Origin of the sequence: Granulicella arctica (genome assembly GCF_025685605.1) — a bacterium.
In the GTDB taxonomy this organism is placed as follows: Bacteria; Acidobacteriota; Terriglobia; order Terriglobales; family Acidobacteriaceae; genus Edaphobacter; species Edaphobacter arcticus.
The window spans coordinates 56,669-243,985 of record NZ_JAGTUT010000003.1; the positions used below are offsets into that span (position 1 = coordinate 56,669).

General features: G+C 55.1%; 203 protein-coding genes and 5 pseudogenes. 110 read left to right on the forward strand and 98 right to left on the reverse strand.

Going from position 1 to position 187,317, the window contains the following annotated elements:
- Positions 1-242 precede the first annotated feature (242 nt).
- Genes OHL20_RS22410 through OHL20_RS22430 form a run of 5 tightly spaced genes read right to left on the reverse strand, consistent with a single transcriptional unit; the run spans position 243 to position 4,462 of the window.
- The gene (locus OHL20_RS22410) at positions 243-830 is read right to left on the reverse strand and encodes a hypothetical protein (RefSeq protein ID WP_263385536.1); all 588 of its coding nucleotides are present in this window, start codon (positions 828-830) and stop codon (positions 243-245) included.
- Positions 831-843: 13 nt separating this feature from the next.
- Complete coding sequence (locus OHL20_RS22415) at positions 844-1,062, reverse strand: hypothetical protein (RefSeq protein WP_263385537.1); 219 nt, start codon at positions 1,060-1,062, stop codon at positions 844-846.
- 42 nt (positions 1,063-1,104) lie between these two features.
- Complete coding sequence (locus tag OHL20_RS22420; protein WP_263385538.1) at positions 1,105-1,746, reverse strand: SEC-C domain-containing protein; 642 nt, start codon at positions 1,744-1,746, stop codon at positions 1,105-1,107.
- Positions 1,747-1,804: 58 nt separating this feature from the next.
- Entirely contained in the window at positions 1,805-3,352 is a 1,548-nt protein-coding gene (locus tag OHL20_RS22425; RefSeq protein ID WP_263385539.1) for an adenylate/guanylate cyclase domain-containing protein, read from the reverse strand.
- Between the two features lie 42 nt (positions 3,353-3,394).
- Positions 3,395-4,462, reverse strand: coding sequence for an adenylate/guanylate cyclase domain-containing protein (locus OHL20_RS22430; protein ID WP_263385540.1), 1,068 nt, complete (start codon positions 4,460-4,462; stop codon positions 3,395-3,397).
- A 172-nt stretch (positions 4,463-4,634) separates the two neighbouring features.
- Between OHL20_RS22430 and OHL20_RS22435 the strand changes: the two genes are divergently transcribed.
- Together OHL20_RS22435 and OHL20_RS22440 are read left to right on the forward strand one after the other, a co-directional pair.
- A complete protein-coding gene (locus tag OHL20_RS22435; RefSeq protein ID WP_263385541.1) occupies positions 4,635-5,042 on the forward strand; it encodes a helix-turn-helix domain-containing protein in 408 nt (135 codons plus the stop codon).
- Entirely contained in the window at positions 5,042-6,073 is a 1,032-nt protein-coding gene (locus tag OHL20_RS22440; RefSeq protein ID WP_263385542.1) for a hypothetical protein, read from the forward strand. The genes OHL20_RS22435 and OHL20_RS22440 overlap by 1 nt, the downstream gene beginning before the upstream one ends.
- 310 nt (positions 6,074-6,383) lie before the next feature.
- Here OHL20_RS22440 and OHL20_RS22445 read toward each other — a convergent pair whose 3' ends face one another.
- Genes OHL20_RS22445 through OHL20_RS22455 form a run of 3 tightly spaced genes read right to left on the reverse strand, consistent with a single transcriptional unit; the run spans position 6,384 to position 7,650 of the window.
- Positions 6,384-7,088, reverse strand: a complete 705-nt coding sequence (locus OHL20_RS22445) for an SOS response-associated peptidase (protein ID WP_263385543.1) — start codon at positions 7,086-7,088, stop codon at positions 6,384-6,386.
- A 55-nt stretch (positions 7,089-7,143) separates the two neighbouring features.
- Positions 7,144-7,404 (reverse strand): hypothetical protein, encoded by a 261-nt coding sequence (locus OHL20_RS22450; RefSeq protein ID WP_263385544.1) that lies wholly within the window; start codon positions 7,402-7,404, stop codon positions 7,144-7,146.
- A gap of 3 nt (positions 7,405-7,407) precedes the next feature.
- Positions 7,408-7,650 (reverse strand): hypothetical protein, encoded by a 243-nt coding sequence (locus tag OHL20_RS22455; RefSeq protein ID WP_263385545.1) that lies wholly within the window; start codon positions 7,648-7,650, stop codon positions 7,408-7,410.
- Positions 7,651-8,115: 465 nt separating this feature from the next.
- Between OHL20_RS22455 and OHL20_RS22460 the strand changes: the two genes are divergently transcribed.
- From OHL20_RS22460 to OHL20_RS22480, 5 genes are all read left to right on the forward strand, one after another.
- Positions 8,116-9,039 (forward strand): ArdC family protein, encoded by a 924-nt coding sequence (locus tag OHL20_RS22460; RefSeq protein WP_263385546.1) that lies wholly within the window; start codon positions 8,116-8,118, stop codon positions 9,037-9,039.
- Positions 9,039-9,446 (forward strand): DUF6908 domain-containing protein, encoded by a 408-nt coding sequence (locus OHL20_RS22465; RefSeq protein ID WP_263385547.1) that lies wholly within the window; start codon positions 9,039-9,041, stop codon positions 9,444-9,446. Before OHL20_RS22460 ends, OHL20_RS22465 begins: the two co-directional genes overlap by 1 nt.
- 140 nt (positions 9,447-9,586) lie before the next feature.
- Complete coding sequence (locus tag OHL20_RS22470) at positions 9,587-9,853, forward strand: hypothetical protein (protein ID WP_263385548.1); 267 nt, start codon at positions 9,587-9,589, stop codon at positions 9,851-9,853.
- Between the two features lie 134 nt (positions 9,854-9,987).
- Complete coding sequence (locus tag OHL20_RS22475) at positions 9,988-10,812, forward strand: RepB family DNA primase (RefSeq protein ID WP_396272775.1); 825 nt, start codon at positions 9,988-9,990, stop codon at positions 10,810-10,812.
- 179 nt (positions 10,813-10,991) lie between these two features.
- Positions 10,992-11,591, forward strand: coding sequence for a single-stranded DNA-binding protein (locus OHL20_RS22480; RefSeq protein WP_263385549.1), 600 nt, complete (start codon positions 10,992-10,994; stop codon positions 11,589-11,591).
- Positions 11,592-11,729: 138 nt separating this feature from the next.
- Here OHL20_RS22480 and OHL20_RS25035 read toward each other — a convergent pair whose 3' ends face one another.
- Complete coding sequence (locus OHL20_RS25035) at positions 11,730-12,002, reverse strand: hypothetical protein (RefSeq protein ID WP_317891001.1); 273 nt, start codon at positions 12,000-12,002, stop codon at positions 11,730-11,732.
- Between OHL20_RS25035 and OHL20_RS25040 the strand changes: the two genes are divergently transcribed.
- From OHL20_RS25040 to OHL20_RS22515, 7 genes are all read left to right on the forward strand, one after another.
- The gene (locus tag OHL20_RS25040; protein WP_317891002.1) at positions 11,989-12,468 is read left to right on the forward strand and encodes an ATP-binding protein; all 480 of its coding nucleotides are present in this window, start codon (positions 11,989-11,991) and stop codon (positions 12,466-12,468) included. The genes OHL20_RS25035 and OHL20_RS25040 overlap by 14 nt on opposite strands.
- Before the next feature lie 324 nt (positions 12,469-12,792).
- Entirely contained in the window at positions 12,793-13,332 is a 540-nt protein-coding gene (locus OHL20_RS22490; RefSeq protein ID WP_263385550.1) for an SLATT domain-containing protein, read from the forward strand.
- Between the two features lie 191 nt (positions 13,333-13,523).
- Positions 13,524-14,687, forward strand: a complete 1,164-nt coding sequence (locus tag OHL20_RS22495; RefSeq protein ID WP_263385551.1) for a GGDEF domain-containing protein — start codon at positions 13,524-13,526, stop codon at positions 14,685-14,687.
- A 235-nt stretch (positions 14,688-14,922) separates the two neighbouring features.
- Entirely contained in the window at positions 14,923-16,749 is a 1,827-nt protein-coding gene (locus tag OHL20_RS22500; RefSeq protein ID WP_396272778.1) for a sensor domain-containing protein, read from the forward strand.
- Positions 16,750-17,420: 671 nt separating this feature from the next.
- Entirely contained in the window at positions 17,421-17,618 is a 198-nt protein-coding gene (locus OHL20_RS22505; RefSeq protein ID WP_263385552.1) for a hypothetical protein, read from the forward strand.
- Between the two features lie 43 nt (positions 17,619-17,661).
- Positions 17,662-18,450, forward strand: coding sequence for a hypothetical protein (locus OHL20_RS22510; protein ID WP_263385553.1), 789 nt, complete (start codon positions 17,662-17,664; stop codon positions 18,448-18,450).
- On the forward strand, positions 18,447-18,971 hold the full coding sequence (locus tag OHL20_RS22515; protein ID WP_263385554.1) for a hypothetical protein: 525 nt from the start codon (positions 18,447-18,449) through the stop codon (positions 18,969-18,971). Before OHL20_RS22510 ends, OHL20_RS22515 begins: the two co-directional genes overlap by 4 nt.
- A gap of 267 nt (positions 18,972-19,238) precedes the next feature.
- On the opposite strand, the gene OHL20_RS22520 is transcribed toward OHL20_RS22515, so the two are convergent.
- From OHL20_RS22520 to OHL20_RS22535, 4 genes are all read right to left on the reverse strand, one after another.
- Entirely contained in the window at positions 19,239-19,832 is a 594-nt protein-coding gene (locus OHL20_RS22520) for a hypothetical protein (RefSeq protein ID WP_263385555.1), read from the reverse strand.
- A gap of 52 nt (positions 19,833-19,884) precedes the next feature.
- On the reverse strand, positions 19,885-20,187 hold the full coding sequence (locus OHL20_RS22525; protein WP_263385556.1) for a hypothetical protein: 303 nt from the start codon (positions 20,185-20,187) through the stop codon (positions 19,885-19,887).
- Between the two features lie 573 nt (positions 20,188-20,760).
- On the reverse strand, positions 20,761-21,837 hold the full coding sequence (locus OHL20_RS22530) for a PDDEXK nuclease domain-containing protein (protein WP_263385557.1): 1,077 nt from the start codon (positions 21,835-21,837) through the stop codon (positions 20,761-20,763).
- Between the two features lie 67 nt (positions 21,838-21,904).
- Positions 21,905-22,870: a tyrosine-type recombinase/integrase gene (locus OHL20_RS22535; RefSeq protein WP_263385558.1), complete on the reverse strand. Its 966-nt coding sequence runs from the start codon at positions 22,868-22,870 to the stop codon at positions 21,905-21,907.
- Between OHL20_RS22535 and OHL20_RS22540 the strand changes: the two genes are divergently transcribed.
- The 8 genes from OHL20_RS22540 to OHL20_RS22575 all read left to right on the forward strand — a co-directional run bounded on the left by OHL20_RS22540 (position 22,869) and on the right by OHL20_RS22575 (position 30,417).
- Positions 22,869-23,177, forward strand: coding sequence for a hypothetical protein (locus OHL20_RS22540; RefSeq protein ID WP_263385559.1), 309 nt, complete (start codon positions 22,869-22,871; stop codon positions 23,175-23,177). The genes OHL20_RS22535 and OHL20_RS22540 overlap by 2 nt on opposite strands.
- A gap of 35 nt (positions 23,178-23,212) precedes the next feature.
- A complete protein-coding gene (locus OHL20_RS22545) occupies positions 23,213-23,506 on the forward strand; it encodes a hypothetical protein (protein ID WP_263385560.1) in 294 nt (97 codons plus the stop codon).
- A gap of 928 nt (positions 23,507-24,434) precedes the next feature.
- Entirely contained in the window at positions 24,435-25,124 is a 690-nt protein-coding gene (gene parA / locus OHL20_RS22550; protein ID WP_263385561.1) for a ParA family partition ATPase, read from the forward strand.
- A complete protein-coding gene (locus OHL20_RS22555; protein WP_263385562.1) occupies positions 25,103-25,480 on the forward strand; it encodes a hypothetical protein in 378 nt (125 codons plus the stop codon). The genes parA and OHL20_RS22555 overlap by 22 nt, the downstream gene beginning before the upstream one ends.
- A gap of 12 nt (positions 25,481-25,492) precedes the next feature.
- Positions 25,493-26,470, forward strand: a complete 978-nt coding sequence (locus OHL20_RS22560) for a replication protein RepA (protein WP_263385563.1) — start codon at positions 25,493-25,495, stop codon at positions 26,468-26,470.
- A 1,300-nt stretch (positions 26,471-27,770) separates the two neighbouring features.
- A complete protein-coding gene (locus tag OHL20_RS22565) occupies positions 27,771-28,376 on the forward strand; it encodes a hypothetical protein (protein ID WP_263385564.1) in 606 nt (201 codons plus the stop codon).
- A 429-nt stretch (positions 28,377-28,805) separates the two neighbouring features.
- Entirely contained in the window at positions 28,806-29,366 is a 561-nt protein-coding gene (locus OHL20_RS22570) for an AAA family ATPase (RefSeq protein ID WP_263385565.1), read from the forward strand.
- Positions 29,248-30,417, forward strand: coding sequence for an ATP-dependent DNA helicase (locus OHL20_RS22575; RefSeq protein ID WP_263385734.1), 1,170 nt, complete (start codon positions 29,248-29,250; stop codon positions 30,415-30,417). Before OHL20_RS22570 ends, OHL20_RS22575 begins: the two co-directional genes overlap by 119 nt.
- A gap of 89 nt (positions 30,418-30,506) precedes the next feature.
- Here the strand turns inward: OHL20_RS22575 and OHL20_RS22580 are convergent, their stop codons facing one another.
- The 6 genes from OHL20_RS22580 to OHL20_RS25335 form a co-directional block, all read right to left on the reverse strand.
- Positions 30,507-31,244 carry a GIY-YIG nuclease family protein gene (locus OHL20_RS22580; RefSeq protein WP_263385566.1) on the reverse strand — a complete coding sequence of 246 codons (738 nt, stop codon included), beginning with the start codon at positions 31,242-31,244 and terminating at the stop codon, positions 30,507-30,509.
- Between the two features lie 424 nt (positions 31,245-31,668).
- Positions 31,669-32,415, reverse strand: a complete 747-nt coding sequence (locus tag OHL20_RS22585) for a TatD family hydrolase (RefSeq protein WP_263385567.1) — start codon at positions 32,413-32,415, stop codon at positions 31,669-31,671.
- Positions 32,412-33,755, reverse strand: coding sequence for a Qat anti-phage system QueC-like protein QatC (gene qatC / locus OHL20_RS22590; RefSeq protein WP_263385568.1), 1,344 nt, complete (start codon positions 33,753-33,755; stop codon positions 32,412-32,414). The genes OHL20_RS22585 and qatC overlap by 4 nt, the downstream gene beginning before the upstream one ends.
- Positions 33,755-34,489 (reverse strand): hypothetical protein, encoded by a 735-nt coding sequence (locus tag OHL20_RS22595; protein ID WP_263385569.1) that lies wholly within the window; start codon positions 34,487-34,489, stop codon positions 33,755-33,757. Before OHL20_RS22595 ends, qatC begins: the two co-directional genes overlap by 1 nt.
- The gene (locus OHL20_RS22600) at positions 34,489-36,036 is read right to left on the reverse strand and encodes a KAP family P-loop NTPase fold protein (RefSeq protein ID WP_396272784.1); all 1,548 of its coding nucleotides are present in this window, start codon (positions 36,034-36,036) and stop codon (positions 34,489-34,491) included. The genes OHL20_RS22595 and OHL20_RS22600 overlap by 1 nt, the downstream gene beginning before the upstream one ends.
- Before the next feature lie 21 nt (positions 36,037-36,057).
- The gene (locus OHL20_RS25335; protein ID WP_263385570.1) at positions 36,058-36,411 is read right to left on the reverse strand and encodes a KAP family NTPase; all 354 of its coding nucleotides are present in this window, start codon (positions 36,409-36,411) and stop codon (positions 36,058-36,060) included.
- A gap of 317 nt (positions 36,412-36,728) precedes the next feature.
- On the opposite strand from OHL20_RS25335, the gene OHL20_RS22610 reads away from it, so the two are divergent.
- The 3 genes from OHL20_RS22610 to OHL20_RS22615 all read left to right on the forward strand — a co-directional run bounded on the left by OHL20_RS22610 (position 36,729) and on the right by OHL20_RS22615 (position 39,754).
- A complete protein-coding gene (locus tag OHL20_RS22610; RefSeq protein ID WP_263385571.1) occupies positions 36,729-39,038 on the forward strand; it encodes a helicase-related protein in 2,310 nt (769 codons plus the stop codon).
- A gap of 126 nt (positions 39,039-39,164) precedes the next feature.
- Positions 39,165-39,446 (forward strand): type II toxin-antitoxin system ParD family antitoxin, encoded by a 282-nt coding sequence (locus tag OHL20_RS25340; RefSeq protein WP_396272844.1) that lies wholly within the window; start codon positions 39,165-39,167, stop codon positions 39,444-39,446.
- Positions 39,446-39,754 (forward strand): type II toxin-antitoxin system RelE/ParE family toxin, encoded by a 309-nt coding sequence (locus OHL20_RS22615; protein ID WP_263385572.1) that lies wholly within the window; start codon positions 39,446-39,448, stop codon positions 39,752-39,754. The genes OHL20_RS25340 and OHL20_RS22615 overlap by 1 nt, the downstream gene beginning before the upstream one ends.
- A 133-nt stretch (positions 39,755-39,887) precedes the next feature.
- Here the strand turns inward: OHL20_RS22615 and OHL20_RS22620 are convergent, their stop codons facing one another.
- Entirely contained in the window at positions 39,888-40,268 is a 381-nt protein-coding gene (locus OHL20_RS22620) for a CRISPR-associated protein Cas4 (RefSeq protein WP_263385573.1), read from the reverse strand.
- Entirely contained in the window at positions 40,268-40,516 is a 249-nt protein-coding gene (locus OHL20_RS22625; RefSeq protein WP_263385574.1) for a hypothetical protein, read from the reverse strand. Before OHL20_RS22625 ends, OHL20_RS22620 begins: the two co-directional genes overlap by 1 nt.
- A gap of 62 nt (positions 40,517-40,578) precedes the next feature.
- Between OHL20_RS22625 and OHL20_RS22630 the strand changes: the two genes are divergently transcribed.
- The 5 genes from OHL20_RS22630 (at position 40,579) to OHL20_RS22650 (ending at position 43,682) form a co-directional block, all read left to right on the forward strand.
- Complete coding sequence (locus tag OHL20_RS22630) at positions 40,579-41,091, forward strand: PRTRC system protein E (protein WP_263385575.1); 513 nt, start codon at positions 40,579-40,581, stop codon at positions 41,089-41,091.
- Entirely contained in the window at positions 41,060-41,269 is a 210-nt protein-coding gene (locus tag OHL20_RS22635; protein WP_263385576.1) for a PRTRC system protein C, read from the forward strand. Before OHL20_RS22630 ends, OHL20_RS22635 begins: the two co-directional genes overlap by 32 nt.
- Positions 41,270-41,273: 4 nt before the next feature.
- Positions 41,274-41,486 (forward strand): hypothetical protein, encoded by a 213-nt coding sequence (locus tag OHL20_RS22640; protein ID WP_263385577.1) that lies wholly within the window; start codon positions 41,274-41,276, stop codon positions 41,484-41,486.
- A 218-nt stretch (positions 41,487-41,704) separates the two neighbouring features.
- Positions 41,705-42,442: a hypothetical protein gene (locus tag OHL20_RS22645; RefSeq protein WP_263385578.1), complete on the forward strand. Its 738-nt coding sequence runs from the start codon at positions 41,705-41,707 to the stop codon at positions 42,440-42,442.
- Positions 42,443-42,455: 13 nt separating this feature from the next.
- Positions 42,456-43,682 carry a zinc-binding dehydrogenase gene (locus OHL20_RS22650; RefSeq protein ID WP_263385579.1) on the forward strand — a complete coding sequence of 409 codons (1,227 nt, stop codon included), beginning with the start codon at positions 42,456-42,458 and terminating at the stop codon, positions 43,680-43,682.
- A 149-nt stretch (positions 43,683-43,831) separates the two neighbouring features.
- Here OHL20_RS22650 and OHL20_RS22655 read toward each other — a convergent pair whose 3' ends face one another.
- Together OHL20_RS22655 and OHL20_RS22660 are read right to left on the reverse strand one after the other, a co-directional pair.
- A complete protein-coding gene (locus tag OHL20_RS22655) occupies positions 43,832-44,683 on the reverse strand; it encodes a zinc-dependent alcohol dehydrogenase family protein (protein ID WP_263385580.1) in 852 nt (283 codons plus the stop codon).
- 480 nt (positions 44,684-45,163) lie between these two features.
- A complete protein-coding gene (locus OHL20_RS22660) occupies positions 45,164-45,571 on the reverse strand; it encodes a TetR/AcrR family transcriptional regulator (protein ID WP_263385581.1) in 408 nt (135 codons plus the stop codon).
- 87 nt (positions 45,572-45,658) lie between these two features.
- On the opposite strand from OHL20_RS22660, the gene OHL20_RS22665 reads away from it, so the two are divergent.
- A complete protein-coding gene (locus OHL20_RS22665) occupies positions 45,659-46,702 on the forward strand; it encodes an aldo/keto reductase (RefSeq protein ID WP_263385582.1) in 1,044 nt (347 codons plus the stop codon).
- Positions 46,703-46,858: 156 nt separating this feature from the next.
- Here the strand turns inward: OHL20_RS22665 and OHL20_RS22670 are convergent, their stop codons facing one another.
- Entirely contained in the window at positions 46,859-47,590 is a 732-nt protein-coding gene (locus tag OHL20_RS22670) for an SDR family oxidoreductase (RefSeq protein WP_263385583.1), read from the reverse strand.
- A 147-nt stretch (positions 47,591-47,737) separates the two neighbouring features.
- On the opposite strand from OHL20_RS22670, the gene OHL20_RS22675 reads away from it, so the two are divergent.
- Both OHL20_RS22675 and OHL20_RS22680 read left to right on the forward strand, forming a co-directional pair.
- Positions 47,738-48,349, forward strand: coding sequence for a TetR/AcrR family transcriptional regulator (locus OHL20_RS22675; RefSeq protein ID WP_263385584.1), 612 nt, complete (start codon positions 47,738-47,740; stop codon positions 48,347-48,349).
- A 242-nt stretch (positions 48,350-48,591) separates the two neighbouring features.
- Positions 48,592-49,371 (forward strand): type 1 glutamine amidotransferase family protein, encoded by a 780-nt coding sequence (locus tag OHL20_RS22680; RefSeq protein WP_263385585.1) that lies wholly within the window; start codon positions 48,592-48,594, stop codon positions 49,369-49,371.
- A 304-nt stretch (positions 49,372-49,675) separates the two neighbouring features.
- Here the strand turns inward: OHL20_RS22680 and OHL20_RS22685 are convergent, their stop codons facing one another.
- Both OHL20_RS22685 and OHL20_RS22690 read right to left on the reverse strand, forming a co-directional pair.
- Positions 49,676-49,858: a nuclear transport factor 2-like protein gene (locus tag OHL20_RS22685; protein WP_263385586.1), complete on the reverse strand. Its 183-nt coding sequence runs from the start codon at positions 49,856-49,858 to the stop codon at positions 49,676-49,678.
- 98 nt (positions 49,859-49,956) lie between these two features.
- Complete coding sequence (locus OHL20_RS22690) at positions 49,957-50,091, reverse strand: nuclear transport factor 2-like protein (RefSeq protein ID WP_263385587.1); 135 nt, start codon at positions 50,089-50,091, stop codon at positions 49,957-49,959.
- A 181-nt stretch (positions 50,092-50,272) separates the two neighbouring features.
- Between OHL20_RS22690 and OHL20_RS22695 the strand changes: the two genes are divergently transcribed.
- Positions 50,273-50,839 carry a MarR family winged helix-turn-helix transcriptional regulator gene (locus OHL20_RS22695; protein ID WP_263385588.1) on the forward strand — a complete coding sequence of 189 codons (567 nt, stop codon included), beginning with the start codon at positions 50,273-50,275 and terminating at the stop codon, positions 50,837-50,839.
- 268 nt (positions 50,840-51,107) lie between these two features.
- Here OHL20_RS22695 and OHL20_RS22700 read toward each other — a convergent pair whose 3' ends face one another.
- Positions 51,108-52,016: a LysR family transcriptional regulator gene (locus OHL20_RS22700; RefSeq protein WP_263385589.1), complete on the reverse strand. Its 909-nt coding sequence runs from the start codon at positions 52,014-52,016 to the stop codon at positions 51,108-51,110.
- 98 nt (positions 52,017-52,114) lie between these two features.
- Between OHL20_RS22700 and OHL20_RS22705 the strand changes: the two genes are divergently transcribed.
- The 8 genes from OHL20_RS22705 to OHL20_RS22740 all read left to right on the forward strand — a co-directional run bounded on the left by OHL20_RS22705 (position 52,115) and on the right by OHL20_RS22740 (position 56,650).
- The gene (locus OHL20_RS22705) at positions 52,115-52,855 is read left to right on the forward strand and encodes an SDR family oxidoreductase (protein WP_263385590.1); all 741 of its coding nucleotides are present in this window, start codon (positions 52,115-52,117) and stop codon (positions 52,853-52,855) included.
- A 16-nt stretch (positions 52,856-52,871) separates the two neighbouring features.
- Positions 52,872-53,771, forward strand: a complete 900-nt coding sequence (locus tag OHL20_RS22710; RefSeq protein ID WP_263385591.1) for an SDR family oxidoreductase — start codon at positions 52,872-52,874, stop codon at positions 53,769-53,771.
- A 62-nt stretch (positions 53,772-53,833) separates the two neighbouring features.
- On the forward strand, positions 53,834-54,304 hold the full coding sequence (locus OHL20_RS22715) for an ester cyclase (protein ID WP_263385592.1): 471 nt from the start codon (positions 53,834-53,836) through the stop codon (positions 54,302-54,304).
- Positions 54,305-54,383: 79 nt separating this feature from the next.
- Positions 54,384-54,593, forward strand: coding sequence for a tautomerase family protein (locus OHL20_RS22720; RefSeq protein ID WP_263385593.1), 210 nt, complete (start codon positions 54,384-54,386; stop codon positions 54,591-54,593).
- A 75-nt stretch (positions 54,594-54,668) separates the two neighbouring features.
- Positions 54,669-55,001 carry a DUF3861 domain-containing protein gene (locus tag OHL20_RS22725; protein WP_263385594.1) on the forward strand — a complete coding sequence of 111 codons (333 nt, stop codon included), beginning with the start codon at positions 54,669-54,671 and terminating at the stop codon, positions 54,999-55,001.
- Between the two features lie 27 nt (positions 55,002-55,028).
- Positions 55,029-55,463, forward strand: coding sequence for a DoxX family protein (locus OHL20_RS22730; RefSeq protein ID WP_263385595.1), 435 nt, complete (start codon positions 55,029-55,031; stop codon positions 55,461-55,463).
- Positions 55,464-55,507: 44 nt separating this feature from the next.
- On the forward strand, positions 55,508-56,278 hold the full coding sequence (locus OHL20_RS22735; RefSeq protein ID WP_263385596.1) for an SDR family NAD(P)-dependent oxidoreductase: 771 nt from the start codon (positions 55,508-55,510) through the stop codon (positions 56,276-56,278).
- A 177-nt stretch (positions 56,279-56,455) separates the two neighbouring features.
- A complete protein-coding gene (locus OHL20_RS22740; protein WP_263385597.1) occupies positions 56,456-56,650 on the forward strand; it encodes a hypothetical protein in 195 nt (64 codons plus the stop codon).
- Positions 56,651-56,785: 135 nt separating this feature from the next.
- On the opposite strand, the gene OHL20_RS22745 is transcribed toward OHL20_RS22740, so the two are convergent.
- Both OHL20_RS22745 and OHL20_RS22750 read right to left on the reverse strand, forming a co-directional pair.
- Positions 56,786-57,661, reverse strand: a complete 876-nt coding sequence (locus tag OHL20_RS22745; protein ID WP_263385598.1) for an alpha/beta fold hydrolase — start codon at positions 57,659-57,661, stop codon at positions 56,786-56,788.
- Positions 57,662-57,747: 86 nt separating this feature from the next.
- On the reverse strand, positions 57,748-58,662 hold the full coding sequence (locus tag OHL20_RS22750; protein ID WP_263385599.1) for a LysR family transcriptional regulator: 915 nt from the start codon (positions 58,660-58,662) through the stop codon (positions 57,748-57,750).
- A 176-nt stretch (positions 58,663-58,838) separates the two neighbouring features.
- Here OHL20_RS22750 and OHL20_RS22755 point away from each other — a divergent pair, with 176 nt between their 5' ends.
- On the forward strand, positions 58,839-59,933 hold the full coding sequence (locus tag OHL20_RS22755) for a Gfo/Idh/MocA family protein (RefSeq protein WP_263385600.1): 1,095 nt from the start codon (positions 58,839-58,841) through the stop codon (positions 59,931-59,933).
- 429 nt (positions 59,934-60,362) lie between these two features.
- On the opposite strand, the gene OHL20_RS22760 is transcribed toward OHL20_RS22755, so the two are convergent.
- Both OHL20_RS22760 and OHL20_RS22765 read right to left on the reverse strand, forming a co-directional pair.
- Positions 60,363-60,956 carry a nuclear transport factor 2 family protein gene (locus OHL20_RS22760; protein ID WP_263385601.1) on the reverse strand — a complete coding sequence of 198 codons (594 nt, stop codon included), beginning with the start codon at positions 60,954-60,956 and terminating at the stop codon, positions 60,363-60,365.
- Between the two features lie 48 nt (positions 60,957-61,004).
- Positions 61,005-61,646, reverse strand: coding sequence for a CerR family C-terminal domain-containing protein (locus tag OHL20_RS22765; RefSeq protein WP_263385602.1), 642 nt, complete (start codon positions 61,644-61,646; stop codon positions 61,005-61,007).
- A gap of 388 nt (positions 61,647-62,034) precedes the next feature.
- On the opposite strand from OHL20_RS22765, the gene OHL20_RS22770 reads away from it, so the two are divergent.
- A complete protein-coding gene (locus OHL20_RS22770; RefSeq protein ID WP_263385603.1) occupies positions 62,035-63,075 on the forward strand; it encodes an amidohydrolase family protein in 1,041 nt (346 codons plus the stop codon).
- Between the two features lie 294 nt (positions 63,076-63,369).
- On the opposite strand, the pseudogene OHL20_RS22775 reads toward OHL20_RS22770, so the two are convergent.
- From OHL20_RS22775 to OHL20_RS22785, 3 genes and pseudogenes are all read right to left on the reverse strand, one after another.
- Positions 63,370-64,170, reverse strand: a pseudogene (locus tag OHL20_RS22775) (aldo/keto reductase); the annotation flags it as partial.
- 405 nt (positions 64,171-64,575) lie between these two features.
- Positions 64,576-64,899, reverse strand: a complete 324-nt coding sequence (locus OHL20_RS22780) for a YciI family protein (RefSeq protein WP_263385604.1) — start codon at positions 64,897-64,899, stop codon at positions 64,576-64,578.
- A gap of 137 nt (positions 64,900-65,036) precedes the next feature.
- On the reverse strand, positions 65,037-65,495 hold the full coding sequence (locus OHL20_RS22785; RefSeq protein ID WP_263385605.1) for a hypothetical protein: 459 nt from the start codon (positions 65,493-65,495) through the stop codon (positions 65,037-65,039).
- Between the two features lie 168 nt (positions 65,496-65,663).
- On the opposite strand from OHL20_RS22785, the gene OHL20_RS22790 reads away from it, so the two are divergent.
- From OHL20_RS22790 to OHL20_RS22815, 6 genes are all read left to right on the forward strand, one after another.
- Positions 65,664-66,824, forward strand: a complete 1,161-nt coding sequence (locus OHL20_RS22790; protein ID WP_263385606.1) for a carboxypeptidase-like regulatory domain-containing protein — start codon at positions 65,664-65,666, stop codon at positions 66,822-66,824.
- A 290-nt stretch (positions 66,825-67,114) separates the two neighbouring features.
- Positions 67,115-67,600, forward strand: coding sequence for a sterol desaturase family protein (locus OHL20_RS25345; RefSeq protein WP_396272796.1), 486 nt, complete (start codon positions 67,115-67,117; stop codon positions 67,598-67,600).
- A gap of 119 nt (positions 67,601-67,719) precedes the next feature.
- On the forward strand, positions 67,720-69,177 hold the full coding sequence (locus tag OHL20_RS22800) for an ATP-binding protein (RefSeq protein ID WP_263385608.1): 1,458 nt from the start codon (positions 67,720-67,722) through the stop codon (positions 69,175-69,177).
- A gap of 158 nt (positions 69,178-69,335) precedes the next feature.
- Entirely contained in the window at positions 69,336-70,430 is a 1,095-nt protein-coding gene (locus OHL20_RS22805) for a YncE family protein (RefSeq protein ID WP_263385609.1), read from the forward strand.
- Between the two features lie 28 nt (positions 70,431-70,458).
- Positions 70,459-71,223, forward strand: coding sequence for a response regulator transcription factor (locus tag OHL20_RS22810; protein WP_263385610.1), 765 nt, complete (start codon positions 70,459-70,461; stop codon positions 71,221-71,223).
- A 107-nt stretch (positions 71,224-71,330) separates the two neighbouring features.
- Complete coding sequence (locus OHL20_RS22815; protein ID WP_263385611.1) at positions 71,331-71,729, forward strand: c-type cytochrome domain-containing protein; 399 nt, start codon at positions 71,331-71,333, stop codon at positions 71,727-71,729.
- 336 nt (positions 71,730-72,065) lie between these two features.
- Here OHL20_RS22815 and OHL20_RS22820 read toward each other — a convergent pair whose 3' ends face one another.
- Together OHL20_RS22820 and OHL20_RS22825 are read right to left on the reverse strand one after the other, a co-directional pair.
- Complete coding sequence (locus OHL20_RS22820) at positions 72,066-72,323, reverse strand: hypothetical protein (protein ID WP_263385612.1); 258 nt, start codon at positions 72,321-72,323, stop codon at positions 72,066-72,068.
- Between the two features lie 596 nt (positions 72,324-72,919).
- Positions 72,920-73,057, reverse strand: coding sequence for a hypothetical protein (locus tag OHL20_RS22825; RefSeq protein WP_263385613.1), 138 nt, complete (start codon positions 73,055-73,057; stop codon positions 72,920-72,922).
- Between OHL20_RS22825 and OHL20_RS22830 the strand changes: the two genes are divergently transcribed.
- The 7 genes from OHL20_RS22830 (at position 73,056) to OHL20_RS22860 (ending at position 77,408) form a co-directional block, all read left to right on the forward strand.
- Entirely contained in the window at positions 73,056-73,529 is a 474-nt protein-coding gene (locus tag OHL20_RS22830; RefSeq protein ID WP_263385614.1) for a hypothetical protein, read from the forward strand. The two genes, OHL20_RS22825 and OHL20_RS22830, sit on opposite strands and share 2 nt — an antisense overlap.
- A 341-nt stretch (positions 73,530-73,870) precedes the next feature.
- The gene (locus OHL20_RS22835; RefSeq protein WP_263385615.1) at positions 73,871-74,623 is read left to right on the forward strand and encodes a YsnF/AvaK domain-containing protein; all 753 of its coding nucleotides are present in this window, start codon (positions 73,871-73,873) and stop codon (positions 74,621-74,623) included.
- A 46-nt stretch (positions 74,624-74,669) separates the two neighbouring features.
- Positions 74,670-75,173 carry an OmpA family protein gene (locus OHL20_RS22840; protein ID WP_263385616.1) on the forward strand — a complete coding sequence of 168 codons (504 nt, stop codon included), beginning with the start codon at positions 74,670-74,672 and terminating at the stop codon, positions 75,171-75,173.
- Between the two features lie 45 nt (positions 75,174-75,218).
- The gene (locus tag OHL20_RS22845; RefSeq protein WP_263385617.1) at positions 75,219-76,043 is read left to right on the forward strand and encodes a YsnF/AvaK domain-containing protein; all 825 of its coding nucleotides are present in this window, start codon (positions 75,219-75,221) and stop codon (positions 76,041-76,043) included.
- Positions 76,044-76,112: 69 nt separating this feature from the next.
- Positions 76,113-76,679 carry a YsnF/AvaK domain-containing protein gene (locus tag OHL20_RS22850; protein ID WP_263385618.1) on the forward strand — a complete coding sequence of 189 codons (567 nt, stop codon included), beginning with the start codon at positions 76,113-76,115 and terminating at the stop codon, positions 76,677-76,679.
- A gap of 30 nt (positions 76,680-76,709) precedes the next feature.
- Positions 76,710-77,015: a hypothetical protein gene (locus OHL20_RS22855; protein WP_263385619.1), complete on the forward strand. Its 306-nt coding sequence runs from the start codon at positions 76,710-76,712 to the stop codon at positions 77,013-77,015.
- Positions 77,016-77,192: 177 nt separating this feature from the next.
- Positions 77,193-77,408, forward strand: coding sequence for a PDZ domain-containing protein (locus OHL20_RS22860; protein WP_263385620.1), 216 nt, complete (start codon positions 77,193-77,195; stop codon positions 77,406-77,408).
- A gap of 103 nt (positions 77,409-77,511) precedes the next feature.
- Here the strand turns inward: OHL20_RS22860 and OHL20_RS22865 are convergent, their stop codons facing one another.
- Entirely contained in the window at positions 77,512-77,979 is a 468-nt protein-coding gene (locus OHL20_RS22865) for a DUF3592 domain-containing protein (RefSeq protein ID WP_263385621.1), read from the reverse strand.
- Between the two features lie 131 nt (positions 77,980-78,110).
- Here OHL20_RS22865 and OHL20_RS22870 point away from each other — a divergent pair, with 131 nt between their 5' ends.
- On the forward strand, positions 78,111-79,544 hold the full coding sequence (locus OHL20_RS22870; RefSeq protein WP_263385622.1) for an AAA family ATPase: 1,434 nt from the start codon (positions 78,111-78,113) through the stop codon (positions 79,542-79,544).
- A 1,880-nt stretch (positions 79,545-81,424) separates the two neighbouring features.
- Here the strand turns inward: OHL20_RS22870 and OHL20_RS22875 are convergent.
- From OHL20_RS22875 to OHL20_RS22885, 3 genes are all read right to left on the reverse strand, one after another.
- Positions 81,425-81,580 (reverse strand): hypothetical protein, encoded by a 156-nt coding sequence (locus OHL20_RS22875; protein ID WP_263385623.1) that lies wholly within the window; start codon positions 81,578-81,580, stop codon positions 81,425-81,427.
- Between the two features lie 650 nt (positions 81,581-82,230).
- Positions 82,231-82,608, reverse strand: a complete 378-nt coding sequence (locus tag OHL20_RS22880; RefSeq protein ID WP_263385624.1) for a response regulator — start codon at positions 82,606-82,608, stop codon at positions 82,231-82,233.
- Between the two features lie 172 nt (positions 82,609-82,780).
- Positions 82,781-83,491, reverse strand: coding sequence for a Crp/Fnr family transcriptional regulator (locus OHL20_RS22885; protein WP_263385625.1), 711 nt, complete (start codon positions 83,489-83,491; stop codon positions 82,781-82,783).
- A gap of 191 nt (positions 83,492-83,682) precedes the next feature.
- Here OHL20_RS22885 and OHL20_RS22890 point away from each other — a divergent pair, with 191 nt between their 5' ends.
- Together OHL20_RS22890 and OHL20_RS22895 are read left to right on the forward strand one after the other, a co-directional pair.
- A complete protein-coding gene (locus tag OHL20_RS22890; RefSeq protein ID WP_263385626.1) occupies positions 83,683-83,901 on the forward strand; it encodes a cold shock domain-containing protein in 219 nt (72 codons plus the stop codon).
- 343 nt (positions 83,902-84,244) lie between these two features.
- Entirely contained in the window at positions 84,245-84,532 is a 288-nt protein-coding gene (locus tag OHL20_RS22895) for a hypothetical protein (RefSeq protein ID WP_263385627.1), read from the forward strand.
- 63 nt (positions 84,533-84,595) lie between these two features.
- On the opposite strand, the gene OHL20_RS22900 is transcribed toward OHL20_RS22895, so the two are convergent.
- Positions 84,596-84,931: an HPF/RaiA family ribosome-associated protein gene (locus OHL20_RS22900; protein WP_263385628.1), complete on the reverse strand. Its 336-nt coding sequence runs from the start codon at positions 84,929-84,931 to the stop codon at positions 84,596-84,598.
- A gap of 171 nt (positions 84,932-85,102) precedes the next feature.
- Between OHL20_RS22900 and OHL20_RS22905 the strand changes: the two genes are divergently transcribed.
- From OHL20_RS22905 to OHL20_RS22915, 3 genes are all read left to right on the forward strand, one after another.
- Positions 85,103-85,414 carry a hypothetical protein gene (locus OHL20_RS22905; RefSeq protein WP_263385629.1) on the forward strand — a complete coding sequence of 104 codons (312 nt, stop codon included), beginning with the start codon at positions 85,103-85,105 and terminating at the stop codon, positions 85,412-85,414.
- A 178-nt stretch (positions 85,415-85,592) separates the two neighbouring features.
- Positions 85,593-85,940 (forward strand): DNA-binding transcriptional response regulator, encoded by a 348-nt coding sequence (locus OHL20_RS22910; protein ID WP_263385630.1) that lies wholly within the window; start codon positions 85,593-85,595, stop codon positions 85,938-85,940.
- Positions 85,941-86,090: 150 nt separating this feature from the next.
- Positions 86,091-86,819, forward strand: coding sequence for a sensor histidine kinase (locus OHL20_RS22915; protein ID WP_263385631.1), 729 nt, complete (start codon positions 86,091-86,093; stop codon positions 86,817-86,819).
- 81 nt (positions 86,820-86,900) lie between these two features.
- Here OHL20_RS22915 and OHL20_RS22920 read toward each other — a convergent pair whose 3' ends face one another.
- From OHL20_RS22920 to OHL20_RS22935, 4 genes are all read right to left on the reverse strand, one after another.
- Positions 86,901-87,347, reverse strand: a complete 447-nt coding sequence (locus OHL20_RS22920) for a PA2169 family four-helix-bundle protein (protein ID WP_263385632.1) — start codon at positions 87,345-87,347, stop codon at positions 86,901-86,903.
- A 315-nt stretch (positions 87,348-87,662) separates the two neighbouring features.
- Positions 87,663-87,887: a hypothetical protein gene (locus OHL20_RS22925; RefSeq protein WP_263385633.1), complete on the reverse strand. Its 225-nt coding sequence runs from the start codon at positions 87,885-87,887 to the stop codon at positions 87,663-87,665.
- Between the two features lie 123 nt (positions 87,888-88,010).
- Complete coding sequence (locus tag OHL20_RS22930; protein WP_263385634.1) at positions 88,011-88,406, reverse strand: hypothetical protein; 396 nt, start codon at positions 88,404-88,406, stop codon at positions 88,011-88,013.
- Between the two features lie 9 nt (positions 88,407-88,415).
- Positions 88,416-88,607 (reverse strand): hypothetical protein, encoded by a 192-nt coding sequence (locus OHL20_RS22935; protein ID WP_263385635.1) that lies wholly within the window; start codon positions 88,605-88,607, stop codon positions 88,416-88,418.
- Between the two features lie 837 nt (positions 88,608-89,444).
- Between OHL20_RS22935 and OHL20_RS22940 the strand changes: the two genes are divergently transcribed.
- Positions 89,445-89,855, forward strand: coding sequence for a hypothetical protein (locus OHL20_RS22940; RefSeq protein WP_263385636.1), 411 nt, complete (start codon positions 89,445-89,447; stop codon positions 89,853-89,855).
- Positions 89,856-89,881: 26 nt separating this feature from the next.
- Here the strand turns inward: OHL20_RS22940 and OHL20_RS22945 are convergent, their stop codons facing one another.
- A complete protein-coding gene (locus OHL20_RS22945) occupies positions 89,882-90,646 on the reverse strand; it encodes a hypothetical protein (RefSeq protein ID WP_263385637.1) in 765 nt (254 codons plus the stop codon).
- Positions 90,647-90,800: 154 nt separating this feature from the next.
- Here OHL20_RS22945 and OHL20_RS22950 point away from each other — a divergent pair, with 154 nt between their 5' ends.
- Positions 90,801-91,073 (forward strand): hypothetical protein, encoded by a 273-nt coding sequence (locus OHL20_RS22950; RefSeq protein WP_263385638.1) that lies wholly within the window; start codon positions 90,801-90,803, stop codon positions 91,071-91,073.
- Positions 91,074-91,153: 80 nt separating this feature from the next.
- On the opposite strand, the gene OHL20_RS22955 is transcribed toward OHL20_RS22950, so the two are convergent.
- Complete coding sequence (locus OHL20_RS22955) at positions 91,154-91,429, reverse strand: helix-turn-helix domain-containing protein (protein WP_263385639.1); 276 nt, start codon at positions 91,427-91,429, stop codon at positions 91,154-91,156.
- 5 nt (positions 91,430-91,434) lie between these two features.
- Entirely contained in the window at positions 91,435-91,578 is a 144-nt protein-coding gene (locus OHL20_RS22960) for a hypothetical protein (protein ID WP_263385640.1), read from the reverse strand.
- 269 nt (positions 91,579-91,847) lie between these two features.
- Here OHL20_RS22960 and OHL20_RS22965 point away from each other — a divergent pair, with 269 nt between their 5' ends.
- Genes OHL20_RS22965 through OHL20_RS23000 form a run of 8 tightly spaced genes read left to right on the forward strand, consistent with a single transcriptional unit; the run spans position 91,848 to position 100,770 of the window.
- Positions 91,848-92,789, forward strand: a complete 942-nt coding sequence (locus OHL20_RS22965) for a glycosyl hydrolase (protein WP_263385641.1) — start codon at positions 91,848-91,850, stop codon at positions 92,787-92,789.
- Entirely contained in the window at positions 92,786-93,940 is a 1,155-nt protein-coding gene (locus OHL20_RS22970; protein WP_263385642.1) for an NAD-dependent epimerase/dehydratase family protein, read from the forward strand. Before OHL20_RS22965 ends, OHL20_RS22970 begins: the two co-directional genes overlap by 4 nt.
- A 41-nt stretch (positions 93,941-93,981) precedes the next feature.
- Positions 93,982-95,100, forward strand: coding sequence for a GDP-mannose 4,6-dehydratase (locus OHL20_RS22975; protein WP_263385643.1), 1,119 nt, complete (start codon positions 93,982-93,984; stop codon positions 95,098-95,100).
- Positions 95,097-96,428 (forward strand): TIGR04295 family B12-binding domain-containing radical SAM protein, encoded by a 1,332-nt coding sequence (locus OHL20_RS22980; RefSeq protein ID WP_263385644.1) that lies wholly within the window; start codon positions 95,097-95,099, stop codon positions 96,426-96,428. The genes OHL20_RS22975 and OHL20_RS22980 overlap by 4 nt, the downstream gene beginning before the upstream one ends.
- The gene (locus tag OHL20_RS22985; RefSeq protein ID WP_263385645.1) at positions 96,413-97,528 is read left to right on the forward strand and encodes a glycosyltransferase family 4 protein; all 1,116 of its coding nucleotides are present in this window, start codon (positions 96,413-96,415) and stop codon (positions 97,526-97,528) included. The genes OHL20_RS22980 and OHL20_RS22985 overlap by 16 nt, the downstream gene beginning before the upstream one ends.
- The gene (locus tag OHL20_RS22990) at positions 97,518-98,630 is read left to right on the forward strand and encodes a CgeB family protein (protein WP_263385646.1); all 1,113 of its coding nucleotides are present in this window, start codon (positions 97,518-97,520) and stop codon (positions 98,628-98,630) included. The genes OHL20_RS22985 and OHL20_RS22990 overlap by 11 nt, the downstream gene beginning before the upstream one ends.
- The gene (locus tag OHL20_RS22995) at positions 98,627-99,706 is read left to right on the forward strand and encodes a CgeB family protein (RefSeq protein ID WP_263385647.1); all 1,080 of its coding nucleotides are present in this window, start codon (positions 98,627-98,629) and stop codon (positions 99,704-99,706) included. The genes OHL20_RS22990 and OHL20_RS22995 overlap by 4 nt, the downstream gene beginning before the upstream one ends.
- Positions 99,703-100,770: a CgeB family protein gene (locus tag OHL20_RS23000; RefSeq protein WP_263385648.1), complete on the forward strand. Its 1,068-nt coding sequence runs from the start codon at positions 99,703-99,705 to the stop codon at positions 100,768-100,770. Before OHL20_RS22995 ends, OHL20_RS23000 begins: the two co-directional genes overlap by 4 nt.
- 6 nt (positions 100,771-100,776) lie before the next feature.
- Here the strand turns inward: OHL20_RS23000 and OHL20_RS23005 are convergent, their stop codons facing one another.
- The 8 genes from OHL20_RS23005 to OHL20_RS23040 are packed head-to-tail and all read right to left on the reverse strand — an operon-like array spanning position 100,777 to position 106,182.
- Positions 100,777-101,460: an HAD family hydrolase gene (locus OHL20_RS23005; RefSeq protein ID WP_263385649.1), complete on the reverse strand. Its 684-nt coding sequence runs from the start codon at positions 101,458-101,460 to the stop codon at positions 100,777-100,779.
- Positions 101,457-102,341 carry a glycosyltransferase family protein gene (locus OHL20_RS23010; protein ID WP_263385650.1) on the reverse strand — a complete coding sequence of 295 codons (885 nt, stop codon included), beginning with the start codon at positions 102,339-102,341 and terminating at the stop codon, positions 101,457-101,459. Before OHL20_RS23010 ends, OHL20_RS23005 begins: the two co-directional genes overlap by 4 nt.
- Positions 102,342-102,350: 9 nt before the next feature.
- Positions 102,351-103,127, reverse strand: coding sequence for a TIGR04290 family methyltransferase (locus OHL20_RS23015; protein ID WP_263385651.1), 777 nt, complete (start codon positions 103,125-103,127; stop codon positions 102,351-102,353).
- Complete coding sequence (locus OHL20_RS23020; RefSeq protein ID WP_263385652.1) at positions 103,099-103,884, reverse strand: sugar phosphate nucleotidyltransferase; 786 nt, start codon at positions 103,882-103,884, stop codon at positions 103,099-103,101. Before OHL20_RS23020 ends, OHL20_RS23015 begins: the two co-directional genes overlap by 29 nt.
- A gap of 16 nt (positions 103,885-103,900) precedes the next feature.
- Complete coding sequence (locus OHL20_RS23025) at positions 103,901-104,995, reverse strand: CgeB family protein (protein WP_263385653.1); 1,095 nt, start codon at positions 104,993-104,995, stop codon at positions 103,901-103,903.
- Positions 104,986-105,459: a hypothetical protein gene (locus OHL20_RS25350; protein WP_263385654.1), complete on the reverse strand. Its 474-nt coding sequence runs from the start codon at positions 105,457-105,459 to the stop codon at positions 104,986-104,988. The genes OHL20_RS23025 and OHL20_RS25350 overlap by 10 nt, the downstream gene beginning before the upstream one ends.
- Positions 105,460-105,484: 25 nt before the next feature.
- Positions 105,485-105,991 (reverse strand): SDR family NAD(P)-dependent oxidoreductase, encoded by a 507-nt coding sequence (locus OHL20_RS23035; protein ID WP_263385655.1) that lies wholly within the window; start codon positions 105,989-105,991, stop codon positions 105,485-105,487.
- A gap of 14 nt (positions 105,992-106,005) precedes the next feature.
- A complete protein-coding gene (locus tag OHL20_RS23040; RefSeq protein ID WP_263385656.1) occupies positions 106,006-106,182 on the reverse strand; it encodes a hypothetical protein in 177 nt (58 codons plus the stop codon).
- Between the two features lie 793 nt (positions 106,183-106,975).
- On the opposite strand from OHL20_RS23040, the gene OHL20_RS23045 reads away from it, so the two are divergent.
- From OHL20_RS23045 to OHL20_RS25045, 4 genes are all read left to right on the forward strand, one after another.
- Positions 106,976-107,869 (forward strand): ferritin-like domain-containing protein, encoded by an 894-nt coding sequence (locus tag OHL20_RS23045; protein WP_263385657.1) that lies wholly within the window; start codon positions 106,976-106,978, stop codon positions 107,867-107,869.
- An 89-nt stretch (positions 107,870-107,958) separates the two neighbouring features.
- Complete coding sequence (locus OHL20_RS23050) at positions 107,959-108,894, forward strand: ferritin-like domain-containing protein (RefSeq protein WP_263385658.1); 936 nt, start codon at positions 107,959-107,961, stop codon at positions 108,892-108,894.
- A 503-nt stretch (positions 108,895-109,397) separates the two neighbouring features.
- Positions 109,398-110,105, forward strand: a complete 708-nt coding sequence (locus OHL20_RS23055) for an FAD-dependent monooxygenase (protein ID WP_263385659.1) — start codon at positions 109,398-109,400, stop codon at positions 110,103-110,105.
- 22 nt (positions 110,106-110,127) lie between these two features.
- Positions 110,128-110,898 carry an FAD-dependent monooxygenase gene (locus tag OHL20_RS25045; protein WP_317891003.1) on the forward strand — a complete coding sequence of 257 codons (771 nt, stop codon included), beginning with the start codon at positions 110,128-110,130 and terminating at the stop codon, positions 110,896-110,898.
- A 96-nt stretch (positions 110,899-110,994) separates the two neighbouring features.
- Here the strand turns inward: OHL20_RS25045 and OHL20_RS23065 are convergent, their stop codons facing one another.
- Together OHL20_RS23065 and OHL20_RS23070 are read right to left on the reverse strand one after the other, a co-directional pair.
- Positions 110,995-111,735: a sensor histidine kinase gene (locus OHL20_RS23065; RefSeq protein ID WP_263385660.1), complete on the reverse strand. Its 741-nt coding sequence runs from the start codon at positions 111,733-111,735 to the stop codon at positions 110,995-110,997.
- A 191-nt stretch (positions 111,736-111,926) separates the two neighbouring features.
- On the reverse strand, positions 111,927-112,295 hold the full coding sequence (locus tag OHL20_RS23070; protein WP_263385661.1) for a hypothetical protein: 369 nt from the start codon (positions 112,293-112,295) through the stop codon (positions 111,927-111,929).
- A gap of 288 nt (positions 112,296-112,583) precedes the next feature.
- Here OHL20_RS23070 and OHL20_RS23075 point away from each other — a divergent pair, with 288 nt between their 5' ends.
- The 8 genes from OHL20_RS23075 (at position 112,584) to OHL20_RS23110 (ending at position 119,844) form a co-directional block, all read left to right on the forward strand.
- Complete coding sequence (locus OHL20_RS23075) at positions 112,584-113,204, forward strand: Crp/Fnr family transcriptional regulator (protein ID WP_263385662.1); 621 nt, start codon at positions 112,584-112,586, stop codon at positions 113,202-113,204.
- A gap of 138 nt (positions 113,205-113,342) precedes the next feature.
- Positions 113,343-113,780 (forward strand): DUF1003 domain-containing protein, encoded by a 438-nt coding sequence (locus OHL20_RS23080; RefSeq protein WP_263385663.1) that lies wholly within the window; start codon positions 113,343-113,345, stop codon positions 113,778-113,780.
- 176 nt (positions 113,781-113,956) lie between these two features.
- A complete protein-coding gene (locus OHL20_RS23085; protein ID WP_263385664.1) occupies positions 113,957-114,880 on the forward strand; it encodes a manganese catalase family protein in 924 nt (307 codons plus the stop codon).
- Between the two features lie 132 nt (positions 114,881-115,012).
- Positions 115,013-116,797: a malto-oligosyltrehalose trehalohydrolase gene (gene treZ, locus OHL20_RS23090; protein ID WP_263385665.1), complete on the forward strand. Its 1,785-nt coding sequence runs from the start codon at positions 115,013-115,015 to the stop codon at positions 116,795-116,797.
- A gap of 148 nt (positions 116,798-116,945) precedes the next feature.
- Positions 116,946-117,389, forward strand: a complete 444-nt coding sequence (locus tag OHL20_RS23095) for a DUF421 domain-containing protein (RefSeq protein ID WP_263385666.1) — start codon at positions 116,946-116,948, stop codon at positions 117,387-117,389.
- Between the two features lie 35 nt (positions 117,390-117,424).
- Positions 117,425-117,919, forward strand: coding sequence for a hypothetical protein (locus OHL20_RS23100; protein WP_263385667.1), 495 nt, complete (start codon positions 117,425-117,427; stop codon positions 117,917-117,919).
- A 36-nt stretch (positions 117,920-117,955) separates the two neighbouring features.
- Positions 117,956-118,408 carry a DUF421 domain-containing protein gene (locus OHL20_RS23105; RefSeq protein ID WP_263385668.1) on the forward strand — a complete coding sequence of 151 codons (453 nt, stop codon included), beginning with the start codon at positions 117,956-117,958 and terminating at the stop codon, positions 118,406-118,408.
- The gene (locus tag OHL20_RS23110; RefSeq protein WP_263385669.1) at positions 118,405-119,844 is read left to right on the forward strand and encodes an MFS transporter; all 1,440 of its coding nucleotides are present in this window, start codon (positions 118,405-118,407) and stop codon (positions 119,842-119,844) included. The genes OHL20_RS23105 and OHL20_RS23110 overlap by 4 nt, the downstream gene beginning before the upstream one ends.
- An 83-nt stretch (positions 119,845-119,927) precedes the next feature.
- On the opposite strand, the gene OHL20_RS23115 is transcribed toward OHL20_RS23110, so the two are convergent.
- From OHL20_RS23115 to OHL20_RS23145, 8 genes and pseudogenes are all read right to left on the reverse strand, one after another.
- On the reverse strand, positions 119,928-120,590 hold the full coding sequence (locus OHL20_RS23115; protein WP_263385670.1) for an HAD family hydrolase: 663 nt from the start codon (positions 120,588-120,590) through the stop codon (positions 119,928-119,930).
- Between the two features lie 110 nt (positions 120,591-120,700).
- Positions 120,701-121,375: a DUF4142 domain-containing protein gene (locus OHL20_RS23120; protein ID WP_263385671.1), complete on the reverse strand. Its 675-nt coding sequence runs from the start codon at positions 121,373-121,375 to the stop codon at positions 120,701-120,703.
- Positions 121,376-121,451: 76 nt separating this feature from the next.
- The gene (locus OHL20_RS23125) at positions 121,452-122,033 is read right to left on the reverse strand and encodes an EAL domain-containing protein (RefSeq protein WP_263385672.1); all 582 of its coding nucleotides are present in this window, start codon (positions 122,031-122,033) and stop codon (positions 121,452-121,454) included.
- Positions 121,957-122,244 (reverse strand): EAL domain-containing protein, encoded by a 288-nt coding sequence (locus tag OHL20_RS25355; protein ID WP_396272816.1) that lies wholly within the window; start codon positions 122,242-122,244, stop codon positions 121,957-121,959. The genes OHL20_RS23125 and OHL20_RS25355 overlap by 77 nt, the downstream gene beginning before the upstream one ends.
- Entirely contained in the window at positions 122,226-123,200 is a 975-nt protein-coding gene (locus tag OHL20_RS23130; RefSeq protein WP_263385673.1) for a sensor domain-containing protein, read from the reverse strand. Before OHL20_RS23130 ends, OHL20_RS25355 begins: the two co-directional genes overlap by 19 nt.
- Positions 123,201-123,526: 326 nt before the next feature.
- Positions 123,527-124,465 carry an SDR family NAD(P)-dependent oxidoreductase gene (locus OHL20_RS23135; protein ID WP_263385674.1) on the reverse strand — a complete coding sequence of 313 codons (939 nt, stop codon included), beginning with the start codon at positions 124,463-124,465 and terminating at the stop codon, positions 123,527-123,529.
- Between the two features lie 272 nt (positions 124,466-124,737).
- Positions 124,738-126,021, reverse strand: a pseudogene (locus OHL20_RS23140) (ISNCY family transposase); the annotation flags it as partial.
- Positions 126,022-126,181: 160 nt separating this feature from the next.
- Entirely contained in the window at positions 126,182-126,346 is a 165-nt protein-coding gene (locus tag OHL20_RS23145; protein ID WP_263385675.1) for a hypothetical protein, read from the reverse strand.
- 513 nt (positions 126,347-126,859) lie between these two features.
- On the opposite strand from OHL20_RS23145, the gene OHL20_RS23150 reads away from it, so the two are divergent.
- The 3 genes from OHL20_RS23150 (at position 126,860) to OHL20_RS23160 (ending at position 128,925) form a co-directional block, all read left to right on the forward strand.
- Positions 126,860-127,537, forward strand: coding sequence for a tetratricopeptide repeat protein (locus OHL20_RS23150; protein WP_263385676.1), 678 nt, complete (start codon positions 126,860-126,862; stop codon positions 127,535-127,537).
- A gap of 142 nt (positions 127,538-127,679) precedes the next feature.
- Complete coding sequence (locus OHL20_RS23155) at positions 127,680-128,066, forward strand: VOC family protein (protein ID WP_263385677.1); 387 nt, start codon at positions 127,680-127,682, stop codon at positions 128,064-128,066.
- Between the two features lie 199 nt (positions 128,067-128,265).
- On the forward strand, positions 128,266-128,925 hold the full coding sequence (locus OHL20_RS23160) for a hypothetical protein (RefSeq protein ID WP_263385678.1): 660 nt from the start codon (positions 128,266-128,268) through the stop codon (positions 128,923-128,925).
- A 314-nt stretch (positions 128,926-129,239) separates the two neighbouring features.
- On the opposite strand, the gene OHL20_RS25360 is transcribed toward OHL20_RS23160, so the two are convergent.
- Positions 129,240-129,410: a transposase gene (locus tag OHL20_RS25360; protein WP_396272846.1), complete on the reverse strand. Its 171-nt coding sequence runs from the start codon at positions 129,408-129,410 to the stop codon at positions 129,240-129,242.
- Positions 129,411-129,422: 12 nt separating this feature from the next.
- Between OHL20_RS25360 and OHL20_RS23165 the strand changes: the two genes are divergently transcribed.
- Positions 129,423-129,581 carry a hypothetical protein gene (locus OHL20_RS23165; protein WP_263385679.1) on the forward strand — a complete coding sequence of 53 codons (159 nt, stop codon included), beginning with the start codon at positions 129,423-129,425 and terminating at the stop codon, positions 129,579-129,581.
- A gap of 157 nt (positions 129,582-129,738) precedes the next feature.
- On the opposite strand, the pseudogene OHL20_RS25365 reads toward OHL20_RS23165, so the two are convergent.
- Positions 129,739-130,038: pseudogene (locus OHL20_RS25365) on the reverse strand (IS110 family transposase); the annotation flags it as partial.
- The gene (locus tag OHL20_RS23170; RefSeq protein WP_263385680.1) at positions 130,039-130,194 is read right to left on the reverse strand and encodes a hypothetical protein; all 156 of its coding nucleotides are present in this window, start codon (positions 130,192-130,194) and stop codon (positions 130,039-130,041) included. It abuts the pseudogene before it with no gap.
- Between the two features lie 363 nt (positions 130,195-130,557).
- Between OHL20_RS23170 and OHL20_RS23175 the strand changes: the two genes are divergently transcribed.
- Positions 130,558-130,830, forward strand: coding sequence for a hypothetical protein (locus tag OHL20_RS23175; protein WP_263385681.1), 273 nt, complete (start codon positions 130,558-130,560; stop codon positions 130,828-130,830).
- A 42-nt stretch (positions 130,831-130,872) separates the two neighbouring features.
- On the opposite strand, the gene OHL20_RS23180 is transcribed toward OHL20_RS23175, so the two are convergent.
- Positions 130,873-132,615, reverse strand: a complete 1,743-nt coding sequence (locus OHL20_RS23180; RefSeq protein WP_263385682.1) for a M61 family metallopeptidase — start codon at positions 132,613-132,615, stop codon at positions 130,873-130,875.
- 299 nt (positions 132,616-132,914) lie between these two features.
- Positions 132,915-133,615, reverse strand: a pseudogene (locus OHL20_RS23185) (IS6 family transposase).
- 48 nt (positions 133,616-133,663) lie between these two features.
- Here OHL20_RS23185 and OHL20_RS23190 point away from each other — a divergent pair.
- Positions 133,664-133,918: a hypothetical protein gene (locus OHL20_RS23190; protein WP_263385683.1), complete on the forward strand. Its 255-nt coding sequence runs from the start codon at positions 133,664-133,666 to the stop codon at positions 133,916-133,918.
- Positions 133,919-134,000: 82 nt separating this feature from the next.
- Here OHL20_RS23190 and OHL20_RS23195 read toward each other — a convergent pair whose 3' ends face one another.
- The 5 genes from OHL20_RS23195 to OHL20_RS23215 form a co-directional block, all read right to left on the reverse strand.
- Positions 134,001-134,675: a YcbK family protein gene (locus OHL20_RS23195; RefSeq protein ID WP_263385684.1), complete on the reverse strand. Its 675-nt coding sequence runs from the start codon at positions 134,673-134,675 to the stop codon at positions 134,001-134,003.
- Positions 134,676-134,991: 316 nt separating this feature from the next.
- Complete coding sequence (locus OHL20_RS23200; protein ID WP_263385685.1) at positions 134,992-135,399, reverse strand: MerC domain-containing protein; 408 nt, start codon at positions 135,397-135,399, stop codon at positions 134,992-134,994.
- A gap of 102 nt (positions 135,400-135,501) precedes the next feature.
- Positions 135,502-138,231 carry a TonB-dependent receptor gene (locus tag OHL20_RS23205; RefSeq protein ID WP_263385686.1) on the reverse strand — a complete coding sequence of 910 codons (2,730 nt, stop codon included), beginning with the start codon at positions 138,229-138,231 and terminating at the stop codon, positions 135,502-135,504.
- Between the two features lie 446 nt (positions 138,232-138,677).
- Positions 138,678-139,286 carry a cation transporter gene (locus tag OHL20_RS23210; protein WP_263385687.1) on the reverse strand — a complete coding sequence of 203 codons (609 nt, stop codon included), beginning with the start codon at positions 139,284-139,286 and terminating at the stop codon, positions 138,678-138,680.
- Entirely contained in the window at positions 139,286-139,852 is a 567-nt protein-coding gene (locus tag OHL20_RS23215) for a hypothetical protein (protein ID WP_263385688.1), read from the reverse strand. Before OHL20_RS23215 ends, OHL20_RS23210 begins: the two co-directional genes overlap by 1 nt.
- Before the next feature lie 1,394 nt (positions 139,853-141,246).
- Here OHL20_RS23215 and OHL20_RS23220 point away from each other — a divergent pair.
- The 7 genes from OHL20_RS23220 (at position 141,247) to OHL20_RS23245 (ending at position 149,363) form a co-directional block, all read left to right on the forward strand.
- Positions 141,247-143,757 carry a TonB-dependent receptor gene (locus OHL20_RS23220; RefSeq protein ID WP_263385689.1) on the forward strand — a complete coding sequence of 837 codons (2,511 nt, stop codon included), beginning with the start codon at positions 141,247-141,249 and terminating at the stop codon, positions 143,755-143,757.
- Positions 143,757-145,157 carry a PepSY-associated TM helix domain-containing protein gene (locus OHL20_RS23225; RefSeq protein ID WP_263385690.1) on the forward strand — a complete coding sequence of 467 codons (1,401 nt, stop codon included), beginning with the start codon at positions 143,757-143,759 and terminating at the stop codon, positions 145,155-145,157. Before OHL20_RS23220 ends, OHL20_RS23225 begins: the two co-directional genes overlap by 1 nt.
- Positions 145,158-145,274: 117 nt before the next feature.
- Positions 145,275-146,000, forward strand: a complete 726-nt coding sequence (locus OHL20_RS25370; protein WP_396272826.1) for an SOS response-associated peptidase family protein — start codon at positions 145,275-145,277, stop codon at positions 145,998-146,000.
- A 10-nt stretch (positions 146,001-146,010) separates the two neighbouring features.
- Complete coding sequence (locus OHL20_RS23230) at positions 146,011-147,051, forward strand: cation diffusion facilitator family transporter (RefSeq protein WP_263385691.1); 1,041 nt, start codon at positions 146,011-146,013, stop codon at positions 147,049-147,051.
- A 270-nt stretch (positions 147,052-147,321) separates the two neighbouring features.
- The gene (locus OHL20_RS23235) at positions 147,322-147,864 is read left to right on the forward strand and encodes a GNAT family N-acetyltransferase (RefSeq protein WP_263385692.1); all 543 of its coding nucleotides are present in this window, start codon (positions 147,322-147,324) and stop codon (positions 147,862-147,864) included.
- 37 nt (positions 147,865-147,901) lie between these two features.
- A complete protein-coding gene (locus tag OHL20_RS23240; protein ID WP_263385693.1) occupies positions 147,902-148,381 on the forward strand; it encodes a hypothetical protein in 480 nt (159 codons plus the stop codon).
- A 139-nt stretch (positions 148,382-148,520) separates the two neighbouring features.
- Entirely contained in the window at positions 148,521-149,363 is an 843-nt protein-coding gene (locus tag OHL20_RS23245) for a hypothetical protein (protein ID WP_396272828.1), read from the forward strand.
- 73 nt (positions 149,364-149,436) lie between these two features.
- On the opposite strand, the pseudogene OHL20_RS23250 reads toward OHL20_RS23245, so the two are convergent.
- Positions 149,437-150,094, reverse strand: a pseudogene (locus tag OHL20_RS23250) (IS6 family transposase).
- A 370-nt stretch (positions 150,095-150,464) separates the two neighbouring features.
- Between OHL20_RS23250 and OHL20_RS23255 the strand changes: the two are divergent.
- The 3 genes from OHL20_RS23255 (at position 150,465) to OHL20_RS23265 (ending at position 152,969) form a co-directional block, all read left to right on the forward strand.
- Complete coding sequence (locus OHL20_RS23255) at positions 150,465-151,502, forward strand: YihY/virulence factor BrkB family protein (RefSeq protein WP_263385695.1); 1,038 nt, start codon at positions 150,465-150,467, stop codon at positions 151,500-151,502.
- Positions 151,503-151,876: 374 nt separating this feature from the next.
- Positions 151,877-152,332, forward strand: coding sequence for a helix-turn-helix domain-containing protein (locus tag OHL20_RS23260; protein WP_263385696.1), 456 nt, complete (start codon positions 151,877-151,879; stop codon positions 152,330-152,332).
- Entirely contained in the window at positions 152,307-152,969 is a 663-nt protein-coding gene (locus OHL20_RS23265) for an IS630 family transposase (RefSeq protein WP_263385697.1), read from the forward strand. Before OHL20_RS23260 ends, OHL20_RS23265 begins: the two co-directional genes overlap by 26 nt.
- Positions 152,970-153,172: 203 nt before the next feature.
- Here the strand turns inward: OHL20_RS23265 and OHL20_RS23270 are convergent, their stop codons facing one another.
- From OHL20_RS23270 to OHL20_RS23280, 3 genes are all read right to left on the reverse strand, one after another.
- Complete coding sequence (locus OHL20_RS23270) at positions 153,173-153,799, reverse strand: hypothetical protein (RefSeq protein ID WP_263385698.1); 627 nt, start codon at positions 153,797-153,799, stop codon at positions 153,173-153,175.
- Between the two features lie 338 nt (positions 153,800-154,137).
- The gene (locus OHL20_RS23275; protein ID WP_263385699.1) at positions 154,138-154,548 is read right to left on the reverse strand and encodes an energy transducer TonB; all 411 of its coding nucleotides are present in this window, start codon (positions 154,546-154,548) and stop codon (positions 154,138-154,140) included.
- A 381-nt stretch (positions 154,549-154,929) separates the two neighbouring features.
- Entirely contained in the window at positions 154,930-155,094 is a 165-nt protein-coding gene (locus OHL20_RS23280) for a hypothetical protein (protein ID WP_263385700.1), read from the reverse strand.
- Between the two features lie 511 nt (positions 155,095-155,605).
- On the opposite strand from OHL20_RS23280, the gene OHL20_RS23285 reads away from it, so the two are divergent.
- On the forward strand, positions 155,606-156,109 hold the full coding sequence (locus OHL20_RS23285) for a hypothetical protein (RefSeq protein ID WP_263385701.1): 504 nt from the start codon (positions 155,606-155,608) through the stop codon (positions 156,107-156,109).
- Here the strand turns inward: OHL20_RS23285 and OHL20_RS23290 are convergent.
- Positions 156,106-158,361, reverse strand: a complete 2,256-nt coding sequence (locus tag OHL20_RS23290) for an AsmA family protein (RefSeq protein ID WP_263385702.1) — start codon at positions 158,359-158,361, stop codon at positions 156,106-156,108. The two genes, OHL20_RS23285 and OHL20_RS23290, sit on opposite strands and share 4 nt — an antisense overlap.
- Positions 158,362-160,919: 2,558 nt before the next feature.
- Between OHL20_RS23290 and OHL20_RS23295 the strand changes: the two genes are divergently transcribed.
- The 3 genes from OHL20_RS23295 to OHL20_RS23305 all read left to right on the forward strand — a co-directional run bounded on the left by OHL20_RS23295 (position 160,920) and on the right by OHL20_RS23305 (position 164,339).
- Positions 160,920-161,168 carry a hypothetical protein gene (locus tag OHL20_RS23295; protein ID WP_263385703.1) on the forward strand — a complete coding sequence of 83 codons (249 nt, stop codon included), beginning with the start codon at positions 160,920-160,922 and terminating at the stop codon, positions 161,166-161,168.
- Positions 161,169-161,195: 27 nt separating this feature from the next.
- Complete coding sequence (locus OHL20_RS23300; protein WP_263385704.1) at positions 161,196-161,918, forward strand: M61 metallopeptidase family protein; 723 nt, start codon at positions 161,196-161,198, stop codon at positions 161,916-161,918.
- A gap of 540 nt (positions 161,919-162,458) precedes the next feature.
- Positions 162,459-164,339, forward strand: a complete 1,881-nt coding sequence (locus OHL20_RS23305; protein ID WP_263385705.1) for a M61 family metallopeptidase — start codon at positions 162,459-162,461, stop codon at positions 164,337-164,339.
- Positions 164,340-164,926: 587 nt separating this feature from the next.
- On the opposite strand, the gene OHL20_RS23310 is transcribed toward OHL20_RS23305, so the two are convergent.
- The 5 genes from OHL20_RS23310 to OHL20_RS23330 all read right to left on the reverse strand — a co-directional run bounded on the left by OHL20_RS23310 (position 164,927) and on the right by OHL20_RS23330 (position 170,528).
- Entirely contained in the window at positions 164,927-166,309 is a 1,383-nt protein-coding gene (locus tag OHL20_RS23310) for an amidohydrolase family protein (RefSeq protein WP_263385706.1), read from the reverse strand.
- 165 nt (positions 166,310-166,474) lie between these two features.
- Positions 166,475-167,047 carry a hypothetical protein gene (locus OHL20_RS23315; protein ID WP_263385707.1) on the reverse strand — a complete coding sequence of 191 codons (573 nt, stop codon included), beginning with the start codon at positions 167,045-167,047 and terminating at the stop codon, positions 166,475-166,477.
- 470 nt (positions 167,048-167,517) lie between these two features.
- Entirely contained in the window at positions 167,518-169,071 is a 1,554-nt protein-coding gene (locus tag OHL20_RS23320) for a UvrD-helicase domain-containing protein (RefSeq protein WP_263385708.1), read from the reverse strand.
- The gene (locus tag OHL20_RS23325) at positions 169,068-169,487 is read right to left on the reverse strand and encodes a hypothetical protein (RefSeq protein ID WP_263385709.1); all 420 of its coding nucleotides are present in this window, start codon (positions 169,485-169,487) and stop codon (positions 169,068-169,070) included. Before OHL20_RS23325 ends, OHL20_RS23320 begins: the two co-directional genes overlap by 4 nt.
- A gap of 438 nt (positions 169,488-169,925) precedes the next feature.
- On the reverse strand, positions 169,926-170,528 hold the full coding sequence (locus OHL20_RS23330) for a hypothetical protein (RefSeq protein WP_263385710.1): 603 nt from the start codon (positions 170,526-170,528) through the stop codon (positions 169,926-169,928).
- 467 nt (positions 170,529-170,995) lie between these two features.
- On the opposite strand from OHL20_RS23330, the gene OHL20_RS23335 reads away from it, so the two are divergent.
- The 4 genes from OHL20_RS23335 (at position 170,996) to OHL20_RS23350 (ending at position 175,081) form a co-directional block, all read left to right on the forward strand.
- Positions 170,996-171,619: an alpha/beta hydrolase gene (locus tag OHL20_RS23335; protein ID WP_263385711.1), complete on the forward strand. Its 624-nt coding sequence runs from the start codon at positions 170,996-170,998 to the stop codon at positions 171,617-171,619.
- A 109-nt stretch (positions 171,620-171,728) separates the two neighbouring features.
- The gene (locus OHL20_RS23340; protein ID WP_263385712.1) at positions 171,729-172,358 is read left to right on the forward strand and encodes a tyrosine-type recombinase/integrase; all 630 of its coding nucleotides are present in this window, start codon (positions 171,729-171,731) and stop codon (positions 172,356-172,358) included.
- On the forward strand, positions 172,355-172,684 hold the full coding sequence (locus tag OHL20_RS23345) for a tyrosine-type recombinase/integrase (RefSeq protein WP_263385713.1): 330 nt from the start codon (positions 172,355-172,357) through the stop codon (positions 172,682-172,684). Before OHL20_RS23340 ends, OHL20_RS23345 begins: the two co-directional genes overlap by 4 nt.
- Before the next feature lie 1,746 nt (positions 172,685-174,430).
- Complete coding sequence (locus tag OHL20_RS23350; protein ID WP_263385714.1) at positions 174,431-175,081, forward strand: hypothetical protein; 651 nt, start codon at positions 174,431-174,433, stop codon at positions 175,079-175,081.
- A gap of 649 nt (positions 175,082-175,730) precedes the next feature.
- Here the strand turns inward: OHL20_RS23350 and OHL20_RS23355 are convergent.
- From OHL20_RS23355 to OHL20_RS23375, 5 genes are all read right to left on the reverse strand, one after another.
- Entirely contained in the window at positions 175,731-176,195 is a 465-nt protein-coding gene (locus OHL20_RS23355) for a hypothetical protein (RefSeq protein WP_263385715.1), read from the reverse strand.
- Between the two features lie 24 nt (positions 176,196-176,219).
- Positions 176,220-176,450, reverse strand: a complete 231-nt coding sequence (locus OHL20_RS23360) for a hypothetical protein (protein WP_263385716.1) — start codon at positions 176,448-176,450, stop codon at positions 176,220-176,222.
- A 144-nt stretch (positions 176,451-176,594) separates the two neighbouring features.
- On the reverse strand, positions 176,595-177,188 hold the full coding sequence (locus OHL20_RS23365; protein WP_263385717.1) for a glycosyl-4,4'-diaponeurosporenoate acyltransferase CrtO family protein: 594 nt from the start codon (positions 177,186-177,188) through the stop codon (positions 176,595-176,597).
- Between the two features lie 750 nt (positions 177,189-177,938).
- On the reverse strand, positions 177,939-179,168 hold the full coding sequence (locus tag OHL20_RS23370; RefSeq protein ID WP_263385718.1) for a hypothetical protein: 1,230 nt from the start codon (positions 179,166-179,168) through the stop codon (positions 177,939-177,941).
- A gap of 393 nt (positions 179,169-179,561) precedes the next feature.
- Entirely contained in the window at positions 179,562-179,978 is a 417-nt protein-coding gene (locus tag OHL20_RS23375; protein ID WP_263385719.1) for a hypothetical protein, read from the reverse strand.
- A gap of 129 nt (positions 179,979-180,107) precedes the next feature.
- On the opposite strand from OHL20_RS23375, the gene OHL20_RS23380 reads away from it, so the two are divergent.
- Positions 180,108-180,491: a hypothetical protein gene (locus OHL20_RS23380; protein WP_263385720.1), complete on the forward strand. Its 384-nt coding sequence runs from the start codon at positions 180,108-180,110 to the stop codon at positions 180,489-180,491.
- Here the strand turns inward: OHL20_RS23380 and OHL20_RS23385 are convergent.
- The 7 genes from OHL20_RS23385 to OHL20_RS23415 form a co-directional block, all read right to left on the reverse strand.
- Positions 180,486-180,929: a hypothetical protein gene (locus OHL20_RS23385; protein ID WP_263385721.1), complete on the reverse strand. Its 444-nt coding sequence runs from the start codon at positions 180,927-180,929 to the stop codon at positions 180,486-180,488. The two genes, OHL20_RS23380 and OHL20_RS23385, sit on opposite strands and share 6 nt — an antisense overlap.
- A gap of 1,776 nt (positions 180,930-182,705) precedes the next feature.
- Entirely contained in the window at positions 182,706-183,272 is a 567-nt protein-coding gene (locus OHL20_RS23390) for a hypothetical protein (RefSeq protein ID WP_263385722.1), read from the reverse strand.
- A 392-nt stretch (positions 183,273-183,664) separates the two neighbouring features.
- Positions 183,665-183,988, reverse strand: a complete 324-nt coding sequence (locus OHL20_RS23395; protein WP_263385723.1) for a hypothetical protein — start codon at positions 183,986-183,988, stop codon at positions 183,665-183,667.
- A gap of 270 nt (positions 183,989-184,258) precedes the next feature.
- On the reverse strand, positions 184,259-184,642 hold the full coding sequence (locus OHL20_RS23400; RefSeq protein WP_263385724.1) for a hypothetical protein: 384 nt from the start codon (positions 184,640-184,642) through the stop codon (positions 184,259-184,261).
- 561 nt (positions 184,643-185,203) lie between these two features.
- Positions 185,204-186,466, reverse strand: a complete 1,263-nt coding sequence (locus OHL20_RS23405) for an MFS transporter (RefSeq protein ID WP_263385725.1) — start codon at positions 186,464-186,466, stop codon at positions 185,204-185,206.
- Positions 186,463-186,792: a hypothetical protein gene (locus tag OHL20_RS23410; protein ID WP_263385726.1), complete on the reverse strand. Its 330-nt coding sequence runs from the start codon at positions 186,790-186,792 to the stop codon at positions 186,463-186,465. Before OHL20_RS23410 ends, OHL20_RS23405 begins: the two co-directional genes overlap by 4 nt.
- Positions 186,793-186,829: 37 nt before the next feature.
- Positions 186,830-187,317: alpha/beta hydrolase (locus OHL20_RS23415; RefSeq protein ID WP_263385727.1), on the reverse strand; the 488-nt coding region annotated here is incomplete at its 5' end.

Below are 187,317 nucleotides of genomic sequence, written 5' to 3' on the forward strand. Positions count from 1 at the left end.
TGCGCTCACCTGGTAAATTAATCTAGAAACGTGCATTGGCCTGTACTCGTCAACTGAGGACGGATTGATGACGATAAGCCGACATATCATTACCGAACAAGCGCGGCTACTGGTGTCCAGCAGCGCAACTCGGGGAGGACTGAGGCTGCGAAGACCCACCCAGCAAGAAAGTACGTAATGGATACGAGCCGAAGCGACACAGACCGCACCCGGATAGAGCTGAATGTGTCAGGGCCAATCGATCACCCAAGAGCTCGTCTCCTTATTGCCTCAACCTCCGCAGTTATCCATATCTTGAGCTTGTGACGCCTCAATGGCACACCACGCTTTCTCAATTCCTTTTCACCGTCAGCAATGTTATTGAGTCCTCGCGACACTACGTAGACTGCGCCAACCAATGAAGCCCATTGCGCCAACATCGCTTCTTGGACTAATAGCCCTCGGGACAAACGAAATGCCGACGCAACTCCGAAAATAATTTCGAATAGACCATAGTTTATTTGGCTCTTCTTCTTGAACCAGAACGCCAACATCCCAAGCGTCAGCGTAATACCTGCCACGAAGAATTGAGAATGACGCTGCTGCAGTACATGAACCGCCGCCCTTTTCAATAATGGCTCGTTCCAGGAGATGAGAAGCAAGATTGGAAGAGTGAGTACGCCGAAAAGCGCTCGCTTCCATTCTGAGTCGTGGAAGGCTGCTCTTAAACGACCATGCCAGGGCAGAGTCTTGTCCGTCTCCGACTTGTATCGATGGCAGACTTCCGGTCCGGAAGACAGAAAAAACATGAGGACAAGAAGGAGGATTTGCCAACTCTTCATTAAATGCATGGGTTGACCGTGTCTATCGCGATTTTCGCTTCGGCCCAAACATGTGACGGAACTTATCTGGACCGCCATCATCCGTGGTCCTCACGCGAGCGGCAACAACATGGTCATTGGGTCTGAGGTCGTGTGCTTTTTCACCTGCCGCGAGCTGCGTGTCTCCTCTTGCGATAACGCGCTTGTTCTGAATCGCTGCAAAGGTTCCACCCTCTTCTGGTTCAACGATGATGTTTGGCATTTACTTCCTCTCAGTTGCGGATTTGGATACAGTTTGAATTCGTTAAGTCGCAGCCGGACTCTGAAGATGCTCTCCTGTGACATGTCGGGGCTTTGGCTTGTCGTAGAGCCTCTTTAGCGTACCGTGACCGATCTTAGATGTGATCTCAGCGACCGCATCAGCATGACAACGCTTGTACTTCCTCTGGCTTCCGCAGGGGCAACGTTCATTGCGCCCAAGATGAATTCGCCCGACGATTACCGGAAACAGCGAGGTGAAGTGTGACTGATTGCCGTCGAGTCGTGCAAGCATGAACTCTTCATAACCATCAGCCCCGTGTTTGTACTCATCACCAGGCCAAATACCGGTCACATCAAAGATCATCTGCCGTTCCAGAAAGACCGTCACCTCATCCAGAAAGCGGACGAGGCGGTTCGGGTCGTTTTTGTCCCAAGGCGAGCAGGGCGGGAGCCAAAGACAAAACTGGCCATCCCAAATGATGTGCCGGTCTACCAGCGCCGGAAACCTGCCAGCTGCGTCGAAGGCAACTGGCTCCGAATTCGGATAATTGCGAGGAAACTCAATACGAATGGCGATCGAGGTAGAGACACCGCAGTCGGTCTGCAGAACGAAGTCACCCTCAAGATTCATCTTGCCGGCATCAGTATCCACGCAGAACCGCAAGAGAGGGTATAGCTCCTTCATCAGAGCTTCTTCGGCACGCAGGACGCGTCCATCTGCGCGCTCGAACCATGCCTTCGGCTTACTCCGCGAACGAACTCGACGGTACAAAAGAACGGCTCCCTGCAGTCGCTTGACTGCTAACATAAATACCCTGAGCACCAGACGCCACGTGCACGGCTTGCTTGAACATGGATGCCTTGCGCGCTCGCTCGACCTTATCCTGCGTCAGGCTGGTCGCGATATAAAGGGCGCGCTCTTCGTTCCAGACGAACAACTTCTGGAGGTCTTCGTCTAAGTTAGCGTGAATCTGTGCCGGAATGGCGATTTGTCCACCGGCGGAGCCTTCCTGGTAGGTCGCGGCATCTTCCACGGAATCGCCGATGCAGACGCGGTCGCGGTTGCCGTGCGTGCCCAGTTTTGAGACGAGGGTTACTCCCACCGAAGATCCCACCGCCATTCCTAGTTCCGACGCCTCTGGCAACACCTTCTTAATGACCAGCTCCATCGCAGACTGCAGGGCCACGGCTGTGTCAACAGCGCGAGCTGCGATACGCTTCTCATCGCCCTTCGGCAGATGAAAGAGCGCCTGAACGCGATCGCCCTGAAATTGAACTCGGATGCCTGCGAAATCGTGCTTGACGATGGACGCCATCTCCTTACGAATCGCATGCAGCACTCGGAGCGCCGCCTTGGCGTTGTTCTCCTCTGCGGCCTTGTCGATGTATGCCGTGAAGCCAGACACATCACCGAAAACCGACGCCGCCAAGACACGTTTGTTATTACGGATGCCGAGACTGTCCATATCGATCGAGACTTCCGCGTCGCTATATTCAATCTTGTTCAGAGGAAAGTTGGCCTTGTCGTCTTTGATCCGCTGAAGTGATGCTGCGCGATCCCAGCTGATCCCGTAGGTCTGCAGCAGTGCGTCGAGGTCTTCCAGAGAGATAGAACCCATGTCGTAGACCGTGATGCCCATGCGGTCATCTTCAAGCGCGACAAAGTAGTCCTGCAGGCTTTCCGGCAAGGCATCGTACACATCCGTCGTGATCCGCAAGGTGTCGGTGCCAGTCATAATCTTTGCCGCGTAGTTCGCCGGCGCGCCGAGGAACAGCAGTTCGCGGTCACCGCGGTGGCCATTCTTCGTGCCGATCGCATTTCCCAGTGCGGCGCCACCGGAGACGGAGAGGTTAGGCAGTTTTGGAAACTCCGGGTTGAAGATGCAGCAAACAAAGTGCCGAACAACCGCTTGCAGCAGAACAGCACGGGCTGCAATCTTTTCACTGTCGTCAATCGGACGAAAGAACAGGGCGTGGAGCTTTGCACCCTGGAAGTGAATCCGTACGCCGTCGAAGACCTCTTCCTCGACCAAACGGGCTACTTCCCGTTCGTAGATGTGCAGTGCCTGGATAACACGGCGATAGTCCTCACCTTCCGTAGTCAAGGTGGCGAGATCGGCAAAGTTGGGAATATCGACATAAACGTGCGCTCCGTAGATGTCACGGCAGCAGGTTTCGGACAGCAAGTTATGAAGGTCTGCGTCGCGGACCAGCTTTTCGACCTCGATCTCACCCATGTTCTGCAGATGCGTCTCGACGCGATTCAAACTCGTGTTGTAATCCCAGCTCATATCGATCTCCTTGTTGCTTTCCTCTATTGCAGGCCCTCGTTCTTAAAACGTGTACAAACAGACATCACCAATACCCTTGAGCAGTACACCCGAGTGGGCGGTCAGTTCTGCGGCTTCTGCGGGGCTCAGCTGTGCATGAGCGTCCTCTGCAACCACGATCGAGGCTTCCAACTCTTTGCAGGCACTCTCGCAGCGCGCGGCCAAATTGACGGTGGGACCGAGAACGGTGAACTGCCTCTTGAGATCGCTGCCGACATTCCCGCAGAAGATAGAACCCGCGCTCAAACCGACTCCAATGCGGACAGGCTTCCCGCCAATCGTCTTGGTTCCAGCACGAGCGACCATCTGCTTGGCGCAGGCGAATGCTTCAGACATCTGGCGAGAGGATTCGAGTGGAAATCCCCACACACCCATAACAGCGTCACCGATGAACTTGTCTACAAGGGCGTGATGCGCGTGCAGAATAGTGACCATCTCATCTAGGTATTCGCCGAGCTGTTGCGCGAGTTCCATCGGCGGGAGCTGGAGACTTGTCTGGGTAAATCCACGAACGTCAGCAAACAGCACAACGCCGTTGATCAGCCGGGGCCTGCCATAGTCGTCACCCTGTGCCAACAGCCTGGAGGTGACGTCTGGCGCCAAGTGGGAGCTGAATGCGGCCATCAGTCGGCTCTCGTTCCGATAACGAAATCCACGCTCTGAAGTAGCTTCCGCCAGTTTGGCTGAAACAATTCCCAGCAAGTTCTGTGTGAAGCGAGGACTGACCTCTAGCCGCCGGATGACCTCGGTGTGCGGAATTCTAAGTACCTTCACAGTACCTCGTGCGATCGCATCAGCTGTTCTGCATGAACCAGAGTTCAGGTAGCCCTGTTCGCCGATAACATCTGGCGCCCTTCGGCTCACCAAAAAAGAATCCTCGGAGAGGATCGCGACTTCTCCGTGAAGGATTACGATCATGCATTCGGCCGGAGCGCCCTTAAGGCAGATGGACTCCCCATCGCGGTAGAAATGCAGCCACTCCTGCAAATCTGCCGTAACCGCAAGATCCTCTATCCCCGCGAAAAGCGGGATATGGGAGAGATCGATTTTTGTCTGCTCTAGGGAGGGCATCGGCTGCTCATAATCGCGCATAGTACCAATCTAGGTGGTTCGCAATACAGTATAGCACGTTGATATTTAGACCATAAGTTCGCAGCATTGCGCGAATAATTTGTTGACATGTGATCGTGGTGAGGGTTAGGGTGAAACTAATGAATTTACTGGTTACTGTGGTCTGGTGCCTATGCCTACGGTAGGAGAGCGTATCCGCGATATCCGCCTCGACCTCGGTCTGAACCAAGAACAACTGGCGGAGCAGGCGGGCCTAAGCAAGGGCTTTCTCAGTGACGTTGAGAACAGTAAACGGAATATCGGCTCCGAAAATCTCCTCAAAATAGCCAATGTTCTAGGTGCTTCGGTCGATTACCTGCTTCGAGGCGAAACATCGGAGTTGGTCACGGCCCAGCCGACCGTTATTCCTCCAGAACTATCCCAAGCCGCAGAGGAACTTGAACTGTCCTATGCCGCCACGGTCGAGCTCCTTGATGCACATCGCTCAGTGATCGCGCGCCGGAGCAACAAAGGGCTGCGAACGTTCTCCGTCGACGATTGGAAGAAGCTTCACGATGCCATTAAGAAGGTATTCGGCTGATGCCGCCCACCAGCCTCAAACGAAGTCATAAGATTCACTCCCTCGCCTCCGATCTTGGGATCAGGACCTCCACAGATCCTGTGCGTGACATCGTTCGTTTCTGTGAAAAGCGAGTAGCGCGATTCCTTAAAGATTTTCCGGACTGCAGAACCCTCTCTCAACTCCTGGATATCAGTGCCTCCAAACTGGGTACAAAGTTTGAGGAAATACACTCTGACGATCAGCTGAACGACGTGCGCACTCGATACCTGCAGTGTGGAGAAAGATCCTTCGCCAGCCTGCATGAGGAGTTGGCACCGGATGTCTTTGGGATCACGTTCAAGCGGCTTAGCCGAAAACCATGGGAACTACCCTATGTGTCGGTTATCGATTGTCGCTTGGATAAGAAATATCGCTCTTATTACACCAAGTGGCACGAGCTTGGACATCTGTTAATTTTGACCGATCAGATGCGTCTTGCATTTCGGCGAACTCATTTCGGGCTGGACGAAAAAGACCCAGAGGAATCATTGGTTGACGTCATCGCCGGCGCATTCGGATTCCTCCCTGATCTCATCAAGCCTGTTGCCAAAGGCCGGCCTTCTTTTGAAGGGATCGAATCAATTCGCTTGCAACTCTGCCCAGAAGCGAGCCAGCAGGCATCGATCATCGGCATTTCCAGAGCGTGGCCTACGCCTTGCATCTTGTTGCAGGCTCAGTTGGGCTTGAAGCGTGGGGAGCGCAAAGACATCGCCCAAGGTGATCTTGGTTTTCACGACAGGCCAATCGAAGTTCTGCGGGCTACTCAGGTGAGCCCAAACGATGCGGCTCGCGCTTCCAGCCTTGTTATCTTCCCCAACATGCGCGTTCCAGATCGATCGATCATTCATAAGGTTTTCACCGGCAGCGCCATGGATGGGCAGGCAGTAGAAGACCTCGCATGGTGGGAATCGAGTGACGGAAGTCGATTGCCGAGCGCCAAGGTTCTCGTTGAGACCCGCTCCAGCAGGGATGGGGTTCGTGCGATCATCACACCCCAAACGCAAACTTAGAAGGTGCGGTCGGCCTTTAGGTCATAACGGGCGCGAAGATCAAACTTCCCAGTATCGACAGAGGTGTGACTGCTCTGGTAGGACAGTAGGCCAAGGAACACGTTGATCAGTTCGAGCGGCCCCCTTTGGATCTATCCTCAAAAGCCCTTCTGTCACGCCATAGGCCTTAGAGGCTACCGAGAAATTAGCAACGACGAACGCTCTTGTCGTCAGTTGGCGCATAATCACCAATGCACTCACCGAACGAGCTCGATGCCATTCTGTCTGAGACTGAAACGCAGTGGCCATGAGTGTGCTTCTCTGGACTGCGCTAAAAGAGCATCAACGCGGGCGGTGGTGCTTCCGGGAGTGGATCTAAGAGATGAGGTCCGTTCCCAATCAACTTCGCTATCTTCCACGCCTTCATTCCTTCGGCGGGATAGGTTCGCACAAGATCGATTGGCAGCTGCGAGGGTTCCACGTCCGCAAGCCAACGGTCATAGTCGCTGGGCTCAATCACCAGGGGTGTCCGGTCATGGAAGGCTTCCATGGTCCCGTTTGGATCACACGTGATCATGGCGAAGCTCTCGATGATGTGCCCTCTATCGTGGTCTTTCCATCGATCCCAGACCCCGCCAAAGGAAAATAGTCGGTCATCCTTCAGAGCGACCGCATAAGGCTGCTTCCTCTTTTTATCGATCTGCTCCCACTCGTAAAAGAATTCACCGGGGATCAGACAATGACGCCGTTGAAACGGCTCACGCCATGCACTGCTGGTCAGAAGATTGTCTGCCCTGGCATTGATGCTCTCAAACGGAGGCTTCGGGGTCTTCGACCAGAAGGGTACGAGCCGCCACTTTAGGAACGCGAGTTCCCGTTCGCCGGAATCTTTGCTCAGCCGGATCACCGGCTGCACGGAGTCGGGAGTGATGTTCCAGTCTGGCGCTGCCTCGAGCGGCACGTCTCTCAGGTCGCCCAGACGGTAATGCTCCGCAATGTATTGCTTGTCGGACCGGCGTCCGTAGCGTCCACACATGCAGACATCTTAGCGCGCAAGAAGGGTTGATGAGGTTCGCAGAGCCCTCCACGGACTACCTTCCCGGCTTCGGACGTTCGAGCAAAGCGAGTTGAGGGTGCGAGAGTTCCAGATAGAGGCCTCCCCTGCCCATGCGGATAGCCTGTTCCAGAGCCTGCTTATCGGCCAGGCTCTTGAGAGCTCCACCACGTTGAGCCATCGCTTCGATCTTGTCTTCCGATTGAAATAGGAGGGTTCTCGGGAGGGTCTTCTCTCCGTCCACAAAGCTAACCCGCCAACCGGCCATCCATTCAAAACGCATGTAGATCCGCGGCATACGCTACTCCTCGACATCTTCGTCGGCCAGACCACGTTTCTTGACCAACTCTCGAGGAACTCTTCGAAAGACGCAGTTGTACAGCTCATACGCAAGATCGACCGATTCGTTGATGGCCGCACCCGTAGGAATCACGCGCACATTGACCTGCTTCTCCCGTGCCAGACGCATCCCCGCAATCAGGCAGGCTCCGAAGTAGATCAGCGAGCGATTGGGTCGAGGAAGATGAGCGTCAGGATCGAACACGTCTTCAGTGTAGCGAACAAAAGGCGAAATACAATCCACAGAGTTCTAACAAGTAGCTTGAGGTCCTTCCTTTTACCTTCTGAGAGTTCGCAAATACAGTTTGTGGGGGAGGCCCTCCCCCTGCCTCCAGCCGGCACGAGCGGCCGTCTTCCGGCACCCCCACCAGCGGGCCGTTCCCGCCCGCAACGCCCTCCCTTAAAACCAACCGCAACGACGAAGAGCAATTCCTGCGCTTGCGCGCAAAACGAGGTCACCAGACCTGCTGAGGGACTCCGTCCCTGGCGCGCGCAAGCTGATGGAAAACGCTCCGTGCAGCTCCAGGTATTCGCTTCCTCCGGCCTTCGGCTGGCCTTGCAGGCCACGTTTCCCACAACTTGCACTTGCCGCCCCTGCTGGCGTGGGCCAGGGCCAAGGCGTGTTTGTGAGCAAACACAGCACAGCCATTCCAAGCGGAGGAACACCCCAATGAGCAGCATCGCCATCACGAACGAAACCAGCAACCAGAACAACGTCACTTCCCTTCCCTCGACCCCCAAGCCACAGACCTCGAAAGAAGTCATCGCGGCAAACGTTCAACTTCTCATCGAGCAGTTGGAAGCAGGACACAGCGAAGGCCTCACCGCTTACCTCACGGCGATGGGCAGATTCCATAACTACTCGTTCGGCAACATCCTCGAGATCGCACGGCAGAACCCAGACGCAACCCGCGTCGCAGGGCTTTACGCATGGAACCAGCTTGGACGCAAAGTCAGCAAAGGGCAGAAGGGCATCCGCATTCTTGCACCGATGATCGGCAGCAAACGCAAGAAAGACAAGGACATTACGAAGCAGAACACCCCTGTACTCGTCGGCTTCCGCGCAGTCTATGTCTTCGATGTATCGCAGACCGAAGGCGCAGAGCTTCCGCAGTTCACCGAGCGCACCACCGGAGACGTAGGCGCGTACCGCGAACGCCTGATCGACTTCACCATTGCCCAGGGCATCGAGCTTGAGTTCAAGGATTCTATCGCTCCCGCATTGGGCATGAGCTACGGCGGCAGGATTGCGATCCTTCCCGGACAGGCACCCGCCGAAGAGTTCAGCACCCTTGTGCACGAACTCGCGCACGAGATGTTGCATAAGGCGGAACGCCGCACTGCAACCACCAAAACCGTACGCGAGACAGAAGCCGAGGCCATCGCCTTCGTTGTCTCGCAGACCATCGGCCTCGACGCAGGACGGGCATCCGCCGACTACATCCACCTGTACCACGGCAACGCCGCACTCCTGACTGAAAGCCTTGAAGTCATCCAGCGCACGTCAGCCCTCATCCTCTCTGCGATCGAGCCGCCCGCAGTGAAGGCAGAGGAAGACTCGAACGTTGCAGCAGCAGTCGAGGAGGTGGCCTAATGCAGATCATTCTTCGCATTCTCGAAAAGGCTGGGGGCTGGACCCCCAGCCTCTACCTCAAGATCGAGCACGACCCGTTCATGGCGCTCGTGATCGAAGCCACCGACGAGTCAGGCCCGACCGGATTGCCCTGTATCTCGGTCGCGCACTATGGCGAGCAGAATGGTGACCTGATGCGGGACCCCGAGATGTGCTTCGAGGTTCATGAGAAGACCCTCGACGCATTCTATTTTCGTAACGATTACCTCGGAATCGAGCAGTGGAGCCGCAGCATCGAACGCGGCCTCCTCTACCACCACATCAGCCTGCACCACCAGCACCAGCAGTTTGCGAAGCATTGGGACGAGAACCTGCGCAACCAAGGATTCCTTGAAGCCTTCGAGCGGCAGTTGACCCAACGCGCCTAGACCCTTTCCGCCCTACGGAGCGGACAGAAGATCGTTCGCTCCCAACCTTCAGCCCCAAGCCACCCTCAAGGAGAGCAAACCATGCAGAGCGGGAGTCAGCCCATCGGCTCTCGCTTCCTTTTCCTATGAGGAGGAAGACGATGTTCCAGTTCAGCTACAAACTCAAAGTCGCCGAGCGGGTCAAGGCCAAATGCGAACGGCATCCCCGCTATAACCCCGAACGTGATGGCAGGAACGGCATCAAGGGCGGATGCTCGACCTGCTACTCCCTCTATGACCTGCATCAGGCACGGCTCATGCTCGACTCTGCCCATCGCGAGTTCCTGCGGAAGGCTATCCCATGGACCCGCAGGGATCAGGCTCAGCGAAAGCCCCTGCCACTCGACCCGGAGGACATGCCGATGTAACGCAGACACGAGAAGTGAGGAGTCTGGTGACAGGCTCCTTGCTCTCCCATCCGCCCACCTGAGGCGGGCGGCAGGGTCCGTTCCCTGCCCCTGCACCCCTCCATCTCTCAACGACATCTCATAGGATCACGACGATGGACAGGACCGAAGCAACCGTTCGCAACATGCTCTCCGCAATCGAAGCACCGCTCTACGATGTAGGCGTCTTGAGTGACCGGGGCATGCTCCCCGGTCTCGATGGCATCTCGGCTACCACCGTGCTCGAGAAGCTCTCGCTCCTCAAATACCGCAACTTCCGCGGCTCTCATATCTATATCCGCCCTTCCGGGGAGCATCGCTACACCGTTCTCGACGATCTCTCCGCGATCTCGCTCGTGAAACTGAGCGCTGACGGCTTCACGCCGTGCGCCGTCGTCGAGACCAGTGCCGGCAACTTCCAGGCATGGCTCAAACACCGGGCAGTCTTTCCGAAGCTGATCGGCACCTTCGCCGCGCAGACGTTAGCATCCCGCTATGACGCCGATCCGAGCGCGGCAGACTGGCGACGCTTCGGCAGACTGCCCGGCTTTACCAACTGCAAACCTAAATACAAGAGACCTGACGGGCTTTTCCTTTCGTGCAGTTGCGGAGTCACTCCGGCGAGCAGTACCCGATGGCGGAAGCATTTGTGCAGGAAATCACGAAGCTCCACGAAGCTCGCGAGCAGGAACGGGAGGCAAGACGCCTGCAGGCTTCTCTTTCTCCCCAAAGGGGACCGAGGTTATCGAATCTGTCGCTGGAACGCTTCCGCACCTCCAGCAAGTACAACGACCGCCCCGCCGCCGCAGATATCGCCTTCTGTGTTGCCGCTTATGCCAATGGCATGGAAGAGATCCGGATCGAACGTGCTCTTGAGGACGACTACCTCTCCCGCCACCCCAGCCCTTCGAAGCGAACTGCCTACATCGGGAGAACCATGACGAAGGCAAGAGACTGGGCAAGCCGCTAAGCCATTCGTTTTTGCACCGCCCTTGTATCTTCCAGCGTGCGATCGTTGAGGCGACTCTTCCCTGCCCTGAGCAGGCTTCTGCGAACTATCGTCCATGAGGACTAAACCGTTGAACAGGCCGGCTCCTTCCGGTTTGACCTGTCTGTCTGCGTGCAGCGTGCCGCGCTCAAGACACCCACGCCCTTCGGACGCACGCTCTCCTTCCCGGAACCCGCTGTCGCCCCTCTGCGAGGTGTGGACTCCTCCCCCGAGGCAAACTCGGGTCCCCTTCCACAAATTCCCTTCAGTCGCCGAGGGAGTGGGTCGCGCGGCACACCCTTCGGGCAAGCGTGTACCGCAGACAGCGGCACAAACCAGAAGAAAACGGAGCCAAACACCGTGTTCAACAAAGTCATCCTCATCGGCCGCCTCGGACAGAACGCAGAAGCCAAAACCGCTCAGAACAACAAAGAGTACGTCGTCCTCAGCGTCGCAACCCAGGAGAGCTGGAAGAACGACAAGGGCGAAGACGAAACCCGCACCGAATGGCATCGCGTCTATGCCTGGAGCCATCTCTCGAAGTTCGCCAGGACCCTCCAGAAGGGGCAGCTCATCACCCTTGAAGGCAAGCTCAAGTATCGCGAGGTCGAGGAAGACGTCGAGGGAGTCACGTTCAATCGCCGGATCGCCGAGATCCATGCCATCAGCATGAAGCGGCTCTCGAAGATCGAGGACACTGACGATCCTTCGGACGGGGAGGACGACGAGTAGCCGTCGGCTTGGGTGGAGTCAGTCGGCTCCGCCCTTTTTCTTGACCCCTGAGGTCCTCTCCCTTGCAAGGGGGAGGACAAAGCCGCTATGTAGTGGGATACTGGCGATATGGCAGACCCATGTACGATCTGCGGTGACTCAGGCATGCAGGCCTTCGAAAACCCGGACGGCGTCCGATTCATGCGGGATTGCAGCTGTCGTCTTCAACGACGTGTAGACCGTCTCGTCGCGGGAGCCAGGATCCCACGCCGATATGAGCATTGCACGCTTGAAAATTATGAGAGCGGCTTCCACGGAGCGACGAAAACCATCGCCGCCGCTCTCCGTCGCGCGACCGACTTCGTCGAGAGATATCCGGTCGACACCGGCGGCCTCGGGCTGCTTCTGACAGGTTCGATTGGGCGTCGGCAAGACACATCTCGCAACGGGCATTCTGCGAAAGCTTGTCACGGAACGCGGAGCGACAGGGCTCTTCTGCGACTATCGCGAACTCTTGAAGCAGGTTCAAAACAGTTACAACAAGCAGGTCCAGGCCACCGAGCTTGCGATCCTTGAGCCGATCTTTCAGGCCGAAGTGCTGGTCCTGGACGAACTGGGAGCAGCAAAACCAAGCGAATGGGTCTGGGACACCGTAGGCCTGATTCTTAACACTCGCTATAACGACCGCCGAACGACCATCATCACGACAAACTACGCAAACGTAGGACCATTGGGCAGCAGCCTGGAGGTTACGCCGATTCGTGGCGCTCTCCGGGAGGAGACACTTGGCGATCGCATTGGCGAACGGATGAGAAGTCGCCTGCAGGAGATGTGCGTCCAGGTCGAGATACAAGGCAAAGACTTTCGTCAAAGCGTCGCAATGGCATGGTTCACTTAGTTTCACAAGCTTGGCGCAAGTTCCCTTAGGTATGCGTACCGATGCACTGATCGCGATCTGCTTGGTCGACATCAGCGCTAAAGGCTCGCTAACACCTCAATCTGCTCCCGACTTAAAGTAGGCGGAACGCCTTTTGCAAGAGTACATCCCTAGCACATAAACCACCTTGATTTCTTCCCCGGCCGGCAGCGTATCTGCTAAACAGCTAGCGATACCGGCACATCCTTTGATCGACCGTTGTCGTATTCTTAGAGAAGCATGTCGGTCTCCAGAATGCTCCAAAAGTGCACGCCGAGGTTTAGCAACCTGAAATTAGAGGACTGAGTGTCAGAAAAGCCTGTTCTGAGAACCGTTGAATTGCTCGAAAGTTGGCAACGAAAGTCGCGAATCAGCCAACGAGCGCACTACTTCGTGGCAAGACGCTTAGTTCGACGAAATTGCCTCATCGGTGTTCCAGCAGTGATTCTCTCGGGAGCTCTTGGCTCTGGCCTGCTGGTCACGACGCAGACCTCTTTGAGTGTTCACTGGCGCATCGGGGCTGGGATTGCTGGAGTTGCCGCGGCGGTACTAACCGCGATCCAAATGTCGGCGAATCTCTTTGGGGCCGCCGAGCGGCATAGAAGCACGGGTGCCCACTTCGACTCGCTTTCGAGAGAGATCGAACAATCTCTGGCAGTCTGTCCGCTCTCCGAAGAAATTCCCTTACAAACTGTTGAGTTGATCCGCAAAGAGCTTGATTCTTTGTCTGAGAGGGCGCCCGCGCTTGCACCTGAACTTCTCGAGGAACGCCGATCTTCGTCTGTGTCTGAGGTGAATCGTACCAGACGCTATGAGGATTCTCCGTTCAACACGACCTCATCCTGATCCATTCGCCCTTGTTCGTAACAGCCTATTTGAATCCGCAATGTACGGCGCGCCGTAGTTTAGATAACGCGTTTCGAGTGCCGACTCGCATCTTAACGTGAAGAAGTAACGACGAAAGTTGCTTGATGCTTAGTTATTGACCATTCCAAGGTAAGCCGGGTATTCATCTCGGGCCAATCCAAGATCAGCCGATGGAGAGCACACTGATTCTTACCCTAACGGCTGCGCTGTTCTTCAGCGGGAGTGCGGTGATGATAACCGCGCGCCTGCACAATAGGGGACTGATGGGGCTGGGATGGCTTGGTCTCTCGCTCGCATCTGGCGGGGTGGGAGTGGTCCTCCTGCTCAATTCGAATCGCCTGCCCTTGTTGGCTTCTGTGCTTTCGTGGGACATGTCTATTCTGATCGCCTTGGTCCTGCTGCATGTCGGCGTCCTTGAGCTTGCTGCAAGCCGGTCGCTGTTTCCGACATTCGGCACCGCACTTCTTGCTTTCCAGGTAGGAAGCGATCTTTATTGTGTCTATGGTAACGCCGGCAACCGGTTTCGAATCACAGTCTTCGGCCTCCTTATTGCTGGACAGTTAATTGACACGGCCATTCATCTTTTGAAGATCTCAAAGCACGGCGGGCAGCTTCCTTCGCAATTTACCGCCGTAATCCTTTGGGGTGCCGTCGCAACCAACTTAGTTCGAAGCTGCATGGCCATCTATGGTCTCTCATGGGGCCGAGAGGTCACTCATCGAGTCTGGGATTTGACTACCATCGCATACACAGTCGCCGTACTAGGGGTAGCATTTGGTTTTTTCTGGACTTCGATAACAATCAGAACCTCCGGGCTTGAACACATGGCAGGGACTGATCCTCTAACGCGCTTGTTCAATCGGCGGCTGTTTCTTACATGGTGTGAGAAGGAGTGGCTGAGAAGCCAGAAGACAGGTGCATTCTTTTCAATCCTGATGATTGACTTAGACCACTTTAAGCGCATCAACGATACCTTCGGCCACCACATAGGAGATCTCGCTTTATGTGCTGCCGTCGAGAAGATCCAGGATGCAATGCGCGGTATCGATGTGATAGGACGGTGGGGAGGGGAGGAGTTCGCGGCACTCTTGCCCGGGGCCAACCATCAAGCCGCCTGTTTGGTCGCGGACCGTGTTCGCAGAAACATCCAAAGGGTCTCTTTATCGCCCGTCTCCAAGGTCGGAACGGGAGGCGAGAAACGGCTAAGCCTGACAGCATGTGTCGGCATAGCAACCCACTTGAATGCAGAGGATACAGTGCAGGCAATGATGCGGCGCGCCGACCAGGCCCTCTATACCGCAAAGACAAATGGCCGCAATCGGGTGGATGGGTAAGAACGTTTACCTTCAAAGAAGTTGATATCAGACCCGTAAATCAGACTCGTATACAGCGAGAGCCGGTACTACTAAGGAGAGCACGAGCCTTCAGTTTCATCTACACGCGGGGCACATTGGAAGTTAACTCTCTCCTACGCTAATCTTTTGGAGGAACCTCGGCTCGATTGTTTTGAGCGCAATCTAGAACGGATCAGCACACGTACCCTCTTAAAGTTAAATCTCGGCGGTGTCCATGGCTCCAGTAGCGATCATTCAAGATCTCGGCGAGTCACAACGTTTGCTTGAGTCGGTGGTACATAATGCAAACGATGCCATTCTGATCACAGAGGCTGAGCCTTTGGACGCTCCTGGTCCTCGCATTGTGTATGCAAACCCAGCGTTCACGCGGATGACCGGCTACTCCCTCCAGGATGTTCTCGGTAAATCACCACGCCTCTTACAGGGAGTACTAAGTGGTTCGGAAGCACCGGCGCGAATACGCGCGGCGCTTGGGGCATGGAAATCGATTGAGATTGAGCTCGTCAACTACCGGAAGGACGGAAAGCCTTTTTGGGTTCAATTGAGCATTTTTCCCGTTCCGAATGGTAGAGGGTGGTATACGCATTGGGTTTCGGTGCAGCGAGAGATCACGAAACGGAAGGAGTCAGAAGAGACAGCGACTGAATTGCGCGTGACAGCACTTCAGAACGAAGCGTTGAATGCAGAGATCGCGGAGCGGAAGCTCATTCAAGCAGAGTTGACTCGCGTTGCTTTCCATGACAGCCTCACAGCCCTGCCCAATCGTACCTATTTCATGCACTCTCTCAGAGCTCTCATAACTCGAGTGCGCGATGAAGACCAGCACCATGCGTGTGTCCTCTACATTGACTTGGACCAATTCAAGGGGATCAACGACACCCTCGGGCACCATGTGGGAGATCTACTCCTGAACGAAACTGCGCAAAGGCTGCGGCGTTGCACCAAGGATGCAAACATACTCGCACGATTGGGCGGAGACGAGTTCGCCGTACTCCTCGAGAACATAGAAGACTCCAATCAGATTCTTCTGACTGCAAATCATATGCTGGATGCCATTAGGGGGCCAGTAGTGCTGATGGGAACCAAGCTCAGAGTGACCGCGAGCATTGGGATCTGCTTTGTCGATCAACCATCACTTGCAGCGGAAGACGTACTGCGCGACGCAGACCTGGCCATGTACGCAGCGAAGAGGAAGGGCGGAGCGCTATGCGTCGTCTATAACGAAGGAATGCACGCAGCGGCGCTCGCCGAACTTCAAATCAAGCTTCAGCTTGCACAGGCATTGGATCAAGAGGAATTCGAGGTTTACTATCAACCGTTCGTGGATACAAGAACGGGAATGATCCACGGCATGGAGGCTCTGATCCGGTGGAATCATCCGACACGCGGCCTGTTGACTCCCCATGCGTTCATTCCAATTGCGGAAGATACCGGTCTCATCGTAGAGCTTGGGCTGTGGATTTTGAGACAAGCCTGCAAGGACTTTTTAATAATCCGTCAGGTCTCAAAACAAGAGCTCTGCCTTAGCGTCAATGTTTCCAGTCGGCAGTTGGAGGAACCGCGCTTCCTTCCTTGTCTTGAAACGCTCCTGAGTGAGACCGGAATGGATGCCGAGCTTCTTATGTTGGAGATTACGGAAAGCGTCCTCCTCAAAGAGGCTGGAAGCGTCGGAGAGGTTCTCCAAAGTATTCGACGTCTTGGAGTGAAGATCGCCTTTGACGACTTTGGGGTCGGCTATTCGTCGTTGAACTACTTGAGAAAGTTTCCCATCGATACGCTCAAAATAGATCAATCGTTCGTTAGGGTGATGGGTCATGACCCTGTTACGGCGAGCATTATCGAGACGATTATCAAGTTAGCTCAAACACTCGGAATCGCTGTGTCAGCAGAAGGTATAGAGACTGAAGCAGAAGCTGAAGCTCTTCAAAGCTATGGCTGCAGTCGCGTTCAGGGCTATCTATACAGCGGGCCTGTACCGCTATATGGCCTTATCGAGATGCTTTCGAGCCCGAATCCTGCCGCTCTATGGCGTAAGTTTTGATCATCGGAAAGACTTCGCTTAGATCTTTTCAGAACATGAGACCAAGGCAGAGGGAAACAATGGAAAGACACCATACAGGTCGTTAGAAGTTGGCTAGCTTGGTTATAATCCTAGTGAGCAACCAGGCATTCCTCCGCACATTATGCAGTGAGACTTCACTTCTTGTCTTTGATGGAAAGCTTATCAGCCTATACTCTTGCATGACCCGCCAGGCTATGACCTACCAGCAGTTATGGGAAAGGTCTCGCCTGACCGCAGGCGACGATGAAGCATCCGTCTTTCGCTATCCTCCTCAGTAAGATTCCCCCACACCCAAATCACAGAGAAGGACCATGCGCCCTCGCGAGCGTTGCTCTCTGCGCTAAACAGGTATTACCTAGAGCGAAGAGTTCGACCCGATCACCCTTCCAGCTCAGGTCACATCTAGCTCATGCCGTCTCTATAATCCTGAACAGTTCGCTCTGCGGGTCAGCGCGAAACACATAGTAGCGCTGGTCTGTGAGGGCAGCCGAGGCGTGTTTGCGCCGAGACCGAGCAACCAGACAAACAGTGCGGGCGGCAATTGCAACCGCAGATCACAGGAGATTAGAAAGCAAAGATTGCTCGTAAGTTCAAGGTTGAAAGTGTGGACTACCCTGAAGTGAGCGCCTTCGCGCTCCAAGGAGAACCATATGAAGAAGCAGTGTGTTTTGATTCTGGCCGCAATCGTTGCTCTTTCCGCCTTCCCCATCACGATGTCGGCTCAGCTGGCCAACCCGCAGGTAATGGGAGGTTCCAACCCTCGTCCTCAGGTGATGGGAGGTTCTAATCCACGGCCCCAAGTGGCAGAGACCTTTTACTCGGCCGTCCTCGCATATTTAGGGTTTTAGGAAACACTAGAGAGTCGTTAGAATCACTGTGCTGAGGTGCATCTTGAATCTGACTGTCATGGCAACGGTCCTGTGGGCTACGGGCTTCGTTCTGAACGCAGTCCTCTTAATCGTGCTGCTCTCCAAGCGGCGATACAGGACCGTTCCATGGTTTACCTTATGGATTGCGTCACAGAGCCTCTACACAATTGCTCTATTCGGAGCTTTTAGGCTTTCATCAAAGCACGTTTACGGGATCGTGTACTGGTCTTGTGACTTCCTCGACGTCGTACTACAGCTTGCAGTCATCCTGGAGGTAGCAGCCATCGTTCTTCGGCGGAGGGAGCGTTGGGTCTCAGGTGCCGGATCTCGGCTCATTCTTACGGGAACGATTGCCTTATTCATAGCTCTAGGAATGGCGTGGTCCATGCATCCAGCAGCAGGCAGCGAGCTGGATGCACTATTTGCGCGCGCAAGCGTCTTTACCACAGTCCTAGTTTTTCTTATGTTTCTGGGGGTTGTTATCGCCTCCCGCCAACTAGGGTTGGGATGGCGAAGTTATGCCATGAGAGAAAGTTATGGATTTATTGTGTGGGTGACAATTGGCTTTGTGACCGACGGGCTTCATGCATACTGGTGCACTTTAGGGCACTTCAACTTGCTTGAGAACGTGCACATAGCAGTTTTTCAGCTCGCTGCTGTCTACTGGACAGTCGTATTCTGGCTGCCGGAGCCAGCTGAATCTCCGGTCATCCCCGAAAGTACTGATTCACTCGAAGCGTTAGGAAGGCGTTTAGAATACAGACAACGGTCAAGTGCCGTTCCTGCGATCGATAGGACTTCGCCAAAATGACCTTCTTTGTTCTGTACCTTCTTGTATTCCTCGGCGGCGTTGGATATTTCATTGACACTGGATACAAGCGACGCAGACTTCTCACACAAAGCTGGGGAGAAGTGCTTGGTAAGTTAGATCCTATTGATCTCGAAGGCATTCGGCTGATTGCTGAAAACTTTCAAAGTTTAGACCGCGACCAAGTTCGGTTCGACGCTAAGGAAATGTGGGAGGTCGTCGGTGGCTTACCTGGTCTAAAAAGGCTGAAAAGGAACGCTTGGGCGATGCTGAATCTGGCGGTTTACGCTGAAAAGTGGAATCGCGAGCAGGCGCATTTGGTTTCGGAGATGATTCGCCAGGATGCGACTCGACTCAACCGCGCAATTGTTCGGATCCAGCTAGGCTTCTTCCTTCAGTTTGGATTTATGAAGTCCACCTTCTACCTTCAGCAAGCGGTGTCGTCCTACGCTCTTGTTCGGAGTCAGTTCGTTGGTCTCTATTACACAGCTCATCTTGGCCCTATACCCGGCCTGGAGTCGTAGCCAGACCGGTGAGTCTCTGGTTCCTCGCGAAAAGCGGACGAGAAACAGTTTGACCTGTCCCAGGAATCTAGTATCCCTGCCGGACACGCCCTTCCCGCACGCGTATCGAGCCGACCCGTGTCCTCGTCCTTTGCTGAGCCGATCGCTACTCGTCGAAAGATCATCTATAGGACCGGTCTCGGGCCGCCGTTGACCGATCGATCAAACTTGCCTTATCCCAGAATCGCATCAGATAGCTGGCTTTCACAAAGAATTGCCGTCCATCGTTCAAGTAGCCAGGACCGCGTGGCAGGATAGGCTCGTCGTGTCACAGCCCGGGCTGGCACCTCGAATGGGCGTGCAGATCGTGTGGTCCAGATTCTGTAGGTCGTTATTCCAGCCCACATAGATCGCTGTGCCAGGGTGCGAAAGCCAAGTGAAGAGAGCCTGCGTCTGCACCTGCTTTGTTCGAGCCAGTGTCGTCTCCGCCGCGTTCGCCAGGTTGGAGTCATACTCAACAATGACGCGCGCCGACATGGAGCGTGTGAACTGGTAGTTGATCTTCGTGCGAAGCACCTGATTCTCGTAGACGAAAGCTCCCGTGTGCGCATTGTGATCGCGATCCAGCAGGTGTGTCTCGTCCGCGGTAAGCTGGCGAAAGGGTTGCAATGTAAACAGCGCCTGCACAAAGCCTTGATGCAGCAGAGCCGGGCCCTGTCCCGGGAGCGGGTTATAGTTTACGTTGCCTGCGTGCTCCGCAACCACGTTGAAGTTGAACTTCGCCGATGGCTGTCCGCGGGCAACAAAGCCCGCGTAGTTCTCCGTAAAGTTCACACTCTGCGCAAGGGCGTACCCGTTCTGCGGACCTACCGTGAAGAGCAAGCTTCTCCAGCTTGCCGTCACGATTGAGCAGAAAGAAAGAGACATCGTGCGACTAGTTCGGCGCTTCGATGTGCGTGGGGCATAACGTATTCGACATGGCGATCAGTGGAAGCACATTAACGGTTTCGAGCGCGCTATACAACACTGGCGAGCCTGTCGAAAGCGGGACTTTCTCCAACTTGACATTTGCAAATACAGCCTTCTCAACAGCCTTTTCGTCATGAGCGGAGACTCTGATACCAACATAGAAGGGTTCTTTAAGGACCAGCTTCGTAGATGCCCTTGGCATGCTCAGCTTGCCATCTTTTCCAGAGACGAAGGTATAGAAGAAATCACCACGCTTCTCAAGCTTCACGGTATGCGGCACCGATACATTAATCTCTACATCGGGGTCGTTGCCACCCGTCACATCGCGATAATTGAATCTCGGAGATGAGGGCGATGCTCTCTCCTCATGATGGCAAGCAATATAGTGGAAGGCACATTGCCGGCACGGCCGCTACGCTGACCCTTGAATTCTTTCTCCTTGCACTCTTTGCCTGTTTCTATCCGGTTGTTCCGCAGGCAGTTGGCGGCGGCAGGCTGGAGCAGCGCGACGTATGGGTTCAAAGACAGCCTGGAACGTGCTGCGTTCCTGCAACGTCGATCTTCCTGCTGAGCATCTGCCGGATGAGGATGCTTTCCTGCTCAGAGGTCTTTGGGTTCTTCACGAAAGCAGGGACAATTTCATCATTTGAAGAGCCGCGTGCCCTACGAACGCTCTTCCAAAGATTTTAATCAAGACCTATCAATGGCCTCAGTAGCATCTCTCAACGAACCATCCTCGCGACATCTACGTATGCATTTCCAGCATTGAAGGAAGAAAGCTTTTCCAATGCCTTCAGCAGGAACACCCGGGAACACCCTAAGCTACAGAAATTGCCTCACTTCAGTTGGTATCGTCGATCGGCTCTTCAGGTGCGTTCTGAAGATAGAACTCGTGAAGCTTCGCCTGAAGCAGTTCCTTGTCGGGAAGTTGAGTTTTGTACTCGGCGATGAGAGTCGGAGACAGACTTCGGCTTAGCGCGAACTCAACCACCTCGTTATTCTTGCTGGCGCAAAGCAAGACGCCGATGCTGGGCTGTTCGTGAGGTTTTCTGACGTTTCGATCGAGAGCTTCAAGGTAGAAGTCGAGTTTACCAAGATACTCTGGTTCGAAACGGCCAACCTTGAGTTCCACGGCAATCAGACAGTTGAGTCCTCGGTGGAAGAACAGCAGATCCAAGGCGAAGTCTCTGTCCCCGACCTGGAGCGGGTATTCTGAGCCTACGAAGCAGAAGTCACGGCCAAGCTCAATGAGGAAATCCTTCAGTTTGTGGAGCAAGCCTTGGTGCAGATCAGCTTCAGGATGCTCTGGAGGAAGGCCTAAAAATTCAACGGCATAGGCATCTTTGAAGATGCTTAGCGCTTCCGGGTATCTTTGTGTCACCAGTGGTGACACTTTTGGAGGACTGAGGACCACTCTCTCGAATAGAGCGTTCTTGAACTGTCGCTCGAGTTCCCTCTTGCTCCACCTCTCTCGAATTGCAATTTTTATGTAGAACTCTCTCTCTTCAGGTCGTTTGCTTTGCCCAAGAATGACTAGGTGATGGGACCACGGCAATTGTGTCACCAGTGGAGACACAATTGGATCGCTTACATATGCCTCATAGAATTGCCTCATTCTGAAGAGATTGCGTCGCGTAAAACCCCTGAGGTTCGGCTCTTTGCGAGCGATGTACGCAGCGAGCTCATCCACCACCCCGTCGCCCCAGTCCGCCTCTTCAATCTTCCGTCTGATCATCGCCCCAATCTCCCAATAAAGCGAAATGAGGGTCGAGTTGACGGCCTGCAATGCTCGATCCCGCGAGGTCGATATCAGGGTCAAAATCTCGCTGAATTCCGTATTGCGGCGCTGCGCAATGGCCTCCTTTACATGGGAGAGCTTCGCGGCATCCTTCGTAGGCGTCAGGTCATTCTTCGGCATGCTGTGAACCATGATAGTCGGTACAACATGGACGGCTTCTACCCGACTAAGGAGCTAAGCTCATATATCAAAGACCCAAATTGTCGTTCACCGCCACGACGATCTCCTGCTCCGCTCCAAGGTACCGTTCGGTCGTCTGGATAGACGAGTGCCCGAGCAGGAACTTGATCTGCTCGAGGTCGCCGCCGCCCTTGCGGCAGAGCTTGGCACAGGTTCTGCGGAGATCGTGGGCCCCGAAGCGTTCGATCCCGATCTGCTTGGCGGATTGCTCGACGACCGACCAGATGGCCCAGTCGCTCAGGGTCTCGCCGCGGATCTTGCTCCCCTTGCCGATCCGGACGAGGAGCCGGCCTTGCTCGATGCCGGCCGCTTCCCGCCAGGCGTCGATTCCCTTCTTGACCCAGATCGGGATCGCGACCGTGCGGATCCGCCGGCCCTTTCCTTCGAGATCGGCCAGGACCCAGCGGCCCTCCCGCTGCTGAATCGTCGCGACCTCCAGTTCAGCTAGTTCGGTCCGGCGCAGGGCGCAGCCGACCAGCAGGGCCAGGATGACGTAGTCGCACTTACCCTTAAGGGTCGACCGGTCCGGCACGGCCAGCAACTCCTTGGCCTGCTCGCGGGTCAGCCAATTTCCCATCCGGGTTCCCGCCTGCTTGATGTTCGGGATCGAGGTCAGCTGCGCCGCCTCCTCGACCCCGAGCATGCCGTTCTTCTGCGCTTCCGTCACCATGCGCCGCATGGCCGCGAGCCGCACGTTGATGGTCGACGGCGCGAGCGCCTCGAGGCTCGCGCGGTACTCCATGAGGAGCGTGCGGGTGAGAGGTTGGCTGGCAGCGAACCGGAACAGCTGGTCAAGGGCGGTCGCGTAGTTTCGCCTGGAGTGGGCGGACGGGACCGTGTCCAGAACCATGCGGCGGAGGAGCGCCTGAGCTGGGGTCAGCGCAAAAGCACTTCCCTGCCTTGCTAAATCGGGGCCGTTTGAGGCTGGATGACCGGATTCGAGCAGAAATGGCATGAAAACCAGTTTACCCATGACAAGTGACATTCTCGTGGGTAATAACTCACAGATGCTCCACAGGTTAATGCGCGATCACGCACTCATTCCCTTCCGCCCGGAAAGCCTCTACACTAGCGTGATTGCTGATCTTTCGAAAGGTTCAACCGTGGCCCGTCCGGTCTCTTGGCTTCCGCGCCTGCACACCATCACGAAGACCGTCCAGAACTCCGTCCGGTCCCACTATGACCGGGGAGACCTCGAACGGCTCTTCGAACTGCAGCCCCGGGCAGCCCAGAAGATGCTCGAGATGCTGCCCATCGTCCGGTCGGGACCTCGCGCCTGATCGACCGGGAAGTGCTGCTTAACTTCCTGGAGCGCGTGCGCGATGCAGACGATGTGCCCGCACTCTATGCACAGATCCTGTCTGAGAAGGTCCGGGTCTCGCAACGGAAACCACGCTCGCTCGTCCGCAGCGATCTTCCGCCGGTCAGTCTCGATTCCCTGCCCTCGTCGATCCTGCTGAGCCGGGGGAGGATGGAGGTGAACTTTACCACTGTAACCGAGCTCGCGGAGGCAATGTTTGCTCTCGCTCGTATCTTGGAGTCGGAGGGAGACGAATTCTGCCGGGCTTTCGAGCCTCATTACCGGACGCTATCGGTCGACGGCGACTAAGTTCTACGCTCATTAATCGTTTGATGAGCAGGAACACAGTTCTTCGCATTCTCTCAGGTGCCTAGCCACTAGTCAGTCCAACGCACAGTACGGCCACGCCGATACGCTTTGAAGCATTTAGTCATATGACAAGATGTATGGCTCCCCGTACATACAAGCAAGAACAGCTTCCAATAAAGGGCGCTGCTAGTTTACGGCGAGCCTGTTTCCGGCCGATCATCAGGAGACTCTGGCCTTTAAGGCATAGATAGCTGTATGGCTGCAATAATCTATTTTCTCCACAAAGGTATGGAGGATGCTGACGTCGCGTTGCTACTAGTCTCGAGCAAAGCTTACGTCCGAACGAGCAGAACGGAGCCCAAAAATGAATAATGAAGGCGAAAGCGGTCTGTCTTGTTAGGGAGTCTTACTGGCCAGCACCTTATCATACATCTGGCCATATAGCGAGAGAGGATGCATAAACATATGTACAGCTATATGGCCGTGCATACATACAGCCATATAGCTAACTATATATCTATTTGTATCAATCATGCTGGCTTGTGCCTATTCATGTCAGGGAATCAATTCAGGCTACGACAGACGTAGGAGAGCACCACTGAGGCCTCGCACTTCGCATCATCTTTGGCGTACATACATCGCGCCATACATCTGTCAGTATGGCGACTCGTACGTTCTGCTGTACACCTAGCTATATGGCTGCACCTACGTTTAGCGTCTATTTACCTCGTTAGGCTGGGAGCAAGCCTCAAGGCGTGCGTGATGGAGTTCAGAATGTCGATAGGCTCATCGACATGGATTGGGAACACGCAGCCTTCGCTTAGCGCTTCTATTTGGATAACGCCCTGGTAGTAGCTACTTTGGGTCCCAATCGTACATCGTGCTGTATGTACGGTCGTACAGCTCGCCGTACTGCTATACATATGACATGGCTATCACAATTGCAATTGCAAACCAAAAGGGTGGCTGCGGGAAAACTACAACATGTATGAACTTGGCTGGCGGTCTTTCCGCAGCTGGACTAAGAGTTTTAGTCGTTGATGCTGACCCGCAGGGAAGCGCCACTGAGTGGCGCAATAGATCTGAGGAGTCACGTCTGAGCTTTGACGTGATAGCTATGTCAACTTCATCGATCCACAAAGAGCTTCCTCGGGTCATCAAGAACTCATCCTATGAAGTTGCTATCATTGATTGTCCACCCGGGACCGAGACAAAAGGCTTTGGCACCGTGACCCGCTCAGCACTCCTAGCTGCGGACTGCGTCATTATTCCAAGCCGGCCCACGCCGATTGACTTTCTCGCTACCTCCATCATGCTCCCGGTACTTGCCGATGTTGCCACTATCAAGCCAGAACAACGAGTTTTCCTCCTGTTGAATGCAAAGCATTCCAGTAATCGACTTGGACGAACAGCGAAAGAGGGTGCAATTGCGATGTTCAGTGATCAGGGCATCAAGATCGATATTCTTCAAACTGAGATTCACGATCGCACCGCCTTCGCTGAGGCGCCGGCATCAGGCCAGACGGTTGTTGAATTTGCTCCTTCATCAAAAGCTGCCGAAGAGATTCTTTTTCTAACCAAGGAGGTCATCAAACTATGTCTGGTCGCCCAACAGTGACATCAGCATTTCAGAACCTCAGGCCCACGATCATGCGTGAGCCTAACCGCTCGAATGTCTCAGCAGAAGCGGAAGAGAGGCTCCTGGCAACACCAAAACATCAACCCACCAGAACAACAACTGTCACTCCCGAGGAGAGTAAATCAAATCCCGGGGATACGGGGTCGATTTCGGGCGCGCAATCTGTTGGTGGTCCGCTTCTCCTGAGTAAGAAACGTGAACGCCTACTGCTCGTCAGTTTTCGAATGCCACAAGCACTTAAAGAGCAATTGGAATTCGTTGCAAAGAAACACGAGATAAATCAGACAGACATCATCAATGAGGCAATTCTGATGAATCTTCAGAGATATATGTAATTAGGAGCGAGCATGTCGAAAATCACTGCCGAAATGGAAAAGAAGCGAGACCGACAAGCCGAGGACTCGATAAGTAAAGATAGGTTTGTGGAAGAGTTGGTAAGGTTGCGCGAGAAACGTGATGCTGGCGCTCTTGGTGTTCAGATGACTCAAATTGCTCAAGCCATGGTTCTCTGTGGACTCCCTTACAGCCCCACAAAAGAGACTAAGATCGTCCGTCGAGCTCGTCTCGGGGACGGATCTACAGTTTCTGTAACCTTTAGTGCGGGACTCGATGGAATTGGCATGCCCTACGGTTCAGACCGTACGCTCCTGCACTGGATGATTGACCGTGCAATCAAGACGAAGTCAGCCATTGTCAGTTGGGACACAGCTACGGAATTCCTAAAGGACGTCGGCATGGCGGACAGTGGGAAGAACCGTAAAGATCTCAAGCAACGATACTTGCGCCTCACGGGACTGACCATTGGTGTAGTGAGAAAGGGAAGTACCGAGGAATCAACGGTCTTGGTTCCTTTCATCGAAGAATCCCACCTCCCGACTTCTGTTGATATCAAGTCAGCCAAAAGTGGGCAAGCGCTACTACGCCTTGACTCACCTACGTTCGGCTTCCGCTTGGGCGAACGCATTTTCCGGGAGATACTCCAGTATCATGTGCCCGTACCCTTCGAACTCCTACAGGCAACAAAGAAGAAGTCTCAGCTTCAGGATCACCTCATCTTCCTCTACTGGCGCAGTTTCTCAGCGCAAACCGAGACCCTAATTCCTTGGGAAAGCCTCCGGGAACAACTCTGGCAAGAAGACAGTGTTGCAAGTCGCATCCGTACCAGATTTAAGGAAGCGATTTCTGTGTTCAAGACAATTTGGCCTGAACTGAACGCTGAGGCCGAGAAGGCAGGCCTACGTATTGGTCCGCCGAGAGGCGGAATGCACTTCCTTCCTCAAGCAAGGGCAGTACGTCGCTTGCCGATCCCAAGCCCATTTCAATAATGACCTAGAAGTGCGGATTTGACTCAGCCTAAAGGTAAATCAACCGCACTTCTGGGTCATTCCACGGCACTTCCCAGTCATTCTTGGTCGCTGGGCTATGATGTTGCTCCGACGATATCGTTCGTCAGTGCCACAAGAACTCGCCCGATCCAGGCTCTTCACGTATACCAGTTCAAGATTGAATCAGACGGGGATCAAAGCACTTCCCGGTCAGTAATTAGATCGAACGGCACTTCCCGGTCATTTGATAACTAAACTGCTTTGAACTTCTCCACAGGCTTAGATTCAGCCTGCTTTTTTGCACATTAGGCACCTCGCGGACACGAACTTTTCCACAATGATGAACAGTGGGTGCTTGGCGGCCTAACAACTATGGAGCAATGGAGCGATGTGACGGCACTTCCCGGTCATTCGAGATTCTCTGGTAAGGCTTAGCTGTAAATGTTAGCTGCTGAACTCGTAAGATAAAGTTCCAACCGCACTTCCCGGTCATTCTCAATAACTAAAACCGACGTATAGACCAGGAGCAACAACGTTCTTACCTAGCATCGTCCTTTGATCATGCGAGGAGCAACCATGGTCCGCACTTCCCGGTCATTCTCGACAGCTCAAACTTACGTATGGACCAGCAACACTACGTTTTCTTACCTAGCTTCGTCCTTGATCATGCAAGGAGCAGCCATGGTCCGCACTTCCCAGTCATTCTCGACAACTCAAACTTACGTAGGGACCAACAACCACTACGTTTCTCACCTAGCTTCGTCCTTGATCATGCAAGGAGCAACCCATGGTCCGCACTTCCCGGTCATTTTCGACAACTCAAACTTACGTATGGACCAGAAGCCACCACGTTCTTACCTAGCCTCGTCCTTGATCATGCAATGAGCAACTATGGTTAGGCATTTCCTGGTGACCCTACTTCTATCAAGCAATTAGCCGTTGCTGGATGGAACTTGTTGAGCGAAATTGATAGTGATTTGCCTGTGCAAAGCATCAGCCTCAAGTTTTTCCACATGCGCCTGCGGATAAGCTCATTTTTCCTCGCACTTCCCAGTCATAAAGACAGAACTTCCCGGTTAGACATGAGGAACGTCCCGGTCAGAATAACGGAACCTCCCGGTCACATCGTCAGCACTTCCCGGTTCTGCTTAATATAGAAGCAAGATGTATCAAGAGTCTCAAGAATGATATGACGTTCTGCAAGATGATAAAGCGGCGTTATAAGCGTTGGATTTACATCCCTGAGTAGCTCACCAAGGACACTTTGGAGGAGCAAAGGTTCATAACACCAATCGAACTTATGGAAGCCGCCGCTAGCCACGGGCCGCAGATATGGTCTGAAATAGAGATTGTGAAAAAGGGCGTTGCCGAGGTTCCTGTGTTTATTGCTTTGATGGTAAATTTTATGAGGACTTCAGCTCCGGGCGAGGACGTCTTCATGGGTGGCCCAACAGACCTAACCAATGAGTTTTCTGAACTCTTGAAAGACAATTCGACATCAGGACTACTCAGAAAAGCTCTGGAGTTGTTCATGGCAGCAGATCCCAAGCTTGCCAGGGACGCGGCGGACAAGCTTGACGAACTTTGTGAGCGAAGGCTCGCTATGACTAGGACACATACGGAGCAGGGTTACGTCACATCAGCTTTTCCAGATCGTACCGAAATGAATGACCGCTGTGACGCACTTACTGGTCGACTAATGAAGTATCTAGGAGAGTTAGTAGTCGAGCAGGGACGCACAGGAGGCTCTCAGTTGGTTCTCTTTGCCGCAGCTCGATCTTTCATCTGCACCAGTGCAAGTGTGTCTGGTGTGGAGGAAGGATTGGCCGGCGCTCGGCTGATCTTCGAGGAAACACTAAGAGAGCTGACTCCCATGCTGCGCGAAATGCCAGAAACGGTGATTTGATGACACGACGACTCCGGAACGTAATTTGTGGAACCCTCCTTGCTGCGTTAGCGGGCTGCCAGTCGACTCCTGTCCCGCCTACAGAAGAAGATGCTCAAGCTGTGTGGCACCACATAGCTGCTCAAAACCACGTCGACACTGTTCGTGAGCTTGTCAGCTTGAAGAAAACGAACGCTCAAGCATCAAACCTCCAAGGGACAGAGGTGTACACGCTTTCGTATGAAGCCAAAGTTCGATACCTAGTTCCCGTAGGCAAGTGGAAGACAGGAGATGTTCAGGTTGTTGACTCCAACTACGGTTTTCGACGCACAGAGAAGGGTTAGCAAGGCCCAGACGGAACGATCTACACGAAGTAGCCGATTTGACCGAGTAGCGGCTCCATACTAGTCTCTCCCCACGCTGAGCCAATCAGCGTGGAGGATTGAGTGGATGTTTGATTCGCCAGAGCAAGCGCTCGCTGAGCTGAGTAGGGTCGGCTATTTTACCGATCAAAAGACGGCAACAACGGTCTACCTTGCGGGGAAGATCAATAAGCCCATCATGCTGGAGGGTCCTGCCGGCGCCGGCAAGACTGAGCTCGCGCAATCTGTCGCGCGCGCTTCCGGTGCCGAGCTACTTCGGCTTCAGTGCTACCAAGGGATAAACGAGGAGAAGGCGATCGGCCACTACGACAAGAGCCTCCAGGAGCTCTTCGTCCTGCTGAAGACCAAAGCCGAGGGGGCGCATGATTGGGACCAGATCCGGAGGGACGTCACCAGCCGTGCGTTCTTTTTAGCAGGCCCTCTCCTCACTGCAATCGAGAAGGAGAAGCGCTGCGTCCTTCTCATCGATGAAATTGACAAGGTACCTGATGCAGCGCCTCACGAAGAACATGCTGGCGAACAAGCGCCGGGTCATCCTGAGTGCTCCCACACACAAGGCCGTGACGGTACTTGCGCGCAAGTTGGCCGAGGCCAGGATCGAAGGCGTGACATGCCGCACCATTCATAGCGTGCTCAGCCTGAAAGCTAAGCCTCAGACCGACCGGCTCGTATTTCAGCGTGATCGAGGGGCGGAGCCTGTCACGGCCGATGTTGTGGTGCTGGACGAGTGCAGCATGGTGGACGAAGACCTGTTCCGTCACATCAAACGCCATCTTCCAAATGCCTTCGTGCTGTTTGTCGGTGACCCAGCGCAGCTACCGCCCGTCGGGGAGACGGAAAGTCAGACCTTCCGGACCCCGAACCGATCGCACCTTACGACAATCGTTCGCCAGGCAGCCGGCAACCCGATCCTCGCCGCTGCCAATGTGATCCGGAAGAGTCAGGGGGGAGATCCAGACCTGTCCTGGTGCACGCAATCAGCTCTGGCAAGCGGGCATGGAGTCTTCATCCCTGGGGAAGCAGCGCACCGTTGGATGAAGAAAGCCTTCACCTCATCTGAATTTGAGGCCGATCCGGACAGTTTTCGTTATCTCGCCTGGACCAATGAACGCGTCGCGCAAGTCAACGAGACAATCCGGCGATGGCGGTATGGGGAGAACATCCCGACGCCTTTCATGCCGGGAGAGAGCGCGCTCTTTCGTCAGCCCTTGATTCTCGAGAACACTTTGCTCTTCGCAAACAACCAGGAAGCCAAAGTGATCGCGATAAAGCGCGGCACCTTCATCCATGAGGTTGAAGAGGCCCATGGTGTGTCGAAGTGGACAGCTTCGGTACCGTCCTGGGAGCTCTGCCTGCGTGACGCTGATGGCAATGAAAAGACGGTTCACATGGTCGCGGACAATAACGAGTTCCAGAAGGTGATCGCACGCATCAAGGACGAAGCTGCCGATACAAGGCTCCGATGGAAGCATCTGCATGACTTTCAGCAATCCCTCGCGCAGCTGCAGTCCATCTATGCGCTCACCGTACACAAGAGCCAGGGGTCCACCATCGGCTCGGTCTTTGTTGACCTCCCCGACATACGCCGACGCGAGGAAACCAACTTGCTGGAGGCGCAGCAGATGCTGTACGTGGCGGTGACACGGCCGTCCAAACGTCTGATTGTGATTGGGACGTGACCCTCTACGTACTACTTCCGAAACGGCGTTATGAGGACCAATCTCCCGAGCCGCCAACATTCTTGCTCAATGAGGACACCGGCCCCCTGTCACCCTTTCAGTTTCCTTTCGGCAGCGTCTCGTCTTTTCAGAATGGCAATGGAGATGCCTTGAGTGCGCGTGGTTGGATACATCGCGAAGAACGAGTCAGCCGCGCTGATCAGGTCTTGCCATCGTTGCTGTTTCTTATACAGGAGGGATAGGCGGTCCAATGCGCCGAGGTCAGCTGCGTTAAGATGGCAATCCCACGACTCGCTGATTTCTCTGCTCAACTCGGCCACTAGTCCAACTTCCCAAACGAGTGTGGCGTACTCGGTCATACGGCTTATAGCCTCTTGATACCTTTCCTCGGCTGCGACCAAGCCGCTCGATTCCAATGGAAGCATCTCAGCGATGAATAACCAGTTTGCCTTCCGCAGCTTATGGAATCGCGCATTAACGACAAGGTCTGTTTGCCGTCCTGAGTTCTGCCAGTTCACTAGTTGATGGCCATAGAGTGCGATCAGGTCGCTTTCGAACTCGAGGGCTGCCTCATCGCTGTGGAACCGGCGAACAATCTCTACTGTGTATTGACCACCACACCGGGTCTTCACATAATGGTGCCAGTGAGGCATCCGATCTTTGGAGTAAGCGCGGTCTCCCGCTCCTTTCCCCACGTAGAAAATCTCCTCATTTGCCCCCTTGTGGACATACACATAATGTTTGCCGGTCGTCTGTTTTCCATCGACCAACATACGAGTAGCCTTCTGTGGATCGCCGCCAAAACTTATTGTCGCGGTAAGGGTCATTTCCTGTTCCGCCAGGATTGTTGCAACGTAGCTATCTGGCGCGTCTGCGTCCCCTTCAGCGCTGATCTTGGGAGAGGCTGCAGTTCTGCTAGATGCCAGCCCATAGCATATCCAACAAACCGTGATGATGATCGTAAGTGTGAGGATGGATGGCATACGGATGAGGCTAAGTCTATAACTCGACTCGCTTCAGTTGGTGGACCGTATGAATCCGACGCATAGATGCCACTTGCTCGTGGCCGTGTTCTCGATAAGTGCCAAATCGCCGAGCACTCAGTGGCATAGGCTTAGTCCCGACAAGTCGCACAATGTTGACCAATCCGGGGTTGTTCGGCCCGAACCATGCCAACTTCCGGTACTAACGTTTGTCATTACTTATCTGAGCGCCGCAGGACAAAGGGCGTGCGACAGGTTCAAAAGCCAACTAAATCTCTGAGCCTCCACTGCTCCTTTGCAGCATCTTCCTGAAATTGCTTGCAATCTTCTCTTCAGTAGTACTGATCGGCAACGACCATAAGTTACTAAGCTGCTCAACGACTTGATGGAGATGTATTGGACGGGATGATGCTCGCCCCACTCTGGTGTAGGGTCCATCTGTCTCAAGAAGACAACACGAGGGCGGAACTCCAGCCAACAGTTCTCTACCGCTGCTGCTCTTCAGCATTGCGCTGTTGACTGAAAGAAAGTGGCCGTCGTCGAGTATTTGTGACAACACCTCCTTCGTTCCGGTGTACCAATGGAACGTTGCACCCGTGACTGAATGGTCACGAAGACATGTGAGAACTTCGGATTCAGCTTTCCGCGAATGAATTGAGAGGATCTTGGCCTTTCCTGCAATCCGTTCTAACACGAATCGAAACGAATCAATCTGCTTCTGTTTGGTGCCGATGCTATCTTTGGAAAAGTCGAGTCCGACTTCACCAATGTATGAGGTCAAAGGTTCGAGCTGTGAGAAGAGAGCCAATTCAAGGTGCGAATGCGGAGCCAGAATCGGATGTAATCCCAAGGAGAGCCGAACATTTTTTAAGCGTGAAGCAGGTTCTTTACCGGCCGCGAAATGACTAGGAAGGTTCGTCACTGCGACGATTGTCACGCCAGCACGCTCCGCCTCCTTCGCAATCTCACGAGGGTTCGGGTAGCGGTCCAAGTGGCAATGCATATCGAGGATCAATTTTTGATTCCAGCCATTCGCTTAAGTTCCTTTGTGCCCTTCGCACGGAATAGCAATCGAATCTCTTCAAAGGCTCGAACAACGAGATCTGCATAGCTGTCCAACAGGCTCACGTCTAACGAACCGTTTGCCAAAAGGAGGGTGGCAATCTCCCGCCGAGATGGGTTTCTTTGCACGAACGATAGACACGCACGGAGATCCGCGGGCCCTTCGGTCTCAGTGTCATTGAAGTCGACTTCACCGGCGCAGATGTCGCTCCCATAGAGCTCGTTGTCGAGGCCTGCGGATTGGAGAGCAGCGCGGCGGTAAATGCAGGGCATGCACCGACCGCATGACTTCACATGCTTATTCGCCCATATCCTTTTGTGTCCGCGCTTCGCGCACGAAACTGAAGACGCAACGAGTTTTTGGAAAAGCGCCTGGTTGACGCATGTGCGAGCTACCTCACCCTTTGTCTTCATCATGAGAGGATTTTCTATGGAATATTTCAGTCCCACTTTTGCGAAGACTTGTGCAAGCAGAGCAATGTAGAACGGGTGTGCGGTGCGCGTACTACAAGATCCTCGACGTGAAGGACTAAGTGGAACGTTTAGCGCGATCGTACCATTCTCTGGCAGGATAAGCGGGCCTTCGAATCCGTATCCGGATGCTACACACACCGCGACCGCGATGAACAAAAGGGAGCGACCCCGTAACGTAATCTCGGAAGACTCGCCGGTATTGCCAACACGTACCAGAGATTGAGCAATACGGCCCGGGTATGTTTTACGAAGGACCGGCAGAATGTTCTTTTGATCCCCGAAGGGCCCGCTCATTTGCCCGTCATGATGTCCGGCGAGAAGAAGACCTTTGCTCGGATTGCCTTCCAGCCAATCGATCACGCCTGCGAGTGAATCCATCCCTCCAGAGAACAAGGAGACGGCACCGATTTCTGCGATCTTTGGAATCACGCGGCCCACCGCGGAAGCACCGAGCAGTTGACGTTTGGCCTTAACAAAATTGAAGGTCCACGTATCTCCAGTCAAGAAAGAAACACAGGTATTCAAACTACTGGACGCATTGGCCCATAGGCAGGTTTCGCTAACCGGGATGGTGACATCAAAGACGCGGGTCCAGGCGTTCGATGCATCGGTTCTCAGAACGATTTTATCGAGGCTGTAAACCGTGGCCGCAATCAGTAGAAAATCAGCTGCGAGTCGGCTTGGCACGCGTTTCAATTCGAAGGCCGTCGCTTGCACATCGAGTGTGCCGAGCGATTTGCCGTCATGATCATTGATGCTGACAACCGGGAATTTCTCTGATGTAGAAGCTAGTTTGTCCACCACAACCGTGTAAGGCATTAGGCTCCAAAGACCTCCAGCGTCTGCGCGCAAATATCGTTTACGATGTTCGCTCCATCGGCTCCTCCCCAGTCAACCTTCGACAAGTCGCGTTCCAAGGCTCGGCCGGCCAGGGAAGACCCAATGAACTCCCTGATCTGACCAAGAAAAGACACCGCTTGCTGCGCTCCTACTCGTTGCACCAAGCGTTCGTAAAAGACGCGACTGAATTGCTCGAAGATGTAGTGACCGAAATAGCGTTCCAACAATCCTTCGATATTGAGTTCCAGATTAGAGAGAATCGCTTCCACCTCTTCTACGGTCTTGGCTTCGGCTAGAAGTTCTTCTTGAAGATCGGAGAGCGCTTGACGTGCATCGGCGTCGTCAACCGTGCTTGATTCGCCACCCAGTCGATCGAGGAGCGTGTTCAGCACGTCGCTGACGGACATGCCACCGAGATCTCCCAGCCCGGCGCGTGTGGCGGCTTCGGAAAGGCCATACTGCTGAACATCAGAGATGAAGTTTGCTAAGCGACCTGCTGCGGCGCGGGCTGGTGCGGCAGATCCGGCCCCGCCCGATGCACCTTGCCTGTCGCCCCTAGACATCTCCACCTTGCCGCCGTTGGCATGAACTACCTTCTGGAGGAGTCGCCGAAGCTTGGCAGCTGGAATGACACCGTCTTTAGCGAGCCGCGTGACATCGGCCTTTACATGTTCCCAACTGGGGGGCGCGTCGTAAGGAGCGGATGTACCCACTATTTCTTGCCCCCCTTAAGTGTTGTCCTGTACGCGGCTCCAATTTTTTCATTCGACTCCTTTAGCCGGTCGAGGGCAGGCTGGAGTACTAACCGAAATTCCGAATGGGCATTAACAAGGTTTCCTACATCGGTGCCTGCGGCGATGTTTGCCCTTGAAAATGGAACTTTGAGAAGAATGCCATTGTACTGTTCTCCGGCGCCTGCGATGCCTTTTTCCATTAGCAAGCGAATCGCATCAAACCCCTTCTTATCGTCCGGCTGACGCATTATTGCTTGGTCAAGGAGTTCGTAGAGCATCTTAAATTCGTCGCCGCTTAGCTGCTTCGCTGTTTCGAGGCCGGCGTTCCGCTGTACTGTGACGCCCGATAGAAGGTCTGCCAGTACTGCCCTTGTGAGCGGGCTCACCATCGACAGACCGGCGAAGGTCGCATCTAGCTTATCCCTCGCAATCCAGAAGTAGTCCCTTAAGTCGACGTGCGCCAGAGCCGGTTCAAGAGCGATCCACTGCCGGGTAGCTTTATCCCGCCACCCCTTGATGAGATCTTTAGCAGCCTCGTTAAAGGCGCTTTCGTCTGAACCGGCTTTCTCAAGAGCAGCGAGTTCACCTGGAAGGCCTGCCTGGCTGGCCTGCTTCGCAAATAGGTCTTTAAACAATCCATCGTCGGTGTATTCGAGGATCATGAGCTTGACGAGCACGTCGTCTTTGATATGACTCAGCTTCGCGACCTTCGCAAGCTTCTTCCGCAGAATGAACGCATTCAAAAAGCGTTTCACCTGCCGTGGATTGCCTTCAAGTCCTTTAGCAATCAACGGGGCTGCAGTGGCGGAGAAAATGAGGGATTCGCTGAGCGATCCATTAGGCTCTTTACCCAATGTCTCTTTCACCTTGGCGAACCCGAACGCGCTGTAGCGATTGGCCGTCCGTTCCTTGTGGCTTTGAACGATACAGCGATCCGCATCGTCCTTCCCGAGGTAGAGTCCGCAAAATAACAGAGACATATAGGTCTCAATCTCCGAACTGGAGAGTCGCGGTAGGCGGTAAGGAATTTGGATTACCTTTTCCAAGTAGTCCTTCACCAAACGTTTGTTCTCTTCTGGTTCGTCACCGCCCGCCCGCTCCGCATAGCGGAGGCGAATCGCATGCTCAACGATGCGTGGATCAGCACCGATGACAAAGGCAGTAGATGGAACGCTTAAGAATAGCTTGATGGCTTCGAGGTTTTCGATTACGCGTTCGGGACTGCATCTATCGAGGTCGTCAATCAAAACAACGAGAGTTTTTATGTCGCTGTCCTCGAGAAGCTTGCTGAATCGTTCGCGAAAGGTTCGGACGTTGAAGGCGTGTTCTTCCTCTTTGGCTTTGAACCAAGATTCTTCGCTTTGCGCCTTCTCGCTACTCCCTTCGTGTGTTGGCTTGTCTTTGGCGGCGTGACCCGGTCCTACGGAAGCGGCGAGGACGGCCGGAATGGCGGACATGCCACCCGTCGCGGCAGCCGCTGCCGCCGGCACGACAATATGCTTGAAACCGAATTTAGCGATCCGCATCCATTCGACCGACTTGAGCAGCTATACGGCCTTGTCGCGAATCTTCGGCCCAAATCTCTTATGATCGCCCAAGGCGAGAAGAATAGATGAGAGGATCGCAGATTTTGCATCTTCATAGCCCTCGAAGAGCCAGCCATTGAAGTAAACAACAGCGATGTCTTGGTAGAGAGCTTGTTCAACGTCTTCATCAGTCCAGTTCTCCGACGCGAGATCGCGTTTAAGCATCTTCATTATGCTCGTCTTACCGCCACCCCAGTCGCCGAACACCCCAATGGTGACGGGCAACATCTTGTCGTCTGAAACGACGCTGCGGATAAGGTCCGCGTGAACCTGAAATCCGATCAGATCATCTGAAGTCTCATTATCCGCCCACATACAATAAACCCCTTCCGGCAATTAAAGAATGACGTGTCAATGGAGGCTAACCCAGCGCATCCTTTTGGAGAGGTTGAGCGATTACAGCGCGCAGTTCAGAGTTGACGAGATGCCGATCAAGTTTACATGGAAAGATCCGTTCGCTTGGGCCGGAGTCGCGTTCTCCTGCTTCTGCTGCGACGAACAGAAACTTCTCCCGCCACCCTGCGGTTCTCATAAGTCGCATTATCGTCAGTAATTAGTCACACCCCTCCCAAACAAGGCCAGCGTGAGCTGGCCTGTTCCATTGCTCATTCGCTCACTTCAGGAGACCCCTCATGGAAACTTACTTCGACTACCTGCGCGCGATGGCTCCTGAACTGGGCTCGCGCATCGTGGAGACTTACCCCGCGCTTCAGTCACCCAAGGACGATGTCGCTCCCCGTCTAAGCTCGCTTCTCCGTTCCCCGCTGCCTGCTCAGGCTCTCGCGATCACTGGACTAGCCAAGTACCTGAAGACCGCCCGCGCAGCCCGTATTGTGGCGGAGTGCGGGGCAGGGAAGACCTTCATGTCGCTGGGCACGATCCACGTACATGCCGGCGACAAACCGTACACGTCGCTCGTGATGTGCCCACCACACATCGTCCACAAGTGGGCGCGTGAGGCGCTTCTCACGGTCCCCGGAGGCAGAGCGTTCATCATCGAGGACCTGCGCAACGGCGGCGACCCGAAGAACACGCATGGCATCGTGGAGGTCAAGCTCGAGAAAGGGAAGACCATCGTCCGTGGCCTGACCACAACTCTCCCGAAGTTGCGCAGCATGGGACGTGCTGGCTGGCGCGCTCTTTGCCCTGGTCCGGCTTTCTTCATCATGGGCAAGGAGAAGGGCAAGCTCGGCTACTTCTGGAAACATGCTTTCAATGTGGCCAAGAGCGGCCGCGACCTCGGGGGCTTGATCAACCCCGACACAGGCCATGCGATCCCGTCGCAGGAGGGTGGTTTCCTCACTCGGCTGGATCTCCGGGAGGCCAAATTCCATGAGACCTATACGGCAGGGAAGACGGGCACCACCCGGTTCTCTCCTCTGTGGCAGGCTGATGGCAGCAAGATACAGCGTATGGCGCCGCTCGACTTCATCGGCCGGTATATGAAGGGCTGGTGGGACTACTCGATCGCCGACGAGTTGCACCAACTTGCCGGCGACACAGCACAGGGCAACGGCCTCGGAGTTCTCGCCCGTTGTGCCGAAAAGCTGATTGCGCTGACGGGCACGCTCATGGGAGGCTATGCCGACGACCTGTTCAACATCTTCTACCGCATGGAACCGCGGCGGATGGTGGCGGCCGGGTACGAGGCAGGCAGCCAGGGGCGGCGGGACTTTCAGGAGCAATACGGCGTCCTTGAGACCGTGGAGAAGGTCCGCGAGACCGACAATGCCTGCTCGAAAGCCCAAAAGCGCACCGTCCAGGTTCTCCGCAAACCCGGCGCGTCACCCCTTCTCTTCGGCAAGTACCTGATGGAGTCGACAGCCTTCATCACGCTTGAAGACATCTCCGATCAGCTGCCGTCGTACGAGGAAAGCGTGCTGACCGTGGACATGGACGGGGAGCTCGCCACAGCGTACGAAGAGATCGAGAAGGACATCACCTCCGCCATGAAGGAGCACAGGGGCAACAAGAGCCTGATGAGCGTCATGCTCAACACGCTTCTGCTGTATCCGGACCACCCCTTTGGCATCGAGGAGATCTGGGGCAAGAAGTTTGATCCGAAGGAAGGCTGCATGGTGCCCTTCTTCGTGACCAATCCGTCCAGCCTGCCGGAAACCGAGGTATACGCCAAGGAGGAGCGTCTGATCGAGGACATCCGGGAGGAGCTGAAGCAGGGCAGGCGGTGCCAGGTCTACGCTACGTTCACAGGCAAGCACGATGTAACGGGGCGGTTGGCTCATGTTCTCGGGAACGCGGGCTTTCGAGTGGCGGTTCTCCGCTCCACGGTCCCCACGGACAAGCGGGAGGCCTGGTACGAGAAGCAGCTGAAGGAAGGGGTAGAGGTGGTCATCTGCCATCCCAAGCTGGTCGAGACCGGCCTCGATCTGCTGGCTTTCCCGACGCTCTACTTCTACGAGACCGGATATTCGCTCCACACGCTGCGTCAGGCGAGCCGGCGATCGTGGCGGATCGGGCAGCACTTGCCGGTCCGGGTGAAGTTTCTGGCCTACAGCGGAACGATGCAGGAGACCTGCATCCGGCACATGGGCAAGAAGATGTTGGTCGCGCTCATGATGGAAGGCAAGTTCTCCGGCGAAGGGCTGCAGTCGCTCGATGCCAACGAGGATCTGCTGTCCGCCATGGCTCGTGAACTGGTCGAGAAGGGCGGGGTTGGTGAAACAGCCGATGCTGTCTGGAAGGACCTGGAGCGCGAACGGGCCAAGCAGGTACCGGCACCGAAGCCGATGGCAGAGGTGATCCCAATGCCAGTCACGCCGATCCAACTGGAGAAGGTTGAGGTTGTTCCCGAGTCAATCGAGCTTCCAGTCATGGCCGGTCTTCAGCTGGTCTTTCCTACCAACCCACGTTCGAAGCGAAAATCTGCCCCGCTCTGGCCAACCGGTCACACGCATGGCGAGCAGATGAGGCTGTTCGGCTGATTTACCCCCGCCAACCGCGCCCGAGAGGGGAGGAAATCTTCCCTCCCGGGCCCACTGCAAAAGAAATAAATGGAGGCACCAATGGAGGAATACAATAGGATTCAATCCTACTCGGAGGCGGCACCCATGCGCTCTACACAGCAACTCAGCATTACCCTCCCTAACGAAATGGCGGATCTGGTACGTGCCAAGGTAGAAGCTGGCGAGTACGCCACGGAAAGCGAAGTGATCAGGGATGGTCTCCGGACTCTTATCGCTCGTGATCGCGTCGTCGAAAATTGGCTTCACGAAAGCGTAGGTCCGGCTTTTGACGCTTTGAGAGCCGACCCGTCTCGGGCCGTTTCCGCAAAGCATGTTCGGGAAACACTCTCGACAGAACACAACAAAGCGGTTGCGAAGCAACGTTGATGCCCTACACGGTTGTTTTTACGCCTGAAGCAGAGGCGCAGCTGCTTGAGCTGTATGGCTACCTTGCGGTTGAAGCATCTCCGGAGACCGCTGCGCGGTTCACAGACGGCATTGTCACCTATTGCGAGAGCTTGAGTACCTTTCCACTGCGAGGCACTCGCCGCGATGATGTACGGCTAGGGCTGCGCATCACCAGCTACCGTAAACGTGTTGTTGTTGCCTTTGCGGTTGACGCCGATCAGGTCCAGATTATCGGGATCTTCTACGGCGGTCAGAACTATGAGGCGATCCTTCAAGACGAAAACTAACGTCAGCTTCGTCACGTCTCTCACCTGTGCATCTAGCCCGCCCGTCCTCTGGACGGGCTTTCCTGTGTCTGGACCCGGCCTTCGTGCCGGGTCTTTCTGCTTTCAAGGAGATTCCATGGCCACTGCCGTTGCCCTAAACCTTCCGCGCCTCCTCTTTGCCATACAGCACGAGACCACATGGCACCTGTTCGCCGTAGTGCTCACGCACGAGGACGATATAAGCAAGCACCTGGATCAGGTGATTGGGATACACCCCACCTCTGGCCGGCGGTCGAGCCGACTTCTTCAGCTCCACTGGGATGATTCCGTCCACATTGCGGATCAGACAGTCAGGTTTCCCTCGAAGTCCCAGCCGCTCTGAAACGAGCGTGGGTGGGCTCACCTGCTGGCTTTCGTGGTCCTGGTAGACGACGTCGCCATCCGGGATCCCGAGCGCCCTCTTTCGTTTTTGGCTGAGGCGTAGCAGCAGCACACCTACAACCAGTGCACCCAAAGCTGCCAGCAGCAGGAGCATCAGAGCACCCGCCAGAGAGCCACAGCAAGCAACAGAAGAGCCAGGACCATAGCCGCGATACCGGCGCCACTCAGCGCATCAGTCCTCGCGATCTTTGCGCCTTGCGCCTGATGCCAAAGCTCCCCTTCAACCTGGGCTTCCCGTGCTTCAGCGCTGGACGGCTCTTTGCACACCATTTTTAGCCACCACGCACGTTGGCAGTACACAAACTCTGCCAGCTCGCTCACTCGTATCGGTCGGTCATTCATCACGTCTTGATTCGGCCTCAACTTCCGGTTTCCGTCAAATCCCATTCTTCAGAGGTACTTCTATGTTCCGAGAACTCGCGCCCCTCCTACGACAGCGAGCCGTTCTGCTCACGGTCACTCACCTCGAGGAGGATCAGATTCGTGTCAACGTGCTTCCCAAGCAGGTAGGCACGGGTGAGAATACAGCTCTCATAACTCCATTCAGCGTCACGGGTACTGCCGAGGAGTTGGACGAACAGTTGCCGCAGGCTTTCGTCCAGTTCGTCGGCAAACATCTGGAGCTAAAGAACACCCTCGAAGCGGCCAAGGCCGAGATGGACGCCGCGGGCAAACAGGCAAAGGAAGAGGCGAAGTCGAAGACCAAGATGACGGTCAAGAAGCCAGAGCCAGAGCCCGCGAAACCTGAACCAGCAAAAACAGCGCCAGCACCTGGTCTCTTCGACACACTGCCTACTGCAGCAGAACCTACGCCACCAAGTTCCGATGAGGACGAAATCCTGAAGGAGATCCAAGCCAATGAGCAGTCTGACGACGACACCGAAAATGACCTTGAAGACGAACCTGTTGCCGCGTGAGTTCGTTTACAACGGGTCCAAGATTCCCGATCCGAACCCTGAAATGACTGTGGAGCAGGTTCGAGAGTTGCTCACCGCAGCCTACCCGGAGATCTCGACGGCAGCGGTCTCTGGGCCAGAAGACGCCGGCAGGAGTTTGCGATACACCTTCACCCGGGCGATTGGCTCGAAGGGGTAACGGCATGCCCAGCACAGCGAAGGATCGGCTTCTGGTTGAGTTTGCCAGCCTCACCCAGAAGCCGCTTACACCTAACGAAGAACGGCTCAGGAGACATCTCGAATGCGACAAGTGCGTCAAGCTATGCTCCGCCCTCGCGGAAGCCGTCCAACCCTACCGAAACCAAGCCCAGCGTGTTCTCGACGCACCCACCGAGTTGCTGGCGCCCCTGCTGTAGGGCTGCTGGCACCAGCCTTCGGCCAGGCGCTCCCCAGCCTGGCCGAAGTGCCAGCCGCTTACTCCCATAGCGAAAATACGGGCACCCTCCTCGAGCTCTGCCGAGTCCTGGTGGAGCATGACCTCGGAGATGAAACCCTATGGAAGAGCAGCGGCAAACAGCCCCTCAGGTTCGCGGCGGCCGCAATCAAAGAAGAAATCGAGGAGCGCTGCGGAGATATGTTGACCCGCAACGTCAATTACGAACTCTCGATACAAGACAGTATCGGCAGCTACGGTGACGAGAATCTGCGTGAAGGCGTACTGCTTCTTTCGGTTGATTGCAGCGGTTGTGGATACTTGAAGATCGGCCCTGCCCTGGCAGCGTTAGAGAAAGAGGAGGAAGGGCTAGGAGCAGCCTTCTATCACCTGCTTCGGCTCTCGCTTTATCGCTGGCTCCGCTTGTATGACCACACAGATGCAGAGGCATACAACGAGAACCTGCGTGAGTGGGCGGAACAGGAAGACGAACAGGCCCGCGAAGAGTATGAGATCGCCGACGTCGGAGGAGCATTACCGGCATTTCTCCGCGGAGAAGACAAACGGCAAGCTAAAGACTACCGCGCTCTGATTCGCCGGCATCGCCGTGGCCCACAGAGGGCATGGATCGAAAGCCTGCTTCGCATCGCGGCGTTGACCCGCGTTCCCTCACGTTCGCCTCGGGAGCTCATCGATGCCTATTGGGACGACATCCCTCTGCCTGCCTTGCTGATCTGCTTTCACGACCAGGATGCGATTGCCGCGGCGTTCGACGCGGAAGCCCGCTCCATGCAGGAGGCTTCGCACGAGCCGACTTACCTCCAGGTTTTCTCCCCCTCGAACCCTGCTGAAGCCGACAAAGCCTTCCGTGGCTTTGCGCGCTTTCTGGCGATCAACCTGGAGCTCTTCACGCTGGTGGAGGCCCTGAACCAAGCATAAGGAGACCTCACACGTGCAGACCCAGATCTCGATCGGCAGCAACAGAAACTTTGCCATGAGCCAGGCCCTTCTCATCTACAAGGGGGATTCAAACAGGGAAGCTTTCGTTACCCTTCACCAGGTCGGCAAGCAGGCTCATTGCCCACCGACGCTCGGTCCGGCCGAAACGCTTACACAGGCTTTTCTCGATAGCCTTGTGCGCGCAGTGGGCGGCAACGCAGCTGTTGAAGTCCTTCCGGAGAACGTTCTCGCACGCACACAACATATGCTGGCGTGGTGGGTGCCGGCGAAGGCGCGACGGATGTTCTTCCAGCACGCGCAAGGTGTGCTCGACGACTTGAACGAAGCCGCTGCGCGGCGAACGCATCGCCTCGAGTGGGGGATTTCCCAGTATCCCGTTGTTCCAGGTCACGAGATCGTCGGAACAGTGGCGGCAGTAGGTTCTGCCGTTACCCGGCTACAGGTCGGGCAGCGTGTCGGCGTCGGTGCGCTTTGCGGCTCGTGCATGCAGTGTGAATGGTGTGAAGGCGGGGCGCAGCACGTCTGCGCCCAAGTTGTAGGCACAGTGATGGGCGAACACAAAGGAGGCTTCGCGTCTGTCGTTCGGGTGAACAACTGGCAGTTCGCTCACCCCTTACCCGATACGATTGCCTCCGAATACGGTGGGCCGTTGATGTGTGCCGGCACGACGGTGTTTACACCGATGATTCGCTATGGAGTGCGGCCCACGGACCGCGTTGCGGTCGTCGGCATTGGGGGTCTGGGTCACTTGGCGGTGCAGTACCTCGCCAAGTGGGGCTGCGAGGTGACCGCGATCAGTTCCACGCATGAAAAGGATGAGATGGCTCACGGCTTCGGCGCTACGCGCTTTATTGCCACCCGTGGCACGGATGAGCTGCAGAAGGCTGCGCGGTCTTTTGACTTCATTCTCTCCACGGTATCCGCAGACCTGCCTTGGGATCAATACATGACGGCTCTACGACCGCAGGGAAAGCTTTGCATCGTGGGCATTCCGGAGAAGCCGATCTCTGTGGTTTCCTGGAACCTCATTGGTGGAGAAAAGTCCATCGTCGGCGGTCAGCCAGGATCGATCGACGAGACGCAGCAAATGCTGGAATTCTCTGCAACGCATGGAGTGAAACCGATGATCGAGACATTTCCAATGCACGAGGCCAACGCGGCCCTCGACCATACTCGCAAAGGGAAGGCACGCTTCCGCTCCGTTCTCGTAGCGGAGTGACCATCTCCGGCTACGAAAGCGCTTCCCAGTTCTTCGGGAGTTTCGCCGCCTCGTTGGGACTCCTACCATGCGAGACATGGAACGTCTCATTACTGCTTCAGGGCATGTGACGGGCAGAGCGAAGGCGGCGAGTCGAGTAAAGTTATGCCTCAAGCAGTGATAACGACCTTGCCGACCTGCGTATTGGATTCGAGAAAACGATACGCGTCCGCTGACTGCTCCAGGGGAAACGTCTTTGCAATCTTCGGAACGAACCGACCGTCTTGAAATCGTTGGCGAAGATAACGCTGTCCTTCCTCAAGCACGGACTGTTTGCCCCGGACCTCATTAGTCGTATAGCCGCGCAGGTTGATCGCTTTTGCCAATCCCGCCATAAGTGGGTATACCGTGGGTTGTCCGGATAGTCCACCATACAGAAAGATGGTGGCGCCAGGGGATGCGGCCTCGGCCAGCTTTTCGACGTATGGGCCACCAACAGAATCAAACATCACGCGGGCTCCCTCACCGCCACTCATCTCGCGCAGGCGAGCGGGCAGGTCTTCCTCTTTGGTCGCGATGACGTAATCCGCGCCGAGTGCGAGCAGTTCCTGTCGCTTCTCCGACGTGCGTGTGGCAGCAATGGCCACAGCGCCTGCGTCTTTTACAATTTGGATTGCCGCCAAGCCCACGCCGCTGGAGGCGGCCGAAATCAGAACGAAGTCGCCCGTCTTAACTCGTGCATAGTGAATCAGAGCGCCCCAGGCCGTTAGATATGCAATCCAAATTGAGGCGCCCTGGGAGGGCGACAAGTTGGCAGGGTATTCGGCAACCGTAGACACCGGCACAATAGCCTCTTCGCCGAGCACGCCGAACTCGCCCTGCGAGAAACCGCCCATCGTGGATACTTGCCTGCCGATGAGGGCAGGGTCCACGCCCGGACCCACTGCTTCTATGGATCCCGCGGCTTCAAATCCAATGCGCGATGGAAGGGTTGGCTTGTCTCCGTAATAGGAGCTACGCATATACATCGCTTCGGAACGATTCAGGCAATCGCTTGCACACGCGCTTGACCTCATCTTTGCCGGACCGCCGCGATGGAGCATCCTCTAGCTGCAGATTTTCCGGGCCGCCAAACTCATGCAAACGAACAATCCTCGGCACAATTCCTCCTTTAGCCTTAAGATGTTTGCCGTTTTGCAAGGACTCTACTTTGTACCCTACCTATCAAAAGCAGCTTTACCGCTCGCATAATCGATCAGTCCCGTTATGTCGCAATAGCGGAACTCTGCTTCCCGGAGGCTCGATCTGGAGCAGCCCGGCCCTAACTGGCGTGAGCCGGCACGTATCGTTATGCGTCGTTTGCTCCCAAACCCCGAAAGGCAAGCGCAAGAAGTCTCCTGACGCGCGCTTCCCCAGACGGCGTTGGCGGGATGCGCCAGAAGAGTCCCACCAAGACCAGAAAGTCCTCGGGGTCCGTTCCGGCCCGCAGATGGCCTGAACGTTCACATGCTTGGATGAACTGGCGGACGGCGCCCAGCATCGGCGTGTAGATGTCCCGGACGCTCCTGATCCGATGTAGACGCATGGACGATGTCAGCGACTCCGTACTTCATCCTCCCGAACTTCGCGAAGCGGTCACACCAGGTGCGAAAGGCGTGTAGGGGCGGGTGCCTGGCAAGCAGTGTAGGGGCAAGAGCTGCCAGTATGTCGATCTCATTGCGATATACGCCAAGCACCAAAGCTTCGCGGCTGGGAAAGTGACGATAGAGCGTCCCTGCACCGACCCCAGCCGCTTTGGCGATCGAGTTGAGTGAGGCCGCAGGATCAGCAGCCAATGCATCGCGAGCGACCTCCAAAATGCGATTTTTGTTTGCCTTTGCGTCCGCGCGAAGAAGATCGTCGCTTGCCATCACCCTCCTTGACTAAACGGAGAGTTCTCCGTAAGCTCCATTGTAACCGGAGAGTTCTCCCTTTTGCATTTCCGGTTCGGAGGGTCTATGCGATACAGGAAGCTCGGTCACACAGGTCTTGACGTCTCGCCCATCTGCATTGGCTGCATGGGCTTTGGCGATCCTTCTCGCGGCTACCCGGCTTGGTCGCTCGACGAGGAAGCCAGTCGATCCTTGATTCGGCACTCTACCGAAGCGGGGATCAACTTCTTCGACACAGCAAATATGTACTCCAACGGCAGCAGCGAGGAGATCGTTGGCAGAGCATTGAAAGAATTCAGTAACCGCGATAGCGTCGTCATCGCGACCAAGGTAGCTCCCCCCACGCACAACGGGCCAAACGCCATCGGATTATCCCGCAAGGCGATCATGGCGGAGATCGACGGTAGCTTACGGCGACTTGGCACAGATTACGTCGATTTGTACCAGATTCATCGACGCGATCAATCGACTCCTTGGGAGGAAACGTTGGAAGCCCTTCACGATCTTGTGAAAATGGGCAAAGTGCGCTATCTCGGTGCTTCCTCCATGAAGGCCTGGGAGTTCAGCAAGGCGCTTCACTTGCAGAAAACTAACGGCTGGACGCGTTTCGTGTCCATGCAGGACAACTACAATCTCCTTGCGCGGGAAGAAGAACGCGAGATGCTGCCGCTATGCGCCGATGAAGGCGTCCAGACGATGGTCTATAGTCCGCTTGCCCGTGGCAAACTCGCGCGTCCGTGGGGTGAATCGACTGCCCGTGCGGAAGCTGAGCTTGCCGGCGCCAGGCAAAACGAGGCAACGGCCGCCAGCGATCAGAAGATCGTCGAAGCGGTGGCTGCGATTGCAACGGAACGTAGCGTCGGCCAGGCGCAAGTAGCCTTAGCTTGGCTGCTTCGCAATCCCGTCATTGCGGCACCCATCGTCGGCGCGTTGAAGACGAAGCACATAGACGACGCGGTCGCAGCACTCGACATCCATCTGACCGATGAAGAGGTCGCGAGACTCGGTCAGTCTTATATCCCCCGTGTCGATAATCAAGGTTTATCCGATCCGGCAATCCTGCATCGCGGCATGGAGGCCACGACGGGGTTCAAAGTGAACGCCGCTTAGGATGTTTCGACAAGAGCCGCGTGTCATTCAGGTGCGATCCGCCCGTAGAGCATCCATCTGATCTGTACGAGAAGCCGCAATCTGGGAAGTTGGCCGGATCAGGCCGAAATTCTTTTGATGCTGAGATCTCCAATCCGCTTTCGGGTTAGGAGTGGTCTAGGGCTGTGCCTTGGAGCGAAGAGTGACCTCGCCAATGTTGACGCCTTCCGGCTGCTCAAGAACATAGGCGACCGCGCGTGCTACAGCTTCAGGAGACATCGCAAATTTTGCACCGGCCTTCTGAAGCTGTTCCTTGAGTTCCGGGTTTCTAACATGCTCGCTGAACGCCGTGTCTGTAAAGCCCGGCAGAATGGTGCTTACCCGAATGTGACCGGCGAGCTCTTGTCTTAGGCCGTCCGAAATAGCCAGCACAGCTGCCTTCGTTGCGGCGTATACCACCTGGTTGGGAACCGTTTTGCGAGCCGCAGCAGAAGCTGTGTGGATGAAGTGACCTGAGTCTTGTCGACGGAAAACAGGCAATGCGGCGGCGATACCGAACAAAACTCCCTTGATGTTCACGTCGACCATCGTTTCCCAATCATCGACCGCGAGATCGTCGAACGGCCCAATAGGCATCGCACCTGCGTTGCTGAAAAGAACATCAAGTCGCCCAAAACTCTGCTGAGCAAGCCCTACAAGGCTCTGGAGATCCTCGCGCCTGCTCACATCCGTCACCCGGTATACGGCTTGGCCTCCGGCAGCCGTGATCTCTTCTTTCAGCCTCGCTAGTCCGTCTTCATGCCGCGCGCCGAGCACCACCTTCGCCCCGCATTCGGCCAAACATAACGCTGTAGCCCGTCCGATACCGCTGCTCGCGCCGGTTATTGCAATGACTTGCCCGCTGATCATATTTACTCTGATGTGTTCCACAGTTCTAGGGTTCAATCTTTGCCCCCTTGCAAGGCATTGAAAAGACGGCCGCCACAAAGGCTCCGAGCTGTGAATTGCTCGTGCAACGCATCGACTTCAACCCAAGGCGCCGACTACTATGGAGAAATGGCTCGGAAGGAACCAACCTCCCGCAACAGCGCGGCAAAGACGCACCTCCTTGACACGGCGCAGCGTATCGTGGGGGCGAAAGGCTTTTCAGGTGTAGGTCTTAACCAACTTTTGGGTGCCGCCTGTATTCCAAAGGGCTCATTCTATTACTACTTTGCGTCCAAAGATGCTTTCGGGAAAGACCTGCTCGAGCACTACTTTGAAAAAGATCTTTCACAAATCGACAAATTCCTATCGGAGCCTGGTCGTACCGCCCGGGAACGGCTAATTGCATATTGGCGCTCCTTTCGAAAAAACCAAGAGCACGACGATCCTGACGGGAAGTGTCTGGCAGTGAAACTCGGCGCTGAGGTCTCCGACATGTCGGAAGGTATGCGACTCGCGTTGAAAGCCGGGACCTCGGCTATCATCTCTAGACTCGCTCGCATCCTCAAAGAGGGGATGACTGACGGTTCGATCGTGATCTCCGGAAGTCCTGGGGCAACCGCCTTGACGCTCTATCAATTGTGGATGGGTGCAAGCGTCATGGCAAAAATCTCACATGATCGTGGTGCGTTCATTCATGCAAATGCAACGACCGAGCGAATCCTGGCCGGCGAGGCCCTCTAAACCTAACTCGGCCAATTCCTAGCCAAACCGTGCACGACTTCCGGTGCGTTATATCCAAACACTTGCTTTCTGTAGACAGTCGGTCTATAACCTTGTAGACGACTGGTCTACTGCAAACTGGACCCAGCTCATTTTGCATCCAAGTTTCGCAGTCAAGCCGTTGCTGTCCGTTGACTGCCATCGATCAGTGAACAGTACGCTTGCACGTCCGCGTACCAAACTAAAGACAAAGGAGTACGTCCATGTTCAACACGCTCCCTCGGAAAGCGCTCATTTCCGTCAGCAGCTTTCAAGGTTCCATCTTTCCCGATGGATCCAAGACCGGTGTATTTTTCACTGAGGCTCTACACCCCTACCAAGTATTGACGGCGGCAGGTTTCGAGGTGGATTTTGCCTCTGAAACCGGCTCGTTTGGTTTTGATGAGTTCTCTCTTACGCCGCCTTTCTTGGCGGGAAGCGACAAGGCCGTGTACGAAAATGCGAATAGCCCGTTCATGGTCAAGCTCACGTCACACTGTATGAAGGCGTCCGAAGTAAACAGCGGACAATACGGACTGTTCTTCGCCTCCGCTGGGCATGCCGCACTTTACGATTACCCGCAGGCTAAAGGTCTGCAGGCCATAGCCTTGGATGTCTGGAATCGTGGTGGCGTTCTTGGTGCCGTTTGCCATGGGCCGGTGCTGCTGCCGGCGATCATCGATCGCAAGACCGGGGAGTCTGTCATCGCGGGTAAAACGGTGACGGGATTCACAACGGAAGGGGAGATGGTTCTGAACCTTCTCGAACGGCTGAAATCAGATGGCGTCTCGACTGTAACGGAAGCTGTCTCGAAGGTTGGAGCGGATTACAGTTCGCCTATGTCTGCCTTTGACGATTACTCTGTGACTGCTGGCCGCATCATCACCGGTACCAATCCTGCCAGTGCTCGCAGCGCTGCGGAAAGATGTGTCGAGCCTTCAACAATCCATCCGAGGGCCTGCTCAAAAGATTTCTGTCGTAGCACACCGGAGAGCCTGAGTTGAATCGAATAGCCCGGAGACTGCCGATTATCTCCGGACTATTGCATATGGCAGAGCACTCAGGCAATTTAGAGGCACGCGTGTCGCTCATGAAAATCACCGGGGATCGGTTCCGACAATGCGATTTATGGTATCAATCCGACCCAATGATGAGTGTATTTGCGATTTCGCTTCAATCCAGAGGCGCTGGCAACGATAACGGCGTTCCCAGGTGCCTGACAGAACCGATATGGCAGAACGGGCCCTCTGCAAGGACTTAGGCGGCCTTGTTGTTCTGTGAGGATGAACTAGCCGATAGCCAAACCCGCTATTTGGCGTATATCACGGGGTTGGCGTACTCGTAGCCTTCTGCAATCTTGCCGTCTCGGACTACAAATTTGAATACATAGACGTTGTTATATGCAGTGCCGTCCTGAGCGATGTAGTCGCCCTTGGACTCGACAAAGACGGTGCTGCCGTCGGTGCTCAGAAAATACCTGGGTTCAAGCATCTTGATCTGCTTGAAACACTCCAAGACCTGACCTTGGTACTTAGTGACGGCTTCTTTGCCCTCGTAGGTGAACCAGTTTTCTTGTTTGCCTGACGCAGCTAGGGAAAGATATACACCGCGTCGTCGCTGAACAGATCCATGGTTGCGTCGAGGTCATGGCGTTCTTTGGCCGCAAACAACGCTTTCGCCAGATCGAGTGCCGTGTTCGACATTTCCTGCTTTTCATAGCCCATATTGTTTTCCTTTCAAGATGATGTTTGGACGCCAAGACAGCCTTAGCGCAACGCCGGCGGCAATCTCGGCAGCTGCGGTGGCAATACGGTAGGCCAACTCCCGGTCATGTTCGTCTCCAATAGGAACTGAAACGTCATTCCGTGTAACGTTCACAAAGGAACAGCGAAGGTCCATGTCCGAATGAAGAAAGCAAACAACGCGAGCAAGACCGGCCAACGTTCCAACTCTATGGGCGACCCAGGCAACGAGTTTGTCAACATGTTGACAGATCCCCTCGAAACCCTCAACGACGATGCTCGCCGCTTCCGGCGTTTCACCCGCGCTGTCTTCGCCGCGCATGCCGCTGTGCTGAAACATGGGGATGCAATGAATGCGCGATATCAGCAAAGCGCCGCGCGATGGAGAGTGCTCATACGAGTCGGGTTGGGTGATGTTTCCGCGTCGGCTATCGCCAAGGTGACCGGCTACTCGCGTCAATCCGTGAACAGGCTCTTGGCAGAGTTGCAAACAGAGGGTTTGGTGCGCACATCGGCAGACCTTACGGATCTGAGGAGGTTACGGCCTCAGCTCACGAAAAAGGGCCGGGAAGTGCTGATTGGAATGGAGTCCGGTTTCAATGTGTGGGCTGAGGAACTGGTAGTTCGGTTAGAAGCATCACGCCTTGAGCAAACCTCCATGTTCCTTGAAGAAGCTGTAATCCTTTTGCAAAGGGAGGAAGAGGCCGCGAAGGAAAGGGGTGTCCACTGATAGAAGTCAGTTCAATGATTTCGTCGCTATAGGTGGCGTTGGAGGGATTCGAAGGTTCTCACTTGACGCCGGCCAATGCAATCACCTAAGACGACGGAACTGCGTTAGTCCCGGGAAACGCGTTTCTGGGAAGTTGGCCCCGCTCCTTCAGTGCTCTGCATAGCGTGGCATCCGAAGTGGTCTCATTTAAACGGCAAGCCAGGCTGAATAGTAAATCTGAACTTTGCTTAGGGTCTGGATCGAGATGAGGTTCTTGGATAATGCAACGTCACAGAGCCTCAGCCACCTGACGAACGGCATTGCGTAGCCAGATATGGGCAGCATCGCTGTTCATTCTTGGATGCCACCACATGAAGTAGTCGAATCGGCTCATTGGTTTTGGCGCTTTCAGGTATCGCAGCGTCGTATTCGTCCCTTCCAGGGGGATCATCCGTTTCGGCACAGTAGCAATCAGGTCTGTCCCCTCCACAGCTCGCAAGGCCACCTTGAAGTAGGGCACGGTGAAGGCTACCCGTATCTTGAGCCCGCTCCCCACGAGACGACGCTCGACTTCGGTCTGCATGCCATTGCCGATCGAAATGGCGATATGTCTTGCTTCCAAGTACTCAGCCAATGTGAGTTTGCTGTCATAGGGCCTTCCGCGGTCGAAGACGCAAACGAACTCTTCCTCGTAGAGAAGCTGACGCTGGTACTGCATTGGAAGTCGGCCATCATCCGGACCAAGGAGCAGATCCAGTCTCCCGCGGCTAAGGTCATGCAGCGTGTTGTCGTGGAAGGGTAAGAACTCTAATGACAGTTCGTTTCCCGCTGCTGCAATAAGTTTCAGCAAGGGCATCCCGGTCAGATGCGCAGCATAGTCAGTACCTGCCACTCGGAAGTGCATGGTCTCCTGAGAAGGAACGAAGTCGCCGCCTGTTAGCAATCGGTCGATGCGGGGGAGGGTCGTTTCCAGCTCTTGCAACAGAAGCTGCCCCTTGGGTGTGAGCTCATAGCTTCCGGAAACCCGAACGAGCAGGTCGTCTTTGAACATGTCCCGCAGTCTGCCCAGTGCCCGCGTCACAGCGGGTTGGCTTAGCAAGAGACGACGGGCGCCGCGGGACACACTACGCTCCTCGGCCAGTACCTTGAAGACAACGAGGAGGTTCAAATCGGCTTGGCGTAGCTGCGTTATATGCATAGCTACTATCAGCACAATGCATGACGTGTATGAAAGTCAAGTCGCATCGAATCACCCATGCGCCGCAAGGAGGTGCTTAAGGACGACCAGGAGGAAATATGGCAAAAGCAGAGGCAAAAACAGCAATCGTAACGGGAGCATCTGGTGGCATCGGGCGTGCTGTAGCGAAGCGGCTGGCGCAGGATGGCTTTTCGGTGGTGCTCAACTATTCAGGGAACGCAGACAAGGCCGAACAGGCCGTGAACGAGATCAAAGCTGCCGCAGGTCAAGCAACAGCGATCAAAGCCGACCTAAGCAAGGAAGACGAGGTCGCGAGCCTGTTTGAGCGGAGCCTTTCCAAGCTCGGGCAGGTCGATGTTGTGGTGCACAGTGCGGGTGTAATGCCGCTCTCTCCCATCATCAAGAATGACGTGAAGCAGTTCGACGAGGTGATTGCCACTAACCTGCGGAGCACCTTCCTGGTGCTCGCTCAGGCGGCCCAACACGTTGCCGACGGGGGCCGCATCGTAGCCCTCTCCAGCAGTGTGATCGCGAAATCGACACCTACCTACGGGGCTTACATTGCCTCGAAGGCTGGGGTCGAGGGCTTAGTGAAGGTGCTCGCGGGGGAACTCCGAGGTCGCAACATCAGCGTGAACGCCGTCGCTCCTGGACCCGTGGCAACGCCGCTGTTTCTAAAGGACAAGACTCCAGAGCAGATCGCCCAACTCAGCAGGATCGCGCCTTTCGAGCGGCTCGGAGAGCCGGAGGATGTTGCCCGGGTGATTTCTTTCCTTACGGGTCCTGACGGCGGTTGGATTAACGCTCAGGTCGTTCGCCCCAACGGTGGTTTCGCCTAAGAGAGAGGGATTTTCCATGAAAGAAGTCATTCTAATCACTGGGGCATCGAGCGGATTCGGTGCCCTCACTGCTCGCGCTCTTGCTGGAGCGGGGCACATCGTCTACGCCAGCATGCAGGACCTCGGCGGCAGGAACGCTGACAAGGTCAAAGAGCTCGATCAGTTCGCCAAAGAGAGAAGTCTTGACCTCCGCGCAGTCGAGCTGGATGTGACCTCCGAGAAGTCGGCGAACAGCGCGGTCGAATCGATCCTGAAAGACCAAGGACGACTCGACGTCATTGTTCACAACGCAGGTCACATGGCCTACGGACCGGCTGAAGCCTTCACCACGGATCAGTTTGCGAAGCTCTACGACATCAATGTTTTGGGGACACAGCGTATCAATCGCGCCGTTCTTCCCCAACTGCGCAAACAAGGCCGAGGCCTGCTGATCTGGGTAGGTAGCACCAGCACGCGCGGTGGTACCCCGCCTTATCTTTCACCATATTTCGCGGCGAAGGCTGCCATGGATTCGCTCGCTGTCAGCTACGCCGGCGAAGTAAGTCGCTGGGGCATCGAAACCTGCATCGTGGTGCCTGGCGCGTTTACGAGCGGTACCAAACACTTCGCTAACGCCGGGAAGCCGGAGGACAGCAAGCGAGTAGCCGCCTATGAAGCCGGTCCGTACAAAGGATTCGGCGACTCTACGTCGAAGGCCCTTGCAGCGACTGTTCCACCCGATGCAGACGTCTCCGAGGTGGCCAGGGCCATCGCCAGGGTAGTAGGACTGCCCTTCGGTCAACGCCCGTTCCGCGTTTACGTGGATCCGGCGCAGGATGGCGGCGAGGTGGTTGGCGTGGTCGCGGACCGTATCCGAGCGGAATTTCTCCGCAGGATCGGTCTCGAGGACCTGATGACTCCCGCGAAACGTCCGTAGACCCACAAACCATAACCTGCGCTCCATCACGTCTGAGTGCTCACGCAACCGGAAAGGACCTCATGCCGCAACAGACGCTTACACAGTCTTCTACGCTCACGGAGAAGGAACTTCATTCCATCGAAACCTTCTATCGCGCCTTCACCGACCACAATCCCGATCTACTCGACTCGGTCTGCACTCCTGACTGGCAGGACATTCCGCTCGCGCCTGGTCAGGCGGCAGGACCAGACGGCCTCAAAGAGCAGATTACGTCGGTCTTTCTCTCTGCATTTCCCGATCTGAAGATCGTCGTGCACGAGATCGTTGGCTCCCCAGGCCGTGCGGGAGTTCGTGCCAGCATTACCGGAACGCATCTCGGCGAAGTCATGGGAGTTCCCCCAACGGGCCAATCTGTGTCCATCGCCCTGCACGAGTTCCACCACCTTGAGGATGGTTTGCTCACCCACACCTGGCATCTTGAGGATTGGTTCGGCATGTTCAACAGGCTTGGTGTCTGGCACCCGCCCGCGCCAGCCTCGAGTCAGAACTAGTGAATGCACGACAGCCCATCCGGTCCGCCGGTGACAGCCGGCTCACGACCATAACCCGCTAACACAACAGGAGAAGACGATGCCTTACGCGAATTTCAAGTTTCCGCAGGGAACGCTGAACGCCAAACAAAAGGAAGAGATCATCCACAAAACGACCAACCTCTTTGCTGAGTATTTTGGCGAGGGCGTTCGCCCGTACACCATGGTTCTCGTCGACGAGGTGGTCGACGGTGGATGGGGTCGAGCCGACGAGACACTCACCCTCGAAAAGATGCAGGCGAAAAAGTAGATCATTCGCAGAAGAACAAGTACGTCAGCCGGGAGCTAGCCTCCCGGTCTGACGTCCACTTGGACCGGAGACAGGATGTATAACTACCGCATCACGCTCGAATGGCTAGAATCGACCACGCAGTCGCAGACTCCGCAGGAACGCACAATACAGTTTCAGGTGCCGAACCACGATGATCTTCTGAAGATTGTGAAAGCTGTTCGCTCGAAAGGAATTATGGACGCAGACAAGTCTGCGGCACTCGCAGTCGGTCTAAAACTATTTTCTGAGATCGTGCTGGAAAAGCGCAATGACCCGCTTTTCGCGCCGCTCTGGGAGCCGATCCGCTTATTCACCGGACAGCTCAAGGCATTTCAGGCCAGCGGACTCGCAGAACAAGACCGTGATCGAGTGGCGGATCATTCCTAACCCGCTTAAGGGTTTGCAGGAGGAACTATGGATGTACGGTCCATTCTTGCAGTGAGTAAGGCCAGTTATACGACAAACCTCGGCCTGCTCTTTCTCCGAGTGTCTTTTGGACTCAGTCTCTTCGTGAAACATGGCTTCGAGAAGATAACCAGGTTCGGCCGGATGGTGGCGGGGTTTCCTGATCCGTTTCACATCGGCGCACCCCTTAGCCTCTCCATCGCCACAGCGTCCGACGTGTTTGCGGCTGTTTTCTTGGTCATTGGCTTTTCTACTCGCCCCGCCGCATTCTTTGTCGCCTGCAACATCCTGGTCGCATGGCTCTTTGTGCATCACGGAATGTTCTTTGGCAAAGATGCGGACCACGGGGAAGTATGTGTTCTGTACATCTGTGGTTTCGTCTCCGTCCCACTGTGTGGACCGGGCAGGTATAGCGTCGACGCCCTGCTCACAGCCAGGTTTTAGCAACCCAAACTTTGCGCCAACATTGACCCTTTCAGGACTTCACTATGTCGACATCACCGCTCGCCGTTATCACTGGCTCTTCCTCTGGGATCGGCCTTGAGCTGGCAAAGCTTGCAGCCAACGATGGATACTCGCTCATCCTGGCGGCCGACACGCCGTTCGATGACGCTATCACCCAGATCACAAGTCACAACGTCCAGACACTGAATGCTGATCTCTCGACCTCAAACGGGATTGCAGAATTGGTCACGTTGGTGGGCGACCGGCAGGTTGACGTCCTCTGCGCCAACGCCGGTCATGGTCTTGGCAAAGCGTTCCTGGACGAAGACTTTCAAGCGATCAGAGGCGTGATCGGCACCAATATTACTGGAACACTCGAGCTGCTTCATGCGGTGGCTGGACGCATGCAGGCCCGAGGAACCGGACGTATTCTCCTGACCGGTTCCATGGCCGGCTTCATGCCCGGGGCCTATCAGGCTGTCTACAACGCTTCGAAGGCTTTTATCAACAACTTCAGCTACGCGCTCCGCAATGAACTTAAGGATTCTGGTGTGACCGTCACCTGCCTGATGCCTTCGGTCACCGATACCGAGTTTTGGGAGCGCGGTGGAACGTTGGACACCAAGGCAGGATCTGGAGAGAAAGGTTCTCCCGACAAGCCAGCTCTTGCCGGCTGGGAAGCCATGAAGGCAGGCAAAGACGAAGTTTCTCCAGGTTTAGGACATACGATCGAAAAAGCTGCGCTAAAGGTGATGCCAGCAGAAATAGCGGCAGAGATGAACGCGAAGGATTTGAAGCCACGACCTGCTAGGTAGAATCAAGCCGCCCTCAGCAGGTTCAAGTTTTCGGCCCGGAGTAGATGGCGTGCACTATGCCGTCAATACCAACTACCTCTACGGCTCGTCTACGGCAAAAAAATCTTAACGAGGGTCAAGGTCGACCCTGCGACACTCAAACCGGCAGGCACACCCGAGTTGGTCGTGGCTGGCTGCATGGATGTTGACTTCTGCATTGATGAGGACGCCGAGGTCAGTTATCTGGCAACCCGTCGTCAGAATACGATTGACGTCGTTTCCATGGACCCGGGTCTGAATAGCGGCTTTACGCAAAGCGTCGCTGGAGATCCATTTACGGAGGACCGGATTGGCCCGTCGAGCGGAGCTTGGCGGCGCGGTTCTGGTGACTAGGGCCGCGCTGCCTACTTCATCATGGACGGGGGACCGCATCACCCCCACCTGATGGCATTCCAAGGCCGGCCAAACTGTTCAGGGTTGATCTTCAGCCCATGACCAAGTCTTTCCCTGGTACCGGTGCTTGACGCCTCAGGCGCCTTCGCGAAGGAAGTGCAGAAGTTCGTCTGTGAGACGCTCCGGTTGCTCTTCTGCCAGATAGTGGCCGCATCCCTCGATCATAACGGCTCGCAAATGTTCGACCAGCGGGCGGATCTCGCCTTCCAGATCGGCACCGAAACTCGCGGCTCCGCCAACGGTGAGCACCGGCATCGATAGCTTTGTCTTGGCGTTTACTCGGTTGTGCTCTGCATCGATCTTGTGAGCGCGGAAATGAGCGATGCCCGCTCGCAGCGCACCGGGCGCGGCAAGCCGGTCTGCATAAGCGTCCAGCACGTCATCTTCTAGAGCGGCGGTGTTGTACGCCTGCTGCCGCATAAAGTGCCGGACGAACATCTTCTCGCGACCGGTAATCAGGGCCTCTGCAAGGCCGTTCGGTGCTTCGAAAAGTGGAAGGTGATACATGCGGGGATACCTGTCAGCGTCGTAGAGCTTTTCGAGACCGAGTCCCGGGAGAGCCGCCTCCATTAGCACTAGGCGTTTAACCTTGGAAGGATAAGCGCAAGCATAGGCGTAGCCGACCATCATGCCAACATCATGACTGACAAGGTTAATGGCTCCAAACCCAAGGTGATGTATGAGCTGGTGAACATCCTCGGCGACGGTGCGCTTGTCGTACCCTCCATCCGGTCGATCGGAGTCCCCGAAGCCACGCAAGTCGGGCGCAACAACGGTATAGTGTTCTGCTAGTCGGGGCATGACCTTGCGCCACGCAAGCGAACTCTCAGGAAAGCCGTGCAGGAGAACTACCGGCTCGCCGGAGCCCGCCATACGGTAGTACATCCGGATGCCGTTGACGTCGGCTCTGCCAAAAGTGGTCTTCAAGCAATTTGGGTTCTCGGTTTCCATATCCATTCCTTTCCTCGGCAAGTTTGAACTGTGCGCTTACATAAGCTCGGCGTACCGGATGCTTCAAAGAGTGACTGGTACGAAGATCATGGCCTAGGCTTCTCAACGTGCTTCGCAAAGAGTTCTCGGGCAAGGAGCGTCAGATTCTTGGCTGCCTCGGATGTCTCGCCCCGCCGGACAGCGACGACCGTCTCCATGGTGATGTCAGCAGCCGGCCTTAGTCGTTTGTAATAGATTCGTTTGGGATGAATGTTGGTCATGTATGTGGGGACAAACGTCACGCCGATTCCGGACGCGACAAGGTTTAGTGCCAGCATAAACTCGGGAACAGTTTGCGCGATGCGTGGAGTGACGCCCCACTTTCCGAAAGCCGCTATGAGTGCCGATTCCAAGGAGTGCACTGTGTTGCCATGAGAAATAAGGAAAAATGGTTCATTATGCAAGTCTTTAAGTGACACCGCAGCCTGACCGCTCAATGGGTGTTCGCTCGAGAGAGCCAGTAACATGTCTTCCTTGTAGAGCGGATTCAACGTGAGATCCTCCGGATCGGGAAGAGGACACATAAAAGCCACGTCGATGACATCGTTTCTCAGGTCGGAAGCCAAACCTGGCGATTGGTGTTGCGTGAACGACAACTGAACACCTGAATAGCTTTGACGAAAGGCATTGAAGACACCCGCCAGGATTGGATTAAAGGAAGCTCCTTCTGTTACTCCGATTCTCAGAGCGCCGGTCTCACCTCTTGCAAGCTCGCTAGCCTTAAGACAAGCGTTATGCAAATTCTCCAAGAGAGCTTCTGCCTCCTGATGAAAAAAGCCGCCCGCTTGCGTGAGCTTTATTCCTCGACCATTTGGCAGAATGAGCTGAAAACCCAGGTCCCGTTCCAGCAGGCGGAGCTGCTGGGTCAGAGCTGGCTGCGCCATCTTGAGTCGCTTGGCTGCTTTGGTGACATGCAACTCCTGAGCGACCGCACAGAACGATCGCAAGTGTCTCAATTCCATAAAGACCGTCTCCGCTTGATCTCATTACGCGGTTTCATTTCATAGTTCTGGACGTATGAATGTCAAGGTGCTCAAATATTGGACGGGAAGTTCCACGCGAAACACAATGAAATAAGCCGATCGGCCTTGGAGAAGGCGGCTGCACGACTCATTCATGTTGTTTGAAGGAGAATTGTATGGCGAAGATCCTTAGAGTTGGTGTTATCGGTGCGAGTTTGGACCGTGGATGGGCCAATAAGTCGCATCTTCCCGCACTTAGATCGATGAGGGGTGTAGAACTGGCTGGTGTGAGCGGTCGCACGCAGCAGGCTGCGGATACAACGGCGGCGACCGTCGGGGCGACACGGGGATTCAAAGACGTGGACAGCATGATTGCGGACCCATCCATCGACCTCATCACTGTCGCCGTCCGCGTTCCGGCCCATCGAGAACTGGTTCTTAAGGCTCTGCATGCCGGCAAGCACGTGTATTGCGAATGGCCGCTCGGTAGAAATGTTCAAGAAGCGGAAGAACTTCGTGACGCAGCCAAATCGGCAGGCGTGCATGTTGCCATTGGGCTACAGACGAGAATGAATCCCGCGCTTCGGAAAGCCATGGACTTGATCAAAGTCAGTGCGCTTGGACGCATTTTGAGCGCACGGATGTACTCCGGCACGGTCGCGTTCGGTGCTACCGAGAGTGAGTCAGATTCATATCTGGAGAATCCTGAAAATGGAGCGACGCACCTTACGATCCATGGCGGCCATGCAGTGGACGCAGTTGTCGCGCTCCTCGGCGGCTTGGATGTGCTCGACGCACTTGGGACCATTCAGTACAAGAAGATTGACGTAGAGAAAGGAAAGCGCGTGCTGGAGCGCACCATTCCCGATCACCTTCTGATCCAGGGCAGTCTCATTGCAGGGGCGGCTGTGGGGATTGAAGTCGATGGCGGCAGGCAGCCGGGAGATACGCGCTTCCGATTTGAAATCAGCGGGGAGCAGGGATCTATGACGCTCGAGGGCGGCGCTGCAGTCGGGTTTCAGGCTGGGCGGTTGGCCCTGTTAGTGAACGGCGAGCGTCAGGTGGTCGACGAGGGAGACCTTGCGTCCCTTCCTGAGGCGGCGGCAAACGTTGGCGCCATGTACGCGGCCTTGCGCGATGACATTGCCGATCATCGCAGGTCCGTACCCAATTTCGACCATGCAGTGACGCTTACGCGAATTCTTAGCGCCATCGACCGGTCCGCGCACCTTGGCCAGCGTGCCCGACGTGCTGATTGGCCCGAGCACTGATTATCGCCACTATCGGCTTGATCACTGTGCCATGCGCGGTTGCGTAGACCAAAAATACCTATTAAGGCAACCGTTCAGTCAATCGCATCGGGTCTCCGTGAACGCACCTTCACACCGGACGTTACTAGCGCTCACTAGTCGTAGAAAGAAGGCGAAATGTTTGAAGAGCCGCGGGAAAAGCACCGCGCACCTTTGAGTCGCACGTCGTCGATCAGGCGCTTCCGCGCGTCGACGACAGGCTGAAGGTAACGAGTGGGACGGCAAATCTAGTTCTTCCTTCTTCTGTCGCATAGTGAGTAGTATGTTCGCAATGGGCTACATCAGTCTTGAAACTCCGCCACTCATTCCGGGCGCTCGCAGCCCATCCATCAGTACCTCGACTAGCCGGTAAGCGCCTGTCTTCCACTGTTGTGCCCAGTATCGTCCATGCTACGCACCAAGCCACTGGCGCTCTGAGGCATAAAGCGTTTCCACGGTTTCGGGCCGGTCGATACCTGGGAGATCGTCCCGAACAGCATTGCCCAGAAAGTCCAGAACGTAGCTCAGGTAGCGGTAAGAGAGCCTGTACCCGGCGAGCTTCGTGTCGTCCAACGTAAGAACTTGACCGGGATTGCAAGCGATGAGCGAGTCCCTTACGTAGTAGACACGCAAACCTGCTATAAGCCACTGGTCTCCGGTCGACCGTGCAGCACGCCAGAGAAGGTGAACATGGCCGGCCTGATTTACGTCGATACCATCGAGTTGCGAAAAGTTCTGAAGCACGCATGGCATATCGACGATGGCACGAGTCCCATTAAGTGTCACTGTCGCGGGACTCAGTTGGTGGAAGTTAATAGAGTCGGGGCGGATGGTTTTCTTTGTTTGCTCGATGAACTGAGACCCGCTTCCTTGAAACCAGGAGACTTCGACAGTCGACTCGGGATGCCAGTAGGATGCCATTTCGTCCCAGTGTCCTCCGTCCCGCGCAATCCGCTCACTACCGATCATATCGACGATCAACATCTTCTCAACCTGCTCAGTCATGACCATTGAACCTCTCATAATCTCAAATTCGTACTTCATCAAACAGCGTTAGCGGGACTGAAAGATAGCATCGACTTCATCTCGAAGCCCCACAAGGATGGCCTCGACAACAGACGGCGTAAAGCTTTTCCAACCCATTATTCCTAACGCGGACCTCCTCACGGCACGGAACGCCAGTACTCGCCCGACGAGCATGAATGCCTGAAGCTTCACGGCTTGTCCAGCTGGCGGCAGGCTGCGCAAGATGCCGATGAGCCGGCATGCCGTTTTCATGAGACGCTTTTCTACAAAGTCAGACAGAGAGTGTTGTGCCTCTGTCGGATACAGCTGCTCATGCACGACCAACGCCATCCAGTCCGCCCGGTTTAGAAGCAGGACCTTCGCGTGAACTCGCAGTAGGTCCTGTAAGACTTCTAGCGCTCTGGCATGAGACATCGATATATCCCTCAGCGCATCGGTTGCCGCAGCCAGAACAGGGCTAAGTTGCCTCTCCATCTCTTCGGAGATCGAACTAAAAACAGCCAGGTATAGACCTTGCTTAGAACCGAAGTGGTGGGCGATGGAAGGCAAAGTGGTGCCGGCCGCGTTTGCGATCTCCCTCGTCGAGACGCCATCAAACCCACGCTCACTGAACAAGCCGGTTGCAACATCGAGCAATTTTGCGTGCGTCGTTCTTCCTCGCTCGTTCACGCCATTGACCCTCCGGGTCGGAATTGTGTCCTAATAATTCTATCGCTCGATACATTAATGGTGCTAACGCTTGGCTATGGTCTTGCACCTCTAGAGTAGATGCGCTCTCTTTTACATATCTATCGTACGATATAATTATCTCAACAGCGGTTGTTCATGCTGCGGAGAGCTGCCGATGAATGCGCAAGCACCTACTGGGATGATCGTGGACCTCGCATCAGAAGACCCTTCTACGCATCATCTAACCGAGGGTAGAAGCCGACGAGGGTTCTTGAAATCCGTCGCCGCCTTTGCAGCTGCGGCTGTCGGTTGGATTTCGACGAGCGATGCAGGAGCAATCGGAACCCCCCAAACGATCCATCTAACAGACTCAGTACAAGGAAATCTCATGCCCCTGGAAATCATTTGTCTTGAAGAACACACGGTTGACGCGGAGATTGCAAAAGCCACGAGATCCGCGGCGCTGAAGGAAGCTCCTTATGCTGGCGACGTTAACTCGATATACCACGATGACTCCGTTGCACAACCGACCGACCGACCGCGCTTTGTGGAATCAAAAACGGCGTTTCGCCTTGCAGGCCGATCGATTGCGGATCGGCTTCCCGCTATGGATCAGGCGGGCATCGACATGCAGATTGTGTCGTACAGCAACGCCACGCAGGATGCACCGCCGACGCAGGCTACCTCGCTGGCGCAGGCTGCCAACGACCGTCTTGCCGATGCCGTTCGAAAACATCCGAGTCGTCTTGGCGGTTTCTGCACACTTCCATGGCAGGATACCCACGCTGCAGTCCGCGAGATCGAACGCTGTGTGCAGCAGCTGGACCTTCGCGCAACCCTACTCATCGGTCGCCCCGGTAAGAGCGTCTTTCTCGAAGAGAAGCAATTTGAGCCCATCCTTGCAAAACTGGCGGAATTGGATACACCGCTCTACATTCACCCCGGGGCACCTCTCCTGCAGGTTCAGCAGCCCTACTATGGCGGTCTGAACAAGGAGGTCACGGCCCGGCTATCTTTATTTGGCTGGGGATGGCATCACGAAGCAGGAATCCAGGTGGTGAGACTGATCCTGTCCGGTGCGCTTGATCGCCATCCTAAGCTGAAGATCATCAGCGGACACTGGGGTGAGATGGTTCCTTTCTTCCTGCAGCGGCTGGATGACATGATCCCCCAGGGAGCGACTGGCCTGCGGCGGACGATCACGCAGACCTATCGCGATCAGGTCTGGGTCACGCCGAGCGGCATGCTGAACATGCCACACTTCAACTTCATCCGCGAGACGCTTGGCTACGAGCGCATCATGTTCTCCGTGGACTATCCTTATCTCACGATGACCGGAGCGCGTTCGTGGCTTGAGCATCTGCCTGTCGCGGACAAGGAACGCGTCGCCATCGCAAGCGGTAACGCAAGGAAGCTCTTCCGCTTGTAGCACGCTCTTGCCGCGTACGTTCGATCGAAATCCGTACAAACGCCATGGTCGGAAGCCGAATGAGCAAGAAGCGTACCCAATCGAAATGAAATCTCAGGGAGTACAAGCATGACCGATCAATGCTTACCGGCGGTTCCAGAGAGTATAAAGCTGCACGTTCTGCAAATCCCCGGCTGTGAAACGGTATTTCGGCGGCAACCTTCCGACAATGCGATTTCCTCGGTATCGATGATCTGGAGTTCTACAAAGCCGCTGGTCGCACGCGAACGGCCCGCGGCCTTTTATTGAAACATCCTAAGCGGCGTTCACTTTGAACCCCGTCGTGGCCTCCATGCCGCGATGCAGGATTGCCGGATCGGATAAACCTTGATTATCGACACGGGGGATATAAGACTGACCGAGTCTCGCGACCTCTTCATCGGTCAGATGGATGTCGAGTGCTGCGACCGCGTCGTCTATGTGCTTCGTCTTCAACGCGCCGACGATGGGTGCCGCAATGACGGGATTGCGAAGCAGCCAAGCTAAGGCTACTTGCGCCTGGCCGACGCTACGTTCCGTTGCAATCGCAGCCACCGCTTCGACGATCTTCTGATCGCTGGCGGCCGTTGCCTCGTTTTGCCTGGCGCCGGCAAGCTCAGCTTCCGCACGGGCAGTCGATTCACCCCACGGACGCGCGAGTTTGCCACGGGCAAGCGGACTATAGACCATCGTCTGGACGCCTTCATCGGCGCATAGCGGCAGCATCTCGCGTTCTTCTTCCCGCGCAAGGAGATTGTAGTTGTCCTGCATGGACACGAAACGCGTCCAGCCGTTAGTTTTCTGCAAGTGAAGCGCCTTGCTGAACTCCCAGGCCTTCATGGAGGAAGCACCGAGATAGCGCACTTTGCCCATTTTCACAAGATCGTGAAGGGCTTCCAACGTTTCCTCCCAAGGAGTCGATTGATCGCGTCGATGAATCTGGTACAAATCGACGTAATCTGTGCCAAGTCGCCGTAAGCTACCGTCGATCTCCGCCATGATCGCCTTGCGGGATAATCCGATGGCGTTTGGCCCGTTGTGCGTGGGGGGAGCTACCTTGGTCGCGATGACGACACTATCGCGGTTGGAATTCTTTCAAGCCCCTGCTTGCCAAGCACCAGCCTCTGCGCGCCTTTCGTACCTGGTGTGTCACTTCGCCAGATTTGGGAGAATGAAGTACGGAGTCGCTGACATCGTCGATGCGGCGACATCGGGTCAAGATCTCCAAGAGACCTACACGCCGATGCTGGGCGCCGTACGCCAGTTCATCCATGCCTATGAAGGGTCGGGCAATATCCGGGCCGGAACTGACCTCGAAGATTTTCTGGTCTTGGTAGGACTCTTATGGCGTATCCCCCCAACTCTGTCCGGTGAAGCGCGAGTCAGGAGACTTCTTGACCTTGCGTTCCGTGGGTTGGGCGCAAACGATCAGTAACTGTAAACGCCTCTCACGCCATTTGGTCTTTCCCCACAAGCTGGGAATTAGGAGTAGGGTTTCGCTTGAATGGGATCACTCATTTTTATCGGCACTTTGACCGGTGAGACCACAACAGGGCTAAGAGCCCGAAGCTTCCAACTCACACTGACATCCGCCGCAACAAACGGATCGCCTTTGACGATCTTCTCCGCCTCTTCTATCGTCTCGACTTCGAGTATCCACAATGCTCCAGACTCGTCATCAAAGGGCCCAGCGGCCCGCAGTAGGCCATTCTCAAGGAAGCTTTGTCTATATACGAGGTGCGCAGGCAAAGTTGCTTTGATCTTTTTCTTGTCCTGAATGTATTCGATGATTGCTGCGATCTTCATTTTTGTTGCTCCGTTTCTTGACGAGTATTTCGGCTGTGGCAGGTTGCAGGATCAAATTGATCCCATGTTCGCGCTCTTTCGAATCGAGGGCGTTCAGGCCAGCGAAGCCCCCTGGGAAGCAAGCGCAATTGGTGTCGTCAGCCCTTTGCCTGAGCCGAAGAGTTCGTGAAGCTTACATGGTGCCCCATGAACACGGTCGTGCACAGCAAATAAACGACGAGGGCTGCCGCAGAACTCTTTGATTGCGACGTGGCGTGGTAGAGCGTGGTGTTGAAGTTGATCGCCGCAAGAACGGTGAGCGCCAAGGCTACAAAGCACTTTAACAATAGCAATATGCCCGCGATGGCTTGAAGGAAAGCGACCTTCACCATGTAGGGAAGATCCAGTAAAGCTTCCATGTATTGCTTCGCCACAAGGAGAGTAGCGGAAGGGTGGTAGACCAAATCGAGGAAAGCGTTAAGGCCTCCCCACGTCATAAGGAAGTCAACAAGATAGCAAACTATGGTGATGGCTACTCGCTCAACTGTTGACGAAGGGACCGATGTCGGATCAGTTTCCACTTGACCGGGTGTCTTGAAGTTTTCAGCGGTTTCCATCTGCTTAACCTAGTGCGTTAAGCATCGGTGCGCCGTCAACGATGGTATGGATTTGTAGCCGAGCGTAGACAAGTTCGCACAGGCACTCCGACTCATACTCCTACACTTGCTTACACGAACACACGAAGTCTGACCGCATACCTCCTGTTCAACGACTAACGTCGGAACATGAACGCTCTGCACGAAACGAAGAAGAAGACCAGAAATTCTGTCCTAGCGAACGAGCGGCGTCAGTTCGTAGTCCTCCCGTTCAGCCTTTGTCTGTTCATTCTTGCAACTGTCATTCCTGCGGATGCTCAACAACTGGCCGGTACACGTACGGCAATCAGCACCGATCTCCCGGACGCCCCGCTGCCTGAATTTGGTTTGCAAAGCGTTCCATCCACCACGCAAACAGAAGGACAAGGGACCATCTTGGGCGTGGTGCTTGATTTGAGTGGAGCTCGCGTTGTTGACGCTAGGGTAACGCTCAACACTGCCAATGGCGTCCAAGTGCAGACTTTGCAGTCGAGGGATGACGGCGCTTTTGTGTTCAAGGCTGTTCCACCGGGCTCCTATCAGGTAGTGATTGACGCTAACGGTCTTGAGCCGTTTACCTCTGCTCCCATCGTTCTCGGAGCTGGGCAAGTCTACGAGATGCCGAGAGAACTGCTGGCCATTGCCTCAACGAGCACATCGGTTGAGGTTCGACCGACTGAGGAGATTGCTGCCGAGCAAATCAAGCAGGAGGAAAAGCAACGGATTCTGGGTTTCGCGCCAGCCTTTTATGTGAGCTATGTCAAAGATGCAGCCCCCATGACCACAAAGCAGAAGTATTCCCTTGCCGCGCATGACACTCTCGATTGGACTTCCTATATAGGCGTCAGTGTGGCCGCTGGTATTGAACAAGCAAGCAATACACACCCCGGATATGGACAGGGTGCGGCTGGCTACGGCAAACGTTGGGCGGCACAGTTTGGCGATGGGCGTTCCAGTGACTTTCTAAGCCACGCGGTCTTCGCTTCCATGTTTCATCAAGATCCCCGCTACTTCTACCAGGGCACAGGAACGACAAAATCGCGTTTGTATCACGCCTTGAGCAGTGCCTTTGTCGCTCGAAGCGACAGCGGAAAGACGATGCCGAACTATTCTTATCTTCTTGGAACAATGGCATCCGGCGCCCTCTCGAACGCCTATTATCCTCATGCGGATCGTGGGGTCGGTCTCGTCTTCACAACTGCCGCCATCGGGATCGGTGGACGTGCTGCTCAAGCAGTGCTCGAAGAATTTGTGAGCAAGAGGATTACAAAGAACGCGCCCAAGTCGATTCCGGCTGGGCCAACACCATGAACGGCATGCAACACTTCCGACCCCATCCCGGCCTGCTTGCGAGTTGCTGAACGGTGATGATCCTCGACGTTGCCTGTACCCGCCTTCAAGTGGCCGAAGACGGCAAGAAGATTCCTCTAAGGAAATGCAGAGTGATGAGAGTCAAACGGAAGCAAAGCCTAATTGCAAATATCGGGGACACTGGCTCTATCACGCGGCGTGTTGCGCAGGCTGTCTCGGAGAGCCGTCTCAACTATTGGGCCTCTTACGTGACTGACTTCACGTGTCCTCTGCTGTTCGGATATTTAGGAATGAGACACCACTGGAACTGGTCCTCTGTCATATTCAGTTTCTTATCTGGCTGGATCGTATTCAGCCTGATCGAATACTCGGTTCATCGCTGGCTTCTTCATGCTGGGGAGGGGCTCCTCTTTCGCCTTCATGAGAGTCACCATCATCACCCTGAAGAGCCTTCAGCCTTCTTCTTTGCTACGAGCATCGTGGTACTGACACTGGCCTGGCTGCTCCTCGACCGGGCTCTCCATCTCGACGGCGCATCCTTTTTTATCTGCGGTTTCGCGAGTGGTTACTGCTATTTTGGACTTCTTCATCACCTCGAACACACGACCCGGATCAATCGGATACCCTTTCGATGGCTGCAGAAACGATGGGCGGCTCATAGCGTTCATCACCGACTGGATCATCATAACTTTGGAGTCATCACGTCTTTTTGGGACCTTGTGTTCAAGACACATCAAAGCAATAAGAAGCGGGAGCGGTCGGAAGTCGTTCCATAAGCGCGAGCACAACCGATGTTTTCGCAGGCGGGAATCTCCTAAACCTTAGTCGATGGACATTCAGTAAAATTGGGTAGACGTGAGCAGCCAATGCTCGACTCGTTGTCATAGGAGGCGCTATGCTGGATAGCCTCATCAATCGAAGTACAGCAATTTTAGGGCACGTTCCAAGATCGCGCCTGTTCTTCAAGATCTTCGGCTGGTTCTGGCTCACGACGATAGCAATCCATGTAGCCTTTTCTTTCGGCAGTGCGCTCACCGGTGTTCACGTCGTTCCCCAAGGTAATATGTACGCCACGGTTGCCCCGCTGCTGGCGGCCGAAGCTGTCGATACTTTTGAGGCCGGGGGAGCGCCTGCCTTTACTCAGTTCTCTGAACACAATTTCAGCGCGAATCAGGGAGTGCTTTTCCTCCTCAATGGGTTCTACGCGGATGTGCTGGCGAGACCTCTTCCTACTAATGGAGTTCGAGTCGCGAAAGAAGCTCGCCTGGGGCAGTTGACCATCTTCGGACCGCATCTTGCTGCCTATAGATGTCTCAGCCGCTCAGGTCGTCCCTATACTCTTCTGCTCGCAATGCGAGATGGGCCTGGTCAGTTTCGCGAGATTTGGGGTCTTTCCGCCTTGTGGTTCGTGGCTGCAATCGGAGCCGTGGTGACGATGCTCTGCTGGTGGCTCACCTACCACATCGTCTCTCCAGTACATCAGATTCAGGCTGCGGCACGGGACGTGGCCCTCGGAAACCTCAGTGCCCGAGTCGCGCCGGCAGTACATCGGCGAGGAGACGAGCTTGCTGCTTTGGCAAGGGACTTTGACGGGATGGTATCCCGGCTGGAATCCCTTATTCGGTCGCAGAAGTCTCTGCTCAATTCTGTTTCGCATGAAGTGCGGTCTCCTTTAGCTCGCATCACACTTGCCGCCGAGGTTCTCCGTGATGGCCCGGTCTCGGAAGAGGAGAATGCTTTAGCTCATCTCGACCGGGATGTAAGCCGATTGGACATTCTGATGGGTCAGCTGCTCACGTTATCGCGCCTCGATGCGGGTCTCGGCTATGGGGAACGCGAGAGCCTCGATCTTGTACAACTGGTAGAGGAAGTTGCTGCGGATGGGGACTTTGAGGCGCGGGCGGATGGAAAACGTGTTCTGTTCCGTTCGAGCTTGGCACGGCTCGACTTGCCCGCAAATGCATCTGCGCTGCGAAGTGCTGTTGAAAATGTCGTTCGCAATGGGATCCGGTTTTCGGAGACCGGTGCCGAGGTCTTGGTAGATCTCCAGGTCGTAAATCGATCCATAGCCAAATGCGTTCAGGTGCGCATACGTGATCACGGGCCTGGCGTGCCGGACGACTATCTTTCTGCGATCTTTCAGCCATTTTTCCAGATCAAGAACGCTTCTGTCTCACAGGTTGGCAATGGTCTTGGGCTGGCCATCGCTTTTGAAGCAGTCCGAATGCACCGTGGCTCTATGCTTGCGACGAACCTGTCTCCGTCGGGCTTGGAAATTATGATGGAGTTACCTTTAGATCATGCATCTACCGCGGCGCATACCCTCATAGGGAAGTCTTCGACACGCAGCTAGAACCACCAAAACCTACAAATCATGACGAATCTGATCACATCCTGACGGCACTCTAGGGTGCATGGGTTGATGCTAGTGATTGTCGGCTCGCGCCTGCCTTCCTTGCTCACTTTATGCCAGAAGAAGTAAGAAGGAGAATCACAAACTATGGAGACCCAATGCAGAGCGAAGTTCAGATATACCATCCGACGCGTGAGCAGAAATCGATTCGGGTGCTGAAAACGGCTTTAAGGTGGGGAGGACGCATTGTGATGATGGGTTTAGCGGTTCTGGTTGTTGCAATTGCTTACCTCAGCCACGTCGGGGAGCCAAGCTCTGCCTCCTCCATGAAGTTTGAAGGGTTCATTGAACTGCCAAAAGATCGCATCCTCAACATCTTCGACTACATGGCTCTTTCCGACCGAACCATCTTCGTCGGTAATATGCTGTCGGGCAGCGTCGTCAAAGTGCAGTTGACCAACGATCACGGTAGGCCGCTCGCAACTGTTTCAGAGCAGAGCGGAGCAGGGAACGCGCATGGGATCGCCTTGATTCCAAATGAAGACAAAGCATTTGTTACCCGCAGCGGCGAGAACGTTGTCGATGTGTTTCAGCCTAGCTCACTCAACCTGTTGGGACAGATTCCGGTCGCTGATGACGCGGATGCAATCATTTACGATCCTGCAAGCCGCATGATCTATGTAGCGAACGGAACGCCGAAGCTGGCGACGATCATCGACCCGGAAAAACTCCAACCGGTAACGACAATTCCCTTGGGGGCTGAGCCGGAATATCCTGCCGCCGACGTGCGGCATGGCCTCATTTATCAAAACCTGCGTGACACGAACGAGGTCGCAGCGGTTGATTTGAAGACTGGTTCTGTCGTCGGCCGATGGTCTCTCGCGCCATGCGTCGGTCCATCCGGGCTTGCTCTCGACCCTGTCCAGGGTCGCCTCTACGCGGTCTGTATGGGAAGCTCGCAAGTTGTGGTCTTCTCACTTGAACAACACAAAGTGATCGCCTTCCTCCCGGTGGGTGGCAAGCCGGACTCAGTCGCCCTGGATCTTGAGCTTCATCGCATCTACACCGCTGGCATAGAGGGCGTGATGACGGTAATCGAGCAGAGCGGAGAAGACTATCGCGTCCTCGACGATATCCACACTCACCCTTTCGCGCATACCCTGATTGTCGATCCCCAGACACATCGCGTATACCTGACCTACGCGGCACTGCTGAGCGCACCTCGGATCGCGGTGTTTTCCCCTAAGCCGTAAATGAACAGGCATGGAGGACAATGATTCTATGACGCGCATCCCATCCGTGACCCTAAACTCCGGAAGTGTTCCATTGCAGGAACCTATCGTCCTTGAAAGACCGAAGATTCTCCTAATCGATGACGATCAGGAGCTGTGTCAGCTCCTAAGAACACGCTTCGCCTCGGAAGGCCTCGACCTGAAAACGGTTTTTCTCGGCAAAGAAGGACTGCGATGCGCTTTAGAAAGCTCGTTCGCTCTGATCGTGCTCGACGTCATGCTACCCGATACGCGGGGATTCGATGTGCTCAGGGAGCTTAGAAAGCATACGCTTACGCCGGTCATCATGTTGACCGCACAGGGCGATGAAGTAGATCGCATCCTGGGGCTCGAATTAGGTGCGGATGATTACCTGCCCAAACCCTTCAGCACGCGGGAATTGCTGGCGCGAATGACGGCTATTCTTCGGCGCTCGGCCTGGAAAGTACCCTTCACCGCCGGGAAACCCCCGAAGTTTCTTTCCGGGGATCTGGAGATCGATCTTGCTCTCCGCATTGTTCTCCGGAACGGGGAACAGATCAAGCTCACCTCGACTGAATTCGATCTCACGCGCAGCTTCTGTGAGGCGCCCGGTGAGGTGCTGACGCGGGAACTGCTAGTCGTGACGATACTGGAGCGTACGTTTGTCCCGTTCGACCGGAGCATCGATCTACATATCAGCAATCTCAGACGCAAGCTCGGTCCTCGACCCGATGGCTACGAGCGGATTCAAAGCGTACGTGGGATTGGCTACCTCTACGTCTGGCCGGCATAGCATCTCTGAGGGATAAGCAGAACACTACAAACCTACACAACATCTCACCGTTCTACACAGCACAGCTGGTCTCCAGACCAGAAAATAGGTCCATGAGGAACTTTTGGATGATCATGGCGACGGCGGGAATGATAAGTCTTGGCGATCCGAAAACGCATCAGGCGCAAAGCGAAGCGAGCAACCCAGAGTTTTATCTCCAACATGTTAGGCCGATCTTTGAGGCACATTGCGTTCGCTGTCATGGGAACTCAAAGCACCGAGGAGGGCTGAGCATGGAATCTCGTCAAGATTTACTGATGGATCGAAGGAACAAGCCGATCGTGATCCCGGGAGATGCAGCAAACTCGCTGCTTGTGCGGCTGATTCGACATGAAGGCCCGCCCAACGATCCGATGCCGATGCCCAGCAAACGAGAACGGCTGTCAGACACGGATATCTTGATGATCGAAAGATGGGTCCAAGCGGGAGCAATTATGCCCTCAACTTTATCGGAAAGCAAACGATAGCTCTTCCTGAAAGAGATCGAATCGAAAAAGCAATGGGCACTCAAGTCTGCCACCCAAAATGAACCAGCTGATGCGAGGCTGAGCAAGCAATGATGCGAGAAGAGCAAATAAATCAATAAGGAGATTGGAACGGCTGGTTGCCGAACTTTGCTACAAGAACCAGGTTCTGCGAAACTGCCTTGCGGCGGTAGAGCAGGGGAAAACTCACACGCGAGACTGATGGCGATGGCAGCGCCGCTTACGTCGATTGAAGGGCCAAAATCCGATATGGAGAGGCCGACTACTTCACCTAGGCGGATCCCAGGAAGGACTGCCTCAGGAATGGTGGGTTCCGCCTCACTCCGGCGGTCTGCCGTGTCGCTCTTCAGGCGTGGCGTAGTTGAGCTGAAGCTCATCAAGGGAGATGACAACGCCTGAGCTCTGTTCAATGATTCTTATTATCGAGACGTCATCTTGACCGGAAGATCGTAAAACCTCAATTTCATCACTAATCATCCCGATAAATGCTGGAATCGGCAAGACCTCTTCACTCAGACCGGCTACTTCGCGAAGAGCCGTTTGCGCACGCAGAGCTTGCTCTATTCGGATCAACATCGCAACCCCGCGATTGACTATACATAATTGCGGATATCGGCCGTTTGATCTCCCGAGAGGAGAAGACAGAGCCGTGGAATGCCGGCGCTAAAGATGAAGACGATAGAGCCGTACCCACCTTCAGTCAGCTCCTTGGAAGACGCCGACGCTGCCGGCGTGTTCCACACTCCCCAAGCCCACGGCGGCGATGGTAATCATGGAAAGACAGCAATACTTCAATCCAAATGTGGAAAGCTCTATCGCTCCTCTGCTCTGCGCGGCGTGAGCAGCAGACGAACGGCCACAAACAAATCCAGCTAAATTTCAAGATGCGCAATCCAAAGGGCAGAACTGGTTCAGCTCTTCCAAGGGAACAGAGAAGGGAACTGATCAACTCGAATCCTAGAGGTTCACGTTCAACCCTGGTAGAGGTTTCGGGTTAAGGAGCTTTCATGCTGGCTTCCATCTTTCGTCTTCTCGGCACAACCGCGCTTATTGCCGCTTTCCTTCTGGACAGGAGCTATGGCGAACCCATTCCCGTGCGATACGGTCAGGGTTCTAGTCATGGATTCCTTGCTCTCAAGACTCTTGATGGGGCGACGATCGCCACAGGCGAATCAACTCAGGTTGTCCATGGTAACCGTGTAACGTCCCGGCTTATCTTTCGCTTCAAAGACGGCTCCATCGATGACGACACGACCGTATTTACGCAGAGCCGCGTGTTTCACCTTGTCAGTGATCACCGTATCCAACATGGTCCTTCTTTTTCCCAAACCAATCGACTTTCTGATCGATGGAGTGACTGGGAACCTGACGTTCCGAGCTGAGGACGGAAAGGTCACCCAGGAGCATATGGATCTTCCTCCAAATGTTTCAAATGGTCTGCCGCCCATTCTCTTGCTCAACATCCTGCCATCGACCCCAGAGACGAAGATCTCCTATCTTTCTCCAGGAGCGAAGGCGCGCCTGGTTCATCTTTCGATCAAACCGACGGGGAGTTTACCTTTCACCGTTGGCAGCCTTCATCGGAAGGCCACAGACTTCACCATTCATGTAGAGCTCGGCGGCGTGGCTGGAGTGGTTGCACCCATCATCGGGAAACAGCCCGATGATTACCATATTTGGTTGCAAAGCGGCACACCTCCGGCGTTCGTGCGAGAGGAAGGACCGCTCTACGAATATGGCCCAATCTGGCGGATAGAGCAGATTAGCCCTGGGTTTCATTAAGCGGCATCGCCCAACCACTCGGCACAAGTCCCGCTTAGATTGACGGTTCGTCTACGAGTTTTTACTACGCTGGATAAATCATTGATGAGGCTGAAATTTCAAACATTCCTCAGCATTCATGAGGGATTCGTTGTTCACCTGGCAACCCCGAAAATCGTAGCTGCACCCTACCGCTTGGCTTAGCTGCTGCAGGTATTGATCCGAAGGTAGCTCGTCACCACAATGCTAGCCGTTCCCAAGTTTGCTTTCGCTCTTAGTAAAACCGCGTACCGATGTAAAGCGCTTCTCGAGTTTGCACACGTTGATCGGTACGGCACGAACACTTTATCTGGAGAGACTCCATGGCCTTGAACGAAGACCTAACGACCTTACTTTGCCTGTTTCATCACTCGGATCAGGCCGACTCCGCGCTGACTGATCTGCTGAAAGCGGGTGTCCCCCAGGGCTCTATCTCTCGTATTGACAACTATGGCTCAGAAGAAATTGCCATGTCTTCCCTCAAGGAGCTAGGCATTCCCGCACGCGACGAACAGCACCTTCTTGAAGGTCTACGTAAAGGCGGGATCATTGTCGCCGTGAAGGCCGTCACTTCGCACGTCAGCGCGGTGGAGGGCGTCTTTAGTGACCACAAGGCAGGCAAGATTGATGAAGCGGTCGTGGATAACACCCCTGCAACCGAGACTGCGGTTGCGGCCACGGGTGAGACTGCGATTCCAATCGTCGACGAAGAACTTGTCGTTGGAAAGCGGACCGTCGATCAGGGTGGCGTGCGGGTCTATCGTCGCGTCATCGACATTCCTGTGGAGGAATCGGTCAACCTTCGCGAGGAGCACGTCGTGATCGATCGGCGCCCTGTCGATCGTGCTGTGACTCCAGAGGATCTTGCTCTGCAGGGAGAGCAGACGATTGAGCTTACGGAGACAGCGGAAGAAGCCGTGATTACAAAAAAGGCCTTTGTGGTCGAGGAAGTCCGGGTCGGGAAAGAGGCGACAGAGCGTACCGAGCACATTCAGGACACCGTTCGCCACACCGAGGTTGAGCTCGAAGAGATCGACTCCGAAGAGACCCGTAGTGCTTCGCTCACGAACCGCTAACTAAGCAGAATTCCTATCTGCACGAACCGACTCTTAGGAGACCTCCATGGCCGACCGCGTCAAAATCTACGAAGAGAAGAAGGGCTTTCCCATTTGGGCATGGCTCCTTCCGCTTCTACTTCTGGCACTTCTGGCCGCTTACTTCCTCACGCACCATAAAGACGAACCCGCAGCTGTTTCTGCCGTGCCCGCTCAAAGTACTCCCGTTGCTGCATTGCCCGATCTTGGCACCGTGCACTTTGATACAGATAAGGCGACGCTTACCTCTGAAGGTCAAGCGACCCTACAGCAAGCGGCTACAGCTATGAAGGCCAACCCCAACGCTCACTTGAGACTGGAAGGGTTTACCGATAGTTCGGGAACGCTTCCGCATAACGCCACTCTCTCACAGCAGAGAACGATGGCTGTCGCGGACTTCCTCAAAGGGCAGGGAATTGATGGTTCCCGTTTGACCGGACAGGGCTTTGGCCCCGCTAAGCCGGTCGATACCAACGCAACGGCTTCCGGCGAAGCGGACAACCGCCGCGTCGAACTCTTTTCACAGCAGTAACACTCAACCATACCGGCGAACTTGGCCGGTTCTCAGGAGATCCTTATGTCGAAGACAGTAGTAGGACTTTTCAGCAGCATGTCACAGGCAGCACAGGTAAAGCAGGCTCTCGTCGTTGACGGCTACAGTTCAAGCGACATCAAGGTCGTTGCGAATGATGACTCTGAAGATGTAGCAGATGGTGCCACGGCAACGGCGAACGACAAGGACTACACGGATATTGGTAGCGGCGGCGGCACCGGCATTGGTGAGAAGATCAGCCACTTCTTCCGTTCCCTTTCGGGTGGCGACGAGCATGCGCACCATCACTACGCGACGGGCGTGAACGCCGGTGGAGCGCTTCTTGCGGCCACAGTGGCCGATGATGAAGCCGCCGAGGTAGCAGCGCTGCTGAAGCAGCATGGTGCTCGTGACATCGAGAACGGCGGTTCTGCTTATAAGGCTGCTGAGCCCGCATACTCTGAAAGTTCAGATGTTGCAGCGGAAGGTACCGCAATCCCGATCATCGAAGAAGAGCTTGTTGTTGGGAAGCGCGAAGTGGATCGCGGCGGTGTGCGGATCTACTCGCATGTAGTCGAGCGTCCCGTCGAAGCGGACGTTACGCTTCGCGACGAGCAGATCAATGTGGAGCGTCGCGCGGTCAACCGGCCAGCTACGGCAGCCGATTTTGCAGCAGGTTCGGGTTCCGTCATCGAGCTGAATGCGACAGGGGAAGAGGCAGTGGTTGGCAAGACGGCTCGGGTTGTCGAGGAAGTTCTCGTCGGCAAGCAGAGCACGGAGCATACCCAGGCCATCCATGATTCCGTCCGTAAGACTCAGGTGGACGTGGAGGAGGTCGAAGGCGAGACCGTCTCCAAGGATCGCTATTAGGTCGGAAGTTACCCAACCCATAGGCCGGGCATACTGTCCGGCCTATGGTGTTTGTACAGATCGGACACTATGAACCAGGTTGACCCTCAGTCTTCGAAAAACGGAAACATTCTTGTTGTCTCTGGGAACCTCAATCCTCAGGAACCCTATACCGAACTCTGGATGCCTGATGGTAAGGTCATTCGTCTCCTCACAACCCAGCTGGCACCTGTGGCACTGGACAGGTCTGCGACCGAGTCGGAGGGGAACCCGGAAGCTATCCTGATTCCCATCGTGGAGGAGCGCCTTGATATCGAGAAACGCACCATGACGACGGGCGCAGTGACCTTGCGTAAGGTGGTGCAGGAGTACCAGGAAAGCTTGAACGAGCCCCTTGCTGTACGTACCTTTGACATCGAACGCATCGTCCTCAATCAACCCGTCGAGTTTGCACCTCAGGTGCGCCAGGAGGGAAGCGTGACGATCTACCCGCTTGTCGAAGAGCAGATGATCCTGACCAAGCAGCTGGTATTGAAAGAAGAGATCCGTGTCACGCAGCGGGATACGGAACGGAGAGATACACAGGTCGTAACCCTGAAGCGGGAGCACCTGGTCGTAGAACGTCAGCCGGTTGGTCGATCTGACCATTCCGATTAAGCCATTTACCTCACTTCTAGGAGAAACACTATGAACTACATCCTGGTCGCAATGATGATGTTCCAGGCTGCACACCATCCGCAACACAAGGTTTACTTGCTGGATCAGGTAAGCACGGCCGGAAATGTTCAAGCCTATTCCAATGCGGCGAATGGCCGTGAAAGCGACAACCACACGGCTCCCGGCGTCATGGCAGAGCTTTCCAAGCGCTGCTCTTCCGTTCCTTTCACGGAAAATAAGCAGCAGGCTGACTTCATTGTGGAGCTTGCCTCTGGAGAAGCTCGTGTCATCAATCGGAAGGGATCAGTCCTGTTCGTTTCCCATGCGAAGCGGTGAGCAGTAAGGCAAAAGACGTTTGCAGCTACTTATCCGAGCATTAAGCCTCTGGCGAATTCGCCGGATTGCACTTATCGTTTTGCAGGATATGCATTTACACGCCTCTCTAGGGATCGGCGAACTTCATTTACAGAAGTTTGCCGAGGATCTGGGAGGCCATGCCGCTGTAGCCACTTTGTGGTGGAGCCTGCTGGCCGCCATTTCCCAGGGAGCCCCGCTGAGGCTGCGGGCCTCAAGCCGAGAGACCGCATCCTCACGATCAATGGTATGAAGCCATCCGACGACCCGAACGAACCACTCTTCAAGCAGGCCGTCGGCACGATTCTTCATCTGCAGGTGCAGCGCGACGAGACTTCACGGGCATACGACGTCACGCTGCGCGATCTCTTTTAACCGAGCCCTCTAGTGTTTGATTGTTCCGCGTCGTGCGGACTCGTGACATTTCCGCAAAGTCGGTGTTTCCGGCAACGAGTCGTTATTGCCGCAAACGCCGTTTTCATGGAGTCTGCTTGGTTGAATCGATCTGGTGGGGAGCTCTGTCCCAAAGAACAAATGCGAGAACCGCGGCGAGTACAACGAGGAGGATGTAAGCCGTCCGTTGGTTTCCGCGCCTTTGCTTTGAAAAGGCTTGTAGTGCGTTGACGCGGGGGTCTTCTCCGTCGTAGTAAACCGTAACGATCTGACCGAATCTGAGTCCCCGGCTGCCTGTATTGACATTTTCGTATTGCTCAGCGCCAACCAAAAACGTGTAGTGGCAATAATTTTCGTGTCCGCGCCCGCGCTCTTCACACAGTGAGATAGTTCCTACGCTGGTTTGTTGTCTGCTCGCGGAACCCCCTTCGACCGTCGACCGATAGCCAAAGAAGACCGCACAAATGAGCAGAAAAGACACCAGTGGCCACAGCGAACTCTTTGACTTGCCATCACTCATGATGCGCCGGGTCGCCGTGCGAAGGAAAGTCATGGTTATTCATTCTATCCAGACGTGCAGGAGGGGCGTCCACACGCAATCCCCTACAAGTCGGTGTTTTCGGCAACTTAGGTCGTTATTGGCGAAAACGCCGTTTTGCACGAACTGGCCATTATCCTAACTTTGTGATCTCAACGCTTGCCATCTCCGGTTACCGCTCACTTCGTGATCTGCTGCTGCCGCTCGATCGTCTCAACATCGTGACGGGCGCCAACGGCAGTGGAAAGTCGAGCTTGTATCGTGCCTTGCGTCTGCTGGGCGATGCCGCATTGAACTCCGTCGTATCCTCCCTTGCCAAAGAAGGCGGACTCGCTTCCACTTTATGGGCGGGACCTGAGACGATCGCGCGCGCTGTCCGACAGGGAGAGTATCGGGTAGAAGGAACAGTTGGCGGCAGACCGGCATGTCTTAAGCTGGGTTTCGGCGGCTCCACTTACGGATACAGCATCGAACTTGGTTATCCGCCCCCGCCAGCAACAGCGTTTTCTCTGGATCCTGCGATCAAACGGGAGTGTATCTGGCACGGCAAGGTGTACCGGCGTGCGTCGGCTCTTGTCGAACGCAGGAACAACCTTGTCACACTCCCATCGCGCCGGGATGAAGAGCCAGTTTGTTTGACAAAGGCTCTCAATGCCGCGGATAGTATGCTGGCCAGCATCGCCGATCCGCAGCGCGCCCCTGAGATGCTGGAGGTGAGGGAGGTGATCCGGGGCTGGCGTTTTTACGACGGCTTTCGAACGGATATGTCTTCCCCGGTTCGCACTCCGCAGATCGGGACGTTCACGCCGGTGTTGAAAAACGACGGAACCGATCTTCCGGCTGCGCTTCAAACCATCCTGGAGGTGGGCGATGAGGAGGCTCTTCATCGAACGATCGACGATGCGTTCCCTGGAAGCAGAATCCACATCGAGGTGCAGACTGGCCGCTTTGAAGTCCTGCTGCGACAGCATGGCTTGCTGCGTCCGCTCTCAGCGGCGGAACTATCCGACGGAACTTTGCGATTCCTTCTCTGGTCGGCTGCCCTGCTGACGCCACGCCCAGCCGAGTTGATGGTGCTGAATGAGCCGGAGACAAGTCTTCATCCGGATCTCTTACCTGCATTGGCAAGACTCATCGCCTCGGCTTCCGAGCGAAGTCAGATTATCGTTGTTTCACACGCACAGTCTCTTATCGAAGCCTTGCAGCAACTGCAAGGCTGCCGCCGTTTACAGCTGGTAAAGTCTTTCGGCGAGACAACTCTGGAAGGGGCCACTATCTTCGACAAGCCAAATGGGAGTGGCCACCCCGTTGAATCGACACTCCTCCAAAGTCGGTGTTTTCGGCAATCACGACGTTTTGCGACCTGCCGAACGTTGTTTCCGCCAATGCCGTTTCTCGCGAACTCAGTTTCGTTCGGGTCAGTTGAGGAGCGTCATGGAGTTACCTGCTGTCCCGCAGGCCTCATTGCAGAGCCAAAACTGGACATGCCCCACATAGCTTGCCGGGTGCCCATCCGAGGTCACTGGGCGGAATCTCCAAGCTTTAAGAGCCTGCTCGATCCTCAAGCTGAACCCAGGTAGTCCGTTCATGGTCTTTGCACAGATGACTGAACCATCGGAGCCGACCAGCAGCTCTACCATCGTCGTCTCACGAAAATCCACCTGCTTCAGGCTGTCATCTATGTCACGCTTTGCCACGGCTCTGGCCTTCATCTCCTTCGATGTGTAGCGAACAATCTCACCTGAACCATCCCGCAGCGTGACACCAGAATATGGACAGGGAAGCTGAGTCTGGGGCCGTTTCTGGCCATGAGCGGCCGCAATGACTGCGGCGAGCACCAAAGAAAGCACAAGAAGCCTCATAGCGGTTTAGACACCATGCAGCACATGTTTGCTCCGAGTGGCAGCAGCTTTAGCGACGCTGCCGTAAAGTCGGTGGTTTCGGCAATCTCGCCTATGGCCCTCCCAAATCTGGTTCCAGGCCAATCTTGTCCTTGACGGCCGAGGCGAGGCGCTGGCGTGAACCGAGATAGCGTTCCGTCGTTTCGGCCGACCGATGGCCGAGCGGCCGGTCATCCTCGTGAACGCCGGATTGGCTTACACGATACGCGGACCGGGAGAGTCCAGGGGTTCTGACTCTGTAATCAGGATGGCGTCGTTTGCATGAACCACAACCAATTCGAGTAATCGGTGTGACTGGTCGAGATCCTTGATGATCGCTATCGGAGCCATAGGCACCGCCAAGTTTTGAACTTACAAAGTATGTTTACTGATTCATCTTGGATGGCGCAGACAGGTTGACTCAACACCTTATGCCACAATTTCCGGCGAAGAATGCCTGCTCCGCTGGTCCACTACAGATCTGCGCGGAAAGGAATCCGCAATCAGGGCCGATGCGAGAGATCGATACAAACAACGATTACCTTCCATTGTGTCTTCGCTGATCGATTCAGCTAATGTGAAGTGGCTCTCATCCTCTAAGTAGTAAACATGCCGGTGTCTTGCGTTGCAGCGATAAACTCCCGTCACAAGCGAAACATGAAGAAGGCTTGTGTGGATTGGCTCGAAAGTTCCAAAAGCTACTTTCATGCCGCACGTTCTGTATTTGATTCCCCAGTACGAAAGCATTGCGCTCATGAAGCTAAGTTACTCTCGTGTATCCATTAGTAATGTCGTCCATCATACATACCTGGTTTGTTCTTGCCGTCGCGTTCAACGTGCCGTTCTTATCATTGATAGCCTTGCCAGATAGTTACTCGATTCTCTTAAGGCACCGCTCAGTGTTAGCCGGGATAGCACCAATGTCTCGAAGTGCACATTCCTGGAACGCCTAGAGCTCTCCTGCGGAGCGCCCGGAATAGTGGGGCAAAGGAACACGCTACGCTGTGCCGAATCTAACTGCAGTGTCGGAGTGTTCACGATTGTCGTTTAGTTGACACGCTTCTTCCGCTCAAGGTACTTCGAACCACCACAGCTAAGACACCCAGCCCGATGCATCACGAGGAGATTCCAGTGCGTCAGAAGTTGCTCCTCAAACGCGGCTAACTCCTGAAGATCGGTACATCGTAAAGCGACTACACATAGGTCCGATGCTGAGAGTGTCAGTATGAGACCGTCGATGCACGCAGACACCGTATAGGAATTCCAGGAATCGGAGGCATCCGAATTCGCGAGTAGACCGCAAGCGAGCCGCAATAACGAGTCTGAATCGTGCATAAGGGAGAGGTGCCTGCAACTCTCGCAAAGTGGTGATAACGGAACCACACCTGCTCGTTTTACAGAACATACAAGTGAGACTTCCATTTTGATATGCGAGTTGTGTCGGTTACGATTGTTCTAAATAGTAGTTACGCTGATCTCCACTTATTTGGAGCAACGTAGTTAGGGAGCGATTTGTACGGATCTTACCTGCCGACGACTCGTCGAGGTAATCGCGTATTCATCCGGATCGTCCATTAGTCTCACTCAGGTTCGGTGATCACATGCTCAGCGTGGCTGAAGGTGGCGTACAGGAGAGCTGCTGAATAGACTGCGCACTTGCCATCTTCGAACGCGATGATAACGCCGCCATTCAGACGCTCTGCAGACACGATGCGGGGCGCTGATGGGGTTTCCATGAGATTTACCGTACCGATTTCCTCGGGCTCTGTCGGTCTGCTGTCGTACGCATAGCTTCTGGTGAACCCGCGGCCTGCTTGCTTCAAATAAATGGCTCATGTTCCGCCTGCATGAGTGAGAAAGATGAAATGGCCGTGATGGCGACTGCAGCGAGAGAACAGGAAACGCTGTGGGCCGACCCATTTGCTCGCTCTATGTCTCTCAGCCTACGTGGATTGTCGCGTGCCGTATTTAGCATTGCCTGAGACGAACCTAACGAGGCCACTGATGGCGTCCAAACACGAAATTTGTCCAGGCACATTCACCGCGTCCCAGACGCTACTCTTCAGCAGTTTCCCGATCTCTACCATGGCCCCCAAGGCTTGCGACGTATGCGGGAAGCTGGTGTATCCGGAAAGACAGGGAACCGCTTGGGTGCCTAGCACACATAGCATTCCGGTCAGTGAGGCCGCAACCGAAGACGGCGCGAAAGGGAGTGGCAATTAAAGCCGACACAAGGGACCGACACAAACAAGAATTCGCTGCCATGATGTCTTCGCTGGCTCTTTGGAGGTATTTTCAATGAAACACTCATAGCTCTTCGCGCCTCCACCCCATCAGAATTGTGCCCTCACTCAGAGGTGTGAGAGGGAACTAAGGCTTCCAGATCTCAGGTGGAATCCTGTTCTCTAATCTTACGAAGTAAATCACTTGGGTGTACAGGTTTGGCAAGTAAATCAAAGTCGTGCCCCTCGTTGCGAGCGGACCTCAGTAGATCGGCTGTCTGCGCCTGCCCGGAGAAGAGCAACACCTTACAGTCGGGGCACAGTGCCTTCATCTGGATCGCGAGTTCTACTCCAGAGAGCTGAGGCATCATGACATCCGAGATAAGCAGTGTTGGCGGCTTGATGCCAGCACTCTCGAGAGCTTTGAGAGGATCTGTGAACGCAGCGGCAGAGAAACCGCTCTTGTTCAGGATGGCCGCGAGAGTCTCAGCTATGACCCACTCGTCATCGACGACTACTACATAGGGAAGTTGCTTCGACATGGGGCCCTCGTTCACAGCGACCGCATCAAGCGGTCTTACCGCAGCATAAAGAACAAGCTCTTTTTTCTTTATTCCGGAAGCAACCTGTACTTAGCCTTATACATCGCGAGTCGATGTTATTGTGTGTGCCAAGAGACATACAGGCTTCCATCCGTGTCCGCCATACCTAAGATCAACTCTTGCCAAAGCCTTCATAGGAGTCCGCGTAGTTGCTCAAATGGTCGCGTACTACTGCGTAGCACTCGCAGGAGAGCTTCTCGAGTCCTGGCAGGTCGATCAGGGTGATCTTCCCGCGCGAATACGAAATAAGATGTTGCTGCTGGAAATGGATGGCTACGGTGGTCACCGTAGACCGAGAGCTCCCCAGCATATCGGCCAGAAACTCATGGGAAAGGGGAAGGATGCGTCCGCCATTGCGATCGGCACAGAGGAGAAGCCATCGCGCGAGTCGCTGCTCGATGGTATGTCTCGCATTACAGCCTGCAGTCTGCGACGACTGAATGAACTGAGCCTGCAGGTAACGAAGTGTAAGGTCCTGAAACTTCTCTCCGCGTTTAAACTCCATCGTAGCTGCATCGATCGGACAACTGAAGCCGTGACCGCCAACCTGCATATAGACCCGATTAAGGCTACGTCTTGTTCCCATCATGGATGATGCCCCGAGGACTGCTTCGAATCCCGCAAGAGCGATCTCGACCTGTATGCCATCGCGAAAGGTCGCCGTCATCGAGGCGATGCCTTCCTCAAGGAAGAAGAGATTGTCGATGTGATTGCCTGGATATTCGATCTCGCGACCTACTGGAAGGTCTACTGTGTGGAGATTCAGGCGACCGATGATCTCAGCATCGAACCGCTGCAGCAGAGAGTTCTTGAACGTCGTCATGCTCGTTGGTCTCGCGTTCTGAACGGATGAGAGCGCTCAACCTCTTTCCTGCGTGAGCTTCAGACGGGAGGACAGTACTCAAAATACTACGCTTTCTATGTCCGTTGGACTACAAAGCAATGGTGAATGGAGGATTACGTTGGAGTAGTCGACAGAAGAAACCTTTGAACGCACATCGAGAGGATGCTCCCATGGCACAGTACACAGGCTCCGTAAAGTGGTTTAACAACGCAAAGGGGTTTGGCTTCCTGGGGCGTGATGATGGTCCCGATGTCTTCGTCCATTACAGCTCCATCCAGATTGAAGGCTACAAATCCCTCAAAGAAGGCGATCGCGTGGAGTTCGACATTATCGACGGCGCGAAGGGCCCCAGGCCGATAACGTCGTTCGCTTCAAAGAAGGCATCCTGAGTCCTTCACCGATACCTGAAGAGCCCCTTGCAGCGTAGGCAGGTCCAGAGGGTTCTCCGCTAATATCGTCTCGAATTCACGAAACACTCACAAACCCATCCGCAACCATCAGCCTGCGGACGACGGGAAGTACTTGTCTCTGGAGACGAAGACGACCAAACCTCGTACGACCTCATTCGTACCTGCTCTCAACGACGTGAAGGCACTGCGTGGATGGTACTGGCAGAGCTGGGAAGAAGCGATACGCGAGTTGTGTCCACTGCGTATAAAACAGAGTCAGCCCTCAGATCGTGGACAGAGCTTAACGATCCCAAGTGTTCCTGCCAACGGTACGATCATCACGATGCTTTATAAATTGGCTTTCAGCAAAACGAGCGACGGTCTTCTTAGAATCACCGCGAGCTCCGGTCGAAGCTCAGATCATGTCATCGCCATCTATGAAGACGAAGAAGTCTTCTTGCGACTTGCCAGCCATGCCCGTTTTTCCGCTGACGTGGAAGCCGCATTGAAGCTCCTTGTCCACATTGCGCTCGGTCCGTCGCAAACACCGGCATGTTGCGAGGAGATCGATCTTGCGGATGATCAACTCGCACTTCTACGACTTGGTGCGGCTCGCAGGCTTTACGCGTAATCAAGCTTTTACTACAAAAAGAATGGCGGATGGATGGGAGCCATCCACCGAATCTCCTGAGAACTACTCCACTGCCAGAACAGAACGTTTCTCTTCAATCCGCCCAAAGGTTGAATCGAGGAGACGCTGCATCTTGTGAGCAGCTCCGGTCACGGCAATTAGCAAATCAGGAGAGTCCGCTGTGACGGTGAGCGACTGGTGTTCTTTGGGTCGCGCTTCGAGCAGACACCGCTTCGTTCGTGGCCCCGCTTTGAAGGCGTGTTCATCGCTGAGGTGAGCCTCCACGCGAGTGAGATGCGGATTGAACCGGTTGAGAATGCGGTTGATCTCTATGTCCACGAAATGCGACAGTTTGCGGTGAACCACGATGTGCTTGTCACTATTGACCAGAATCTGCATCGATTTACTCCTTGGCTGCGGTTGTCGATCGTTGGGGTATCTCCTTGTTTCTGGCCCTATTAGACTCCTCTTTCCTCGATGGTGAAGACGAGTTGAAGAAGGATCGGAACGCGTGTATTGTGCATCGAACTTCTCGAAATGCAAGTGGGCACAATCGTATGGAGGACAAGGATGTCGATATCAGGCCCGACGACCAATCACAACGAAATTCGTATCTGGGCTGAGTCTTGGAAGGTAGTACCCACGGAACTCTTGCCTCATGTGCTCGATCATGAGCCGGCAGAGCTGCGCATGATGCTTGGGGAGCAGGCCAGGGATCGTGTCGACGTCAAAATGCTGACTTGGGAAGAATTCTTCCTGAAATTCGATAGCCTGGGGCTGGCGTTTGTCTACGACGATGAGAGAGCAGGCTATAACGAAATTCTGCAGATCGAAGAGAAATCCCCCTACCGGCATCCCCGGTACCGCATAGCGAATACCTAAAAAATAGAAACGCAAAATCTAAAAGTTGACGTGAGGGAGGAGATTGATGAATAAACTTGCTTCTTTCGTTCAGCGGCTCAAGGAGACTCCGCTAGAACCGGACACTCCGGAGGTATGTCATGCAGCGTACTGAGACAACTGTGGATTCTGAGTAGTTTGATAGTAAGACCGTCTAGCTATGTCTCTAATCTTGATCTATGGCTGCGAACCTACCCTCCTTCAAACCCGTGCGTGGGTGCTGGAGACTACCGGGCTTGAAACAGAAGTCGCATCCGATCTTTCAGGGCTGGAAGAAGTCCTTGGTCAACGGCCCGTTGATTTGATGGTTCTGTGCCATACGTTGTACCCGGAAGAAGTTAGGGTGGCGTTGACGAGGTTCCACGCCCTGCAGCCGAACAAGCAAATTCTCATCCTGACGGATGATCCTGTGGACACGGCGGGCGAGGGTGCAAAGATTATCAGCCCGTTTGTCGACGCCAAGACGCTCATCTCCTCCGTAGAGGAAGTCCTCTCCAGAGCCTCTTAGAGGTCTCGAGGGGGTTTGTTCCTTATGCCGTAAACGACATTCAGAAGCAAATTGGCATCCGACTCAAGGACACTGGTTTGCGGAGAGCATCTCCGATCCATGGCACCGTCAACGGTGTTCTTTCCAGAGCCGTCAACCTGGAGAGTTTTGATGGGTGAGCCGACCATATCGGATGTGCAGGAGAAGCTGGCAATTGCGGTGGAAGCTCTCAGGAAAGCGGAGGAGAGAGCAACGACGGGCCAGCTTGCTCTCGAGGTCATGCATGAAATCAAAAATCCTCTCGAAGCTTTAGGACACCTGACCTACCTCGCGGACAAAGAGGCTGACGATCCGATCAAGGTTCACGAGTACATGCAATTGGCAACGGAACAGATGGTAATTCTTCGAGACATCGCGAGCTACACTCTGGGCTTTGCACGATCAACCCCAATGCCGAAGCCTACGCGCCTCGCTCTCCTCGCAGAGACTGGATTGCGTATTCACCAACGGACCATCGACTCTCGCAAGATCCATCTCATCAAGGATCTTCCTGAAGACCTGACAGTGAGCGTCTACCCCGGCGAAATGCTTCAGGTCGTTTCCAATCTCATCTGCAACGCACTGGACGCGCTACCCGCAACCGGTATTCTCCGCCTACGCACCCGCAAGCGCGGTCATGAAATTGATCTTGTGATTGCAGATAATGGTTCGGGCATCCCTGCACAGCATCATCAAGCCATCTTCGAACCGTTCTTTACAACCAAAGAAGAGCGGGGAACCGGGCTTGGACTTGCCCTCTCAAGGAAGATCGTTGAGCGGCATCATGGGAGCATTCGCATGAGAAGTAGTGTTCGGCCCGGCAAGAGCGGCACGGTCTTTAAGATATCTCTTCCTGCTTAGCCGTCTTCGGAAATCGTGAACTCACGAAGGATGCTTATCGGGCCACGACCTTAGTCGTGGCCCGTAGACGATTCGGAATACTTAGCTTGCTGTACTGTCGCGCAATGCCTTCACCTTATCGTGAGAGGCCTGGATGTGAGCTTGCTGCGTCACAAGCAGCTGGCGAATCTTTGTAGATGGCAAGTCCGTAGCTTCTAACGCCTCTTTATAGGCCTTCTTCGCAGCGTCCTCACCCTGTTCTGCTGTTTCAAGCAGCGTGTGGTCTGAACCGCCAAGACTCGCCTTCAAATCGCCCCAGGTACGGTGAATTGCTCCGCCCACTGTTCCGGCAATATCTTTCGTATCGCCCGCAGCGAGGGCCAGTTCCGCTTCAAGTTCCTTGGCAAAGGCGCCGCGGTGCGTGGCTTCATGTAAAAAAAATGCCTTCGACTCAGGATTCTTCAGCTTCTCTCCTAGGTCGGTAAAACCTTTTCCTCCGTCATTGAGAACTTGTACAACCGTTTTCACAAGCGAGTAACCTTCAGCCATTTTCTGTCACCTCAGCATCTTTGAGGCCAACTCGAAAGTTGGGGTTGGATGACAGATAAGTGGAGGAGTCATCGCATAAGGTAAAGCAGCCACCCGAGGGTGGCCGCTTGAGTCTTCGTCTTCAACAACAATAGCCTGATCTAACGTGGCGTACAGAAGAGAGGCCGAATAAACTGCGCACTTTCCATCGTCGAACGTGATGATAACGCCGCCATTCAGTCTCTCCGCTGCAAGAAGATGGGGAGAAAATGGAGTTTTCATAGGATTGATTATTGTGGGCCAGGGTTTAGAAGCTTCAGCGGATACTCTCTTCGCTCACGATATATTCTCGACCTTCTGCTTGGCATTACGCGCCAGCGTTTCAAGGGCAGTCACTTCAAGTTCTTTGCTCTCAATGAGTGCGGAGATCCGATCTGCATTGTTGATGTCGTCTGCTCGAGTAAAGAGTTGTTTTTGAGCGTTCAGGGTATACAGATCATCTCGGAGGTGCCGGGCCCTTATTTCAAAGCGGGCGTGTTCCTGCTTCCATGCTTCCAACATAGCGGTCTTCACAAGCTATTCATCCCTATCGCGCCCAAGTCGGTTATGCAAATTGCGCTCTCCGGAACACTTGTAGAATACAGAAGATGGCGTCTTTGTCATGTATGCGACAAAAGCGAGGGACTAGTCCTCGATCGAACGCTCAGACGGATCTGCCGTGAGGAGCCGTTCCACGACCGCAAGAAGCCCTCGCGGCCCCTCAAAAGCACTGACAATTTGCTCGTGGGAACCAAGAGAGCCGAGGGGAGTGTTAGCCGTGAGGACAAGATTCTTCATCTCGGGTCTTAGAACGCTTGCGATCAGGAGAGCAGCGTCGCTTTCTTCAGGAGACAGCGTGTGGCACAGAATGAAGATATCAATGGACTGGGTAGCCAAAGTTTGTTCTACATGAGAACCTTCCGTCGCTGTAATGACCTTCATCCCCGCTTGCTCCAGAACCCAACGACGGGTTTCGAGTAAGCGATGGTCACGACCATAAACCAGGACATTGACGACCTTTCCTGCTTCAGCGTCTTGCATAATTTGCTCTCAATCGTTTAGCACTCCCGAAACTTCATCCCCTTCTTCGACAATCGGCACGTTGCCGTCTTGATCCCGCGCATCGAAGAGAAATTGTGCTTGGAAAAGTGTAGCTGTTTCATTCGAAAAATGGATCAAGAGACCGCCGCCCTCCATTACATCTGCAGCGATTACATCGATTCGTTCGTTGTTGCCAGCCATGTCACCTCATTGCGACGCACTCTAAAGCTGACCCCACAACAGGTTTACCTAAGTCGTTAAACTCTCAATCGCCGAGTACTTAGCCGATCCTAATTGGTGCGGGAACGTGTCGTAGACATCGGGCCACAAGGCTGATTGAAGTTAGCACTGTGCATAGATGGCACCCAATCCGTCCCAAGACGCTCGGGATATATGAGTCTGCCGCACTTCGCGCAGGCATGACTGGACATGGTGGCGAGAGGGAAGCCACTGAAAAGTCTCTTCTGCGCTTCAGAAAAGAACCCGGAGCAAATGTCAAAATCTGCGGCCATCGTTACCTCAATGGCGCGTACGTTATCAGACCGTACAGACGCTGACGGTCGTGTAGGTGACAGAAGGATCACGAAACTACAGTGAAGTGACTTCTAGCGTTATGGGCGGCAAAACCCTCGAAGTGCTCGATCTCTCAATCTGCCAGACCATGACACTCTAACGAGCCGCTACAAGGTCGACTATACCTAACGGTTACTATCAGAATTAAGCTGTTTGTAATGAATAACATAGATGCTATGCCTCAAGCCGCTCAACGTCAAAGGGTCTCATGGCGAGCTCTAGGTTTAGAAGGGTCATAAGTAGGCGCTGCTTGTTCTTTGACGTGCCCCTCGACCGGCCCGTTGAGGGTGCTTGTTCAGTCGAGCATCAAAGCACCTACGTATGCCCCGCAAATCACCTGGACCGCCAGAGAACCTCGCTCAAGCTCTTTGGCAAATCGTTAGTCACCCTGTGTCGACACTTGTCCCGCCCTGGAGTTGGAAAGCTGCGGCTTGCAGCGCCACTCTCCGAGCAGCTACGTTCTTTGTGACAAACCTGCGATCCGGAAGCTGGGTCGCCACCAAAGCGATGTTAGTTGAAGCTATCTTCGCTGTGGTTGCTGGCGGATTGATCGGTGCTATCTCGCAGCAGCTGCGGAAGGCAGAGCCCCTCTGGGCTACAGCACTTGTCGTCTGGGCGGGTTTGCCTGGAACGATGCTTTTGGTGCAGTTTGCGATACACCGTCTAGCAGGTACGCCCCATCTTGGAGGCGGCCTCATCTCTTCGTTCGTCCTTGCGGCACTTGCATCGGCCTTTAGTTGGTATGCGATGCGGCAAGGCGCGATGCTCGGCGGTATCGATGAAACCAGCATCACTCACGACCTGACCGCTCTGCCCGCGATCCTGTTCAGTTTTCTCATGGCCCTGCCACGGCTATTTACGAAGCGGCAGAGCTAGAAGAAGCGGCACGCGGCATGCAACAGCTACTTCGACTTGGAACGTTGCGGTGATGTCTCCTGTGAGGAGTTGCCCCAGACCGGGCTTATCAGCTCAGTGCGGAAGAGGGGTCCCTCTAAACTCAATGGGCTCTCTGATCGTATGAAGGCTGGCACATCCTCCGCGCTGACCCATGCAAGGCTGTCTACAGGTTCCTTGCCAAGGATGGGAGCGATGAAACCGGTCACGCCTCCCAGGTCCACGTGGATCTTGAAGCGATGAGCACGGTTGATGCGACCAGCACTTCGAAACTTCTCCATCCCATCGGAACGAACCAGGAGGTGAACGAGTCTTGGCTTGGGCGTAGCGGCGACATAGGAGATACGGGTTTCCTCCGCCTCTGCAGAGATGTTCTTCACTACATCGAGGAGGATTCCGTTCGAGAGGTCATCGGGCAAGTCCATGTGGGTGGTTTCTACCTTCTCCTCACCCTTGTCCGTGTAGCGGACGGTGACTTCGCCGGTTTTCACCCTGATCATCATGTCTGTCGGCTTCGGGAAGGCAGGGCCTTTCTGCACACGATGATCGCTCACCAGACGAAAGTAGCCATTTTGAGTGAAGACAGCCGTGTCGTCATCAATCGACCCGTCTTTGAAGCGGTAGATCAAGCGTGCAGTCAGCAAGCCGTTATGTACAGATTGCGTCAGGTCGCCAGCGGCGATCAGTTTGCCGTCCAGGGAACGCAGGGCAAGATAGCCGTGAACGGAGCCTTCGACGTAGCGAACAGGAACAGGTTCCGCATTTGCAATCATTGGCGACGTAACCAAGGGGAGCAGGGAGCAAACTAGTGCAAGCTTTCGAACTGACATAGATTGGTGAGATGCATCCGTCGATGCATCAACCTTGATGCGCAATCCGAGCGTTTGTAATTGCCGAAATTTAGGTCCTGAATCTTGAAGTTATAAAATGATGGGCATGGTCACGTATCGCGATGCCGAAGGAGCCCATCTACTGGACGAGATTCCCGAGGAGTACTGCCGCGACCTTCCACATAATGAAGACTTCCCTGTTGGGATCGAGCCGTTCTTTCCTTGTTCGGAAGGCATGCAGATCTGGACAGCGTACCGCGACCTGCATCCCGAATTCTCAAAGTGGCCGCCCGACGATGAGACGTTCGCCCCTGAGGCGCATGCATACTGGCAGCACCGACGCGCCTGTTGCAACTGCATCGAGGATTGATCAAAGTATCTGCCCTATGTCTCCATCGGCGACCAGAATCTCAGTCGAGACCTCCTCTTGGGCAGAGAACCTGAAGCAGGTTACGGTTCTGCGAAGTGATCTCCAACGCCAGCAGTGAGCGTGGTGATGGGCACTCCAAAAGCCTTTGCGATGCGGAGCAATCCCTGCACGCTCCCGACTCCTTCACGTTCCATGCGTATCAAGTTGGAATCGTGATATCCGTGAACGACGACCATGTCTCGGAGTTTTAACCCGCGCGCGCGGCGAAGCTCTTTGATCCGCTTCGCGGTGTGAGCGAGAAACGCCTTGTAGTCTTCAGCGACATCCTGTGTGTCCACAAAACTCCCGGTGTGCATTGGCGCTACTCCTCTGCGTCAGCCCAGCCCCGTTGCCACAGAGCGGACTTCGATTCATCGCAGGGCAGGAGATCCTTGCCTGCCTGGAAACCAGCTTTGTAATCCGGTGAGGTTTCATCGACAGGCGGAAGATCGTCGGTTTCTGGCATCTCGTTGAAATTCTCTTGTTCGCTCAAGTTAAAAAACCGCTAAGTCGATCTTCATGCCCCAGGCGCAACGTGGCTGAGTGTTTCATTTCATTCGATGTTGGTGCAAGGCAACCTTAAGCATCTACTTGGATTCCAAGGGCTCATCTACGAGTGGAATTCGGTAGGACGAGCCGATACGGTCGCTCCCCTAGTTAGCCCAATGCCCAAGACAATTTTGAGGTTGTGAGCCCGTCAGAGACAGTGACGCGGTGGTAGAGGGTGATTGCCTAATGGTAGAAGCTATCGTGCTTTGGAATGAGCCGAACAATCTGTCTCACTGGAACTTCAAACTGGATCCTGACTGGGCGCGCTTTGCGGAGATGGTCAAGATAGCTTCGGCTGCCATTCGCAACGCGAATCCGGAGCTCACTATCGTTCTGGGCGGAGTGTCCTCCTGCGACTGCGACTTCCTTCGCCTGATGGTCAAGCATGGCGTGTTGGAGCATGTCGACGCCATCGGTGTGCATGGATTTCCTCTTGACTGGAATCACTGGCAGATCGACGAATGGCCCGACCGCATCGCTGAGGCGCATGAAGTGACCGGCCTGCCGATCTGGGTGACGGAGGTCGGAGTCTCAAGCTTTGGGGCCGAGGAGGTGCAGGAGTTCGGCGTGCAACGGACGCTCGCTTTATTGAAAGACCGCGTCGAGCGCGTCCACTGGTATAGCCTCTTCGACCTGCCGCCAAGCTGGCCAGCAGAGACCCGGCACAAAGAGGCTGAAGGCTCTTCCTACTATCGCCACTACTACTTGGGTCTGATTCGCTCAGACGGCAAACCGAAGAAGTCCGTGGAACACTTCCCCACCGACGGCAGCGTAGGCTTCTGCCAGTGGTTCCACTTTGAAGATCCTAGGCTGGACGGCGCCGTGCAGTGGATGGGTGAGCACGGGGTGCAGTATCTGCGCACAGGCCTGAGTTGGGCGGATTCCTATCGTCCTGATGCCACGCAGTGGTTTGACCGGCAGATGAAAGCCCTTGAACCGTTCCGCGTTGCGCTGACGCTTTGTTTCACGCCGGCTCATCTGGGTCTCGAAGAACACCACACAAGCCCACCGAAGGATAACCAGCAGTTCGCCAACTTTGCAGCGTGGGCCGTCGCACGTTACGCGCCTTCCTCTCAACAACAGTTGCTTGCCGAGAACGAAGTACAGGACAAGGAATTCGCGCTATGAACCCAACCTCTCATATTGATGCTAAGCGGTCGAAGCAGGTTCTTATCACTGGCGGCGCGGGCTTCGTGGGCTCCCACCTTGCAGATGGGCTTCTCGCAGCGGGGCACCGCGTCCGCATTCTCGATGACCTGACGCCCCAGGTTCATCACGACGGGCCACCTTCTTATCTCTCGCCAGGGGTCGAATTGATCGTGGGCGATGTGCGTGACCCTAACCTTCTGCGAGAAGTGTTGAAGAGCGTGCATGTGGTCTTTCACTTTGCCGCGACCGTAGGCGTAGGACAATCCATGTACGAGATCAGCCGCTACATGAGCGTCAACACGCAGGGCACTGCGGAACTTCTGCAGGCGATTTTGGACACAAAGACCCCGATCCAGAAGCTGATTGTGGCTTCTTCCATGTCGATCTACGGGGAAGGCCGATACATGTGCGGTGATTGCAGGAAGCCGGCCTTTCCGCCAGTACGTCCCGCATCCCAGTTGAAGGCCGGTAAGTGGGAGCTTCATTGCGACGCGTGCGGCGGCGTGCTTCAGCCCGAACCCACAGATGAGACCAAGCCTTCTGAGATCAACTCCATCTATGCGCTTTCCAAGCGGGACCAGGAGGAGTTGTGCTTGATCTACGGGCGCACCTATGGTGTTCCTGTAACTGCGTTACGCTTCTTCAACATCTATGGAACGCGTCAAGCGCTCTCCAATCCCTATACGGGAGTGGCTGCCATCTTTGCGGCCCGGCTGATCAATAACCAGGCTCCGCTGGTGTTTGAGGATGGGGAACAGCAACGCGACTTCGTCAGCGTGCATGACATCGTGCGTGCAAATATGCTGGCGATGGAGCGGCCCGAATCCGACGGCGAGGTCATCAACATCGGTTGCGGCAAGCCCATCAAGATCCGCAGAGTGGCGGAGATTCTGGCAGCGGCGCTGGGCAAAGCGGACCTTGTGCCGGTGATCACGCAGAAGTACCGGTCAGGCGACATACGGCATTGCTTCGCAGACCTGACCAAGGCACGTCGTCTCCTAGGCTACGAGCCGCAGGTCACGCATGATGAGGGCTTCCGCGAATTGGCGGCGTGGCTTGCGCATCAGGAGGCAGACGATAAGGCGGAAACCATGCTGCAGGAGCTGAGCACCTACGGGTTGACCGCCTAATGCGAGAGCGTCAGAAGCTGGAGCAGAAAGGACATGGAGAGATGAAGGATCGGAAGCAGCGCATAATCCTGATTACCGGGGGCGCTGGGTTCATTGGGTCGAACCTTACGGAGCGGCTGCTGCGGGAGCCGGGCGTTCGCGTGCGCGTCTTTGACAATCTTTCCAGGCCGGGCGTGGAGCATAACCTAGCTTGGCTACAGGGCCTTAATACAAGCGACCGGCTGGAGTTTGTGCAAGGAGATGTACGCTATGCCGACGAGGTCTGTGAAGCCGCACACGATGCCGATGAGATCTATCACCTGGCTGCACAAGTTGCCGTGACAACCTCAATCTACGATCCTCGCGCCGACTTCGAAGTGAACGTAGCGGGAACATTTCACGTGTTGGAGGCGGCTCGCCGGTCCGGCAGGCGGCCATTCTTGCTGTTTACCTCCACCAACAAGGTTTACGGGTCGCTCTACGGGGTGCCGGTGCAGGCCTCGGGCAGCCGGTACGTTGCGTCCGATAAGAGCTTCCGCGGCGTCAAAGAGAGTGAGGCGCTGGACTTTCATTCGCCCTATGGCTGCTCCAAGGGCGCTGCAGATCAGTATGTGCGCGACTACGCGCGCATCTACAACCTCCCCTCAGTGGTATTTCGGATGTCGTGCATCGCGGGGCCACGGCAGTTTGGGACAGAGGATCAGGGCTGGGTGGCGCACTTCCTGTACTCGGTGCTGGAACGCCGTCCGATCACGGTGTATGGCGATGGCTTGCAGGTGCGGGATATCTTGCATGTGCATGATTTGATCGACGGCATGATGGCCGCGCGCAGGGAGCAGGAACACACTGCAGGCGAGATCTATAATCTGGGCGGCGGACTGGAAAGGGCAATCTCCATCATCGAGATGCTGGATGCGATTGCCGATGAGACTGGCATAAGGCCTTTGTTGCGCTACGACGGCATTCGTCCAGGAGATCAGCCGCTATATATCTCCGACACGAGCAAGCTAACAGCGCATACAGGCTGGCAGGCAAGGCGCTCCTGCGTGGAGACGCTCAAGGCGATTCATGGCTTCTGGAGCGGCAATCGTGCGCTGCTCGCTGGGCAGCGCAGCGTTGCAGCCGAGAGCGTTACATCCAAGGTTGAAGGCTCGAGTCTGGTAGCGGAGGAGGTCGCATGAAGTATGCATTAGTCAATCCGAAATGGAGCTTCGAAGGCTCGACCTACTTCGGTTGCGCGGAGGCTCACTTCCCGCTGGAGCTACTTTCTGCGCGTGAGGTGCTGCGTCAAGCCGGGCATGAGGTGTTGCTAGTAGACGCATGGATGGAAGACCTTACGCCGCAGCAGGTGAGGCAGCGGCTTAACTCGTTTGACGAAGATTTTCTCGTTATTCCCACCGCTCCCTCTTATCTGTTCTGGCGCTGCCCTCAGCCTGAACTCCGTGTACCTCAACAGTGGATAGCCGCATTGGACCGAGAATCGAAGAAAATTGTGATTGGGCCGCATGGATCGGTCACGCCGCTGGCCACGCTGCGTAAAACGGGCGCGGACATCGTGCTTCGCGGCGAGCCCGATCAGACGCTGCCGCAACTGGCATCGATGCCATGGGAGATGATTGCCGGTTGTGTATGGCGCGATGATGCTGGGCGCATAAGCGCGACACCCGGACTAGGCGCAACCGATATGCGTGCGATCGGGACCCTCGATTATTCAGACTATCCAGTGGAGAAACACTCACATCTGCATCACATCTTTGCGGGGAACGGCGCGGACCACCTGCGTCGTGGCGCGGAGGTCGAGTTCGCGCGCGGATGCCCGTATAGCTGCACGTTCTGCAACAAAACCCTGTTTCGTAACAAGTATCGCGAGCGTGAACTGAACGCCGTTGTGGCAGAGATCGACCACCTGATTGCGCGTGGGGTGGAGTACATCTACTTCATCGACGAGATATTCGGAGTGGGCAAGCAGGTGCGTGAACTGCTGGAAGAGATCGCAAAAAGGCCCATAGCGATTGGATTCCAAACCCGGATCGACCTATGGGATGAGGCTTCGATCGATCTCTTGGCACGGGCCCACTGTATGTCGTTTGAGTGCGGAGTGGAATCCATCACCGATGAAGGCCGGGATGCCATGAACAAGAACTGCCGCATCACAACGGAGCGGATCACGGAGCTCTTGGTCTATGCGCGGCAGCGAATACCGTGGGTTCAGGCGAACCTGATCAAAGTGCGTGAAGACGATCCGGTGCAGGTGGCGGCATGGCAGGCGAACCTAAAATCAAAGGGTGTCTGGGTAAGTGAGCCGGTGCCAATGTTCCCGTTTCCAGGAAGTCCGGAGTATGTGACAACCTTTGGTGCGCAACCAGATGAGACCGCGTGGGAGCGGGCACATGAGTTCTATCTGCAGTTGTTCGTAGACAAGGGCTTTAGCGACATCCAGGATCAACAACCGCTGACCTTGCAACAGCTGGAAGCAATGGACGAGGAGATGGTATGCGTGTCCTGCTGACGACGGATACCGTCGGCGGGGTGTGGACGTTTACCAGGGAGTTGACGGCGGGGTTACTGGCGCAGGGGCATGCTACAGCGCTCGTGAGCTTTGGGCGCATGCCTTCGTGCGCACAGCGGTGCTGGGCTCTCGAGACGGAAGAGCAGTACGGGTCGGCGTTCCGGTACGAAGCTTTAGGTGTGCCGCTTGAGTGGATGGAAAGGAATCACGCTGCGTACTTCGATGCCGAGAGCTTGCTGCTTCGCGTGGCGGATGAGTTTGAGGCAGAGATAATCCATACAAATCAGTTTTGCTTTGGGGCCTTGCCGGTCGAAGTTCCCAAGGTTGTGACGGCGCATAGCGATGTACTGAGTTGGGCGGAGGCATGCAGGCCTGATGGAATAGAGGACTCAGGCTGGCTTCGGCAGTATAAACGTCTGGTTTCTGCAGGCATCTCAGGAGCGGATCTTATTGCGACACCGACGCACTGGATGCGCGACGCACTGGCCCGCAACTTCCCCACTCCAGCAGAGGTACGAGTGATCCTCAACGGGCGGAGCCTGGCGGCAGACTGCAAAGGTGAGCCGCGGCGTCTACAGGCGGTAACGGTGGGTCGGGTTTGGGATGAGGCAAAGGGCCTTGCGGTGTTAGATGAGTTCGAGATCTGTATGCCGATGCGGGTGGTGGGAGAAGCTCACTTTGAAGACGAGCGTGCACCCGCGCTAAAGACAGTGAAGTTTCTCGGCAAGCTGGAGGAGGATGAGGTCCTTCGTAATTTGCGAAGGAGCAGTGTATATCTTGCAACTTCGATCTACGAACCGTTCGGTCTTGCTCCTCTGGAGGCTGCGCTATGCGGATGTGGTGTGGTGGCAAGAGATATTGCAAGTCTGCGCGAGGTCTGGGGCGACGCTGCCATCTATTTCAAGGATGGCAACCGGCTGAGTGACGTTATGTTGCGCTTGCGTGATGTACCAGAAGAGCTTGAGGCGTTGCGGATGCGCTCTATGGCGCGCGCCTTAGAGTTGTCGGCGGATCGCATGGTCGAAGCTTACATCGCGCTATATGAGCAGTTGCTCATCGTCAAAAGTACGCACGAGGAAGCAGTCGCCTATGCCGACTAAACTTCGCATCGCTTACGTGGCGCATACGCTTCGTTCAGACTGGAACAACGGCAATGCACACTTCTTGCGAGGATTAACTAGGGCTTTAGCCGCAATGGGCCACGACGTGACGATCCTGGAGCCTGAGACGGAGTGGTCGATTGAGAACCTTCGCACCGAATCTTTGGGAGAACGATCGCTTGCGGACTTCGCACGGTTGTACCCGGACCTGGACGTGGTGACCTACGCCCGCGGAGAAGACGAAGACTGGTGGCGCTCCGTGCTGCAAGATCAGCATGTGGCAATCCTGCATGAGTGGAACCCGCCTGAGCTGGCGCAGCTTCTATTGAGATTACGGGATGAGCTTGGATTCCTGCTGCTCTTTCACGATACCCATCATCGAGCCTCCTCGACACCCGAGCAGATGGAGCGCTTTGGGTTGGCTCGCTTTGATGGAGTGCTTGCGTTTGGCGAGGCCCTGCGCACGATCTATCGGGACCGTTTCGGCCTGACACGAGTCTGGACCTTGCATGAGGCCGCGGACACGACCGTGTTCCGGCGCGTGCCCACGTTGGGGAGGGTCACGGACGCAGTCTGGATCGGCAACTGGGGCGACGGTGAACGTTCTGCTGAGATCCGCGAGTATTATCTGGAGCCTGCAGCCGCTTTGCGGGAACAGGCACGCTTCACGATCTATGGCGTACGCTATCCGCAGGATGGGCTTAAAGCCTGCGCGGATGCAGGAGTCTTCTATGGTGGTTACCTGCCTAATTTGGATGCGCCTGCGGTGTACGCCGCAGCGAGGTTGACGGTCCATATTCCGCGGCAACAATACAGCTCCGCGATGACAGGCATCCCGACGATCCGGGTCTTTGAAGCTCTGGCCTGCGGGGTCCCTTTGTTGTCTGCACCCTGGCAGGATTGTGAAGAGCTCTTTCGTCCCGGCGATTTCACAATGGTGCAGGGTGGAGCCGAGATGCTCTCAGCGATGGGCACTTTATTGAAGCATCCGGAGATAGCCGAAGCGCAGAGTGCGCGCGGACTTGAGACGGTACTCGCACGGCATACCTGTGCACACCGTGCACAGCAGTTGATGGAAATTTGTGAGGAGTTGAACGGGTGAAGATCTTTGCATTTGGATCGAGTATCGTGTCGTCTTACTGGAACGGCGCGGCAACCTATTACCGCGGCTGTTACAAATACCTTTCGCGCCGCGGCCATGAGATCACGTTCGCGGAGCCCGATGCATACGGACGGCAGCAGCATCGCGACTCCGAAGACTTCTCCTACGTTCGCTCCTTGGTGTACCGGCCGGGGGTGGACCTTGATGACATGTTGAAGCTTGCAGCCGATGCCGATGTCATCGTAAAGCATAGCGGAATCGGGGTAGATGACGAGACGCTGGAGCGTCGCATCCTCGAGTTGCAGGACCGAGCAGTAATCACCTTCTGGGATGTCGATGCGCCGGCTACAATCGCCCGCATGCATGCCGATGCCGGGGATGCGTTCAGGACTTCCATGCCCCAGTACGATGCGGTCCTGACCTATGGTGGTGGACCGTGGTGCCGTGAGCAGTACCTTGCACTGGGCGCTCGAGCCTACTTCAGCATGTACAACGGACTGGACCCGGAGACGCATTACCCGGTGCCGCCTGATGCTTCACTGAAGTGCGACGTGGCGTTCCTTGGCAACCGGCTGCCGGACCGCGAGGCTCGGGTGGAGGAACTCTTTCTGGGTGCAGCTGACCTCTCGCCAGAGAGCAGCTTCCTGCTCGGTGGAGAGGGCTGGGGCGACAAGCACATGCCCGCGAACGTTCGCTATATCGGACACGTCCCGACCGCGGATCACAACCGGGTGAACTGCTCGGCCGGAATGGTCATGAACATTAACCGGGCGTCGATGGCGACCTCCGGCTTCTCCCCGCCCACGCGGATCTTTGAGGTGGCGGGTGCCGGTACCTGCCTGCTTTGCGACGACTGGCCCGGCATCGATGATTGCTTTGAGCCGGGATCGGAGATCCTTGTAGTCAAGACTGCTGAAGATGTCGTGCGCGCGCTGGCCAAGCACGACAGCGTGACCCGGCGGAAGATCGGTGCGGCCTTCCATGCACGTGGCCTGCGGAATCACACCTACGCGCAGCGTGCGGCGCAGGCGGAGAGAGCGTTTACGCATTGCCTGCGGGAGCGCGTCCTGGCATGAAGATTGTCGTATACGGGCTGACGATTACCTCGTCTTGGGGCAACGGGCATGCGACGACCTATCGGTCCTTGCTGAAGGCCTTAGCCGGACGAGGACACCAGATCGTATTCGTTGAGAAGGACGTGGAATGGTACCGGAACAATCGTGACCTTCCCCGCCCCGCCTTCTGCTCGGTTGAGCTATACGAGGACTGGGCTATAGAAGAGACGCGTCTCATTCGCCATAGTCTGGACGCAGACGCGGCAGTGGTGGGCTCATATTTTCCAGACGCCATCGCAGCATCTCAGGCTTTGTTCGCGCGGGCGAAATGTCCGGTTCTCTTCTATGACATCGATACGCCAATCACGCTGCGCAAGCTGCGGGAGAGTGGCAGCACGGATTATGTGACGCGGCGGCAGATCCCGTCATACTCGGCTTACCTGAGTTTCACCAGCGGACCCGCGCTGCTGGAGCTTGAGAACAGCTTCGGGGCCCGCCGCGCTCTTGCCTTCTTCTGTTCCGTCGATCCAGAGATCTATCATCCCACCGCAGTAAAGGTAGAGTTCCAATGCGCACTGAGCTACCTGGGAACCTATGCTTCGGATCGGCAGAGCAAGCTGATGAATCTTCTGAACAGGGCAGCCGGGCTCTTGCCTGCGGAGCGCTTCGTCGTCGCAGGGCCGCAGTACCCGGCCACTCTGGAGTGGAGCGGCAATGTGCAACGCATGGTTCACGTCCCGCCGCCGGATCATCCTACCTTCTACTCGTCCTCACGGTTTACGCTCAATCTAACCCGTGACAATATGGTCGCAGCCGGATACTCGCCTTCCGTGCGGCTGTTTGAGGCGTCTGCGTGTGGTGTAGCGATAATTTCAGACTCATGGCCGGGGCTGGAGGAGTTCCTCAAGCCCGGTGAAGAGATTCTGCTTCCCTCCTCAGACGAGGATGTCGCGCGAATGCTGACCGGGATCTCCGACGAGGAGCGAAAGCGCATGGGAGCACGGGCACGTGAGAGAATCCTTGCGACTCACACCTCGAACCACCGCGCCGTTGAGTTCGAACGCATCGTAAGCGAATGCGCATGAGGCAGCTTACATCACCAACGGCGTAAGCAGGTCAGCGAGCGTTGCGATGGCGCGGGTGGGCGCTTCCGCCTGCAGAATCTCCATGGAGAAGATCCCGGTAGCGACGGCGATGACATCAAGCCCATTCGAGTGTGCGGCGCGAACGTCAGCAGGAGTATCCCCAACTACACAGATGGTTGCGCCCGCGCTGGTCAGGCCTCGTGCCATTTCTACCGCCGCCTTGAAGACATCATGACGGGTTTCGTAGACGTCGCTGTACCCGCCGAAGTGGAAGCGGTCGAGCAGGCCGGCATGCGCCAGCTTCACGCGGCCGATGCCTTCCAGGTTGCCGGTGGCGACACCGAGAATTGCGCCTTTTGCACGCAGGTGATTGAGCACCTCAGGTACCTGGGGCAACACCGTCAGGCGAAGATCTGCCTGATCGCGCGTGACGAAGGCACACATGCGTTGCTGCATCTGAGGCAGTCGCGGACGCCACTCAGCCTCGGGGACGTTGGCCAGGGTCAGCGCATCGCGCAGAATGCCGTTGTCGACGTTGCCATGCGTGGTCACGCCATCAAGATTGAGCGGCCGACCGGCCAGCATGGTGAGCGCCTCGCAGAAGGCGAAGTAGTGCACGGCATCCGTGGCGTTGAGCAGCGTTCCATCGATATCAAACAGATAGGCGTCGTAGGCATCCCAGGGTGTCATGGCTTGAGCGTACCTAGGGCGTGGCGAACGGCTTCCAGCGGGGCAATCCAGTCGCCGGGTTGGGGCTGACGGAAGAGCCGCAATGAGGGATACCAGGGACTTTGATCGCGGCCAATCATCCATCGCCAGTCTGCGGCATGTTTCAGCAGCATATACGCAGGAACGTTGAGCGCGCCTGCCAGATGCGCGGCCAGCGTATCGACCGTAATGACAAGGTCAAGATCCGCGATGACACTCGCCAGAGAGAGTAGCCCTGGCCCGATTGTCTCGAGCCGATCATCGGTCTCCTGATTCGAGCCGCCTTGTAGACTGACAAAGTCGCAGTCCACGGTGCTGAGGATGGAGTCGAACGCGGCCAGCGGAATGGAGCGGCTCTGGTTCCACTCGCCCGCCGCCCAGACCAGTCCGATGCGAGGCTTATGCTTGTCGACCAGTCCAAATGGCACGCTGAGATAGCCAGTCGCAATCGGCAGCTGCGCCACTGTGGTACGGAAAAGATAAGGCAGTTCCGTGATCTCAACCTGCATGTCCCAGGTGCACGTCTCCTCCCAGGTGACGACGTGTTCGACCCCCTCGAAACACCCGGCAAGTTCCACGAGACTGGGCGGCACCTGCCAAGTCACGGATCGAGCCTGCGCCCTGAGTTGCGGCGCATAGCGAAACATCTGAACGGCATCGCCGAGACCACGCAGCGATCGGACAACGATATCTTTACCCTCAATAGACTCCCCCGTCCAGAAGCGATGTGGATCCGGTGTGTTCCTCGCATGGATGCGGTCGCTCGCCTGCCATGCCTGCTCAAAGTCGCCAGCAGACATATTGAGCTGCCAGAGTCCCGCGTCGATGCGGTTCTGCAAATCGGATTCGGACAGAGCATTCATCCGGGCCGGCTACCGTTGCGGATAGATGGCATGGGGACCATCGGCCGGAATCTGGATCGGATGGGCGCGGCAAAGGTAGACCTCTTCCTCAGGCTGAGCCTCAATGCTGAAGCCCGCCGACCTTAGCATCGCCTCAGCACACGCGCGGTTCGGCACCCACCAGTTGGTTGAGTCATGGGAGTAACGATGCTCAATAAAGTGCATTTTTGGATAGCCCGGCTCGTCGAACGGTGCCGCCGCTGTGAATTCATAATCTTCCTCAATCGCGGCGATCTCGCTGCTGCCGCGTTGCATCGACTGAAAAAGGAACAGATCTTTGGCGACGTGCTCGTGGATAAGATCCAGAGCGAGGAGCGGATGGCGCAGATGGTAGAGCACGCCCATGAAGATGACCAGATCGAACCGCTCGCGCAGCGCGGCCACGCTCCATACCGGCATACGCTCAAACTGCACATCCAGCCCTGTGATCTCAGCCGCAAAGCGTGCCTGCGCCAGATAGCGGTCGTCGGTATCGATGCCAAGCACGCGTGCGGCACCCCGGCGCTTCATCTCCAGCGAGTAGAAGCCGGCGTTACAGCCAATATCGAGCACGGTCATACCCGTCATGTCCGCTGGTAGCGTTGTACGGAAGCGCTGGTACTTGACCTCTGGATAATTGCCAAGGAAGTGTTCCGGAGCGGTGGAGATCCCGCCGAGGCGAAGGTTATGAAACCAAGGGCCAAGCTCCCGGATGCGTTCTCCAAGCTGCTGCGTGTCATCAAGCAAGGGGTGTCGAGTAGCGATCATGCGTGCTGATTTCCTCACTGGGTGAATGTGGAATGAAGTCTTCCGCAAGCAGGGCGATTGCCTTGCGGTAGCCGTGGAGTGTGCCTACATCGACGTAAGCCTCGCCTACCTTAATACCGACGGCATGACCACCTTCGGCGATGTAGGCATTGACCAGCGTGCCGAGATACTCGTCCCTACGCTCCGGGCGAAGCCAGAGTTGATGAAGTTCATGAAAGATGGCGCCCGGCATGCGAATGGCGCCCCAAATCCAGTTGGAGGTGGCGTTCTTCTGTTTCACCTCGATGTGCAGGACAGAATGGTCATGCCGCGTGGCGACGGCGTCGAAGAACTCTGGGTGCTCGACGGAAAACAGCAAAAAGGAAAGCTGGTCATTAGGAAGTTGTGCGAATCCGTCCAGTGGCGTCCAGATCGTATCGGGCAAGCCAATGAGAACCTGTTCGTCCGAACGAATAAACGGAATCGCCCGGAAAACGGCGTCGCACAAGCCCCCGGGTGCCGGCTGTACGACATAGGCGATGTCCGCACCCCAGAGCCGCCCGCCATAGTATTCAAGGATGTCGGTCTTGCCAGGCGAAATGACGAAGCAAAGGCATGTCGCTCCGGCTGAAATCATGCGTTCAACAATATATTCCGAGACGGCGCGGGGGCGCTCATGATCGCCGTCAACGCGGCTGCCCACGGGCAGCAACTCCTTCGAAAAAGCCAACGGCTGTATACGGCTACCCGCGCCCGCGGCCGGAATGATTCCCCACATGCGATGCTTCCTTTCCTTAGCTGGTGACGTGAGATGCAGTTTTGTCGCGAAACGAGTTGCATATGTCCTCGAGCTGCTCGATACGGCAGAGTCCGGTGTGATCCTGCAGCGTGCGGGCACGTCCGGCGAGAGCGATTTTATTCAATTCTTTGTCGGAGAGGGAGAGTGCATCCACCACATCCGCCGCAGTTCTGACCGGTAGGATCTCCTGGTGAGGAACGAAGAAGGCATCCAGTCCATCCCAAGTATCGGAGAGTAGCGGAGCAGCGCAGGCAGCGGCCTCAAACAGCCGGCCAGAGGGACAGAAGCCATACTCCGCCATCACCCCGCGGGTCACATTCAGCGTAGCCCGGCAGGAAGAGAAGAAGGCTGGATGTGTCGGAGGCGGAACGTGGCTCACAAAGTAAACATTGGGCAGCCAGGGAAAGGTCTCCGGGTACTGCGCTCCGCCGATGAGAAACCGCCGATCCGGCAGCGCAACGGCGGGGTCCAGGAAGAGAGTCTGCACCGCCTGTTGACGGTCCACCGCGTAGGTGCCCAGGTAGGAAAGGCTAGCACGAAAGCTTGGGTCCGCGGCCACAAGGCGGTAATGGCCAGGATCGACGGACCCATACAGAGGAAATGCAACGCTAGCGCCTAAACGAGATCTGAGTTCATCCAGAGCTCGCCCGCCAGTGTAGCTGAGGACGAGGTCGAAGGAGCCGAGTCCTTGTGGAGGAAGGTAGTCAACCGGCGATCTCGCGCTCAGCGCGTTGAGGGTCACCGGCGTGTCGAGATCGTAGAAGCTCTTGATGGCCGCGCGGCTCCCGAGAATAAGTTCAGCAGCAGCCCGTCCGTCAGGACAGAAACTGGTGCAGAGAGCTAGGTCAGCATCATCGACATCGCGTCGGGCCGCAGGAACGATGTCCGTAAAATCGCTATACAGGATGAGACGTGCGCCCGGCGGTAGCTCAGTTAAGTCGCGCGCGTCGGCGTAGTAAGAAGCGTCACGCTCATAAAAGGAAACTGTATGGCGCCGCTGCAGCAGCGCCCTCACAAGTGAGCGCCAGAGCGTGGCATGGCCATTTCCCCAAGAAGACGAGATGGTCAGGCCGAAGATCACTACGTGCATGGGCTTGATTCCTTAGTGGTGAATAAACCAAGGAACGAGAGCAATCGAGCTGGACAAGCTAATCGCCTTCGCGACCCGTTCAAGCCCGTTGACGATGCGGCCGTCGACACGATCGGTAATAATTGCAGGCCGATTGTCAGAATCATGATCAGCAGCATGGGCTTTGATTGCTGAAGAAGCCGGTCGAAGAACGCTACTATGGTTGACCCATGCCGCCCCAGCACCGTAGATGTTGCCAGTCGTGTAGGATCCATCCTGAGCAGCGAGTTGAACGTAGATGGAAGCAAGCTCAGCAGGCTGGCCTGTGCGGGCAAGTGGATACTTACCTCCGAAGTCCCGCCAATGCTCCTCAGTTGCGCCCCCCCCGAGATCTGAAGTGGAGTATAGATTGGTCCAGGTGCGACGCCGTTAAGACGAATGCCTTTCGGGCCAAGCTGCTTGGCCAGCGATATAACGAAGTTCATTGTGGCGGCTTTCGTCTGGGCGTAGTCATATAGACTTCCCTGGCGGATCGTAGGCCTGCTCCGACGTAGTAGCGATGATCGTAGAGCCCGGCTTGAGGTACGGCAGGGCCGTGCGGATGATCCAGAAGGGCGCGTAGAGGTTGGTCTTCATGGTGCAATCGAAGAGCTCGGTTGTCATTTCGAGAATGGATTCCATCTGATGTTGACGACCGGCGTCCGAGACAATGATGTCCGTGCCGCCCAGTTCCGAAAGAGATTGGGCTACGAGATTCCTACAGAAGGCCTCTTCGCGGAGGTCGCCTGGGATGAGGACAGCCTTCCGGCCCGCCTTGCGAATGAGTGCGGCGACTTGCTGGGGGTCTGGCTCCTCTGCCGGCAGATAGTTGATGGCTACATCTGCACCTTTGCGGGCGTAGGCGATCGCAGTTGCGCGCCCCATGCCTGAATCGCCGCCCGTAATTAGCGCCTTACGGTTCAGGAGTCTTCCAGAACCTTTGTAGCTGATTTCACCATGGTCAGGAGGGGGCATCATTTTGCTGACCAGTCCTAACCTTGGCTGGAAGGGGCTGTTGAAGGGTGGCTCGGATACTTGGTGGTCGGGTCCGCCATCGGTTGCGCGATCGAAGTGGCGTGCGTCTCAGCGGACAAAGGGAGAGCAGCGGCTGCGAGACCGGCGCCGAGCGTGCCAACCAACTTGCGGCGCGAGATAGTGTGATCTGACATCTGAGGTTCCTTGCGATGCAAATGTGGAATAAGGCGCAGTGGCGAGCTTGCACGCTCACTCCACATTTAGCTGTTGGTTGCACAAAAGGCAAGATAGGGTGCCTGAACAGAAACACCTTCCAGGTCAAGCTCAGACAGTGGACCCGCTGCGAGCGGCTCGTGACCACGGGCATAACTTCAGCTTGCTCTCTAAACTAGTTCATCCGGCAGATCTGCTTCGCCGCTTGCGGGAGCAATACGCGCAGTAAACCTCAGATCTATCAAGAACTAAAGTTTTTTTACGTTCTGACCAATCACAGCCGAGATAGTTGTGAACTAACTCGGCTGTTCTGCAATAGCGCGGAGCAATGAGGAGAGGAACCATTGCGCACCCAAGAGTGTAGCCAAGTAGACGCCTAACACATGCGAAAGGTTTTGATGATGATGAGCCATCCATGTTGGCAGCGGCGTCGTCAACTTCCTGGCGGTAATGACGAGCTTCACACTCCGGCCGTGGCAGATAAAAGAACTGATTGAAGCAAACTTTTGCGGTGGAGTAAGGAAGCACTCCGATGGCACGGTTGGCTTGCGCCTAAGAACCTAGTGTCTATCAATTGAATCTTCAATTGAATCTTCAATTGTTGACTGCATGAATCACCTGAGATAGGCGGGCAACTTCATCTCAGGTGAAGCGCTCGTATCGGCAGCGAACCCAATTTTATAGCTTGTTCGCAAGTACGTACCAGCCTAATCATTGAATAGAAAGCGCCCACTTCTGGCGCATCCTTCGCTAACCGTAATCGTGGAGCTTCTTGTGTCTAAATATAAGTTCAAATCTCTCCTCTGCCCGACAGAATCCGTGACAGAAGAGCAACTGGCGACCGATCGCAACTTGCTCGCTTTCGATCATTCGATCGCCCATCTTAATCGGCGCAGTTTTCTCTCTGTCCTCGCCGCTGCAACGGCGATGACGGCACTCTCCGGCGGAAAACTCGCGTACGCGCAAACAACGACACCGGGAATCACAGACGTGCTGAACTTTGCCTTAAATCTGGAGTATCTTGAAGCAAATTTCTACTTGTATGCGTCGTCAGGAACCGGCCTCTCGGCGACCGATATGGGGACTGGCGGTGTTGCGGTGACTGGTGCTCCTGCCAAGCTGACGTTGGATGCACCGACGATGGCTGTTGCACAGGCCCTCGCGCAAGACGAGAAGAATCATGTCGAACTTCTTCGTAGCGCCATCACGACCCTGGGCGGAACTCCTATTGCGCAGCCGGCCATCAACCTGGCGGCGATGGGGGCGATCACGACCCAGGCACAGTTTCTGGCCGCAGCGAGACAGTTCACAGCCCTCGGCGGATCTGCGTACATCGGCTCTGCTCAGTTGCTCGTGAGCAATACTTCTGTTTTGACCACAGCTTCACAGATTCTCGGTGCCGAAGGTCAGCATGCGGGCGCGTTGAACTATCTGTGTGCCATTCAAGGCGTGATAAGTGCTGCAATCGACGCGCAGGATGTGCCACCATCGCAGACCAACTACTTCACGGTTGATTCCGTGAACGCACTCTCACCGTCGCGAAACACGTCTCAGGTGTTGGGTGTCGTCTATGCCGTCTCAAAACCGACAACGACCAATCCGACGACCGGCGTGACGATGGGCGGCTTTTTTCCCAATGGTGTCAATGGAACGGTGAAATCCACCTAGTCGACCTTAGCGATGCCCCACTTGGTATACATCAGCACCCACTTTCCTTTCGATCCACCACACGATCTATTGCCCTGGAGGCAACTTACATGTCTCAGCTACTGAATGAACTGGATCAACTTACAGAAACCCAAGAACACGTCACTGCCTCCAAGGCGGAACGCCTCGTCGAGGGACGCGCTGTCTCGCTGATGAGCCGTCGCAACTTCTTCAACTCGATCAGCGCGGTTGGGTCACTCGCAGCCGGGGGCGTCTTGATTGGCTGCAGCGACAGTCCTAGCCCAGTAACGACGACTCCTCCCACAACAACGCCCACACCGACAACCACCCCAACGCCGACGGCAGCTCCTCCATCTGTCTTCGACGTCTTAAATTTTGCCTTGAACCTTGAGTACCTTGAGGCCAGTTTCTATCTCTACGTGACGACTGGTAGCGGCTTATCGACAGCGGACATGGGCTCGAACCCCGGAACCGTGACAGGCGGTGCGAAGGTAACCTTCACCAACTCCATGGTTTCGAGCGCTGCGGCGCAAATTGCCACACACGAGCGCGAGCATGTCGAGTTCCTACGGGCGACGATCCTGGCAGCTGGCGGAACACCGGTGAGCATACCGAATCTGAATCTTACCGCCATGGGCGCTGTCACATCGGACGCTACGTTCCTTGCACTCGCACGTCAGTTCGAGGGTGTGGGCATTAGCGCTTACGCGGGCGGTGCGCAGTACCTCACTTCAAACACGGCCGCTCTGACCTATGCTGCACAGATCCTGCATACAGAGTCACAGCATGAAAGCTTCCTGCGGCAACTCTGCATCAGCCTTGGAGTAACCTCGCCTGCGGCTGATTCACAGGACATCCCACCCACAGCGACTGCCGTCTTCAACACAAGCGCCACAACCGGACTTTATCCAGTCAGGACAACGTCACAGGTGCTTCAAATTGTGTACGGGGCCGCGGGCAAGACAGGCGTCACCGCAGGCGGGTTTTTCCCGAATGGGATGAACGGAAACATTAAGTCAACCTAACAATTATTGCAGCCGAACCGAAAAGAGCCGACCTAATCATGGTCGGCTTTTTGTTGCTGACTTACTAGAATTGAGATTGAGATCGACGCGGTTGGGAGCTACTGAAGCATTGAGGGATATGAGAACTTGAACCACCGCTACCGGAGCCTCCTATGGGCGACTCCGGTCCCATGAGTTCCTCAATAGACCAGAGTCTTGGAGCCCCAGACCTGAACCGCCGGATGGCGGTGAACACCCTACAGGGACTGGTTCACCCTTATCCATTTAGAACTTAGCGAAGTAATTCGACGAGATAAATCCAGTTAAGATTGGGTGAGTGCCTGGGCGATTTGGCGTCAACTGAGAGAGCGTTTGAATGCGAAATCCTACTGGGTGACGGCGAAATCCAGGATCTGCTGTTGATCGTTCCACCGCCTGCTACTTCGTGGCCCGGTATTGCTCCCCACTCTTTCCTCGCTCCACAATAAGAATGCAAGGACACTCTGATTCTCGAGGTCTAACGGATGAATAAGGAACCGACTACTGAAACTACTTTGGCAGTGCTAATCGTTGGAGCCGGTCCGACTGGACTAACATTGGCTTGCGAACTCGCCCGGAGAGGTGTTTCCTTACGCTTGATCGAGGCCGTCCCCGGCCCGCAGCCCGGCTCCCGCGGCAAAAATATTCAGCCGCGCACTCTGGAAGTTTTCGACGATCTCGGCATCGTCGATCGCGTCATGGCCAACGGCCGGATGGCCATGCCGATGCGTTCAACAGCTCCGGATGGCACGATGAAGGAGATCGTCACCGAGACGTTGGGCGACCGGCCCGATGTGCCTTATTCCGCAACTCTCATCACGCCCGAATGGCGCGTGGAAGAATCGTTACGGCTACGACTGACGGAGCTTGGCGGCACAGTCGAGTTTGGCACCACCTTCGGCAGTTTCAATCAGTCGGATGAAAGCGTGACCGCGTCGGTCGTGAAGGACGGCGCCATCGAGATAACCCACGCCCGCTGGCTAGTCGGCTGCGATGGCGGCCACAGCATTGTTCGCAAGCAGACCGGGATCTCTTTCGAAGGCGAGACCCGCGACGAGATCCGCATGATCGTCGGGGATGTCGAGGTCGACGGTCTTGACCGCGACGCTTGGCACTTGCTTTCGCATAACGAAGGAGTGTTCGCGCTTTGCCCACTGCCCTCGACCAACGTTTTCCAATTCCAAGCCGGATGATCCTGAACTTAGCCTCGCAAATATGCAAACAATCTTGGAGCGGCTAAGCGGACGAAAGGACATTCGCCTCCACGAACCGGTTTGGTCGGCGCTGTGGCGTGCAAATATCCGCATGGTTGACCGCTATCGTGAGGGCCGGGTGTTTCTTGCTGGGGAGGCGGCGCACATCCACTCTCCCGCCGGCGGACAGGGAATGAATACCGGCATCCAGGACGCTCACAATCTTGGCTGGAAACTTGCTGCGGTTACGGAGGGAGCCCCAGAACCGCTTCTCGACACTTATGAGGCCGAGCGTCGACCGGTCGCAGTTGGCGTGCTGGCACTTTCGAACGCCCGCCTCAAAGAAGCGACCGAACAAATGAGCATGGTCACCCGACGTGACCCGAGCACGATGCAGCTCGGCATTGGCTATCGCGACTCAGTCCTGGCTTGCGACGACCGTGACGATACTGCCTCGCTCCGCGCTGGTGATCGCGCGCCAGATGCGCCCGGGCTGACAACGTTCGAAGGCGAACGCCGACTGTTCGACCTGACTCGCGGCGGACGCTTCACGTTAGTGAACTTCGGAGCTACGGTTACGGTAGAAGCACTCCCGTCTAATCTCAAAATTCTGAACGTAAGACAACAACTGGAAGCACCCGAAGATCTTCGCGACTCCCAGGGCGATCTTTCCCGTGCCTATGGTGCGACGACCCGATCCCTCGTGCTTATCCGTCCCGACGGCTATATCGCGTTGATATCCGATACCGGTGATGTCTCGGACGTTTCAAATTATCTGAGCATGATGGCTTGACCACCTCCGCTTCTAGGAAGTAATTCGTTTAGGCGTACTCAGTTGTTGTCGAGAACAGGTCGATGCACTTATTGGCCTGCGGTCCCAGCCCGACCATCACCCCGGTCGGTCCGCGCAGGGCAGAGAGACGCGAAAGACTGTCCCGGCCTTGAACTCTCTGCACCGACTGTGCATCCGGATCTGACCCCGATGTCTCTCGATGATCTTCCTCGATAGCGAGAGTCCGAGACCAGTTCCTCGCGAGCCCTTGGTGGAGAAGAACGGCTCGAATACCAGGGCTAGATTGTCTGCCGCGATACCGGTTCCATTGTCCGCAATGACGATCTCAACATGCTTCTTCCGTTTGCGGATGATGATGTGGAGATGACCTTCGCTGCCTGATGCATCAACGGCGTTTCCGATCAAATTTGAAAGCACTTGGAGAATCTGTCCCGGATAGACGTTGACCTCGTACTGTCCGGATCCGTCTGTCACAACCTGTATCTTTTTACGATCGATGGCACGCTGATGGATTCGGACTGCAGCTTCCAGAATTGGAAGAACCTGCACGATCTGCGGGGCACTCGATTCTCGTGCGAATCCCAATGTCTGGCTTGCGATCTGACCCATCATTCGCACTTGCTCGTCCGCTTGATGAAGATAAACCCGGACAGCCTCCGAATCGGGCTCAGCCAGGGCCAGGTAGGTAAGGTGCCCCAGGGTCTCGAGCGGGTTCTTCACCTCGTGCATCGGTTCCAAGGCAAGCTGGCCTGCTGTACCGCGCTCTTCCGATAGCCGTAGGGCCTCTTCGGTAATGGCCAGCTTTTGTTGTAACTCTTCGATAGAAGCCGGAGCCATGGGGGTAAGATGCTTCACTCTGACGGTACGTTGGGTCCCGTCGATTTGGACGGCTTTATAGGGAACTTATCTATTAACAGAAGCTTTGGGTATGTCACACATCAGACAGAGCAACTGAGAACGCTGACTTATCCATTCACCATCCTTCACTTTCGACCTAGGCGCCTCGACAAACACGTTTGATCTCTCGCTTATACAGTGAGGCTGACGGAGGCTGCGGCTGCCTGTCGAACCTGGGCGATCAACGTAAGCGGTCCATCGAAAGCACTGACAAATCGGGCGTCGGGCTCCGCAAGAAATTCCGGCGCGAAAGCCGTCATGACAACAGTCTGCAGCCGAGGATTAGCATTGCGACCGATCCTGATTGCTGCCTGTTGTTCTGCGGGCCTGATCGTGTGACAGAGGACGAGGACCTTAATCTTTTCAGCATGAAGCTGATACAAATCTTCCATCTCAGAGATTGCCGATACGTGAAAGCCCGCTCGGCTAAGCACCTGGCTTCGAGTGCCCAGCAATAACGGATCAAGTCCATAGATCAAAACACGCGCCACATTAGGCATCTATTTTGTACCTTTCTTTAGGCCCAGAAAGAGCCTAGCGATTGGCAGACGGAAAGCTGCGTCTCATAGCCGACATCAAATCCAACAAATAAAAGGTAATGTTGGTAGGACAGTGAACAACCTGTCTTGTTTACTCAGCCGTGACCAGTTGCCGGTCTTTTCGGCTCCCTTTGCGCTCTGAAGCAAAGGAACCTCTTGTCGTCTCGCACTCAAAACCTTCTTCTCGCATCGCTCAGCGATTCCAACCGAGACTTACTCCTGAGCCAATGCGTCGAAGTGGATCTCCCGTTGCGGACATCCCTTGCCAAGGCGGAGCAGATACCCGAGTACGCCTATTTCATGACCTCTGGGTTTGCGTCCGTGGTTGCCTCCAACCCCGATGGGGACACCGCGGAGGTAGGACTCATCGGTAGGGAAGGTCTGGTTGGCGGATTTCATCTGCTCGGACCGGCGAAATCCCCCACAGAAGTCTTTATCCAACTTGATGGAACAGGGCTACGTATCGGGATGGCGCAGCTACGTCAGGCTTTCCGTTCGTCACCCGAGATCCAGGCGAGGGTCATGGAATTCGTTCAATCGCAGGGACTAGTTCTGGGACAGATCGCAGGCTGCCATCGCTTTCACGAGGCGGAAGAGCGGCTCGCGCGATGGCTCCTCATGGCTCAGGATCGAACTGATTCGGATGTGCTGTACCTGACACAAGAGTTTCTGGGGATGATGTTAGGAGCCCGTCGAACGACCGTCACCATGATCGCCGGTGCCATGCAGCGGAGCGGCCTTATTGAATACAACAGAGGAACTGTGAAGATACCGAATCGGGCCAACCTGATTGCCGCCGCACGCGACTGCTATCCCGTCGTCAAGGGACTGTTCGATGGACTCTATCAGAAGGAAGTTGATAGCTGGTAAGGGCGCGGCTATAGACGCGTCACTGGCGAGCGCATCTGATCGCAAATGGTAGCCAACAAGAGTCCCGTTTCCCAATCAGTGAACGCTAATATCCGATCTATAGCTGAGATGGAGTCCACTTTAGAGGAACGGCGCACCTTGGTCGATCGCATAGCCGATCTGATCGGCGGCTTTTCCGGGAGTATGACCTTCGTCTTCCTTCACATGTGCTGGTTCTTAGCCTGGTTCTTAATTAACACGGGCGTAATTCCTGCGGTAAAGCAGTTCGATCCCTATCCGTTTATTCTGCTGGCGATGATCGTCTCTGTGGAAGGGGTGCTTCTCAGTACGTTTGTTCTTATGAAGCAGAACCGTATGCAAAAACGCATCGATCTGCGAGATCAGCTCGATCTCCAGATCAACCTGCTTTCGGAAAAAGAGATCACTAAGGCCCTCCAACTTCTGCTGGCGATCGCGAACAAGCTAGAGGTCATACCTAGTCCTGAAGACGATCAAGAGCTTCAAGAGATGTCCTCTACGACCTCGGTCGATCTACTGGCAGAGAGAGTACAGACTGACTTGCCCGTCAAGAACTAAGCCCACTTCTCAAAGCCTTTGCGATGTCGACCGTTCTCAACCTCGCAATCATCCTGTGAATGCGGAATTGGCAGCAAGGCAACGCGGCCAAGCTTTCTAAGCTCTCACGAGGCCTGGGCGGACTCCGCCTATCAACATGTCCGTGGTGCGACTATACCCAATCCTCTGGAGATCCTATGTACTATACCGATAAGAAATTGCAATTTCCCGTCACAGTTGAGAAGCCCAACCCGGTCTTCGCCCGTATGCTTCAACAAGCTATTGGAGGTGTCGAGGGTGAAATTCGCGTCTGCCTGCAATATTTCTTTCAAGCCTGGGGCTCTCGCGGTCCGGCAAAGTACCGTGACATGCTCTTGAATACTGCAACAGAAGAAATCTCACATATCGAGATGCTTGCCACGGCTGTCGCCCTCAACCTCGAGAAGGCACCTGTGTCCTTTCAGGAAGAGATGGCAGCCGATCCTATTGCCGGTGCCGTTATGAATGGAATGGATATGCGCCATATCCTTTCAACTGGTCTCGCTGCTATGCCCTCGGATGCTAACGGGGTTCCGTTCAACATGTCTCACATTTACGCAAGCGGGAACATCGCGGGAGATATGTACTGCAACGTGGCAGCCGAGGCCACGGGCCGTGTACTCGCCGTCCGTCTCTATAACGCGACAGACGACCCGGGTATGAAAAAGATGCTCGCGTTCAACATCGCACGGGACACGATGCATCAGCAGCAGTGGCTTGCCGTCCTCGAAGAACTTGGCCCCTCTCACCTCCCAGTACCCAACTCATTCCCGCAGTCCCAAGAGAATCAGGATTACAGCTACAAATTTTTCATCACGACGACTGACAAGCAGGTCGGCAACCAGGAAGGACAGGCCTGGACATCAGGCACTGCACCGGACGGGCACGGCCAGTTCGAACCGTTCATCGCGGGCCCCCTTGAAGGCGCGGGCGAACCGAAACTCGGGTTTGGGCGACCGGATACCTTCGGGCAAAAGGAGCAAGCGATGGGTTCGCCCGTGGGCTTGTACGAGAAGGGCAAAGATCTTCTGTCACGTGCCACTCATCCCAACCTCATGAGCGACAAGGACGAAATCGCCTAATTCGGCTTCTCGGATTGGAAGGCCCGCATTAGCGGGCCTTCGCTCTTGCAACAACACCAAAGCTCGCTTGTGCTAGTTCCGTCCGTATGGGCGCGCGTTGAATGACCAATTAACCCCGCCAGGAGATTGAGAATGCATAGATTTGGAGTGTGGGCTCCCAAGGCAGAGAAGGTTTCACTGAACTGGCGTAACCAAACATTGCCCATGAACAGCCCGAACAGCCGGGGATGGTGGATCTTAGATGTGGCCGAGGCAGGTTGTGGAGACAGGTACGCATTTCTGTTGGACGATGATCCCACCTGTTACCCCGACCCGCGCGGCCTGCGTCAACCGGAGGGAGTTCACGGACCGTCTGAACTCTATGACCACAGCCATTTCAAATGGCACGACCAGCTTTGGCGAGGATCCCCGAAGATAGGTTCCGTAATCTACGAGCTTCACATCGGCACTTATAGCACTGCAGGCACCTTCGATGGAGCAATTGAACACCTGCAGCACCTTGTTGATCTAGGCATCACGCATGTAGAAGTCATGCCGGTTGCGGCATGGGCAGGCAAGCAGGGGTGGGGCTACGACAGCGTCGGCCTGTTTGCCACGCATGAGCCCTATGGTGGGCCGGACGGGTTCAAGCGTTTTGTCGATGCCTGTCATGCCAAAGGGATAAGCGTGATCTTGGACGTGGTTTATAACCACTTCGGCCCTTCGGGCAACTACGCGATCAAGTTCGGGCCGTACCTCAATACAAACCGTAAGACTCCATGGGGCGATGCCGTCAATCTCGATGAAGAAGGCAGCGATGAGGTGCGCCGCTTCTTTGTGGACAATGCCTTGATGTGGCTCAAGGATTATCACTGCGACGGGCTGAGATTCGATGCGGTACATGCTTTTCTTGATCTGTCAGCGGTTCACTTCATGGAGCAGCTCTCGATCGAAGTAGAGCGACTCAGTGCAACTCTGGCTCGGGATTTCCACCTTATCGCTGAGAGTGACCTTAACGATCCCCGCGTGGTTCGCTCTCGCGAAGCAAATGGCTACGGTATGGACTCACAGTGGAACGACGACTTCCACCACTCGCTCTTCGCTCTGCTCTACAGCCCCAAAGAGGGAGAGGGCGGGTACTACGACGATTTTGGGTCGATTAGGGATCTCCACAAGTCTCTGAAGCATGCCTACGTCTTCGATGGACAGTATTCGGGTTACCGCAAGCGCCGGCATGGACGCCCTGCCGATGGGCTCTCCGCTCACCACTTCATCCACTTCGATCAAAACCATGATCAGGTAGGGAATCGGGCAAAGGGAGAGCGACTGGAACACCTGATTGGTCTCGATGCCGCCAAAGTAGCTCTTGGTCTCCTCCTCACAGCGCCCTTTATCCCGATGTTGTTCATGGGTGAAGAATGGTCCACATCTGCCCCCTTTCTATATTTCGCAAACCATGAGGACGAAGAACTACGCAGGCAGGTCGCTGAAGGGAGACAGCGCGAATTTGCAGCTTTTGGATTCGATGGGGACATTCCGAATCCCGAGGAGGATGAAACCTACGAGAAGTCCAAGTTGAAATGGGAAGAGCAGAGTGAAGGGAAGCACCAGGAGATGCTTACCTGGGTAAAGTCGTTGATCAAACTGCGTCGCAGCCGCGTTTGCTTCAATGATGGGGACATGCATCATCTTGAGGTCTCAAGCAATGAGGAGAACCAAACTCTTGTCATGCAGCGAGACGAGGCACGGGTGCTGATCAACTTTGGCGCCAAACCGCAGCAGTTTGCTTTGCTGGAGGGTGAGGTTCGGGAACTTGCCTCGCGCGAGAGCATTGAGGAACGTGACAACCAGCTGATCCTGCCGCCAATGACGTTAGCTGTCTTGTTGTCCAGTTCTGAAGAAGTAGAAAACCGCCAAGTAGCTCAACGACCTAAATGACAAAGTCAAACGGGCGTTCTTCGTGGAGAAGAACGCCCACTTACTGGATGGGAGGAATCCATCACTGTAGGGCACAGCATGACAAACTTTACAGGCTTATGGCCCTCTCATAGAACGGCGAATCAACGATCGTACGCCGGAGGTCATCTTGGAAGCATCCGTTCGCGCGATTCTGTCTTATATTTTTCTGGTTCTCGTCGTCCGGATCGTGGGGCGTCGGCCCGGCAAGCAGATCACCCCATTTGAATTTGTCCTCGTCTTCTTCATGGGAGGTCTGGCACTCACCGCGATGGTGGGCGACGACGCTTCTCTCACGAACGCGTTCATCCAGATCCTAACTGTGGCTCTTGCCCATTTTCTTATCGCGATTGCGCGAACAAAGTCGAGTCGGCTCGCCCGACTGCTGGATGGCACTCCACTGATTCTTCTTGAGAATGGGATGTGGCGTTCCAACACTCTCAGCAAGATGCGCATTCAGGACGATGACGTGATGGCTCAAGCCCGGGATCAAGGGGTCTCCACGCTGGACAAGATTGAAATCGCCATTCTGGAACGGAATGGGCAAATCAGCATCATCGAGGGATCAAAGTGAGCGAAGTCGCATTTGAGAAGCCTGTAGAAGATTCCGTGCCGAAAATTAACGCCGAGGTGGCCGTCGGCGAGGACCTTGCATTTCAGCGGAAATGGTGGAAGTTCGAGGGGGTGATGTGGTGGGTCATCTCGTTCCTGCTTCTGTTGAACTTCGCCGGGGTGCTGGGGCGGGGTCCGGCCGCTCACGCCACGCTGAGTAATGAAGCCATGTTGGTCAAGTACGAACGTGTTGAGCGGACCGGGACGCCCTCAATCTTAGAGGTCCAGTTTCAGCCGAGTACATTCGGAAAAGGGCAGGTCAGACTTCATGTCAGTCAGAGTGTCGTGGATGAACTCGGAGCGCAACGGGTGATCCCATCTCCTTCGGACACTTCCGTTGGACGGGGTGGTCTGACTTATACGTTCTCTGCAGATGAAGCCCCCGGCGCCGTTCAGTTTGCCTTGCAGCCCTCGAAACGTGGGATCTTTCACTTCACCTTACAGATTCCAGGAACACCGCCGCTCTCGGCACGTGTTGTCGTTATGCCCTAAGCGAGAACGCCTGACGTACAGTTTCCAAGGAGATGCATGTTCACGATCATCTATGCCATCGCAGGCTATTTCTTTCTGATGCTAACTGTGAGACTCCTCACTCGCAGGCCCGGAGCGCAGATGACGATGTTCGAATTCGTGATCGTATTTCTGGTTGGAGGCGTCGTCATCCTCGCTACGACGGGCGGTGACCGCTCGATCACGAATTGCGGTATGGCCATCCTCACAGTGGGTCTGCTGCATAACATCGTAGCTTGGGTAAAAGCTCGTTCCCCGAAGTTTGGCGCGCTCGTGGATGGAACACCGCTCGTGCTCCTGAAGGATGGGGCTTGGGTGGATGAGGTCATGCGGGGCATGAAGATGGCCCCTGAGGACATCATGGCTGCAGCCAGGGCGAAGGGGATCAACTCGATCTTCGACGTCAAATACGCCATCCTGGAACGGAATGGCACCATCAGCATTATTAAGGCTAAGAAGGGTGAAGCATGAGCAACACAGCTCAGGAGCGAGAGATCGAAACGAACATCCCGGAACGTATGGACCGGCTTCCGTGGTCGAGGTGGCACGTTCGCATCATTACTGCTCTTGGCACCTCTTGGCTGCTGGACGGATTGGAAGTCACTCTCGTAGGTTCTCTCTCCGGAGTCCTGGAGAGTAAACATGGACTTTCCCTGACTGATCCTCAAGTGACCGCGGCAGCGACGATCTACCTGGCTGGAGCTGTGTGTGGTGCGCTTTTCTTCGGCCACCTTACGGATCGTCTCGGACGAAAGAAGTTGTTCTTAGTCACTTTAGCCACATATTCGGTGGCAACGATCTGCACTGCACTTTGGATGAACTTCCTCTTCTTTGTTGTCTGCCGCTTCTTTACAGGCCTCGGCATCGGAGGCGAATATGCAGCGATCAACTCCGCAGTTGACGAGCTAATTCCAGGCAAGGTGCGTGGAACTGTCGACCTCTTTGTCAACGCTACCTTCTGGATCGGCGCAACGGTCGGTTCGATCGCGGCCTTCCTCCTGTTGGGCGGACACGGCCTGCCGCTCGATACGAGTTGGCGCTATGCCTTTGGCATCGGCGGCGCGCTCGGTCTGGGCGTTCTACTGCTTCGCTTGAAAGTCCCTGAGAGCCCTCGCTGGCTGATGCTGCGCGGGAAGGAAAAAGATGCAGATCGGGTAGTCGACTCCATTGAGGATGAGGTCAAGAAAAGCGGGAAGGAAATCGTTGTCCCGTCTGCCGACAAGTTGAAGCTCACCACGAGAGACCACACTCCTCTCAAAGAGATCTTCTCAAATATGCTGGGGGAGAACAGAGCCCGGTCCTTCCTCGGATTGGCTCTGATGGTGGGTCAGTCATTTTTCTTCAATGCGGTCTTCTTCACCTACGCACTGATCGGGAAAAAGTTCTATCACCTTGGCAATGACAAGCTGCCACTGCAACTTCTTCCATTTGCAGTGGCCAGCTTCCTCGGCCCACTGCTCCTCGGAAGGCTTTTCGACACAGTTGGTCGAAAACCGATGATCACGGCGACGTACGGGATCGCTGGACTTATGTTAGCTGGTGTGTGCTACCCGTTTGCGCACGGCATGATCGGCCTGAAGGGGCTTGGTATCTGCTTTACGATCATCTTCTTTGTTGCATCCTCTGCGGCAAGCGCTGCCTACCTGACTGTCAGCGAGATCTTTCCGCTCGAAATGAGGGCCTTTGCCATTGCTGTCTTCTATGCGGTTGGCACGCTGATCGGGGGAGTGGGTGCGCCTCTCCTCTTCGGGGAGCTCATTGCAACGGAATCGAAGACTCATGTTGCGGAAGGATGGGCTTTGGGAGCGGCCTTAATGCTCTTCGCGGCAGCGATGGAGGGTTGGATCGGAGTAGAAGCCGCTGGGCAGTCTTTGGAGTCCGTTTCGAAACCACTTCAAAGCCGCTGATCGAAGAAACTACCGAAATACCATGGCAGGGAATTGATTGTGCTTTTCGACTGGAGTGGACAAGAGTATCGAATGCGTGAGTTTTATCGCACAAAGGCGCTGCTTTCAAAGTTTGTTAGAAGGTCGGCGACATCCTTGTAGACTTCGATGCAGCCGGCCTGGAGTAGTTCCTTTTCACTCCATCCTCCTGTCATCACGCCCACGGTCCAGATCTCGGCCTTGCCTGCCGCCTCAGCGTCATACGGCGTATCCCCCAGGGCGAGCACTTTCGAGCAAGGAAGCCCCAGCTTCTTCAGTGTGGATTCAAAGATGTCTGGATGAGGCTTCGAACGCTTCGCGTCGTCTGCCGTGCTGCTTTCTTCAATCAAGTCGCCAATGTCTGCAATCTTCTCGTAGGCCTTCAGTTGTTCCCGGTCGGCAGACGATGCGATGGACACCCGAATACCAGCTTCTTTCATTTTGATCAGGAGATCGCGCACATGGGGGAAAGGCTTGACTTGATGTAGGTAGTCGGTCCTGAAGATGTATTGCCGGTATGCCATCAGTGGCTCCTCGATAATCTTCCGTTTCCACCAGGGCACATATACCGGGATGAGTTCGTCGCCACCTTTGCCAATCTGTCGACGTGCGTCTTCCAGATCCACCGTAATCCCAGCTACCGCAAAGGCATCTTTCCAAGCTGCCGCATGGAGCCAGTTGCTTTCTACAAGAGTTCCATCGATATCACAAAGCACTGCTTCAATCATTGAGTTTCATCTTTCCCGTCGTGCGACATACCAATAAGGAAGGGGAAGACCATCGGCCTTCCCCTTGTGAGAGCACAGCTTGTCATTGCTCTGATTTCTGGATTCTTGTTTTACTGCCCTGGCATCGTTGTGACTGGAATGCTCATCTTCTGAGCCATCTGATCCGCCATATCGGTATGCTGCTTCACAACCTGCTCGCCCTGCTGAACAGCTGCTTTCAGATCCTGATTACTGGTCGTGCTTTCCTCATTCTGGAAAAGGCCGAGCGTCTTGTGATGATCCTGATCCATCGCCTTGATATATTCCATGTCGAACTGCTTTCCAGACAACGCTGCGAGGCGCTTGGCTTCGGCCCTGTGCGTCTCGTTGACTGGTTGAGGCGTCGTGACATTCATCTTCGAAGCGAAGGGTGCCATGTCGGACCGCAGCTTGGTGTGATCATCGATCATCTGCTGAGCGTAGGTCTTTACTTCAGGATTCTTAGATTTCTTAAGCGCCATCTGACTGGCCGCGATCTCTGCGGAATTGCCCTCGTCCGCCAACATAACGAAATTCTTGTCGGCAGCCATGGAGCTGCTGGGATCCTGGGCAATGATCGCAGACGTATAAAGCAGAGCTGATCCGACACATAGTGTTAAAATGAATATCGATAATTTCATAGAAACCTCGGTTGCAGAGTTGAACATGCTGGAGGTATGAGATATCTGGATCGCCATTCGTTGTACTGCCAAATTCAGCGTTGTCGTGGCATTGAAATTGATCAGGTTGCCGGTGCGTATGCTCACTAACGAACTGGATCTATCCGCCTTGTTGGCTCTGATGATCCTAAGAGGGAGCATGGATTGGATCATCACAAAGTCGTTATGCATGAGCTGCCCGTAATTGAACGACCATCTCGGACAGCGGAACGGGACGGCCATAGAGATAACCCTGCACCAGGTTGCATCCGCATACACGCAACAGGGTTGCCTGTTCTTCTGTCTCCACTCCTTCTGCGGACACCGTGATGCCAATCTCATGTGCTAATTGGATAATCATCTTCACAATACTTGCGCGAGTGGCATTTTCGCTCATGTTTTGCACAAAGGATTGATCGATCTTTAGTGTGTCGATCGGATAGCGTTCCAGATAGCGCAGTGACGAGTAGCCCGTGCCGAAGTCGTCAAAACCGATGCTGACCCCTTTTTGTCGGATCGCGTTGAAGATCGTGCCGATTCGCTCCGCATCTTTCAGAAAGATACTTTCCGTGATCTCTAGTTGTAATTCTCTAGGGTCGATCTGGGTTTGTGTCAGTGCCTCGGCCAAGACGTTCAGGAAGTCAGGCTCGTCCAATTGACGACTCGACACGTTAACACTCAGACATAGACTATCGCCGTGTGCCAATCGAAGAGCTTCTAGATCTGAGCATGCCTGGAGAAGGACCCACCGACCAATACGGTACAATCAATCCCATCTCCTCCGCAAGTTCAACGAATTCGATTGGTTCGAGTAACCCTCGCGTGGGATGATGCCACCTGAGAAGAGCTTCCACCCCATACGTCGTTCGTTCTTTCGACTTTACAAGGGGTTGGTAATACAGTTCGAACTCGTGATGTTCCACGGCAGCCCTTAACTGGATCTTCCGCTGCAACTCTGTTAATGCCTCCTCATGCATCGTCTGTCCATAGACGACCCATTTTCCCCGCCGGCTCTCTTGGCCGCATACATCGCAAGGTCAGCGTCTCTCAGAATGGCTTCTGCGTCCGCACTACTACTTTGAATGGGACAGATCCCGATACTCGGGGCGATCTGGAAAACGGTCGAAGCCAGCAGCAGTTGCGCCTGGGTAGCTTCGAGGATGCGCTCAGCGATCTCTTGAGCCTCCCTCAAATCTTCTAGCCCCTCGAAGAGGAAGGTAAACTCATCGCCGCCCATCTGCGCCAGCGTATCGCTGGCCCGCGCGCAGCTCTTCAGCCGCCGGCCTGTTTCAATGAGAAGTTCGTCTCCGACACGATGCCCAAGCGTGTCATTGATTCCTTTAAAGCCGTCAAGATCGAGATAGACGACGACGGACAAGCCCCTGGCCTCACCTTGCTGCACCCGCACAAAGGCTGCTCTCAGTGCATCCATAAAAAAGGTGCGGTTGTGTAAACCGGTCAAGCTGTCGTGAAACGCGACGTAGCTGAGTCGGTCCTGGATGATCTCGCGTTCCCGGATCTCGACACTAAGAGCATGATTGTGAAGGCTCGTCAGTTCAAGCTGCTTGGCAGCACTCTGTCTCAAGCGCCGCTCAGTCACATCGCGTTGAATCGAGATCCAGTGGGTATGCCAGCCTGTCTCGTCCGTGACGAGGGAGATGCTGAGTTCAACCCAGAAGGTCGAGCCATCCTTCCGGTAATTAAGAACCTCGGCTTCGATCGGTTTCCAGGCTTTGAGAGAGGCCTGAATGAGGCTGATCGTGGACGGACAGCTATCTGGACCCTGCAGAATTCGGGGACTGCGACCGATCACATCGTCAGAGCTGTAGCCCGTCATGCGGCAGAATGCAGGATTGACGTAGATGATCCGGGGGCCAGGATCATCGATCGGCTCAGCCTCAGTAATCAGAACAGCGTCGGTTGCATTGATCACAGCAGACTCAAACAGCCTGAGTTTCTCATGTGTGTTTTTCAACAAAGCGCCTTGAGTGCAAAATCATCACTCTGAAGCACCGTGATTTCAGAGTCACTGAAGAACGTAGCAAATGCGGCCAATCTTAGGGTGTCTCATACCCGACTAAGAACGGATCAGGCTGATGCAACGACGCTTCGTAGGGAACGAGAGTACAGGCTGCCGGTTCGAAGCATTGGAGAACAGGAAAGCGGCGCCAAGCTACCTGTTCTCCAATGATGGCCGCGGTCGCCGGGAGAATCAATTCTTCTAAGGCAGGCGATACCCACGGTGGTTAAAGATGCAACCTAGCGACCTTGAAGGGCCACCAACTGCTCAGAGTCGATCCAAAGCTTCGTGGATGCAGCTGTGTCGTATGACGCTAGGGAGGATCGAGTTTCGCTTAGGAGACCATTCTTCGAGTGGTAATATTTGCCGGAACTGCCGACGTACGCTGCGTCCTGATCCAACACGGCAAGAGCTTCTCCTGAAAGCGGCATTTGACCCATCGTCATACCTAGTTTGCGAAGGGCAAACTTGACGAGGGAAGTGCGGAATATCGCAGGTGCCCCTAACCCCATCCCCATATTAGGAAGAAACCCCGGATCGTAAGCGATAGAGCCGACCGTCGATCCTGCCTTCCGCAATCGTCTATTCAACTCGTAGGCATACATAATGACGCAGAGCTTCGACGTAGCGTATCTACGGCCACCGGAGATCGGCTTGCCGTCCCGTCCTTGCGTGGCGAGTGCCTTTGCATCCGGTTCTGCTGCTTTGCCAACTGACTTGCCATCCATCAAAGCTGGATCGTGCGTTCCGCTTGCCGTCCAGACGATGCGACCGGCCGGGGCTACAGAATCGAGCAACAGATTGACCAGTAGGAAATGCCCAAGACAGTTCGACGCGAACGTTGTCTCATAGCCATCGGCACTATAGCTGGCCGGCCCGTTGGCTTGAATGCCCGCGTTGCAGATAATGCCGTCGATGCTCTCCGTCTTCGCACCGGGCGCTTTGAGCATCTCTAAACATGTCGTGGCTCCGTCACGAACTGAAGCAAGCGAATTGAGGTCCAGCGTCAGGGTCTGAACTCTGACGCCTGTCTCATCTCGTACTTGCTGCGCTCCCTTCTCCACGCGCTCAGGATTGCGGCCTGCGAGGATCAAGTCGCACCCATAGCGCTGAGCTAATGTTCTCGCTCCAACAAGGCCCAGTCCGGCGTGGCCGCCCGTCATCAATACAGTAGGCATAGATCTCTCAGTCAGCCTATCTGATGCGTGATCCATAGGCGCAACCCTCAGATCACCGGGTCCGACCAGCACATTTCTCTTGGGGCGCTACGGAACGTGTTGGTGCAAAGTTGAATTGGCCAGATCTCTGCAAAGTAGAAATGTCCAGTAGCAGTCGGTGCGGTGTGTAATGTGTGAGATCGCTGCACTTGCGATTTCCAAGGACTGTGGGAAGAGTGGGACAGCTTCATCGTTCCACGCTTTCCATCAGGCCGTCATTTCCACCGCTTCAGTTTTCGTTCGCGTTTTTGATAATTGATCTTCTCACTGTTGGTCTTGACCTTCGGAACATACTTAACATCCTGCTGCGCTTTGATGAGTGCGAGCGCATGACCGAGGCGCTTGTTCTCGACGATGGCGGTATGATTGACTCGCTGATCCTTGTCGAAGACTCGGTAGGGAAGCACCTGGCCCTTCCAGCGCACCTCCAGGCGTCCATCTGCGAAGTCATAAAGATCCACGTACTGGCCACCCAGTTCCTCCGACACAGCACTGCGCTCGAGGATAAGCTGCTTGCGATCATATGCAAGCGTCAGTTGCTGACCCACGTGTCGTTGTTCACGATGGCACAGGATATCGCTCATTCGGTCAGCGCTCAACGCCAGCCGACGGTGCAGGTCGTCCGGCTTCGCCGCACGGACAGCGAACTTCTCGTTGAAGCGGTTCAGGAACTCCGGCAGGAACGCGTTGCCGGCCTGCATGTCGCAGACATCATCCAGACGAAGCTCCTTGACTAGGCGGTCCTGCAAGGTGCGGTTCACGCGTTCCACGCGCCCCTTGGCCTGACTGGAGTTAGCGCAGATGATCTCGATGTTCAACTCGGCCAGAGCACGGCCGAACTGCGTCATGCCTGCGCCACCCTTCGCATCCCGGTTGATCCGGAACACAGTGTGCTTGTCCGAGTAGAAGGCAACAGGGCAGCCGTGCGCATCGAGATATCCGCGCAGGCAGTCGAAGTAGGAAGACGTGCTCTCGCTCGGCACGAAGCGCAGCTGCATCAGCTTGCCCGTAGCATCGTCGATAAAGACCAGCAAGGAACATGCTGCGCCACGCTCTTCAAACCAGCGATGATCACTGCCGTCGATCTGGATCAGCTCGCCGTAACTCTCGCGTCGAAGACGGGGCTGGTGGAAGCTTCTGCGCTGCTTTCGTGAAAGCCATAATCCATCCTCGACCATCCACTTGCGCAGAGTCTCGCGCGAGACCTTCACGCCATCCTTGGCCAGCAGAACCTCCGCCGCCAGGCTCGGACCAAAGTCCGCGTAACGCAGTCGCACCAGCCCGATCACGTACTCGCGGATCCCGGAGATCAGTTGGTTGTTCGAGGTGCGGCCGCGGGCCTTATGGATCATCGCGCCGCCACCACCGTCGCGGTACGCTACCACCAGCCGGCGTGTCTGCCGCGTGCTCAGCCCCAGGATCGCAGCCGCTGAGACTTCGGTACGACGCTTCGCCAGGACCTCAGACAGGACTTCTATCCGTCGTAGTTCGTGTCCACTCATGTTGAAAAGATCCAATCTCCGCCTCCGTCATCTCTCGGAGGGGTAGTTTGGACATTTCAACTTTGCAGACACCGGACACTTCTACTTTGCGCGTACAAATCGACTATACATAATGTAGGTTATCAGACATAAATCTTTAATATCAATTATAACGAACTTTTTCAATGACTGTAAGTTAGTCAATGAAGATGTCGAAGTCTGCCTTCTGCAGACGCTCGAAGGCGATGTGTTCTTTCTCAGCAAAGACGACAAATCGGAACGCGCTGGCAGGCTGTTGGGCTGTTACAGTGAACTGCTTGAGGGTAGGTTCAGAGACACCCAGGGAGCGAAGACACGCCACCAGCTCATTGTGCCCTGAGAAGGTCTGCTCGTCGCTCCCAAAAGCACCTGCACTCCCGAGAATTGGTTATCCTGCCACACGAAGCACGTTTTCTGTCTGTTCTTCGTCAGAGGAAATGATCCGGCGCACAGCCAATCTGCAAAGCATGCACACAGGCTAGCATCGATCTATTCTTAGGGAACCCCCGCCGGCTTGCACCCACCTACCCAAATTGCGTGATCAACGCTTCCCGCCCCGTGCGAAGGTAAGACTTCGAGGTAAGGTGCCCCATGACAACCGGATTTGTCGTGGGTAGGCTGTAAAGACATGTAGAGCATGCCTCCGGAAACTGGGAGGCGCTTTAAGATCGTCTGCTAGGGTATTTCAATGCGCCAAGTCTGGCTGGCTTTCCTACTGGGTAGTTCTCTTATATGTGCAGCACAACAACCTGTGCCTCCAAAGCTGACAGCCGAGCAGCAGACACTTTTCGATGCAGCGAAGAGGGACTTCGGCGAACATCATCCAGAGCTCGCTTTGCAGAAGATGAAGCAGCTTCACGCGATGGTTCCTGAGAACCCGACAATCACAGACGGCACCGCAGAAACAGCTGTGACTCTAGGAGATGATGTTTACGCTCTTTCGCTGCTAAAACCGTGGACTGCTACACATCCGGAAGACTCGTTCGCATTAGAGTGGCTGGCACGCGCCTACGCCGAAACCGGCGATGCGGCTGACCGCGATAGAACAATTGCTGCCGTGCTCAAGCTGCACGAAACAACTACAAATGAACAGTTTAAGCATGCGGACCGGTTTGTTGTGGAGCGCGTGAAGCTAGCTAATGGCAACCTGGACATCTTCTATGCAATCGTCCCCTTCAGCCGATATCACATCTACATGCTTGGGCGTCAAGTGGACGCCAGCAACGCACTCATTCGGCAGATCACACTTGAGAGTAACGATATGGATCAGGTTGGCTTTGCAAAAGAGCATCCCGATTTGGTGGCTAAGGGAATGCGCCGCTTTTCGATGGACACCTACAGCGCCAGCAAAGCTGGCCCAAACGGTACGGCAACACAAACTCAGTCACTCATGGAGTTTATAGACGGGCAGCCAAGCTATGACGACACGAAAGCTCGAATGCTGAAGGTGGCAAATGGAGACACTTTTCCTATGGAAACGCGCTCGGGTGTACCCGTACCGAAGTCGAACTAGGCACAAATAGTTATGAATGGCACTGTGTTTTACGCATGACAAGGGTCTTGTGTCGTACGTTGAAGCAGCCATTTCTAATCCTGTACTTATTGAAACCACAGTTTCAGCAAGGTACACTCGCTGTGAATACAGCGGAGGTTCTATGAAGCGAGTCACTGGTATCGGCGGCATCTTTTTCAAGGCAAAGGATGCACCTGCGCTGCAGGCCTGGTACAAGCGTCATCTTGGCATCGATGTTCAGACGTGGGGCGGTGCAGCATTCGACTGGACCGACTTGGATGGCAAGCCTACGGGTGGAACGACCGCTTGGTCTGTTGCTCCGGAAGAAAGCGCCCAGTTTGCTCCAAGCAAAGCCTCATTCATGGTCAACTATCGCGTTGAAGACCTTCACGCTCTCATCGAGGCTCTCAAAGCGGAGGGCTGCAACGTCCTCGACAAGATCGACGACTCTGAGTACGGGAAGTTTGGTTGGGTCATCGATCCTGAAGGAAACAAGGTCGAGTTATGCCAACCACCCGCTGGTCAATGAAGCGAGTAGGTCATATGATGAAGTCGCCTCCACCGCAAACTTACATACGATAAGGGACGTTATCACGTCTTCATTGCGCCGCATTGTCGTACCCGTATGCGCTTTCGGATATGAAACCAAAGGTCTGAAAGCTTTTAGGGGTATTCGGCCGAGCCCCCCCACATTTGGTAGTGTCATAGGAAGAATAAGGAAATCCACAATGGATAACGCTGTCAGCGTCGAAGCAGTGGTCACACAGGCCCAGCCCGTTTTGGACGCTTTCTACGATGCTGTAGTGGCTTGTGGCTTTAATCCTCCGTTCAAGCCAATAGTTCGCGTCGCCAATACAGCCGGCGCGACGCTCTATGATCCGGCGAGCCGCGCGGTGGTCTTAGTCCCCTATGAGGTCCTCCCTCCAGGTCGCCGCACGGCGATGGACCGCTTTGCGGCAATTGGCACACTCGGCTTATCTGGACGCGAACAATACACTGAGATATTTAACAATCTGCTGGTCGCACACGAACTTGGCCACTGGCTGCAGGAAGTTGCACAATGCCCGTTGAACCGCTGGCAAGCCGAATATGAGGCGAATCGGATCATGGTCGCGTTCTGGCGCGACTATCCCGCCCCATCACAAGCCGCTTCGACAGAAACACGTCTGGCGAACTTCGTGGTTCAAGCGCCGAACATTCCAAGTCCCTTGCCGAACGATGCTGGTATGGACGTCGAAGAATATTTCAATACACATCTTGGCGATATCGAGAGGAATCCGATCGCCTACGCCGGGTTTCAAAAGTTGATGGTGCGCCAAGCTATGGCCGAACAACCTGTTCCCTCATTTTGCGAGCTCCTCTTGGGCATTCTGTCTCTCGATACTTAGTACCGCGCCATCGGTCTGCGAAAGCATTCTCATCACGCATGATAATGTCACTTATCAAATATAATAAACACCGCGATCGGGTGGGCTGTCGTGTTCAGTTTTAGGTTTGCTGACCGTCGTCCTGCGCATGACACAGGCCATTGTTCTAAGAATAGATAGCTCTAATCGACCGCAAACGTGTCTTAAGCAGCGTGTGTCCGAGTGCCACGTGGCGCGTTTGTTTCCGCAACGTGATCTCAGTGCGTGGTAACGCGCAGCCGTTATCCTTTGCGGTCGGAGGCTGCCCATGCGCTCTGCGTCAGCGTTGTCTTGGGCTAGACATTTCCCCGGTTCGTACGAACGCTCTTCTTTACGCCAGCGCTTTCGTGGTTTGCCGGACATAGGCCAGCCCAGGAAATGAGTTGCGCTGCTGTCGGAAACTGTTCCATGATTGCGCCTATCTCGGCCAGGATGCTGGCGGCAGATTCTTCCTTGATGCCAGGAATGCTCTGGAGTAGATGGGACGCCTAGGCAAGTGCCGGGTCTTCCATGCGCCGCCGGATCTCGCGGTTGAGCGCTTCCACCACTACCTCCAGGAACTCGAGGTGACGAAGAGCATGCCGAATAAGGGAATCGCTGATGGTCGCTCAACCGATGATCGGCAACAGAAGCTGTGATTTGCGGAATCTTCTCTCGGGCCTTCTTCTTGGCCAGATCAGCGATCTGCTCTGCGGTCATCTGACCATCCAGAAGCGCGGCAAGCATCAGTTTGCCTGAAACACAGAAGACGTCTGACAAGACGTCACCGAGCTTGACGTTCGCATCTTCAAGCACCTTTTGAACCCGGTTCCGCTCCCTTGAGTTCTCGGCGATTAGCTGCCTGCGAGGACGCGTGAGGTTGCGTATTTCCCGAATCGCTAACGGTGGAATGAAGCTTGGACGGATCATGCCATGACGAAGCAGATGAGCCAGCCACCGGCTATCGTTAGGATCGGTCTTGTGTCCGCGCCTGTTCTGCAGGTCCGCGGCGTTAGCCAGGGTCACTCGGACATGGGACTCAAGCAGGTTGAAGACCGGTTTCCAGTAGCTGCCATTGCTTTTCATTACAGCATGGGTGCAACCTTCGGCGACCAGTCATTCGCCGAGCCGCTGAACCTCGCTCACAATCGTGCCAAACTTCTTGATCTGGGTACGGGGTTCATCTCTTGCGCCGCCGGTCATGACGCAGACCAAGACGAACTTCTTGCCAACATCGATACGAGCACATCGCTCGAGAATCGCTTTGATCATCCACTCTTCCATTGCGGACAAGCAGCCGGCGGCGAGTTAGGCATATTGTTCTACGGGCTCAGAAGAGGCACCAATCAGGTATACGTGATCCGCCGGCAGGTCAGATTATCATTCGGGGTCAGACCACCAATAAGTCCGCGACCCTTTACCTGTTCGCACCTGAAATCGCCACCCGCACCGGCGCCTCAGTCAACGGAACCCTTCTCATCCTCAGGTGTGGCCGCATCGCGGCCATCGAGGATTATCATGCGTGAAGCCCAGCCTGACAATTCCAAAATGTAAATTTTAGAGTGGCGACCTGATGCCCTGGGTCTTTCGCCAGGCTAGATTGGAACCGTTGGTCGGGACACGAACCTGGGGCGGGTGGGTCGGTCTCGGTGGCTACCCCGTGCTACTCGATGGCGGAACCATCGAAGCCCTGAGCATCGGTTTTACACTCTCGCCGGCAAGTTCGATATCGAGAACATCGGCGTCTCGCCGAACGTCGAGGACGACCCGAACCTCGTCGCTCACGGCTACCATCCGCAGCTGGAGCGGGCTGTCGCCATCATCATGCAGGAGCTAAAGAAATCCTCGGTAAGTATTCTCTGCACCCCCTTACCTAGCTACCACAAACACCATGAACTCGGACGATAGATCTATAGCGGTCGCAAGGTGCTCCTCGAAGGCAGAATCGAGCTAACGCGGTGCGAGTATGCCGCTCAAGAGATCTTCCTTGCCCGCGATGCGTTCCAGATGCGGGTACCGGAGCCCTTCGGTGTATGGCACATCAATAGTCTTGGGCACTCCGGCGAAACTCGCGATAAAGTGCAAGGGCTGTTTCGTTGCCAAAGCCGCGCGGAATGCATCACCGGACCATTTGACCCCATTGAGTGTATCGACCTTCATGCCGACAAAGAAACCTGCTTTCGCCGCTAGATCGCCCACCACAACGTCCGTTACCTCCCCTTGGCCGTTGGCTACCAAGCCGATCGTGTTCAAGCCAAGCGATCGCAGATCACTTGGGGGCGCTTGAAATGCATTGGGTTCGCCGGTGTAGATCAGCTTCCACCCAACCTTCTCCAGACCTCCAAGCGGCGCCTCGGCGTGTATGGTCTGCAGGCGATCTTCAAAGAAACCCTTCCAGTCGTACGGCGCGACCGCATTAAGAGAAGCAAATATGTCCTCTGCGGTGTAGGTCTTCACCCGTGCTTTGCCTGCGGGTTCACCGAAAAAGTTGCGGAAGAAATCATCCAAAGAGCGCTTGCCGCGGGTCTGCTGCAGCAGGATGGCGTCTGCCTCGAGCCAGATGAAGGTACCTTCTTCGTAGTAGTCGGTGCGACGCAAATAGGACGGCCAGTTGAACTTGCCGTTGACCACGTCGAGCATCGTGTGCCATGCGTCATCAGCAGTGTCCTGTAGCGGACGCCACTCTCGACCAGTGATGTGCGTTAGATTTGCGGCTTGCGTGGCTAAATAATCCGTAGACTCTCTTTGGGACCACATACCACTGCGCGCGGCGAGTAGATTCCCGAGAAAGTCCGTCGCTCCCTCGTAGACCCATAGCAGGTCAGTCCTCATCGGCTGCTGATAGTTGCTGGTATACAGATCCGCTGGGCGCCGGAATTTGCCGTTCCACGAATGCGCATATTCATGTGGGAGCAGGTACGCAGCAAGGCGCTGCGGAATAGGATCGCGGAAGAAATTTGGTGCAAGCTGATCATCACTGGATTCGTGATGTTCAATGCCTCCGCCGGAGGTGTACTGGCTGGCGTGAACCAGGAAGTGATAGTCGCGGAAGTGACCAGGACCAAATATTTGGTCGGCCTGCACGATGGCTGCAGAGAGCTTCGCAGCGTAGTTTGCACTGGGAAGATCAGCTTCATTTTCCGCCGCCACATCTAATTCATGTGGCTGGCCTGACACGGTAACGAGCGGTACCTTTCGTAAATACTGCCCCGCGAGCAATGGCGAATCCATCAGTGTTTCTAGGGACGCACTTTCAAAGGTGATGCCATCAGCGGATCTTTCTCCACGAAGAGCACTTGCGAACTGCCATTCAGCAGGCAACTTGAGGTGCGCTTCGAAAGGGATGGTGCTTACTGGAGTGTCGGCTTTATAAAGCAGCAACTGATCCCAGCGCAGTAGCATCAAGCGTGCGCTCGCGACGCCTTCAGGCAGCAGGTAGTCGAACTCTATTTTGAGTTCATGGACATCCGCAGGAATCGTAAGATGGAAGGCAAAAGCGTCTGTAAGGTCACGTCGCCATGGGATTGTTTTCCCGTTTACGCGGAAGAAAAGACCGCCGATATTGCCCACACGGCCAGTGGGTGCGTGCTCTCCGGGGTACCACTCGGGATATGAAAGCGTGAGCGGGCCTGGTTGCACCATAATGCGCTCGTAAGTGTGTACCATCCGCTCGGCCGCGTGCGTGGCGTCCACGTCCAACTTCACGGGTGCTATCTGGGCACCAACGTGTGCTGCAGTGGCGGCGAAGACAGTCATTAGAATTGCAGCGCGGAGCATACACTCATTATCTCCCTGCTGATTAGCCGCGCAGATCGAACGCGCTGAAACAGGTCTAATTTTGCCAATCCTGGCTGATGAGTCCTGCTGAACGGATCTCACGCCGGTTAGTCATTCTTCATTGGTAGAACAATGTAGGCGTCCGAAGCCTAGGCTTCAGAGTCGGCTCTGTTGCATTAACTCTGTTAAGCGCAGTGAGCGCTCACGTTGTTCAATCAAGCAGCGTCCGTGAAGACATCGAACAGCTTGTTGACGAACCGCACCTCGTCCTTCACGTGCGGCTTACAGGTGAGGCAATGACCTCTGCGGATCATCCGCATGACTTCGTAGCCCTTGATCGTAGCTAACGCGGTCTTCATTCTCTGAAAGCCCCGTGTCGGGCGGATGACTTGCTTCAGTGCTCCATGATCCGCTTCAATGATGTTGTTCAGATATTTGCACGTGCGATGCTTTGCGTCGGCCGCCAGCTTGCCTTCTCGCTGCAAACGGCCGATCGCTTTGGGATACGATCCGAGCTGGTCGGTTGTGATCGAGGAGGGTAGCCAATGGCGCATCGTGGTCAACGCTTTACCTAGAAAGCGATAGGCTGCGTTCGTGTTCCGGCGGTCTGACAACATGAAGTCGATCAACCGGCCATGCTTGTCGACAGCCCGGAACAGGTACTTCCACTTGCCGCCAACCTTCACGTAGGTCTCATCCACTCGCCACGAGGTCGCCCGATAGCCTTGATACCAGCGGACTCGCTTCTCCAATTCAGGTGCGTAATGATGGACCCAGCGCATGATCGTGACGGGTCTACCTCTACGCCGCGCTCCTGCATCATCTCCGATAAATCACGGTAGGAGATCCCGTACTTGCAGTACCAGCGAACACACACCAGGATGATCGCAACAGGAAAACGACGACGCTTGAACATGAGCCATCCTAACGTCTCTATGCCGCCCAGGCTCCTGATACCGAGTTAATGCAACAGAGCCAACGCACGGGTGTAGTGCTGCATGCCGCGTGCGACCATGGACTGCGCCTGGAATCCCGTGCCCAGCCGGGCGGTGTCGCTTCCCTGCTTCTCGGTCCAGCCCCAGTCGCCGAGGATGAGGGCGTGCGCGGCGGCGGGTCGATTGGCTGCGCCCAGAGACGCGTCAGGGTGGGCATCGCGGCGAAGGCGCTCCAGGCGAGGGTCTGCTCTAGAAAGCGGCGCCGGAATAACAAGCTGGTCTGATGATCAATCGTCATGGAGTACCCACTTTCTACCAAGAAGCAGCTTACTTCCAACTAGCTGAGAAGAAGGTATAATCCGTACCTTAACCTGATTCGCCATTGTGGGCATTGTGCCGTCGACGAGTTCTCTTTCCTGCAACGAGCAACCGGCGACGCCCACCGAAAGACCACTGCCGCACAGGACCAACATCTACATGGACGAATTGAGAGCGTGGATAGTACCCCACTCCTCCCATCCCCAGAGCACGGGCAACGTCTCTCAGATGCATGGTGCTGACACCGGGAACCCGTATGTCGATTGCTTTGGACAGCATATGCTGCGAATTTTCCGCGACGCCAGTGACTGGAGCCAGTGTACGTAGATACTCATTCGACTCTGGTGACCGATAGCCGCAAAGGACCTCGATCACTCCCTGCGGTTTGTGCAGCTTAGCCATGAGGAGATGAAGAATGTCAAATTCTTTCACATCATAGTGAGCGTCCTCATTGGTGCGAGAATCTCGTAGAAAGTGGTTCAGCATTGCAGTCCCGTTGTCTAGATAGAGATCTCCTCTCCGGTAAGCGACATCGATTGCTTCGCCAGTATGGAGATGCTTCATCCGCAGCCTGTAGGTCTCAGGCTCCGCGGTGTGTCTACTTGCCAGCAACGGTGCTCTTATCGTCCGATCTTCCAACACCTCAGATCGCGCGCACTTCGGCGGCAGAGTCAACGCGATCGCAAGGAATAAGACTGCCTTTAAATGTTTAAACCTGCGCATAAAACCTCATTGGATTCTGCTCCAGTCTGACTTCCAACATTCGTGGAACAAAGCACTGGACGCATGCACCAAGTCCGACTCTCCTGAACGGACATGAAAGCAGAGCATCGTCTTCGTGCATGAATGTCAATTCGAGCCATACGCCTAAGGCCATGGACAACAAACAAACGGCAAGTAAGATGACCGCAAACCACTTGTCTTCCCGCGTAAACCGCATCCTCTGCACACGCTTGGTAGTGCCTTTAAAACTGCGATATCGCGTAGAAAAGGGCATCGTCTCTTCCGCCTTGAAGGATCCTTTTACAGTTCGTTAAGACTAGGAACAGCGAGTGCATTGCCGGCAGAAGGTGTGGTTCATCCTGTGCGCAACAATCATGAAAGCACTCCCTCCGAGAGTTACGGCCAACTCAGCGCCATGCGAAGGAAGAAGGTCTCCGAACCACGCGCCTGTGAAGATCAGCGTCAAACCGACACCCATGAGGCCAAGGATGAGTCTGCGCTTGTGCTTGCGGTAGCCCGTCACGAGAGCAATCGCACCAATCACAGCGATGCACACTGCCAACACACGATGGGTATGTTCCTCCGAGGGTAGAAAATGAGCGAAGACGATCGATAGAGAGAGAAGCATGGGTGTCGCTACGCAGTGAATGACGCAGGCTATGGAAGCGAACTCTCCGAGCCGATCAAAATTCCCTTCGAACAATTTGGATTGCAGCATAGGCATAGGGCCGACCTCCTCCAGGCGGACGCAGCGTAGTAGCCAGTTTGCGCAGGGTCTCCAATGATCGACGCGTGTTCCGCCGATCACTGGAGACTATGGTCGGAGCTAGAAGTGGTAGCCAATCTCCGCCGTCATCGCCCGCGGTGTGACATAGTGCGTGCCGCTGAAGGTGGAGAGGAAGTTATAAAGCGCTACCTTGTTCGTCAGATTGACCGCCGTAATCCGAAGGCTTATGCGGTGCTTGTCCCCTTTGAACAGATTGTCTTCGCCGACAGAGAGGTCAAAGAGATTGCGATGGGCAATACGTGGCGGATTCTTGTCATCATCTTCGGTGTTTGGAGCCGGGATACTGACGAGATTCGAGGTCAGCTGGTTTGCCTGGCAGAGACCTGGCAGACCGGCAAAGGGTGTTGCTTTAACCCCGTTGCAGGTGAGCCCTGCCTGCGCCTGCTGATCGGCCGTGAGCTTACTCAGGTCAATGTAATCGACGCCGTTTAGAATGACACCGCCGCACGGACTATTGGCTCCTGTGGGATTGAAGCATGGCACCGCTCCTGCCGTCAGACCGCTGTCGAAGCGCCAGTTGAACCCAATGAATGGACCATGTTTGAAGGGTGTTTGATACTGCAGATGCGTTGTCTCGTTATAGCGTTCGTCGTGATCGATGCGGAAGGGAAAGCCGCTCTGGCCCACAGTAGCTCCTGCACCGGCCGTTTGAGGCGGAAAGAAGCGTGCTGCAACTCCGGACATCACGACGAAGGCCGTCAGATTGTGGAAGTTCGGCACATCGGCGCGCAAGGCGAACCCGGGAATCTTCGAGTTATGCCAATCGATCGGGAAGGTGATGGGCGTGTTTCCAACCACACTGAAGTCGAAAGCATTATGCGTATATTTCCAAATGTAATCGCCGCTAATAACAACGTTCTTGCCAAAGGCCTGTTGGAGTCCGGCATGAAATTCGTTCTTGAAGCCTGGAGCTACCGTCGCATTGCCACCCTGGCATGCGAGCAACGGACTTAGAATGTTATTGCTGCAGCCTTGGCTCGAGATAACCAAGTTCTCATTGAAGGGTGTTTCGAGGGTTCGAGCGTAAGAGGCGCGTAGAACAGTACCCGTCCTCTTGACGTTATAAGCTGCTCCCACTCTGGGTTCTGCTTGCCGAGAGACAGCCAGGCCGTTGTAAAGATCACCGCGAATACCAAGATTGAAGTTCCAATTCCCTGCCTTGATCTGGTCCTGTACATACAAAGCAAGTTCTTTGATATCCGTTTGACCGGAGTAACTGTAAAGTCCGCCCCCTCGCGTCAGATCAAAGGGAAGGAGGTCGGGGTTGAAGGTACCTCCGACCGAGGCATCGTTTGAAATAAGTCCGGCACTTGCGCATTGCGAAGGATCGTTGAAGCCAGATTGAGAGGCCCCCGTCGCATCAACGCAGGGTGCGTTGAAGGTGGAGTCAACGAGACCAAGTTGATCGTGCTCACGCAGGAAGGTTTGCGAGTAGACGGCTCCTGCCTTGAAGTTGTTCCGGCCTTTGATGTAGGAAAGATCGGTACGAGCTCCGGCATTGGTGAGCTGCCGTTGCTGTGCGATTGATTCGGTTCCGACTGGTCCTAAATCTGCGAGCAGGTTATGGCTGGGATAGTAGTTGTATTGATCATGCCGAATGTACGGTGCGAAGTTGAAGACGGAATTCGTCCCAACAATCCGGGTAAAGATCGGAGAGATGTTGAACGTTTCGATCTTATTACGCTGGTCCGTATCGCCGACATTGGAGAAAACAGGGTTCGCTCCGCTGCCGCCACTAGTGACGTTCTGGACCTGAAGGTTGTCGTAAGTATTCGGAGTTTGGAACCAGGACCGGCTGTACGTGAGGTTAAGGTGGACGGAGTTCTTTTCGGAGAACTGACGATCAATGCGGTCGAAGACATTCTGTTCATTTCCCTTGGCATGGAAGACCGCAAATTCAGCTGGATCAAGGAAGCGACCCGTATTCAGGCCATCAATCTCGAAGAAGTTACCCCACTTCGGTCCGCCGTAGGAGATATCGAATGCGCCAGTGGCGGTGCCGAACGTGCCGTAAGAGGTCGTCACGCTGCCTGTAGGCTTGGTCACACCTTGGCCAGACCGTGTCGTTACGTTGATGATCAGAGCGGTCTTATCACCGTATTCGGCTGGTGGAGCCCCGGAAATTACTTCGATCGACTGGATGGAATTTGATGGAATTTGATTTGAGAACACCTTGCTCTGCTGATCGGTTATGGGTTGACCATCAAGGGAAAACGAGTTGGAAGCGTGGTCGCCCAATCCGTGAAACAGACCGTTGGAATCGGCAGCAACGCCTGGAGACGAAAGTGTGACCAGCGAACTTAGAGTGGAGGAGGGTGTCTCAAGAGGCAATTTTTGGAAGAGCCCGCGGTCCACGTCCGTATGGAAGACGGAACTACTTTCAAGTAAATCAGCGGCTTCCACGTTCACCACCGTGGAGGATGTTCCTACCTTAAGCGACTCATTCAGGACGACAGGTACAGTCGATTCGATCTCGACATCCTGTGCGAGAGACGAAAAACCAGATCCCGTCACGGTCACGTGGTAGGGGTTAAGCGGAATGTTGGTGAAGAGATAATGTCCGCCACTATCGGTCGTGCTGTTCCGATTGAAGCCACTGACTGGATTGATCAGACTTACGACGGCACCAGGCAGTACCGCACCGCTGGGATCAGTGATGACGCCAGACAGAGTGCCGGCACTCCCGGCGGATTGTGCCCAAAGGGCTGAAAAGGTTGAAAATAAAGACACGGATGCTACAAAGACGACGCGTCGGATAGACGTGTGCATACAAACCCCCTAAGTTAAACCTGGATGGATAAACGCTGATCTACGAGAGAGGAGCGCTGGCAGGCGGGGGTCTGATGAACAGTGCAAAAGGAGAAAGCAGGCGGGAACGAGGAGCAGGTAACGTAGCGTCGATTACGCCAAGTACGATTGCTCTCGATAGCTGAATCGGGGGTGCAATAATTTGGACTACGCTGTGTGCGGTCGAACACAACCCGCAATCGCCGTGAATCGTTCCCTGGGGATGAGTATGGGTGACCGATAAAGTTCCGCCAAGCAGTACAAGCCCAACGCATAGAACCGCGAGGAGAACTCTCCAACGCGCTTGCAGATGAGAAGGTGACATTTGACGGAACATAAAGGAACTATATCGCGGCTTGAGTTAAATTGATAATTATCTTTCAGCAGCAAATGATGTCGACGTTGAGTGAAATCTTTCGTGAGAAAAGTCAGCAACAACTACAGACCCGTCCCTCCCGTGCCCTTCTCCCTTCAACGATCAAGATCGGCACGGCTATCAGAGCCGCGCCCTGGTCGAGCCAGTGGAGGCCAAAGAGCGCCTGCAGGAGCAGACCGGCAAGAGTAAGCGCAGCAAGGTATGCGCACGTTGCCGATTGCACAGCATCCGCGCGTAATGCTTTGTTTCCCGTTCGGTCTGCCTCATTACGCTTCATATGAGCGAGAACAGGCATGAGCAGCAGCGCTCCTCCCGTGATCGCCATGCCGAGACGACTTGTCTCCGCTTCGACATGGCGGTACATCCCGGCAAGTGCAATGAGCAGCACGATACCTGCAAGGGCGTAGAGCAATAGCCCACAGAGCTTTGCTGCTCGGATCTGCGAAACGCGCCATCGGGGCGCGAATTGCAGCAGAACAGCTACGGCCGAGACAATCTCCACAAAGCTGTCTGAGCCGAAGGCTAGAAGGGACACACTTCTGGCTCTCCAAGCAGCTGTCAAAGCAGCAGAGCACTCGACCGTCATCCAGCAAAGCGTCACCCACTGAAGAATCATGATGCGCTTCTTTGCCGACTCTCGCCGAACAGCGATCGTCGTCATCACTTATGCCTCCGTGCAATCCCAACAAGAAGACCGCCGCTCAATCCTATCGACTGTTGGTGATCCGCTGCAAAGCTGTAATCGTAGGCAGGTTCGAGGTACCAACCGAAGCGATGCCTGCCACTCGGCCAAAACATGAAGTCTCCCGCTATTTCACCGGCTAAGGTGTTGGATGTTTTTCCACCTTGTTGAAGATGAACCCATTCTGGCCCGACGCCCAGCATGAACTCTGTTTTCGCGGAAAGGGTCCAGGGCTTTTTGAAAAGCAGGTCAGTATCCCACTCAGTGGAACCTTTGGAATAGAAGGGTGAAATGCCTGCCTCAAGTTCCAAGACGTTTTCGATTGGTGTGGTCTCGGCGGCTAAATTCGGGGCGAATGTGGCCGCTCCACCACTGAAGTTCCAGCTTGTCGCAGCACCTATCTCAAGAATCACTCTTGGGTCATCATCGACATCGGAATGCTGCGTGCAATCAGCGGCGGCAAGCGGAAGCGCCTGTCCAGTGACAGTTATGGAAGGACAAAGCAGCAGACACGCCGCAAAGGGCGTGAGCACAAGGGAACGCATAGATTGATCTCTCCAGAGGGTTGTTTGTGTGCCGCGGTGCGTAGTCCGTCGAGTCAAAACGCTATGGGAGAGTCATACGGGGCGGTCGGACAGCAGGCGATTGCCTGGAAAGAGCAAGCTGTAACGATTCGGAGATATCAGCAGCAGACACCGTTCGCTGCGAGGTAAGTACTGGACCAGCTACGGGGAGACCTTGCAACGCCCAGCATGAGCAGACCCCGTTACAGGTATCTGGTGCGATAGGAGTTGGACGCTTTACAGAAGACTGCGACGGATGGGCTTTGATCACCAAGCCATCGCATGCTTCGCAAGGGGTCGAGCGGATTGTCAGGCACGTCACAACCAGGCACAATAGCCACGCAAGTGACCGAGTACGAATTGTAGGAAATCGGCCCACCATCCAACGATAATCCGGAACCGTCCTAGTGCCAACCGGGGTGAATTCAAGAAACGGAAGTTTACGTATGCTAACGACAAGAAATCGTCCTTGATCATGTCGCCGAGCACGACCGTTTAGTCGGCCATTGATTGTCGGACGACCTCTGCGACATCTTTTAGCTCTGGAAAGTCCGTTCCGAGCAGCTCAGAGCGTCTGTCCTGTAAACCCTCATTTGCCCTACAGACGCTTGTCTCTGCAATTACACGGGCACGAAAGCCATCTGAATTCATCGTAACTCGGCCACTATTTGCGTAAATTCCGTTTCTTGAGGGGACGCCTAATGCGACGCGCATTTGCATCCTGACGCTCCATAGATGGTTTAGCGTATGTAATACAAAGAAAACAACTAAGTTCCGGTAGACATCCTTATGTATGGTCGATTGTGGGCTTTTCAGCATGGATTGATACCGGCCTCGGATTGCGGTTCTGGATGTTTTGGGTTTCAATCAAGCCATTGCGTAAAATCCTTTCCATTCTGTTGCTGGTGCTGTTTGGCCTTCCTTCCGTGTCGCCCCTATTCGCTTTAGGGACCGGCGCGGACTCGGGTGTGCCAGCCTGCTGCCGCAGAAATGGAGCGCACCACTGCCTCATGAACATGGCAGAACAGGGTGATTCTTCCGGACATCATCACGTCAGTGCACCGGTTCAGAAGTGCCCCTATTGTCCTAAAGCCGTCTCCGCCACATCGCTGGATCATCTTGGCCTGGGGGTGTCCGCCACGATGTTCTCGGCAGCCGTAAGTCATCCAGCCGGTATTGTTCAGACTGAATCGAAGCGGCGTATCTCACGTGATCGATCCCGTCAGAAGCGCGGCCCTCCAGCATTGTCCCTCCTCTAAATCGTTTCCGCGCCGGTTCTTCCGGCGATTCGCAGACGGCTCGCATCTTGTATGCGCGTCCTTGGCTTGCCCTTTTTCAATGGGCTTGTGTCTGCCTTGCTGCACCTGAGAGAACACATGCACGAGTTTTGTAGATCTATCCTGGCGCTTTGCGCCCTTCTTCCCATCTGCCTTCCCGCGATTGCGCAGACTCTAAATGCAGTCGCACTCGCAGGTCAGATCGTAGACGCGGGTGGGGCTGCCATCGTCGGTGCCCGGATTGAGGTTCGCCAGCTTGACGGGGCCGCCGACATCCATTTGCTTTCGAATCAGGAGGGCCGCTATTCGATTATCAGCCTGCCTGTAGGTCGCTACGAGATTCACGTAGACCATGCAGGTTTCCAAGATTTGAAGCGGCAGGTTCAGATTCAAGTCAACAATGCCGCACTCATCCTTCCCCTGGCTGTCTCCTCTCTCACTGAGAGCGTCACAGTGAATGGTCAGTCTTCCTTGATCACCGAAACACCAACCGGCCAGACGCAAACATCGGTTAGTCGTGAGGACTTTCGCGATACGCTCGCCGCGAACATCGGTGAGGTCCTGGCATTGACCCCTGGCGTTACGGTTGCCGCTGGCAATGGGCCGCGTGATGTGGCGATCTCTGTCAGAGGCTCGAACGAACGGCAGACGTATGGCATCCGCAATACCCAAGTGTTCGAGGACGGCTTTCCTGTCACACAGCCAGACGGACTCGCAAGGACAGACCTTACAGACCCCCACGCCTACAGCAGCATCGACGTGGTGCAAGGGCCTTCATCGGCACTATACGGCAACTACGCAACGGGAGGCGCAATCAACTTCCACACTCGTACGGGCGGTGAGATTCAGGGGCTTGAAGTAGGAGCTGACTTCGGCAGCTTCGGGTACTTCAACGACTACATCACCTACGGGGTCGGCGGTGACCGATACCAGGTGTCAGGCTTCCTGAGCAACGTGCGGGCCGCTCAAGCTACGGCAAACAACAGCTTCAACACCATCACGGCAAACCTGCTCGCATCTTTCGCGGCGACTCCTAAGGATCGATTCACCATCAAGTTCATTGACAACGATCTAGACACAAACCTCTCCATCCGACTCTCTAAGATCCAATATCAGCTGAATCCTCTTCAGAAAGGGTGCGAGGTCTACACCACGACCGCCGCCGCGACCGGTTGCGCGAGTGTGAGCCTGTTCAACAATGGGTACAACGGCACCAAGGTCTCCTTGACGGCGGCCCAGGCAGGACTGGGACGACATGACCGGCGCACCATCTTTGGCGCTCGCTATGAACACGATCTAACCGACAACACCACGTGGCGCACTCAGTTTGTCTTTGACAATCGAGACGCCAATCAGCCGACTAGTTCCACGACCTATCGCGGCACCCTGCCCTCTTTCAATGTCGTTAGTGATGTCTTGAGGAGAGGCAATCTCTGGAGCCGCCATGGAACGACCTTCGCAGGGGGATTTTTCAACTACGAAAATATTAAATCCCTGAGTGCCAATCTCGTTCCCGGGGGCAACGCGGCTCTCGGTGGACAGACGCAAACAGTCTATGGAAAGCACTTGAATGCAGGGGCTCACGTTCGCCAGGAGATTGCTCTTGCGGAGCGCTGGATGCTGGTGGCCGGGCTGGGCGCAGAGTATACAGGCCTGAATGCGCTAGCCAGCAACTTCACCTATCCGGTCGCAGCAGCCCCAATTATCTCTTCAGTGTCGGCAGATCGAACCTTCTTCAATGTTGCTCCCGAGGTGTCGGTTCAGTACCGCCCGAACGACCATTGGAGGCTTCATGGCCGTCTGGGAACCGGTTATGGAACGCCGCAGGCGACGCAGCTTTTCACCAATGCTCAGGGTGCTTTCGGCAACAACACAACCCTGAAAACGCAGAGAAACACAGGCGTGGATGTGGGAGCCGATTTGTCCCTGGGAGCAACGCTGCAGGCTTCCGTTACAGGTTTCTATGAGTGGTTCCAGAACGAGATGGTCACGCAATCTTCAGGAGTGAACCTGCAGAGCTATACCTTTAACGCTCCCGCCTCAACTCACCGAGGAGTAGAAGTAGGTCTTGACTGGCACCCTCTGCCTGTCGCTCTTTCAGGGGCCAGATTGCGGGTTTCTTACATGTACGACAACCAGATCTATACAAACTACAGCGAGGCCATCACGAGCGGCACTCTAACGGGCACCTTTAGCCGCAGTGGCAACATGATCCCTGGTGTCGTTCCCAACTTCCTCAACGCACGAGTTGTTTACGATCAGCCTACCGGCAAGCTGCGTGGCTTCGGCGGCTTCATCGAAGCAGACTGGCGCGATAACTACCAGTTGGACAACGCTAACCTCCTCACAGCTTCCGGCTTCACCCTCCTCAACATCAGCATGCATTATGATCCGCCCACCGGCCACGGGGCGCTTTCACGGCTCCGTTTCTACTTCGATATCCAAAACCTTGCGAATAAGACGTACGTTGCATCGGCTGGGAACATCACAAATAGCCTCAACGCCACAACCGGGCTGCAGAACGGCGCAAGCGTGCTGGCGACTTCGACAGGCTCCATCTACACAGGTACTCCCCGCGCTTCTTACGGTGGCGTACGAGTGAGGTTCTAATGGCTGCGATCTCACCACAATCACATCCGGGCGGAATACCATCCTGGTTCAACTACCGGACAGTGTGGCGCTGGCATTTCTATGCCGGTTTGTTCTGCGTCCCCTTTGTCATCTGGCTCTCCATCACCGGCTCCATCTACTTGTTTAAGCCCCAGATCGAGCGGTGGCTTGACCGTCCTTACGACAGCCTGAGCCTGAAGGGACCGAAGGCGACCGCCGAGGCACAGGTCAATGCTGCGTTGGCAGCGGTTCCGGGATCTAATCTCCACTATTACGAATTGCCGCTTACTCCTCGATCTGCAACCCGGATCATCGTCGGTCGACAGGCCGACGAGTTCCGGGTGTATGTCAATCCCCAAACCCTCCAGATTCTGAACATCGTGAGCGAAGACAGCCGACCCATGAAAATCGTCTTTCGCTTGCACGGTGAACTGTTGATGGGAGACAAAGGCTCTTTGATCGTGGAAGTAGCGGCTTCATGGGCGATTGTCATGATCCTCACCGGGCTTTACCTCTGGTTGCCGCGACAAACCGAAAACCTGGCAGGCGTTCTCTTCATCCGTCTGGGCAAGGGATCTCGGATCTTCTGGCGCGATCTCCATGGGGTCACTGGCGTTTATGTATCCGCATTCGCCCTCTTTTTGCTGCTCACCGGACTGCCCTGGGCCAAAAGTTGGGGAGGTTACCTCAAGAAAGCCCGTGCCATGACCGGCGCTGCTACCGTTCGACAGGACTGGACGACGGGCCGCTCGTCGGAAGTAACGGAACGAATGGCGATGAACCGCGACAGCATGGAAGGGATGCCGATGGAGCATGCAGGACACATGGGCCACGCGGTAGAAACATCTCGGGGGTCGGTTTCCTACGAGCCCCTGGATAGGATCATTGCGACCCTGATGCCGCTGCAGCTCGCTTATCCTGTGCTGATTTCACCGCCGACGTTTGAGGGGAGCCCATGGACTGCAAAGTCCGATTCACAGAACAGGCCGTTGCGAACCAATCTCACGCTGAATGCTCAGACCGGGGCGTTGCTGAAGCGCGAGAACTTTGATCAACGTGGCATCGTGGATCGGGTCGTTGGCATAGGCGTCGCAGCGCATGAAGGACAGTTATTCGGTCTGGTGAATCAAGTCATTGGGCTGTGTACTGCGATGGGGCTTGTTCTCTTGAGCGGAAGTGCCATCGTCTTATGGTGGCGACGTAGACATGTCGGCGTGCTCGGAGCTCCCCTGCCCATCGGTCGAACACGCTGGTCATTTCCCTTGCTTGCTGCCATTGTGGCTCTCGGGATTTATCTGCCTGCTATGGGAGCATCCCTCATCGTTGTGGCGTTGCTTGAAAAATTTGTTTTCTCACAGATTCCGTCGGTCAGTCGTTGGCTGGGTCTCGTGCCTGGATAGCCGCTCAGCGCACCCGTGCAAGTTCTGCAACAGAAATCTTTATGCCTCCGTTATGACTTTTTAGGCAGACTTAATTAGTCGCTCACGGTAGCACGTACCTGAGCAGGTGAGTGCGTCATGTTTGCGAAGTTTCAGCTCAGCACAGATCCCGTAAGACTTGCCGCTTGGGGTAATGTTCCGGCAAAATCTCTCCTAAGATGCAAGCAGAACGGAAAGCTCTACGATCATAAGAGCTTCCCTGTTCTCCGAGTATCACCTCGTACTGGCAAGCGGCAGATGTCGTGGATGCGAGAAGGTCTGATCCCTTCGTATGCTCATGACGAGCATAGTGCTCCAGAACGTGGGGAAGCCCAGTCTGAGACCTACACTACATCCTCAGCATTTCGGTGTGCTTTTCGTCGCCGCCGTTGCATCATCCCGGCCGACGTTTTCAATGAATGTCAGTACCAGCGCAGACCTTTCGAGGTCCCCTGTTCGTTTGCGCCTGATAATGAAGAAATCTTTGGGATAGCGGGGATCTGGGAAAGCTGGGTGAACGACTCAGGCGAAGAAATCCTTAGCTTCGCCATCGTGACAGGGCACGTTGCTCCATCCCTTGAACCCATCTTTGATCGTATGCCCATTGTGATCTCTGAGGACGACCAAGAGCGTTGGTTAGGATTCGCTGGGTCGGAAAGCCTTCCGCTTGAACTGCTCCGAACATTGTCAAAAAAGCAACTGAAAGGCTGGAAGATTATGCCGTGCGAACAGTTCCTGGAGTCTCCCCACGTCCCTGCAAGTCGCGTGGACGAATCACGCAACGCTCATACTGGTGCGACTTCGTCACGGAACTATTCAGCTTAGAAAGGAAGCCGTGGGCCTCGAAGGCAGTACCAGTACGAAGCGTGTTCTATACGCAGCAATAGCCGCAAACCTGGGTATTTTGGTTGCGAAGCTGATTGCAACAGCCATGACCGGCAGTTCGGCCATGCTGTCAGAGGCCATCCACTCCCTTGTCAATACCGGCAATGGAGGGTTGCTGCTATTAGGGTTGAGACTTAGCGGCCGCCCGTCGGATGAGAGCCATCCCTTCGGATACGGGAAAGAACTGTACTTTTGGACCATGGTAGTAGCTCTCGCGGTTTTCGCCCTGGGAGGCGGAGCATCGATCTACGAAGGGATCGAGCATGTGCTCCATCCTCGAACCATTGAGCATGTTCGGGTGACCTACGCCGTGCTGGGATGTTCAGCAGCGTTTGAAGGGTATTCGCTCTGGGTGGCCTTCCGTGAATTTGGGAAGCTGCGTGGTTCCGTCCCTTTCTTTAAGGCTATCCAGCAAAGTAAGGATCCGGCTTCTTTCACGGTCCTCTTCGAGGATTCAACTGCAGTCTTAGGCGTTCTGATTGCCTTCCTCGCGACCGTGTTGACTCAGCTCTTCGGCTGGCGCATTCTCGACGGTTCTGCCTCTATCCTCATCGGGCTCCTCCTGATGTTTGTAGCCGCCCTCCTCGGTGCAAAAACCAAGGCTCTACTGATTGGTGAAGGGCTGGATCGGCAGGCTCTCCATCATGTCCGAGAGATTGCACAGCAGGTTCCGGGTGTCGTCCGCCTTGAGTACCCATTTACCACCTTCTTTGGCCCGCATGATGCCCTACTCACGATGACGGTACAGTTCAGACGGGGATTCTCAAGTAGCGATGTTGAAAAGACCATTGACAAGATCGAAGGTCTCATTCACGCGGAATATCCAGCCATCAAGCACATCTTTTTGGAGGTAGACACAGTCTCGAAAGGCATGGTTGAGGGCACGGAAGATCCGACCGCTTCCCCGCAGAAAGGTGTAGAAGCAATCTTTGATCCCTTGAGCGATGTCCACCAAACCCAATATGAAGCCGCCGGATCTTTCAGCGATTAATACATGGCGATCGAAGTGGAGCTAAAGGAACGTTTTTGTGGAAAGCACGATCGAGAGCCAGAAGTTCGACAGGATCTTCTGAGAGCTGCTCGACGTTATCTGCAACCACTCGAAACGCGACAAGGGGAGGCCCGCAGCGCCCGGGTACGTTTTACACGACTCTTCGCTTCGTATCATGCGTGCTGCTTGTTCGTGCAGCATTGGCCCTCTATCTTCATTCCCGTATGCAAACCATGATCTCATAACTTGAGAGCTAATCCAGGTTAGCCAATGACTCCAAGCACCTTCGCTGAGCTGGACCTGCTACCACGAGCAGCCCAATGTGTAGTGCGCCCTTCAATCGCGGAGGATGTTCCATATATAACCGCGATCTACGCACGTTTCGTCGAAACGAGTACCGCCACGTTTGAGATCTCTGCCCCAAGCGAATCTGAAATGCTGAAGCGATGGCAGATCGTACAGGACCGAGATCTGCCGTTCCTTGTCGCAGAATTGGAAGGGTATATCGTTGGCTACTGTTACGCATCCCAGTTTCGCGTTCGTGAAGGCTACCGTTTCACCGTGGAAGATTCGATTTATGTCCGTCCTGACTGCATTGGTCATGGAGTAGGAAAAGCCTTGCTCGCAGCACTCATCTCGGAATGTCGCGACAAGGGTTGCCATTCGATGGTGGCCTGTATCTGCGGGATTAACATCGCTTCCGTCTCTCTCCATACCTCCATGGGGTTCAAAGTAGCAGGTTTGTTGCCCGAAGCGGGCTTCAAATTTGGAGAGTGGCTGCGCTTGTTGATCATGCAACGGCAGCTGCAGTGAGGTCGCATCTAACCTGAAATTCACTAGAGGTGATTAGGTGTTTCCGAAGATGTTGTCGTGTGCTTTACTCGCCCTTCTCTGCTCCAGAGTTGGGCTTTGCCAAGAGGCCGCGACCCCGGTCCGGACGGCGGACACGCAATCCTCAGACGCCTCAAGCGCGGCTGTCTTCCGTCATTCCGACAACGCGCGCTATTTGATCTCCGGGCAGGCGAACATCGTCTTTCAGGCTCACGGGCCATTTCATTCTCCGTACGAAGATTCAGACAGCCTTCTTGGTCGAGGAGAGTACAAGACTTCCCTGCTTGGAACGGTCTACCTGGGATATGAGGTCAACAAGAACTCCCGCTTCGCGACTGACGCCATCCTGGATGTCGAGTCGGCAGGCGGACGGGGCATATCTGAGGCTTTAGGGCTGGCCGGCTTCACCAATCTCGACGTTGTTCGTAACCCAAGCCTTTGGTTCTGCGCCCTATCTCACCCAGTACATGATCCATCAGGTCATCGGTCTGACAGATGAAATGGTCGACGCCGAGCGATCCGCTGTATCACTGCAAACCAAGACTCCGATCAGAAGGGTGGACTTCTTTGTCGGGCGCATGGGGCTACCAGATTTCTTTGATGCGAACTCTATAGGCATAGACTCGCATCTTCAGTTCTTGAACTGGACAGTGGACAACAACGGAGCCTGGGATTACGCGGCCAACACGCGGGGCTACACCGATGGTGCGGTCTTCCATTACGTAGACCATGCGTTCACGGCGCGGTATGGCATCGCTGCCATGCCCACCGTCGCCAATGGCATTGATCTGCAGTATCAACTCCGCCGTGCGAATGGTCAGAATGTTGAACTAGAGCTGCGGAAGAGCGCCTTGCCGAACCAAAAGCGAAAGGGAGCGGTGCGATTGCTGGGCTTTGTTAACCATGCCAACATGGGTGACTATCGACGGCAGAACCAGGCGTTCCTTCGTTGTGAAACGCCAACCCCCGACATAACTACTCATCCAGTCACGAGTTCAGTCAAGTATGGCGTGGGCCTCAACGCAGAACAACAAGTAAGTGAAAGCGGTCGGGTCTATGGCCGGTTCGGCTGGAACGAAGGGCAGCATAAGTCCTACGCGTACACCGAGGTCGACCAGACGTTCGCCCTGGGCGGCGACTATAGCATGAAGGCTTTCGATCGTCCTGACGACAAGCTTGGGCTGACGTTTGTGACCAACGCCATTAAGAAGGACCACCAGATTTACCTTGCCCTCGGAGGCAAAGGGTTCATTCTGGGTGACGGGCAACTCAACTATGCTCGTGAAGACATCGTTGAAGGGTATTACACCTTCACGTCTGGAAAGGCGTGTATTACGCCCTTGACGCTCAATTCGTCGATCATCCGGGCTACAACCGGGATCGCGGGCCTGTATTGGTTGAAACCGTCCGGATGCATGTCGACTTCTAGGAGTCAAGAACGTGCCTGCCCTGATTGGCCTTGTAAGCGTGGTTTGGGATGAGTGGTCTCTACTTCAGTTCAGAGGGCTCTGTTGCATTAACTCTGGTGGCGCAGTCTGGATAGGGTTGCGATGATCAAGCGGCATTTGAGTAGACATCGAACAGCTTGTCGACGAAACGCACCTCGTCCTTGGCGTGCGGCTTGCATGTGAGGCAGTGATCGCGGCGGATCCTCCGCATCACCTTGAAGCCCTTGATCGTAGCCGAGGCCGTCTTCATGGTCTGGAAGCCGCGGGTAGCACGAATGATTCGCTTGAGGGCGCCATGATCGGCTTCGATCATGTTGTTCAGGTACTTGCAGGTATGTTTCGCGTCGATCGACAGCTTGCCCTCTCGTTGCAACCGGCCGATCGCCTGCGGATAGGAGCCGAGTTGGTCTGTCGTAATTGAAGATGGCGGCCAGTGACGCATCGTAGTCAATGTCTTGCCCAGGAAACGATGGGCTACCCGGGTATTGCGGCGATCTGCCAACATGAAGTCGATCAAACGGCTGTGCTTGTCTATGACCCGAAACAAATACTTCCACCGGCCACCCACCTTCACATACGTTTCGTCCACTTGCCAGAAGGTCGCTCGATAGCCTTGATACTAGCGCACCCGCTTCTCCAACTCAGGCGCAAATCGATGCACTTAACGCATGATCGTTGACGGGTTCACTTCTACACCAGGCTCCTGCATCATCCCGGTAGCTGATGCCGTACTTGCAGCACCAGCGGACACAAAGCAGAATGATCTAATGGGAAAGCGTCGACGCTTGAACATGACCCATCCTAACCGCCAAGATCCTGTTCGAAGCTCCCCGCAGGCATTTAACGCAACAGGGCCGGTCCCTGTTATCCCCATGGTCTTCAGGAAAGCGTGAATCACGCCCTTCGTATGGCTCCTCTGTCAGTGTTCGATGCAGTCGGAGCGCGGCATGCGGAAAAAGAAGGTCATCCAGGCGGGAGTCTGCTTAATGAACTTCTTTGCATCGCCAATGAATTGCTTGACGAATCACGCTACGCAGAGGTCTTTCGTAGGGATGAGCCCAATGGAAACATGCATTATGGCTGCCCTTAGCGTCTGCTCCTGCATCCCAAGTGTGAATGATTCGGAGGTAGGCGATGCAAGAGCAGGTTGGTTTTGAAAGAACTGAAGATTCGCCTAGCGCAGCTTCGAAGATTAGACCAAAGTCTTCGATCCTTCATTTTGAAAAGCAAGTCTGGGCGCACGTCCAGCACAATCCCCTGTCGTCGATGTGGGATCTCCACGGCATTCCCATAAAACAGATAGCTAAACGTACCTGGGACGGCATCAACGACGACAACTTGTTTGGTCGCGCCTCCCAACTCGCGTACTCGTTCTTCTCCGCCATTTTTCCAGCGCTCATTGCTATGTCCTCGATCATGGGCATGATCGCGAAATCGTCGAGCGGTCTCTACTTCAATCTACTCGAACGCATTGGACGTTTGATCCCACCCGCAGCATTTACGCTGGTCATCGAGACGTTCAAACAAACCACTGAGGCAAGCACCTCCGGCAAGATCGTTCTTGGCATTTTTGTCGCCCTCTTCTCCGCCAGCGTCGGCATCTCGGCACTTCAAGATACCCTTAACACCGTCTACAAGGTCAAAGAGACCCGACCCTTCTGGAAGGCCCGACTCGAGGCCATGGCTCTGACCATCCTTGTCGCCTTCATCGTCCTTACCGCACTGCTTGTACTCTTTGCTGTCGACTTAGGAGCGAACCACCTCGAGCATCTCTTCCGGGGCAGCTACCTGATCTCAGTCCTCTTGCGAATAATCGGCTGGGTTACATCCTCCTTGCTCATGATCCTTTCCTTTGAGGTGATGTACTACTTTTGCCCGGACGTGCAGCATCGTGTCTGGCGTCGATTTACTCCTGGAGGGGTCACTGGTCTTCTCGGCTGGATCATCGGATCAGTTGCCCTGCGCATCTACCTGCATTACTTCAACAGCTACTCCATGACCTACGGTTCACTGGGAGCAGTTGTCATTCTACTTCTCTGGTTCTATCTCACTGGAGTGATGATCCTGCTCGGCGGCGAAGTCAACTCCGAGATAGAACATGCTGTAGCCGAGCAGCAACTCCGATCCGGTAGCTGCACCGCACCTTCGGTTGAGGCTGACGGAATGGTTTGAACGGAACGTACAGGGTCAGGTGATTTTCATGCGCTTGTAAAGTGGAGAATCGGACCGATCACCAACTCTGCACTGTTCCTCGGGCTCGAGTACGCCGTTTTCCAAAAGATGGAGAGGAGACAAAAACGAAGGCAATTCCCTTCGTCATGTCGCCAATACGGCTCTTTGACTTGCAGAAGCGTTGGCGACCTACGCCAGGGAGATCTTGCGCGGTCCAGAACCGCTTCCCAAAGGTACAACCTTGCAGTAGCTGTATCAGCGTCGCCCGTAGTCTCTAGTGCGGTGACCTTCTAGAGTCGTACTCAAGGCTGATACTAGTTTTCGGTGTGTCTTGGCGTTGGACTACAGGGATGGGGCGTGGGATTCGATTGCAGTTGTCGTTGACCGTTGGAGATCGTGAGCGGATCGAGGCGTTGTTGAGTGGCGGTGTGCAAGAGGTGCGAACAGTGGTTCGCGCTCTGGCGTTACGGCAGTTGGATCGGGGCCTTTCGATTCCCGAAGTTGGATCGCTGGTTGGCCTGGCGGGCAAGACGGTTCGGGAGATCGGACAGCGGTATCAGGCATCGGGGCTGGATCGTGCGCTGTTCGATGCACCGCGTCCGGGCAAGGTTCCGTCGCTTGATCCAGGGCAGCGTCAGCAAGTGGTCGCGCCGGTCTGCTCGTCGCCTCCGGAGGGCTTTGCGCGGTGGACGGTAAGGTTGCTGGCGGAGGAGACAGTCCGGCGCAAGATCGTTGCGGCGATCGGCCGGGAAGCGATCCGAGTGCTTCTCCAAAGCCACGATCTCGAGCCGTGGCGGGAAAAAAATGTGGTGCGTCGCGAAGCTCGATGAGGCCTGTATCGAGCGCATGGAAGATGTGCTGAAGGTATACGAAACGACCTTGAAAGCAATCGCTCCGGTGATTTGCCTGGATGAAAAGCCGGTCGTCCTGCACGCCGACACGCGGCCTTCCACGCCGGTGAGCCCCGGCCATGTCGCTCGTCGCGACTACGAGTACAAACGGTGCGGAACGGCGAACGTGTTCTGCGCCGTGGTACCAAAGGCGGGACGTCACTTCACCAAGGTCACGCCGACCCGAGCGTCTCCCGACTTCGCCGAGTTTCTGCTCGACATCGCAGCCTCCTATCCCGCCGCCGAGACTATCCACCTGGTACTCGACAACCTCTCGACTCACACCCGCAAGGCGGCGACGGACTGGTTCGGCGAAGAAGATGGCGGCTGGCTGTGGAGCCGGTTCACGATCCACCACACCCCAAAACACGGAAGCTGGCTCAATCAGGCAGAGATTGAAATCGGACTCTTCAGCAGACAGTGTATGGGCAAGCGAAGGATCTCGAGCATCGAAGAACTCACCCACCAAGCCGACGTATCGAACCAGCGCACCAACCACGCCGAGACAACCATCGATTGGACGTTCACACGGAAGAAAGCCAGACTCAAACTAAAGTACAAACTCACGCGGTCCTGATACTAGAAGACCGTCAAGGGTCGCACGGTATCTGCGCTACGAGCATCATAATCCCGTCCTGATCTTGCACGAATTTTGGCATTTCAACTGCAATGAGACGCCTGCACATTTGCACTTGCAGCAACGTTGAGTTTCATATTGACGGAGCACTGACGTACTCGGCTGAAAGGGTCGTTTCAGTGAGTACAAGAAGCGCAAGAGCCTTATTTCTGCTCGATTAGCTTATAGTTCGGCGGGACCTGGAATAAGGCCGAGGCCGGCTCGGCCCGTTGCCACTCCGTAACGGTTATGGAGATCTTCTCACCACGTGGGTCGTCAGAGGTTTGAGCGAGAGGAATCCTTAGGTCAGGCGCGGTCCAGGTTTCTTCGACCACGCTGACCTCCTGGCCGTCTGACATCTTCGCGCTTAGCACGTTGAAACGGCGTTTGCCTTCGGTTTGTACCCCTGCGATAGTTTGCGGTGGCAAGGGATTCTCGGTGTCCGGCGAAGGTGGATGCTGAGCTCGATATGCTGCTGCCTTAGCTCGGAACTCTTCTGCTCGGGCTTGCTGATCCGGGCTAGGTAGAGGGATGTGAGTGATGATCGCCGATTTGACGAACGGCTGCAGATTGATGATCGTCTGGGCGACGGGGTCAGTGAGGCGGACTGAGATCGGTCGTCCAGAGGCATCGAGCAATTTGGAACGTTCCCGGCCTTCGGAATCACGCATGCGGCGCTCTTCATATTGGGTAGTGTGCCAGGTTCCATCGGTGAACTTCTTTGAGGTGGTGGTCTTCGCTGTAAGAGAGTATGGCTCGCCCGTAATGGCTCGCATCTTGAAAGAACCCATTGGAGGAGGAATCACCCCCTCTATGTGTAAAGCAGGTACCACAGGCGTTGGAGACGCGGGGACCTGTGCGGATAGCCGCATGACACCGGCCCCGAATAAGAGCGAAGCCCCAATCAGCGGTAAGAATAAAGTAGGGCGCAGGCGTGGAAGGTTCACGGCGACTCCAGGTATATCGGGTGACCTGAATTCTAGCAAGAGCACCTCAAGAATGACTTCACCAACCGACGCTGCACCACGGATCGGGTGATCGATCCACCATTTCACCCACGACAACTCCGGTTGTCGGTGGCAAACGCCGTTCGCAAACCAGCCTCGGTCTGTTCGACCTTATCGCAGAGTTAAGGAATGACTATCGGAACGCCGGAATTAACAGTGCCATGGTGTAGATCTTGGCGCTGAAAACGCGGTACTTGCTTATCACCTTCCTGCTGCAAGCGGTAATCGATTGCGATTGGACAAGTGCGCACACCGCTAAAAGAGTTCGCTCGCCATCCCCGGACAAATTCAAGAGCACTTTCAAGCAACATCTCAGGCCCGGCTACAACGGTCACCGAATTCGCCTCACCGCTCCGCGTAAAGTTGACGAGCAAAACCACTGTACCCTGCACATGTGCTGCCTTTGCAATCGATGGAAGGAACGGAGCAACGGATTCCCTCATAGAAGTAAGGCCACATGCAGGCTGCTGTGCTTCCGCACGCACGGCTATTAGGACAAGAGCAATCAGGGTAACGTTTTGAAGGCTGCGCATACGTGACTTTCCTTTAGTGAGAACTATAGACGCTCTAACTGTGGAGCTTCATGCCAGCTGTCCGGAACGCCTTAGTTTAGTACCTCATTCGCCGTCGAGGCTATAGGTTTGTGGGACGAGCGTATCTTTTGCTCGTTCCAAGTTCGCGCTCTTTGCGAACGTCAAATCCATAGCCTGCCTTTGGGGATGCCCGTGCTCTTCGGTGCCTATTTCACCTTTCCCTTGTGTGCTGGAGGTGGCGGCAGAGCGGCAAGATTGAGGGTAGGTGGACCAGGCCCTGGCAAGGCCGCTTCGAGACGCTTCTCGACGGCATCATGGATCGCTTGGACAGCATTGGCCTGGAGCGTCGCCTGGGTGCTCTGCAGCCGCGCCCGCTTGGCCTCAGCTTCTGGCAGCGGCGTCAGCCCGCTTCTGCAGCTCGAGCGCCGCATTCACGGCCCACTGCTGCAACTGCGCCACCTCCTCGATCTGCTCACTCAGAGCCTGCTGCCCAGCCTGTGCTGACTTGCCGAGACGGTCAGCATGATCGATCAGACCCACGATCATTATCTCGGGGACACCTCAAGAAAAAGAATTTTATGTGCGCTAGCGAGGAAGGCCCTTCATCACGTCGCGCAGAAGCACCTTTAGCCGGACATCGATTGTGGGACGAGTTCTGCAACATATTTCAGGGGCTGGAAAGCCCTTCCAAGCACCTTAGAAACGTCTGTCTCGAATGCCCTCGTTTTCGCGACAGACCTATGGCATTACGCTCTCGATGAAATCAAAACTTTTTTAGGTTTTAGCTCGGCTCACCACCAAACGTATATAAATTCCGTTTCTTGTGCTGACGCCATCTCGGCGCATCGCGATCGAGGGAAGGAACAACTATGCAGTCATCTGCTGCATAATTGTTTTACAAAGTTAGTTGAGTGACGCCTGTGTGCAGTGGAGGTTTCTCTTGCGAAGGTACAAGTGGATCACAGTAGCCCTTTCCGCATCCCTCGCGATCGCTCAGGACGTGAATCGACTAGCACCCATTCCGACCACCGGCGAGCCGTATACGTCGCGCCGCGTGGTGACCAGCTATCAGAAACTAGCTGACGGTACGGAAATCCAGCATGAATCAGAATCGTATTTAGCACGAGATTCGCAGGGAAGAACATTCCATAAGTGGAAGCTGCCTTCAGACCCTTTACAGCCGAACAAAGGCGAGCGCTTCGAAGTCATGATCTACGATCCGGATACCCGAGCTGAAGTGTCTTGGTGCACATGCGGAAAGACAGCGATCGTGAAGCTCTTCGGTGAGCCGAAGCCTGCCAGACAGGACAGAAAGTCAGCATTGGAGGGACTTGATGTCCACCTGGGTCCAACGCCTCAGGAGAGGCTGAAGTACCACAGTGAGGATCTCGCTCCACAGATCATCATGGGAGTGTTGACGCGCGGGTCAAAGGCTGTCAGAACGCTGCCCGCGGGAGCAGATGGGAACTCAAAAGAACTGAAGATTACCATTCAACTCGCCACATCTTCAGTGCAACAGATCTTAGACAAACTGCAAAGACTATCTGTCGATACCGCCTAGTGCTTTCCGAGCAGGCCGCCCAGCGCATTTCCGAGAGGATTGCCCCGCGCCGGGTTTTGCTTGCCGGCTGCGCCGCTGCCCTTGATCAATCCTTGGGCGGCGTTGGCTGCCGCTCCTGAGGCCAGTTTGGCGAGGTTGGGCGCGAAGGTGGGATTGCTGGTGGTGCCGCCGATCGCCACCGGGATGCCACTGCGCATGGCCACTCCGGCAATGTTGCCGAGACCCAACGCAGATGCACCGCCGCCAGCGCCACCCGGGACAAAGCCTGCGAGCGCGCCCGCGATCCCGGCAGCGCCGCCAGACTGGCCCGCAGCCGGCGTTGCGGCCGTCGAGGCCGCGCCTGGACCGACGCTGAGGCCAGTCAGCTTGAGCAGCACGTTATAGTTCAGCGCGCCCGGGGGGGAGACTGTGCCCGCGCCGGTGGCGGTGCCGACACCAGTCACGTCGAGCACGATGTTGTCAGTGCGGATGCCACCACCCTGCTCCTGGACGACCATGCTGAGCGAGCGGATGTTGGTTCCCGAGCCGGTGACGGCGGTGATGCGGCCGCCTGTCAGCGTTGAGAGCGTCTGCAGCTTCGCGCCCAGATTGAACCCAGCAAGCTGCGTACTGTCGAGCCGGACCGGGCCGCTGATGATCGGGCTGGCGCTTGTACCGGAGACGGTGAGCGTGGTGGTGACGGAGCCGCCCTGCAGCCGCGAACCCTCCGGCAGGCGAACGCCCAGCGCCGGCAAAAAGGCTTCGATCTCGTTGACGGGAATTGCGTTTCCATTCACCTTGAGATTGAGCGCGGTGCTTGGTCCGCTGGTCTGGAAGGTGCCCGTGAGATTGATGACGGCCGCGCCCACGTGGATAACCGCCTGCTGGATCTGCCCGGTCTTAGCCTCGGTGTTCTCGCCGATGTTGAACTCCACCCTTACGGGCTTGGCGGAGGGTTGGCCATCCTTCGCCAGCCGAATGTTAGTAATCTGTGTGTTTCCGGTCAGGTTGAGCGCCTGGCCGTTTGACTTGACGTGCGCATCGAGATCGGCGTTGCCGCTGATGCCGGCGTCGGGTGGAAGTATGCCGGCGGTCTCAAGCTCGAAGTGACTGAGCTTCACACGGGCGTCGAGCGGTGTGGCTTCGGCATTCTGCTGATTATAGGGGCCGGCGTTACCGCTCGCACTCAGGGCGCCCCCATTAGGGAGCTGCCCGCTCAAGGAGAAGGGCGAGACGCTCTTCGGCGTCAGATTGGTAATTTGCGCGTCGAGCTGCTGATAGACAGCAGGCACTCCTGTCTGGCCTGCCGTGGCAAGCGTGATGGAGCCATTCTTGACCTGCGCGTCATCGACGGAGAGGCTCTTCAGCATGCTGTCACCCTCCGACTCGGCAGCGGGCTTGGCGGCTTTGGACGCGTTGCTGCGGAGGATGGTCAGGCGCGGCGTATCGACGACGAGCTTGCTGACGTGAAGCTGCTGCCCGCTCCAGGTGGCGTCCAGCACCAGGGCGTTGATCAGGCCGGAGACGCCGTCCGAGGCATCGACAAAGCCGGCGGCGAGTGGATCGATATGCTTCAACTCCAGGTGGCCGGAGAAGGGCGTCTGGGATGCATCGGCTTGGTTGACCGGCCCAGCGTTGCCGTTCAACTCGATGCTGCCGTCCGATGGCAGATGAGCCGAGACGGTGAAGAGGAACGAAGCGTTAAAGGCGAAGTCGCGCACAGTCAGGTCCACCTGCTCGTAGGTGCGCGAAGGTGTGGTCGAGCTCAGCCCGGAGCCGACGGTGATCCGTCCATGGTTGACGTCGATCTTGCCAATTGTGAGATCAGGAAATGTCTGCTTGGTGTCCTCATCCTGGCGGCTCTTGCCGGCGGCTGAGCCGATGCTGGAGTAGTTCCAGGTGCCGTTTTTTGCGCGCAGCAGCTGGATCTGCGGCGTGTCGATCGCGAAGCTGCGGATCAGCACCTGCTTGTGCAGCAGCAAGGGAAAGACCTGCACGCCGATTTTGACGGTGTCAGCCCTGATAAAGGGCTGGGCGCTGAAGGCCAGATCGTCGGCGACGGTGACGCCGCTCGCGACCAGGCTACCCGACCAGAGCGCGAGGTCGAGCTTGGCGATCGTCAACTTACGGCCAAGCGACTTCGAGAGCGTGGTCTCGATGCGCGCCCGAAAACTGTCTGTATTTAGAAAAATCGGAATGGAAAAAACGGCGATGACCAAGAGCAGAAGGATTGCGCCAAAGGTGAGAACGAGAAACCGAGTGGTTCGTGCCATGATTGCCTCGCGATTACGTCCTAGGATGCCTGGCTGGAATTTGTCGTTGTGCTGGCTGCCCGTGCTGGCACTAGCGGAGGTTATACCCAGCTTGTCAGCTCTGAAACGTCGGCTTCAATCCCTGCAAACCGGAGTTGTTGTGGGCTGATTCGGGTGCGATTCAACCGACGTAGCTTCGAATTCTGAGTAGTAATGGGGTCGACAGCAGAAAGATCAACACACAAATGTGGAACGAATCCCTGGGCGTGTGGCTTCGGAAGAGCAGCGTAATTAGCAAGATTATTGAGACGGCCACTATGAGTAAGATAGGGAGTTCCCACCACCGCATCCGGCTATCCCACCGTCTCTTCGAAGTTAGATAATCAAGCGTCTCTTGAGGAATTCGTCCAGCGTGACGCAATCTATTTAGGTCGGTGTTTTTGGGCATATACTGGCCTCCGCTGCGCTTGATTCTAAACTCGGAGGGGTAGGAAGAGAGCGATACCGACGAGTGAGCGCTAGCGGCATAGGCCTGGAACTGCCTCTCCAATAGTCAGCGGAGGCTTGTACTCTCTGAAAATGTCCGTATCAGACGAGTACGCTGACTGGTGAGAATGCGACATAGCGGTACTGGGTACTGATTGCCGGATCCACCATCTCTCGGGAGCGACCTAGGAGTACTTCCGATAGCGGTACACTTGCTAGGTGCCGTCGAAAGGCGAGAAGGGGTGCAAGGGTGGGCACTGAGGTCACATTGGGAAACAATGGCATTTCTGGTGGTTTGCATGGCGAAGGAGAAGGCTATGCGAAGCTCCGAACATATCTAGCTGCCGTTTGTGCGGTCGCTGTGTTGTTCTACCCGTGGATGAACGTACTTCTGGCACACCATCACCCAGGTACCGGAAGGTCCAGCCGTGTCCTGGTAGAAGCACTGTCTGCGACAGTGATCTGGACTGGAGCAGTGATCACGTATGTCAACACATACCGGAGGCTCGGACGGTTGATCGCAAAGGGCGGCGAAACCGCAATCGAAGTAGATAGGGTACGAACCAGCCTTTCGTCGTTTGCCCTGGGAGTCGGTCTCCTGGCGATGCTCGTTTGGTGGAGCGGCGTCCTCTCTGCTCGGCTATGAGGGGCGGAGCCTCGCATCACCTTCTCGCTGCGCAGTAGCCGTCCAACTCATCGTTCAGCCCCTTAGCGGAAGGTGGCCCGGGGCACTGGCCCTTTCGGGGGAGTTGTTGGAGCTCGATACTTCCAACAATGCGATTTCACGGTACAAAGGGGAAGCTAGAATCTCTTGGAGGAACAACGCCATGCAACCTACGAAGCTTTATGCCTGGGCTGGTGTGCTCCTGGCCTTTCCGCTGGTAACGGCTTGCATAGCTTTGTCGCGGTGGCAGTTGGATTCCACTGCAGGGCTCACGGCGAGAACAGAAGGTCAGCGTACAGGATTGCGGCTTCTCGTATTGCAAGCTTTCGTACCACCTCTCCAAATGCTTTCTCTTCTTCGCAGTGTCACGACCGTCCCGAGCCAGCTGGCTAGTGAGTGCGTCATCTTTCTCCCGGTAGCCACTTTGCTACTTGGGAGTGCGTCTCTCTATTTCCTGATTCGTAACAGCCGATTTTTAGCGCGGATTTTGCTACCGCTCCTGAACCTGCTCGTTTTCACCTATTCCGCAGCTCTTTTCATCGCAGCAGGCGCAACAGCGTAACGAGATCGATGTACTGCGCACTGCTGCAAGCAAGCGACAAGTGTTGCGAAACGTCATTAGTGGGAATACGAAAGAAGGCAACACCATTCCTAGACTTCTGCCGTCACATGTTCACGATGATTAATCTGAGAGCTCCGCTACGTTGCACTATTCAATTTGTATTCTGCCTTCTTGTGTTTAATTATGGAAACGCTTCGGCAGAACCTCCAACAGCAGTCAGACTGCGTTATTACTTCAACTCGCAGCTTAATAATGAGCAGCTATTTCTTCATGTTCCCCTCGATATGAAGGGTATGGCTTCGAAGCGTTCGGTATTGGTCTTGCCTTCGACATGGGGCGATGTCAATGGGCTTGGTAACGGGATTCAGCATCTGAGAGCAGGATCCGCGAACACCGCAATTACCAACACTTTTGACCCTTTGAGAAAGCTCTTGGAAGTTTCTGATTCCACTACTGCAAGCATCTCTTACGACGTCCTCAAGGATTGGGATGGTCCCTTACGGGAGAATGTACGACATCTCGTGCACCTTGAGCCGACCTGGACCGAGATCAACACAGGCAACGCTCTGATACATCCCGCTCTTGAGCCATCTGATGCTGCAGATTGTTCTTTGGAGTGGTCCATACCAGATGGCTGGTCGCTAGCAACCAGCTTCGGCGTCAGGGACAGGCAGCAGCATTTCCGAGGAGTCTGGGCTCGCGTCCAGAATGCTGTGTTCGTTGCAGGAGACTTCAGAATCCACGAATAAAAGACGGGCCGGGAACGACTTGTCTTGGCAATTCGAGGCACTTAGCGTGTCTCGGATGATGAAGCTGAAACGAAACTTAAAGAGATTTTCGCAATCGAGCGGGCCTTTTGGAAGGACGATGACTTCCCCCTACTATCTTGTGACGGTCGTTCCGTTTGATTCTAGCCAGAAAGGTGTGAGCGGCGGCGGCGGGTTCACAGATGCCTTCAGCATCCATACTGCGCCAGAAGAAGACTTCACCGTAGGTCTGTTGTCACTCTTCACACATGAGCTTCTCCATGCTTGGAACCCCTACAAGATTGGCCAAATGCCAAATACTCCTGAAGAAATCTACTGGTTCACAGAAGGATTCACCACGTACTACTAGAGTCTTCTGCTGTGGCGTGGAGGCCTCATGACGACTCAGCAGTACCTCGACGCTGTGAACCACAGTCTTCGGAACTACTATTTGTCGCCATCGAAGAACATCACTACCAAGGAACTCATTCAACTAGCTCAAAGCGGTCATGAGAAAGACCAGATTTACTATGACAGAGGTGCAGCGATAGCCTTGTGGCTCGACTGGAGTATTCGTCGGAAGACCCATTCACAGAAAACCCTTGGTGACGTCATGCGCGAGCTTGTACTTGAGGCTCGCACGCAGGGACATCCGTTCCCGGAGCTGACCTCAGATCACGTCTTCGCTGTCATCGGCAAGTACATCAGTGTGGACGAGCAGGCCCAAATGAGGGCGACTGTTGATGGGATTATTAACGTGAAATTTCCCTCGGGTACACTGCAGCCGTGTGCCGTGGAACAACTTGTTGACCTACCGAGATTTGATATCGGCATGAGCCGCGACCAACTGCAGAAGAAACGATTAGTCACTAACCTAAAGGTGGGAAGTGAAGCTCAAAAGGCCGGCATTCTAGAGGGCGATAAAGTGATAAAGCTGTCAGTGTATTGGGATGACGTAACTAAACCCGTTGACCTTACGGTCGAACGTGGAGGTGAGAAATTGCTGTTCAAGTTTCGTCCCGCTGGAACGAGCCTCGGATTTGTGCCGCAGTTTACCATCAGGGCAACAAAGATTCGCAGTCATGTCCGCCACCACTCAGCACTCCTCAATGAACATTGAGCTTGACGGATACGTGCGCGTTAGCACGCGATCAGAACAAGCATCGGCAGCTTGAAGGAATAGAACTGGACTAGACCTTCCTGGACAAAGCCTCTGGCAAAGACTTGAGACGTCCGCAGCTCACCGCCATGTTGGACTTTGTAAGGGAAGGGGGTTCGGATGCGCGCAGGGTCAAGGGTGAGGGCTATGCGCGAAGGCAACACTATCGCTCGGGAACAAACGCGTCGTCAAGTTGATTGGTGAAGCGGCAACTAGGCAAGTCAGAGCCGGTCCGGTGGATTGATGATGCAAAGACTGGAATCGACACATGGCCGTCAACTCGCCTTACGCTGAATGATTTACCAGTTTATCCGTTTAGCAGTTTATCGATGTATTTAGTTCTTTCATGCAGCGTATGGTGGAGAGGACAGTCGATAGGATTGCCCATCATCGTCCTGATACCGAACGTTGGAGCATATACGTACATAACGAAACGGGTTTCGGCATGCGTAGATCTGTAGTCATTTGGAGTACCTAAATACGGCAGGCCGGAGAGTTCGCGTGAGAAGTGCTGTGCTTTTGAGCGCAAGTGTTCTAGCCATCATCGCCTTGGGAACGATTGCCGGGGGTTCTTTAGCAGCCCAGACACCCACTGATTACACGCTTTCCTTTCCAGATGCAGTGCATCACGTCATGCAAGTGGATGCTACGTTTTATGACGTTCCACCTGGCCCTTTCTATGTTCAGATGAGCCGCTCTTCGCCCGGGCGCTACGCGGCTTTTGAGTTCGTTGCCGATCTCTTCAAAGAGACGTTTACAGATGACTTGGGCAAAACTCTGATTGCGACACGGCCTAATGTTAGGTCGTGGGTAATTGCAAACCATGGTCGCACCATCCACGCCAGTTACTCTGTATTTGGTGACCAGGGAGATGGGACGTTTTTGGCTGTGGACGTGACGCATGCACGCATCAATATTCCAGCGACTTTCTTGTGGGCGCGGGGGTTTGATAGTCGCGGTGTGCAAGTGAACTTTGTGCTCCCTGCAGGGTCGAAGTGGAAGGTAGCCACACAACTCTATACGACCCAAAGGGCGCTATCTTTCACTGCCCCGAACTTGCAGTACCTGATGGACAGCCCCATTGAACTTAGTGATTTCTCTGAACGAACGTTCAGTATTCCTGCCTTGCAGAGGGGAGGAAAGACTGAGACGTTCAGGGTCGTTGCGCATCACCAAGGAACGAATGCGGATCTTGACGGGTATGTCGCGAATCTGCAGAAGATCATTCGGGAGGAGCAGGCCATCTTTGGGGAGTTTCCAGAGTATGAGCCCGGCTCTTACACGTTCCTTCTGGATTACCTCCCTTGGTCAAGCGGTGACGGAATGGAGCATCGTAACAGCACCATGATCAGCTCGAGCGGAACACAGCTCTCTCAGAAGTGGGCTGTCTATTCGGCATCCCACGAGTTCTTTCACAGCTGGAATACGGAGCGTATTCGGCCAGCATCATTGGAGCCATTTAGTTTCGAAGATGTTGATATGTCGGGTGAGATGTGGCTTGCTGAAGGCTTCACAAATTACTATGCACGTTTGGTGGAACTCCGTACCGGATTGCTCGGCCTCGACAGAGGTTTGGCTCAGATCGGTGGTCAGATCGCTTCGGTAACCCTTAGTCCGGGAACCCGCTATCGCTCCGCTGTTCAGATGAGTCGGCTAGCTCCAGTCACTGACCTTGCTACGCTTGGAGAGCCTACAGATTGGAACAACACTTTTGTCTCCTACTACACTATGGGCGACGTGATCGCTTTGGGTCTTGATCTAACCCTGCGTGCGCGATCAGACTCGCGGGTCACTCTCGACGACTTTATGCGCGCCATGTGGCGTCACTATGGAAAGCCTGGCGGCTCGTCGCCTGGCCTAGTCGCAAAGCCTTACACTATGGCCGATGTGCGCACTTGCCTAGCTGAAGTGAGCGGGGATAAGGCCTTTGCAGATGATTTTGTGAGCAGGTACATCGAAGGCACAGAGCAAATTGATTTCACGGGTCTCTTACTGCATGCTGGGCTCGTTTACGAAAGCAAGAGCAAGGACGGAACACTTGGTTTCCTTCAGCTAGAGAAGAAGGGTGAGACTCTGCGGGTTGTTGGCCCCACCATTGTTGGCTCTCCTGCTTATCGGGCAGGCTTGGATCTAGACGATGAACTCGAGACCGTAGATGGAAAGACTCTGGCGAGTCCAGATGACGTGGAGAAAGCGTTGTCATCGCACAAGGCGGGTGACACAGTAGAACTCGTCTATAAACGCCGTGGACAGGAGATCAAGGCTACAGCAGAGCTGGCTCTTCCTCTACTACTCGATATCGTCCCAATTGAATCAAACGGGGGATCGCTCTCTAAAGAGCAACGGTCATTCCGTGACGCCTGGTTGCAAAGCAAGCGCTAGGAAAACTTTGTGGTAGTAGGGGAATTGATTCCTTTGCGGATTGGTAGGAGTCAGTGTCTGATAACAATTTCACTAAACATAATCCCTATTATCGAACATAAGTGGTTTGTTATGAAAGATATACGAACTTACCCAAGGGCTGTATATCAGTCGATGAAGATGTCGAAGTCCGCGTCCTGCAAGCGCTCGAATGCGATGTGCCTTTCTTGGCGAACACAACGAATTTGAACGCGCTGGCAGGCTGCTGGGCGGTCACAGTGAACTGCTTGAGAGTGGGTTCAGAGACACCCAGAGATCGAAGACACGCCACCATCTCTTCTGGCCCTGAGAAGGTCCGCTCGTCGCTTCCAAAAGCACCGGCGCTTCCGAGAATCGGTTCTCCCGCCACACGAAGCACGTATTCAGTCTGATTTTCGTAAGAGGAAACGATCCGGCGCACAGCCAATCTGCAAAGCATGCACACAGGCTAGCATCGATCCATCCTCAAGGGATTCCCGCCCCGTGCGAAGGTAAGACTTCGAGGTAAGGCACCCCTGACAGCCGGAGTTGTCGTGGGTGATTGCGCACATAGAAAGTCATTTGCAAGGTCAATGTTTCGCCTCCAACTTTGCAGCTTCCAACAGACCTAAGATCGCAGCATGATCGAAGTATTGGCCATGCATCCAGACGGCCTCAATCTGAGTCGTGTTGTGAATGTCAGTAAGCGGATCGGCACGGAGCAGGACCAGATCGGCGCTTTTGCCAGCTTCGATGCTTCCCGACTCGGACGTCCGATGCAGAAAGCGAGCAGGGTTGATCGTTGCGGTTTGCAGGGCGGCGAGCGGTGAGAGGCCTGAATCGACCATGAGAGCTAGCTCATCATGAAGGCTGAAACCCGGTAAGCAGTAGGGATTCATTGCATCCGTCCCAGCCATGAGCGGAACGCCAGCCCGATACATGCCGCCCACAATCCTTTCCTCCACCCCGAAGATTCCCCGTGCCATTTGGTAGTCCGAGTTGTTCCAGCGTCTGATCTGCGGCTGTGTTCTTTCTTCCCAGCGATCCCTTGATTTACGTCCGACATAGACCAGCCGGGGATCGGAAGTCATCTTCGAATCGTCCAGCCTCCCCCATATACGACGCACCGTTAGTGTCGGCACTTGCCAGGTGTCGTTCTGACGAAACTCGGCAAAAAGTGTCTGACACTTTGCCTGGTCGAAGCTGCGGTAGCCCTCAGCCTCAATCCTAAGCCGATCAAGGAAGAATCGTGCATGTTCGATGGCGGCGTTCAACGTGTCCTGCTTGCTTGAACACGCCAAAGCGATTCCTGTAAGGTGCTCGATCGAGCGCTGACCGGCAGCTGAGGCCTCCTGTGCTGTCACGGCCTCCGGAACATGGCCTTCAAAGTCGATGTGCTGCAGCTTTGCCTCATCCGCCAAGGCGAAGTACGCATTGCGTGGAACGCCGTCATATACCTTGATGAAATCGGCACCGCCAGCTTTGATCTCATCGACTGTGCGTCGCGCATCCACAGGATTCCTGACAACGATCGAGCCAGGCCACATAGGAGAGCTGCCGTCGACGATGGCGCTTGCCAGATAAATGGAGGGCGAGGGCTTTTTCTCGGAGAGCTCAGCTCGTAACGCTGCCGTATTCCGCTCCCCGGCCATTATGCGAACGCCTGTTACGCCGTTCGCAATGTAAAGGGGTAGTTCGCCCGTTTCATGGACGTGGACATGCATGTCCCATAAGCCGGGAATGAGAAAGCCTCCGTGGGCATCGACCGCACCCGCCAATTCACCATCTGTAGGCTCTGTCGAGGCGACTGAGAGAATTCGGCCGCCTTGAATCCTGACTGTCTGGTTCTTCAGTTCTTCCCCCGTCATAATGTTCACAATAGTGACGTGTTGAATCAGGGTCACCGGCGGGGAAGATTCCTGGGCAAGGATTACACAAGCCGAGAAAGCCAGCGTGAGAAGCAGTGGTTTCACCTGTCCTCCGTAAGGCACTTATGCGGCAGACCTCAAGAACGGTTCACATCCCGCTACGGATTCATCCCCCGCAGCCGTCCGTTTCAGAGGAGTACACCGCTTCCGCCCCTTGGTTTATGAACCCAAAGGCTGTTATTTCGCTCCTCAAAGCGATCACTCCGCTTATTACTGTGGGGGAGCTGTGGATTGAGGAGATGAGGGGCTACTACTCGGAGAAGCTGCGTCCGTCGGTTTCGCGACTGCGGGTGCAGTTTGAGTTGGCGTGTTCTTGCCATGTACCGGATCGTAGTCGTGCTTGGCCATCCATTGCTGAAACACGTCAACTGGCTCGCTGTTCAAGTTGCCGTTGCGGGAGACGTAAACGAAATCCTTCACCATCACCTTCAGCCTGCAGGTGTCGTAACCGTTCTTTCCGAACTGCGGCTGGAGAATGACGAGTTCTTGCCCAGGCTTCTTCCACTTTGCCGGAAAGGTCTCATAGCCGGATGAGGTCTGCAGCTTTGTATCGCACTCAAACTGGAAATCGACACCCTTCGGCTCGCTGCCCTCAAACAGATTCGCCCGGCCCTCGCCCTTAGCCTCTTCAGCCTGTCGGTTGTGGTAGAAGGTCGTCTCATTGCGACGATAGATGTGAATGCGTAAAGGATAGTCTGCAGGATTGTGGCTCTCCGCACGCATCCTAGGCGCGAACAACCCAAGCGAGGCAAACATCAGGACAAGAGGAAGAACACGGGGCATCAGAGTCTCCTGTGACGAGAATCGAACACAGACAGTATACCCAGAACATTCCACGCGCAAATGCCTCCAGGTGAGCCGTCAAGCTCTTTTCACGCATGATGAAGAAACGATCCGGCGCACAGCCAATCTGCAAAGCATGCATGCGGGCTAACATCGATCCATTGTCAAGGAAATCCGTTAGTTCGCACCCACACCTGCCAGGGATTGCGCGAGGAACGTTCCTGCCTGTACAGCGAAATCAGCAGTTGCTTTTTTACTGATTGCAGCGGGAATGAATGTCATACCTGGTCCTTCGACAAATCGTGGCCCAACAAACGTAAGTGAACTGATGCATCAGCGATCAAAGCACGTCCTCGCTTAGTACTGGCTCAGAACCCGCCGCTCAATAGTGAAACTCAGTTTGAGGGAGGTGCGTGATCGATCGACATTTCTCATTCAAGCTACGAGGACAATGGGGTAGCTTGTGTTCTCTAGCGTGACAAAGCGTCCTGGGGATCGACCTGGATCCTTGGCATCGAGGATTGTCCAAGCACCTTGTCTGTCGTCCTTCGCAGGTCGAAGCGCTCCATGACGGCCGAGGGTAGATGAACCGCCCGTCTGGCACGGGTCATTGCGACATATAGCAGGCGCGCTTCTGCCTCGAAGGATTCCTGCTGGTCCTTGCGAAGAAAGCTCGAGGTTCTCAGTGTCGCTCGAAGGAAGCCGGCTGCAAAGTCCGGATCAACGCGAACATGGTCCCATTCCCGGCCTTTCGCCTTGTGAGCCGTTGAACAAGCCACCGTTGCTGTGCTCTCCTCCGGTTCGCAACGGGCAAGGGCCTGGAGCATAGTGCGTTCGCCATACTCCTGCACGAGCGTGACCAGGCTGCGCAGCGCCTCACCCTCCGGCTTGCCACTAAACGCCATGACATCCCTCCAGGAACTGAAACCGAACAGTTCCGGCGATTGCGCGGCACTTCCCTCCCGTATCCGTTCCACGTCGTTGAGGACGCGTGTCAGTTCCCGCGTTCCGCCCAGGACATGACACCTGACGCCACGCCTAAGACACTCGAGTACGCTGCCGATCACGCCGGCATTCGTCCGGGCAAGGATGACATCCGGTCGAACCCGCGCAAGATCGGACGCACGCCCCGGCTGGCCCCGAAGGGGAGCGACTGCACCGAGACGCCGGATCACCGTTGTCGCCGCCTCTGCGATCGCCGGACCGAAGCGAAACGATTGGGACAAAAGCACGCGGTGGGATGAAGCCACCTGCTCCATCGCATTGATCGCACCGCGCCACTCATAGATCTGCTGGTAGGGATCACCAACATAGATGACCGGGCAGCCGATCTGTTTAAGCACACCCATCAGCACCGGGTTCAGATCCTGTGCTTCATCGACCATGACGTAGTCCATCTTCGCCTGCGGCTGTGACAGAGCCCAGAGCTTCAAGTAGCCATCATGGCCTAACGGAAGCACGCTGCCTTTCTGCTGCATGGTGTTCCAGATCACCTGGACATGCCGGATAACCTGTTGCGCAAGGTGCTGCCGTGCATGATCCGACAAGGCTCCGAGGCTGCCATGATGCGGGACATGATCTGTATGCGGTGCAGGCTGCTCACTGTGCAGGAAACGCTTTAGGGTATTGAGCAGCACGGCGCAGTATGCCTGGCTTGAAAGAGTCAATCCTGCCTGAACCGGGATGGACGCCGGCATCGGGAAGTTGGCAAGAAGAAGCTGCGTTGTGAGATTGCCGGTCAGCTTCCACTCCGGATACCCAAGCTGTCGCCGCACCCCGCGGAAGGCAATGGAGTGAGCGGTGGCGCAGTGCACCTGTCGCGGAAAGCGCGATCGTGCCTGGTCGGCGATGCTGCGGTTGAAGGCCAGGTACAAGCCTCGTTGCGTCGTGCTGCCGGCCAGCAGTTCAAGCGTAGTCGTCTTCCCTGCCCCGGCATAAGCGTCGATCCGCAGACCCTGCTGTCGAAGAAAGAGGTCTCGGGCAAGCTCCTGCTCAGGCAGCGGCTGGAACGAAGAAGCGTTCAAAACATGCTCTGCTGATGGAGAAGACTGGCAAGCCGGCTGCGCTTGATGGCTTCCTTTGCGCGTTGCGTTCGTATCTTGTCGCGATGTTGCTCCAGCAGAGGACGAAGATCCTCAGGTGGCGATTCGAGGATGGGCAGGGCAAGTTCAAAGAAGAACCGGGTCAGATCCGTCTGGTTCAATTCCCAGCCCTCACGAACTCGTGTCACCCGGGCGTAATCCGCGTACGGAATCTTGACGGTCATTGCCTGATGCGGCTGCTTTCGTCGACGCTTTCCTACGGTCCGGTTGACGACGTCCCGGACGAACTGATGCTGGGCTTCGGATGGCGTCGAGGAAAGCTCAAACGCTTCGTGCTCAGAATTCTCCGTCTTCTTTGATGCATGGAAAACATCAGGAGCCTGACTTCGCTTCATCATGAATGAACGTCCTGGTTCCTACTTTAATCCTTTGCTCAAAGCGAAACAAGAGCGAAGCCATGACTCGCTTGCAATTCCTCTCGCCGGACACAATCCACCTCGTCTGTACATACGCGGTGGATTGTGTCTCAGGTTCTGCCTCAATCGGAGCAACATCATCACGATCCATTCCAAACTCCCTGCCACACTCAATCCGCCACTTAACGATGTTTCCTACGCCGGGCAGGGTGCCCTTGAACGAGCCGTTGTAATCAAACCTTGCGGATGTTGGTGCCGGATGCGAGCAGCAGGTCGAGATAGTTTCGAACTGCGGAACTTCGAACGTCTACCCCTGATAACTCCGGGTTGCGTGGGGCTTGATTGCCGAAAACACCGTTTTCTGTGAAATAAGTGTCAAGTGATCGGTCTGTGACAGAATCAGCTCCACAGATTTCAGATTCAGTGCTTCTGCGTGAAAATCGGGAGCGTCGTACGCGCATCGTTGAAGCCATGCGTCGGGGAGTAGATCAGCGACCAGCGGCTTCTCCCCAGAGTCACGGTATACACCCGGCTCGCGGCATCGAATAGCTCCCACGTCCCGGTCTCTCCGGTATTGGTCTTGATGGTGCCGTCCGCCAGGAACTTCGCAATGCCGTGAACATCCGGCTCCTCATTGACGGCATATACCCCCACCACGGACGGAGCCGCACCTTCGACGGCCGAAAAGGAGACCGACCCGGTGGCTTCAAACGTATAATCCGCCGCCACCCGAACCAGGCCGCCGGGCGGCGGAGTAATGGCCACCGTTAGCTTAGTCGGTTTCGCCGCGCTCCCCGTCCAGGTCGTTCCTCCGGGAAAGTCCACAGGCTTATCTAGCGTCGTGCCGGGTATCGTGCCACGAAAGCCCACGAAGAAGAATGGCTTTCCACCTGAGAAACTCAGGCCTTCATGAGCCTTGCCGTAGTGGAAGGTGACCTTGAATCTGCCCGGACCGACCATCGCCATCCAATACTGGTTGGCGCCAAAGTTGTCGATCGTCCCCGTGTTGCTCCCCTCGTGCATGGGAGTTGGCTCTTCCTTGTTCAAAGACTGAGCCAGGGCGGTCGTCGAAAACAGCAGTGAAGCGGCAAGGAATGATTTAAGGAACAGAAGACACCTCAAGGTACGTCGTCTTTATTCTAGCCAGAATACCCAGCCTGGAGCACTGCCTGCGAAGTCATGGTTTCCGACCGTCCGAGCGGTCGAAGTTAGTCATAACACAGTTTCTTGGGAGCCGTCGCACCGCAGAGATCGCCGCCAAGGAACTGAGTGTTACGATTGCCCTGCAAGCCGCAGCTACAGGTGCTGGTGTAAAACAAAGTCCAGTGGTCATAATCGCTGCGCAAAATGCGATATTCACGCTTGCGGTTACAGTCATCAGTCGCTGCCTCATCCTTCGTGATCGATGCTTAGGCAGATTGCGAATCCAAAATGCTACTGATTCACAAACTATTTCTGAAGTGCACCTTCTGCCAAGTGGCGGGAGCATCTTGCACGCGAGGTTTGTCACACCAGCCGAAAGCCCGGCAAAAGCGGGTGTGCTCATCTGCCACGGTATCGGTGAGACGGTTGCGCACTGGGAAGCAGCCCAGACGTTGCTCGCTTGTAATGGCGTAGCCTCCCTTGTGTTCAACTACTCCGGCTACGGCAAGAGCACTGGATGGTTTACCCCTCAGCAGTGCGAAGTAGACACATTGGTCGCGTTCGACACTCTGCGCCAGCTAGCGCCTGCGACTCCGCTTTCCATCCTGGGCTACTCCTTACGAAGCGGGATAGCGGTCGCTGTTGCGCCTCGACTAAAGCCAAGCAAGCTGATCATCTGCGCAGGGTTCAGCTCTCTGCGCAAAGCCGCTGCTAGCCTTGGTGTACCTGGACCTTGTACTCGTCTATTGCCTCCCATCTGGTCCAACGTCGATGCGCTCAAAACTTCCACGCTACCCGTTCTAATTCTGCACGGAGACGCGGATGACATGTTTCCGCCCGAGATGGCTCGCCAGCTTGGCAGCAGTTGCGGCTCAAACTGCGAAGTCATTGTGGTCGCAGGCCTTTCTCACAATGGCCCGATGTACCGCCCTGACATCGCTTACTGGTCCCTGGTGACTTCTAGACTGTGAAGGAGCGTGCTGGCACGTTCCGGAAAAGTCGGTGTTTTCGGCAAGTTCAAACTTTTAGCTGATCTCCGAGGAGCCTGATCATGAATGCGCGGCAACGGAGGCCGCCTCCATGACTCAGAAGCGCAAGCTGAAACATCGGTCGACCCGGACGATCTTACGCCTACCTGACCTTGACCATTCGAAGAGCGCTGTTCTGCAGAGTCTGAGTTCTGCCGCATCCAAGCGAACCTATGGAGCTGCAATCGAAGAATTCATTACATGGTACTGCCCAGAGCCTCGTCTTGCTTTTGGACGGACCGTGGTTCTCAGGTACCGCTATGAGTTGGAAGGTCGTCATCTCGCACCCGCCACGATCAACCTGAGACTCGCGGCTGTGCGTCGGCTCGCCTATGAGGCGTCCGACAACGGCCTGCTCAACCCAGATCTGGCAGCCAACATAAGCCGCGTCAAGGGAGCAAAACGGCTTGGCATGCGGCTTGGCAACTGGCTGACCGCCGATCAAGGAAAGAAGCTGCTGGCTGTGCCAGCAAGTAATTCCACCAGGGACAAGCGGGATTATGCCATTCTGTCGCTGCTTCTGGGCTGTCGTCTTCGAAGGGCAGAGCTGACCGGCCTCACCCTGGGCCACCTGCAGCAGCGTGATGAGCACTGGGCAATCGTTAACCTCTATGGCAAGGGAGGACACATCCGCACGGTGCCGGTTTCAACTGGGTCAAGATCGCTCCGGATCGGTGGGTGACCGTCGCTTCCATCACGGAAGGCGCGATCTTCAGGCGCGTGAGCCGCACCGGAACCGTTTGGGGTCCAAGAATCAGTGAGAAGCTTGTCTGGTGGATCGTGAGACGACGAGCTGAGACTGCAGGAATCGAGAGATTGGCTCCTCACGACCTCCGTCGTACCTGTGCCCGCCTGTGCCATGCTGCCGGAGGCGAGTTGGAGCAGATCCAGTTCCTGCTCGGCCATCGGTCAGCCGAAACGACGGAACGTTATCTCGGCTCACGCCAGCGCCTCGCCTCGGCCGTCAACGACAAGATCGGCCTGGAACCAGATTCTGGAGGGCCATAGGCGAGATTGCCGAAAACACCGACTTTTCGGGAAGTAGTCAGCAACCGTCGCTGAGATGCGTGTAGACAGCTACTGTTTTAGAACCCACGCTCAAAGCGACAATCCTTCTGTAAGTCGCGGTGTAGCCTCCTGCAAGGCAAATTGAACCCTCGTTATTGGTTTTCCATGAAATGGAATTGAGTTCCAAGTAGGTGCCTGAAAGGACCAGTTTTTCAGTGTGTCCATCTTTCGTCTGCAGGACAGCAAATACCGCAGTTGAGCTTGCTGCCAAAGCCCCTTTACCCCTGTAGTCGTCAACCCTGTAAGACAATCCATTATCTTGAGAAGGATACAAGCGGACCACGTCTGGTTTCTGACAACCCGCAAAACACAGAACCGCCAACACGGCTGTGGGAGCCAGTCGCTTCAGGCTCTCTCCAGCTCTGCGTCCGAAGATTTCGATTGGTTCTGATCTCGCTCTACTTTGCATCCGTACAGAATACGAATTCCTTACTCCTGCAAAACGGCGTTTTGAGCAACTACGATCTCGAAATTGCCGAAAACACCGACTTTGGGGGACGTGAGATATCCTCGCAGGATGAAAGCCGCCCTCGTCCATACGCTTATGCTCTTCGTCGCCGCTGCGATGGCGGGATATAATTGATTTATGGCTCACAATCCAGAGCGGGCCATTCGATTTTTCGGCTTCGGCCTAGACCCAGCTTTCGGCAGGCGGTTCGCATCTGCATGGAGCAAGGCTGCTGGTTGGTTTTTCACGGTCTTCGGATGCATTGGAGTGGCGTTCTACTTGGTGCTGATCCTGCTGGACCTGTTCCGTCCCCACCCATAATCCGACGTTGTTCTCGGAAAACGGCGTTATCGCCAACTTCGTCCCTTCGGACGCCCCAAAACGTCGAGATTGCCGAAACGCCGACTTTTACGGGAATATCATGACGATGAGGTCAGTTTGCTCTGAGTGCGATGTGCGTACTTCAGGGTTCATCGAGGTTAGGGGATGAAGCGAAGAGCGGCTGACTCAGGGGATCCTATCGTCGAGGACGTGACCGCCAGGCAGCGTAATACGACGTGGCCTCATGTACTTCGGGGAGGGCGGTCCGTTGACGCATACCTCTGGAAGGGAGCGAAGGACGCTCCGATGATCCAAAGGGTCGGAGCCGTCATTTTGGCTTTGGCCTACCTAGTGGTAGCACTTTTCTTCATCGGCTGGACTAGCAATGGAGGCGGGTGGCTTTCTTGGCTGTTTAGCCTGTGTTTGATCGCTGTGGGAGCAAAGATCGTTCATAGTGCGGCCCAGCGATGAGCGCCATCTTCATGTGAAACGGCGTTATGAGCAACTACGATCCCGAGATTGCCGAAAACACCGACTTTCCGGGAGCGTCATTAGACAGGCGCTTACCGAGCCAAGTACTGGAGCGGGGTTCAGGAACCCGGCACTAACTTCACTTGCAGTTCGCCGGCACGTGAATCGTGCAGAACCTCTATCTGGAGCAGATTCATCCCGAGGGATGCTGCCTGGAGGCAAACTCGCTTGCTCGGCCAAGGCAGTGAAAATCGGCCTTGCTGGTCAGCAAGAGTCTCGGCGATAGGAATGAAGGTCGAGGCCCCTCTGAACTCCCCCTTTGGGCACGTGAACAGGGAAATCTTAGCTTTGGGAATTGCTGCGCCTGTGGGATCGATGACCGTTGCGGAGAGACGATTTGCTCGAACGTGTTGCAGTATGACTAGCTCATTGCCTTGCGCACGCAGATGAGCAAGATTCAAGGCTGCAGCAACGGCAACTACACAACTGATGCGAACCTTTGTAATGAAGACCACAGCGTCCCTCTCGATGTCAGTCTACGTGCCCTGAAAACGACGTTATCGCCAACTTTGATCGTCTCGGACGCTAAAACCTCGTCATTGCCGAAAACATCGACTTTCAAGGAGTTTCGTCACTATGGGGCTAGTATTTTTGCAATGAGAACACGAAGTCTATCGATATTTGGCGTCGGCTGCAGCCTCCTCCTTTTGCTCGTGACACTAGATCTCTCCGCAACAGCTCAAGTGGTCGGTTACAACTCTAAGCACAGCGCAAATCAGAAATCCATCAGTGTCAGCCTCATACAACTGATCTACAATCCTGAGCGATACAACGGCAGACCAATCAGACTCATCGGTTTCCTGCGGCTCGAATTTGAGGGGAACGCTTTGTACCTGCACCGAGAAAAATACGAACACAGTCTCCCTAACGGGATTTGGATTGACGTTCCAAGAGATCTCTCGAAGAACGATAATCAGGCCCTCAACAATCATCACGTCATCTGCGAAGGCGTCTTTCGTGCGAGTGAACTGGAACAGTTTCGTGGTGAGCTGACCGCGATCAATCGTATTGAAGTCTGGTCTTTCGATCGTAGATAGACCGGGTCTGTAAAACGGCGTTACCAGCAACAACAAAACCGAAGTTGCCGAAAACACCGACTTCGCGGGAGGGCCGCCTTGGATCATCTTTTGCCATAGATGGTGGAGGCGATTCGTATCCAAATTACGGTCTGGCCTACGAACCATAGGGTTGCTGTGGATACAGCTAGAACCTTGATCTTTTCCGGAACTTGGGACCATTGATCGCAGTCTGCAAAGCTGCTACTTGGCGAGTGCAAAAGAACAGCCGCGACAAAGTAGCTCAGAAGGAGAATGGCTGCCACCACAAAGCAGCGTGGCTTCCTACGTTCGGGTTTCAGAAGTAAGCCAACTAGACCCCATAGAAGGGGAGCTGTAATGAGCCCGCTCCGAATGCCAATCATTGAAATAGGCGAGGAGACTAGGGCTAACGGTGCGTAAAGACCGTGCCCAAAGCCAGCGGTCAACCCGGCGAGGATGGCCAAAGCTAGACCGAAGGTGAACCCTAGCACCGTAGTAAACCATTTCAATGGAGCTGCTCCTCCAAGCCCAGTTCGGTGCCGTTTACAGTTTCGTAGTGTACATCCCTGAGAACGGCGTTTTGAGCAACTTCGAGCCGTCTTTGCCGAAAACACCGACTTTGCGGGATGTTCTTGCTGGTTGAACGGGATCAAGATTCACTGCGTCTCGCGGCTCGTTTGGAAACGAAGATCAGAACAAACATCAAGGGCCAAAGAATGAAGAGACTGTAGGTATGCAGCCTGCTGAAGTTGAATACGGCGTGACTAACCTCGTGGTAGGTCTTAGTTCCTTGGTAGGGACCCCAAAGGTAATATCGGCTGCCCTCGATTTTGCCGTTCACGGCATCGCCCCCAAGGTAGGAAGTCGCGATTAGGTACGACACAAAATCCAGTAGGCTGACAGCGGTTACGACCGCAGTCAGCTTTGAGAGCAAACCAGCCGTCACCTTGGAGATTCTACGTGTCGAGTCTTCGCGGATTGCTTGGTCAAGGTCTCTGGATCCGTTAGATTCCGGCATAGCAGCATGATAAGCGGCCATATAGCCAACGTTCGCTCCCTGCTGGCGGAAAACGGCGTTTTCAGCAATTACGAACCAGGCTGCTATTTCTGTCACAATTGTGACTCTCAAGGTGGCAGCTCAATCCCTGATAAATCCCTCTTCCCAATAATCCTGTCCAAGGACACGGGGATGAATTTGAAAGCCTTCTGGAAAGTCGACGAATCCAGGCTTGTTGATCAATCTTTGGATTGCTGCCTGCGCAGCCCCATTGGTTTCATAAATGCCGATTAGCAGCGAGTCGTCATCGTTATCTGTCCCGTTTGGCGCGAACCATAACAAGTGGACCGTCGTTCCAGTGATGCTGTTCACGTTCATCATCGGATTCTAACTATAGCAAGTGGCCGCGGCGTAGATGAACCCGGCGCTCTGAAAACGGCGTTACCGGCAACTTCGAAGGTGAGCGCGACGGCGGAGCCGAGATGTTCAACGATTTGAGGCACCGGGTTTAGTGCGTCAGATAATCTTCAGGAGACTTGCTGAAGCAGCCCTTGACCCTCCAGATCGTACCAGGCAGTGGTACACCCTGATCCGGATGTATTGCTGCAGCCACATTGGATAGAGGTTGTAGATCAGGTTGCTGATACAGAGGAGTAGGCTCCAGCCCAGGAGCCCACGCAACACTGCGTATCCTGTAGCGAGCAAAAAAAAGATAACCATGGCCAGATGAAAGCGTTCGCGTCCGATGGTGACTCGGATCATCTTTTCGAGCGTTTCTCGGTGACGAAACCAGGCTGTGTCAATCGGACGATGTCTAAGGCTGGCAAGGGATCTCCTATCCTGCGTGACTCGAACGAGCAGATGAACCCGCAGAAAACGATACGGTCCGCTTCGTGAGCTTAGTTGAACATAGGCGAGCAACTTAGCAGGAATCGCATATGCAAGAAAGCTGGCTGCTACGAATCCATAGATCAACGGCCTGGCCATGAATTGATTGCAAAAGACGAAAACCGGCGCGATGCCAAGAAGTGACCAGAAGACGTTGAGAAGCGCATTGCGAAGGCTTGATGAGGGCCGATCGAAGACCGCAATGCGGTAGGATCTCAGCATCAAATGATGCTAACCGACCGGCTGCCTCTAATTATTGAAAACGGCATTATCGCCAAACTCGATGCGCTCGGCAGACCGGATCGCCTTACGTTGCCGCAAACACCGACTTTCAAGGAGATTCCTTAACGTCTCGGTACGAGGAACTTTTCAGCAGAAGCTTCGTCAAGTTCCAGCAGGGCCTCTGCCGTTAGAGCAAAGCCTTTGCTAATAGCCATTGCTGCTAGCGCAACTCTCGTAAAGTCGAAATCCGAGTCCCGTGAGGACGCGGCGCAAACCAAGCTGCCTAGCTTTTGTAGGGCTTCGAAGTATGAGGAGGAAAGCTCCTCCGGAACAGTAAGGTTATGCCGCAATCTGCAAATCTCAACCCATACCGGGAACTGAAAGTATGTGAACGACGCTGAGAGGGGTGATATTGCGAGCGCACTGACAACATGCGGAACCGCTGCGAAGGAGGCCGTATAAACATCGCCTTGGTGCGCTAGCGCGCTCCAGAGCGTGAACCAGGGCTCCGCGTTACCTTCCGCCAATGGAAAGGTATCAAGCTGTAGAAGCAGGGCAGGGATGTCAGCTGCACACCCATAGGCGTGTTGAAGGCTTGCCCAGTCTGGGCTGTCGAGGCTAATCACAGGTCACCATGGCGAACTCTATCATTCTCGCCTGAAAGCAGCAGGCTCCCCTTTGTTCCATGAAAGCGGCGTTTTGAGCAACAATCCCTGGCAGCCGAAGTTGTCGTGGGTAAATGGAGGGCGGCTAAGGAGCCGTGAGTTCGACGTCTCCTTTGTAGTAGGTAGCTTTACCATTTACGACGTAGGGTGCGAATCGGCACGACTCAAGTTTCGACATAGCTGCCATCCAATCAGTTCCTTTTCCTGAACCTACGGGACCCATGCCTGTCACTTTTCCTGCCTCATTCACAGAAATCCTGATGGTCACTACGATGCCCTTACCCGTCCGTGGGGGGAGCGCGCCAACGTCACATGAAACCATCTGCTTCTTCATATCGACGACCGAAAGAATTGGCAAGGGATCGGCTAACTGAGAAGTAAAGTGAAGCACTAGTGGCATTTCCATCTGCTCAGCGACTCCATTCACCATGAGCGGCTTGAATTTATACCGAAGCGCCTGCTCCATACCGAAGCTTTCCAAGCCCGGTTGATCCGAATTGTGCTTAGCCGTTTCCCTTACCTGTCCCGTGCGATCAGTTCGGGCGTACACAATCATGTAACCATCAGTCTTCCCCTCGCGGACGGTCGGCCATTGAATATTAGGAGCTTGTTCAACGAGGCTTTCCTCTTTGGGAGTGGACACCATCGAAGTAGAGATCCTTTGGTCTGCCGGAGTGGACGCCGTTATCGTCAACATGGCGTCATCTGGCTTTTTCAGTTCTTCAAGCTTCGTCAGTCGCCCGATGACCGGCTGATAATCCAGAACATCCGTTTGGTAAGTTCGAGCTATCTGCTTCTTTCCGAATCCCTTCCAATCCTTGAACTCCATCGAATCGTTGAAGGTCAGAATGTACGAGAGACGCGGCTCCGACCCACTGAAGCAGATCTGCCCCCATGTCATCTGATCCGTAATTCCACTTGGACGATCATCGCGGCGAAGGCAGCTTTGAGTGAGCTGGGCACCCACCATGACTGCACCGCCGCGAAAATTATTGGCCATAGGGAGTGGATTGAGGAGCGCCAGAGCGAAATTCTCCAGCCAACGCGGGTAATAATCCCCTTCGTCCTTCTCCTGCACCTGATCCCCGTTAACCACCTTTATCTGGGTAAATTTAGGCGATGCTATGGCAAGACGGTACTTTGTAGGGCTCAGCCACCAAGCCTCAATCTGGCCAGAGTATGGTCCCTGAGCTCCAATTTCCATCAAAGCATGGAACGGCTTTCCGTCTTCGGTCAGCGAGGAAGATTTGAGGGCACGATCGATCGCAACAGAACCATCGATCCGCTCCCCTTGCATCTGAGGTAACCCTTGCATGTGTGCTGATGCTGTACCGGCAACCATGCAGAAAGCGGCTGATAGAACCAAACCAGAAAACCAACATTTGGACATTCCCGAATGCTATCGCAGGTCAGTGGGTTCATCTCGTGTATTCACCGCATCTGCCGTCTTTTAGGGTGAACACTCAGCTTGATAATCTGAAACAGACGCTTTAGGTGGAACAGCCGAATGAAGATAAATGACAGGCCCACACCGCGTGGCATATGTCCGGATGCGTCGTCTCGTCTGTCAGAGACAGATTCCTTGACGGCGGGGAGAAAGGTTGAAGTTTCCGAAAACCCAACTTTCGAGGAACCACCATCTTCGCTGTCGTTGATTTATCGCAACTTTGCCCCGCGTCGACCGGATCTCCGCTCTGCTCACAACCTCTCAGAATGTGGACCCATAATCGAACGCAGCGAGAAAAGCAGACGCTGTAGCTTGAACATCAATCCAGCGGGGATCGCTGAACACTATGTAAGGATCCATCTGTCCTACATATTTTGATGCGAACTGGTCCATTCCTATTTGAAGATCAAGCCAGGCCGCTGCCTGTTCTGTGGTGAGCGTGGACCTGAATCTTTGAAGGTATAGCTCGAAGTTCAGATTATCCAAGAGCTCACAGTAAACTTCATCAGGCGAGGAGATCTCATAACTTTTCCCGAACCACGCTTGTTCCTGATACGGTCGATCCGCTATGTGTCTAACTGCGACAAGAATCTCCGATAACCAAGTCTCGCTCTCTTTCATCTGGTCCACGTCCCAAGATGCCCTATCAGTACCGTCTTTAGACCAGTCTAGAGTCACTTGTGCGTCTCTTCATGGAAAACGGTGTTTGCGGCAACTTCATTCGATTTAGACTGCCGAGAACACCGACTTTCGAGGAATTATAATCTATAAGTTGTTAGTGGCCCGCACCAGGGGCGGAGGATTTGCGTGATCGAATACACGCTCGCCGATTGGACAGGGAAAAGCCGCTGGTTAGAGACTGAGGCTACCGTGTACTCGTCTGAGCAGATTGCCGATGGCAAGTTTGATGATGGGCCACCCTCGACCCGACTCGTCTTCTACTATCGTGATCACGCTGAGTCCCTGCAAAGTGGTGACATAGTTGTAGATAGTCTGACACCCCTCTACCGTCTTCGGGCGAAAGAGACGTTTCAGATTCGGTTCAACCCTCGCAAGCCTTCTCAGTTTTATTGCTCCGAAGCAGCTAGCCCGTTCAGCCAATTTCGGCTTGCATTCTGGGTTGGGTTTGCCACTGTGACAGTGATCCTGATCCTTCGCTTCCTGCAATCTCACCATCTCCGCTGGTCATGACTGAGAAACGACGTTTTGAGCAACTACGAACCTGACGTTTCTGAAAACAACGACTTTGCGCGAGGTCTCCGTCTCATCCGGCCATAGGCTCTTGATTGTTGCGGCTATCCGTCGAGAGATGTTGTTCGCTTTGGCTTCGGCGCGTAGCTGACGGCGTTGCGTGGCAAGACCGGGAATGTAGTTGCATAGGCGTTTTGTTTCTAAACCGAGCCAAGGAGCGAGTCGCTCTTCGTTCGCCGCCCATTCAAGCCACTCGGCCACTTCGACCTTCATCAGGTCCCTTAAGAAGTTGTCGTCGCGGGCAGCAACCGAGGCATCCTCTAGGAATGCACAGATCGGAAGGATAACCCCCAAATTCCCCTCTTCCAACGCAGCTGTCAAAGCAGGTATGAGAATTGAGCCGAAGACGATGTAATGAATGGCTTCGTCGTCTCGCATATATGCGAACTCTGCACGATAGGTAGCCTCAAGCTTGGGAAACCGGCTGAACAGCTCGGGCACCACAGTCGCATAGTTCATGTCCTGAGAATACCGGCGACGGTCATTCGTGGAAAACGGTGTTTTCTGAAACTAAGTTTAGAGATGTCGAACCGTAATTCTCAGGATGATCGTCTCGCTTCTACGCGGCTCCAGAGGTAAGAGATGACAATCGAGAAGGTCGACGTCACAAGAATATCGGCAAGAAGGCCGCGCCATAGCAAACGGGAATCGCTAGCAAACCCCGAGGTGACATGTATGCGAACGGACGCCCGATAGGAGTACTACAGTCGATACATTGAGCGGGGCTAAGATTAAGGCACAAGAACAGTCCACATGAGATAAGCAGTGCACAACGGCTGAGCGGACACGCTGTCGTGTTTTCATATCGCGTAATACGACCAACAGTGCTCCCCTGTTCCCGCAAAACGGCGTTATCGGAAATCAGCGTCGTGACTACAGGAGGATGGCTGCAACGAATAACAGGATGCCAGCCGCAGCCTGCGAAACCAGGACTAACCAATACCCAAAGGGCTGGCGTATGCGATCCAACTCACCGAATTTTCCGAATGCTCGCCCTGTTATCGTTCCATATGCCACGAAGTAGAGTAGCAACATCCCGAAGCATGTGCAGATAATGCGCGGCCACATACCTGCTGTTTCCATGCAAGCCATCCTCTCAGGGCGATCAGGCAGGACGCAAGTATCGGCCGGTCGTAGAAGGTAGGAAGCATCCTGAACAATTTGTTGCCTTGATCCCGGAAGACGGGGTTTACGGAAAGCAGGTCTAGTCCGGCTAATCCTTTGGACGCGGCGGGAAGAGAGGGCGAATGTCACTCCTGTCTTGGCGCCTATCCATTTCGTCCTTTGGCTGCCGCAGCCACGCCTTGAGTGCGGCTTTCAGCTTCGCTAAGACCTTCTCCATGCGCCATCCTCTCACGGCCTAAGGCCGAGGCACACCAGGCTGTTCTCGGAAAACGGAGTTCTAGGAAACAACAAGACCGTAGTTGCCGATAACCCAACTTCCGAGAGACCGAGAGTTTGAAGCCAGGCTCCATCTATGGTCGCGTCTGCGGACAGTTCAATCTGAAGGCTATCCGTTACTACATTGGACCGTTCAGGATTTGTTGAGTTTTCACTTTTCACTGAGCCATTTCTGCCGTATCGTGTCTTCAAATCATTGCAGGAGGAATCTGTGACTTCACCCGTCGAACCCATGGAACTTCGAACAGCCTATGGCAGGATCTACGACTGGTTCCGGCGCAATGTTTCAAGCCTTGAAGAGCAGGAAGAGAGCGACTACAAGACATCTTCACTCAACTTGGTCCAGCATTTGCCACCGCCCGATCAGGCGACCGATCTAGAGATGCGTGCGGTTTTGGCGGAGGTTGTTGGAGGTCTTTTCGAGTGCGGCTATAGTGGCTCTGACGGACATCATAAGATGTTCGAGTATGCGCATGCTGCTACATCACATTATCCCAGCAAATACAGCCTGCGACCCGAAGATATTGAGGATCTCCGTTCCTCTCACCTATGGCCATACTTGTCCCCAGCCCGGAATGAACGACAGAACGCTGAAGACCCCGTTCTCCTATCGAGAAGAGGACAGTGAGCTGTACCTGGTGAACTACGCTTGAGCCTCAACCTCGCCGGTTGTCCGGCAGAGAACGGTGTTTTGAAACAACAAAATCGAAGTTGCCGAAAACACCGACTTTGCGGAATCCATCGCTCGACAGGCTAAGTGCAATGATCCCAATCGGTGTCGGTGTAAAACAAAACCGTATACCAACGGCTTTCGAGGCGACGTACTCGCACCACCTCGCAGGGTAATCCGTTGAGTTTGCCGGGCGAGCGCTGCTTGGAAACTTCCCTGAGACGATCACTTGGATCATTCACAAGGTATACGGTAGTGTCGCCCGCACCGGGAAAACCCCAACCATCCCACTCAACGTGTTTCAGGCTTCCGTTTACGGGCGTGGGTTCGTTCAGCACCTGCGTCTTGTAGCTTTGTGACCGGACAAGCCAACGGGTAGATGTCCGGAGATAGTCAGATGCTCTGAACAAGGAGAACGCAAGAACGACGAAGATGATGACCATTGTCGCGACTGCTAAGCTTTGGCGTCGGAGTCGAGTCAATGCGACGGCCAGCAAGACCACAGCAATCACAATGGCCAGCGGAATAGAGCCGAAGAAGGCACCGGCATCGTTACCCCATATCAGGGTGGGCGACAACAAGAGCACTGCCCCTATTGCTCCGCTTACCGGAAGCCACCAATTGAAAGAGACCTGCTTGGCTTCGTTCATGCCTAAATCCTAGATCATCGGCTTTTCCTGGGAAACGGTGTTTGCGGCAAGAACGATGAGAAGAGAAGCACCGAGCTCTCAGAGATTTAGATGCTGCTTAGTAGACCGATTTGGATGATGCACCGCTCAATGGCTTGCGCCGCTGCCTAAAGCATCGCGATCGATGTGGCATGACGACTAAGGTCTGAGAGTTCAAGTCGTCGGGCTTCCGCGCGAAACCCGTCACAGTCCGCAGTCCACGTGGTTATGAGTTTATGAAGTTGTTCCTGAGTGGCCATGCCGTATTGTACCGACTATACGTAAGGAGCATTATCAGGCATAACTAACCTGTAATGAGCAAGATACAATAGTCTGAACTGGTGGTCTGCGGTTGAAATCTTACGCCGGGAGCACTAAAGCTCAACGAGACGCGTCACGGACAGGATTTGCTCTTCGGGGTCGATCATAACGCTGCACGATTGATGGGCTTCCACTCGGATCATGCCATTAAAATAAAGGTCCACCTGGACAAGGCAGGCTTCGGCAAAGTTGTCAGGCCAGATGGTGCAGCGCCAAAAACTACCCTTGTTGACCAAAAACATCTCAAGCTTCGCCTTGTCTCGGTGCTTCTGCACCAGTAAGTCGTTACTTCGAAATCCGCAGGCCAGCCGACCCCGGACATAGGGATCTTTTTCAATCTCATTCACGATCTCTTGTAATCGCTTCTTTATAGACATCAGGCTCCAACACTGTTTCCCGAATGAGCTCCCATGAATCTGGGATCTGCTCCTAACTCTACTTCCAGCGGACAATGTCCAGGCAGATGCCTCTTCCAATCGCGATGCATGAAGCGATTCTCGTTTGTTGAGGACACCAAGGCCAACTGCCGGGTAGAGTTGCAAAAGACCGAAATCAGCATCGATAAAGTGCTTTGCAGCAAACTTGGAAAAGACACCTCCAACAGTCCACTTGCAGATGACGGCAGAGGGAGTCTCCTTCTGTCTCCATCACTTGAGGTCAAACAAGGTACTGGAGGATGCCCTACGGGTTTTCAGCCGAAGCGAACGCTGTGCCTTCTTCTGCTCGCCCTCGACGCGGTGTTGTTCCAACATCGTGGCCACCTGGCCGGAAGGGGATTCGAGGATGGGCACGACCCGCTGCGTGCAGAAGTTGATCACATCGGTATAGGTGAGATTCCACTTCTGAGCGGCCCGCTTCATCCGCAGATACGCTGGAAGAGGCATCTTGACGGTGACGCACTGTAGAGGCCGCTTCGGTTGCGGATCGACCATATCCTCGAGCACGGCCTGTAGAAACACCTCGCTCATCGGATCTGGCGGTGCCGTGAGTTGAAACTCATCTTCATGCACAAGCTGATGCAATTTCTCCATTTGTTCGCCACCTTGACTGGTTCAAGATTAACATCCGAAGCTCGCAAACTCAATGGTTTAGCGTTTTCTTGGTCAACGTTACAGACTGGTGTAAACGGTTGGGACTCGGAATTGCGTATGTACATACGCAATTCCGAGCTCCTTGCCACACTGCAGGCATGCAATCATCCGCAAGGAGAATACAGGCCGAAATCATGGATGGAAGGCGGTCGGCAGCGTGGTGGCCACGTCGAGAGCCGGTAGCAAGCCGAGCAGCTATTCCTTACAGCGCCTGGCGAGAAGGAGTAGCCCCAGGGACCATGGCGTGGTGCGGTATGGCTGTATGTACATCGATACATACAGCCAATTCCACAGCCGGACAGACGACCACGGATATGTGATGACGGTCTAAATTATCGAACCTTTAAGTTCCGCATCGTCACCGGGATTTGAGATGGATTCGCGGGCTTTCCTCACTCACTACAATGTCATGGATTCGTAATGGATGACATTACGAACTAAAAAAGACTTCAACTGCAACATTAGGAAGTATCTTTATCTGTCGAAGGGTTCTAGCTTTATCTACGTCCGATAGTAACCGTTCTGTACAGTCGAACTAATTTTCCGTTTGAACCACAGATTCCCAATCAGCGGAGCTGCCACCAAGGCAGCAAGTATTGCAGAAAGCGCAGCCGCACCAAGCGACCACCTTGGTCCAAAATGATTGGCCATCCAACCAACGATAGGTGCTCCAATCGCCGTACCTCCGAGTGCCACGCCAACCCGAAGCGCCATGACTCTACCGCGCATGGAGGCCTCCGTCGAGAGCTGCATCATGCTGTTCGTACCAACTGTGAAGATGAGAGCAGATATCCCGATCACGGCCAGAGCTGCAGCAAACCACCAATATCCAGGGGAGAAGGCGGCCAGCGTGTAACCCGTCGCCATCACTCCGGCTCCGACTAGCAGAGAACGAAATGTGGGCCGGGTGCGCCCGCCAGCTGATAGAAACGCTCCGCTCATGGTGCCGATGGCCATCACAGACGAAAGCCAGCCAAAGGCACGAGCGTCAGCATGAAAGACGCTGACTGCCATTGTGGAGATGAAGATCGGAAAATTCAAACAGAAGGTGCCAATCAAGAAGAGCATGATGACCATTGTTCTCAGATCACTCCGCGCCCAAACGTAACGAAGTCCCTCCACGAAGCCACCGGCAGTGCGCGAAGCTCGCGCGCTGACCCGGAGTTCTCGAACACGCAGCAGATACATCGAGAGCAGGACAGCGCCGAAGGACAGTCCATTGGAAAGAAAAGCCCAGCCCGAGCCGAACTTTGCTATCACCAAACCTGCAATCGCGGGGCCGATCATCTGGCCGGCAAAGAACGAGCTCGAGTTGAGCGCCACTGCATTCGGAAGTAAATCATCACCTACCAACTCTCCAACGAAGGTTTGCCGCACAGGTGCGTCCAAAGCCGCGGCTGCTCCAAAAGCAAAGGCAAACACGTAAACGTGCCAAAGCCGCACGTGACCAGAAATGGTAAGTATTCCGAGGGCGAGTGCAAGCACCCCCATGGATGCCTGCGTCAGCATCAGCAACTTCCGCTGATTGAAGCGGTCTGCGGCCAGCCCGGTCCACGGCAGGAGGAGCAGTTGCGGGGCGAATTGCAGGCCAGTGACAATGCCGAGAGCAGTCGCATCGTGATGCGTCAGCTGCGTGAGCACGATCCAATCCTGTGCAACGCGCTGCATCCAGGTGCCGACGTTCGATACCAAACCGCCTACCGTCCACAAACGAAAATTGAAGTTTCGGAGCGAACGGAAGGCTCCGATAAAAGGATTTCTCATCGCCGCTCCGGGGCGTTGCCTCCGTGAAATTCGCCGAAATGCTTCGCTAACTGAAGGCTGATGAGGAGCGCACCAATCGCAAGCGGCGCAATGCATGAGAGGGATCGCAGATCAAAGCGTCCGACACGCAACAGAAGAAGATAGGCGAGAATGAAGTTCGTAAAACCCCAGAGGACATTCACGATTGAAGAGGAGAGCCCCTTGCCGGGCGGCTTAGCAAAAGGCGACTGAAAGGCTCTTCCCATGATGCCGCTCACGAAATGAGGTACGGCATTCGCTAGAAAGAGACCTCCAAAAAAGTACGACACGGAATGCAACCAGTTCATTATTAAGTTCTCCTCTCGTGTTTCTTGCGAAATGTCATCATTTGCACTCGACGCGGCCTAGAGCGCTGAGCTGCGCCAGGGCAGCACATGCATCCGGCCACGCGGCGTCCCCTGAGTAGAGTGCACTCCGCAGGTAAGCCCAGGTGAGGCGCTGGACCGTAGCTACTCGTTCGGGGCTCTCGTCAGTCGTCTCTGCAGCGTCGTAGCCCGATACACCGCCCAGACCGTGCCCACCACCGGCGATGGTGAGCAAGCACTTGGGGCCAGTGCTTAGGATGTACGGGTCAGCATGCCAGTCCGCATCGCGAACGCTGAGGTTCGGATTGACATCCTTGTCGCCCATAACGACCAGAGTTGGTGTGGTCATCTCAGCGAAGCTGGGCTGCCGGAAGACTGGAAAGCGTTCAAACGCTTGTGCGCTAAGGTCAGCACCGCCGTTGCCCGGCGCGGCAAGCAGCACCCCGGCTTTGATCCGTGGCTCGGCCAGCCTCACTTTCACTCCGTTTTCATCGACCAGCTGCGCGC

What these genes read in the sequence shown, in the direction of transcription:
- OHL20_RS22410 (WP_263385536.1), bottom strand. Translation starts at nt 830, where the DNA reads ATGCATTTAATGAAGAGTTGGCAAATCCTCCTTCTTGTCCTCATGTTT.
- OHL20_RS22415 (WP_263385537.1), bottom strand. Translation starts at nt 1,062, where the DNA reads ATGCCAAACATCATCGTTGAACCAGAAGAGGGTGGAACCTTTGCAGCG.
- OHL20_RS22420 (WP_263385538.1), bottom strand. Translation starts at nt 1,746, where the DNA reads ATGAAGGAGCTATACCCTCTCTTGCGGTTCTGCGTGGATACTGATGCC.
- OHL20_RS22425 (WP_263385539.1), bottom strand. Translation starts at nt 3,352, where the DNA reads ATGAGCTGGGATTACAACACGAGTTTGAATCGCGTCGAGACGCATCTG.
- OHL20_RS22430 (WP_263385540.1), bottom strand. Translation starts at nt 4,462, where the DNA reads ATGCCCTCCCTAGAGCAGACAAAAATCGATCTCTCCCATATCCCGCTT.
- OHL20_RS22435 (WP_263385541.1), top strand. Translation starts at nt 4,635, where the DNA reads ATGCCTACGGTAGGAGAGCGTATCCGCGATATCCGCCTCGACCTCGGT.
- OHL20_RS22440 (WP_263385542.1), top strand. Translation starts at nt 5,042, where the DNA reads ATGCCGCCCACCAGCCTCAAACGAAGTCATAAGATTCACTCCCTCGCC.
- OHL20_RS22445 (WP_263385543.1), bottom strand. Translation starts at nt 7,088, where the DNA reads ATGTGTGGACGCTACGGACGCCGGTCCGACAAGCAATACATTGCGGAG.
- OHL20_RS22450 (WP_263385544.1), bottom strand. Translation starts at nt 7,404, where the DNA reads ATGCCGCGGATCTACATGCGTTTTGAATGGATGGCCGGTTGGCGGGTT.
- OHL20_RS22460 (WP_263385546.1), top strand. Translation starts at nt 8,116, where the DNA reads ATGAGCAGCATCGCCATCACGAACGAAACCAGCAACCAGAACAACGTC.
- OHL20_RS22465 (WP_263385547.1), top strand. Translation starts at nt 9,039, where the DNA reads ATGCAGATCATTCTTCGCATTCTCGAAAAGGCTGGGGGCTGGACCCCC.
- OHL20_RS22470 (WP_263385548.1), top strand. Translation starts at nt 9,587, where the DNA reads ATGTTCCAGTTCAGCTACAAACTCAAAGTCGCCGAGCGGGTCAAGGCC.
- OHL20_RS22475 (WP_396272775.1), top strand. Translation starts at nt 9,988, where the DNA reads ATGGACAGGACCGAAGCAACCGTTCGCAACATGCTCTCCGCAATCGAA.
- OHL20_RS22495 (WP_263385551.1), top strand. Translation starts at nt 13,524, where the DNA reads ATGGAGAGCACACTGATTCTTACCCTAACGGCTGCGCTGTTCTTCAGC.
- OHL20_RS22500 (WP_396272778.1), top strand. Translation starts at nt 14,923, where the DNA reads ATGGCTCCAGTAGCGATCATTCAAGATCTCGGCGAGTCACAACGTTTG.
- OHL20_RS22505 (WP_263385552.1), top strand. Translation starts at nt 17,421, where the DNA reads ATGAAGAAGCAGTGTGTTTTGATTCTGGCCGCAATCGTTGCTCTTTCC.
- OHL20_RS22515 (WP_263385554.1), top strand. Translation starts at nt 18,447, where the DNA reads ATGACCTTCTTTGTTCTGTACCTTCTTGTATTCCTCGGCGGCGTTGGA.
- OHL20_RS22530 (WP_263385557.1), bottom strand. Translation starts at nt 21,837, where the DNA reads ATGCCGAAGAATGACCTGACGCCTACGAAGGATGCCGCGAAGCTCTCC.
- OHL20_RS22540 (WP_263385559.1), top strand. Translation starts at nt 22,869, where the DNA reads ATGACAAGTGACATTCTCGTGGGTAATAACTCACAGATGCTCCACAGG.
- OHL20_RS22535 (WP_263385558.1), bottom strand. Translation starts at nt 22,870, where the DNA reads ATGGGTAAACTGGTTTTCATGCCATTTCTGCTCGAATCCGGTCATCCA.
- parA (WP_263385561.1), top strand. Translation starts at nt 24,435, where the DNA reads ATGGCTATCACAATTGCAATTGCAAACCAAAAGGGTGGCTGCGGGAAA.
- OHL20_RS22555 (WP_263385562.1), top strand. Translation starts at nt 25,103, where the DNA reads ATGTCTGGTCGCCCAACAGTGACATCAGCATTTCAGAACCTCAGGCCC.
- OHL20_RS22560 (WP_263385563.1), top strand. Translation starts at nt 25,493, where the DNA reads ATGTCGAAAATCACTGCCGAAATGGAAAAGAAGCGAGACCGACAAGCC.
- OHL20_RS22565 (WP_263385564.1), top strand. Translation starts at nt 27,771, where the DNA reads ATGGAAGCCGCCGCTAGCCACGGGCCGCAGATATGGTCTGAAATAGAG.
- OHL20_RS22570 (WP_263385565.1), top strand. Translation starts at nt 28,806, where the DNA reads ATGTTTGATTCGCCAGAGCAAGCGCTCGCTGAGCTGAGTAGGGTCGGC.
- OHL20_RS22575 (WP_263385734.1), top strand. Translation starts at nt 29,248, where the DNA reads ATGCTGGCGAACAAGCGCCGGGTCATCCTGAGTGCTCCCACACACAAG.
- OHL20_RS22580 (WP_263385566.1), bottom strand. Translation starts at nt 31,244, where the DNA reads ATGACCCTTACCGCGACAATAAGTTTTGGCGGCGATCCACAGAAGGCT.
- qatC (WP_263385568.1), bottom strand. Translation starts at nt 33,755, where the DNA reads ATGCCTTACACGGTTGTGGTGGACAAACTAGCTTCTACATCAGAGAAA.
- OHL20_RS22600 (WP_396272784.1), bottom strand. Translation starts at nt 36,036, where the DNA reads ATGCGGATCGCTAAATTCGGTTTCAAGCATATTGTCGTGCCGGCGGCA.
- OHL20_RS25335 (WP_263385570.1), bottom strand. Translation starts at nt 36,411, where the DNA reads ATGTGGGCGGATAATGAGACTTCAGATGATCTGATCGGATTTCAGGTT.
- OHL20_RS22610 (WP_263385571.1), top strand. Translation starts at nt 36,729, where the DNA reads ATGGAAACTTACTTCGACTACCTGCGCGCGATGGCTCCTGAACTGGGC.
- OHL20_RS25340 (WP_396272844.1), top strand. Translation starts at nt 39,165, where the DNA reads ATGCGCTCTACACAGCAACTCAGCATTACCCTCCCTAACGAAATGGCG.
- OHL20_RS22615 (WP_263385572.1), top strand. Translation starts at nt 39,446, where the DNA reads ATGCCCTACACGGTTGTTTTTACGCCTGAAGCAGAGGCGCAGCTGCTT.
- OHL20_RS22620 (WP_263385573.1), bottom strand. Translation starts at nt 40,268, where the DNA reads ATGCTCCTGCTGCTGGCAGCTTTGGGTGCACTGGTTGTAGGTGTGCTG.
- OHL20_RS22625 (WP_263385574.1), bottom strand. Translation starts at nt 40,516, where the DNA reads ATGAATGACCGACCGATACGAGTGAGCGAGCTGGCAGAGTTTGTGTAC.
- OHL20_RS22630 (WP_263385575.1), top strand. Translation starts at nt 40,579, where the DNA reads ATGTTCCGAGAACTCGCGCCCCTCCTACGACAGCGAGCCGTTCTGCTC.
- OHL20_RS22635 (WP_263385576.1), top strand. Translation starts at nt 41,060, where the DNA reads ATGACCTTGAAGACGAACCTGTTGCCGCGTGAGTTCGTTTACAACGGG.
- OHL20_RS22640 (WP_263385577.1), top strand. Translation starts at nt 41,274, where the DNA reads ATGCCCAGCACAGCGAAGGATCGGCTTCTGGTTGAGTTTGCCAGCCTC.
- OHL20_RS22645 (WP_263385578.1), top strand. Translation starts at nt 41,705, where the DNA reads ATGTTGACCCGCAACGTCAATTACGAACTCTCGATACAAGACAGTATC.
- OHL20_RS22655 (WP_263385580.1), bottom strand. Translation starts at nt 44,683, where the DNA reads ATGCGTAGCTCCTATTACGGAGACAAGCCAACCCTTCCATCGCGCATT.
- OHL20_RS22660 (WP_263385581.1), bottom strand. Translation starts at nt 45,571, where the DNA reads ATGGCAAGCGACGATCTTCTTCGCGCGGACGCAAAGGCAAACAAAAAT.
- OHL20_RS22665 (WP_263385582.1), top strand. Translation starts at nt 45,659, where the DNA reads ATGCGATACAGGAAGCTCGGTCACACAGGTCTTGACGTCTCGCCCATC.
- OHL20_RS22670 (WP_263385583.1), bottom strand. Translation starts at nt 47,590, where the DNA reads ATGATCAGCGGGCAAGTCATTGCAATAACCGGCGCGAGCAGCGGTATC.
- OHL20_RS22675 (WP_263385584.1), top strand. Translation starts at nt 47,738, where the DNA reads ATGGCTCGGAAGGAACCAACCTCCCGCAACAGCGCGGCAAAGACGCAC.
- OHL20_RS22680 (WP_263385585.1), top strand. Translation starts at nt 48,592, where the DNA reads ATGTTCAACACGCTCCCTCGGAAAGCGCTCATTTCCGTCAGCAGCTTT.
- OHL20_RS22685 (WP_263385586.1), bottom strand. Translation starts at nt 49,858, where the DNA reads ATGCTTGAACCCAGGTATTTTCTGAGCACCGACGGCAGCACCGTCTTT.
- OHL20_RS22690 (WP_263385587.1), bottom strand. Translation starts at nt 50,091, where the DNA reads ATGGGCTATGAAAAGCAGGAAATGTCGAACACGGCACTCGATCTGGCG.
- OHL20_RS22695 (WP_263385588.1), top strand. Translation starts at nt 50,273, where the DNA reads ATGAAGAAAGCAAACAACGCGAGCAAGACCGGCCAACGTTCCAACTCT.
- OHL20_RS22700 (WP_263385589.1), bottom strand. Translation starts at nt 52,016, where the DNA reads ATGCATATAACGCAGCTACGCCAAGCCGATTTGAACCTCCTCGTTGTC.
- OHL20_RS22705 (WP_263385590.1), top strand. Translation starts at nt 52,115, where the DNA reads ATGGCAAAAGCAGAGGCAAAAACAGCAATCGTAACGGGAGCATCTGGT.
- OHL20_RS22710 (WP_263385591.1), top strand. Translation starts at nt 52,872, where the DNA reads ATGAAAGAAGTCATTCTAATCACTGGGGCATCGAGCGGATTCGGTGCC.
- OHL20_RS22715 (WP_263385592.1), top strand. Translation starts at nt 53,834, where the DNA reads ATGCCGCAACAGACGCTTACACAGTCTTCTACGCTCACGGAGAAGGAA.
- OHL20_RS22720 (WP_263385593.1), top strand. Translation starts at nt 54,384, where the DNA reads ATGCCTTACGCGAATTTCAAGTTTCCGCAGGGAACGCTGAACGCCAAA.
- OHL20_RS22725 (WP_263385594.1), top strand. Translation starts at nt 54,669, where the DNA reads ATGTATAACTACCGCATCACGCTCGAATGGCTAGAATCGACCACGCAG.
- OHL20_RS22730 (WP_263385595.1), top strand. Translation starts at nt 55,029, where the DNA reads ATGGATGTACGGTCCATTCTTGCAGTGAGTAAGGCCAGTTATACGACA.
- OHL20_RS22735 (WP_263385596.1), top strand. Translation starts at nt 55,508, where the DNA reads ATGTCGACATCACCGCTCGCCGTTATCACTGGCTCTTCCTCTGGGATC.
- OHL20_RS22740 (WP_263385597.1), top strand. Translation starts at nt 56,456, where the DNA reads ATGGATGTTGACTTCTGCATTGATGAGGACGCCGAGGTCAGTTATCTG.
- OHL20_RS22745 (WP_263385598.1), bottom strand. Translation starts at nt 57,661, where the DNA reads ATGGAAACCGAGAACCCAAATTGCTTGAAGACCACTTTTGGCAGAGCC.
- OHL20_RS22750 (WP_263385599.1), bottom strand. Translation starts at nt 58,662, where the DNA reads ATGGAATTGAGACACTTGCGATCGTTCTGTGCGGTCGCTCAGGAGTTG.
- OHL20_RS22755 (WP_263385600.1), top strand. Translation starts at nt 58,839, where the DNA reads ATGGCGAAGATCCTTAGAGTTGGTGTTATCGGTGCGAGTTTGGACCGT.
- OHL20_RS22760 (WP_263385601.1), bottom strand. Translation starts at nt 60,956, where the DNA reads ATGACTGAGCAGGTTGAGAAGATGTTGATCGTCGATATGATCGGTAGT.
- OHL20_RS22770 (WP_263385603.1), top strand. Translation starts at nt 62,035, where the DNA reads ATGCCCCTGGAAATCATTTGTCTTGAAGAACACACGGTTGACGCGGAG.
- OHL20_RS22780 (WP_263385604.1), bottom strand. Translation starts at nt 64,899, where the DNA reads ATGAAGATCGCAGCAATCATCGAATACATTCAGGACAAGAAAAAGATC.
- OHL20_RS22785 (WP_263385605.1), bottom strand. Translation starts at nt 65,495, where the DNA reads ATGGAAACCGCTGAAAACTTCAAGACACCCGGTCAAGTGGAAACTGAT.
- OHL20_RS22790 (WP_263385606.1), top strand. Translation starts at nt 65,664, where the DNA reads ATGAACGCTCTGCACGAAACGAAGAAGAAGACCAGAAATTCTGTCCTA.
- OHL20_RS25345 (WP_396272796.1), top strand. Translation starts at nt 67,115, where the DNA reads ATGAGACACCACTGGAACTGGTCCTCTGTCATATTCAGTTTCTTATCT.
- OHL20_RS22800 (WP_263385608.1), top strand. Translation starts at nt 67,720, where the DNA reads ATGCTGGATAGCCTCATCAATCGAAGTACAGCAATTTTAGGGCACGTT.
- OHL20_RS22805 (WP_263385609.1), top strand. Translation starts at nt 69,336, where the DNA reads ATGCAGAGCGAAGTTCAGATATACCATCCGACGCGTGAGCAGAAATCG.
- OHL20_RS22810 (WP_263385610.1), top strand. Translation starts at nt 70,459, where the DNA reads ATGACGCGCATCCCATCCGTGACCCTAAACTCCGGAAGTGTTCCATTG.
- OHL20_RS22815 (WP_263385611.1), top strand. Translation starts at nt 71,331, where the DNA reads ATGATCATGGCGACGGCGGGAATGATAAGTCTTGGCGATCCGAAAACG.
- OHL20_RS22820 (WP_263385612.1), bottom strand. Translation starts at nt 72,323, where the DNA reads ATGTTGATCCGAATAGAGCAAGCTCTGCGTGCGCAAACGGCTCTTCGC.
- OHL20_RS22830 (WP_263385614.1), top strand. Translation starts at nt 73,056, where the DNA reads ATGGTCCTTCTTTTTCCCAAACCAATCGACTTTCTGATCGATGGAGTG.
- OHL20_RS22825 (WP_263385613.1), bottom strand. Translation starts at nt 73,057, where the DNA reads ATGTTGGATACGGTGATCACTGACAAGGTGAAACACGCGGCTCTGCGT.
- OHL20_RS22835 (WP_263385615.1), top strand. Translation starts at nt 73,871, where the DNA reads ATGGCCTTGAACGAAGACCTAACGACCTTACTTTGCCTGTTTCATCAC.
- OHL20_RS22840 (WP_263385616.1), top strand. Translation starts at nt 74,670, where the DNA reads ATGGCCGACCGCGTCAAAATCTACGAAGAGAAGAAGGGCTTTCCCATT.
- OHL20_RS22845 (WP_263385617.1), top strand. Translation starts at nt 75,219, where the DNA reads ATGTCGAAGACAGTAGTAGGACTTTTCAGCAGCATGTCACAGGCAGCA.
- OHL20_RS22850 (WP_263385618.1), top strand. Translation starts at nt 76,113, where the DNA reads ATGAACCAGGTTGACCCTCAGTCTTCGAAAAACGGAAACATTCTTGTT.
- OHL20_RS22855 (WP_263385619.1), top strand. Translation starts at nt 76,710, where the DNA reads ATGAACTACATCCTGGTCGCAATGATGATGTTCCAGGCTGCACACCAT.
- OHL20_RS22865 (WP_263385621.1), bottom strand. Translation starts at nt 77,979, where the DNA reads ATGACTTTCCTTCGCACGGCGACCCGGCGCATCATGAGTGATGGCAAG.
- OHL20_RS22875 (WP_263385623.1), bottom strand. Translation starts at nt 81,580, where the DNA reads ATGGAAACCCCATCAGCGCCCCGCATCGTGTCTGCAGAGCGTCTGAAT.
- OHL20_RS22880 (WP_263385624.1), bottom strand. Translation starts at nt 82,608, where the DNA reads ATGTCGAAGCAACTTCCCTATGTAGTAGTCGTCGATGACGAGTGGGTC.
- OHL20_RS22885 (WP_263385625.1), bottom strand. Translation starts at nt 83,491, where the DNA reads ATGACGACGTTCAAGAACTCTCTGCTGCAGCGGTTCGATGCTGAGATC.
- OHL20_RS22890 (WP_263385626.1), top strand. Translation starts at nt 83,683, where the DNA reads ATGGCACAGTACACAGGCTCCGTAAAGTGGTTTAACAACGCAAAGGGG.
- OHL20_RS22895 (WP_263385627.1), top strand. Translation starts at nt 84,245, where the DNA reads ATGCTTTATAAATTGGCTTTCAGCAAAACGAGCGACGGTCTTCTTAGA.
- OHL20_RS22900 (WP_263385628.1), bottom strand. Translation starts at nt 84,931, where the DNA reads ATGCAGATTCTGGTCAATAGTGACAAGCACATCGTGGTTCACCGCAAA.
- OHL20_RS22905 (WP_263385629.1), top strand. Translation starts at nt 85,103, where the DNA reads ATGTCGATATCAGGCCCGACGACCAATCACAACGAAATTCGTATCTGG.
- OHL20_RS22910 (WP_263385630.1), top strand. Translation starts at nt 85,593, where the DNA reads ATGTCTCTAATCTTGATCTATGGCTGCGAACCTACCCTCCTTCAAACC.
- OHL20_RS22915 (WP_263385631.1), top strand. Translation starts at nt 86,091, where the DNA reads ATGGGTGAGCCGACCATATCGGATGTGCAGGAGAAGCTGGCAATTGCG.
- OHL20_RS22920 (WP_263385632.1), bottom strand. Translation starts at nt 87,347, where the DNA reads ATGGCTGAAGGTTACTCGCTTGTGAAAACGGTTGTACAAGTTCTCAAT.
- OHL20_RS22925 (WP_263385633.1), bottom strand. Translation starts at nt 87,887, where the DNA reads ATGTTGGAAGCATGGAAGCAGGAACACGCCCGCTTTGAAATAAGGGCC.
- OHL20_RS22930 (WP_263385634.1), bottom strand. Translation starts at nt 88,406, where the DNA reads ATGCAAGACGCTGAAGCAGGAAAGGTCGTCAATGTCCTGGTTTATGGT.
- OHL20_RS22935 (WP_263385635.1), bottom strand. Translation starts at nt 88,607, where the DNA reads ATGGCTGGCAACAACGAACGAATCGATGTAATCGCTGCAGATGTAATG.
- OHL20_RS22945 (WP_263385637.1), bottom strand. Translation starts at nt 90,646, where the DNA reads ATGATTGCAAATGCGGAACCTGTTCCTGTTCGCTACGTCGAAGGCTCC.
- OHL20_RS22950 (WP_263385638.1), top strand. Translation starts at nt 90,801, where the DNA reads ATGATGGGCATGGTCACGTATCGCGATGCCGAAGGAGCCCATCTACTG.
- OHL20_RS22955 (WP_263385639.1), bottom strand. Translation starts at nt 91,429, where the DNA reads ATGCACACCGGGAGTTTTGTGGACACACAGGATGTCGCTGAAGACTAC.
- OHL20_RS22960 (WP_263385640.1), bottom strand. Translation starts at nt 91,578, where the DNA reads ATGCCAGAAACCGACGATCTTCCGCCTGTCGATGAAACCTCACCGGAT.
- OHL20_RS22965 (WP_263385641.1), top strand. Translation starts at nt 91,848, where the DNA reads ATGGTAGAAGCTATCGTGCTTTGGAATGAGCCGAACAATCTGTCTCAC.
- OHL20_RS22970 (WP_263385642.1), top strand. Translation starts at nt 92,786, where the DNA reads ATGAACCCAACCTCTCATATTGATGCTAAGCGGTCGAAGCAGGTTCTT.
- OHL20_RS22975 (WP_263385643.1), top strand. Translation starts at nt 93,982, where the DNA reads ATGAAGGATCGGAAGCAGCGCATAATCCTGATTACCGGGGGCGCTGGG.
- OHL20_RS22980 (WP_263385644.1), top strand. Translation starts at nt 95,097, where the DNA reads ATGAAGTATGCATTAGTCAATCCGAAATGGAGCTTCGAAGGCTCGACC.
- OHL20_RS22985 (WP_263385645.1), top strand. Translation starts at nt 96,413, where the DNA reads ATGCGTGTCCTGCTGACGACGGATACCGTCGGCGGGGTGTGGACGTTT.
- OHL20_RS22990 (WP_263385646.1), top strand. Translation starts at nt 97,518, where the DNA reads ATGCCGACTAAACTTCGCATCGCTTACGTGGCGCATACGCTTCGTTCA.
- OHL20_RS23000 (WP_263385648.1), top strand. Translation starts at nt 99,703, where the DNA reads ATGAAGATTGTCGTATACGGGCTGACGATTACCTCGTCTTGGGGCAAC.
- OHL20_RS23005 (WP_263385649.1), bottom strand. Translation starts at nt 101,460, where the DNA reads ATGACACCCTGGGATGCCTACGACGCCTATCTGTTTGATATCGATGGA.
- OHL20_RS23010 (WP_263385650.1), bottom strand. Translation starts at nt 102,341, where the DNA reads ATGAATGCTCTGTCCGAATCCGATTTGCAGAACCGCATCGACGCGGGA.
- OHL20_RS23015 (WP_263385651.1), bottom strand. Translation starts at nt 103,127, where the DNA reads ATGATCGCTACTCGACACCCCTTGCTTGATGACACGCAGCAGCTTGGA.
- OHL20_RS23020 (WP_263385652.1), bottom strand. Translation starts at nt 103,884, where the DNA reads ATGTGGGGAATCATTCCGGCCGCGGGCGCGGGTAGCCGTATACAGCCG.
- OHL20_RS23025 (WP_263385653.1), bottom strand. Translation starts at nt 104,995, where the DNA reads ATGCACGTAGTGATCTTCGGCCTGACCATCTCGTCTTCTTGGGGAAAT.
- OHL20_RS25350 (WP_263385654.1), bottom strand. Translation starts at nt 105,459, where the DNA reads ATGAACTTCGTTATATCGCTGGCCAAGCAGCTTGGCCCGAAAGGCATT.
- OHL20_RS23035 (WP_263385655.1), bottom strand. Translation starts at nt 105,991, where the DNA reads ATGATGCCCCCTCCTGACCATGGTGAAATCAGCTACAAAGGTTCTGGA.
- OHL20_RS23040 (WP_263385656.1), bottom strand. Translation starts at nt 106,182, where the DNA reads ATGTCAGATCACACTATCTCGCGCCGCAAGTTGGTTGGCACGCTCGGC.
- OHL20_RS23050 (WP_263385658.1), top strand. Translation starts at nt 107,959, where the DNA reads ATGTCTCAGCTACTGAATGAACTGGATCAACTTACAGAAACCCAAGAA.
- OHL20_RS23055 (WP_263385659.1), top strand. Translation starts at nt 109,398, where the DNA reads ATGAATAAGGAACCGACTACTGAAACTACTTTGGCAGTGCTAATCGTT.
- OHL20_RS25045 (WP_317891003.1), top strand. Translation starts at nt 110,128, where the DNA reads ATGCAAACAATCTTGGAGCGGCTAAGCGGACGAAAGGACATTCGCCTC.
- OHL20_RS23065 (WP_263385660.1), bottom strand. Translation starts at nt 111,735, where the DNA reads ATGGCTCCGGCTTCTATCGAAGAGTTACAACAAAAGCTGGCCATTACC.
- OHL20_RS23070 (WP_263385661.1), bottom strand. Translation starts at nt 112,295, where the DNA reads ATGCCTAATGTGGCGCGTGTTTTGATCTATGGACTTGATCCGTTATTG.
- OHL20_RS23085 (WP_263385664.1), top strand. Translation starts at nt 113,957, where the DNA reads ATGTACTATACCGATAAGAAATTGCAATTTCCCGTCACAGTTGAGAAG.
- treZ (WP_263385665.1), top strand. Translation starts at nt 115,013, where the DNA reads ATGCATAGATTTGGAGTGTGGGCTCCCAAGGCAGAGAAGGTTTCACTG.
- OHL20_RS23105 (WP_263385668.1), top strand. Translation starts at nt 117,956, where the DNA reads ATGTTCACGATCATCTATGCCATCGCAGGCTATTTCTTTCTGATGCTA.
- OHL20_RS23110 (WP_263385669.1), top strand. Translation starts at nt 118,405, where the DNA reads ATGAGCAACACAGCTCAGGAGCGAGAGATCGAAACGAACATCCCGGAA.
- OHL20_RS23115 (WP_263385670.1), bottom strand. Translation starts at nt 120,590, where the DNA reads ATGATTGAAGCAGTGCTTTGTGATATCGATGGAACTCTTGTAGAAAGC.
- OHL20_RS25355 (WP_396272816.1), bottom strand. Translation starts at nt 122,244, where the DNA reads ATGCATGAGGAGGCATTAACAGAGTTGCAGCGGAAGATCCAGTTAAGG.
- OHL20_RS23135 (WP_263385674.1), bottom strand. Translation starts at nt 124,465, where the DNA reads ATGCCTACTGTATTGATGACGGGCGGCCACGCCGGACTGGGCCTTGTT.
- OHL20_RS23155 (WP_263385677.1), top strand. Translation starts at nt 127,680, where the DNA reads ATGAAGCGAGTCACTGGTATCGGCGGCATCTTTTTCAAGGCAAAGGAT.
- OHL20_RS23160 (WP_263385678.1), top strand. Translation starts at nt 128,266, where the DNA reads ATGGATAACGCTGTCAGCGTCGAAGCAGTGGTCACACAGGCCCAGCCC.
- OHL20_RS23165 (WP_263385679.1), top strand. Translation starts at nt 129,423, where the DNA reads ATGGGACGCCTAGGCAAGTGCCGGGTCTTCCATGCGCCGCCGGATCTC.
- OHL20_RS23170 (WP_263385680.1), bottom strand. Translation starts at nt 130,194, where the DNA reads ATGATCAAAGCGATTCTCGAGCGATGTGCTCGTATCGATGTTGGCAAG.
- OHL20_RS23190 (WP_263385683.1), top strand. Translation starts at nt 133,664, where the DNA reads ATGCAACAGAGCCAACGCACGGGTGTAGTGCTGCATGCCGCGTGCGAC.
- OHL20_RS23195 (WP_263385684.1), bottom strand. Translation starts at nt 134,675, where the DNA reads ATGCGCAGGTTTAAACATTTAAAGGCAGTCTTATTCCTTGCGATCGCG.
- OHL20_RS23200 (WP_263385685.1), bottom strand. Translation starts at nt 135,399, where the DNA reads ATGCCTATGCTGCAATCCAAATTGTTCGAAGGGAATTTTGATCGGCTC.
- OHL20_RS23205 (WP_263385686.1), bottom strand. Translation starts at nt 138,231, where the DNA reads ATGCACACGTCTATCCGACGCGTCGTCTTTGTAGCATCCGTGTCTTTA.
- OHL20_RS23210 (WP_263385687.1), bottom strand. Translation starts at nt 139,286, where the DNA reads ATGACGACGATCGCTGTTCGGCGAGAGTCGGCAAAGAAGCGCATCATG.
- OHL20_RS23215 (WP_263385688.1), bottom strand. Translation starts at nt 139,852, where the DNA reads ATGCGTTCCCTTGTGCTCACGCCCTTTGCGGCGTGTCTGCTGCTTTGT.
- OHL20_RS23220 (WP_263385689.1), top strand. Translation starts at nt 141,247, where the DNA reads ATGCACGAGTTTTGTAGATCTATCCTGGCGCTTTGCGCCCTTCTTCCC.
- OHL20_RS23225 (WP_263385690.1), top strand. Translation starts at nt 143,757, where the DNA reads ATGGCTGCGATCTCACCACAATCACATCCGGGCGGAATACCATCCTGG.
- OHL20_RS25370 (WP_396272826.1), top strand. Translation starts at nt 145,275, where the DNA reads ATGTTTGCGAAGTTTCAGCTCAGCACAGATCCCGTAAGACTTGCCGCT.
- OHL20_RS23235 (WP_263385692.1), top strand. Translation starts at nt 147,322, where the DNA reads ATGACTCCAAGCACCTTCGCTGAGCTGGACCTGCTACCACGAGCAGCC.
- OHL20_RS23255 (WP_263385695.1), top strand. Translation starts at nt 150,465, where the DNA reads ATGCAAGAGCAGGTTGGTTTTGAAAGAACTGAAGATTCGCCTAGCGCA.
- OHL20_RS23265 (WP_263385697.1), top strand. Translation starts at nt 152,307, where the DNA reads ATGTGGTGCGTCGCGAAGCTCGATGAGGCCTGTATCGAGCGCATGGAA.
- OHL20_RS23270 (WP_263385698.1), bottom strand. Translation starts at nt 153,799, where the DNA reads ATGGGTTCTTTCAAGATGCGAGCCATTACGGGCGAGCCATACTCTCTT.
- OHL20_RS23275 (WP_263385699.1), bottom strand. Translation starts at nt 154,548, where the DNA reads ATGCGCAGCCTTCAAAACGTTACCCTGATTGCTCTTGTCCTAATAGCC.
- OHL20_RS23280 (WP_263385700.1), bottom strand. Translation starts at nt 155,094, where the DNA reads ATGATCGTGGGTCTGATCGATCATGCTGACCGTCTCGGCAAGTCAGCA.
- OHL20_RS23290 (WP_263385702.1), bottom strand. Translation starts at nt 158,361, where the DNA reads ATGGCACGAACCACTCGGTTTCTCGTTCTCACCTTTGGCGCAATCCTT.
- OHL20_RS23295 (WP_263385703.1), top strand. Translation starts at nt 160,920, where the DNA reads ATGACTTCCCCCTACTATCTTGTGACGGTCGTTCCGTTTGATTCTAGC.
- OHL20_RS23300 (WP_263385704.1), top strand. Translation starts at nt 161,196, where the DNA reads ATGACGACTCAGCAGTACCTCGACGCTGTGAACCACAGTCTTCGGAAC.
- OHL20_RS23315 (WP_263385707.1), bottom strand. Translation starts at nt 167,047, where the DNA reads ATGCCCCGTGTTCTTCCTCTTGTCCTGATGTTTGCCTCGCTTGGGTTG.
- OHL20_RS23325 (WP_263385709.1), bottom strand. Translation starts at nt 169,487, where the DNA reads ATGATGAAGCGAAGTCAGGCTCCTGATGTTTTCCATGCATCAAAGAAG.
- OHL20_RS23330 (WP_263385710.1), bottom strand. Translation starts at nt 170,528, where the DNA reads ATGCACGAGGGGAGCAACACGGGGACGATCGACAACTTTGGCGCCAAC.
- OHL20_RS23340 (WP_263385712.1), top strand. Translation starts at nt 171,729, where the DNA reads ATGACTCAGAAGCGCAAGCTGAAACATCGGTCGACCCGGACGATCTTA.
- OHL20_RS23350 (WP_263385714.1), top strand. Translation starts at nt 174,431, where the DNA reads ATGAGCAAGATTCAAGGCTGCAGCAACGGCAACTACACAACTGATGCG.
- OHL20_RS23365 (WP_263385717.1), bottom strand. Translation starts at nt 177,188, where the DNA reads ATGCTGAGATCCTACCGCATTGCGGTCTTCGATCGGCCCTCATCAAGC.
- OHL20_RS23370 (WP_263385718.1), bottom strand. Translation starts at nt 179,168, where the DNA reads ATGCAAGGGTTACCTCAGATGCAAGGGGAGCGGATCGATGGTTCTGTT.
- OHL20_RS23385 (WP_263385721.1), bottom strand. Translation starts at nt 180,929, where the DNA reads ATGCGAGACGACGAAGCCATTCATTACATCGTCTTCGGCTCAATTCTC.
- OHL20_RS23390 (WP_263385722.1), bottom strand. Translation starts at nt 183,272, where the DNA reads ATGAACGAAGCCAAGCAGGTCTCTTTCAATTGGTGGCTTCCGGTAAGC.
- OHL20_RS23395 (WP_263385723.1), bottom strand. Translation starts at nt 183,988, where the DNA reads ATGTCTATAAAGAAGCGATTACAAGAGATCGTGAATGAGATTGAAAAA.
- OHL20_RS23400 (WP_263385724.1), bottom strand. Translation starts at nt 184,642, where the DNA reads ATGGAGAAATTGCATCAGCTTGTGCATGAAGATGAGTTTCAACTCACG.
- OHL20_RS23405 (WP_263385725.1), bottom strand. Translation starts at nt 186,466, where the DNA reads ATGAGAAATCCTTTTATCGGAGCCTTCCGTTCGCTCCGAAACTTCAAT.
- OHL20_RS23410 (WP_263385726.1), bottom strand. Translation starts at nt 186,792, where the DNA reads ATGAACTGGTTGCATTCCGTGTCGTACTTTTTTGGAGGTCTCTTTCTA.